The sequence below is a fragment of the Agrobacterium sp. genome, assembly GCF_059499945.1.
The window spans coordinates 623,612-843,895 of record NZ_JCABZP010000014.1 but is presented as its reverse complement, the minus strand read 5'-3'; the positions used below and the strand labels follow the sequence as shown (position 1 = coordinate 843,895).

General features: G+C 60.5%; 235 protein-coding genes, 2 tRNA genes, 1 pseudogene and 1 riboswitch (2 of these 239 only partly in view). Of the genes and pseudogenes, 102 read left to right on the top strand and 136 right to left on the bottom strand.

All coding sequences use genetic code 11. The features are described 5' to 3' along the window. Positions 1–1,296, bottom strand: partial view of an MFS transporter gene (locus tag AC5I5B_RS15895; protein ID WP_495752772.1) — the 5' portion only. Its footprint begins 93 nt before the window's first position; 1,296 of the gene's 1,389 nt are visible here — the first part of the coding sequence; the start codon lies at positions 1,294–1,296; the stop codon falls past the left edge of the window. Positions 1,297–1,472: 176 nt separating this feature from the next. On the opposite strand from AC5I5B_RS15895, the gene AC5I5B_RS15890 reads away from it, so the two are divergent. Beyond that, positions 1,473–1,721 (top strand): hypothetical protein, encoded by a 249-nt coding sequence (locus AC5I5B_RS15890; protein ID WP_003509215.1) that lies wholly within the window; start codon positions 1,473–1,475, stop codon positions 1,719–1,721. Here AC5I5B_RS15890 and AC5I5B_RS15885 read toward each other — a convergent pair. The 5 genes from AC5I5B_RS15885 to AC5I5B_RS15865 all read right to left on the bottom strand — a co-directional run bounded on the left by AC5I5B_RS15885 (position 1,718) and on the right by AC5I5B_RS15865 (position 5,670). Continuing rightward, positions 1,718–2,083 (bottom strand): hypothetical protein, encoded by a 366-nt coding sequence (locus AC5I5B_RS15885; RefSeq protein ID WP_060726102.1) that lies wholly within the window; start codon positions 2,081–2,083, stop codon positions 1,718–1,720. The genes AC5I5B_RS15890 and AC5I5B_RS15885 overlap by 4 nt on opposite strands. Further along, on the bottom strand, positions 2,073–2,342 hold the full coding sequence (locus AC5I5B_RS15880) for a ribbon-helix-helix domain-containing protein (protein ID WP_003509217.1): 270 nt from the start codon (positions 2,340–2,342) through the stop codon (positions 2,073–2,075). The genes AC5I5B_RS15885 and AC5I5B_RS15880 overlap by 11 nt, the downstream gene beginning before the upstream one ends. Positions 2,343–2,418: 76 nt before the next feature. Continuing rightward, positions 2,419–2,619, bottom strand: a complete 201-nt coding sequence (locus tag AC5I5B_RS15875) for a heavy-metal-associated domain-containing protein (RefSeq protein WP_060723954.1) — start codon at positions 2,617–2,619, stop codon at positions 2,419–2,421. A gap of 52 nt (positions 2,620–2,671) precedes the next feature. Then, positions 2,672–3,094, bottom strand: a complete 423-nt coding sequence (cueR, locus tag AC5I5B_RS15870; RefSeq protein WP_060726101.1) for a Cu(I)-responsive transcriptional regulator — start codon at positions 3,092–3,094, stop codon at positions 2,672–2,674. Then, the gene (locus tag AC5I5B_RS15865; protein ID WP_162695606.1) at positions 3,091–5,670 is read right to left on the bottom strand and encodes a heavy metal translocating P-type ATPase; all 2,580 of its coding nucleotides are present in this window, start codon (positions 5,668–5,670) and stop codon (positions 3,091–3,093) included. Before AC5I5B_RS15865 ends, cueR begins: the two co-directional genes overlap by 4 nt. Positions 5,671–5,881: 211 nt before the next feature. Here AC5I5B_RS15865 and AC5I5B_RS15860 point away from each other — a divergent pair, with 211 nt between their 5' ends. Beyond that, on the top strand, positions 5,882–6,157 hold the full coding sequence (locus tag AC5I5B_RS15860) for a type II toxin-antitoxin system RelB/DinJ family antitoxin (RefSeq protein WP_020811442.1): 276 nt from the start codon (positions 5,882–5,884) through the stop codon (positions 6,155–6,157). Next, complete coding sequence (locus AC5I5B_RS15855) at positions 6,154–6,489, top strand: type II toxin-antitoxin system YafQ family toxin (protein WP_111835073.1); 336 nt, start codon at positions 6,154–6,156, stop codon at positions 6,487–6,489. Before AC5I5B_RS15860 ends, AC5I5B_RS15855 begins: the two co-directional genes overlap by 4 nt. Before the next feature lie 27 nt (positions 6,490–6,516). On the opposite strand, the gene blaOXA is transcribed toward AC5I5B_RS15855, so the two are convergent. After that, a complete protein-coding gene (gene blaOXA / locus AC5I5B_RS15850) occupies positions 6,517–7,341 on the bottom strand; it encodes a class D beta-lactamase (RefSeq protein WP_003509224.1) in 825 nt (274 codons plus the stop codon). A gap of 168 nt (positions 7,342–7,509) precedes the next feature. Further along, a complete protein-coding gene (locus AC5I5B_RS15845; protein WP_003509227.1) occupies positions 7,510–7,989 on the bottom strand; it encodes a YcgN family cysteine cluster protein in 480 nt (159 codons plus the stop codon). A 254-nt stretch (positions 7,990–8,243) separates the two neighbouring features. Here AC5I5B_RS15845 and AC5I5B_RS15840 point away from each other — a divergent pair, with 254 nt between their 5' ends. After that, complete coding sequence (locus AC5I5B_RS15840; protein ID WP_111835074.1) at positions 8,244–10,436, top strand: PBP1A family penicillin-binding protein; 2,193 nt, start codon at positions 8,244–8,246, stop codon at positions 10,434–10,436. Between the two features lie 250 nt (positions 10,437–10,686). Here AC5I5B_RS15840 and AC5I5B_RS15835 read toward each other — a convergent pair whose 3' ends face one another. Next, the gene (locus tag AC5I5B_RS15835) at positions 10,687–11,586 is read right to left on the bottom strand and encodes a LysR family transcriptional regulator ArgP (protein WP_111835088.1); all 900 of its coding nucleotides are present in this window, start codon (positions 11,584–11,586) and stop codon (positions 10,687–10,689) included. 373 nt (positions 11,587–11,959) lie between these two features. Here AC5I5B_RS15835 and AC5I5B_RS15830 point away from each other — a divergent pair, with 373 nt between their 5' ends. From AC5I5B_RS15830 to AC5I5B_RS15820, 3 genes are all read left to right on the top strand, one after another. Then, complete coding sequence (locus AC5I5B_RS15830; RefSeq protein ID WP_003509238.1) at positions 11,960–12,568, top strand: LysE/ArgO family amino acid transporter; 609 nt, start codon at positions 11,960–11,962, stop codon at positions 12,566–12,568. Between the two features lie 109 nt (positions 12,569–12,677). Beyond that, positions 12,678–13,265 (top strand): DUF1214 domain-containing protein, encoded by a 588-nt coding sequence (locus AC5I5B_RS15825; RefSeq protein ID WP_003509240.1) that lies wholly within the window; start codon positions 12,678–12,680, stop codon positions 13,263–13,265. Further along, positions 13,258–13,806, top strand: a complete 549-nt coding sequence (locus AC5I5B_RS15820) for a DUF1254 domain-containing protein (protein ID WP_003509243.1) — start codon at positions 13,258–13,260, stop codon at positions 13,804–13,806. Before AC5I5B_RS15825 ends, AC5I5B_RS15820 begins: the two co-directional genes overlap by 8 nt. Positions 13,807–13,825: 19 nt before the next feature. Here AC5I5B_RS15820 and AC5I5B_RS15815 read toward each other — a convergent pair whose 3' ends face one another. Then, complete coding sequence (locus tag AC5I5B_RS15815) at positions 13,826–14,014, bottom strand: hypothetical protein (RefSeq protein ID WP_003509245.1); 189 nt, start codon at positions 14,012–14,014, stop codon at positions 13,826–13,828. Positions 14,015–14,575: 561 nt separating this feature from the next. Here AC5I5B_RS15815 and AC5I5B_RS15810 point away from each other — a divergent pair. Further along, the gene (locus AC5I5B_RS15810; protein ID WP_210303433.1) at positions 14,576–15,511 is read left to right on the top strand and encodes a DUF2336 domain-containing protein; all 936 of its coding nucleotides are present in this window, start codon (positions 14,576–14,578) and stop codon (positions 15,509–15,511) included. Positions 15,512–15,585: 74 nt separating this feature from the next. Here the strand turns inward: AC5I5B_RS15810 and AC5I5B_RS15805 are convergent, their stop codons facing one another. The 3 genes from AC5I5B_RS15805 to AC5I5B_RS15795 form a co-directional block, all read right to left on the bottom strand. Further along, on the bottom strand, positions 15,586–15,939 hold the full coding sequence (locus AC5I5B_RS15805; RefSeq protein ID WP_003509247.1) for a DUF1491 family protein: 354 nt from the start codon (positions 15,937–15,939) through the stop codon (positions 15,586–15,588). A 259-nt stretch (positions 15,940–16,198) separates the two neighbouring features. Then, entirely contained in the window at positions 16,199–17,107 is a 909-nt protein-coding gene (locus AC5I5B_RS15800) for a peptidoglycan-binding domain-containing protein (RefSeq protein WP_031233927.1), read from the bottom strand. Continuing rightward, positions 17,079–18,611, bottom strand: coding sequence for a sensor histidine kinase (locus AC5I5B_RS15795; RefSeq protein ID WP_111835012.1), 1,533 nt, complete (start codon positions 18,609–18,611; stop codon positions 17,079–17,081). Before AC5I5B_RS15795 ends, AC5I5B_RS15800 begins: the two co-directional genes overlap by 29 nt. A gap of 488 nt (positions 18,612–19,099) precedes the next feature. On the opposite strand from AC5I5B_RS15795, the gene AC5I5B_RS15790 reads away from it, so the two are divergent. Next, positions 19,100–19,525: a DUF5330 domain-containing protein gene (locus tag AC5I5B_RS15790; RefSeq protein ID WP_003509252.1), complete on the top strand. Its 426-nt coding sequence runs from the start codon at positions 19,100–19,102 to the stop codon at positions 19,523–19,525. 198 nt (positions 19,526–19,723) lie between these two features. Next, the gene (locus AC5I5B_RS15785; RefSeq protein ID WP_087743595.1) at positions 19,724–20,140 is read left to right on the top strand and encodes a SufE family protein; all 417 of its coding nucleotides are present in this window, start codon (positions 19,724–19,726) and stop codon (positions 20,138–20,140) included. Between the two features lie 3 nt (positions 20,141–20,143). Here AC5I5B_RS15785 and AC5I5B_RS15780 read toward each other — a convergent pair whose 3' ends face one another. The 10 genes from AC5I5B_RS15780 to AC5I5B_RS15735 all read right to left on the bottom strand — a co-directional run bounded on the left by AC5I5B_RS15780 (position 20,144) and on the right by AC5I5B_RS15735 (position 28,546). Continuing rightward, positions 20,144–20,986, bottom strand: a complete 843-nt coding sequence (locus AC5I5B_RS15780; RefSeq protein ID WP_111835013.1) for a DUF6456 domain-containing protein — start codon at positions 20,984–20,986, stop codon at positions 20,144–20,146. Next, positions 20,979–21,401, bottom strand: coding sequence for a helix-turn-helix domain-containing protein (locus AC5I5B_RS15775; protein WP_111835014.1), 423 nt, complete (start codon positions 21,399–21,401; stop codon positions 20,979–20,981). The genes AC5I5B_RS15780 and AC5I5B_RS15775 overlap by 8 nt, the downstream gene beginning before the upstream one ends. 335 nt (positions 21,402–21,736) lie before the next feature. Beyond that, on the bottom strand, positions 21,737–22,165 hold the full coding sequence (gene ros, locus AC5I5B_RS15770; protein WP_003509257.1) for a MucR family transcriptional regulator Ros: 429 nt from the start codon (positions 22,163–22,165) through the stop codon (positions 21,737–21,739). A gap of 433 nt (positions 22,166–22,598) precedes the next feature. Beyond that, positions 22,599–22,931, bottom strand: coding sequence for a monovalent cation/H(+) antiporter subunit G (gene mnhG, locus AC5I5B_RS15765; RefSeq protein ID WP_020812975.1), 333 nt, complete (start codon positions 22,929–22,931; stop codon positions 22,599–22,601). After that, positions 22,928–23,314 (bottom strand): cation:proton antiporter, encoded by a 387-nt coding sequence (locus tag AC5I5B_RS15760; protein WP_111835015.1) that lies wholly within the window; start codon positions 23,312–23,314, stop codon positions 22,928–22,930. Before AC5I5B_RS15760 ends, mnhG begins: the two co-directional genes overlap by 4 nt. Beyond that, a complete protein-coding gene (locus tag AC5I5B_RS15755; protein ID WP_020812977.1) occupies positions 23,311–23,790 on the bottom strand; it encodes a Na+/H+ antiporter subunit E in 480 nt (159 codons plus the stop codon). Before AC5I5B_RS15755 ends, AC5I5B_RS15760 begins: the two co-directional genes overlap by 4 nt. Beyond that, on the bottom strand, positions 23,787–25,364 hold the full coding sequence (locus tag AC5I5B_RS15750; RefSeq protein ID WP_111835016.1) for a Na+/H+ antiporter subunit D: 1,578 nt from the start codon (positions 25,362–25,364) through the stop codon (positions 23,787–23,789). Before AC5I5B_RS15750 ends, AC5I5B_RS15755 begins: the two co-directional genes overlap by 4 nt. A 19-nt stretch (positions 25,365–25,383) precedes the next feature. Next, positions 25,384–25,761 carry a Na+/H+ antiporter subunit C gene (locus AC5I5B_RS15745; RefSeq protein ID WP_003509263.1) on the bottom strand — a complete coding sequence of 126 codons (378 nt, stop codon included), beginning with the start codon at positions 25,759–25,761 and terminating at the stop codon, positions 25,384–25,386. Beyond that, complete coding sequence (locus AC5I5B_RS15740) at positions 25,761–26,180, bottom strand: Na(+)/H(+) antiporter subunit B (protein WP_003509264.1); 420 nt, start codon at positions 26,178–26,180, stop codon at positions 25,761–25,763. Before AC5I5B_RS15740 ends, AC5I5B_RS15745 begins: the two co-directional genes overlap by 1 nt. After that, positions 26,177–28,546 (bottom strand): putative monovalent cation/H+ antiporter subunit A, encoded by a 2,370-nt coding sequence (locus AC5I5B_RS15735; protein ID WP_111835017.1) that lies wholly within the window; start codon positions 28,544–28,546, stop codon positions 26,177–26,179. Before AC5I5B_RS15735 ends, AC5I5B_RS15740 begins: the two co-directional genes overlap by 4 nt. A 203-nt stretch (positions 28,547–28,749) precedes the next feature. Here AC5I5B_RS15735 and msrB point away from each other — a divergent pair, with 203 nt between their 5' ends. Both msrB and AC5I5B_RS15725 read left to right on the top strand, forming a co-directional pair. After that, entirely contained in the window at positions 28,750–29,157 is a 408-nt protein-coding gene (gene msrB, locus AC5I5B_RS15730) for a peptide-methionine (R)-S-oxide reductase MsrB (RefSeq protein ID WP_003509266.1), read from the top strand. Positions 29,158–29,274: 117 nt separating this feature from the next. After that, positions 29,275–29,901, top strand: coding sequence for a LysE family translocator (locus tag AC5I5B_RS15725; RefSeq protein WP_003509272.1), 627 nt, complete (start codon positions 29,275–29,277; stop codon positions 29,899–29,901). Positions 29,902–29,920: 19 nt separating this feature from the next. On the opposite strand, the gene AC5I5B_RS15720 is transcribed toward AC5I5B_RS15725, so the two are convergent. From AC5I5B_RS15720 to AC5I5B_RS15700, 5 genes are all read right to left on the bottom strand, one after another. Next, entirely contained in the window at positions 29,921–30,418 is a 498-nt protein-coding gene (locus AC5I5B_RS15720; RefSeq protein WP_087743582.1) for a GNAT family N-acetyltransferase, read from the bottom strand. Between the two features lie 118 nt (positions 30,419–30,536). Further along, positions 30,537–31,205, bottom strand: coding sequence for a PAQR family membrane homeostasis protein TrhA (trhA, locus tag AC5I5B_RS15715; RefSeq protein ID WP_003509275.1), 669 nt, complete (start codon positions 31,203–31,205; stop codon positions 30,537–30,539). A gap of 283 nt (positions 31,206–31,488) precedes the next feature. After that, positions 31,489–31,809, bottom strand: coding sequence for a TraR/DksA family transcriptional regulator (locus AC5I5B_RS15710; RefSeq protein ID WP_003509276.1), 321 nt, complete (start codon positions 31,807–31,809; stop codon positions 31,489–31,491). A 61-nt stretch (positions 31,810–31,870) separates the two neighbouring features. Next, positions 31,871–32,281, bottom strand: coding sequence for a universal stress protein (locus AC5I5B_RS15705; protein ID WP_003509277.1), 411 nt, complete (start codon positions 32,279–32,281; stop codon positions 31,871–31,873). A gap of 47 nt (positions 32,282–32,328) precedes the next feature. Then, positions 32,329–32,577 carry a hypothetical protein gene (locus AC5I5B_RS15700; RefSeq protein ID WP_099086140.1) on the bottom strand — a complete coding sequence of 83 codons (249 nt, stop codon included), beginning with the start codon at positions 32,575–32,577 and terminating at the stop codon, positions 32,329–32,331. Between AC5I5B_RS15700 and AC5I5B_RS15695 the strand changes: the two genes are divergently transcribed. Both AC5I5B_RS15695 and AC5I5B_RS15690 read left to right on the top strand, forming a co-directional pair. Then, entirely contained in the window at positions 32,560–33,420 is an 861-nt protein-coding gene (locus tag AC5I5B_RS15695) for a VOC family protein (RefSeq protein ID WP_111835021.1), read from the top strand. The genes AC5I5B_RS15700 and AC5I5B_RS15695 overlap by 18 nt on opposite strands. An 84-nt stretch (positions 33,421–33,504) precedes the next feature. After that, positions 33,505–34,701 (top strand): AI-2E family transporter, encoded by a 1,197-nt coding sequence (locus tag AC5I5B_RS15690; RefSeq protein ID WP_080865999.1) that lies wholly within the window; start codon positions 33,505–33,507, stop codon positions 34,699–34,701. 28 nt (positions 34,702–34,729) lie between these two features. On the opposite strand, the gene AC5I5B_RS15685 is transcribed toward AC5I5B_RS15690, so the two are convergent. From AC5I5B_RS15685 to AC5I5B_RS15670, 4 genes are all read right to left on the bottom strand, one after another. Beyond that, positions 34,730–35,809 carry a bifunctional transcriptional activator/DNA repair enzyme AdaA gene (locus AC5I5B_RS15685; RefSeq protein WP_111835018.1) on the bottom strand — a complete coding sequence of 360 codons (1,080 nt, stop codon included), beginning with the start codon at positions 35,807–35,809 and terminating at the stop codon, positions 34,730–34,732. Positions 35,810–35,921: 112 nt separating this feature from the next. Next, positions 35,922–36,647 (bottom strand): polysaccharide deacetylase family protein, encoded by a 726-nt coding sequence (locus AC5I5B_RS15680; protein ID WP_020812985.1) that lies wholly within the window; start codon positions 36,645–36,647, stop codon positions 35,922–35,924. Between the two features lie 51 nt (positions 36,648–36,698). Continuing rightward, positions 36,699–37,607: a dihydrodipicolinate synthase family protein gene (locus AC5I5B_RS15675; RefSeq protein WP_111784555.1), complete on the bottom strand. Its 909-nt coding sequence runs from the start codon at positions 37,605–37,607 to the stop codon at positions 36,699–36,701. Between the two features lie 105 nt (positions 37,608–37,712). Further along, entirely contained in the window at positions 37,713–38,114 is a 402-nt protein-coding gene (locus AC5I5B_RS15670; RefSeq protein WP_003509289.1) for a DUF930 domain-containing protein, read from the bottom strand. Between the two features lie 223 nt (positions 38,115–38,337). Here AC5I5B_RS15670 and AC5I5B_RS15665 point away from each other — a divergent pair, with 223 nt between their 5' ends. Next, positions 38,338–40,437 carry a S9 family peptidase gene (locus AC5I5B_RS15665; RefSeq protein ID WP_111835019.1) on the top strand — a complete coding sequence of 700 codons (2,100 nt, stop codon included), beginning with the start codon at positions 38,338–38,340 and terminating at the stop codon, positions 40,435–40,437. A gap of 278 nt (positions 40,438–40,715) precedes the next feature. Here AC5I5B_RS15665 and AC5I5B_RS15660 read toward each other — a convergent pair whose 3' ends face one another. Further along, complete coding sequence (locus AC5I5B_RS15660) at positions 40,716–40,847, bottom strand: hypothetical protein (RefSeq protein ID WP_003509291.1); 132 nt, start codon at positions 40,845–40,847, stop codon at positions 40,716–40,718. An 83-nt stretch (positions 40,848–40,930) separates the two neighbouring features. Here AC5I5B_RS15660 and AC5I5B_RS15655 point away from each other — a divergent pair, with 83 nt between their 5' ends. The 4 genes from AC5I5B_RS15655 (at position 40,931) to AC5I5B_RS15640 (ending at position 44,800) form a co-directional block, all read left to right on the top strand. Next, positions 40,931–41,941 carry an ABC transporter substrate-binding protein gene (locus tag AC5I5B_RS15655; RefSeq protein ID WP_112958572.1) on the top strand — a complete coding sequence of 337 codons (1,011 nt, stop codon included), beginning with the start codon at positions 40,931–40,933 and terminating at the stop codon, positions 41,939–41,941. A gap of 246 nt (positions 41,942–42,187) precedes the next feature. Next, complete coding sequence (locus AC5I5B_RS15650; protein WP_080865994.1) at positions 42,188–43,096, top strand: ABC transporter permease; 909 nt, start codon at positions 42,188–42,190, stop codon at positions 43,094–43,096. Next, entirely contained in the window at positions 43,089–44,195 is a 1,107-nt protein-coding gene (locus AC5I5B_RS15645; RefSeq protein WP_080864296.1) for a quaternary amine ABC transporter ATP-binding protein, read from the top strand. Before AC5I5B_RS15650 ends, AC5I5B_RS15645 begins: the two co-directional genes overlap by 8 nt. Positions 44,196–44,512: 317 nt before the next feature. After that, on the top strand, positions 44,513–44,800 hold the full coding sequence (locus tag AC5I5B_RS15640; RefSeq protein WP_003509294.1) for a hypothetical protein: 288 nt from the start codon (positions 44,513–44,515) through the stop codon (positions 44,798–44,800). A gap of 10 nt (positions 44,801–44,810) precedes the next feature. Here the strand turns inward: AC5I5B_RS15640 and dmeF are convergent, their stop codons facing one another. Both dmeF and dmeR read right to left on the bottom strand, forming a co-directional pair. Beyond that, positions 44,811–45,824, bottom strand: coding sequence for a CDF family Co(II)/Ni(II) efflux transporter DmeF (gene dmeF / locus AC5I5B_RS15635; RefSeq protein WP_111834900.1), 1,014 nt, complete (start codon positions 45,822–45,824; stop codon positions 44,811–44,813). 53 nt (positions 45,825–45,877) lie between these two features. Beyond that, complete coding sequence (gene dmeR / locus AC5I5B_RS15630; RefSeq protein ID WP_003509296.1) at positions 45,878–46,150, bottom strand: Ni(II)/Co(II)-sensing transcriptional repressor DmeR; 273 nt, start codon at positions 46,148–46,150, stop codon at positions 45,878–45,880. Between the two features lie 129 nt (positions 46,151–46,279). Between dmeR and AC5I5B_RS15625 the strand changes: the two genes are divergently transcribed. The 4 genes from AC5I5B_RS15625 (at position 46,280) to AC5I5B_RS15610 (ending at position 48,435) form a co-directional block, all read left to right on the top strand. Continuing rightward, on the top strand, positions 46,280–46,630 hold the full coding sequence (locus AC5I5B_RS15625) for a hypothetical protein (protein ID WP_111834901.1): 351 nt from the start codon (positions 46,280–46,282) through the stop codon (positions 46,628–46,630). A 110-nt stretch (positions 46,631–46,740) separates the two neighbouring features. Then, complete coding sequence (locus AC5I5B_RS15620; protein ID WP_003509303.1) at positions 46,741–47,154, top strand: MerR family transcriptional regulator; 414 nt, start codon at positions 46,741–46,743, stop codon at positions 47,152–47,154. Positions 47,155–47,358: 204 nt separating this feature from the next. Next, entirely contained in the window at positions 47,359–47,847 is a 489-nt protein-coding gene (locus tag AC5I5B_RS15615; protein WP_003509304.1) for a GNAT family N-acetyltransferase, read from the top strand. Between the two features lie 21 nt (positions 47,848–47,868). Then, positions 47,869–48,435 (top strand): type 1 glutamine amidotransferase family protein, encoded by a 567-nt coding sequence (locus AC5I5B_RS15610; RefSeq protein WP_087743560.1) that lies wholly within the window; start codon positions 47,869–47,871, stop codon positions 48,433–48,435. 171 nt (positions 48,436–48,606) lie between these two features. Here AC5I5B_RS15610 and AC5I5B_RS15605 read toward each other — a convergent pair whose 3' ends face one another. The 6 genes from AC5I5B_RS15605 to AC5I5B_RS15580 form a co-directional block, all read right to left on the bottom strand. Next, positions 48,607–48,921: a hypothetical protein gene (locus AC5I5B_RS15605; RefSeq protein ID WP_111780990.1), complete on the bottom strand. Its 315-nt coding sequence runs from the start codon at positions 48,919–48,921 to the stop codon at positions 48,607–48,609. Between the two features lie 4 nt (positions 48,922–48,925). After that, a complete protein-coding gene (locus AC5I5B_RS15600) occupies positions 48,926–49,639 on the bottom strand; it encodes a CbtA family protein (protein ID WP_111834902.1) in 714 nt (237 codons plus the stop codon). 11 nt (positions 49,640–49,650) lie between these two features. After that, positions 49,651–49,833: a CbtB domain-containing protein gene (locus AC5I5B_RS15595; protein WP_003509308.1), complete on the bottom strand. Its 183-nt coding sequence runs from the start codon at positions 49,831–49,833 to the stop codon at positions 49,651–49,653. A gap of 162 nt (positions 49,834–49,995) precedes the next feature. Continuing rightward, positions 49,996–50,229, bottom strand: a riboswitch (cobalamin riboswitch). A gap of 48 nt (positions 50,230–50,277) precedes the next feature. Continuing rightward, positions 50,278–51,198, bottom strand: a complete 921-nt coding sequence (locus AC5I5B_RS15590; RefSeq protein ID WP_099085563.1) for a c-type cytochrome — start codon at positions 51,196–51,198, stop codon at positions 50,278–50,280. 90 nt (positions 51,199–51,288) lie between these two features. Then, a complete protein-coding gene (locus AC5I5B_RS15585; protein ID WP_162695589.1) occupies positions 51,289–51,723 on the bottom strand; it encodes a c-type cytochrome in 435 nt (144 codons plus the stop codon). 119 nt (positions 51,724–51,842) lie between these two features. Next, entirely contained in the window at positions 51,843–52,472 is a 630-nt protein-coding gene (locus tag AC5I5B_RS15580) for a LysE family translocator (RefSeq protein ID WP_003522261.1), read from the bottom strand. Between the two features lie 132 nt (positions 52,473–52,604). Between AC5I5B_RS15580 and AC5I5B_RS15575 the strand changes: the two genes are divergently transcribed. Further along, positions 52,605–53,324, top strand: coding sequence for a helix-turn-helix transcriptional regulator (locus AC5I5B_RS15575; protein WP_111834903.1), 720 nt, complete (start codon positions 52,605–52,607; stop codon positions 53,322–53,324). A 145-nt stretch (positions 53,325–53,469) separates the two neighbouring features. On the opposite strand, the gene AC5I5B_RS15570 is transcribed toward AC5I5B_RS15575, so the two are convergent. Both AC5I5B_RS15570 and AC5I5B_RS15565 read right to left on the bottom strand, forming a co-directional pair. Beyond that, positions 53,470–54,339, bottom strand: coding sequence for a metallophosphoesterase (locus AC5I5B_RS15570; RefSeq protein ID WP_174054409.1), 870 nt, complete (start codon positions 54,337–54,339; stop codon positions 53,470–53,472). A gap of 111 nt (positions 54,340–54,450) precedes the next feature. Then, the gene (locus AC5I5B_RS15565; protein WP_003509319.1) at positions 54,451–55,053 is read right to left on the bottom strand and encodes a superoxide dismutase; all 603 of its coding nucleotides are present in this window, start codon (positions 55,051–55,053) and stop codon (positions 54,451–54,453) included. Between the two features lie 220 nt (positions 55,054–55,273). On the opposite strand from AC5I5B_RS15565, the gene AC5I5B_RS15560 reads away from it, so the two are divergent. Then, entirely contained in the window at positions 55,274–55,630 is a 357-nt protein-coding gene (locus tag AC5I5B_RS15560) for a hypothetical protein (RefSeq protein ID WP_020813072.1), read from the top strand. 126 nt (positions 55,631–55,756) lie between these two features. On the opposite strand, the gene AC5I5B_RS15555 is transcribed toward AC5I5B_RS15560, so the two are convergent. Further along, entirely contained in the window at positions 55,757–56,299 is a 543-nt protein-coding gene (locus AC5I5B_RS15555; protein ID WP_087743555.1) for a GNAT family N-acetyltransferase, read from the bottom strand. Positions 56,300–56,394: 95 nt separating this feature from the next. Here AC5I5B_RS15555 and AC5I5B_RS15550 point away from each other — a divergent pair, with 95 nt between their 5' ends. After that, positions 56,395–57,282: a LysR family transcriptional regulator gene (locus AC5I5B_RS15550; protein ID WP_080865986.1), complete on the top strand. Its 888-nt coding sequence runs from the start codon at positions 56,395–56,397 to the stop codon at positions 57,280–57,282. A 201-nt stretch (positions 57,283–57,483) separates the two neighbouring features. On the opposite strand, the gene AC5I5B_RS15545 is transcribed toward AC5I5B_RS15550, so the two are convergent. Next, complete coding sequence (locus tag AC5I5B_RS15545) at positions 57,484–59,844, bottom strand: methyl-accepting chemotaxis protein (protein ID WP_111834906.1); 2,361 nt, start codon at positions 59,842–59,844, stop codon at positions 57,484–57,486. A gap of 170 nt (positions 59,845–60,014) precedes the next feature. Further along, the gene (locus AC5I5B_RS15540) at positions 60,015–60,896 is read right to left on the bottom strand and encodes a branched-chain amino acid aminotransferase (protein WP_111834907.1); all 882 of its coding nucleotides are present in this window, start codon (positions 60,894–60,896) and stop codon (positions 60,015–60,017) included. A 337-nt stretch (positions 60,897–61,233) separates the two neighbouring features. Between AC5I5B_RS15540 and tam the strand changes: the two genes are divergently transcribed. Next, entirely contained in the window at positions 61,234–62,004 is a 771-nt protein-coding gene (gene tam / locus AC5I5B_RS15535; protein WP_080865985.1) for a trans-aconitate 2-methyltransferase, read from the top strand. A 138-nt stretch (positions 62,005–62,142) separates the two neighbouring features. On the opposite strand, the gene AC5I5B_RS15530 is transcribed toward tam, so the two are convergent. Both AC5I5B_RS15530 and AC5I5B_RS15525 read right to left on the bottom strand, forming a co-directional pair. After that, positions 62,143–62,511 (bottom strand): VOC family protein, encoded by a 369-nt coding sequence (locus AC5I5B_RS15530; RefSeq protein ID WP_099085567.1) that lies wholly within the window; start codon positions 62,509–62,511, stop codon positions 62,143–62,145. 48 nt (positions 62,512–62,559) lie between these two features. Continuing rightward, on the bottom strand, positions 62,560–63,267 hold the full coding sequence (locus tag AC5I5B_RS15525; protein ID WP_099085568.1) for a helix-turn-helix transcriptional regulator: 708 nt from the start codon (positions 63,265–63,267) through the stop codon (positions 62,560–62,562). A gap of 187 nt (positions 63,268–63,454) precedes the next feature. Here AC5I5B_RS15525 and AC5I5B_RS15520 point away from each other — a divergent pair, with 187 nt between their 5' ends. Continuing rightward, a complete protein-coding gene (locus AC5I5B_RS15520) occupies positions 63,455–64,381 on the top strand; it encodes a bestrophin family protein (RefSeq protein ID WP_020813078.1) in 927 nt (308 codons plus the stop codon). A 111-nt stretch (positions 64,382–64,492) separates the two neighbouring features. Further along, positions 64,493–65,320 (top strand): aldo/keto reductase, encoded by an 828-nt coding sequence (locus AC5I5B_RS15515; RefSeq protein ID WP_003509331.1) that lies wholly within the window; start codon positions 64,493–64,495, stop codon positions 65,318–65,320. Between the two features lie 25 nt (positions 65,321–65,345). On the opposite strand, the gene AC5I5B_RS15510 is transcribed toward AC5I5B_RS15515, so the two are convergent. The 3 genes from AC5I5B_RS15510 to AC5I5B_RS15500 all read right to left on the bottom strand — a co-directional run bounded on the left by AC5I5B_RS15510 (position 65,346) and on the right by AC5I5B_RS15500 (position 67,773). Continuing rightward, positions 65,346–65,957, bottom strand: coding sequence for a LysE family translocator (locus AC5I5B_RS15510; RefSeq protein WP_099085570.1), 612 nt, complete (start codon positions 65,955–65,957; stop codon positions 65,346–65,348). A 180-nt stretch (positions 65,958–66,137) separates the two neighbouring features. Further along, the gene (locus AC5I5B_RS15505; RefSeq protein ID WP_111834908.1) at positions 66,138–66,944 is read right to left on the bottom strand and encodes an AraC family transcriptional regulator; all 807 of its coding nucleotides are present in this window, start codon (positions 66,942–66,944) and stop codon (positions 66,138–66,140) included. Between the two features lie 70 nt (positions 66,945–67,014). Next, complete coding sequence (locus AC5I5B_RS15500; protein ID WP_003509336.1) at positions 67,015–67,773, bottom strand: SDR family oxidoreductase; 759 nt, start codon at positions 67,771–67,773, stop codon at positions 67,015–67,017. 103 nt (positions 67,774–67,876) lie between these two features. On the opposite strand from AC5I5B_RS15500, the gene AC5I5B_RS15495 reads away from it, so the two are divergent. Continuing rightward, positions 67,877–68,308: a winged helix-turn-helix transcriptional regulator gene (locus tag AC5I5B_RS15495; RefSeq protein ID WP_003509337.1), complete on the top strand. Its 432-nt coding sequence runs from the start codon at positions 67,877–67,879 to the stop codon at positions 68,306–68,308. Positions 68,309–68,315: 7 nt separating this feature from the next. On the opposite strand, the gene AC5I5B_RS15490 is transcribed toward AC5I5B_RS15495, so the two are convergent. Further along, positions 68,316–68,711 carry a hypothetical protein gene (locus AC5I5B_RS15490; protein WP_003509338.1) on the bottom strand — a complete coding sequence of 132 codons (396 nt, stop codon included), beginning with the start codon at positions 68,709–68,711 and terminating at the stop codon, positions 68,316–68,318. A 314-nt stretch (positions 68,712–69,025) separates the two neighbouring features. Here AC5I5B_RS15490 and AC5I5B_RS15485 point away from each other — a divergent pair, with 314 nt between their 5' ends. Then, complete coding sequence (locus AC5I5B_RS15485; protein ID WP_003509339.1) at positions 69,026–70,597, top strand: helicase HerA-like C-terminal domain-containing protein; 1,572 nt, start codon at positions 69,026–69,028, stop codon at positions 70,595–70,597. A gap of 56 nt (positions 70,598–70,653) precedes the next feature. Here the strand turns inward: AC5I5B_RS15485 and AC5I5B_RS15480 are convergent, their stop codons facing one another. The 3 genes from AC5I5B_RS15480 to AC5I5B_RS15470 are packed head-to-tail and all read right to left on the bottom strand — an operon-like array spanning position 70,654 to position 72,210. Continuing rightward, positions 70,654–71,004, bottom strand: a complete 351-nt coding sequence (locus tag AC5I5B_RS15480) for an Atu4866 domain-containing protein (protein WP_020813085.1) — start codon at positions 71,002–71,004, stop codon at positions 70,654–70,656. After that, positions 71,001–71,477 (bottom strand): carboxymuconolactone decarboxylase family protein, encoded by a 477-nt coding sequence (locus AC5I5B_RS15475; protein ID WP_003509356.1) that lies wholly within the window; start codon positions 71,475–71,477, stop codon positions 71,001–71,003. The genes AC5I5B_RS15480 and AC5I5B_RS15475 overlap by 4 nt, the downstream gene beginning before the upstream one ends. Positions 71,478–71,487: 10 nt before the next feature. Next, the gene (locus AC5I5B_RS15470) at positions 71,488–72,210 is read right to left on the bottom strand and encodes an SDR family oxidoreductase (RefSeq protein WP_003509357.1); all 723 of its coding nucleotides are present in this window, start codon (positions 72,208–72,210) and stop codon (positions 71,488–71,490) included. A gap of 122 nt (positions 72,211–72,332) precedes the next feature. Here AC5I5B_RS15470 and AC5I5B_RS15465 point away from each other — a divergent pair, with 122 nt between their 5' ends. Then, the gene (locus AC5I5B_RS15465) at positions 72,333–73,229 is read left to right on the top strand and encodes a LysR family transcriptional regulator (protein WP_129564561.1); all 897 of its coding nucleotides are present in this window, start codon (positions 72,333–72,335) and stop codon (positions 73,227–73,229) included. Positions 73,230–73,269: 40 nt separating this feature from the next. Here the strand turns inward: AC5I5B_RS15465 and AC5I5B_RS15460 are convergent, their stop codons facing one another. From AC5I5B_RS15460 to AC5I5B_RS15450, 3 genes are all read right to left on the bottom strand, one after another. Then, a complete protein-coding gene (locus AC5I5B_RS15460; RefSeq protein WP_003509361.1) occupies positions 73,270–74,049 on the bottom strand; it encodes a VOC family protein in 780 nt (259 codons plus the stop codon). A 96-nt stretch (positions 74,050–74,145) separates the two neighbouring features. After that, positions 74,146–74,640, bottom strand: coding sequence for a DUF1579 domain-containing protein (locus AC5I5B_RS15455; RefSeq protein WP_020813088.1), 495 nt, complete (start codon positions 74,638–74,640; stop codon positions 74,146–74,148). 27 nt (positions 74,641–74,667) lie between these two features. After that, positions 74,668–75,396 (bottom strand): DUF899 domain-containing protein, encoded by a 729-nt coding sequence (locus tag AC5I5B_RS15450; protein ID WP_111834912.1) that lies wholly within the window; start codon positions 75,394–75,396, stop codon positions 74,668–74,670. A 149-nt stretch (positions 75,397–75,545) separates the two neighbouring features. Here AC5I5B_RS15450 and AC5I5B_RS15445 point away from each other — a divergent pair, with 149 nt between their 5' ends. The 3 genes from AC5I5B_RS15445 (at position 75,546) to AC5I5B_RS15435 (ending at position 78,416) form a co-directional block, all read left to right on the top strand. Next, positions 75,546–75,992: a MarR family winged helix-turn-helix transcriptional regulator gene (locus AC5I5B_RS15445; protein ID WP_003509368.1), complete on the top strand. Its 447-nt coding sequence runs from the start codon at positions 75,546–75,548 to the stop codon at positions 75,990–75,992. 99 nt (positions 75,993–76,091) lie between these two features. Next, complete coding sequence (locus AC5I5B_RS15440; RefSeq protein ID WP_003509369.1) at positions 76,092–76,514, top strand: YciI family protein; 423 nt, start codon at positions 76,092–76,094, stop codon at positions 76,512–76,514. Between the two features lie 387 nt (positions 76,515–76,901). Then, positions 76,902–78,416, top strand: coding sequence for an ABC-F family ATP-binding cassette domain-containing protein (locus AC5I5B_RS15435; protein ID WP_495752749.1), 1,515 nt, complete (start codon positions 76,902–76,904; stop codon positions 78,414–78,416). A 38-nt stretch (positions 78,417–78,454) separates the two neighbouring features. Here AC5I5B_RS15435 and AC5I5B_RS15430 read toward each other — a convergent pair whose 3' ends face one another. The 3 genes from AC5I5B_RS15430 to AC5I5B_RS15420 all read right to left on the bottom strand — a co-directional run bounded on the left by AC5I5B_RS15430 (position 78,455) and on the right by AC5I5B_RS15420 (position 80,091). Further along, the gene (locus AC5I5B_RS15430; RefSeq protein ID WP_162695591.1) at positions 78,455–79,216 is read right to left on the bottom strand and encodes an RES family NAD+ phosphorylase; all 762 of its coding nucleotides are present in this window, start codon (positions 79,214–79,216) and stop codon (positions 78,455–78,457) included. Beyond that, positions 79,176–79,559, bottom strand: a complete 384-nt coding sequence (locus tag AC5I5B_RS15425; RefSeq protein WP_020813092.1) for an MbcA/ParS/Xre antitoxin family protein — start codon at positions 79,557–79,559, stop codon at positions 79,176–79,178. Before AC5I5B_RS15425 ends, AC5I5B_RS15430 begins: the two co-directional genes overlap by 41 nt. A gap of 109 nt (positions 79,560–79,668) precedes the next feature. Beyond that, complete coding sequence (locus tag AC5I5B_RS15420; RefSeq protein WP_003509379.1) at positions 79,669–80,091, bottom strand: organic hydroperoxide resistance protein; 423 nt, start codon at positions 80,089–80,091, stop codon at positions 79,669–79,671. A 191-nt stretch (positions 80,092–80,282) separates the two neighbouring features. On the opposite strand from AC5I5B_RS15420, the gene AC5I5B_RS15415 reads away from it, so the two are divergent. After that, positions 80,283–80,741 (top strand): MarR family winged helix-turn-helix transcriptional regulator, encoded by a 459-nt coding sequence (locus AC5I5B_RS15415; RefSeq protein ID WP_003509380.1) that lies wholly within the window; start codon positions 80,283–80,285, stop codon positions 80,739–80,741. 55 nt (positions 80,742–80,796) lie between these two features. Here the strand turns inward: AC5I5B_RS15415 and AC5I5B_RS15410 are convergent, their stop codons facing one another. Together AC5I5B_RS15410 and AC5I5B_RS15405 are read right to left on the bottom strand one after the other, a co-directional pair. Beyond that, positions 80,797–81,522 carry a L,D-transpeptidase gene (locus AC5I5B_RS15410; protein ID WP_020009597.1) on the bottom strand — a complete coding sequence of 242 codons (726 nt, stop codon included), beginning with the start codon at positions 81,520–81,522 and terminating at the stop codon, positions 80,797–80,799. 155 nt (positions 81,523–81,677) lie between these two features. Next, positions 81,678–82,586 carry a L,D-transpeptidase gene (locus AC5I5B_RS15405; protein ID WP_060723910.1) on the bottom strand — a complete coding sequence of 303 codons (909 nt, stop codon included), beginning with the start codon at positions 82,584–82,586 and terminating at the stop codon, positions 81,678–81,680. Between the two features lie 166 nt (positions 82,587–82,752). Here AC5I5B_RS15405 and AC5I5B_RS15400 point away from each other — a divergent pair, with 166 nt between their 5' ends. Both AC5I5B_RS15400 and AC5I5B_RS15395 read left to right on the top strand, forming a co-directional pair. Then, positions 82,753–85,452 (top strand): heavy metal translocating P-type ATPase, encoded by a 2,700-nt coding sequence (locus tag AC5I5B_RS15400; protein WP_112958700.1) that lies wholly within the window; start codon positions 82,753–82,755, stop codon positions 85,450–85,452. 154 nt (positions 85,453–85,606) lie between these two features. After that, positions 85,607–86,389 carry a glycosyltransferase family 32 protein gene (locus AC5I5B_RS15395; protein ID WP_162686151.1) on the top strand — a complete coding sequence of 261 codons (783 nt, stop codon included), beginning with the start codon at positions 85,607–85,609 and terminating at the stop codon, positions 86,387–86,389. A 38-nt stretch (positions 86,390–86,427) separates the two neighbouring features. Here the strand turns inward: AC5I5B_RS15395 and AC5I5B_RS15390 are convergent, their stop codons facing one another. The 4 genes from AC5I5B_RS15390 to AC5I5B_RS15375 all read right to left on the bottom strand — a co-directional run bounded on the left by AC5I5B_RS15390 (position 86,428) and on the right by AC5I5B_RS15375 (position 91,998). Then, positions 86,428–87,393: an alpha/beta hydrolase family protein gene (locus AC5I5B_RS15390; protein WP_107675229.1), complete on the bottom strand. Its 966-nt coding sequence runs from the start codon at positions 87,391–87,393 to the stop codon at positions 86,428–86,430. A gap of 174 nt (positions 87,394–87,567) precedes the next feature. Next, positions 87,568–89,193, bottom strand: a complete 1,626-nt coding sequence (locus AC5I5B_RS15385; RefSeq protein ID WP_112958699.1) for a cisplatin damage response ATP-dependent DNA ligase — start codon at positions 89,191–89,193, stop codon at positions 87,568–87,570. 1 nt (position 89,194) lies between these two features. Beyond that, positions 89,195–90,211, bottom strand: a complete 1,017-nt coding sequence (locus tag AC5I5B_RS15380; protein WP_162686152.1) for a ligase-associated DNA damage response exonuclease — start codon at positions 90,209–90,211, stop codon at positions 89,195–89,197. A 257-nt stretch (positions 90,212–90,468) separates the two neighbouring features. Beyond that, positions 90,469–91,998, bottom strand: coding sequence for an MDR family MFS transporter (locus AC5I5B_RS15375; RefSeq protein ID WP_031234516.1), 1,530 nt, complete (start codon positions 91,996–91,998; stop codon positions 90,469–90,471). Between the two features lie 141 nt (positions 91,999–92,139). Here AC5I5B_RS15375 and AC5I5B_RS15370 point away from each other — a divergent pair, with 141 nt between their 5' ends. After that, the gene (locus AC5I5B_RS15370; protein ID WP_111835055.1) at positions 92,140–92,655 is read left to right on the top strand and encodes a MarR family transcriptional regulator; all 516 of its coding nucleotides are present in this window, start codon (positions 92,140–92,142) and stop codon (positions 92,653–92,655) included. Between the two features lie 82 nt (positions 92,656–92,737). Beyond that, positions 92,738–93,397, top strand: a complete 660-nt coding sequence (locus AC5I5B_RS15365) for a glutathione S-transferase family protein (RefSeq protein WP_003508979.1) — start codon at positions 92,738–92,740, stop codon at positions 93,395–93,397. A 93-nt stretch (positions 93,398–93,490) separates the two neighbouring features. Here the strand turns inward: AC5I5B_RS15365 and AC5I5B_RS15360 are convergent, their stop codons facing one another. Together AC5I5B_RS15360 and AC5I5B_RS15355 are read right to left on the bottom strand one after the other, a co-directional pair. Continuing rightward, the gene (locus AC5I5B_RS15360; protein WP_078051121.1) at positions 93,491–94,111 is read right to left on the bottom strand and encodes a glutathione S-transferase family protein; all 621 of its coding nucleotides are present in this window, start codon (positions 94,109–94,111) and stop codon (positions 93,491–93,493) included. Positions 94,112–94,245: 134 nt separating this feature from the next. Beyond that, the gene (locus tag AC5I5B_RS15355; RefSeq protein WP_060723902.1) at positions 94,246–95,244 is read right to left on the bottom strand and encodes an asparaginase; all 999 of its coding nucleotides are present in this window, start codon (positions 95,242–95,244) and stop codon (positions 94,246–94,248) included. A gap of 73 nt (positions 95,245–95,317) precedes the next feature. Between AC5I5B_RS15355 and AC5I5B_RS15350 the strand changes: the two genes are divergently transcribed. Then, on the top strand, positions 95,318–96,070 hold the full coding sequence (locus AC5I5B_RS15350) for a DUF3750 domain-containing protein (RefSeq protein ID WP_495752748.1): 753 nt from the start codon (positions 95,318–95,320) through the stop codon (positions 96,068–96,070). 4 nt (positions 96,071–96,074) lie between these two features. Here the strand turns inward: AC5I5B_RS15350 and AC5I5B_RS15345 are convergent, their stop codons facing one another. Next, positions 96,075–97,418, bottom strand: a complete 1,344-nt coding sequence (locus AC5I5B_RS15345) for a chloride channel protein (RefSeq protein WP_162691570.1) — start codon at positions 97,416–97,418, stop codon at positions 96,075–96,077. Positions 97,419–97,569: 151 nt separating this feature from the next. On the opposite strand from AC5I5B_RS15345, the gene AC5I5B_RS15340 reads away from it, so the two are divergent. Together AC5I5B_RS15340 and AC5I5B_RS15335 are read left to right on the top strand one after the other, a co-directional pair. After that, positions 97,570–97,842: a YlcI/YnfO family protein gene (locus tag AC5I5B_RS15340; protein WP_060723899.1), complete on the top strand. Its 273-nt coding sequence runs from the start codon at positions 97,570–97,572 to the stop codon at positions 97,840–97,842. Continuing rightward, complete coding sequence (locus AC5I5B_RS15335) at positions 97,839–98,138, top strand: type II toxin-antitoxin system RelE/ParE family toxin (protein WP_060723898.1); 300 nt, start codon at positions 97,839–97,841, stop codon at positions 98,136–98,138. The genes AC5I5B_RS15340 and AC5I5B_RS15335 overlap by 4 nt, the downstream gene beginning before the upstream one ends. A gap of 3 nt (positions 98,139–98,141) precedes the next feature. Here AC5I5B_RS15335 and betA read toward each other — a convergent pair whose 3' ends face one another. From betA to betI, 3 genes are all read right to left on the bottom strand, one after another. After that, positions 98,142–99,791 carry a choline dehydrogenase gene (betA, locus tag AC5I5B_RS15330; RefSeq protein WP_111835053.1) on the bottom strand — a complete coding sequence of 550 codons (1,650 nt, stop codon included), beginning with the start codon at positions 99,789–99,791 and terminating at the stop codon, positions 98,142–98,144. A 187-nt stretch (positions 99,792–99,978) separates the two neighbouring features. Continuing rightward, complete coding sequence (betB, locus tag AC5I5B_RS15325; RefSeq protein WP_099085583.1) at positions 99,979–101,460, bottom strand: betaine-aldehyde dehydrogenase; 1,482 nt, start codon at positions 101,458–101,460, stop codon at positions 99,979–99,981. Further along, a complete protein-coding gene (gene betI / locus AC5I5B_RS15320; protein ID WP_003508993.1) occupies positions 101,457–102,092 on the bottom strand; it encodes a transcriptional regulator BetI in 636 nt (211 codons plus the stop codon). The genes betB and betI overlap by 4 nt, the downstream gene beginning before the upstream one ends. Before the next feature lie 369 nt (positions 102,093–102,461). Between betI and AC5I5B_RS15315 the strand changes: the two genes are divergently transcribed. The 3 genes from AC5I5B_RS15315 to AC5I5B_RS15305 all read left to right on the top strand — a co-directional run bounded on the left by AC5I5B_RS15315 (position 102,462) and on the right by AC5I5B_RS15305 (position 105,786). Continuing rightward, the gene (locus AC5I5B_RS15315) at positions 102,462–102,698 is read left to right on the top strand and encodes a ribbon-helix-helix domain-containing protein (RefSeq protein ID WP_003508994.1); all 237 of its coding nucleotides are present in this window, start codon (positions 102,462–102,464) and stop codon (positions 102,696–102,698) included. Positions 102,699–102,881: 183 nt separating this feature from the next. After that, a complete protein-coding gene (locus AC5I5B_RS15310; protein ID WP_003508995.1) occupies positions 102,882–104,684 on the top strand; it encodes a GGDEF domain-containing protein in 1,803 nt (600 codons plus the stop codon). 88 nt (positions 104,685–104,772) lie between these two features. Continuing rightward, the gene (locus tag AC5I5B_RS15305; RefSeq protein ID WP_162695601.1) at positions 104,773–105,786 is read left to right on the top strand and encodes an NAD(P)H-quinone oxidoreductase; all 1,014 of its coding nucleotides are present in this window, start codon (positions 104,773–104,775) and stop codon (positions 105,784–105,786) included. Between the two features lie 423 nt (positions 105,787–106,209). On the opposite strand, the gene AC5I5B_RS15300 is transcribed toward AC5I5B_RS15305, so the two are convergent. After that, positions 106,210–106,788 carry a GIY-YIG nuclease family protein gene (locus AC5I5B_RS15300; RefSeq protein ID WP_111835051.1) on the bottom strand — a complete coding sequence of 193 codons (579 nt, stop codon included), beginning with the start codon at positions 106,786–106,788 and terminating at the stop codon, positions 106,210–106,212. Beyond that, entirely contained in the window at positions 106,778–107,953 is a 1,176-nt protein-coding gene (locus tag AC5I5B_RS15295) for a DNA cytosine methyltransferase (RefSeq protein WP_111835050.1), read from the bottom strand. Before AC5I5B_RS15295 ends, AC5I5B_RS15300 begins: the two co-directional genes overlap by 11 nt. A gap of 84 nt (positions 107,954–108,037) precedes the next feature. Here AC5I5B_RS15295 and AC5I5B_RS15290 point away from each other — a divergent pair, with 84 nt between their 5' ends. Further along, complete coding sequence (locus tag AC5I5B_RS15290) at positions 108,038–108,469, top strand: very short patch repair endonuclease (RefSeq protein ID WP_111835049.1); 432 nt, start codon at positions 108,038–108,040, stop codon at positions 108,467–108,469. A gap of 197 nt (positions 108,470–108,666) precedes the next feature. Here AC5I5B_RS15290 and AC5I5B_RS15285 read toward each other — a convergent pair whose 3' ends face one another. The 5 genes from AC5I5B_RS15285 to AC5I5B_RS15265 all read right to left on the bottom strand — a co-directional run bounded on the left by AC5I5B_RS15285 (position 108,667) and on the right by AC5I5B_RS15265 (position 113,525). Then, positions 108,667–109,707 (bottom strand): sulfate/molybdate ABC transporter ATP-binding protein, encoded by a 1,041-nt coding sequence (locus tag AC5I5B_RS15285; protein WP_003508997.1) that lies wholly within the window; start codon positions 109,705–109,707, stop codon positions 108,667–108,669. An 11-nt stretch (positions 109,708–109,718) separates the two neighbouring features. Continuing rightward, the gene (gene cysW / locus AC5I5B_RS15280; RefSeq protein ID WP_020811680.1) at positions 109,719–110,591 is read right to left on the bottom strand and encodes a sulfate ABC transporter permease subunit CysW; all 873 of its coding nucleotides are present in this window, start codon (positions 110,589–110,591) and stop codon (positions 109,719–109,721) included. Further along, entirely contained in the window at positions 110,584–111,441 is an 858-nt protein-coding gene (gene cysT, locus AC5I5B_RS15275) for a sulfate ABC transporter permease subunit CysT (protein ID WP_495752747.1), read from the bottom strand. The genes cysW and cysT overlap by 8 nt, the downstream gene beginning before the upstream one ends. Before the next feature lie 198 nt (positions 111,442–111,639). Continuing rightward, positions 111,640–112,665, bottom strand: a complete 1,026-nt coding sequence (locus AC5I5B_RS15270; RefSeq protein ID WP_003509002.1) for a sulfate ABC transporter substrate-binding protein — start codon at positions 112,663–112,665, stop codon at positions 111,640–111,642. Between the two features lie 419 nt (positions 112,666–113,084). Then, entirely contained in the window at positions 113,085–113,525 is a 441-nt protein-coding gene (locus tag AC5I5B_RS15265) for an RrF2 family transcriptional regulator (RefSeq protein ID WP_003509013.1), read from the bottom strand. Positions 113,526–113,729: 204 nt separating this feature from the next. Between AC5I5B_RS15265 and AC5I5B_RS15260 the strand changes: the two genes are divergently transcribed. From AC5I5B_RS15260 to cysN, 3 genes are read left to right on the top strand one after another with little or no spacing between them, the layout of a single operon-like run. Continuing rightward, entirely contained in the window at positions 113,730–114,512 is a 783-nt protein-coding gene (locus AC5I5B_RS15260) for a phosphoadenylyl-sulfate reductase (protein ID WP_020812871.1), read from the top strand. A gap of 28 nt (positions 114,513–114,540) precedes the next feature. After that, positions 114,541–115,494, top strand: coding sequence for a sulfate adenylyltransferase subunit CysD (gene cysD, locus AC5I5B_RS15255; protein WP_045018182.1), 954 nt, complete (start codon positions 114,541–114,543; stop codon positions 115,492–115,494). Beyond that, positions 115,494–116,978: a sulfate adenylyltransferase subunit CysN gene (cysN, locus tag AC5I5B_RS15250; RefSeq protein WP_020812869.1), complete on the top strand. Its 1,485-nt coding sequence runs from the start codon at positions 115,494–115,496 to the stop codon at positions 116,976–116,978. The genes cysD and cysN overlap by 1 nt, the downstream gene beginning before the upstream one ends. A gap of 821 nt (positions 116,979–117,799) precedes the next feature. Here cysN and AC5I5B_RS15245 read toward each other — a convergent pair. Further along, positions 117,800–117,876 (bottom strand) — tRNA-Pro (locus AC5I5B_RS15245). A gap of 264 nt (positions 117,877–118,140) precedes the next feature. Between AC5I5B_RS15245 and AC5I5B_RS15240 the strand changes: the two genes are divergently transcribed. The 4 genes from AC5I5B_RS15240 to AC5I5B_RS15225 all read left to right on the top strand — a co-directional run bounded on the left by AC5I5B_RS15240 (position 118,141) and on the right by AC5I5B_RS15225 (position 121,434). Then, entirely contained in the window at positions 118,141–118,563 is a 423-nt protein-coding gene (locus tag AC5I5B_RS15240; RefSeq protein WP_003509022.1) for a hypothetical protein, read from the top strand. Positions 118,564–118,952: 389 nt separating this feature from the next. After that, the gene (mqo, locus tag AC5I5B_RS15235) at positions 118,953–120,668 is read left to right on the top strand and encodes a malate dehydrogenase (quinone) (RefSeq protein WP_162695454.1); all 1,716 of its coding nucleotides are present in this window, start codon (positions 118,953–118,955) and stop codon (positions 120,666–120,668) included. 183 nt (positions 120,669–120,851) lie between these two features. Continuing rightward, on the top strand, positions 120,852–121,133 hold the full coding sequence (locus tag AC5I5B_RS15230; protein ID WP_111792553.1) for a ribbon-helix-helix domain-containing protein: 282 nt from the start codon (positions 120,852–120,854) through the stop codon (positions 121,131–121,133). Beyond that, the gene (locus AC5I5B_RS15225) at positions 121,123–121,434 is read left to right on the top strand and encodes a type II toxin-antitoxin system RelE/ParE family toxin (RefSeq protein ID WP_111833657.1); all 312 of its coding nucleotides are present in this window, start codon (positions 121,123–121,125) and stop codon (positions 121,432–121,434) included. The genes AC5I5B_RS15230 and AC5I5B_RS15225 overlap by 11 nt, the downstream gene beginning before the upstream one ends. 11 nt (positions 121,435–121,445) lie before the next feature. Here the strand turns inward: AC5I5B_RS15225 and AC5I5B_RS15220 are convergent. Beyond that, positions 121,446–121,520 (bottom strand) — tRNA-Gln (locus tag AC5I5B_RS15220). A 202-nt stretch (positions 121,521–121,722) separates the two neighbouring features. Here AC5I5B_RS15220 and AC5I5B_RS15215 point away from each other — a divergent pair. Continuing rightward, positions 121,723–122,631 (top strand): MBL fold metallo-hydrolase, encoded by a 909-nt coding sequence (locus AC5I5B_RS15215; protein ID WP_111833658.1) that lies wholly within the window; start codon positions 121,723–121,725, stop codon positions 122,629–122,631. A gap of 92 nt (positions 122,632–122,723) precedes the next feature. Here AC5I5B_RS15215 and AC5I5B_RS15210 read toward each other — a convergent pair whose 3' ends face one another. Beyond that, positions 122,724–123,644: a DUF1499 domain-containing protein gene (locus AC5I5B_RS15210; protein ID WP_111833659.1), complete on the bottom strand. Its 921-nt coding sequence runs from the start codon at positions 123,642–123,644 to the stop codon at positions 122,724–122,726. A gap of 357 nt (positions 123,645–124,001) precedes the next feature. On the opposite strand from AC5I5B_RS15210, the gene AC5I5B_RS15205 reads away from it, so the two are divergent. The 3 genes from AC5I5B_RS15205 (at position 124,002) to AC5I5B_RS15195 (ending at position 126,593) form a co-directional block, all read left to right on the top strand. Further along, positions 124,002–125,366 (top strand): dicarboxylate/amino acid:cation symporter, encoded by a 1,365-nt coding sequence (locus tag AC5I5B_RS15205; protein WP_003509070.1) that lies wholly within the window; start codon positions 124,002–124,004, stop codon positions 125,364–125,366. A gap of 245 nt (positions 125,367–125,611) precedes the next feature. Next, the gene (locus AC5I5B_RS15200; RefSeq protein ID WP_111833661.1) at positions 125,612–126,205 is read left to right on the top strand and encodes a demethoxyubiquinone hydroxylase family protein; all 594 of its coding nucleotides are present in this window, start codon (positions 125,612–125,614) and stop codon (positions 126,203–126,205) included. A gap of 115 nt (positions 126,206–126,320) precedes the next feature. Beyond that, positions 126,321–126,593: a hypothetical protein gene (locus AC5I5B_RS15195; RefSeq protein ID WP_003509074.1), complete on the top strand. Its 273-nt coding sequence runs from the start codon at positions 126,321–126,323 to the stop codon at positions 126,591–126,593. On the opposite strand, the gene ppdK is transcribed toward AC5I5B_RS15195, so the two are convergent. Then, complete coding sequence (gene ppdK / locus AC5I5B_RS15190; protein ID WP_020812861.1) at positions 126,571–129,297, bottom strand: pyruvate, phosphate dikinase; 2,727 nt, start codon at positions 129,295–129,297, stop codon at positions 126,571–126,573. The genes AC5I5B_RS15195 and ppdK overlap by 23 nt on opposite strands. Before the next feature lie 228 nt (positions 129,298–129,525). Between ppdK and AC5I5B_RS15185 the strand changes: the two genes are divergently transcribed. Beyond that, complete coding sequence (locus AC5I5B_RS15185) at positions 129,526–130,503, top strand: VOC family protein (RefSeq protein ID WP_111833662.1); 978 nt, start codon at positions 129,526–129,528, stop codon at positions 130,501–130,503. Positions 130,504–130,990: 487 nt separating this feature from the next. Here the strand turns inward: AC5I5B_RS15185 and AC5I5B_RS15180 are convergent, their stop codons facing one another. The 4 genes from AC5I5B_RS15180 to AC5I5B_RS15165 all read right to left on the bottom strand — a co-directional run bounded on the left by AC5I5B_RS15180 (position 130,991) and on the right by AC5I5B_RS15165 (position 136,365). Continuing rightward, positions 130,991–134,458, bottom strand: a complete 3,468-nt coding sequence (locus tag AC5I5B_RS15180) for a chromosome segregation SMC family protein (protein ID WP_111833663.1) — start codon at positions 134,456–134,458, stop codon at positions 130,991–130,993. Positions 134,459–134,542: 84 nt separating this feature from the next. Continuing rightward, positions 134,543–135,223 (bottom strand): DsbA family protein, encoded by a 681-nt coding sequence (locus AC5I5B_RS15175; protein WP_003509078.1) that lies wholly within the window; start codon positions 135,221–135,223, stop codon positions 134,543–134,545. A 128-nt stretch (positions 135,224–135,351) separates the two neighbouring features. Continuing rightward, entirely contained in the window at positions 135,352–135,873 is a 522-nt protein-coding gene (locus AC5I5B_RS15170) for a DUF721 domain-containing protein (protein ID WP_003509079.1), read from the bottom strand. 27 nt (positions 135,874–135,900) lie between these two features. Beyond that, the gene (locus AC5I5B_RS15165; RefSeq protein ID WP_003509080.1) at positions 135,901–136,365 is read right to left on the bottom strand and encodes a hypothetical protein; all 465 of its coding nucleotides are present in this window, start codon (positions 136,363–136,365) and stop codon (positions 135,901–135,903) included. A gap of 127 nt (positions 136,366–136,492) precedes the next feature. Between AC5I5B_RS15165 and mutY the strand changes: the two genes are divergently transcribed. Then, a complete protein-coding gene (mutY, locus tag AC5I5B_RS15160; protein ID WP_020812857.1) occupies positions 136,493–137,605 on the top strand; it encodes an A/G-specific adenine glycosylase in 1,113 nt (370 codons plus the stop codon). After that, positions 137,602–138,213, top strand: a complete 612-nt coding sequence (locus AC5I5B_RS15155) for an HAD family hydrolase (protein WP_111781238.1) — start codon at positions 137,602–137,604, stop codon at positions 138,211–138,213. The genes mutY and AC5I5B_RS15155 overlap by 4 nt, the downstream gene beginning before the upstream one ends. 41 nt (positions 138,214–138,254) lie before the next feature. Here the strand turns inward: AC5I5B_RS15155 and AC5I5B_RS15150 are convergent. The 3 genes and pseudogenes from AC5I5B_RS15150 to AC5I5B_RS15140 all read right to left on the bottom strand — a co-directional run bounded on the left by AC5I5B_RS15150 (position 138,255) and on the right by AC5I5B_RS15140 (position 140,322). Next, a pseudogene (locus AC5I5B_RS15150) lies at positions 138,255–138,544 on the bottom strand (type II toxin-antitoxin system RelE/ParE family toxin). 2 nt (positions 138,545–138,546) lie between these two features. Further along, positions 138,547–138,798 carry a type II toxin-antitoxin system ParD family antitoxin gene (locus tag AC5I5B_RS15145; protein WP_003509084.1) on the bottom strand — a complete coding sequence of 84 codons (252 nt, stop codon included), beginning with the start codon at positions 138,796–138,798 and terminating at the stop codon, positions 138,547–138,549. A 378-nt stretch (positions 138,799–139,176) separates the two neighbouring features. Further along, the gene (locus AC5I5B_RS15140; RefSeq protein ID WP_003509086.1) at positions 139,177–140,322 is read right to left on the bottom strand and encodes a site-specific DNA-methyltransferase; all 1,146 of its coding nucleotides are present in this window, start codon (positions 140,320–140,322) and stop codon (positions 139,177–139,179) included. A 236-nt stretch (positions 140,323–140,558) separates the two neighbouring features. Between AC5I5B_RS15140 and AC5I5B_RS15135 the strand changes: the two genes are divergently transcribed. Then, positions 140,559–141,659 carry a hypothetical protein gene (locus tag AC5I5B_RS15135; protein WP_020811573.1) on the top strand — a complete coding sequence of 367 codons (1,101 nt, stop codon included), beginning with the start codon at positions 140,559–140,561 and terminating at the stop codon, positions 141,657–141,659. A gap of 179 nt (positions 141,660–141,838) precedes the next feature. Here the strand turns inward: AC5I5B_RS15135 and AC5I5B_RS15130 are convergent, their stop codons facing one another. Both AC5I5B_RS15130 and AC5I5B_RS15125 read right to left on the bottom strand, forming a co-directional pair. Further along, on the bottom strand, positions 141,839–142,315 hold the full coding sequence (locus AC5I5B_RS15130; RefSeq protein WP_099085593.1) for a DUF1284 domain-containing protein: 477 nt from the start codon (positions 142,313–142,315) through the stop codon (positions 141,839–141,841). A gap of 45 nt (positions 142,316–142,360) precedes the next feature. Next, positions 142,361–143,041 carry a GntR family transcriptional regulator gene (locus tag AC5I5B_RS15125; protein WP_003509096.1) on the bottom strand — a complete coding sequence of 227 codons (681 nt, stop codon included), beginning with the start codon at positions 143,039–143,041 and terminating at the stop codon, positions 142,361–142,363. Positions 143,042–143,258: 217 nt separating this feature from the next. Here AC5I5B_RS15125 and AC5I5B_RS15120 point away from each other — a divergent pair, with 217 nt between their 5' ends. The 3 genes from AC5I5B_RS15120 to AC5I5B_RS15110 all read left to right on the top strand — a co-directional run bounded on the left by AC5I5B_RS15120 (position 143,259) and on the right by AC5I5B_RS15110 (position 144,585). Next, positions 143,259–143,948, top strand: a complete 690-nt coding sequence (locus AC5I5B_RS15120) for an HAD family hydrolase (RefSeq protein WP_003509098.1) — start codon at positions 143,259–143,261, stop codon at positions 143,946–143,948. A gap of 71 nt (positions 143,949–144,019) precedes the next feature. Next, a complete protein-coding gene (locus AC5I5B_RS15115; protein WP_087743495.1) occupies positions 144,020–144,292 on the top strand; it encodes a BrnT family toxin in 273 nt (90 codons plus the stop codon). Continuing rightward, entirely contained in the window at positions 144,271–144,585 is a 315-nt protein-coding gene (locus tag AC5I5B_RS15110; RefSeq protein WP_099085594.1) for a BrnA antitoxin family protein, read from the top strand. The genes AC5I5B_RS15115 and AC5I5B_RS15110 overlap by 22 nt, the downstream gene beginning before the upstream one ends. A 70-nt stretch (positions 144,586–144,655) precedes the next feature. On the opposite strand, the gene AC5I5B_RS15105 is transcribed toward AC5I5B_RS15110, so the two are convergent. Further along, the gene (locus tag AC5I5B_RS15105) at positions 144,656–145,195 is read right to left on the bottom strand and encodes a hypothetical protein (protein ID WP_003509103.1); all 540 of its coding nucleotides are present in this window, start codon (positions 145,193–145,195) and stop codon (positions 144,656–144,658) included. A 263-nt stretch (positions 145,196–145,458) separates the two neighbouring features. Here AC5I5B_RS15105 and thrC point away from each other — a divergent pair, with 263 nt between their 5' ends. The 4 genes from thrC (at position 145,459) to AC5I5B_RS15085 (ending at position 151,781) form a co-directional block, all read left to right on the top strand. Continuing rightward, positions 145,459–146,856, top strand: coding sequence for a threonine synthase (thrC, locus tag AC5I5B_RS15100; protein ID WP_111784582.1), 1,398 nt, complete (start codon positions 145,459–145,461; stop codon positions 146,854–146,856). A gap of 21 nt (positions 146,857–146,877) precedes the next feature. Beyond that, entirely contained in the window at positions 146,878–148,176 is a 1,299-nt protein-coding gene (locus AC5I5B_RS15095) for a M16 family metallopeptidase (RefSeq protein ID WP_003509107.1), read from the top strand. A 93-nt stretch (positions 148,177–148,269) separates the two neighbouring features. Then, on the top strand, positions 148,270–148,869 hold the full coding sequence (locus AC5I5B_RS15090) for a GNAT family N-acetyltransferase (protein ID WP_003509108.1): 600 nt from the start codon (positions 148,270–148,272) through the stop codon (positions 148,867–148,869). After that, positions 148,866–151,781 carry an EAL domain-containing protein gene (locus AC5I5B_RS15085; protein WP_020010620.1) on the top strand — a complete coding sequence of 972 codons (2,916 nt, stop codon included), beginning with the start codon at positions 148,866–148,868 and terminating at the stop codon, positions 151,779–151,781. The genes AC5I5B_RS15090 and AC5I5B_RS15085 overlap by 4 nt, the downstream gene beginning before the upstream one ends. Before the next feature lie 196 nt (positions 151,782–151,977). Here the strand turns inward: AC5I5B_RS15085 and AC5I5B_RS15080 are convergent, their stop codons facing one another. The 3 genes from AC5I5B_RS15080 to AC5I5B_RS15070 form a co-directional block, all read right to left on the bottom strand. Further along, positions 151,978–153,072: a zinc-binding metallopeptidase family protein gene (locus AC5I5B_RS15080; RefSeq protein ID WP_020810744.1), complete on the bottom strand. Its 1,095-nt coding sequence runs from the start codon at positions 153,070–153,072 to the stop codon at positions 151,978–151,980. A gap of 167 nt (positions 153,073–153,239) precedes the next feature. Continuing rightward, positions 153,240–153,431, bottom strand: coding sequence for a CsbD family protein (locus tag AC5I5B_RS15075; RefSeq protein WP_003509115.1), 192 nt, complete (start codon positions 153,429–153,431; stop codon positions 153,240–153,242). A gap of 107 nt (positions 153,432–153,538) precedes the next feature. Beyond that, positions 153,539–154,144 (bottom strand): YqgE/AlgH family protein, encoded by a 606-nt coding sequence (locus tag AC5I5B_RS15070; RefSeq protein ID WP_111833664.1) that lies wholly within the window; start codon positions 154,142–154,144, stop codon positions 153,539–153,541. Positions 154,145–154,305: 161 nt separating this feature from the next. Between AC5I5B_RS15070 and AC5I5B_RS15065 the strand changes: the two genes are divergently transcribed. Next, on the top strand, positions 154,306–155,154 hold the full coding sequence (locus tag AC5I5B_RS15065) for a protein-disulfide reductase DsbD domain-containing protein (RefSeq protein ID WP_003509118.1): 849 nt from the start codon (positions 154,306–154,308) through the stop codon (positions 155,152–155,154). 99 nt (positions 155,155–155,253) lie between these two features. Next, positions 155,254–155,739: a peroxiredoxin gene (locus tag AC5I5B_RS15060; RefSeq protein ID WP_003509120.1), complete on the top strand. Its 486-nt coding sequence runs from the start codon at positions 155,254–155,256 to the stop codon at positions 155,737–155,739. A gap of 227 nt (positions 155,740–155,966) precedes the next feature. Here AC5I5B_RS15060 and AC5I5B_RS15055 read toward each other — a convergent pair whose 3' ends face one another. The 12 genes from AC5I5B_RS15055 to coxB all read right to left on the bottom strand — a co-directional run bounded on the left by AC5I5B_RS15055 (position 155,967) and on the right by coxB (position 166,057). Then, on the bottom strand, positions 155,967–156,275 hold the full coding sequence (locus tag AC5I5B_RS15055; protein WP_003494265.1) for a Dabb family protein: 309 nt from the start codon (positions 156,273–156,275) through the stop codon (positions 155,967–155,969). 145 nt (positions 156,276–156,420) lie between these two features. Then, positions 156,421–156,861 carry a ribonuclease HI gene (gene rnhA / locus AC5I5B_RS15050; protein ID WP_020010617.1) on the bottom strand — a complete coding sequence of 147 codons (441 nt, stop codon included), beginning with the start codon at positions 156,859–156,861 and terminating at the stop codon, positions 156,421–156,423. Next, positions 156,858–157,826 (bottom strand): homoserine kinase, encoded by a 969-nt coding sequence (locus tag AC5I5B_RS15045; RefSeq protein ID WP_060726395.1) that lies wholly within the window; start codon positions 157,824–157,826, stop codon positions 156,858–156,860. The genes rnhA and AC5I5B_RS15045 overlap by 4 nt, the downstream gene beginning before the upstream one ends. A gap of 89 nt (positions 157,827–157,915) precedes the next feature. Continuing rightward, positions 157,916–158,962, bottom strand: a complete 1,047-nt coding sequence (ispH, locus tag AC5I5B_RS15040) for a 4-hydroxy-3-methylbut-2-enyl diphosphate reductase (protein WP_003509126.1) — start codon at positions 158,960–158,962, stop codon at positions 157,916–157,918. 75 nt (positions 158,963–159,037) lie between these two features. Next, positions 159,038–159,772: an SURF1 family protein gene (locus AC5I5B_RS15035; RefSeq protein ID WP_080866537.1), complete on the bottom strand. Its 735-nt coding sequence runs from the start codon at positions 159,770–159,772 to the stop codon at positions 159,038–159,040. A gap of 10 nt (positions 159,773–159,782) precedes the next feature. After that, a complete protein-coding gene (locus AC5I5B_RS15030) occupies positions 159,783–160,169 on the bottom strand; it encodes a DUF983 domain-containing protein (protein WP_060726087.1) in 387 nt (128 codons plus the stop codon). Between the two features lie 241 nt (positions 160,170–160,410). Then, on the bottom strand, positions 160,411–161,286 hold the full coding sequence (locus AC5I5B_RS15025; RefSeq protein WP_003509131.1) for a cytochrome c oxidase subunit 3: 876 nt from the start codon (positions 161,284–161,286) through the stop codon (positions 160,411–160,413). A 61-nt stretch (positions 161,287–161,347) separates the two neighbouring features. Then, positions 161,348–161,965, bottom strand: a complete 618-nt coding sequence (locus AC5I5B_RS15020; RefSeq protein ID WP_060722999.1) for a cytochrome c oxidase assembly protein — start codon at positions 161,963–161,965, stop codon at positions 161,348–161,350. A 32-nt stretch (positions 161,966–161,997) separates the two neighbouring features. Continuing rightward, positions 161,998–162,129 (bottom strand): cytochrome c oxidase system small membrane protein, encoded by a 132-nt coding sequence (locus AC5I5B_RS15015; RefSeq protein WP_003509137.1) that lies wholly within the window; start codon positions 162,127–162,129, stop codon positions 161,998–162,000. Beyond that, a complete protein-coding gene (gene cyoE, locus AC5I5B_RS15010; RefSeq protein ID WP_003509139.1) occupies positions 162,129–163,082 on the bottom strand; it encodes a heme o synthase in 954 nt (317 codons plus the stop codon). The genes AC5I5B_RS15015 and cyoE overlap by 1 nt, the downstream gene beginning before the upstream one ends. Before the next feature lie 393 nt (positions 163,083–163,475). Then, complete coding sequence (ctaD, locus tag AC5I5B_RS15005) at positions 163,476–165,176, bottom strand: cytochrome c oxidase subunit I (protein WP_003509141.1); 1,701 nt, start codon at positions 165,174–165,176, stop codon at positions 163,476–163,478. 17 nt (positions 165,177–165,193) lie between these two features. After that, positions 165,194–166,057 (bottom strand): cytochrome c oxidase subunit II, encoded by an 864-nt coding sequence (gene coxB / locus AC5I5B_RS15000; protein WP_003509143.1) that lies wholly within the window; start codon positions 166,055–166,057, stop codon positions 165,194–165,196. Positions 166,058–166,489: 432 nt separating this feature from the next. On the opposite strand from coxB, the gene AC5I5B_RS14995 reads away from it, so the two are divergent. The 5 genes from AC5I5B_RS14995 (at position 166,490) to AC5I5B_RS14975 (ending at position 170,485) form a co-directional block, all read left to right on the top strand. Continuing rightward, a complete protein-coding gene (locus tag AC5I5B_RS14995; RefSeq protein WP_003521101.1) occupies positions 166,490–167,014 on the top strand; it encodes an invasion associated locus B family protein in 525 nt (174 codons plus the stop codon). An 81-nt stretch (positions 167,015–167,095) separates the two neighbouring features. Next, complete coding sequence (tldD, locus tag AC5I5B_RS14990; RefSeq protein WP_020010608.1) at positions 167,096–168,511, top strand: metalloprotease TldD; 1,416 nt, start codon at positions 167,096–167,098, stop codon at positions 168,509–168,511. A gap of 347 nt (positions 168,512–168,858) precedes the next feature. Further along, positions 168,859–169,296: a bleomycin resistance protein gene (locus AC5I5B_RS14985; protein ID WP_060722997.1), complete on the top strand. Its 438-nt coding sequence runs from the start codon at positions 168,859–168,861 to the stop codon at positions 169,294–169,296. Positions 169,297–169,299: 3 nt separating this feature from the next. Continuing rightward, positions 169,300–169,965: an HAD family hydrolase gene (locus tag AC5I5B_RS14980; protein WP_111833665.1), complete on the top strand. Its 666-nt coding sequence runs from the start codon at positions 169,300–169,302 to the stop codon at positions 169,963–169,965. Positions 169,966–170,107: 142 nt separating this feature from the next. After that, entirely contained in the window at positions 170,108–170,485 is a 378-nt protein-coding gene (locus AC5I5B_RS14975) for a hypothetical protein (protein WP_020010605.1), read from the top strand. Between the two features lie 53 nt (positions 170,486–170,538). Here the strand turns inward: AC5I5B_RS14975 and AC5I5B_RS14970 are convergent, their stop codons facing one another. After that, complete coding sequence (locus AC5I5B_RS14970; protein WP_111784584.1) at positions 170,539–170,844, bottom strand: pyrophosphohydrolase domain-containing protein; 306 nt, start codon at positions 170,842–170,844, stop codon at positions 170,539–170,541. A gap of 154 nt (positions 170,845–170,998) precedes the next feature. Here AC5I5B_RS14970 and AC5I5B_RS14965 point away from each other — a divergent pair, with 154 nt between their 5' ends. Next, positions 170,999–171,778, top strand: a complete 780-nt coding sequence (locus AC5I5B_RS14965) for a sulfite exporter TauE/SafE family protein (protein WP_162686155.1) — start codon at positions 170,999–171,001, stop codon at positions 171,776–171,778. 30 nt (positions 171,779–171,808) lie between these two features. Here AC5I5B_RS14965 and pdxH read toward each other — a convergent pair whose 3' ends face one another. Beyond that, the gene (gene pdxH / locus AC5I5B_RS14960; protein WP_087743481.1) at positions 171,809–172,429 is read right to left on the bottom strand and encodes a pyridoxamine 5'-phosphate oxidase; all 621 of its coding nucleotides are present in this window, start codon (positions 172,427–172,429) and stop codon (positions 171,809–171,811) included. A 56-nt stretch (positions 172,430–172,485) separates the two neighbouring features. Between pdxH and AC5I5B_RS14955 the strand changes: the two genes are divergently transcribed. The 4 genes from AC5I5B_RS14955 to AC5I5B_RS14940 all read left to right on the top strand — a co-directional run bounded on the left by AC5I5B_RS14955 (position 172,486) and on the right by AC5I5B_RS14940 (position 175,834). Continuing rightward, positions 172,486–172,935 carry an RT0821/Lpp0805 family surface protein gene (locus AC5I5B_RS14955; protein WP_026363698.1) on the top strand — a complete coding sequence of 150 codons (450 nt, stop codon included), beginning with the start codon at positions 172,486–172,488 and terminating at the stop codon, positions 172,933–172,935. A 212-nt stretch (positions 172,936–173,147) separates the two neighbouring features. Then, entirely contained in the window at positions 173,148–174,260 is a 1,113-nt protein-coding gene (locus AC5I5B_RS14950) for a DnaJ C-terminal domain-containing protein (protein ID WP_111833666.1), read from the top strand. A gap of 131 nt (positions 174,261–174,391) precedes the next feature. Continuing rightward, positions 174,392–175,210, top strand: a complete 819-nt coding sequence (fabI, locus tag AC5I5B_RS14945) for an enoyl-ACP reductase FabI (RefSeq protein WP_003509163.1) — start codon at positions 174,392–174,394, stop codon at positions 175,208–175,210. Between the two features lie 30 nt (positions 175,211–175,240). Then, the gene (locus AC5I5B_RS14940) at positions 175,241–175,834 is read left to right on the top strand and encodes a histidine phosphatase family protein (RefSeq protein ID WP_060722990.1); all 594 of its coding nucleotides are present in this window, start codon (positions 175,241–175,243) and stop codon (positions 175,832–175,834) included. Positions 175,835–176,040: 206 nt separating this feature from the next. On the opposite strand, the gene AC5I5B_RS14935 is transcribed toward AC5I5B_RS14940, so the two are convergent. After that, complete coding sequence (locus tag AC5I5B_RS14935) at positions 176,041–176,301, bottom strand: DUF1344 domain-containing protein (protein ID WP_003509170.1); 261 nt, start codon at positions 176,299–176,301, stop codon at positions 176,041–176,043. 83 nt (positions 176,302–176,384) lie between these two features. On the opposite strand from AC5I5B_RS14935, the gene AC5I5B_RS14930 reads away from it, so the two are divergent. From AC5I5B_RS14930 to ribB, 3 genes are read left to right on the top strand one after another with little or no spacing between them, the layout of a single operon-like run. Then, positions 176,385–176,744 (top strand): hypothetical protein, encoded by a 360-nt coding sequence (locus AC5I5B_RS14930; protein WP_162266764.1) that lies wholly within the window; start codon positions 176,385–176,387, stop codon positions 176,742–176,744. A 5-nt stretch (positions 176,745–176,749) separates the two neighbouring features. Beyond that, a complete protein-coding gene (aroC, locus tag AC5I5B_RS14925) occupies positions 176,750–177,847 on the top strand; it encodes a chorismate synthase (RefSeq protein WP_003509173.1) in 1,098 nt (365 codons plus the stop codon). Between the two features lie 11 nt (positions 177,848–177,858). Next, positions 177,859–178,959 carry a 3,4-dihydroxy-2-butanone-4-phosphate synthase gene (ribB, locus tag AC5I5B_RS14920; protein WP_065694894.1) on the top strand — a complete coding sequence of 367 codons (1,101 nt, stop codon included), beginning with the start codon at positions 177,859–177,861 and terminating at the stop codon, positions 178,957–178,959. A 234-nt stretch (positions 178,960–179,193) separates the two neighbouring features. On the opposite strand, the gene AC5I5B_RS14915 is transcribed toward ribB, so the two are convergent. Further along, positions 179,194–180,390 carry a winged helix-turn-helix domain-containing protein gene (locus tag AC5I5B_RS14915; RefSeq protein WP_060722987.1) on the bottom strand — a complete coding sequence of 399 codons (1,197 nt, stop codon included), beginning with the start codon at positions 180,388–180,390 and terminating at the stop codon, positions 179,194–179,196. Positions 180,391–180,503: 113 nt separating this feature from the next. On the opposite strand from AC5I5B_RS14915, the gene AC5I5B_RS14910 reads away from it, so the two are divergent. From AC5I5B_RS14910 to dxs, 7 genes are all read left to right on the top strand, one after another. Continuing rightward, entirely contained in the window at positions 180,504–181,184 is a 681-nt protein-coding gene (locus tag AC5I5B_RS14910) for an energy-coupling factor ABC transporter ATP-binding protein (protein WP_080865927.1), read from the top strand. Further along, positions 181,181–181,813: an energy-coupling factor transporter transmembrane component T family protein gene (locus AC5I5B_RS14905; RefSeq protein WP_099085604.1), complete on the top strand. Its 633-nt coding sequence runs from the start codon at positions 181,181–181,183 to the stop codon at positions 181,811–181,813. Before AC5I5B_RS14910 ends, AC5I5B_RS14905 begins: the two co-directional genes overlap by 4 nt. Positions 181,814–181,818: 5 nt before the next feature. Further along, the gene (locus tag AC5I5B_RS14900) at positions 181,819–182,382 is read left to right on the top strand and encodes a biotin transporter BioY (protein WP_003503057.1); all 564 of its coding nucleotides are present in this window, start codon (positions 181,819–181,821) and stop codon (positions 182,380–182,382) included. 25 nt (positions 182,383–182,407) lie between these two features. Beyond that, positions 182,408–183,343 carry a histone deacetylase family protein gene (locus AC5I5B_RS14895; RefSeq protein ID WP_080865922.1) on the top strand — a complete coding sequence of 312 codons (936 nt, stop codon included), beginning with the start codon at positions 182,408–182,410 and terminating at the stop codon, positions 183,341–183,343. A gap of 2 nt (positions 183,344–183,345) precedes the next feature. Continuing rightward, positions 183,346–183,600 carry an exodeoxyribonuclease VII small subunit gene (locus AC5I5B_RS14890; RefSeq protein WP_003503059.1) on the top strand — a complete coding sequence of 85 codons (255 nt, stop codon included), beginning with the start codon at positions 183,346–183,348 and terminating at the stop codon, positions 183,598–183,600. 101 nt (positions 183,601–183,701) lie between these two features. Then, a complete protein-coding gene (locus AC5I5B_RS14885; protein ID WP_111833667.1) occupies positions 183,702–184,625 on the top strand; it encodes a pirin family protein in 924 nt (307 codons plus the stop codon). A gap of 99 nt (positions 184,626–184,724) precedes the next feature. Further along, positions 184,725–186,644, top strand: coding sequence for a 1-deoxy-D-xylulose-5-phosphate synthase (gene dxs, locus AC5I5B_RS14880; protein WP_003503063.1), 1,920 nt, complete (start codon positions 184,725–184,727; stop codon positions 186,642–186,644). A gap of 42 nt (positions 186,645–186,686) precedes the next feature. Here the strand turns inward: dxs and AC5I5B_RS14875 are convergent, their stop codons facing one another. Next, complete coding sequence (locus tag AC5I5B_RS14875) at positions 186,687–187,049, bottom strand: nuclear transport factor 2 family protein (RefSeq protein ID WP_003503064.1); 363 nt, start codon at positions 187,047–187,049, stop codon at positions 186,687–186,689. Positions 187,050–187,156: 107 nt separating this feature from the next. Here AC5I5B_RS14875 and AC5I5B_RS14870 point away from each other — a divergent pair, with 107 nt between their 5' ends. Together AC5I5B_RS14870 and AC5I5B_RS14865 are read left to right on the top strand one after the other, a co-directional pair. Next, positions 187,157–187,948 (top strand): helix-turn-helix domain-containing protein, encoded by a 792-nt coding sequence (locus tag AC5I5B_RS14870; protein WP_060726073.1) that lies wholly within the window; start codon positions 187,157–187,159, stop codon positions 187,946–187,948. A gap of 5 nt (positions 187,949–187,953) precedes the next feature. Next, positions 187,954–188,268, top strand: coding sequence for a putative quinol monooxygenase (locus AC5I5B_RS14865; protein ID WP_003503068.1), 315 nt, complete (start codon positions 187,954–187,956; stop codon positions 188,266–188,268). Here the strand turns inward: AC5I5B_RS14865 and AC5I5B_RS14860 are convergent. Further along, on the bottom strand, positions 188,265–188,648 hold the full coding sequence (locus tag AC5I5B_RS14860) for an ACT domain-containing protein (protein WP_495752746.1): 384 nt from the start codon (positions 188,646–188,648) through the stop codon (positions 188,265–188,267). The genes AC5I5B_RS14865 and AC5I5B_RS14860 overlap by 4 nt on opposite strands. A 90-nt stretch (positions 188,649–188,738) precedes the next feature. Next, on the bottom strand, positions 188,739–189,191 hold the full coding sequence (locus tag AC5I5B_RS14855; RefSeq protein ID WP_060726071.1) for an Lrp/AsnC family transcriptional regulator: 453 nt from the start codon (positions 189,189–189,191) through the stop codon (positions 188,739–188,741). Between the two features lie 120 nt (positions 189,192–189,311). Here AC5I5B_RS14855 and AC5I5B_RS14850 point away from each other — a divergent pair, with 120 nt between their 5' ends. Further along, positions 189,312–190,274, top strand: a complete 963-nt coding sequence (locus tag AC5I5B_RS14850) for a nucleoside recognition domain-containing protein (RefSeq protein ID WP_111833668.1) — start codon at positions 189,312–189,314, stop codon at positions 190,272–190,274. 82 nt (positions 190,275–190,356) lie between these two features. On the opposite strand, the gene AC5I5B_RS14845 is transcribed toward AC5I5B_RS14850, so the two are convergent. Then, positions 190,357–192,378: a methyl-accepting chemotaxis protein gene (locus AC5I5B_RS14845; RefSeq protein WP_111833669.1), complete on the bottom strand. Its 2,022-nt coding sequence runs from the start codon at positions 192,376–192,378 to the stop codon at positions 190,357–190,359. A gap of 273 nt (positions 192,379–192,651) precedes the next feature. On the opposite strand from AC5I5B_RS14845, the gene AC5I5B_RS14840 reads away from it, so the two are divergent. Next, complete coding sequence (locus AC5I5B_RS14840) at positions 192,652–193,404, top strand: TlyA family RNA methyltransferase (RefSeq protein ID WP_003503077.1); 753 nt, start codon at positions 192,652–192,654, stop codon at positions 193,402–193,404. After that, positions 193,401–194,651 carry a class I SAM-dependent RNA methyltransferase gene (locus AC5I5B_RS14835; RefSeq protein ID WP_111833670.1) on the top strand — a complete coding sequence of 417 codons (1,251 nt, stop codon included), beginning with the start codon at positions 193,401–193,403 and terminating at the stop codon, positions 194,649–194,651. Before AC5I5B_RS14840 ends, AC5I5B_RS14835 begins: the two co-directional genes overlap by 4 nt. Positions 194,652–194,764: 113 nt before the next feature. Here the strand turns inward: AC5I5B_RS14835 and AC5I5B_RS14830 are convergent, their stop codons facing one another. From AC5I5B_RS14830 to AC5I5B_RS14820, 3 genes are all read right to left on the bottom strand, one after another. Beyond that, on the bottom strand, positions 194,765–195,082 hold the full coding sequence (locus tag AC5I5B_RS14830; RefSeq protein ID WP_003503086.1) for a hypothetical protein: 318 nt from the start codon (positions 195,080–195,082) through the stop codon (positions 194,765–194,767). Positions 195,083–195,171: 89 nt separating this feature from the next. After that, entirely contained in the window at positions 195,172–195,930 is a 759-nt protein-coding gene (locus AC5I5B_RS14825) for a crotonase/enoyl-CoA hydratase family protein (RefSeq protein ID WP_111833671.1), read from the bottom strand. A 10-nt stretch (positions 195,931–195,940) separates the two neighbouring features. Further along, complete coding sequence (locus AC5I5B_RS14820) at positions 195,941–197,725, bottom strand: acyl-CoA dehydrogenase family protein (protein WP_099085610.1); 1,785 nt, start codon at positions 197,723–197,725, stop codon at positions 195,941–195,943. 222 nt (positions 197,726–197,947) lie between these two features. Between AC5I5B_RS14820 and AC5I5B_RS14815 the strand changes: the two genes are divergently transcribed. Beyond that, entirely contained in the window at positions 197,948–198,943 is a 996-nt protein-coding gene (locus AC5I5B_RS14815) for a transporter (RefSeq protein WP_035212536.1), read from the top strand. A 58-nt stretch (positions 198,944–199,001) separates the two neighbouring features. Here AC5I5B_RS14815 and AC5I5B_RS14810 read toward each other — a convergent pair whose 3' ends face one another. The 4 genes from AC5I5B_RS14810 to AC5I5B_RS14795 all read right to left on the bottom strand — a co-directional run bounded on the left by AC5I5B_RS14810 (position 199,002) and on the right by AC5I5B_RS14795 (position 202,733). Next, positions 199,002–199,520 (bottom strand): BA14K family protein, encoded by a 519-nt coding sequence (locus AC5I5B_RS14810; protein WP_003503093.1) that lies wholly within the window; start codon positions 199,518–199,520, stop codon positions 199,002–199,004. Positions 199,521–199,745: 225 nt separating this feature from the next. Then, positions 199,746–200,213 (bottom strand): BA14K family protein, encoded by a 468-nt coding sequence (locus AC5I5B_RS14805; RefSeq protein WP_003503095.1) that lies wholly within the window; start codon positions 200,211–200,213, stop codon positions 199,746–199,748. A gap of 185 nt (positions 200,214–200,398) precedes the next feature. Then, on the bottom strand, positions 200,399–201,481 hold the full coding sequence (locus AC5I5B_RS14800; protein ID WP_107675177.1) for an FAD-binding oxidoreductase: 1,083 nt from the start codon (positions 201,479–201,481) through the stop codon (positions 200,399–200,401). 7 nt (positions 201,482–201,488) lie between these two features. Then, on the bottom strand, positions 201,489–202,733 hold the full coding sequence (locus AC5I5B_RS14795; RefSeq protein WP_003503099.1) for an aromatic ring-hydroxylating oxygenase subunit alpha: 1,245 nt from the start codon (positions 202,731–202,733) through the stop codon (positions 201,489–201,491). 332 nt (positions 202,734–203,065) lie between these two features. Here AC5I5B_RS14795 and AC5I5B_RS14790 point away from each other — a divergent pair, with 332 nt between their 5' ends. From AC5I5B_RS14790 to AC5I5B_RS14780, 3 genes are all read left to right on the top strand, one after another. Then, on the top strand, positions 203,066–203,674 hold the full coding sequence (locus tag AC5I5B_RS14790; protein ID WP_060722977.1) for a DUF6656 family protein: 609 nt from the start codon (positions 203,066–203,068) through the stop codon (positions 203,672–203,674). A gap of 145 nt (positions 203,675–203,819) precedes the next feature. Beyond that, positions 203,820–204,797 (top strand): L-threonylcarbamoyladenylate synthase, encoded by a 978-nt coding sequence (locus AC5I5B_RS14785; protein WP_111833806.1) that lies wholly within the window; start codon positions 203,820–203,822, stop codon positions 204,795–204,797. Between the two features lie 50 nt (positions 204,798–204,847). Further along, a complete protein-coding gene (locus AC5I5B_RS14780) occupies positions 204,848–206,281 on the top strand; it encodes an FAD-binding oxidoreductase (protein WP_111833672.1) in 1,434 nt (477 codons plus the stop codon). 10 nt (positions 206,282–206,291) lie between these two features. Here AC5I5B_RS14780 and AC5I5B_RS14775 read toward each other — a convergent pair whose 3' ends face one another. Beyond that, positions 206,292–206,810 (bottom strand): glycosyltransferase family protein, encoded by a 519-nt coding sequence (locus tag AC5I5B_RS14775; RefSeq protein WP_060726391.1) that lies wholly within the window; start codon positions 206,808–206,810, stop codon positions 206,292–206,294. A gap of 286 nt (positions 206,811–207,096) precedes the next feature. On the opposite strand from AC5I5B_RS14775, the gene AC5I5B_RS14770 reads away from it, so the two are divergent. Continuing rightward, positions 207,097–208,254, top strand: a complete 1,158-nt coding sequence (locus tag AC5I5B_RS14770; RefSeq protein ID WP_003503108.1) for a PA0069 family radical SAM protein — start codon at positions 207,097–207,099, stop codon at positions 208,252–208,254. Between the two features lie 449 nt (positions 208,255–208,703). Beyond that, positions 208,704–209,357, top strand: a complete 654-nt coding sequence (rnhB, locus tag AC5I5B_RS14765) for a ribonuclease HII (RefSeq protein WP_077998424.1) — start codon at positions 208,704–208,706, stop codon at positions 209,355–209,357. 56 nt (positions 209,358–209,413) lie between these two features. On the opposite strand, the gene chrA is transcribed toward rnhB, so the two are convergent. From chrA to AC5I5B_RS14710, 11 genes are all read right to left on the bottom strand, one after another. After that, positions 209,414–210,811, bottom strand: a complete 1,398-nt coding sequence (gene chrA / locus AC5I5B_RS14760; protein WP_111833673.1) for a chromate efflux transporter — start codon at positions 210,809–210,811, stop codon at positions 209,414–209,416. Positions 210,812–210,815: 4 nt separating this feature from the next. After that, positions 210,816–211,628, bottom strand: coding sequence for a chromate resistance protein ChrB domain-containing protein (locus AC5I5B_RS14755; protein ID WP_020010563.1), 813 nt, complete (start codon positions 211,626–211,628; stop codon positions 210,816–210,818). Between the two features lie 393 nt (positions 211,629–212,021). Beyond that, positions 212,022–212,507: a F0F1 ATP synthase subunit B gene (locus tag AC5I5B_RS14750; protein WP_020010562.1), complete on the bottom strand. Its 486-nt coding sequence runs from the start codon at positions 212,505–212,507 to the stop codon at positions 212,022–212,024. A 1-nt stretch (position 212,508) separates the two neighbouring features. Beyond that, entirely contained in the window at positions 212,509–213,150 is a 642-nt protein-coding gene (locus tag AC5I5B_RS14745) for a F0F1 ATP synthase subunit B (protein ID WP_099085613.1), read from the bottom strand. Between the two features lie 80 nt (positions 213,151–213,230). Continuing rightward, positions 213,231–213,458, bottom strand: a complete 228-nt coding sequence (locus AC5I5B_RS14740) for a F0F1 ATP synthase subunit C (RefSeq protein ID WP_003494147.1) — start codon at positions 213,456–213,458, stop codon at positions 213,231–213,233. Between the two features lie 72 nt (positions 213,459–213,530). Beyond that, entirely contained in the window at positions 213,531–214,280 is a 750-nt protein-coding gene (locus tag AC5I5B_RS14735; RefSeq protein ID WP_003503121.1) for a F0F1 ATP synthase subunit A, read from the bottom strand. Positions 214,281–214,340: 60 nt separating this feature from the next. Beyond that, positions 214,341–214,706 (bottom strand): AtpZ/AtpI family protein, encoded by a 366-nt coding sequence (locus tag AC5I5B_RS14730; RefSeq protein ID WP_020010559.1) that lies wholly within the window; start codon positions 214,704–214,706, stop codon positions 214,341–214,343. A 270-nt stretch (positions 214,707–214,976) separates the two neighbouring features. Beyond that, complete coding sequence (locus AC5I5B_RS14725; protein WP_162695456.1) at positions 214,977–216,140, bottom strand: cell wall hydrolase; 1,164 nt, start codon at positions 216,138–216,140, stop codon at positions 214,977–214,979. A gap of 279 nt (positions 216,141–216,419) precedes the next feature. Then, on the bottom strand, positions 216,420–218,339 hold the full coding sequence (locus AC5I5B_RS14720) for a potassium transporter Kup (protein ID WP_111833674.1): 1,920 nt from the start codon (positions 218,337–218,339) through the stop codon (positions 216,420–216,422). A gap of 15 nt (positions 218,340–218,354) precedes the next feature. Next, positions 218,355–219,332, bottom strand: coding sequence for a magnesium transporter CorA family protein (locus AC5I5B_RS14715; RefSeq protein WP_080865900.1), 978 nt, complete (start codon positions 219,330–219,332; stop codon positions 218,355–218,357). 336 nt (positions 219,333–219,668) lie between these two features. Next, positions 219,669–220,284, bottom strand: the 3' portion of a protein-coding gene (locus tag AC5I5B_RS14710) for an Mrp/NBP35 family ATP-binding protein (protein ID WP_003503126.1). The gene runs 515 nt beyond the window's last position; only the last 616 of its 1,131 coding nucleotides appear in the window; its start codon lies beyond the right edge, outside the window; it ends in the stop codon at positions 219,669–219,671.

Here is a 220,284-nt window from a genome sequence, read left to right as displayed (position 1 = left end):
CACATCCGCACGCTCGATCTGCGCCACGAGATCGCTGGCGGCGGCGACAGTGCCGCTTGCGCCAGCACCGGCCGCAGAGCCGAGCGTCGCGACCGTCGGCAAGAGCGCACCCGTCATCTTGCGTTCCTCTTCCGGCGCTGCTTCCATTGCCGCCTGGCTGATGCCGGCCCAGGACATGCCGAAGGCCGATCCGATCAGGATTTGCCCGAGCAGCATTTCTCCCCAGTTGCCGGTCGCCAGCCCCAGCCCCAGCAGGGCGCAGCCCGGCACCATCTGGTAGGGACCGTAATGCAGGCACAGTTCCCGCAGGCGGCTAGAGCGCAGGCTGCCGATCAGCATTGCCACGAAGCTCCAGGCAAGCGGCATCGTCACCACGATGAAACCGGCAAAGGTGGGCTCATGCTGCCAGAGATTGATAGCGACATAAGCGAGATAGACGCTGCCCAGCGCATGGGCATAGGACATCAGGAACAGCACCCAGAAACCGCTGCCGAGCACCGTCTTCAGCCGGAAGGAATTCTTCGGGAACAATCCGACGGAAGGCCGTGTGCCAGCCCGCAGCGACGCCCACAACAGCGCCGCCCCCGCCAGCAGGGAAATCGCCCGCAGGCTCGCATCCTCGAAGGCGGAAGGAGCGGAAAAGGCCAATGCGCCGACAAGGCAGAAAACCAGCGGCACCAGCGGTTTGCGCGTCGCCGCCACCGGCCGCTCGGCGGAGACGGCAATGGTGGTATAGGCCAGAAGCAGCAGGATCAGCGGCGCCGACAGCAGGAAGGTGGCGCGCCAGGAGATGTGTTCGGTGGCAAAACCGCCGGTCAGCGGGCCGATGAAGGAGGCGACCGCCCAGATCGCCGCCTCGATGGCGAAGACCTTCGGCAACAGGCCGGAGCGGAAACCGGCGGGAATGAGACTGTAGCAAACGGCGACGATCAGCCCGTCCGCCAGTCCCTGCAAGGCCCGGCCGACGACGACCCACAAAAAGTCACCTGCAATTGCCGAGAGAACCGAACCGAAGGAAAAGATCAGGCAGCACAGAAGCAGGACGGCGCGCGCGCCAAAACGTTCGCGAAACAGCACCGCAGTCACGCCGCCCGCCACGGAACCGACGAAATAAAGACTATAGGCCCAGCTGTAAAAACTCGCGCCGCCGATTTCGTTCACGGCCACGGGCAAGGCCGTCACGACAGCGAACTGATTAAAAGCGTGCAGGCCGATACCGGAGGAGATGACGGTCAGAAGCGAGAAATTCGCCCCGCTCAGCAATTCGCTCCAGCCGTTTTTCTCCGCCATTTCGATACTCGACAAAGCCGTATCCTTTCCATTTTTGCGATACGGCGGGCAAACTAGAACCTCAAGCGCCATTGAGGTCAAGACGGCTTTTTCAGGTCATTTGTTCTGAAGGAATTCTCGCGCGGCAGGAACCCTCCGCGCGCCCGGCCGTTTGCCGAAGAACCGACAGAAAGGACACCGTCATGGACCGCAAGAAAATCCTGCCCCTTAACGAAGACGCCATGAACGAGGATCTGCTCGATCTCGACATCGACGCCCTTCCCGCCAAGGGAGAGATTCCGCAATCCATCGAACAGGAAATCGAGGAAGAAGAGGCCGAGAGCGAGGACGATCCCTATCAGGAAAGCGACGAGGCCCTGCCCGACGATGCCGAGGAACGGGTGATCAACCGCAATCCCTCACGGGAAGGCGGGGCTTTCGACGAGGTTTAGGGAAGACTGACGGTGCGACCGGACACGAGGCGCGTGAGCATATAGCGTAGATGATCCTGCCCGCCGAAAAAGACCGCGAGAATACGCACGGTCTTTTCACCCTCATCGATATCGAAATAAAAGACAGCCTGATTTTTCGTTACCCGGCGAAGGCCGGGTAATATTTCGGGCAACAATGTTCCCTGGAAGGGCGCTTTATGAAGCGCTTCCATATCCGCTTCAATCGACCCCACGCGTCGTACAGCGCGCGTGAAAGCTGCTGGCAAGGCGTCGCCGAGGTCGAGATAGGACTGGATGAGATGGTCGAGAATGAGGCCGAGGTCTTGATCTGTCTGTGTTGAACGCAGGACCTTATAGGCCATAGCCGGCCTTTCTGGCCGCTATCATGGCTGCTGTTCTTTGTTTACCTTCCTCAACGGAGACGAAGTCGTCCTGCTTACGATCTGCCAGCAGGTCGCGAAGCGCAGCAAGCTCGGCGTCCCTCAACTCGGTCTCCTGCCGAAGCAGTTCCAGCCCACGCTGGACGACGGCACTGAGGCTGGCGTAACGCCCTTCCTCCACCAGCCTGCGCGCGAAGCTGTCCTGTTGATCGGAGATGGAAACTGACGCCTTGACGGACATTGTGGCACTCCCTCGACAGGACAGATCATGCTACTCAGTAGCACATCTTTCCTGTTCATTCCAGCAACGAGATGCTTCAACCCGCCCTTTCCGGCGAATAACCGGCTTCGCGGATCGCCGCTTCCGCAGTTGCGGCGTCGCCCGTTACCGTGAGCCGGTGGGCGGAAAGATCGATGCTGACGGCGGCATCGGGAAGCACCTCAGTGAGAGCGCCGCGCAGCGTCTTTTCGCAATGGCCGCAGGTCATGTCTGGAATGAGGAAGGTGGTTGCACCCATGGTTTTCTCCTTCTGGCCGGTAGCGATATTTTCGCGCCGGTTGTCATAAAGTTCAGTGGGTTCGCACAGGCCTGGCGTCGCTCTTCTCAGCGCCGGCGAGATCATCGAGGATGGGGCAGTCGGGCCGGTGGTCGCCGCCGCAGCAATGGGCGAGATGGGACAGCGTCTTCACCATGCTCTTCATCTCGGCGATCTTCTGTTCGAGATCAGCGATGTGGACGAGCGCAATTTCCTTCACCGCCGAACTCTCACGGCTTTTGTCCTGCCAGAGTTTCAGCAGCGTCTCGGTCTCCTCCAGCGAGAAACCGAGCGTGCGCGCCCGCTTGATGAAGCGCAGATTGTGCACGTCCTGCTCGCCATAGACCCGGTAATTATTGCCGGTGCGGGCGGCGGGGGTGATGAGGCCAATCTGCTCGTAATAACGGATCATCTTGGCGGAAACGCCCGATGCTTCCGATGCCTGGCCGATATTCACGATGTCACCTCCCGATGGGCCACCTTCGCCCGTTTCAACCTCAGCGCATTGGCGAGAACGAAGACGCTGGACAGCGCCATTGCCCCCGCGCCAATCATCGGCGACAGCGTGATGCCGAAGGCCGGATAAAGCACGCCCGCCGCAACCGGTATCAGCGCCACGTTGTAGCCGAAAGCCCAGAACAGGTTTTCCTTGATGTTGCGGATGGTTGCGCGACTCATCTCGATGGCGTTGACCGCACCCGTGAGATCGCCGCCGACCAGCACCACATCGGCGCTTTCGATGGCGACATCCGTACCGGTGCCGACGGCGATACCGATATCAGCCTCGGCCAGCGCCGGCGCATCGTTGATGCCGTCGCCGACAAAGGCGAGCACCTTGCCGCCTGCGCGCATCTCGTGGATCGCCTTCACCTTGCCCTCGGGCAGCACTTCCGCCACCACGCGGGAAATGCCGACCTGCCGGGCGATTGCATTGGCCGTGCGGGCATTGTCGCCCGTCACCATGGCCACTTCGATGCCCATCGCCTGCAGCGCCCTGATGGCGGCGACACTCGATGGTTTCAGCGGATCGGCGACGGCGATCGCAGCCGCCAGCCTGCCGTCGATGGCGGCATAAAGCGGCGTCTTGCCCTCGTCACCCAGCCTTGCCGCCGCATCCGCGAAGATATCCACGGAATGGCCAAGTTTCGCCATGAAGCGATCCGCGCCGACCTCGACCCTGCGGCCATTGACGGTGGCGGCGATGCCGTAACCCGTGACGCTTTCGAAATTTTCAACGGTCGGGGGTTCAAGTCCCTCTCCCGCTACCACACTCCGGTCTTCCGCAGCCCGGACGATGGCTTCGGCAATCGGATGCTCCGAGCGGTCCTCGACGGCGGCGACGAGCGCCAGAACCTCGTTGTCGGCAAACCCTTCCGCCACCACGAGGTCCGTCAGTTCCGGGCGGCCCTTGGTCACAGTGCCGGTCTTGTCGACCACAACGATTTCAGCCGAACGCAGCTCCTGCAGGGCCTGTCCCTTGCGGAACAGCACGCCCAGCTCCGCCGCCCGGCCGGTGCCGACCATGATAGAGGTGGGCGTGGCGAGACCCATGGCGCAGGGGCAGGCGATGATGAGCACCGCGACCGCATTGACCAGGGCGAATGTATAGGCGGGTTCCGGGCCGAATATCGCCCAGACGATGAAGGTCAGCACCGCAATGGCAATGACAACGGGCACGAAGAGCGCAGTGACGCGGTCCACCAGCAGCTGGATCGGCAGCTTGGACCCTTGAGCCTCCTCCACCATGCGGATGATCTGCGACAGCATGGTATCCGCGCCCACCTTGGTCGCCTTGAACTTGAAGGCGCCAGTCTTGTTGATGGTGCCGCCGACGACCGTTGCGCCGACCGTCTTTTCCACCGGCACCGGCTCGCCTGAAATCATCGATTCATCGACATAGGACGAGCCTTCGACGACTTCGCCATCCACCGCCAGCCTTTCGCCGGGACGGATGACGACGATATCGCCGGCCACCAGATCATCGGGGGAAATATCGATGGTGGCGCCGTCGCGCTCCACACGGGCGGTCTTCGCCTGCAGGCTCATCAGCTTGCGGATGGCGTCTCCGGTGCGGCCGCTGGCGCGGGCTTCGAGAAGCCGCCCGGTCAGGATCAGCGTGACGATGACGGTTGCCGCTTCATAATAGACGAATTGCGCCTCTTCCGGCAGTAGATCGGGCGCGAAGGTCGCCACGACGGAATAGGCGTAGGCCGCCGTCACGCCCAGCGCCACAAGAGAATTCATTTCCGGCGCACCGCGCAGCAAAGCGGGAAAACCGGTCTTGAGAAAGCGCAGGCCCGGTCCGAAAATCACCGCCGTCGCCAGCACGAAATAGATGTAATAGAGGTTCTGCGTCTCGATGATGCCCATCAGCCAGTGATGCATCGGCTCATAGAGATGGCCGCCCATTTCCAGCACGAAAAGCGGCGCGGTCAGGATCGCGGCAATCGTCAGGTCGCGTTTCAGCGCGCCCTCCTCACCCGCATGCTGCATGTGGTCATGGCCGCCGGTTTCGCCCGCCATCTGACCATGGCCCTGATGATGTCCCTGGTGCTGGTTATGATTGTGATGGGCGGAATGATCGTGCGGTTTCGGTGTCTTCAGCGCGAACCCGGCAAGCTTTGCCGTTTCCACCAATGCGTCCCGTTCGCGCCGGCCGCCGATCGTTTCCACCGAGACCTTGCCTGAAGCCGCGTCTACCTTGACGGCGATTGTGGTGGCGACCGCTTCCAGAACGGCCTTCAGCCGCCCGGCCTGCGCCTCGCCCTGCAAGCCTTCCACCGTAAATTCCTGCCGCTCCGGCGCGATATCATAACCGACCTTCTTGATGGCGGCGCCAAGCGTGCGCGCCGAAAAACCCTCGGCGGGCTCGACGGTAAGCTTCTTCGTGGCGAAGTTCACGGAACTCGACATGACACCGGGCACCTTGGCGGCAGCCGTTTCCACCCGCCGCACGCAGGAAGCGCAGGTCATGCCCTCCACGGGAATGGAAACCGGTTCATTTCGATGGGCGTGTTTGACTGTCTCGTTCATGGGAAATCCCCTTTCGAGACCCTATGTAGAGATTCCCATGATGGGAAGGTCAAGGGAAGGGAAAGTTTTTGTTGAACACACAATCGTGAGCGCAGCCACGCTTATCGCCGCCGCCCGCTCGGCAAGAAAGAGTATGGAGGGGGCGGCAATACACGCGTTGAATTTGATGCTCATTTGAGCTACAAACAAATCTCTAAAAAGGAGATTGATCATGACCGCAAATGCTTATGTGAGAGCGCGCATCGATCAGGCACTCAAGGACGACGCGACTGCCGTGCTCGACAGTCTGGGACTGACTGTTTCCGACGTCATGCGAATGATGCTGACGCGCATTGCCCGAGAAAAAGCACTGCCGATAGAACTGACGCAACCGAACGCTGAAACGCTCGCCGCGATTGAAGAAGCGCGCGCCATCGCGGCTGCCAGGCGCAATCGTTTCGGCACGGCGCAAGCCTTGTTTGACGCCCTTGATGGTAACAAGCGGTGACGGATAAGAAAGGTCACGGAAAAGAGGCGGCATCGAAGCGAACGGTGCTGCCGCGCAGTTCGGATTTCACCAGGCAATTTATCAAGGACTGGCAACGGCTGAACAATTCCGGGCGTTATGACATGGTGAAACTGAAGGAGATCATGCTCCTTCTCATTTCCAACGAAGCGCCATTACCGGCGCAGTTTCGTGACCATGAATTGACCGGAGAATGGCACGATCATCGCGAATGCCATGTCAGCGGGGACTTTCTGTTGATCTACAAACTTGATGAGAAGCAGAACCTTCTCATCTTCACCTGCGCAGGAACGCACGCCGAGCTTTTCAGGTAAAGACGCGATCTGAAAGATACGATCTCGCTACCGGTGCACGGCCAGCCGCGGAATATCGCGCAGGAATGCATCGCGCACGGCGGGGCCGAGCGGCTCGTCGGACGGTTTGTCGGAAACGCGCAGCCTTGCGAAGACGATGTGCTGGCCTTCGCGCTCCGCCCAGCCGACAAACCAGCCGAAGGGACGGTTGCGGTCGGGGTTGCCCTTTTCGTCACGCATGTAGCCGGTGCCGGTCTTGCCATGCACGGCCCAGCTTTCCGGCGCATCAAAGACCGGAACGATTGCCCTTGTCTTCGCCTGCGCATCACGCGAGACCGGCAGATTGCCGGCCAGGAGGCGGCGGAGGAAGCCGACCTGCTCCACCGGCGAAACCGTCAGCGACGATCCGAGCCAGGAATGGGTCAGGCCGTTATTCTTGCCCGGCTCACCGGAAACATCGGCATTGCCGTAACCGAGACGCTTCACATAGGCGGCGAATTTATCCGGTCCAAGGCGACGGGTGATTTCACGCGAATACCACAGGACCGAATCCTGTTCCCATATCGAGGGATCGACCGTCTTGCGGTCGGAGGCGCGCGCCTCCGTGCCGGGTTTCCAGTCCCAGGCGGGCGTCTTTTCATCCTGAAGAATGCCGGCATCGTAACCGATCAGCGCCAGCGGCACCTTGAAGGTGGAAGCCGGCGCCACGCGCTGGTCGCAGGCGCCCTGCTGGTTGATGATCGCGCCGGTCTCGATTGAGGTGACGAGCGTGCATTCGAAGGCCTGGGGCTGTTGCTGGGCATCAGCGGAAAACGGCAGGAGCCCCGGAAGGGCAAGGCATGAAAGAACGATGGCGGGCAGCCGGTAGCGCATGCGTTTTGATGTCCCTCGTCCGCTTTGCGGATCATTTGCCGGAATGGCCGGAAGCTGTCTTTGATTTCAGACAAGTCGATCCCGAAACCGTGACACGCTTTCGGACGACATGCCTTTAGGAGACTGATGGGGCAGGAATAGGACCAAAACGAAAATCGACGTTTTCCGTCACATCCGCTCCTTTTCGCCCGCCCTCTCGCCGACCGTCAGCGGCCAGTCGACCACATAATCCTCGAAGTCGTCAACATCCACATCGGCCTCGCTGACCGTGCGGCCGCGTGCGGAAATGCCCGCCTCATGCACCGTTTCCGTATCGCCGGAAACAAGATAGTGCCACCAGTAGAGATCCTTGCCATCACGCACCAGCGCATAGGCGCAGGTGGGCGGCAGCCAGCCGATCTCATGGACCTTCTTGAGGTCCAGCTGGATACAGTCCGGCACGGTGGCGCGGCGGTTTTCGTAGTCGGAGCATCGACAGCTCTCGCCATCGAGCAGCACACAGCGAACCGAGGTGAACGCCACTTCGCCGGTGTCCCAGTCCTCCAGCTTGTTGAGACAGCAGAGGCCACAGCCGTCGCACAGGCTTTCCCATTCCTCACCGGTCATCTCGGTCAGCGATTTGGTTTTCCAGAACGGCGCGTCATTCATCGTTAACATTTCCGTTTCATTTTGATCACTTGGACAGGAGTGTTTAACCGGTCCCTAATCCTTTATATCGTATCGCCAAGGGCTGGTTTGTACGATATTTTAGCATATTGGCAGGCGGCAGAGGGGTCATTGGCCCGCGAACTGCCGCCACGTCAAGCAATTCCGACATAACCATGCCACGGTTTTGCGTCGGGAATGGGTTGAACAGCAGAATATCGACGATCGCGTTGCGTTGAACAGGAACACATCGGCACGTGCAGGAAGAAAAAGACGATAAGAACGGCCGTAAAAAACGGCACATCCTGCTCCGGATCGATAGCTTCATCGACTCCGGCCTGTGGACGGCTGCGGCAAGGCTGGTGGATTTCTGGGAAGACGTCACCATCGCCTCGCGCAAATTGCATGTGCGCGGCTGGAAGAAGCTTCTCGTCAACCTCACCTGCGACGCGCTGACCTTCGGAACGGCGGGTTGCGTCGTGCTTCTGGCGCTCGCGATGCCCGCCTTCGAGGAAACCAAGAAGGACTGGCGTTACCGCGGCGATTTCGCCGTCACTTTCCTTGATCGTTACGGCAACACCATCGGCCATCGCGGTATCATTCATGAAGATTCCGTCCCGATCGACCAGATGCCTGACCATTTCATCAAGGCGGTGCTGGCGACCGAAGACCGGCGTTTCTTCAACCATTTCGGCATCGACTTCATCGGCCTTGCCCGCGCCATGAGCGAAAACGCCCGCGCCGGCGGCGTGGTGCAGGGCGGTTCGACGCTGACGCAGCAGCTCGCCAAGAACCTGTTCCTTACCAATGAGCGCTCGCTGGAGCGCAAGATCAAGGAAGCCTTCCTCGCGCTGTGGCTCGAGACCAACATGTCGAAGAAGGAAATCCTCAGCCTTTATCTCGACCGCGCCTATATGGGCGGCGGCACCTTCGGGGCGGCGGCGGCGGCGCAGTTTTATTTCGGCAAGAACCTGACCGATGTGACACTGGCCGAATCCGCCATTCTGGCCGGCCTGTTCAAGGCGCCGGCCAAATATGCGCCGCACGTCAACCTGCCCGCCGCGCGTGCCCGCGCCAACACCGTGCTTTCCAACCTCGTACAGAGCGGATTGATGACCGAGGGCCAGGTGATCGGCGCGCGGCGCAATCCGGCCACCGTCATCGACCGCGCCGATGTGAAGGCGCCGGATTATTTCCTCGACTGGGCCTTCGACGAAGTGCAGCGGCTGGCCGCCGAAGGTAAATTCAAGGACCATACGGTGGTCGTGCGCACGACCATCGATACCGGCCTGCAGCAGGCGGCCGAACAGGCGATGGAAATGGGCCTGCGCGAATATGGCGAAGGTTACCGCGTCAAGCAGGGCGCGATGGTGATGATCGAAAATGGTGGCGGCGTGCGCGCCATGGTCGGCGGGCGTGATTATGGCGAAAGCCAGTTCAACCGCGCCACGGCGGCGCTGCGCCAGCCCGGCTCCTCCTTCAAGGTCTATACCTACTCGGCCGCCATGGAAAAGGGCATGAAGCCGGAGACGCTGATTTCCGATGCGCCGGTGACCTGGCGCGGCTGGTCGCCGCAGAATTATGGCCGCTCCTATGCCGGCAAGGTGACGCTGCAGATGGCGCTCGCCAAATCCTACAATACCGTGCCGGTCCGGCTCGCCAAGGATGTGCTCGGCACGCAGGTCATCGTCGACACGGCCAAGGCCATGGGTGTCGCAACACCGCTTCGCAGCGACAAAACCATTCCGCTCGGCACTTCGGAAGTGACGGTTCTCGACCAGGCCACCGCCTATGCCGTGTTCCCGGCCGATGGCATGCAGTCACGCCGCCATGGCATCGAGCAGGTGCTGGATTACGAGGGCAATGTTCTCTACGATTTCAGCCACAACGAGCCGCCTGCCAAGCGCGTGCTCTCCGAAGACGCCAATTCCAAAATGAACCAGATGCTGGTGACCATTCCCGTCATGGGCACGGCCCGCCGCGGCGCGCTTGACAATGGCATCGTCTCCGGCGGCAAGACCGGCACCTCGCAGGCTTACCGCGACGCCTGGTATGTGGGTTTCACCGGCAATTATACGACCGCCGTCTGGTTCGGGAATGACGAATTCACACCGATGAACAACATGACCGGCGGCGCGCTGCCCGCCATGGCCTTCAAACGGCTGATGGATTACGCCCATCAGGGCATGGAGCTGCGCCCCATCCCCGGCATCCAGAACCCGTTGCCGACAGGCGCGCGCCCGCAGCCTTCGGCGGAAGTGGCAGCCGCAGCCACCAGCACCCCGGCCCTGCCGGCCCTCACCCGCCCACGCTCGCTCTCTGCCGAGGCCACCCGCGTCATTCGCTCCATCGCCAAGAAGATGAAGGATGCTTCGGCCTTGAGTGTGACGACGCAGAAGGTGGCGGATGCGTCTTTGCGTGACGGCGCGGAGGATGCGGCGCGGCGGTGATGTTGCGGGCAACCGGCCAGGATTTCTGACGGAGAGTGTCGCTCACCCCCCTCTGCCCTGCCGGGCATCTCCCCCTCAAGGGGGGAGATCGATATGCGGCGAGGTCTCGCCCGTCTCAACGTTAGCGAATGAAGTGGTGGTAGCACCGCTCGCCGATCTCCCCCCTTGAGGGGGAGATGCCCGGCAGGGCAGAGGGGGGTAAGCCACTCACTCTACGGCTCCCGTCTCTCCAAATCCGGCGTCAGTCATCTCACCGCAACAACACCGCCCTCGCCGTTTCCACCATATGTGATGTCAGCGCACCGAGACGCTCCGCCGCAAGCCTGTTCACCTGCCAATAAAGCGGAATATCAAGCGGCGTGCCGGGAACGACCTCCACCAGCCTCCCCGCCTCAAGATGCTCCCCCACAAGCTGCACGGGATTGAGCCCCCAGCCCATGCCGGCAAGGCTTGCCTTCACGAAACCGTCCGTCGAAGGCAGCCAGTGGGTGGGATAGGAGACATCCTCGCCCAGCGCCTCCCTGATCCAGCTCGCCTGCAGCCGGTCCTTCTGGTTAAAGGTCAGCCCCGGCGCCCGGCCAAGTGTTACGGGCGTCACGCCATCCGCGAAATGGCGGGCCATGAAATCCGGGCTGGCGGTGGCGTGATAGCGGAGCACGCCGAGCGGCGTTACCCGACAGCCCTGCACCGGCTTGGCGTGGGCGGTCACGGCGGCAAGCACCCTGCCCGCGCGCAGCCATTCCACCGTATGATCCTGATCGTCCACTGCGATGTTGACGAGATAATCGCTGCCGCCGGTGAATCTTGAAACCGCATCCAGAAACCATGTGCCGAGGCTGTCGGCATTGGTGGCGATATTGAGCGTCACGCGTTCCTGTGCCGATCCCGCTTCCGCCAATGCCGGAAGCTGGCGGAACAATTCGCTTTCCAGCATGCCGACATGATCCATGTGCCGGCAAAGCCACTCCCCCTTTTCCGTCGCCACACAGGGGTTACCGCGCACGATCAGCACCACACCCAGCCGCTCCTCCAGCTGCTTGATGCGCTGGGAGACGGCCGAAGGTGTGACACACAGCACCTGCGCCGCCTTTTCGAAACTGCCGGTCTGGGCAACGAGCGCCACGGCGCGCATGGCAGGGTAGTCGAGCATTATGGCACCTGATGTAGGGGGTGGTGGGGGTGGCACGAGGCTCTTCGAGGCGATGGGCGACACCCTCTCCCGCCCTCATTCCTGTGCTTGTCACGGGAATCCAGTCGACGCGCGTCTGCGCGGCGGGAGAGTCTTTTCAACCCAAGGACTTGGGCTGGCTGGATTCCTGTGACAAGCACAGGAATGAGGGTTGAGAGATGGCAACGTCGTGGAAAATCGAAAGGTTGAAGAGAGAAGTGCGCCATTAGCTGAGCTTATCCGAGTTGAGTTTATTTAACTGGATTAAATCATCTGGCGGAAATATCCAAGCACTCGGTCCGGATGCAACGCCTTCGGCCATTCCACATGGACAGAGGCAGGGGCCACGACGCGCATGGACATCCAGATCTTCTTCACCGGCCTGACGATGGGCCTCAGCCTCATCGTCGCCATCGGCGCGCAGAATGCCTTCGTCCTGAAGCAGGGTCTGGCGCGCTCGCATGTGTTTGCCGTCTGCGCCACCTGCGCGATATCAGATGCGCTGCTCATCACCGTCGGCGTGTTTGGCTTCCAGCGGATCAGCGCCATCATGCCGGCGCTCGATCCCATCATGCGTTATGCGGGGGCCGCCTTCCTCATCTGGTATGGCGCAAAAAGCCTGCATTCGGCGCTGCGTTCCTCCGAGACGCTGTCGGTGACCGAGCGGCAGGAGGCGAGCCTGTGGCAGACGCTCGCCATCTGTCTGGCGCTGACCTTCCTCAATCCGCATGTCTATCTCGATACCGTCGTGCTGCTCGGCACCATTTCCACGCAGTTCCCCGGCTTTGAGAAAACCTTTGCGGCGGGCGCGGCCACCGGCTCGCTGGTATTCTTCTTTTCGCTGGGTTATGGCGCGCGCTGGCTGCGGCCGATTTTCGAAAAACCCTCCGCATGGCGTATTCTCGAAGGCATCATCGCCGTTACCATGTGGGCCATCGCCTTCAAGCTCGTCATGGGCGCATAGGCAAGGAATTTCGCGCTCCAGTCACTTTCACGAGGACTAAACAGGCCGCGCCATTTTCCAAACGGGGAATCAGTGATAGTCCTCGACCTGTTCAAAACGGGAAAACAGCGTGTTCCGAGTTCCATTCCTTGTCGGCATCGCCCTTCTGATCGCCTTTGGCGGCGGTATTGCCGCAACACTCGCAGCACTTGAGGCGACATCCGGCTTTGGATCGATCCGCATCGGCTCGTGGGATGCCTTTCCCGAAGCGCAGACGATCGAGGCCGACCCTTACGCCAAATCGCACCGCGCCGATGCCGGCAAGCTGCTTTACGGAACGGCCGAGGGGCTGGCCTTCACCGCCTCCGTCGACAGCGATGGACAACGCCTGAGCGGCGAGTGCCGGTACCGGCTGGCCGGCGCCGTGCCGCCCGCCCGTTTCTGGACGATTTACACCGCCGACCAGCAGGGAAATGTTCTGGCTGAAGATGCCGGGCGGCCCTTCGCGCTGAATTCCCGCACGCTTCTGCGCAGCGCCGATGGCGGCATCGACATCACCATCGCCCCTGACGCCCAGACCTATAACTGGCTGTCGGTACCGCAGGGCCAGACCTTCAAGCTCGTCATGACCCTGCTCGACACACCGGTTGCCGGCAGTTCCGGCCTGATCGACATATCCATGCCGCAAATCCGCAAGCTGGGGTGTGGCAATGCTTAGGGTCCTGCTCGCCATCCTCACCGGTCTCGTCGGCGCAGCCGTGCTGCACGTCATCATCCTTCTCGCGATCCCGCATTTCAGCAATCGCGACGCCAATACGCGCGCGGTTGCGGAAGGAAAACCGCATCTGTTTCATCTTCTCGAGGAGACGACGGAGAAAAAGACGCTTGGTAGCGGCGATCCCTTCATGCGGGTGGCCGTCTGCACCTTTAACATCGAGGAACAGCCGATCCGCTTGACCGCCGTCGGTGCGGTACCCTTCTGGTCGGTCGCGGTTTACGACAAGGCCTCGAATGAGGTGTTCAGCATGAATGACCGCACATCCGCCGCCGGGGTGATGGATATTCTGGTGGCTGATGCGGTGCAGATAGCCGCCATCCGCAAGGCGCAGCCGCCCTCGCTTTCGCAGGCCATTCTGGCGGAATCGGATCAGACGGAAGGATATGTGGTTTTGCGGACCATGGTGCCGCAGCCGAGTTTCGGCGAAGAGGCGGAACGGTTCCTGAACGAGGCGAAATGCCAGCCGACGCCGTGGAAATAGCGTCCGACATCATCGGCAATCAGGATTTGAGGGCGGTTTCCACTGCGGATTTGCCCTTGCGCGCGACTTTGCCGGTCGGCTCGGTATCACGTTTTTCATAACGCACGCCGGTAAACAGCACGACCTTCGCCGGGCCGATCAGCTTTCCGACAACGCCGGCGGGACGCAGGCTTCGTCGGGCGTCGCTGATTGGAATAATCTCTGCCATGCTCATCTCCTCTTCGGGACATGATTGTCAATGTTGCCCATGGGAACCGCGCAAGCCTCATCTTGCGTCGGGAATTTCATCACCATCACATTGCGCATAGGCCAGCCCACAGACTGGTTTTCGCACGATCCAAAAATCCAAAAAGATTCTTATAAGGGGATCGTGCGCAGATTCAGGCTTCGCATGCCATTTTTGCATTTATTCCGTCGATAAGAATAACATGGAATCCTAATACTGCCCATGAAATTACAAACAGACAGAGGTTAATGATCCGTTAACCCTAATTGCCGGGCCGTCACTTATTCCTCCCGGCGCCACACCCCTTGAAAACAAAGGCCATGCGGTAAAGTTCCACGGCATTTCGTCCGTTGTGAAGGTTTTAAAATTTCCTTGTTGATAGAGGCAGATTCCCTCTTGCTACCCCCCATAGTTAACAGGACGTCAACGCATTTGCTCTAATTTGAACCGATATTGTGTTTGCGTTTGTTGGGTAGTGCGTTGACCGACCGGTTTCGAGAACTTGAGAGGCCAAGAGCCGTGAGGAAGAAAGATGTGGTGCTGATGGCCACCGTGACGAATTTCGAGACTGTTTCGCATCCGTCAAAAACGGACCTTCGGCAGTTCGCCGAACTTTTCATGCCGCTTTTCAACGCCTCCACCGACGAAGCCAAACGAGAGGCGATCGCCGCACTCTCGCAGCATCCGAGCGTGCCGTCAGCCGTCGCCTTCTTCATCGCCTGCCAGCCGATTTCGCTTGCAGCGCCCTTTCTCATTTCCTCGAAATGCCTCGATGACGACACGCTGATCACCATTGCCCGCACGCAAGGCGCGGCGCATGCGCGCGCCATCGTTCGGCGCGAGGATCTCTCCCCCACCGTCATCGACGCGCTTGTCGGCCTGCGCCACGCGGAAGATCTGAAACGGCCGGAAGAGGAAAAAGCTCCCGCCGAACCGCAGGTGGCGGCAAGCCCAGAAGAACCGAAAACGGAAGAAAAGACTGACAACATCGCCGCCGCTTCCGCACTCGAAGAAGAAATGCGCCAGCGGATCAAGCAGATGGCGCATCACCTCAACCGCCCGGAAAGCGACGTCCTCGGTCTTCGCCGCCTGAGCGAGGTGCAGGAGGCGCTGCTGGTGCGTTTCGCCCGCGAGCGCAACGCCCGGCAATTCGCGGTGGCGCTGGCGGATTCGCTGTCCTCCAGCTACTGGCTGTCGGAGCGCATCATGCTCGATATATCAGGCGCGCAGCTGGCGACGACGCTCACCGGTCTTGGCATGGAATTTTCCGAGGCGGCCTTCGTGCTGCAATGCTTCTATCCGCATCTCGCCGCCGCCGAAGGCGACATGAGCCGCGCCGAAGCCCTGCTCGATCGCCTCGACATCGTGGAATGCGAAGAGCGGCTGGAAAGCTGGCGGCGTGCCGACAGCTATACGCATGGCCGCGAGCGGCCGAGCCGCAGCGCACCGGCTGTGCAGAGAACTGGCACGCAAGGGTAAGCAAGGCCTGGCCTTGCGTCTTTTGCGACGCGAGGCCCTTCGCGGACCGAAAGCCGGGTCTGCTTTTCCTGCCTCTAGGCCTTGGGCTGGTCCACCAGCGTCAGCAGAGTTCCGATCTCGTCGGTTTCGATCTCCACCACCCAAAGGTCGCTGTCGAAACGCCGTTCCCTTTCCAGAAGAGCGGCACTTTCCTCGCCATCCGCACCCGCAAGACGCGTTTCGAAACGGCGCTCGGCACGGATTTCCTCATCATCGGCGAAACTTTGCGGCGCGGGCCCATAGAGGTTCTCGCGGCCATCGCGCAGACGCTGGCGAACAAAGATCGCCCCCGCCTCCTCCGCCCCCTTCTTTTCGACGGCGGCAAATCCGCCGGCGGCGAAGACGCGGCGGATGAGGGCTGAGACGAACATTTCGGATTTGAGGCGCATGGGGTGCTTTCGATGGAAACGGTGGGGGCTCTCACTGCTGGGTTACGCGGACGAAGGTGCGTGGGGCTTACCCCCCTCTGCCCTGCCGGGCATCTCCCCCTCAAGGGGGGAAGATCGATCCGCGGCAGGCGCTCGCCCACCTCAACGCTTGAGAATGGAGCAGTGAAAGAGCCTCTTGCCGATCTCCCTCCTTGTGGGGGAGATGCCCGGCAGGGCAGAGGGGGTAAAGCCCCACGCACCCTCGGCTGCTGTCAAAACCTCAAAGCGCCCCGATCGACTTCAGCTTCTTCAGCACAACCTCGCTCGGCTCGCCGGTTTCCGGCAGGCGGTAATGTTTCTCAAACGCGCGGATGGCATTGCGGGTCTGCTGGCCGGCAACGCCGTCCACCTTCACATCGGCATAGGCGATATTGATCAGCCCCTGCTGGATCCTGGCGATCAGCTCGCGGTTTGCTGGCTTGGCGGCATTGGCCGAACTGTTGAGGGAGGCCGGTTCGGCCTTCGGGCGCGGCGCTTCCGCCTTGCGGATGGCGGCGGCGACGGGGTCGATCTCGACGCCGCCGGTGCTATCGGCGGGCCGATCCCTGGGGATCGCGGCAACCGTTGCGCCATCGATCCGGAGTGCCGCCAGCACGCGGGTCGTCGGCTCGCCGGTCTGCTCCATGCCGAGCGTTTCTTCGAAGAACATGATGGCGGCGGCGGTGCGTGGACCCATGCGGCCGTCCGCCTCGCCTTCGTAAAGCCCACGTTTCTTCAGTTCGGCCTGAATATCGGCAACGATCTGCTGCGGTTTCTGGCTTTCGGCGGCGGGTTGCGCCGGCGTTTCGGCCGCTGGCTGTTGCGCCGTTTCCGTCTCTGCCGGTCGTTCTATGCGAAAGGTGGTGACGTTGCCGTGCGTGCCGAGCGGCTCGGCCGGGCGATAACCGGCAATGCCGTTCGGGTTTTCCGCATCGCGCGTGCGCAGGAAAGGCGACGGATGCACGCCCGGCTGATACCAGAGCGCATTGGCGGCGACAAAACCGAATACGACCGCGAAGGCGCCGCAGCTGCCGACCATTTTCGGATGGCGCAGGATTTCGCGCCCGATGGCCGAAACCACCAAGGAAACAATCCCGGCGCCAATCTGGGCCGTTGTTTTCTTAGGCGATTTTCGCTTTCGCGGGGCCATCGTCACCATCCTTTTTCATCATTGCGGCCATGTCACCGCGCTGCCGGATGCGCGGCGGAAATTCCACCATGCTTTCGGCTTCGGCACCTTGGCCCTCACCCGCCATGCCGGAACCGTCGGCAGGCAAAGTGATCGTTACGACCGTTCCCTCGCCGGGCTTGCTGGTAATGGCGAAAGTGCCGCCATGCAGTGCCACAAGCCCCTTGACCAGGGACAATCCCAGACCCGTGCCCTCATAGCGACGGGTATATTCATTCTGAACCTGCATGAAGGGCTGGCCCAGGAGTTCAATCTTGTCGGAAGCGATGCCGATGCCGGTATCGCTCACCGTCAGTTTCAGCATCGCGCCCTCACGCGCGGCGTCGATCGACACCACACCACCCGCATCGGTGAATTTTATGGCGTTGCCGGCGAGATTGATGAGAACCTGCCGGATGGCGCGCTGATCGGCCGAGATTTCGCCAATGCCGCGCTGGATGCGGCTGGTTAAAGTCAGGCCTTTTTCCTTCGCCTGCAGGCCGAGCATGGCCTCGCAGGAAGAGATGGTCTCGGCAATCGGGAAGCTTTCCATCATCAGCTCGTAACGGCCGGCTTCCAGCTTGCTCATGTCAAGCATCGTGTTGACGACCGACAGGAGATGGGCGCCGGACTGGCGGATGAGGCCGACATATTCCCGCTGGCGATCGTTCTCCAGCCGGCCGAAATATTCGCCGGCGAGAATATCGGAAAAACCGAGGACGGCATTGAGCGGCGTGCGCAGCTCGTGGCTGACGGCGGCAAGGAAACGCGACTTGGCGTCATTGGCCGATTCCGCCTCCGCCGCCTTGCGGGCGACATCGCGGCGCAGGCGTTCCATCTCGGTAACATCGGAGAGCTGGGCGACGATGCGGCGCAGCCGGCCGCTGGCGCTGCGGATCGCCGTCATCTCTATACGCGCATGCATGAACTGCGCCTGACGCGACTTTGCACCGGTCTCGAAGCGGAGTTCAGCGGTTGCCCTGTCCTCGCCCTGCCGCAGCAGGTCGAAGGCCTGCATCAGCTCGATACGGTCGGAGACATAGACATATTCAACGAGGGCATGGCCCTGGCTGGCCTGTAGATCGGCCGGGAAGGTCGCGAGATCGCGGCCGGAGACGTGTTCGACGAAGCCGGTATCACCGATCATGAGCACGAGGCCCGGCACCTGCGTAGCGGCGATCAGGTCGTTATCGCCAGACGAGGCGGAAAAGGAGGACGCGCCGCGCGCGGGACGGGAAAAGGCGATCAGCAGCGCTGCGGCGGCCAGAAACAGCGCCAGCACCAGAGCGGCGCCGATGGGCAGCGCGATGGCGGGGCTGATGACGAGGCTGAAGAGGGCGGGCACCACGAAAAGACCAACAGTGCTGAAGGCAATCAGCCGGCGCAGGCGCGCAACGGTTCCGGCGCGCCTTTCGGCGTCCTCTTCCATGCGCGCAAGCCATCTGCCTGCGGCATGGTCGACCAATGCGACCGCTTTTTCTCTCATATTACGCAATACCAACACCGAATCCCTGAGGCGGTTCTAACGGCTCCGACAATAGAAGGCGGCGGCTTAAGGAATGGATAAAAAGAATGGCGTCAAAGGCCTGCCAAAGGCGTCGCAGTCCCATTACGGGGCATTTATTCCAAGCTTTGCCAATCATGGTTAATGACGGGTAAGCGACGGATTTCGCTTCATTTTTGCCATCATGTTAACTTTTGTGGCAAGGCGGACCACAGCTTTCGCCCGGAACGCGCGGCCTCTGTCGCAATTATGCTTAACATGGACTGTTAAAATGCGAATGAATTGATGGCGGGCGTCCCGATACGAGGAGAATAGATACAATTTGAATTAAATTGCGTCGCTTTTTGCAATCGGCTGTTCGCCGGTCGCGTGTAGCTTCTTCACAAGCCCGAAAAACGGGACAAAGGCCGATGACCCGGAACCGGGCGGGGCTTTAGAAAACAAAGATCATCTGGCAGGGTAGTCTGACAATGTGGTTTCTGATCAAAGGAACATTCTGGTTTTCACTGGTGCTGGTGGCGCTGTCCTATTTCGGCAGCAGCAACGATCCGACCAAGGAACCTTCGGCATTTGATCTTCCCAGCGCCGTTTCGGCAGCCGGTGAAGCCTATCGTTATGTCAGCGCCATCTGCATCGAAAAGCCCGATGTCTGCGTCAAGGGCGCCGAAACCTTCCATGCGCTCGGTGAACGGGCAAAGGAAGGCGCGAAGGTCGCCTATGAACTGCTGGACAAGCAGCTTGCCTCCGGTGAAAAATCCGCTCCCGCCGCTGAAGTCGCAGCGGAGATCGAAAAGCTGGCTGACGCTCCTGTCGTCAGCGTCGAATTTCCCGGCAATACCGACATGCTGAAGACCGGCACCGTCATTCCCCTGCCGCAGAAGCGCCCTGCTCCCTGATCTTGCCAGCCCCTGATCTTGCAAGCCACCGCGCCGCAACTTTTTTGCGGACGGAGATTTCCGTCCGCCGACTGCCTGCCAAACTTGCCCGCGGAAACCTGTTTTCCGTGGGCTTTTTCGTGGCCCATGGTTCAAAACCGGCCGCACTTCGCCTATATCCTAGCAAAGACCTGCAATAACGGATGATACGGCGCACAAATGGCCTCTCTCGAAACGATCCTTGACGATTTCGCTTTCCTCGACGACTGGGAGGACCGCTATCGTTATGTCATCGAACTCGGCAAGGCGCTGCCCGATCTGCCGGAGGACAAGCGCACGGCCGAAAACAAGGTGCATGGCTGCGCCAGCCAGGTCTGGCTCGTCAGCCATAGCGACGGCGCGGAAGACCCCCTGCTGACCTTCGAGGGCGATTCGGATGCGCATATCGTGCGCGGCCTCGTCGCCATCGTGCTCGCCGTCTATTCCGGCAAAAAAGCCTCCCACATCGCCGATCTCGACGCCATCGAGGTGTTCGACAAGATCGGGCTGGTGGAGCATCTGTCGTCGCAGCGCGCCAACGGCCTGCGCTCGATGATCAAGCGTATCCGCGAGGAAGCCCGGCTGCTGGCCGCCTGAGCGCTATCCCGCCGTCACCGCCGTTGTCATCGAAGGGCGATAATCCGCATCGCCCCAATGGTGATTGTTGCCACGGGCGCAAGCGGCTGGCGGCGCATAATGGCGGGCAAGCGCCAGCAGTGCGGCGCGCAGCAGCAGTTTTGCCGAGCGCGCCGGCCATTGCCTCTCCCGCTCCACCGTCTCCAGACCCTTTTCGAAGCAGCAGACATCGATGGCGACGCCCGACAGTTCGGGTCCCATCGCATCCGCCGCGCGGGAAAACCGCACCCGCGCCGCCATCGCCGCCTCGGTAAGATTGAGCAGGCCCCCCGCCTCCCCCTTGGTGCGGCTGGCTACTTTCGGCTCCCATGTCGCCGTCACCTTCGGATTGAGGTGACCGCGATGAAAATCGGCGGCGAGGCGCTCGCCTGCCGCCAAAGCATCTGCCGGGAAAAACACCGTGCCATCCCGCTCCTTCAGCCTTGAAAGGCTGGTCAGCGGTGAGGTGTTGAGGTTGCGACGGGCCGGTTGCTTCGCGTCATCGACATCCACAACAACAGTCTGCATATCCCGATGCTGTTCCTGAAAAACCTCATCGCGGTCTTTTGCCATTGCGCGTTTCAGATAAGAGGCGAGCGGCGGCGCGGCGAAAAGGGTGTTTTCCCGCTGTTCCGCCAGTCCGGAAGAAACGGCAAGCCGCACCGTCGCCGCCGGAAACCGCAGCGGGGGATGCCCAGCGCGCGCCCGGTGCACGACAATATCGCCGCCCTCCTGCGAAATCTCGGCCGCGCCCGCAGCGATGCAACGCAGCAAGCGCAGGAGGTGAGGATTTGAAGAGGCAGCCGGGACGCGTTTCACCTCATTCATCCCGGCCCCCTTTCATCACGTTGAAAATACTGCCGGTGAGCCGCTCGAGCGCGGCGATGAACTCATCGAATGCCGGTTCGTCACGCCGGTCCTCCACCACCTGGCAGGCATGGCCCACCGTCGTCCTGTCCCGGCCGAAGCAGGGCCCGATATCAGTCATGGGAATACCGAGCTGCACATGGCACACATACATGGCGATCTGGCGGATATGGCACTCCGTGCGCCTGATGTCGCGGCGCACCAGCGCTCGGTCACCCGTCAATTGCACCATCTCACCGGTGAGCTGCCGCACCAGACGGCAAAGACGGGGAATCTCATCCCGCCCGGCCGCAGACGGCCAACGACGAAAAGGACGATCACCGACCCGCACGCAAGGCCGCGCGGCGGCAGACAGAAACACAGTATCCGACGGCATATGCAACTCCTCTACGAATAGGAATTAATTCATACACCTGAGAACAGCTATGGGGAAGCGTAAATTTTGCGGAGAAGAATATGCGTTTGATATGGCTATATATTTGCAGAAATGACGAACACAATAAAGGATTTTTTTCCTCAACTGAAATTGCACGCGACAATAAAAAAGCCGGTCTGCGGACCGGCTGAACATTCATGTGAAGGTAGAAAAAGCTTCAGAGCAGCATAGGGAGCGGGCAAGTTCGCCTTGCCGCCTTCTCCCGGGTGGGGAGAAGGTGCGGCAGCGGGTTGAGTGGCGAGGGAAGAACAAGCCCCGCCGACCCGTCGTTACAATCAGCGGCTGGCCTTGCGGCGCTGGCCGAGACCCATTTCCTTGGCGAGCCGCGAACGGGCTTCGGCATAGGCGGGCGCAACCATCGGATAATCGACCGGCAGGTCCCATTTTTCGCGATATTCTTCCGGCGTCATGCTGTGATGCGTCGTGAGATGCCGCTTCAGCGACTTGAACGAGCCGCCGCATTCCAAACAGACGATATGATCGTCCTGAACCGACTTGCGGACAGAGACGGCAGGCTTCTGCTTTTCAACATTGACCGCCACCGATGCCGGTGCCGATGTTCCGCTAAGTGCCGTGTGAACATCCGAAATAAGGCCGGGAAGCTCAGTTACCGGAACGACGTGGTTGCTAACATAGGCAGCCACAATATCCGCAGTCAGTTCGACCAGCAGATCCTGGGCGTTACCGTATGCAGTTTCCGTCATTTAAGTATCTCCTGTTTATTAATCCCCTGAAGCGGGCGAACGCCGCATCGAGCGATGTGAAGTTACCCGGCGCCCCACCTTCGCCTTGTTGAAACCAACATGAAACCTACCCCTAGATTTCGAGCGAAAACCGGAAACGAATTGGTCCGAGATTCAACTTATGGCCCGCGACATGGGCAGCAATGGTCCGACGGGCCATAGATTAGACATTAATAAAATGCCTATGCCGACTATGAAGAGGCTAGATGCAAATCGCGATTAGCAACTTTACACTTAATTTGGATAACAGCAAAACAGCAAAAGTCAAATTCCTAGTGTCAATTTTTCAGTTCAAAACAGTCTAATTGGAATACAAAAAATTACGGGTAATAAAATACTATGCCTAGTAGTAATTGAAAATGAATACCCCCATTTATTAGGGGGATTTTCAACTTCAAATTTTCTTGATGTCATCAACTACCGATTTAACGGCAAGCGGATAACCTGCCTTGTGAGCGGCCATGGCAAGAAGATGTGCAGAGACCGGCGCGGTGAGGACAAAAAAGAAAAAGCCGGCCAGCGCCCGCGCCAGCGTCGGGATTTCCATGGAATGAATGCCGACCGCGAGAAGCAGCAGGCCGGAGCCCACCGTTCCCGCCTTGGAGGCCGCATGCATGCGTGTATAGACATCTGGCAGTCTATTGAGCCCGATTGCCGCGATCAGCGAGAAGATGGCGCCTGAGATCGTCAGCGCCGCAACGAGAATAGCCACGATCCAAGCCATCATCGCCTGCCCTTTCCTTTTTTGCCGTCGGCACCTGTTTCCATTGTTTTTTCAATGACTTCAGATGCCCTCTCACCATCGAGAACCGCCGTCGGCCTGCGCCGTCCATCCGGGCCGCGCGACAGGACGAAGCGGGCAAAGGCCACCGTTGCCAGAAACCCGACCAGCCCGAGCGCAATGGCGATATCGACGTAAAGATTGAAGCCGGTGCGGATGGCGATAACAGCGATAAAGCCGATGGCGATGCCCACCAGCATGTCGAGCGCGACGATGCGGTCCGGCAAGGTGGGGCCGACGACGACGCGATATACTGTCAGCAAAAAGGCGGCCGACAGAACAACCGATGCAAGTATAGTTGCAAATGAAACTGTCTGTTCTGGCGTCATATCTGAAACGCCTCCATGATCTTTCTTTCGAAGCCATTTCTGATGTCGTTTTTCGTGGCTTCGATATCGCTGCAGTCGATCGCGTGCACGTAAAGCGTTTTCCTGTCCGCGGAAACATCGACGGAGAGCGTGCCGGGGGTGAGCGTGATGAGGTTGGCGAGCAGTGTGATCTCGAAATCCGTCGTCACCGTCAGCGGATAGGCGAAAATGCCGGGCTGCACGTCGAGCTTGGGCCGCGTCACCAGCACGGCGACCTTCCAGGCCGAGAGCGCCAGCTCCTTGAAGAACAGCAGCACCAGCGACAAGACGCGGGTAAGCCGCAGCCAGTGGTTACGCCCGCCCGGAAGCTGGTGGCGGATGAGGCCGAGCGCCAGTGTCGAAACGATCAGGGCGAAGATGATGTTCGCCAGGGTGACGCTGCCCGTCACGGCGAGCCATACGGCAACGAACAGCAGTTGCACGAGATAGAGGCTCATGGTTTGCCTCCTTCGGAAAAGACCGACTGGATATAGGCCTGCGGGTTGCCGAGGCCTGCGGCCGCCTGCTGGCTGAGATTGAGCAGGCTTTCCGGAAACAGGCCGAAGAATACCACGAGCAAGGTCAGCCCCACCAGCGGCGCGAAAGACGGAGCCGCCGACGGCGACGCGTGCGGGAAGGAAGGCTGACCGGGGGATGCCGCAGCGGGACGCCAGAAACACAAAAGGAAGATCCGCCCGAAGGCGATCGTGGCGATGAAGCCGGAGGCGAGGATGGCGCCAGCGAGCCACCATGCGCCGATATCGATCGCCGACTTGACCAGCACCGCCTTCGGCCAGAAGCCGGAAAAGGGCGGCAGGCCGGAGCCGGCGAAAAACAATGCCAGCGCCAGCGCCGAAAACCACGGAGCCTGCTGGTAAAGGCCTCTGAGTGAGGTGAGGCTGAAGCTGCCGCCGAGACGGGCGGCATGGCCGGCGGCGAGATAAAGCGCCGTCATCAGCACCATGGAATGCAGCGCGTAGAAAATGGCGCCTGTGACACCGGATGGCGTGCCGATGGCGATGCCGGCCATCATGTAACCGATGCCTGATATGACGATGTAACCGAGCATGCGGCGGATATCGTTCTGGGCGAGCGCGCCCATGGCCCCAAGCACCATGGTGAGCGCGGCGGAGATGGCGATGACGATGCTGAGTTCTTCCCGCTCGACCGGAAACAGCATGACCATGACCCGCAGCAGCGAATAGATGCCGACCTTGGTGAGCAATCCGCCGAAAAGCGCGGAAACGACGATGCGCGGCGTGTGATAGGAGGCCGGCAGCCAGAAATTCACCGGGAAGGCCGCGGCCTTCATGGCGAAGGCGAGCGTAAAGAGGCTCGCAAGCGTCATCAGCGGCGCGGTCTCCCGCAGAGCTGTCGCCTTCTGCGCGATATCGGCCATGTTGAGCGTGCCGAAGATGGCGTAGAGATACCCGACCGTGATCAAAAACAGCGTCGTGCCGATGAGGTTCAGAATGGCGTATTTCAGCGCGCCGTCGATCTGCTCGCGCGTCGAACCGAGCACGATCAGGCCGAAGGACGAGATCAGCAGCACTTCGAACCAGACATAGAGGTTAAAGATGTCGCCGGTCAGGAACGCGCCGGTGACGCCGGCCATCAGCAGCAGCAGGAAGGGATAAAAACCGTAGCGCCTGCCGCCGGCGTCGATATCCGCGCCGGCATGGATGGCGCCCGCCAATGCGACGATGGCGGCCGCAAGCGACAGCAGCGCCCCCGTCAGGTCGGCGGTAAAGGCGATGCCGAAGGGCGGCAGCCAGCGGCCCATCACCATTGTGAACGGGCCTTCAGTGGCGACCTTCCATAAAAGTGCTGCATCGAGCAGGACCAGCAGGAAAAGCGCCGCGATGGCAACGGTCGCGTGATGGCGGATGGCATGGCGCATCATCATCAGCACCGCGCCTGCGCCGATGCAGAGCGCGATGGGGAGAATGATCAGCCAGTCGGCAAGAGGCACAGGCGTCGTGACGAGCGCTGCCGAGAGATCAGTGACTGCTGTTGTGGTGGTGGATGCCATGTTGTCTCAGCCTCGCCGCTCAATAACCGAGCGGCGGCAAGGGCTCGCCTGCGGGTTCTGCGGTGCGCATCTCGTCCGTGTCGTCGGTCTGCAGTTCCTGAAACGCACGCCAGGTCAGCACCAGAAGGAAACAGAAGAAGGAAAAGGAAATGACGATTGCCGTGAGAATGAGCGCCTGCGGCAAAGGATTGGCCGCCCCTGCGGGCAGCGTGTCCATGCCGGGCGGAATGATCGGTGGCACCTCGCGCGTCAGCCGGCCGGCGGTGAACAGCAGGAGGTTCACCGCATTGCCGAGAATGGCGATGCCGAGCAGCATGCGGATGCTGTGGCGCGACAGCATGAGATAGATCGCCACCGAAAAGAAGATGCCGACGAGAATCGAGAAGACCGCTTCCATCAGTCGCTTTCCCTTTCTTCCAGCGCCAGCGCAATGGAGGTGATGGCGCCGACCACCACGAGATAGACACCGATATCGAAGGACATGACGGTGGAGAGCGGCATTTCGACACCGAACAGGCTCGGATAGACCCAGAGCCCGGTCATGAACGGCACGCCGGCGGCCATCGAGACGAGGCCGGAAAGCATGGATAGCAGCAGCCCCGCCCCGGCAATCGACAGGGGATGAAACATGATGGCGCGCCTGACTGCCGTGACGCCATAAGCGATGCCGTAGATCGCCAGCGCCGAGACCGCGATCAATCCGCCGATGAAACCGCCGCCCGGCTCGTTATGGCCGCGCAGCAGCACGAAGATGGAAAACAGCACCATGAGGCTGGTGACGACAGGAGTGACGGTGCGCAGAATGAGCGTGTTCATGCCCGCGCTCCTTTCTTCTTCGCGGTTTTGGCCGGTCCCTTGACCGCGGCGGCCGGACGGATGCGGATCAGCGCGAGGATGGCAAGACCCGTTATCATCACGACAGCGATTTCGCCGAGCGTATCCGTGCCGCGGAAATCAACGATGATGACGTTAACCACATTGGCGCCGTGGGCGATGACCTTGGAATAGGTGTTGTAGAAGTCCGTCAGGCGGTTGTCGAAGCTCGCCTGCGTCGCGCGCATCAGGAACAGGGCAAAGCCGGTTCCGCAGGCAATGGCGATGGTGCTGTCGAGCAGCTTCTGGCCAAGGCCGCGATGATCTGACGGTGACAGGCGAAGCCTTGTCATCACCAGCGTCAGAATGACCACCGACAGCGTCTCGACCATGAATTGCGTGAACGACAGATCGGGCGCGCCGAACAGCAGGAAGATGACCGCCACCGCAAAGCCCTGAATGCCGAGCGCGATGATCGCAGTCAGCCGGCTCGACGCCGTCAGGACAGCGACAAGGCCCGCCACGGCGATGGCGATGAAGGTCAGCTCATGGACCGGCATGTCACGCGGCCATGACGGCATGGACGGCAATTCGCCATAGAGGAACAGGGGCACCAGCAGCACGGCGGCGATGACGGCGAAGGTGGCGGTGACGTAGAACTCCAGCCGGCCGGGCTGAATGAGCCGGGTAACGTGGAACGAGACTTTCACCAGCATTTCGATGAAGACGTCAAAGCCCCTGTCAGGCCCGGCCCCCAGCGCCGTGAAGGTGCGGGCCATCAGGCTGCGGACAGCGGAAAGCTGCGTATAGAGGACGATACCGAGCGCAATGGTGAGCAGCGACAGGCCGAGCGGCACGCCCATATGGGGAATGAGCGAGATTTCCACCGGGCGCGCCTCGCCGGCGATGGCGCTCGCCATGGGTGTCGAAATGTAGAAATGCGCAATGCCGGAAAAGAGAGCGATCGTCAGCCCCTTCAGAGCCAGCAGCGCCGGACCGAGCCACAGCAGCAGCGGACCTTCATGCGCGTGTTTCGGCGTTTTCACCGGCTTGCCGAGGAAGGGTTTCAGCCCCACGGCAAAGGCGACGGCGAACATCAGCCCGTTGCCGAGGATGGCGATGCCGGTGAACAGCACGGCACGCGGGTTGCCATGCGCCAGCGCATAATAAATCTCCTCCTTGGCGAGAAAACCGAAAAAGGGCGGCAGGCCGGCCATGGAAATCGCAGCCGCCAGCGCTGCCACAAAGGTGATGGGCATGGCTTTTCGCAAGCCGCCGAGCTTCGTTATGTCGCGGGTGCCGGTCTCATGGTCGATGATGCCGGCGACCATGAAGAGCGCGCCCTTAAACAGCGAATGCGCCACCAGATAAAGCGCGGCCGCCTCTATGGCATGGTCAGAGCCAAAACCCGTCAGCATGACCAGCAGGCCGAGCGACGACACCGTCGTATAGGCAAGCATCAGCTTGAGATCGGTCTGGCGCACGGCGAGAAGTGCGCCGGTGAGCATGGTCAGCCCGCCGAAGAAGGGCAGCAGGATCTGCCAGGCGGCGGTATCACCGAGCACCGGATTGAGGCGCATCAGCAGATAGACGCCGGCCTTCACCATGGTTGCCGAATGCAGATAGGCGGAGACTGGAGTTGGCGCTTCCATGGCGTTGGGCAGCCAGAAATGGAAGGGAAACTGCGCCGATTTGGTAAAGGCGCCGCCGAGAACCAGAAGCAGCGCGGCCAGATAAAACGGGCTGTCACGCAATATATCGCCGCCGCGCACCAGCATCGACAATTGCGTGATGCCGCTTATATCCCAGATGAAGATCAGCCCGGCGAGCAACAGAAGGCCGCCACCGCCCGTCACCACCAGCGCCTGCAGCGCGGCACGGCGCGAAGCTGCGCGCTCATGGTCGAAGCCGATCAGCAGGAAGGAGGTGATCGAGGTGAGTTCCCAGAAGACGAACAACATCAGCAGGCTGTCGGAAACGACGACGCCGAGCATCGCTCCCATGAACAGAAGCAGGAAGGACAGGAAACGGCCCTGCTGCGGATGGCCTTTCATATAACCGCCCGCATAAAGCACGATCAGCAGCCCGATGCCGGTGATGAGCAGCGCAAAGGTGAGCGACAGGCCGTCGATGAACCAGGAGAAGCTGAGATTGAAGCTCGGCACCCAGGCATAACCGCCGGTCACCACGCCGCCTGCCGCGATCTCGGGCAGCATCAGCGCAAAATGCACGAAGGCGAGAGCCGGCGCGATCGCCAGAACCCATGCCGCATTGTGACCGAACCTTTTCACCAGGGCCGGCGCGGCAAGCGCTGCCAGAAACGGCAGAAACAGCGACAGGAATGTCAGCGGCGTGACATCTGATGTCATTCACATCTCCCGGGATGTCCCCCATCCCTGCGCGCCACTGAATGGCGTTCTTCTTTCAAATCGGCTTTTCAGTTAAGGCATAGACACGGGCATCTCAACCCAAATCGGTACGCCCGGCCCATAACGAACGCGTTATGACGCCCATCCCCTTTCAATCCGCCTCAGTGATGATTATTTGAGGCGGGAACAGAAAGGATCATTCCATGAGCGATCTGACATCCCCCAAATTGACCAAGACCGATGCCGAGTGGCGTGAGCAGCTGACGCCGGAGCAATATCGCATCCTGCGCGAACACGGCACCGAGCGCGCCTTCACCGGTCCCTATTGGGATACATTCCAGAAAGGCCTCTACCGCTGTGCGGCCTGTGACGAGCCGCTGTTCCTCTCGGATACGAAATTCGATGCCGGCTGCGGCTGGCCGAGCTATTTCGAGCCGGTGAAGCCCGGCGCGGTGACGGAACATCGCGACGCGAGCCACGGCATGGTGCGCACGGAAATCCGCTGCGCCAATTGTGGCGGCCACCTCGGCCACGTCTTCCCGGACGGCCCGCCGCCCACCGGTCTGCGTTATTGCATCAATGGCCATTCGATGGTGTTCGAGCCGGTCTGATAAAGCTCAGGGTGAAAGGCCGGCTGCCCTTGCCGGCCTTTCACCCTGAAAAGGCTGTCTCGACAGCCGGACCGGAGAGTGAGATCATCGCCGTCTCATTCCTTCCGGATCACCGCCATGACACTCGAAACCATCCTCATTTTCATTCCCGCCTGTTTTGCCCTGAACATGGCTTTCGGGCCGAACAATCTGCTGTCAATGACAGTGGGTGCGCGCTACGGCATGGCGACGGCGGTAATGGCGGCAAGCGGCAGGCTGGTCGCTTTCGCGGGCATGATCGCGATTGCAGCACTGGGCCTCGGCGCACTTTTGATGGCCTCCGAGATGATGTTCTCGCTGATCAAATGGATCGGTGTTCTTTATCTGCTGTGGATCGGCTTCAAACTCATCCGCTCAAAGGCTGAGGTTACCGCCCCTGACGTATCCTCGGGCAACGGCAATGTTCTCAAAACCTATCTGCGGCAGGAGTTTTTCGTCGCCTCCGGCAACCCCAAGGCTATTTTGATCTTCACGGCCTTTTTCCCGCAATTCATCCAGCAGGACGCCTATTGGCAGAGTTTCGCCACGCTTGGCGTGATTTTCCTGCTGCTCGAGGTGGTGGCGATTGCCGTTTATGCCTTTGTCGGTTCACGACTGTCCGGTCTCATGCGCAATGCGCGCGCCTTGAAGCGCGTCAACCAGATCAGCGGTTCCATGATGATGGCCTTTGGTGTCATGCTCGCTTTCGCCCGGCGTCCGGCCTGAAGGGAAACCGCCTAGCCTGCTAGCCTAGTTTCAGCTCCATGCAGGTCAGGTCCAGCCAGCGGCCGAACTTGGTGCCGACTTCCGAAAACCGGCCGACGACCCTGAAACCAAGGCTTTCATGCAGGCGGATGGAGGCGATGTTTTCCGCCTCGATGGCGGCGATCAGCACATGCACGTCGTTGCCCGCGGCATGATCGATCAACGCCTGCATCAGCTTTTTGCCGATGCCGTGGCCGCGCGCATCCTTTTGCACATAGACCGAATGTTCGCGGGTATGGCGATATCCGTCGAAAGCGCGCCAGTCGCCATAGGAGGCGTAGCCTGCGACCTTGCCGTCGAGGATTGCGACGATGACGGGAAAGCCGCGCGACTTGCGGGCGGCGAACCATTCCTTGCGGTTCTCCAGATCGACCAGCACGTCATTCCAGATCGCCGTCGTATTCAGCACCGCGTCGTTATAAATCTCCATGATGCCGGAGAGATCGTCCACCGTCGCATCGCGCAGTTCCACCGTCATTTTATCCTTCGCCCTCGTCGTTCCCGAAAGCGTCACTGCCTGACGCGATCCCCACGACCCTTAAGCGATGAGGTGGCGCAATGTCCAGCGCCTCGCTCGCCTGTCGAAAACGTGGGCTTCAGGATGCCAGCGGAACGAGGCTGAACGAGGTGACCACGGCGAAATAGTGAACCGCGGCGGCGGAAACCACGAAACCATGCCAGATGGCATTCTGGAACCGCAACTTTTCCCAGACATGGAAGATGACGCCGAGCGAATAGATGACGCCGCCGGCAACGATGAGCCAGAGCGTGACCGGCGAAAGGTGTGTCGACAGGGGCTCGACCACCATGATGCCGCTCCAGCCCATGGCGAGATAAAGGCCGATGGCGACCCGGTCGTAACGGCCGGGAAACAGGCATTTGAGCAGGATGCCGCAGAGTGCCGCAAGCCAGATCAACCCCAGCATGACGGCAATCAGCGGATCGTCGATACCGCGCATCAGAAAGGGCGTATAGGTGGCGGCGATGAGGATGAAGATCGCCGAATGATCCAGCCGGCGCAGGAACCATTTCACCCTGGAGTGCGGCCAGATATTATAGGTGAAGGAGACGGAAAGACAGGCGACAAGGCCGAGACCGTAAATCCACGCGGCGGCGATCGCGCTGAGGCTGCCCCACGCCATCGCGTAAAAAATCAGCGCCGTCGCGCCGATAAGCGCAAACACGATGCCGACCCCATGGACGATGCCATCGGCGACAATCTCGTGAAAATCATACTGGCGCCCGAACCGCCACATCTCGCTCATGGTCCATTCCCGTCTGCGTGCTTTCATCAAAGCATGGAGCCAATATTAGACAGGAACAAGACAGCGGCCGGTTAACGGCAATCAAATTGCGTTCGAGACTGTTGCGAAAAGAGAGGTCCGCCGTTTCCCTCATTCCTGCGCTTTCACAGGAATCCAGCCGACGCGTGTCTGCGCGGCGAAAGGACTCTTCTCAGCCCAAGGACTTGGTCTGGCTGGATCCCTGTGACAAGCACAGGGATGAGGGTGAGAAAGGGCGGACGCAACATGTCACCACGAAAATATTTCACAAAGCTGCGGCGCATTCCTGGCAAAACGGCGTATAGGGCACCGCCTTCAGCCGATCCTCCGAAATCTTCTTGCCGCATTTGACGCAGGTGCCGAAGGTGCCGCTCGCGATGCGGTCGAGTGCTGCGTCGATGGCGCGCAACTCGTCCTGCCCCACCTGCCCCAGCTCGTCCAGCACCTCGTCATTGCTGCGTTCACTGGCGCGATCCTCGTCATCGGGATTGCGAGGCTCTTCGAAATCGGCCTCAATCTTGTGCAGGCGGCGATAAAGCTCGCGCTGGCGGTCACGCAGGATTTTCTCGTAAGTTTCGACATTCATGGTCTTTTCCTCCAGCCGGCGCGGGCGGAAAACCCGCCCGCAACCCAAAAACGTCAAGCCTTTATCGATCCACCAGCACCGAGCATTTGGCGTGGCGCACGACGCGGTCGGCGGTGGCGCCGATGAAATAATTGCTGAAATCAGGCGTGTGCGACGCGATGATGATGAGGTCAGCCTTGTGTTCCTCGGCGGCGGCGATGATCTCGCGCGCGGGTGCGCCGCTTCTGATTTCCTGGCTGCCCTTGAAACCGGCCCTGGTCTTGAGGTCCGAAAGCTTGGTCTTGGCGTCCTTGATGGCGTTTTCGATCAGGTCGACAGGCAGATCGATCGCCATATAGCCCGGCAGTTCCTCGACAACGTTGATGAGAACGATCTCGCCGTCCGGATCCAGCAGCGCCTTGGCCTTTTCGAGAATCTTTTCCCCCTTGTCGGTGGCGCTGAGGTCTACCGGTACGATGATCTTCTTGTACATGGCTGTCTCCTTTGGCTTGATCCGCCGTTTGGCGTGTCGGGCTAGACTTATATTTCCCCGCCCGCGCAGCCTTCACCTTGATCGAAGTCAAAGCCGGAGCCGGGCCCGAACGGGGCATTGTCAACGAATAGTAGACAGTCAATCGCCAGACGGTGATCTTTGCTGAACGACGAAACCAGCCCATATTCGCCTTCGACAAACGCCGCAAAGCGGCGTCGGCCGATAATTTCGGCGACCGATCCGCCCCGGGGCGCTTCGGATTCAATATGGAGATCATGATGAGTGAAATCAAACAATTCGCCCTGACGCGGCCGGCCTATGTCGGCCAGGCGCATCTCGTCGTTCACGATCTGCCGCGCGTTTCGGATTTCTACCAGAAGATCATCGGCCTTTCCGTTCTTGAAAAGAACCCTAGCGGCGAAGTGCTTGGTGTCGGCGGCCAGCCGCTTCTCACGCTTTCCACCTCCAGCATGGCGGAACGCGCGCCGCGCAATGCCGCAGGCCTGTTCCACACGGCCTTCCTGATGCCGAGCCGGAACGACCTGGCCCATTGGCTGGCGCATGCCGCCCATAACAATATCCAGTTTCAGGGCGCATCCGACCATCTGGTGAGCGAGGCGATCTATCTCGCCGACCCGGAAGGCAACGGCATCGAGGTCTATCGCGACCGTTCGCCGGATGAATGGACCTACCAGCCTGATGGCACCGTTGAGATGGCCACGCTCGGCCTCAACCTGCAGGCGCTTTATGACAGCGCGCCGAAGACCGCATTCACCGGTGCGGCGGAGGGAACCGCCATCGGCCATATCCATCTGCAGGTCGGCAATATTCCGCAGGCGGATGAGTTTTATCAGGATGTGCTGGGGCTGAAGATCATGGCGCGGTATCCGGGTGCGAGTTTCTTCGGCTCCGGGGCCTACCACCACCATGTGGCCGCCAATATCTGGAACAGCCGCGGTGCCGTGGCCCGCAAGGACAACATGACCGGCCTTTCCGGCTATTCGCTGAAATTCAACGAGCAGGCGGCGCTCGACACGGCTGTTGCCGCACTCGACCGGCTGGAAATCGCCACCGAAAGGCAAAGCGACGGTATCGTCCTCAGAGACCCTTGGGGAATTGGGCTAAAGCTTTCCGCATAAAGCAAAAAGGGGCGGCAGAAATTTCTGCCGCCCCGGAACCGCCACATTTTTCGAACGTTTGTCACCTTATTGGGGGACCGTTCGATGAATGAAAATGCCAGGCCGGAGAAGACCGGCAGCTTGGTCAGCACCGGGGCAAACGCCGGCGCCACCGCCGGAAGCATTCCGGCAACTAGAGCGGACCCGCTGGAAGTACCGGCTTCCGCCCCACGCCGTGACGACGCGCGCAGCCAGCAGCCACTCGGCCGCGAAGCGCTGGATGTGGTCGTCGCCTGGTCGGTGATCGGCATCTTCCTCATCATGCTGATGGCGGTCATCCACGAGTTGTCGCTCATCCTCATTCCGGTGGTGATGGCCATCGTGGTCGGCATGATCCTCGGCATCGCCGCTGAAAAACTCGGCTCCTACGGCATTCCCGGTTTCGGCGTTGCGCTTATCCTGTCGAGCCTCGTGGCGGCGGTGATGTTTTTCGTCATCAATTCGCTGACCGAGCCGCTCTCGCTCCTCGCTTCCGAAGGCCCGGCGCTGATTGAACGCAGCATCGATCGTTTCCTGCCCTATCTGCAAAGCCTGCGATGGCTGAATATTTCGGCGGCCAGTTTCAGCATGGGGTCAATGTCGATGGAATCGCTGATTTCGCGCAGCGGCGAGATCATCTCCGTGCTCGGCTCCAACATCACCCCCGCGGTCATTCAGGGCCTGATCTTCCTCGCTGCGCTGCTGATGTTTCTCTATAGCCGGCTGCGGCTGCGCAAGGCGATCATCATGGCCTTTCCGGCCCGCCACCAGCGGCTTCGCACCATCCGCATCATCGGCTCGGTGGAAGAGGTGCTCGGCACCTATTTCGCCACGGCGGCGCTGATCTATGCCGGGCTTGGCGTGACGATGGTGGTCATCGCCTATTTTGGCGGGCTGGCCATGCCGCTGCTCTGGGGGCTGTTTGCCTTCCTCTCCAGCTTCGTGCCGTTTCTCGGCATCACCGCCATGACGATTTCGCTGACGGTGGCAGGCATCATCACCCATGACAACATCGTCCTGGCGCTTCTGCCGGCGGCGATCTTCTTCACCATTCACCTGCTGATGGAAAACCTCGCCTTTCCGGCGGTCGTTGGCCGCAACATGGAGATCAACCCCTTCCTCGTCTTCGTGATGATCATCTTCTGGACGTGGATGTGGGGGGCGGCCGGCGCCATGCTCGCCCTGCCGCTGTCGCTGATCGCGATGACGGTGACGCGGGAGCTATTCCCCTCGCGCCGGGTTGTGCCAAACTTGCCTGCCTAGCCTTTTCCGAAAGGCGCATCAGGGCCGCTCAGGAAGCGAGCGGCATACCTTCGCGGGTTGCCATGCGGCGCTCGTGCTCGATCAGCCATTTCTTGCGCCACAGCCCGCCGCCATAACCGGTCAGGCTGCCATCCGCGCCCAGCACCCGATGGCACGGGACGACGATGGCGATCTGGTTGGCGCCATTGGCGCGGGCCACCGCGCGCACGGCGGACGGCCTTTCCATGGTGGTTGCAAGCGAGGAATAGCTGACGATCTCCCCCGCCGGAATTTCCCGCAGGCTGCGCCAGACATCGCGCTCGAAGGGCGTGCCGTGGCCGGCAAGCCGGGTTTCGAAGGCGGCCGAGCGGCCGGCGAAATAAGCCTTGAGCTCCGCTTCGATCTGGCCGGTCACCGCCGTACGGCCGAGCACCATATCCGCGCCGGTACGCGTCTTCAGCCGCTTCAGCTCGGCGGGAAGCGCCGGCCGGTCGGCGAATTCGAGGAGATGCAGGGCGTGATCGTCGGCGACGACGAGCATCGGGCCGATCGGCGTATCGATCCAGTCGCCCTTCAGGAACCCCTTGCCCTTCATGGCCATGGGTGAAGCGCCGAAGAACTGGTTGATGGCGGCGCGGAAACCGCTGCCGGAATCGTAACCGGCATCGATCTGTGCACCGATCACCGCTTCGCCGGCAGCAATGCTCTCCGCCGCATCGCCCAGCCGGCGCAATCTCGCGATTTCCAGGAAGCTCATGCCGAAACGGCGCTTGAAAGTGCGGCGCACGGTGGAAGGATCATGGCCGAGCGCCACCACATCCTCCTCGCGCCAGCGCCGCGCCGGTTCGTTTTCCAGCGCCGTCAGCAGCGAGGTGACGGTCTCATCGGCGGTGCCGTAGGACAACATCGGCTTGCAGCGTTTGCAGGGGCGGAAACCCGCCTCCAGGCATTCGGCGATGGTCTCGCGGAACCGGCAGTTCTCGATCTTCGGTTTGCGCGCCGTGCAGGTGAAACGACAGAAGATCTTCGTCGAGGTCACGCAGACATAGGCCACGCCCTCATAGGCGGGGTCCTTGTTCACAAGGGCTGAATACAGGGTTTCGGTGTCGGGGCGTTTGAACAGCATCATGGGGAGGATGCTAGCGCAAATTTAAGCGGCATGCCGCCGAAAAACGGGCGTGGATGTGGCTCATCTCCCTCTTTCCTGTGCTCGTCACAGGAATGAGGAAGGAGCTTCCCCTTCAATTCCCCGGCGGCGCAAAGGACGGGTCGTCCAGCCTTGTGAAAATCACGCCCCGCGCCTTCAGCGCCAGCAGGCCTTTCACCACGCCCTCGCCCGCTTCATGGGTGGGCTGGTTGATGTGGGAGATGATGACATCGCCGTCCTTGGCGGAAGCGATGTGTTTCGCCGTCGCCGCCGCACCCAGCAGCGAGCCGCCATCGCCATTGACGGAATAACCCGCGACCCGCATGCCAAGCCGGTTGATGGTGGCCATGGACGAGCCTGTGTATTTGGCCGTCGCCCCCCGGAACCATTGCGGCTGGATGCCGGTAGCGGCGACGATCGCCTGACGGCCACCCTCCACTTCCTGCTCGACCGCGGCTTGCGAACCGGCGGCGGCAATGCCGTAGATGGAAACGGGCTTGTCCACCGCCGGCACATGGTTTTCGCCGTGATTTTCGATCTCGAACAGATCCGGATGCGCCATGAGCGTGGCCAGCGCCTCGCTGTTATGTTTCAGCCAGCGGGCGGTGACGAAGATCGTCGCGGGAATGCGCTCGCGCACCAGCGTATCGAGGATGCGGTGATCGGTCTTGCCCATGCAGGCATCCAGCGTCATCGCCACCCGCACCCTGCCGTCATGCTGCGGCGTCATTTTCAGCGACGGCTCGACAAGGCCGGTTCCCGCAAAAGCGGCTGAAGAGGCGGAGAGAAACAGGGCGGCAATGAAGAGGCGACGCAGCATTTTATATTCCGGAGTGTGAAGAGGTGGCAATCCGCCTGCAAAGCGCCCGAATTATGGCGCGGTTTCCAGCACGGACAGGGCTTCCAGCGCCTCTTCCACTCGCTGGCGTTCCGCACTGGTGAGCGGCAGGATCGGCCGCGGCGGTTCACTCACCGTCAGCGATAGGATATTGGCGGCGGCGTAAACAACGCGGATGCTGCCGAATTCCCTGAACAGCGCCCAGAGCGGCTGGAAGGCCGCATCGATCCGTTTCACCTCTTCCGCATTGCCGGCCTGAGCCGCCCGCATCAGCCGCAGGGCCGGAACCGGCAGCAGGCCGGCAACGACGCTGTACCATGTGTCGCCGCCGGCAAGTGTGGCGTCCGCACAGCCCCAGTCGCCGCTGTAACCGATGGCGAAATCCTCCGACAGCTTGGGGCGCAGCCGCGCAAGTTCGCCGGCATAATCGGAATCCGCCGGCAGCGGCATCTTGATGGCGCGGATATTCGGGATATAGGCGAGCCGCACCAGAAGCTCGTCGCTGAAGGTGAACCGGGTGGTCGTCGGGTTGTTGTAGATCGCGAGCGGCAGGGCCGTCGCGCCAGCCACGGCGGCGAAATGGTGATAGGCCTCTTCCTGCGTCAGCGGCGTGTAGGACACGGGTGCCAGCAGCAGCGCATCGGCGCCGGCGGCTTCCGCATCCGTGGCAAGCGCAACGGCCTCATCGGTGCGCAAAGCGCCGACACCCGCCATCAATATGCGCCTGCCCTTAAGGATGGCGGCGGCGGCCTCGATGGCGCAACGTCTCTGTTCCCGCGTGAGATACATGTAGATGCCGGTGCTGCCGAGAATGCCGATGGAATCGACCGCCGCCGTATCCAGCCGCTCGATCAGGGCCGAGAAGGCTTCAACATCGACCCGCCCCGCCTCGTCGGCCGGCGTAATCGGAAAAGCCGAAAGTCCCTTGAATCGTCTCGTCATGTCTATGCCCCTCACTTCGATCGGAAGTCAGGGTTACAGAGCCGACCGCGCGGCCGCAACAAAAGCGGCGGCTAAACGCTGGCCTGAAATCGAAAAATTCCGTGCTCAGTCATAAAGATACAACTTCTTCCACTGCTCTTCGGGAATCTTGTCCCCCACACGGTAGTCGAAGGACTGGATGCTGAGGCTGTCGCTCTTCAGCTGGCACTTGTATTTGAGCTTGTACCATTCGCCCGCGCTTCTGAAGACCGCACCCGGCGCCTTGATGGAGTTCTTGCCCACTTCCGGGTCGCCGAACGTATAGGCGATGACCTTGTCCGGCCGCATGCCCTTCTGTTCCGTCGCTATCCTTTCCATCGCCTCTATATCGCAGCGCTGCTCCAGGCGTTCTTCGGGGGCCAGCGCATTCAGTTGCCGCATGACGCTGGCATCGATCGCGAAAGCGGGGGTGAAGGCCTGCAGGCTGAGGAAAAAGGCAGAGAGGGCAGCGGGAAGAAGCTTTCGCATGGGGTCCTGTCAGTTTTTTCGTTTGTTCTTGTCGATCGCGGCAGGCCGGACGGCCGACGCACATCATCGCCGATTTGCCGGATATTGCCAAAATGTGATCGAAAGCTGACGAAATTGTGCCCGAGCCGCATTCCGCCTGTGGAGATTTGAAACTTGATCGGCCGCAAGCCGCACTCTACATCTTGGTGCCGCCCAAGAATTTTTACAGGAAAGCGAGTTTCCCTTGCCGATTTTCAAGAACCTGCCCATTGCCCCGACCGCCGAAAAACGGCCCGTCCAGGATACGCATCACGGCATTACCCGCACCGACGATTACGCATGGTTCCGGGCCGATAACTGGCAGGCCATGTTCAAGGACCCCACCCTGCTCGACCCGGCCATCCGCGCCCATCTGGAGGCGGAAAACGCCTATATGGAAGCGGCCATGGGCGACACCAAGGCGCTTCAGGAAAAGCTGTTCGAGGAAATGAAGGGCCGCATCAAGCAGGATGATTCCTCCGTTCCCGTTAATGACGGGCCTTATGCCTATGGCACGCTGTTCGTGACCGGCGGCGAGCAGCCGCATTATTTCCGAACCCCGCGTGATGGCGGCGAAAAACATGTTCTGCTTGATGGTGACAAGGAAGCGGAAGGCAAGGATTATTTCCGTCTCGCCGGTCTCGACCAGTCCTCCGATCACAGTCACGGCATCTGGGGTTATGACGACAAGGGTTCGGAATATTTCACCCTGCGCATCCGCAATCTCGAAAGCGGCGAGGACCTTGCCGACGTCGTGGAGAACACCGGCGGCGGCGGCGCATGGGCGCCCGATGGCAAGAGCTTTTTCTATACGCTGCAGGACGAAAACCATCGCCCCTCGAAAGTTTTCCACCATATCATCGGCGAGCCGCAATCGGCCGACCGGCTGGTTTATGAGGAAAAGGATCCCGGCTTCTTCATGGGCGTCGGCGCGTCGGTGCTCGACGATTTCATCTTCATCGACATTCACGACCACGAGACCAGCGAATACCGCATTCTCTCCACCAAGGACCTGACGGCCGAGCCCGCTATCGTGGCGGAGCGCGAAGAGGGCATCGAATATTCGATGTGCGAAGGCGGCGACGTCTTCTTCATCCTTACCAATGACGGCGACGCCAAGGATTTCCGCATCGTGGAAGCGCCGGTCACCGCGCCCGGCAAGGAAAATTGGAAAGAGGTGGTTCCGCACGAGCCGGGCCGCCTGATCCTCTCCGTCGACGCCTATGCCCGCCACCTGATCTGGCTGGAACGCCGCGACGGCCTGCCGCGCATCGTCATCCGCGACCGCCGCACCGGCGAGGAACATTCCATCGCCTTTGCCGAAGAGGCCTATTCGCTCGGCCTGCATGGCGCGGCAGAATATGACACCGACGTCATCCGTTTCTCCTATTCCTCGATGACGACGCCGAGCCAGCTGTTCGATTACGACATGGTGACGCGTGAGCGCACGCTTCTGAAGACGCAGGAAGTACCATCAGGCCACAATCCGGATGACTACATCACCCGCCGCATCATGGCGCCTGCGCATGATGGCGAGTTGGTGCCGGTCTCCCTGCTCTATCGCAAGGATGTGGCGCTCGACGGTTCCGCCCCCTGCCTGCTTTATGGCTACGGCGCTTACGGCATCACCATCCCCGCCTCCTTCTCCACCACCACGCTGTCCTTGGCCGACCGTGGTTTCATCTATGCCATCGCCCATATTCGCGGCGGCAAGGACAAGGGTTTCGAGTGGTACGAAACCGGCAAGATGGAAGCCAAGCAGAACACCTTCAACGACTTCATCGCAGCGGCTGACCATCTGGTTCAGGAAGGTTTCACCTCCTATGAGGGCATCATCGCCGAAGGCGGCTCGGCCGGCGGCATGCTCATGGGGGCTGTCGCCAATATGGCGCCGGAGAAATTCGCCGGCATCATCGCCGCCGTACCCTTCGTGGACGTGCTGACGACAATGCTCGATGACACGCTGCCCCTGACCCCGCCGGAATGGCCGGAATGGGGCAATCCGCTGGAATCGGAAGAGGAATACGGCTGGATCGCCGCCTACAGCCCCTATGACAATGTCGGCGCCAAGGCCTATCCGCCGATCCTCGCGCTTTCCGGCCTTACCGATCCGCGCGTGACCTATTGGGAGCCGACCAAATGGGTGGCGAAGCTGCGCGAAAGGACAACGGGAGAAGCGCCCATCCTGCTGAAGACCAACATGGCGGCCGGCCATGGCGGCAAATCGGGCCGTTTCCAGCGGCTTGAAGAAATTGCCTTCGAATACGCCTTCGCGCTGAAGGTGGCCGGCAAGGACGCCGTGTGACGGCCTGACATTAAAACGGGCGGCGATTCCGTCGCCGCCCGACCCATGAGAGATAAAAATACCCACAAAAATCATCTTTTCGAACATTTATTCCAGAAAATATCGATTGTATCTTTTCTTTAAATTTCACTTGTCATATCATTGGATTTTTATTTCTAGTTATTGCAACTAATAATATATCCAACTTAAATCATAATAACTCTCATGTATTATTCGAAATAGGGAAATGTTCCAAAAATCGAATGCATGGCTGCGATGCGTCATTTCGCGTTGCAATATCACTTTTTGGCCGTATTATGCCGGTCGTTGACATATTCATGCGCCTTTTCGCCGCTTTTCTTGCGGCAATGCCGCAGCGTGTTCTGCGGATATTCTTCTCGCCGTAATTTTTCGGCTTTTCCACGCGCCATGTCAGTTCGCCCTTGGCAATCCGGGCTTTGCAGTGCTCCCGCTTTGCCAACTGAAAACACTGCATCAGACTTGGAGGTCTCCTATGAAGAAACTCCTGGCCTCGACCATTCTCGTAACGGGCTTTACCATCGCTGCCGGTGCAGCACATTCCGCCAATGCCGCCGATAGCTGCGGCAGCATCACCATCGCCGAAATGAACTGGGCATCCGCGGGTGTCGCGGCTTATGTCGACAAGTTCATTATGGAAAACGGCTATGACTGCACGGTCAATGTCGTCACCGGCGACACCATGCCGACCTTCGCTTCCATGAACGAAAAGGGCCAGCCGGACATGGCCCCCGAATTATGGGTGAACGCCGTGCGCGAACCGCTCAGCGCCGCCGTCAAGGACGGCCGCATGATCGAAGCGTCGAAAATCCTGAGCGAAGGCGGCATCGAAGGCTGGTGGATCCCCAAATTCATCGCCGACGCACACCCCGACATCAAGACCGTCGAAGACGCGCTAAAGCACCCCGAACTCTTCCCCGCCCCGGAAGACGCCAGCAAAGGCGCCGTGCACAATTGCCCATCCGGCTGGAACTGCCAGGTGACGACCGCCAATCTCTACAAGGCGCGCGAAGGCGACAAAAAGGGCTTCACGCTGGTCGACACCGGTTCGGCCGCCGGTCTTGACGGCTCTATCGCCAACGCTTTTGAAAAGAAGCAGGGCTGGCTCGGCTATTACTGGTCGCCCACCGCCATTCTCGGCAAATACGAGATGGTGAAGCTGGACGACGGCGTCGAACTCGACCGCGCCCATTTCGACGAATGCACGGCGAAGGTCGATTGTGCCGATCCCAAAGTCAACGCCTATCCCGTGGCGGATGTCTTTACGGTCATCACCAAGGACTTCGAAGGCAAGGCCGGGGTGACGATGGACTACATCAAGGCCCGCAACTGGGACAACAAAACGGTCGCCGAAATCCTTGCCTGGATGGATGAGAACCAGGGCACCAACGAGGACGGCGCGGAATATTTCCTCGAGAACCATGAGGACATCTGGACGAAGTGGGTTCCGGCCGAGGTGGCGGAGAAGATCAAGGCTTCGATGTGATTGGTTGATGGGGGAAGCTTCGGTTTTTATCCGTGGCTTTACCCCCCTCTGTCCTGCCGGACATCTCCCCCACAAGGAGGGAGATCGGCTGGGCGCACCCTTCTCCCAAATCCGCAACGTGTGTCATGGGCGAGACCTTACCGCAGGTCGATCTCCCCCCTTGTGGGGGAGATGTCCGGCAGGACAGAGGGGGGTGCCCCAGCCGCCGCCCGCCGCCCCCCCCAACCCAAAGGGAAAACAACAATAATGGCCCTCTGCAACTACCTGCCGGACCTGCTCTGCAAGTTCCCGGCTATCGACAACAGTACGATGCGTGTGGCACGCAAGACCATCGATGACGGTTTTCGCGACATCGTGCGCAATTACGGCGATGCGATCGACGTGGTCGTGCATCCGCTGCAGCTGTTCCTCAATGCCTCAGAGCGGCTGTTCATCCAAACGCCGTGGATCATCACGATGCTGGTCATTCTGGCCATCGTGCATCTGGCCGGGCGCAGCCTGAAGATCACCGGCGGCACCGCCATTTCCCTGCTCATGATCGGCGCCGTCGGCCTCTGGCGCGACGCCATGACGACGCTCTCCATCGTCGCCATCGCCACGCTGATCGCCATCGTCATCGGCCTGCCGCTCGGCATCCTGATGGGACGTTCGGAACGCCTGCAACGCCTCATCAATCCCGTGCTCGACGTGATGCAGACCCTGCCGAGCTTCGTATATCTCATCCCCGTGGTGGTGATTTTCGGCATCGGCAAGGTTCCGGGCCTGATCGCAGTGGTGATCTACGCCATTCCGCCCGTCATCCGCCTCACCAGCCTCGGCATTCGCCTCGTGGATCGGGAAGTACTTGAGGCGGCCGACGCCTTCGGCTCCTCCAATGGCCAGAAGCTGTTCAACGTGCAGCTGCCGCTGGCGTTGCCCACCATCATGACCGGCATCAACCAGACCATCATGATGGCGCTCGCCATGGTCGTTGTCGCCTCCATGGTCGGTGTCGGCGGGCTCGGCAAGAATGTGCTTCAGGCCATCAACAACCAGTTCTTCACGGTGGGCTTCCTGAACGGTTTCGCTCTGGTCGCCATCGCCATCATGTTCGACCGGGCGAGCCAGGCCTTCGGCAAGCGCCTGCAGAAATACCGCGAGGTCTCCCATGGCTAAAAGCATCGAAATCAGGAATCTTTACAAGATCTTCGGCAAGCATCCCGAGAAATATCTCGAAGCTGTGCGATCAGGCATGGACAAGGTCGAGCTGAACGACAAACACAACCATGTGCTTGGCCTCAACAACATCAACATCACCATGCCGGGCGGCAAGATCACCGTGGTCATGGGGCTTTCCGGTTCCGGCAAGTCGACGCTGATCCGCCACATCAACCGGCTGATCGACCCGACTGCCGGTGAGGTTCTCTACGACGGCGAGGACATTTGCGGCATGAGCACTTCGGCGCTGCGGAAATTCCGCCGTCACAAAACGGCGATGGTGTTCCAGAAATTCGGCCTCCTGCCGCATCGCACCGTGCTGGAAAACAGCGTCTACGGGCTCGATATTCAGGGCATGCCACGCAGCAAGAGCGAGGAAAAGGGCCGGTATTGGCTGAACCGCGTCGGTCTGGACGGGTATGAGGATTATTACCCGAACCAGCTTTCCGGCGGCATGCAGCAGCGTGTCGGCCTTGCCCGCGCGCTTGCCAATGATGCCGATATTTTGCTGATGGACGAGGCCTATTCGGCGCTCGATCCGCTGATCCGTGTCGATATGCAGACGATGCTGCTCGACCTTCAGCAGGAGCTGAAAAAGACCGTGGTGTTCATTACCCACGATCTGGACGAGGCTTTGCGGCTCGGCGACCATATTGCCATCCTGAAAGACGGCGAAGTGGTGCAGCAGGGCGACGGCCAGAGCATCATCCTCTCGCCTGCGGACGACTACGTCACCGACTTCGTGCGTGACGTCAATCGCAGCCGCGTGCTGCAGGCAACCACTGTCATGGAACCGCTCGAAAGCCGCCCCGAAGGCATGGCCGTGCAGGAGAACGCGACGCTGGAAACAATCGCCCGCGACATGTCGGAAGCCAATGAGACGACCGCCCATGTGGTGGACGAGGACGGCAAACCGGTCGGCAGCATCGGTCTGGACACGCTTGTGGCCGCGATGGTGACGCCTGCGCCGCAGGAGGCGGAGGTTAAGGTGGAAGCGGCGGAAGAGCCGGAGAAGCCTGGGGAAACGGTTGTTCCGGTGGAGAAAGAAACGGCTTGATCCGGCATTCCGGGAGCTGACTGGCCTTGCCCCACACTCCACGTCATCCTCGCCCTTGAGGAGAGGATGACGTGGAGTGGAGGCAAGCCGTATTTCAAGGCCAATCTTGAGCCCAGGCGCCAGCGCCCACATGCTCTCCCTCGCCGCCGTGCGAAATCAGGAGATAACTACCCCAGTACCGCCTTCAGTCATGCAAAAACGAAGCACTACTTCGCCGGCTGTCAACCCTCGGCGATCGCTGCAGCGCAGCAAGCGCAAGTTTCGGACAAGTCCCCGCCGTTAACTATTCGTTAACTTTTGAACGCGGAATCACCGACATGCAGATTGAAAGCAATATCGGCGGATATAATTACCAGGGGCGTGTTCGCGAGCTTGAAAAAGCCGGCGGCGCGCAGAATGCGGCTGAAGAACAGGCCGTCAAACGCAGCCCCGGCAACCCGACCGTTTCCAGCACCATTCTTTCCCAGTCGCTGGCCAATGTGCTGTGGGCTGTCGGCAATGGCAGCGCGCCCGCTTATCAGGATACGGCCGCGGCTTCCGCCGAGGACAAGGCGGAAGCACAGGCGGAATGGGTGCGCAGCGCCTATTCGGAATATACCGAATAAACGATTCCAATCAGGCCCTTGCCGGGCTCACTTCCACCGTCACATGGGACAGTTCATGTATGGCGGCAAGTTTCTGCTTGTAGAAAGCCGGCGCCTTCGGCGCCTGCGAATGGATCGCCACGATGGCGGCGTGATGCCCCGGCCCCACCTGCCAGACATGCAGGTCGGTGATGCGATCCTCTTCCGTCTCCACGCTTTCACGGATTTCCTGCGGTAAATCCTCCGCCGGCGGCAGCGCATCAAGCAGGGTCGTCGCCGTGGAGCGGATCAGCCCCCATGACCAGCGGGCAATGACCAGACCGCCTACGATACCCATGGCCGGATCAAGGAACGACCATCCGTTCCATTTGCCAAGCAGCAGCGCGACGATGGCGAGAACCGAGGTCAGCGCATCCGCCAGCACATGCAGATAGGCCGCGCGCAGATTATTGTCCCTGCCGCCCTTTGCGCCGGGGTCAGCATGGTGACCGGCATGCGAGCCATGATCATGATGGGCGTGGCTGCCATGGCCGTGATGGGCATGCGAGCCGTGGGCGTGGCCATGCCCATGATCGTGGTGATGATCATCCTTCAGCAGAACGGCGCTGAGAAGATTGACGGCAAGGCCGATGACGGCGACGAGGATAGCCTGGTTGAAATCGATTTCGACGGGATTGAATAGGCGCATAGCGCTTTCCACGGCAATCAGCAGCGCCACCACCGCCAGCACGATCGCGCTGGCAAAACCCGCGAGATCGCCGAACTTGCCGGTGCCGAAGGTGAAGCGCGGGTTGCGCGCCTCACGACGGGCATAAAGATAGGCCAAGGCCGAAATCAGCATCGCGCCCGCATGGGTGGACATGTGCCAGCCATCCGCCGTCAGCGCCATGGAGCCGTACCAGTGGCCGGCAACGATTTCCGCCACCATCATGGCCGCAGTCAACGCAATGACCATCCAGACGCGCCTCTCATTGCGCTCATGGTTCTGGCCGAGGAAAACATGGTCATGACCGGCTGCTGCGCGGTGTTCGGATGTCGTCGTCATGTCGCTCAATCCTGTTTGCTACTGGCCTGTCTGATCTGCTGGCCCGTTCGATTTCACCGGATGTAGGTCTTCAGCACCTGGGCCAGCTCTTCCGCCGCCCGGGCCCGTTCGTCTTCGTTTTCGGCATGCACCACATGCTCATGCAGATGCTCCTGCATCACCTCCCCCGTCAGTCCGGAAAGCGCGCCGCGCACGGAAGCGAGCAATTGCAGCACCTCGCCGCAGGGCTTGGCATCATCAAGCGCACGCTCCACCGCTTCCATCTGCCCTTTCAGGCGGCGGATGCGGGCGAGAAGCTTCTCCTTGTTGCGGATCGTATGGGACATGGGGACCTCATATACTATAGGGGGGTATACTATATGAGCGAGATTTTCCGTTCAAGCCCCGCTTGACGCAATCTTCGCGAATGTTTCGATCCTTAAAAAATCTCCCCATGAAACTTAGGGGACTCAGTCATGACGACTATCGCAGCAACCATCAGCAGCTATCATCCCACTCAGCTCCGGAGCCTTGAGCCGGCGAGAGGCAAGGAAACCCATTCCACCACCGAAGCCCTGCTGGAGCTGACCCGCGCCGCGCATCGCACCATTTCGAGCGTCGAAACCGCTGCCACGGCCATCGCGCCGGCCGCCGCCAGTGCTTCCTTCGGCCTCGCCACAGCACTCTGGAATCTCGACAGCGGCACCTCCACGACAACGCCCGCCCTGGACATGGCCGCATCGGCACAGCCAGAAGCCGCATCCGGCATCGAGAATGATGTCCTCAAAGCGCTCGCCCAGGCGCTTGGCGTGGATGACGCCGCCTGAGACCCATTGAATGACGGGCTGAAAAGCAATATCTCTAGAGACTAGAGCATCGACCCTGAACGGCGGAGCCACCCCGTTCTCCCGTCTTTGCCCGAGATATGGAGAAAGTCATGCTGTCCATCGGTGAATTGTCCAAACGTACCGGCGTCAAGGTGCCGACGATCCGCTATTACGAGCAGATGGGCCTCATCCGCGAGGCCGACCGTTCGGAGGGCAACCAGCGCCGTTACGAAAAGGCCGACCTCGACCGGCTGGCCTTCATCCGCCATGCGCGTGATCTCGGGCTGAACATCGACGCCATCCGCGAACTGATCGCACTTAGCCAGCACCGGCAGATGCCATGCGAGGGCGCGGACCGCATCGCTGCCGAACATCTCGCCCATGTGCGAGAAAAGATCGCCAGCCTCAAGAAGCTGGAGCACGAGCTGGAGCGCATCGTCTCCCACTGCCACGGCCATTCGATCGAGGATTGTTACGTCATCCGCGCGCTTTCCAATCATGACATGTGCGAGGGTGAACATTGATCGGAAAACCGGGCTTGACAGATTACGGATTCGGGCGCATTGCATTTCCCATGATCAACGAACGCGCACCCATCTCCTGCTCGTACTTTTGGGCCTACCTCTAAGGGCGGCTCGACAGATCATGTTGTCAACAAGCCGCCGTCAGGCGGCTTTGTTGTTTCTCAAGCGTCCTGACGGCACCGATAAGACCAAAGGACCGAAAAAATGACCGAAGATAGCTCCCTTACACTGGAAAGACCGCCCGTCGTCATCATTCGTGGCGCACGCAAGACGGACTTGCCCGAACTCAACGAGATGATCACGCTGCTTGCCTCCTACCACGGCGATGCGGCGGCGATCACGCCGGCGAAACTGGAACGCGACCTGTTCGGCCCGCTGCCCTGGGTGCATGGCCTCGTGGCCGAAGCCGATGGCGCGCTGATCGGTTACGCCCTGCTTCTGCCGCTCTACAGGGCGCAGGAAGGCCGGCGCGGGCTTGAGCTGCATCATCTCTTCGTGCGTGACGGCCATCGCGGCCATGGCACCGGTCAGCATCTGGTTTCCCGCGCCCGCGATATCGCCAAGCGTCTCGGCTGCGACTATCTTTCCGTCAGCGCCACAACAGGCAATGTCGCGGCGCATCGCTTCTACGAAAACATGGATTTCGCGCCCCGGCCGGTTACCGGCATGCGCTACATGCAGTCAATTGCCTGATTGGCATCAACGGAGACGACCATGACACGGATCGCCATTGCGCTCGCGCAGGATTTTGCTGACTGGGAACCGGCGCTGCTTGCTGCCGCAGCGCGCGGCTATCTCGGCGTCGAAATCATCTATGCCACGCCTGATGGCCGGCCGGTAACGTCCATGGGCGGGCTGAATGTAACGCCTGACACATCCTATGACGCGCTTGATCCTGTTGGCATCGATGCGCTTGTCATTCCCGGCGGTCTCAGCTGGGAAAAGGGAACGGCTGTCGATCTTGGCGGGCTGGTGCACCGGTTTCGCGACAGGGACCGGCTGGTGGCCGGCATCTGTGCGGCGGCGAGCGCGCTCGGCGGCACGGGCGTTCTGAACGATGTCGCCCATACCGGCAATTCGCTGGCATCGCACAGGGCCTATCCCGTCTATAGCGGCGAGGCGCTTTATCGCGACCAGCCGAAAGCAGTCAGCGATCGCGGCATCATCACGGCCGCCGGCAGCGCGCCGGTGAGTTTTGCGGTGGAAATCCTGAAACACCTCGGCCTCTTTGGTCCGGAAGCCGAGGCGGAACTTCAGGTTTTTGCGGCGGAGCATCGCTGAGGCGCAGCCGTCTCGGTTGTTTGCACTCCCTCTACTCCCCGTCATTCCCGCCTTGGGCCGGAATCCAGCCGACGCGCGTCTGCGCGGCGGAAAGACTCCTCTCAGCCCAAGGACTTGGGCTGGCTGGATCCCGGCTCGAGGCCGGGATGACGGAGGTGAGAACAGCGATGATTATCGCTGATCCAGCACCCGGCAAACACGTGCTGCGTGATCGCCGCCCTCCCCGGCAATCGCCCGGCGAATATCGCGGCTGTTCAAATGCAGGCTACGGCCGGCAGGTGAATTTGCACGTTTTATCTTGGCAAGTGCCGCCGCCACAAAGGCGGCTTCATGGTCGTGGAAAAAGGCAAGAGCCGCCTCTTCTGTAGGGCTCGGCCCCAGCACCGCCTTGAAGGCAAGGCGGTGCACGGCGCAGAAAGCGCCGTGACCGGGAACGGCAAAACGCAGCGCATCGAGTTCCTCACTCCATTCCGCTGCGTCCTGCATGGATTTACGCCTGCTGGAAGCGCTTCAGGAAAAACGCGCTCAATGTTCCGAGCAAAGCCCAGAAAACGAAGCTCGTGATGGTGGCGGCGACGATGAACTGACGCTCCAGCGGCAGCGGCGCCAGCGCATGTTCACCTTCCGGCGGCAGGGGTGCGCCCACCACATGCGGTGCGACGATCAACACCAGCGCCAGAACGATGGCCCAGGGTTCGCGGCGGAATGCGATCAGCGCTATGCCGCCCGCGGTTGCGGCAACCGTGGAAAGCCACCAGATCTGCCGCGCCTCAAGTGCGGCGGCCGGGCTGCCCGGCAGTTCCGGCGGCAGGCCGATCATCGGGGCCAGCATGACGGCGGTAAAACCGGCAACGCCCCAGAGAAGGCCTTCGCGCCAGCCGCCATTCGTGCCACGCAGCGAAATAAGGCCGGTCAGAACAAGCGCATAACCGATGGCGGTCAGGACATTGGCGGCAACGGTATAGGCGGTGCGCTCGAAGCCATCGGCCGGAGCCCAGGCCTCGTCATTGTGCTCATGGGCGGGAACCGCAGCACCGGGCGCCGTCGCATCATGGCTGTGAGGCGCCTCGCCACCGGCGCTCTCATAGGTTTCCGCCTGAAGGATGAGCGGCGTGGTGCCGAAAGCCTGCATGGCAGACACGGCGAAACCACCGAGAATGCCGACGAGAACCGCGGTAAAGACGATATTGCGAAAAGATGACATGCCGTTTCCCCTCAATGGCAGGGGAAGGCATTGGCATGACGCGTGTCATGCGCGGCATTGTGAACGGCTTCCACATGGGAAAAGCCGACAAAACCGACAACGAACAGGCCAAGCACGATCGCCGTCAGCGATTGCGCGAAGCTGCCCGTTTTTGCGGAAACGGCTGAATTGGCCGTATTCTGCTGGATGGACATGGTGACCCCTCTCCCGGCGCGACCCCGCGCCTTTAGACACGGCCGAACGGCGGGAGCCGCAAGACCGCATGCGATACACTTCACCACGGGGATACGAGACTGACACAGGGAGGCATTGATCTCGCCACCCTGAAATTCCGCTCTTCCGGACACCCCGCCGGCATGGACATTTCCGTGATGGCAGGTCTCCTGGCTTACGGGTCAAAACCTGAAACACCTTCCCGGCATCGCCCTCCCTGGAAACCTCGGTTCCCGGAAAATGGCTTGCCAGTGGCACTTCGTTTCAGGCTCTCCGCTCACAGTTGCGGGGGCAGCCACGAATGAGGATTTCTCCCTATCGTGTTCCCTTTTCACCTTCCGGAACGCCCGGAAGGAACCATCACAGGATTGTTATCCGATGGGTGGCGGCGGGAGTCAATGGGCGCGCATGCGCCCAGGGGCACCCTACCGCGCCGGAATGGCCTTCAGATAGGCGGCGATCGCATCGCGGTCATCCGCCGTCAGATGCGCCATGTTCTGCTGCACCTTGACCATGGAACCGCCGACGCTGTCGAATTCCGGGGTGAAGCCGGTTTCCAGATAGCTGGCAATATCGGCCTTGGCCCAGCTTCCGATGCTTTGCGAGCCGGGGGTGATGTCAGGAATGCGGCCTTCGCCTTCCGGATTGGGGCCGCCGGCCAGCCACTTATCGGCAAGGAAACCGCCGAGCGCATTGCGCGGCGTATGGCACTCGCCGCAATGGCCCGGCCCTTCCACCAGATATTGACCGCGCAGCAATTCGGCATTGGCATTGGCAAGCTCGACCCGCGGCGGTGCGGAGGGGTCGAAATAAAGGAACTTCCAGCCGCCCAGCGCCATGCGCAGGTTGAACGGGAACGGCAGTTCGTGATCCGGCGCATCGTTCTGGCTGGCCGGCAGGGCTTTCAGATAACCGAAGAGATCGTTGATGTCCTTCTGCGTCATGCGGGCATAGGAGGCGTAGGGAAAGGACGGGTAAAGGTGCTCACCGTTCCTGCCCACACCACGCGTCATCGCATCGCCGAATTCCGCCAGCGTCCAGCCGCCGATACCATGCTGCGGATCGGAAGAAATATTGGGCACATGAAAGGTGCCGAAGGGGCTTTTCAGCGCCTGCCCGCCCGCAAGCGTCAACAGCGCCTCACCCTTCGCATCGGGTGCGGCATGACAGCTTGCACAGCCGCCCGCCCAGAACAGCGTTTCGCCATTGGCCAGATCCGGTTCGCCAAGGCTGACCCAATGGCTTGGCGCCTGACGTTCCGGCGCGGTGACCCAGGCGAATATGCCGTAGCCGGCAATCGCCGCGACCACGGCCCCGCCAGCGAGTTTCGTCCAGATGGAGGACATACCCCTCTCCCCATTCTCACCTGACCCGGTCAGATGCCTTTCGAGCGTGAGAAAACGCCGCCGGGAAGCGGCGTTTCCAGAATCATTCGATTATTTCTTCAGACGGTAGGTCTGGTGGCAGGTGCCGCAATCGGCGCCGAGCGTCTTCATGGCGGTGGCAACGCCCGCCTGATCGCCGGGGAGATTGGCGAGAACGATGTCCGCATCCGTGCCAAGCTTGGCGGCCTTGGCCTTGAAGTCCTCGAAATTTTCCCAGATGGCGGGAGCAGCCGCGCTGCCGGTTTCGGTGCCGGCGGGGAACTGGTCCGGGAAAGCCTTGGCATTGGTGCCGATGGTCGTCACCGCAGCCTTGACCACATCAGCATCAAAGGGCTTCTCGCCCTTGGAGATGGCAGCGAGCGAACCCATGGCGCCGCCGATCTGCTTCATCATGCCTTCACGTTTTTCGACTTCGCCGGCAGCGTAGACCGCTCCGGCGCAAAGACAGCCGAAAAGCATGGCCGCCGTGATGGTTTTCAGTTTCATGCACACTCTCCTTGATTCCGGCTGGGACACCGGGCGCTAGATGGAACGGCGCGAGGATGCCCTTTCCGGATGGCGAAAAGAAGTCACATTGCGGTGAATTCCATCGTGAAAACAGAAGCCTAAGACAAGGCCTCCCAGAGCGTGAGAAGCGCTGCGGCAATCAGCATGAAACCGGCGGCGCGACCGATGAAGATCGTGGCGGCGGGCGAGGAAACAAGCCATGCCCGGCTTTTATCCGCCGTCAGCGCCAGCGCGCCATAGACGGTGAACTGCGTCACCGCCACCATCGCGCCCATCACCAGCCCCTGCATCCAGATCGGGCCATAGGCGGGTTTGAGAAATTGCGGATAGATCGCCATCATGAACAGATAGGCCTTCGGATTGGAAAGGCAGGTCAGCACCGCCCGCCAGAAGGCTTTTCTGACCGAAGCGCTCGCCTGGGCCTCGTCGCCGTTCACGACAATCGCGCTGCGCATCAGGCCGATGCCGATCCAGATCATATAGGCGGCGCCAAAGACCAGAAGCGGCAGGAACAGCGACGGCATCCACGCGGCGAGCATGCCGACGCCCAACGCACCGTAAAGCGAATGCACGATGCCGCCGGCGCTCATGCCGCTTGCGGCGGAAAGGCCGGTTCTCTTGCCACCCGTCAGCGCACTTGCCAGCACAAACAGCATGTCCATGCCCGGCAGAATGATGATGCCGAACAGGACCAGAAAGAAAAGCCAGAGATTTTCGGCGTAACTCATGTCAGTATCTCCCAAAACGGTTCATGGCACATTCGGGAAAGCCGATGTTTCTCAATGTGTTTCTCCGTTTATAGGAAAGGCCAACTGACAGCGTTGTGTCAGTTGCGTCGTAATATCCCCGGGAAAACGGCAATGCGCAAGGCGTCGAGACTGTTCGAAATCATCCAGATCCTGCGGGTGGCGCGCAGGCCCGTCACCGCGCAGACCATTGCCGAGGCGCTGGAGGTGACGGTGCGCTCGGTCTATCGCGACATAGCCGCCCTTCAGACCATGCGCGTGCCGATCGAAGGGGAACGCGGCGTCGGTTATATCCTGCGTCCCGGCTTCAACCTGCCGCCGCTGATGTTTTCCATCGAAGAGACGGAGGCGATCGTGCTGGCGCTCGCCATGGTCGCCCGCACCGGCGATGCCGAATTGCGGCAGGCGGCCAGGCAGGTCAGCGACAAGATCGCCGCCTCCCTGCCCGACCCCCTGTCGAAAACCCTCTCCGCCAATGCCCTGCACGCCTGGGGCAGCATCGCGCCGGTGCCAGCAGGCGTCGATCTTGCCACGGTCAGGCGCGCGGTGCGCGACGAGGAGAAACTGGAAATCACCTATCGCGATGAAGCCGGCGCGGAAACGCAACGACGGATTCGGCCGATTGCGGTGATCTATTATTCCGAAACGGTGAATATCGTCGCCTGGTGCGAACTACGGCAGGCGATCCGCAATTTCCGCTCGGACCGGGTGCTGAGCTGCGACACCACGGGCAGCTTCTTCAAGCTCGAAGGCGAGAAGCTGCGGCAATTGTGGATGAGCGGCTGGCAGAGCAACCAGCCGGGAAACAGAACTCCGGAACGCGCGACAGATTGAGCTGGCGTTGTGCGACGAGCACGAGATAGTGCAGCTCGCAGCCTTTGTTCTCTGTCGGAGCCGGAGCAGCCCTCTCCACCCTCATTCCTGTGCTCGTCACAGGAATCCAGTCGACGCGCGTTTGCGCGGCGGAGGGGAGTCTGGCCTAAACCACGGCAGCGTTTTGCAGCAAATACTCCAGTACCCGATCCTCCTCGCGCCCGAAACCGCGAATGGCGATTCGGTCGGCAAAGACATCGGCGATGGCAAAGGTGTTCTGGTCGGGCGTATCCACCATGCCCTTGAAATTCACGAAGTGGGTATGGCCCAGCGCGCCGTAATTGCCCTCGTGATTATGGCCGTTGAACCACGCGACGACCGAAGGATGCGCGCCGAGAAGCTCGAGGATGCGCGGCGCGTCCCACATGTTGTGGGCGTTTTCCGGATAGACAGGGTAGTGGCAGAGAACGATCACTTTTTCGCCTGCCGCATCCGCCTTTTGCAGAACCGTCTGCAGCCATTCGAACTGTTCATCGCTGAACGAGGCGTTCCAGTCCTGCGCATTGATTGCGCCCGCATCCGCCAGACGCTTCAGCCGCTCTGCAGCAAGCGCGCGACGCGGATCGCCGGGCGGCGGGGCGAAAAGGCTGACCTCGTTGCCGTCAAGCACGACGAAGCGGACGTCGCCGATGGAAAAATCATGCCAGGGGGCGGACATGCCGAGGCGGTTATGGATATCGGGCAAATGCTCAGCGGCGACGGCGAAATCGTGATTGCCCGGCAGCAGGACCGACCGGTGGCGAAGCTTGTCGTAAACGGCAAGGATCGCATCGAAATTTTCAAAGCCGCGGTCGATGATATCGCCCAGCGTCACCACGAAGGCCAGATCTTCGCGGTTGAAGGCGTCGATCGCGTCTGCGAGCTTTTTCGGGCTTTCAGCGTAATATCGGCCCATCTCGGGGCGCGGATCGGCATCGGCATATTGGGGATCGGCGACAATGCCGAAGGAGAAGAGAGGCGTGGTTTTTTCAGTCATGATGCGCCGCGATAAACCCGGCGGATGACAGGCTTGTGACAGAGAACGACATCCCAAAAGCAGAACACCCGGCGCGAGGGCCGGGTGTTCGAAAATTCCGTTCCGCAAGCCTTACTTGGCGGCGGCTTCGTAACGCTCCAGGACGTAGTCCCAGTTGATGAGGTTATCGACGAAGGCTTCGAGGTACTTCGGACGCAGGTTGCGGTAGTCGATGTAGTAGGAGTGTTCCCAGACGTCGACGCCGAGGATCGGCTCTGCACCGTGAACCAGCGGGTTTTCGCCGTTCGGGGTCTTGGAGATTTCGAGCTTGCCGTTCTTGACGGAAACCCACGCCCAGCCGGAGCCGAACTGCGTGGTGCCGGCGGCGATGAAATCAGCCTTGAACTTGTCGTAACCGCCGAGATCGGAGGCGAACGCCTGTTCCAGCTTGCCCGGCAGCTTGTTGCCGCCGCCGTCCTTCTTCAGCCACTTCCAGAAATGGACGTGGTTGTAATGCTGGGCAGCATTGTTGAAGAGACCAGCATTGGTGCCAAAGGACTTCTTCACGACTTCCTCAAGCGAAAGGTCGGAAAGACCGGCTTCCGCCGCCAGCTTGTTGCCGTTGTCGACATATGCCTTGTGGTGCTTGTCGTGATGGAACTCGAGCGTCTCGCGCGACATGTATGGTGCAAGCGCGTCGTAGTCGTAGGGGAGTTCAGGAAGTTCGAAGGCCATGGTTTTTACTCCTTTTTGCAGCGGGTTACCGCTCCTAGAAACCGTGTGAGCGGACCATAGGAGCGAACCTCTGTTTGGGCAACCTGTGAAATATCAAAATGTTCCGACAAAAGAGAAAATTCCTCTCAAGCCAGCCGCCACCACATTTGTTTCACAACCCTGGCGTACTGTTTTCCACCCTATCGGTTCGCTTTTGATGAAATTGCAGGAAGGAAATTCCATGACCCGCCCCAACTCCCGCTCCTTGATCCGCTCCATCCTCCTCTTCACCGCCCTATCATCGCTGGCACTCCCCGCCGCCGCATCCTCGGACGATGCCTGGAAAGAATTCGTGGCGGATGTGCAGACGGCCTGCCTTGCCGGAGCCAAGGACATGATCGAGGACGCCAAGGCGGTGGTCGATCCCGTCGGCAGCGAAAATTACGGCCTCGCCATCCTGACCGGCAAGGCCAAGGGCGCGGATGCGACGGTCAGCCATATCTGCGTCTACGACAAGAAGACCAAGGCGGTGGAACTGGGCAGCGAGCTTGCCGGGGATACGCTGAAGGTGGAAATTCCCGGCTCCACCCAGCCCTAAATCATATAAAAACAGCGGGATGGCGAAAACCGCTCACAGTTTTCGCCATCCCGCTCAAACTTTTTGTTTTGTCGCATTTCCAGACGGAAAACCGGGCTCCAGATTTTCAGGAAATGCTCCAGCTGATCAAAAACGGGGCGTTGTGTCGCCCTCGCCCAGCGCGCGCTGCATCAGGACGGTATCCAGCCACTGGCCGTGTTTCCAGCCAATGGATTTGAACGTGCCGACATGCTCGAAACCGGCCGCACGGTGCAGGCCGATCGAGGCGGCGTTGCCGCTATCGCCGATGACGGCGAGCATCTGCCGGAAGCCGCGCGAGGTCGCATCCTCAATCAGCGCATCGAGTAGTTTGCGGCCAATCCCCATGCCCTTCATGGCCGGATCGACATAAACGGAATTCTCAACCGCCGCGCCATAGGCCGGGCGCGGACGATAGGCCCCGGCATAGGCATATCCGGCTATCTTTCCGTCGATTTCGGCGACGAGATAGGAATAATTGCCCTCCACCAACAGGCGACGGCGCTCAAGCATCATATCCACGCCCGGCGGATCGATCTCGAAGCTGGCGCGGCCGTTCAGCACGGCATCCCGGTAAATTTCGGTAATGGCTGGAATATCCGCTTCCTCGCAAGGGCGGATGGTGCAACTGGATACTGTGAGAAGGGTCATTATCTCGTCCTGTGGTCATTCACGGCCCCATTGTGCATTGCGGCGCAGCCAAAATAAAGATTATCTGTCTTATACAAACGATAAGGTTTTCTTTGATGATGGACCTCGATCTGCGGCAGGTGCGCAGCTTCATGGATGTCGCCGATCTCGGCAGCTTTTCCGCCGCCGCCGACAAGGCGGGGCTGACACAGCCGGCCATCAGCCTGCATATCCGGCTTCTCGAAAAACAACTCGGCGTTAGGTTGATCGAAAGGGTCGGCAGGCGCGCGCAGCCGACGGCGGCGGGCCGGGATTTTCTCATCCATGCAAGGCGGATTGCGGAAGAAGTGGCGCATGCGATCGATACCGTAGCACCTCATCGCAGCGGGGTGACGGGACGCCTGCGCATCGGCACGGGCGCAACTGCCTGCATCTATCTGCTGCCGCCCGTGCTGGCCAAAATCCGTCAGGCCATGCCGGGTATCGAAATCGTCGTGCAGACCGGCAATACGCACGATATTTTGCGGCTTCTGGAGGCCAACACGATCGATGCGGCGGTGGTGGCCCTGCCCGCCAGTGGCCGCAGCCTCGATATCAGCGACATCCATCTCGATGAACTGGTTGCAGTTTTCCCGCATGGCGCCGTCACCGACAGAACGGTACTGAACGCCGAAACGCTTTCGACGCGGCCGCTGCTGCTTTACGAGGGCGGCAATACGCGCAGGCTGGTGGATCAATGGTTTTCGGCGAGCGGCCGCACCGTGCAGCCCGCCATGGAACTGGGCAGCGTCGAGGCCATCAAGAAGCTCGCGGGTGCGGGCCTTGGCCTCGCCATCGTGCCGCGCATGGCGATGGAGCATGAAAGCGCAACGTCGGGGCTTGAATGGCGCTCGCTGGAGCCGCCGCTGGAGCGCCGGATCGCGCTGGCGATGCGGCGAGACAAACATATGACCGCGCCGCTGCGGGCGCTTGCCGCTGCGCTGCCGAGCTTGCAGAAACGATAAAGCCCGCGCCGGTTTCGGGCGCGGGCTTTATGACACTTTTCTTCCGTCATGCCGGACTTGATCCGGCATCCAGCCACGGCGCGTCTGCGCCGTGAGTAGAGTCTCTCGCGATCAAGGACTTGATCGCCCTGGACCCCGGATCTAGTCCGGGGTGACGGAGTGCGGATGCTAGCTCCTCACCATATCCAACCTGGATTGTCTTCAGAACTCCGTCCAGTCGTCGCCCTTCACGGCCAGCGCCGCATTGCCACGCGAGGCGGCAACCGGGCGGGCCCTTGAAGGCGCAGCGACGGGTGCGGCAGGCGCACGGGCGGGGCTTGCGGCCCGCTGCATGTGCCTTGCCGTCTCCCGCAATGCGGAGGTCTGCTGGCCGAGCTGGAATTGCGCAAGCAGGGCGTGGAGGTTGGCACATTCCTGCGCGAGACCCGCACCGGCCGCGTTCATTTCCTCGACCATGGCGGCGTTCTGCTGCGTGGCCTGATCCATGTGGTTGACGGCGGTGTTGACCTCGGAAAGGCCAGCCGACTGTTCCTGCGCCGCCGTTGCGATGGCATCCATATGGGTGTTGACGGAAAGCACCAGCTGCTCGATTTCGGAAAGCCCGACGCCGGTGTCGGCGACCAGCTTCACGCCCTCACCCACCGCAACGGCAGATGTGTTGATGAGCTGCTTGATTTCCTTGGCGGCATTGGCGGAGCGCTGCGCCAGTTCGCGCACTTCCTGTGCGACGACGGCAAAACCCTTGCCCGCATCGCCCGCCCGCGCCGCCTCGACGCCCGCATTCAGCGCCAGAAGGTTGGTCTGGAAGGCGATTTCGTCGACGACGCCGATGATCTGGCCGATCTGGCGCGAGGAATGTTCGATGCGCTCCATGGCGGAAACGGCATCGCGCACCACCTTGCCGGAAAGATCGGCCTTTGACCGTGCTTCACGCACCGTGTCGCGCGCCTCGCCTGCTCGCTTGGAGGTGGCAGAAACATTGGCGGTGATCTCTTCCAGCGCGGCGGCGGTCTCTTCCAGAGAAGCGGCCTGCTGCTCGGTGCGGCGGGAAAGATCGTCGGATGCCGATGACACCTCATGCGCGCCGCCGTTCACTGTCTGTACGGACTGGCCGACGCTTGTGAGCGCTTCGCGCAGCTGATGCACGGAGCTGTTGAAATCGTGGCGCAGCGCCTCGAATTGCGGAGCGAACGGCGTGGCGATCTCGCAGACCATGTCGCCGGAAGCAAGACGGCGAAGGCCGCCCGCTAGCGAACCCGTGGCCTGATTGAGCCGTTCTTCGGCCTCGGCCTCGGCACGCTGCTGCAGCTCGATACGGTCCCGCTCGGCCCGCTCGCGGTTGGCGACGGCTTCCGCCTCCAGCTGCTTGTTGCGGATTGCCGCCTCGCGGAAGATTTCCACGGCGCGGGCCATCTCGCCGATCTCGTCGGAACGCTTTGCACCGGCGACATCGATTGCAAGATTACCGCCCGAAAGCTCCATCATCGCGTTGGTCAGGCGGCTGATCGGCCGGGTGACGCGGCCGACGATGACAGCAAGCGAGAGAATACAGAGCGCCAGCGTGACGACGAAGACGGCGAGATAGATCATCGCATCGATAAAGGCACCCTGTTTTGCCTTTTCGGCATTGGCATCCAGAACATCCATGGCGGCGGACGCGATTTTCGCAATCGTGCCGAGATTTTCGGTGACGGTGGTGCGCCAGCTATCCATGGTGAAGGCAGGCGTGCGGCCGTTGTTCAGGTCGTCGATGAGCTTGGTGCGCTGGGTGCTGAAATCACCCTTGAAATAGGTCTTGTCCGCGGTGGCGTAGATGTCCTTGAGCGACTGCGGCGTCGATTCATGCGCGACCAGATCGCCGGTCGCTTTCCACGCGAAAGCCGCACCGGCATCGGCTGCGCCGAGCTGCTGCATTTCCTGCGCGGTGAGCGGCCGGTTCTGGGCGACGGCGCCGTTGAGAATGACGGTGGCGCTGCCGCCAAGTGCGCGGGCGGACCAGCCATAGGAGCGCAGCTGGATCAAACCGGTCTGACCCTGATCGAGGGAGCGGACAGTGCCTTCAAGTGCCGTCGAACCGGCTTCAAGCGAGGCGAGGAAATCGCCGCCGAGCGTCATGACCGTCTTGTCGAGCCCGCTTTCGCGCCGGTCGAGCGGCTGCGAAACATTGGCGTCAACCTTTTTTCTGAGCTCGACGAACTGCGCGTAAACATCTTTCACACGCTTGAGCGGCGCTTGCAGCTGCGTGTTTTCGAGCGATGAAGACTGTGTGAGGAACGCCGTCATGGCGGCATCCACCTTCTGGCGTGCCGCCTGCACGCTGGCGATGCTGCCGGCCGACTTTGACGGATCGAGCGTCAACGCCGTGGCGCTGTCGCCACGTTCACTGCGGAAATTCAAAAGCGCATTGAAAAGAAGCTTGTCGAGCGAGGCGAGTTGCGCGACCTCGGAAAAGGTGCCGGCGCGATTGACCGAGCGCCACAATTCGTTGCCGACCAAACCGGCCAGCGCAAGGCTGATGGTAAGGAAAAATCCCACAAGTATATTACGAATGCTGAAAGACATCTGGCGGCCCTCGTTAGCCGGAGGTGAAGATGCCGCAAACTACAGTTCGTTTGTCTAAAATTGGATTAAATTCCCCCCGTCTTTTTGGGGAAAATATTGCACCGCAGAAAAGCAATGGCCACGGCAGGCCGAATGCCCGCCGTGGCCTCTTTACGAGATGATTGCCGATCTCAGACGTCTGCGCCGAGACGCGCCCAGTCCATGTAAAGATCGAGCGCCTTGCGGGCGACCGGGCCTGCCTGCAACTCGCGATCATCCAGCTTCACGACAGGCGAAACCTTGGAATAATTGCCCGAGCAGAAGATTTCATCGGCCTCGCGGAAATCTTCGACCGAAAGCGTCGCCTCACGGACATCGAAACCGGCCTGACGCAGAAGGCCGATCACCCGCGAACGGGTGATGCCGGCCAGGAAGGTGCGGTTCGGAACCGGGGTGAAGACGACGCCGTCCTTGACCATGAAGATGTTGGCCGAAGCGGATTCGGCGACATTGCCGTTCATGTCACGCATCAGGGCATTGTCGAAGCCGCGCGAGCGGGCTTCCAGAATGGCGCGGCCGCTATTGGGGTAAAGGCTGCCGGCCTTGGCGTCCGTCATTGCGGTTTCCGGCGAAGGACGGCGCAGCGGCGAGACGGTGAGCGTCAGCGGCTTGCCGGCATCCATCGGCGCTTCGAAAAGGCACAGCGCAAAACGGGTGGAACCGGCATCCGGCGCGACAACGCTGCCGGGCATGCCGTGTTCGGCCCAGTACATCGGTTTGATATAGATCGCCGTCTTGCCGTCGAACCTGTTGACGCCTTCCAGCGCCAGCGCCTCGATCTCTTCCGCCGTCATCGTCGGCTTCATGCCCATATTGGCGGCAGAGCGGTTGACGCGCTGGCAGTGCAGATCGAGATCGGGAGCGACGCCATCAAACCAGCGCGCGCCGTCAAACACCGTCGACGCCAGCCACATGGCGTGCGAGGTCGGGCCGATGAGCGGCGGATTGCCGGGCAGCCATTGACCGTCAACATAAGTCCAGGTGGTTGATCGGGGTGCGGTATCGACGCTCATGATGGTCTCCTGTCTCAAGCGTTTCCGTTAAACGAAAACGCTCCGTCTTTTTGTTCTGATGCATTTCCGGATGAGGAACGCTACGCGCGCTCAACCTGGGATGTGCTGGAAATCGGCCGGAGTGAATGCCTCTCCCCTGACGAGGTCAAGTTTTAATTGCCGCGATTTCTGATTTTGATGGAAAATAACAAAGCGACGGCCCGACAAAGATGTTTTATGAGGTGAAACAAAAGGTTGATGAATAGATTCATCACAATAATTCATCGATCCGATGATGGCGGGGCGATTTCACCCATGCGATGCTGACGATCTGACGGCAGTCCGCAGGAGGAAAACCATGGCATGGTCCGCCCACCAATATCTGAAATTCGAAGACGAACGGACACGCCCCGCCCGGGATCTCCTGGCCCATGTGCCGCTGGAGCGGGTGCTGAATGGCTATGACCTTGGCTGTGGCCCCGGCAATTCCACCGAGCTTCTGACTGACCGTTACGGCGTCAACGTCATTACCGGCATCGACAGTGACGACGACATGCTGGAAAAGGCGGCGGACCGGCTGCCGACCACCCGCTTCGGCAAGGCCGACCTTGCAAAATGGAAGCCGGCGCAGAAGGCAGACCTGCTTTACGCCAATGCCGTTTTTCAGTGGGTGCCGGATCATCTCGTCGTTCTTTCGCAACTGATGGACCAGCTGGAAAGCGGCGGCGTTCTGGCCGTGCAGATGCCTGACAATCTGCAGGAGCCGACGCATCGCGCCATGGAGGAGACCGGCGCGAACGGTGCCTGGAAGGACAGCTTTGCAGATGGCAGGCTGCGCCGCAAACCCCTGCCCGCACCTTCTGACTATTTCGATGCGCTGACGCCGAAATCCGCGCGGGTGGATGTGTGGCACACCGTCTATAATCATCCGATGAAGGATGCGGAAAGCATCGTCGAATGGGTCAAGGGCACGGGCCTGCGCCCCTATCTCGCCGCCGCCGGCGAGGAAAACCGCGAAGCCTTCCTCGCCGACTACACGCGGCGCATCAAGGAGGCCTATCCGCCGATGGCGGACGGCCGGTTGCTGCTGCGTTTTCCCCGGCTTTTTGTGGTGGCGGTGAAGAAGTAAGGACGTGAGATTGTCGCAGGTGGACGCATCCCCCACCGCCCTCATTCCTGTGTTTGTCACAGGGATGAGGAGAGCGCGGAATGCAGAAAGCGTGGACGGCCCCTGGCTTATCTTGCCAACCGGCCTAAACGCCAATGTTTAACCTGCAAAGGCATAGACCCGGAGGCGGTGGTTGTCGGGGTCGGCAGCGGTAAAGGTGTAGCCGAACTCCATTTTGGCGGGCTGCTGCAGCATGGCGACGCCCCTTGCCTTCCAGCTGGCGAAAGTCTCATCCACCTCTGCGTCGTTTTCGACACGGAAAGCGAGCTCTCCGCCGCCGCCCGCGACCGATGCCTTCGGCTCCACGGTATGTTGCGACCACAGGCCGAGCTTCATGCCGTTTTGAAGCACGAACAGCGAAAATGTCGGTGAGGATTCCACCGGCTCCGCACCCAGCAGGGCCTTGTAAAATTCCGTGCTGGCCGGCGGGTTATCGACGTAGAGGATGGTGAAATCGGGGTGGCTCATGGCTGTTCTCCTGTGTTGCGGATGAACGGTTTCTAGACCCCGCTACTGTCAGTTTTTGTCAGCATGATGCCGCCGCCGCTGTTTTTCCCGTTCGCGCCATTCTTTCAACAGGGCCTGGCGGCGGCGCGCATAACGGCTGTCCAGGGGACGGAAATCTTCGATGCGGTCGGCCCGGAAACTGCGGTAGTCCTGCCGCGTCTCGCACCAGCCCAGCACCACCCGCACCAGATCGAAAAAAGCGAGTGCGAAGGGCCAGATCACCCGCTCCGTCACGTCTCCCTTTTCATCGCGATAGGTGATGACGACCTTGCTTTCCTTGCGGATCGTATCGCGAATGGCCGCCAGATCGACATGGATGGCGGCGAGGCCCTGCCCCGGCCCGACAAGCAGGGTGGAATTATCGAGTTCCTCGCGCAGGGCATCGGGAAGCACGGCGCCGATCTTGACGAGTGCGGCGCGGGCGGCCTCGGCCAGCCCGGCATCGGCGCGGCCCGCCACCCAGCGCGAGCCGAGCACCAGCGCCTCGATCTCCTGCTGCGAAAACATCAGCGGCGGCAACAGGAAACCGGGTCGCAGCACATAACCCACCCCCGCTTCGCCCTCGATGTCAGCACCCTGCGCCTGAAGCGTTGCTATATCGCGGTAAAGCGTGCGCAGGCTGACGCCGGTCTGCGCGGCAAGGGCCGTACCGCTGACCGGCATGCGGTGGGAGCGCAGGATCTGCAACAGATCAAGAAGCCGTTGTGAGCGTGACATGCGACATTTCCTTCCACCCGCATAGTCGGATCGTACCGTTGACGATCCCGGCGATAGACGCGTAACGCCGCCAGCCGCCCGGTGCAACCATGCAAAAAAGGGTGGACAAGGCCGCGCCGCCATCATGTAGATATGGCCAGTGATATTCACGCCCCCTCACCCGCCACAGGCATTTCGAGTTTCCGCCATGATCGTTCGTCCAAAACCGAACCTGCTGCAGCTTTTCCTCATCGTGCGCGGTTCCATCATCGTCCGCATCTTTCCGCAGGTGCTTGCGGTGTTCCTGCTGTCGACGCTGGTTGTCTGGGCGCACAAGGACCGGCCGGATCTGGTACAGGCGTTGAACGGCGCGCCCTTTTCGCTGCTCGGCATCGCGCTTTCGGTGTTCCTCGGCTTTCGCGCCAATGCCTGTTACGACCGCTGGTGGGAAGCCCGCAAGCAATGGGGCGCGCTGATCACCGTCGCCCGCACGCTTTCGCGACAGACCGCCATGCTGGAAGGCCGGCAGGATGTAGCCGATCCCGTAACCCGCAGGCGGATCACCGATCTTGTAATCGCCTTCTGCCACGCGCTGGTCTCGCACCTGCGCCCCGGGGATGCGACCGCCACCGCATCCCGCCTCATTCCGGATGACCTTTCGGAGACCTATGCCCGCAGCCGCAACAAACCGGACATGCTGCTGCGCGAAATATCCGCCGCTGTCGTCTCCGCTCATGGCAAGGGGCAGATCAGCGATATCCAGCTGCAGATGCTGGACGCCACCGTGCAGCAGATGGGGGCCTCGCAGGCTTCGTGCGAGCGCATCCGCCAGACGCCGGTTCCCTTCGGTTATTCGCTGCTGCTTCACCGCACCGCGCATCTCTTCTGCCTGTTGCTGCCGTTCGGTTTCACGGATCTGCTCGGCTGGGCCACGCCTTTTACCAGCACGCTGATCGCCTATACGTTTTTCGGTCTCGACGCGTTGTCCGACGAGCTGGAAGACCCATTCGGCACCGGCCTCAATGCCCTGCCGATCAATGCGCTTGCCACCACCATCGAGATCAATCTGCGCGAGGCGATGGGCGAGACCGATCTGCCGGCCGACCCGCGCCCGGTGGATTATGTGCTGATGTGATATCGTCGCCGCCGGGTTGAAACCGATCGCGCGGACACCAGTTAATGAAAGACGGCTTCCCCGCCCGGCATCTGCCGCCGACCATGTTTTCAGCAAACAGGAGAGACATCCATGTATCACGTCAACGCCAATGGCGCGAATATTCCCGCCCTCGGTTTCGGCACCTTCCGCATTCCGGAAGACGATGTCAGGCGCATTCTGCCGGAGGCGCTGAAACTCGGTTTCCGCCATGTCGATACCGCGCAGATCTACAAGAACGAGGGTGCCGTCGGCGAGGTCCTCGCTCAGTCAGGCATTTCCCGCCACGATATATTTCTCACCACCAAGGTCTGGGTGGATCGCTTTCGTCACGACGATTTTCTCGCCTCCGTCGATGAAAGCCTTGCAAAACTGAAGACTGACTATGTTGATCTCCTGCTGCTGCACTGGCCGAAGAGCGATGTGCCGCTTGCCGAGCGCATGGGCGCGCTGAACGCGGTGCGCAAGGCCGGAAAGGTGCGCAATATCGGCATTTCCAACTTCAACGTGGCGCTGACCGAAGAAGCAGTGAAACTTTCCGACACGCCGCTTGCCACCAACCAGATCGAATATCACCCCTATCTCGACCAGACGAAGGTGATTTCGGCCGCGCGCAAACACGGGATGTCGGTGACGGCCTATTATCTGATGGCCGATGGCAGGGTGCCGAACGATCCCGTGCTGCAGGACATCGGCGCAAAGCATGGCAAGACCGCCGCGCAGGTGACCCTGCGCTGGGCCGTGCAGCAGCCGGATATCGTGGCGCTTTCCAAGACGGCGACTGAAAGCCGCCTCAAGGAGAATTTCGACATTTTCGATTTCGCGCTGACGGAAGAGGAAATGCAGGCCATCCACGCGCTGGCCAAACCGAACGGCCGCATCGTCAGCCCCGGCCACCTCGCACCCGATTGGGACGACTAAGCCGGCGGGGCAGTCCGGTTCGGTTTCATCGCTCGGTCAGGGCCAGCTTCGCACCCAGCGCCACAAAGGCGGCGGCGAAGCTGCGCCGCAGCCAGGCGAGAACCGCCGGGCGTGACATCACCTGCCGCCGGACCGAGGCGGCAAAACAGCCGTAAAGCGCAAAGACCAGAAACGTCATGGCCATGAAGATCAGCCCGAGATCGATCATGCGCCATGTCGGCAAAACCTCATCCGGCGCGATGAACTGCGGCAGGAAGGCAAAAAAGAAGATCGACAGTTTCGGGTTCAGGAGATTGATGAGGATCGCCTCGCCGATGACGCGGGCGGCCTTCTGCGGCTCCCCGGCATCATCGATCTTCAGCGCACCGTCTTCCCGCAGCGTATTCCACGCCATGTAGATGAGGTAGGCGACCCCCAGATATTTGACGATGCCGAAGGCCAGCGCGCTGGTGTGCAGAATGGCGGCAAGGCCGGTGATGGCGGCGAGCAGATGCGGCACGATGCCGAGCGTGCAGCCGAAGGCCGCAATCACGCTCGCCCTCGCCCCCTGCGAGAGACCGGCGGCCAGCGTGTAGACCACGCCGGTTCCCGGAGAAGCGGCGACGATGAAGGATGTGATGAGGAATTCGGGTGTCATGGTGCGGGTATGTCCTGTGGGTGGAGGACAGGAGCATGATGGCGCGTGGGGTGGGTGTCTTGGACGAAATTGCAGAGCTGATGCTCGGAGACTCGCGCGGTAATAGCAGGCTGAGGGGCTGGGCCAACCCACTCTCCCTCATTCCTGTGCTTGTCACAGGAATGAGGGTGGAGAAAGCATCTACGAAAACGCCGCCCGATAAACCGCCGGCGTCACGCCGAATTGCCGCACAAAAAACCGGTTCAGATGGCTCTGGTCAGTAAAACCGGCGGCAAAGGCCGCCTCGGCAGGCGGCGTACCGCTGGCCAGCGCATGCCGGGCCAGATGCACGCGCCGCTGGAGAAGATAGCTGTGCGGCGTCAGGCCTGTCGCCTTGGCGAAAGCCCGCAGGAAACGGAACAGGCTCATGCCGGCCTCGCTCGCCAGATCGGCGAGGCGGAACGGCCGGGCGGGATCGTCATCGATGATGCTTTTCGCCCGTTTTATGCTGTCGAGTGCGGTAGTTTCGCGCGGTTTGGCAGCCACCTCCATCGCACCCGCCAGAAGCATCAGCAGGGCCTCGTCGCCATGCAGGGTCTCGCCCGGCCGCTGCCTTGCGGTCATCGCCGAAAAGACAGCGCAGAACCGATCAGCCAAAGGCCTTGCATCAACGGGATAGGCGAATTCGAAAGAACCTCGATCCTTCTCGCAGACATCGGCAATGGCGTCGCGGACGATATCGATGTCGAGATAAAGCATCCGCCAGGCGCGACCGCCCGCCCCGAGCGGAATGCCGTCATGCACCTCGCCCGGATTGACGGTGATGACATGGCCGGCGCCGGCCTCCACCATGCCACGACCGGAGAGCGATTTCTGCGCGCCGCGTTCGATGAGGCCGATGCCAAACTGATCATGCATGTGGCGCGGGAAAGAACGATCGCTGTCCGCCACCACGGCGACGACGCCGGGCATGCTGGTTTTCGGCATCAGGAACTGGCCTTGGCCCATGAAAGCGCGCGCTCCGCAGAAAAGAACGCGACGCTATCACAGGGTGTCCCCATGCGACAGACGCTGCCGCTTACGGATGCATATGGTTGATCATCGCGAAGACCTGATCGAAATTGCCGTTCTGCGCGGCAAAACGCAGCGGCTTGCAGCGTTCCACCACCACTTCATTCTCGTCCGGACGATTTTCAAGAATATCCATCACCTCGGAAATGAAGGCGTCGAGCGGCATCGCCCTTTCGTCGCTCGCCTGCCCCTCGCCCATCAGCGTCGTCTGCACATAGGGCGGTACGATTTCGATGACTTCCACCGGTGTCTCCTTCAGCTGCTCGCGCAGCGCAACCGAATAGGCATGGATGGCGGATTTGGTGGCGCTGTAGGTGGGGGTCAGCACCATGGGCACGAAGGCGAGGCCCGACGAGACAGTCAGCACCGTGGCGGCGGGCTGCTTTAGGAAATGCGGCAAAAGCGCAGCCGTCAGGCGGATGGGCGCGAGGAGATTGGTGGCGATGGTTTCTTCGGCCGTATCAAGATAATCCGGTGCGGCGGCAATGTCTTCCGGCCGCATGATACCGGCATTGTTGATGACGGCGTTGAGGGTGGGATGGGCCTTCACCAGCGCGTCGGCAAATGCGCGAATGCCCGCGGCGTCCGCCGCATCCATCACCATCGAGGCCATGCCCGGGTTGGCGGCCGTGACCTCGTCGAGCACGGCCTGGCGGCGGCCGGAAATGATGACCCTGTTGCCTGCCTGATGAAACGCTTCCGCCAGCGCCCGGCCGATGCCCGAACCACCGCCGGTGATGAGAATGGTATTGCCCGTGATTTTCATTGGAACATCCTTTGCTTGTTGGCTGAAAGGAAGTTAGCTAGGATACTCTCCAATCGAAAGTAGGCACCCAAAAGATTTATACTTACCCGATGGAGAGTGTTAGATGAAACGGCACGCGGCCGACCCGGCCATCGAGAACCGGCGCAAGGTTCCGCCGCCCACGGATACCGATCCGGCGATAGAGGCGCTGGTTCAGGACATCATTGCGAAAGTGGCTGACAAATGGACGATGCTCATTCTGGAAGTGCTGGAAGAGCACGGCACGCTGCGCTTCACGCAAATCGGCAGGCTGGTGGGCAATATCAGCCAGAAGATGTTGACGAAAACACTGCGGCAGATGGAAAGCGACGGGCTGGTGCGCCGCACCGTGCACCCCGTCATTCCGCCGCATGTGGATTACGCTCTGACGAACCTCGGCCGCACGCTGGGCAGCGCCTTTTGCGGCGTTTGGATATGGGCGGAAACGCACCATGCCGAAATAGAAGAGGCGCGCCGCCTGTTCAATGAACAGCCGCCGCGCCCCGCGATGGAGTAGCTTCGCCTCAGGCGAACTGGCTGAGACCCGGAACCGAGGCGATCACCTGATCGACAACCTCATCGCCCGCATGCTGGCGGGCAACGGAGATGGTTTCCTTGGCGAGCGTGGAAATCTCGCTCATGCCGAGGCCCTGGCTCATCAGCTGCTGACCGAGACCCATGATGCCGCCGCCGCCGATGGCGCTCATCAGGCCGCCGAGCAGACCGCCGCCGCCGCCGGCACCCTCGCCATTATACTGCGCCACCAGATCGCTGGCGCCGGGAATGGCTTCGATCATCCGCGCGATCGGGCCGTCTGCGGCCTCGCGCTGGAGAAAACCGAGAATCATGCCAACGGCCTTTTCAGCCAGTTCAGGGTCGATCCCCGCCTTTACGGCGATCTGATCCACGACTTCGTTCATTCTTGCCTCCTGTTGAAAAACGACGCCAACATCGAATAACTGACGTTAACGTCAACGTAAAACAATCTCATGCTGCATTCAAGCGGCCACGAACAGGTGCGGCAACTTTCATCAAGCGGTTTTTCCTCATCGGCATCAAGCAGTTGTTGCGCCTTGAAACTGTCCTTATAAGATCATCACAACCAAACTATGAAAAGGCCGCTTTCGCGAGGAACGGTCACCGCATGCCAGCTACGCTTTTAATTCGGACATGACTTTTACAAAATCCGGCGCGATTTTAAGGGTCATGCATCAGCCGCAGGAGAAAATGGTCGATGTTGCAGGACGGACAGCTCTATATCGGGACCAGCCGCAATCCGGACGACAGCCTGAACAAGGGCGAATATCTGGAACTGAAATTCGGCAACCGCCACGGCCTCATCACCGGCGCGACGGGAACGGGCAAGACCGTGACGTTGCAGGTTCTTGCCGAAGGTTTCTCCAAGGCCGGCGTGCCGGTTTTCTGCGCCGATATCAAGGGCGACCTTTCCGGCATCGCGGCGGAAGGCGAAGCCAAGGACTGGGTGCAGAAACGCGTCGAACAGATCGGCTTCACCGATTTTTCCTACGGTAAATCCTCCGTCATCTTCTGGGATCTCTACGGCGAAAAAGGCCATCGCGTGCGCGCCACCATCGCCGAAATGGGGCCGCTGCTGCTTGCCCGGCTGATGGATGCCTCGGAAGCGCAGGAAGGTGTGCTCAACATCGCCTTCAAGATCGCCGATCAGGGCGGGCTGCCGCTGCTCGATCTCAAAGACCTGCAATCGCTCCTGAACTATATGGGCGAAAACGCATCGGAGCTTTCCAACCAGTTCGGCCTGATTTCCAAATCCTCGGTCGGTTCGCTGCAGCGCGGGCTGCTGGTTCTCGAACAGCAGGGCGCGGCCAATTTCTTTGGCGAACCGGCGCTGAAGATCGCCGACATCATGCGCGTGGGCACGGACGGGCGCGGCACCATTTCGGTTCTCGCCGCCGACCGGCTGATGATGAACCCGCGCCTTTACGCCACCTTCCTGCTCTGGATGCTCTCGGAACTCTTCGAAGAACTGCCTGAGGTGGGCGACCCGGAAAAGCCGCGCCTGGTGTTCTTCTTCGATGAGGCGCATCTGCTCTTCAACGATGCGCCACGGGTGCTGGTGGAACGCGTGGAACAGGTCGTGCGCCTTATCCGCTCCAAGGGCGTCGGCGTCTATTTCGTGACGCAGAACCCGCTCGACGTGCCGGAAACCGTTCTTGCCCAGCTCGGCAACCGCGTGCAGCATGCGCTTCGCGCCTATACGCCGCGCGAGCAGAAAGCGGTGCGCACGGCGGCCGACACCTTCCGCCAGAACCCGGCCTTCAACACCGCCGACACCATCACCACGCTCGGCACCGGTGAGGCGCTGATCTCGACCCTGCATGACAAGGGCGCGCCCTCCATCGTCGAGCGCACCCTCGTGCGCCCGCCTTCCGGCCGTGTCGGACCGCTGACGGATGCGGAGCGCAGGTCGCTGATCGATATCAGCCCCGTCGCCGGCCAATATGACAAGGATATCGACCGGGAATCGGCCTTCGAAATTCTCGCTGCCCGTGCCCAGAAGGCAGCGGACGCGGAAGCCGCCAGGCGCGCGGAGGAGGAAAACGCCTCCAGCCAGTCCGAAAGCGCTTCCGGCCGCTGGCGTCTGCCCGGCTTCGGCGATGAAGAAGCCGCACCGGCATCCACCGGCTCGCGCAATGGTGGCGCCCGCCGCACGGGTTACCAGCGCGAAACGGTAATCGAGGCGGCGATGAAAAGTGCCGCCCGTTCGGTCGCCACATCCGTCGGCCGCGCCATCGTGCGCGGGATTTTGGGTAGTTTGAAGCGATAGAAACAAGCACGCCGCCCGCTCCCGATGGGGCGGGCGGCGCTTGATTGGCACAGCGGTTACTTCTGGCGATAGAAGATCATGCCGCCGTGATAGAGAATGTCGTCGACGAATTCGCCGTCGGCCGTAAAACCGGTATCGTCCCAATAGTCGATATGGTTTCCCTTCACCTCATATCGCCCCTGATAGGCGCTTTTGCGGTTGCCCCGCGCCTCGTCATAACGACCATCAGGCAAAAGCTCCTGACGAACATGGCCATCACCGGTGACCCACATGCCGATATAAGGGTGGTTCTGGATTTGAGCCGTTTCGGTCATGTTCACGTCCATGGCGTTACTCGTTTTGCGGGAACCCGTATCGGCGGACGCCGTTGCGAGCAGAAGCGCGACGGATGTCGAAACAATGTTCATTGCCTTTGCCCTCCCGATGCGGCGTTATCGCGGCGCTCCTCGAACAGCTCAGCCAGCGTCCGGGATGCGGCGATGGCTTTGGGAAAACCTGCGGGAACCGTGATCAGATAGATCATTTCCTTCAGCTCCTCGTCGGTTGCGCCCACATTGAGTGCATAACCGGCGTGGACCTTCATCAGATCCCGCTCGCCAAGGGCCGCCATGACCGCAACGGCGGCCAGCTGGCGGGTCCGGTTATCCAGTCCCGGCCGCGACCACACCTCCCCCAGGGCGTAACCTTCGGTCGCTTCAGCGAGGAAAGGAAACTCCTGCCGCAAACGTTCCAGATTGGCCTGGGGCCGACCATTGTTGAGGCTGCGGATGACGTCGTCACCACGCCGCAGCCTGTCATCCAGACGCTGCGGATTGGCGATGGCGGCGGCACTTCCCGCAAGCATTGTAATCGCAAGCACGGTTGGAAAAATCGCTTTCATGTCGGCCTCCTCAGGCAGCGATGGGTCGGATGACGATTTCATTGACGTCGACATCATCAGGCTGCTCGATGGCGTAGCGCACCGCGCGGCCGATGGCGTCGGGTTTCAAGGCGATGGCCCGATAGGTCTGCATCAGCTCCGCAGCGGCCGGATCGGTGATGGTGTGGGCAAGTTCGCTTTCCACCACGCCGGGGTGAATGCAGGTGACGCGCAGGTCGCGGTTTTCCTGCCGCAGCCCGTCCGAAATCGCCCGCACCGCAAATTTCGTCGCGCAATAAACGGCCGCCGTGGGTGAAACGGCGAGCGCACCGATGGAAGCGATGTTGATGATATGGCCGGATGCGCGGGCGGTCATCTCGGGCAGAACGGCGGCGACGCCATAAAGCACGCCCTTGATGTTGACGTCGATCATCCGGTCCCATTCATCGACCTTGAGCGACGACATCAGCGATAGCGGCATGATACCGGCATTGTTGACGATGACGTCGACCTGCCCGAAAGCCTTGCGTCCGGCCTCCGCAAAAGCCTCGACGCTCTGTCTGTCCGTAACATCAAGCGGATGGGCGACGACCTCGGCACCCTTCCCGCGCAATTCTTCGGCCAGCACCTGCAAGCGGTCCATGCGGCGCGCGCCCAGCACCAGCCTCGCCCCGGCGGCGGCCAGTTCCCTTGCGATACCCTCACCGATCCCGCTCGATGCACCTGTGATGAGAACGACTTTGTTCAATGTCATGGCTTTCTCCTTGGTGTTACGGCCCGCTTTTTCTGAAAGCGACCGTTGCGGACAAGATAAAGCTTGGGCATTGTCGTGATAACCGCCTCAATCATAACCTCAATGGGTAGAATTTCTAACCAATGAACATCGATCTCAACGCGCTTTCGACATTCTGCATGGTTGCCGACGAGCGCAACTTCCGGGCCGTCGCGGACAGGCTCGGCATAACCCGGTCCGCCGTGAGCCAGACCATCCGCAAGCTTGAAGAGACTATGGGAATAGCGCTGGTACAGCGCACGACGCGCAGCGTCAGCCTGACGGAAGCGGGGCAGCAGCTTTATGCGGATGTGTCGCCATCCATCGGCAATCTCGTCCAGGCAGCCAATGCTGCATCTTCCCTGAGCGGCGCCGTGCGCGGGCAGTTGCGCCTTGCCGTTTCCTCGATTGCCGAGCGTTTTTTATCCGGGCCATTGCTTGCGAGCTTTGCGGACATGCACCCCGAGGTGCAGCTTGATATCGTCGTGACGGACGAGGAATTCGATATCGTCGCCGAACATTACGATGCCGGCGTGCGTCTTGGAGAACTGATCGCGCAGGACATGATTGCCGTTCCGGTTTCCGCTCCGCAGCGGCAGCTCGCCGTCTGCTCCCCTGGCTATCGGGACCGCTTCGGTCTGCCAGTGCAGCCCCGCGAATTGATCCATCACAGGTGTATCGGCTGGCGACCCCGTCCGGGTGTGGCGCCATACAGGTGGGAATTTTCCGAAAACGGCCGCGAATTTGCGGTGGCGGTGGAGCCTGATTTCACCACCAACGACATGCAGCTGATGATCAAGCTGGCCTGCGCCGGCGCGGGCATCACCTTCGGCATGGAAGAAACGTTCCGCCCCTATCTGGAGAGCGGGCAACTCGTTTCCATGCTGGAGGACCATTCCCCGACCTTTGCGGGATTTTATCTCTATTACCCCAGCCGTCGTAACCTTGCGCCGAAGCTGCGCGCCTTTATCGATCACGTCCGCCTGTCGAGAGAGCGGTGATCTGCCGGAGAAAGCCCCGGCAGATCATCAGAAAACAGGACTATTTCTTCTGCGAAACCAGCGAGAAATAGGCGCCCTGCGGGTCGACGCAATTGACGATCCAGCTTCCGCCGGGAACCTCCATCGGGCCGTTGACGACCTTGCCGCCGCCGGTGCTGACGCGGGTGATGGCTTCATCGATGCCATCCACATTGAAGTAATAACCCCAATGGCAGACGGGGACCTGCGGCATGCGTTTCATTATGCCGCCGACGGCTTTGCCCTTATAGGCGAAGATGCGGTAAGGGCCCATGTCGCCCATGTCGAAATCATGGTCCTTGGTCCAGCCGAACACGTCGCCGTAAAAGGCCATGGCCTCATCAACATTATCGGTGAAGAGTTCATGCCAGCCGACATGGCCCTGCTTTTCCTGCATATCCTCGGGAAAACCGCCGGTTTCCATCGGCAGCGGCGTCATGATACAGAGCACCGCACCAAAGGGATCGGCGACCACGGCAAAGCGGCCGATTTCGGGAATATCCTGCGGGGGGCGTCTGATCGCACCGCCCTTTTCGGCGAATTGTTTCGCCGTGGCGTCCACATCGTCAACATCGACATAAGCGGTCCAGTTCGGGGGAATGCCCTGGCCCTTGTGCTCGTCGGTCAGCTCCATGACGCCGCCCATGCCTTTGCCATCGGCCTCCAGCACCAGATAGGGCATTTCCGGCGAGCCGAAATCCTTGGTCTGCCAGCCGACGACATGACCATAAAAGCGGGCTGCCGCTTCCATGTCGGGCGTCATCAGCTCGACCCAGATGAATTTTCCATGTGTATCGGACATTGTCGTCTCCTATGGAGGTTTTGGCGGGTGTGTGTCGGCCATTGCCCGCCGCAGGACGCGGCGGCGCTGGTGCTCAGGTGAAATTCCGGCAGGGCTTCAGGCCTTGCGTCGGAATTCCGATGTCATGAAGGTCTTGAATGTGCCGTCCGGCTGCTTGACGCTGCCGGAAAAGCTGCGGTGATTATCATCATGCAGCACCAGCACGTCATGATAGGTAGCGGTGCTGCCGGAACCGTCGAAGGCGGGGCCTTCCGCTTCCAGCGTCAGGGTCTTGCCGTCCTCTTCCAGCCAGCCCTTGTAGACCCAGAGATTGGTCATCATCGACCCCACCCAGGTGCCGACAAAATTGCCCTTGGCCGGATCAAAACCGACCGTGATCACGGCTGTCATATCCGTGCCGTCAGGCATCTTGCCGGTGCCGTTGCCGATGATCCACAAACCGCCGACGGAGCGGACGGTCTCGGTGAATTGCTGCGACGGGTCGTCGGCATTGTAGTCCTCATGACCGGAACTGGAGGTCATGACCCAGTCTCCGACGATCCTCTTCAGGAATTCATGTTCCTTCTGCGGCTTGGCGATTTCCATTTCCATTTTCGTTTCCTCCTCGTCCGTCAGTTTTCAGTGGCAGCAGGAAGCGGCCTTCGGTGCGTCCTCATACTGGTCGTGACGGCGCACCCAATCCATTACCTCCTCTTCATTACGGCCTTTTGGCACCAGATCGAGAAGCATCAGCGTACCGAGCGTCTGCTCCGCGCCGCGGGCGTAAGTGGAGTAGGTGTGGTAGATCTTGCCGTCATCGCCCTTGGCGAAAACGCTGATGCCGTGCAGGTCCTTCAGGTCGCCATAGGGCGCCATGTCACGGTAATTATAGGTGATTTCGCCTTTGGTCATATCCTCGTCGCGGAACGAGGCCTGATAATCATAGTTGAAATCGCTGCCTTCGGCTGAAACCCACGGGAATTTCCAGCCCATGCGGTTTTTGTAGCTTTCGATCTTTTCAAGCGGCGCGCGCGACACCGCGACGAAACCCGCATCGCCATGCTTGAGGTGGATCAGCGCACCATCGACGTGATCGGCAAAGAAAGAGCAGCCGACACAGCCCTCCTCCCAGTCCGGCGCCAGCATGAAGTGGTAGACGATCAGCTGGCTGCAGGTGCCGAACAGTTCCTGTAGCGATTTGGGGCCGGAAGGCGCGTCGAAGATGTAGTCCTTCGTCACCTCTTCCCAGGGCAGCGAGCGGCGGGCTTCGTTCAGCCTGTCACGGGCTCGGGTCAGTTCCTTTTCCTTCACCAGCAGATCGCGGCGGGCCGCAAGCCACTCCTCCTTCGAAACGACGGGATGAGACATGATCTTTCCTCCTTGGATCCGTCTTTCACCACGGCACCGCTCCGCTTTTACGGAGGGCACCGCCTATTTCTGTGCTGAAAGGCAATTAACAGTCTGCGGAGCATCAAGTTCCGCTTGACTAATTAGGTTGATATCAACATATTTATCCCATGTCAAACGCCAGCGTGATTCCTTTTTCGACAACTCTTTTCGTGCGGGACGCCTGTCTCTGCCTCCATGCGCAGCGTGCGGCGCGGGCTTTGGCGCGGCTTTTCGACAATGCGCTGAAGCCGGTCGGCATCACCAATGGGCAGTTCTCGCTGCTGATGTCGCTCAACCGGCCGGAGCCGCCGCCGATGGGGCCGGTCGCCAATCTTCTGGCCATGGACCGCACGACTCTGACGGCGGCGCTGAAGCCTTTGGAACGGCGCGGGCTGGTCAGCATCGAACAGGACCCGAAGGACAAGCGCGGCAAGCGGCTGCGGCTGACGGCCGCAGGCATGGCCGTGCTCACCGCCGCCTTCCCCATCTGGCAACAGACCCATGCCGAAATCGAGGCCCGCATCGGCAGCGGCGACCCCGACCGCCTGCGCCGCGATCTTATCGATCTCGGCTGACGGGAAGCCGGCATAGCGCCACTTTTGTCGACAAGAATGTCATCTGGCCGTCGTGCCGGGGAGCGAAACTACGGAAAACGCGATCAAGGAGGAAAGATCATGCGTGTTATCGTTTTTGTAAAAGCCACCAAGAGCAGCGAAGATGGCGTCATGCCCACGACTGAGCTGATGGAGGCAATGGGGAAATTCAACGAGGAACTGGTCAACGCCGGCATCATGCAATCCGGCGACGGCCTGCACCCGTCGTCCAAGGGCAAGAGGGTCATTTTTGACGGCGACAGCCGCACTGTCGTCAATGGCCCCTTCCCGCATACCAACGAGCTGGTCGCCGGTTTCTGGATCTGGACGGTGAAGGATATGGACGAGGCCGTGGAATGGGTGAAACGCTGCCCGAACCCGATGCTGGAGCGCAGCGAGATCGAAATCCGCCCGATGTTCGAAATGGAGGATTTCGGCGATGTAGTGACGCCTGAAATCGCTGCCCATGTCGAAGAGCTGCGCGCGCGTGTCGCGAAGCAGTAAAAGCCGCTCAAGGTCGAGAGCCGGATTGAAACAGGAGAGTGCGGGCCTGCCGCATTCTCCCGCACGGCGTCCCCCTCGAAAAGCCATTGCCTCGAACAACCACCGCTGTTAATGGTGGAGCGGTTCAACCCGTTTCAAGAAAGGAGGCTTCGCATGGATATTTCCTGCTTCTGGCGCAATCGTCAGCTCTGCCACCTTTTTGCCCTGCAGACGCGTTTGCAGGGCTGACCGGAACACCAAAACTCTGGTTTGCCCAAAAGGCCGCGCAGAATGCAGCTTGTCTGCCGTTGCGCATGTTTTCACGACGGATCATCCCGAACCGAAACCCCGTACTGCATTGTCGCAGACCACGGTTCGTCACGGGTCCGTTTTGCCAGAGACGACTTCATGACCATCATCACGCTTCGAAACCTCGGAATCATTCTGGGAAAGCCGCTTTTTTCCAATCTCAGCCTCACCGTGAATGCGGGAGACCGCATCGGCATCGTCGCCGCCAATGGCCACGGCAAATCCACCCTGCTCAATTGCCTTGCCGGTGAGCTGGACGCGACCAGTGGCGATATCACCCGGCTGCGCGGACTGACGCAGTCCATCGTCCACCAGCACCTGCCCTCCCCGCTGATGGAAAAGACGATGCGGGACGCCGTGCTTTCCGCCCTTCCGGCGGAAACGATCGACAGCGAAAGCTGGCGCGCCGACATTATTTTCGACGCGATGCTGGTGCCGGAGCCGTTCCGTGAGCGCCGCCTGAAAGAATTGAGCGGTGGCTGGCAGAGGCTAGCCATGCTGGCGCGGGCATGGATCACCGAGCCGGATGTCCTGCTGCTCGATGAGCCGACCAACCATCTCGATCTCGAAAAAATCAACGTGCTGGAAAACTGGCTCGCTGAGCTGCCGCGCGATACCGCAGTTATCATCGTCAGCCATGATCGCGCCTTTCTCGACAATGTCACGAGAACCACGCTGTTCCTGCGGCCGGAAAATTCGGCACTGTTCCGCTTGCCCTACGGCCACGCGCGGATGGCACTGGAAGAGGAAGATGCCGCCGATGAGCGGCGTTTCCAGCGCGACATGAAAACCGCGCAGCAATTGCGCCGACAGGCCGCCAAGCTCAACAACATCGGCATCAATTCTGGCAGCGATCTTCTGACCGTCAAGACCAAGCAATTGCGCCAGCGCGCCGAAAAGCTGGAGGAGAAGGCGCGACCCGCCCATGCCGAGCGCTCCGCCGGCAAGATCCAGCTCGCCAATCGCGGTACCCATGCCAAGGTTCTGGTGACGCTGGAAGATGTGCCCGTTTCGACGCCGGACGGAACATTGCTGTTCCGCACCGGCCGGCAATTTGTCCGCCAGGGTGACCGCATCGTCATTCTCGGCCGCAACGGCGTCGGCAAGACGCGGCTGATGTCGCTTCTGCAGGCGGCGGTATCGGACGCGGGCCAGATACTGGAGGGCGTCAAGGCCACGCCCTCGCTGGTGGCCGGATATGTCGATCAGTCGCTTGCCGAAATCGACGACGACAGCACGCCGGCGGCGTTCATGACCCGCCGCTTCGATATTGGCGATCAGCGCATTCATGGCCTGCTTGCCGGCGCCGGCATCGACATGGAAATGCAGAAACGCCGTATCGCAACGCTTTCCGGCGGGCAGAAGGCGCGGCTTGCCATGCTGGCGCTGCGGCTGGCGGAGCCGAATTTCTACCTGCTGGACGAGCCCACCAACCATCTGGATATAGACGGGCAGGAAGCGCTGGAGGCGGAAATCATCAGCCGTGAGGCCAGCTGCGTGTTCGTCTCGCATGACAGGAGTTTCGTGCGGGCGGTCGGAACCCGTTTCTGGCTGATCGACAAGCGCAAACTTGTGGAAGTCGACGATCCCGAAGCGTTTTTCGCTTCGGCCTGATGGTCCTTGAGGGCCGAGGTAAAACAAGCAAACGCCCGTCAGCCCAAAAGGCTGGCGAGGCGTGGATCGCCAGCGAAATCCGCAACAGCAAACCCCGTTCTGCGCATCGGAAATTCGCACAGCGCCTGCACGCCCGTCTTCGACAGGCGGATGCGCCAGCTCATCCGTTCCACCGGCGCTTTTTCGGCAAAGGCTTTGGGTGACAGGACCGCAATATTGAGGCCGCCCTGGGGATCGCGCACCGAGCGGTAAAGGATCGCCTCGATCTTCGCCAGACGCGCCTGCTCGGCCAGCGCCTGGCATGGCTCGTAATTTTGCAGATCGGTCCACAGCGCCTCGTCCCGGCTCAGTTCCGGTTTCGTCAGGTCCAGCGCCGCATCGGTGGCGATACGGGCGGCAAAGGCGGAATAATCGGCGGGATTGGCGGGCAGCGGCGTGCCGGGGGATTCCGCATAAAACAGCAGCCGGTAGAAGGCCATTTCGGCGAGTGCGGTTTCCACCTTCGCGGCGGCGTAATAAACGCCCTCGGTAAAGCCCGCCCGGCGGAACCGCGAGCCGTGCGGATAGGCGGCGCCGTAACGGAAGGGCGTGGCGAGAAGATAATCGAAACCGGCGCATTCCGGCGGAAAGGGCCGTTTGCTCGCCTCCAGAATATCTTCCAGCAGCGATTGCTCCTCCACCGTATCCACCAGTTTCATCGTGGAAACCTGATGCTGCGCTTCCACCAGCCGCCAGTATTTTCCCGACGCGGCACGTTTTTCAGACAGGAGCGCGTCGGGCGTCCAGATAGGAGAGGACATCGATCAATCCGGTAATGGTGGTGAGCCTCTCGGCAGGCACGGCATCAAGCGCCGTATTATGATTGCGCAACCAGTTTTTGGCCACCGCCTCGTCGCCGCCGGTAATCGCGTCCAGCGAGCGAAAGACCCGGATCAGCAACACCGCAAGCTCGAAGGACTTGGCGCCCGGCTCCAGCAGGAAATCGAGCCGCTTCATGCGTGACACCGTCGGCGCGGAAACACCGAGAATATCCGCCGTGCGGGCAGCATTCAGACCCAGCCGCTCGGCAGCGGTCATAACGGCCTTGGTGACGACCCTGCCCTGCGAAGCAGGATCCATGGCGGTCTTGGCGTGAATATTCATGGCGCACATCCTTTCCTTGGAAAGAATATAGCATATTTCTTTCCACAAACAAGAAGGCCGGGATAAACCCGGCCTCATTGCTTACATGGAATTGCTCACGCGGATTGGATCAGGCCACCGAGACCGGCACTTCCGTGGAGGTGCGCATGGCGTGGCTGTAGGGGCAGACGATGTGAGCGGCAGCAACCAGCTTTTCAGCGACTTCGCGCTCGACGCCCGGAATATTTGCCTTCAGCGACACTTCGATGCCGAAACCGCCGCCATCTTCGCGCGGGCCGATACCGACGGTTGCCGTCACAGTCGTGTCTTCAGGAATCTTTACCTTTTCCTTGCCGGCGACAAATTTCAGCGCGCCCAGGAAGCAGGCGGAATAACCGGCTGCGAAAAGCTGTTCCGGATTGGTGCCACGGGCGCCATCGCCGCCCAGTTCCTTCGGAACGGTCAGCGTAACGTCGAGAACGCCGTCTTCCGACTTGGCGTTGCCGGCGCGGCCACCGGTGGCAGATGCTTTGGTCGTGTAGAGAATGGGCATGACATTTACTCCTTCGGGTTGGTGTTGAGTTCTTATAGCGAACAATTGAATTGTGCGCAATATAATTTTGCACATTGAATACGAAATCGTTTTTTGCGATAATTTTCACGAAATTTCGCCGCGCATCCATGCGGCAGGAACCGAAAGCGGGGGCTGATTGTTCCCTCCCCGGTTGATTTTGGAGCACGAAAATGGACGCAGAGGGCGACGAGAAGAAGATGGAAAGCCTGTTGAGGCTGGACCAGCAGATATGTTTTGCCCTTTATGGCGCGGCACACGCCTTCACACGCGCCTATAAGCCGCTGCTCGACCCGATCGGGCTGACCTATCCGCAATATCTGGTCATGATGGCGCTATGGGAAAAGGAGACGTCCACCGTCAAGGCGCTTGGCGAAATGCTGGGTCTTGATTCCGGCACGCTGTCGCCATTGCTGAAAAGGCTGGAACATGCCGGGCTGATCACCCGCAAGCGCGGCACCGTGGATGAGCGGCAGGTGCTGGTGGCCCTGACGCCCAAGGGCGCGAACCTCAAAAAAGAGGGCGTGAAGATCATGGCGGCGATCGGCAGCGCCACCGGCTGCGGGCTGGAGGAACTGGTGCAGATTCGCGACCGGGTGAATGCGCTGAAGGACAGCCTAACCCGGCCCTAACCCAAAAAAGAAAAAGGCGGCACAGGGCCGCCTTTTTATTCGAAGCGTTTTCGGCTTATTGCCAGACCACCACACGGGCCTTCTGCGGCACGCGGTCATAGAGGTCGATGACGTCCTGGTTCATCAGGCGCACGCAACCGGAAGAGACTGCCTTGCCGATGGAATTCCATTCCGGCGAGCCGTGCAGACGGTAAAGCGTGTCCTTGCCGTTCTGGAAGATATAAAGGGCGCGCGCGCCAAGCGGGTTCTTCAGGCCCGGCGGCATGCCGCCATTCTTGGAAGAATATTTGACCAGTTCCGGCTGGCGGGCGACCATCTCATCCGGCGGGGTCCATTTCGGCCATTTCTGACGCCACTGGATGACGCCCTCGCCCGACCAGGCGAAACCATCGCGGCCGATGCCGACGCCGTAACGCATGGCGCTGCCGCCCTGCTCCACGACATAAAGGAAGCGCGAGCGTGTATCGACGACAACGGTGCCCGGGCGCTCGCCGGTCGGATCGACAACCCGCTGGCGGTAATAACGCCGGTCGATTTTCTGATAGGGTACGGCGGGAATGACGTAACCGCCATCCTCAACCGAGCCGTACATGACGGCCAGTTCCGCATCGCTGACGCCCGGCGAAAACATCTGCCGGAAATCGGTGCCGATGGCGCTCGCCTGCTGGCGGATGGCGTCTCCCGTGCCCGATGAGGCGCAGCCTGCGAGAAGCGAAGCGGAGGAGAGGCCAAGAAGGGAAAGGAAGGTGCGTCTGGAAAGATCTGTGTCGGTGCTTGTCATAAGGCCGGTTTGTCCCACATTTCGAACGGCTATATCGCCGTTGTACGTCATTTGTTCCGTGTCATGCGTATTGCGAAAATAGTTAACCGACCGCTAAAAGCCAGTCACAAGGTGCTGGCGGAATGGGTCCCATATCTCTTTCTTTTAGAACGTGTTCAGATAACCACAATCTGCGCCCCTTGGGGCACGCGCTCGTAAAGATCGATCACATCCTGATTGAGCATGCGCACGCAGCCGGAGGACGTTGCCTTGCCGACGGACTGCCAGTCCGGCGTGCCATGCACGCGGTAAAGCGTGTCCTTGCCGTCCTTGAAAATATAAAGCGCGCGCGCACCGAGCGGGTTGTTGAGACCAGGCGTCATGCCGCCATTGGCGGCGGAGATGGAGGCGAGTTCCGGCTGGCGCTTGACCATTTCATCGGGCGGCGTCCAGCGCGGCCATTTCGCCTTCCACTGGATCTTGCCGCGGCCCGACCAGGCATAACCGTCACGCCCGAGGCCAACACCGTAACGGATCGCCTTGCCGCCGGACTGCACGAGGTAAAGGAAATGCTGCCTTGTATCGACAACGATGGTGCCCGGCGCTTCCGCCGTCTGGTAACTGACTTCCTGCCGGAGATAACGCGAATCGATGCGACCATAGGGAATGGCGGGCAGCGAGCGGTCCTCGTCGCGGATAGGGCCATACATGACCCGATGCAGCGGGTTGGAGACGGGCAGGCCATAGGCCATCGTCTGGCCCTGCGGCTGCTGCGCGTTAAAACCCTGCACCTGCGGCGCATTAAGCCCCTGCCCGCGCACCGGCGGGCCGTATTCCTGATGGAAGCGGGTTCTGAACAGATCCGGCGGGCGCGTCGAAAGCTGGCCCGGCTGCGGCGGCAGTTCCGGCTGGCGATTGGAGCTGACAGAATTGAAGTTGAACACCGGCGCTGTTTCCCTGACGAAGACGTCAGGGTCCATCCGGGTCGTATCCGTCACGAAAAGGCAGCCGCTCATTAGAGGCAGCAGCGCAAGCCCGACCAGAGAGGCCGCCCGGCGACCATTTTTCAAAAGGAGTGCTATCATCTGAACCGCTTCATGGAATCCAATCTACCGGCATGATGAACCGTGCGGCTGGCGCGAAGCTGGCGTCGGCTTTTCAAAAAAAATCGAAAAACTGCATTTTTCCTCTTGAAGCTCTAGTTGCTAGAGGTGCCAGATTGACTGTCGACTGGAATTCAGGAGCGAAACCATGAATATTTCGACACGCGGCAGTTTGAACGGGGAATCGGAGGAACTGACCTTCACGGTCGGCGGGATGGATTGCGGCAGCTGCGCGGCGAAGATTGAAACCGCGCTTTCCCGCCTGCCCGGCGTTGCCGACGTCAAGGTGTCGGTTGCCCGCGAAAGGCTGAACCTCTCGGTGGCCGAACAGAAAACCTCGGTCGACAAGATCGAGGATACGCTGCGCAAGCTTGGCTTCAAACCCGCTTTGCTGCCGCGCGAAAAGGCTCCCCAGGCAAAGGTCGAGGCCGATCATCACGACCATTCCTCCTGCGGCGGTCACCACCATGACGAGGCCGAAACGGCCGCTGAAAAGAACAATGCGCTGACTTTTTCGGTCGGCGGCATGGATTGCGGCAGCTGCGCCGCGAAGATCGAAACCGCGCTTTCCCGCCTGCCCGGCGTTGGCGACGTCAAGGTCTCGGTTGCCCGCGAACGGCTGAACCTTTCGCTGGCCGAGGACAAAACCCCGGTCGAAAAAATCGAGGACACGCTGCGCAAGCTCGGATTTAAACCGGCCCTGCTGCCGCAGGAAAAGTCCGCGCGCGAAAAAGTGGCGGATCACGACCATGACCACGGGTCGTGCGGCGGGCATCACCACGACCACGACCATTCAGATCATGACCATTCCGGGCACGATCACGCGTCCTGCAGCGGGCATGATCATGACCACTCCAAGCATGACCATTCTGGCCACGATCATTCCGGCCACGACCATGCGGGCCATTCGCATGGTTCCGCTCCGGCGGCTTCAGCGCAGGGCGCGGAAGTGGGCCATGCCCATGGCGCGGATGAAAAAGGTGTCTGGTGGCGCACAGCAAAGGCGCGCAACACCTTCACCGGCACCATTCTGGTCGCCATTGCCTATGCGGCGGAACTGACCTTCCCCGCATGGGGCGGTTATGCCTTCATCATCGCCACGCTGGTCACGCTTTTCCCGATCGCGAAGAACGCCTTCAATGCCGCCCGTTTCGGCGCGGTCTTCACCATCGAGATGCTGATGACGATTGCCGCCATCGGCGCGATCATCATCGGCGAGGCGGAAGAGGCGGCCATTGTCGTGCTGCTCTTCTCCGTCGGTGAATTGCTGGAAGGCTTCGCCGCCGCCCGCGCACGTTCCGGCATCAAGGCGCTCGGTTCGCTCTTGCCGAAGACGGCGCTGGTGGAAGAAAACGGCGCGCTTCGGCAGGTTGCCGCCGATCAGGTGCGCATCGGCCAGGTGGTCGTGGCGCGTCCTGGCGACCGTATCGCCGCCGATGGCGTTGTCATGGAAGGCCAGTCCAGCGTCGACGAATCGCCGATGACCGGAGAGAGCATTCCCGTCGCCAAGGAAAAGGGCGCACGCGTCTTTGCCGGCTCGATCAACCATGACGGCTCGCTGCGCATCCGCGTCGACCGCGCGCCGGAAGACAACACCATTGCCCGCATCATCACGCTTGTCGAAGAAGCGCAGGATGCGCGTGCCCCGACCGAGCGCTTCATCCAGAGCTTCTCGCGTTATTACATGCCGCTGATCGTGGCGATCTCCGTGCTCACCATCATCGTGCCGCCGCTCGCCGGCCTCGGCGACTGGGATACGTGGATCTATCGCGGTCTCGCTCTGCTGCTGATCGGTTGCCCCTGCGCGCTGGTCATCTCCGTTCCCGCGGCGATAGCCTCCAGCCTTTCGGCTGCGGCACGTCACGGCATGCTGGTGAAGGGCGGCGCGGTCATCGAAATGCTGGCGCGCACCGAAACCGTCGCCTTCGACAAGACCGGCACGCTGACGCTCGGCGAACCCGTCGTGACCGACGTGGTGGCGCTCGACGGCAACGAGGCCAACCTGATTGCGCAAGCCGCAACCATCGAGCATGAATCGAGCCATCCGCTCGCCCGCGCCATCGTCAATCACGCCGAAAAGCTGGGCGTGAAGCCCCTGCCCGGTTCCAACATCAAGGCGATTTCCGGTCGCGGCATGCAGGGCAATGTCGGCGGAAAAGACCTGTTCATCGGGGCACCGCGCTTTGCAACGGAGGTCGGCACCCTTTCGAAGGACCTCGCCGACCGCATTTCCGCACTGGAAAGCGAAGGCAAGACGGTGGCCGTCGTCATGGCCGGCGGGGCGGCAAGCGGCCTCTTCGCCATGCGCGACGAACCGCGCAAGGATGCTGCCGAAGGCGTGAAAGCGCTGAAGGAGATGGGCATTTCTTCGCTGATGCTGTCGGGTGACAATGCCCGCACGGCAAAGGCCATCGGCAACAAGCTGGGCCTTGAGGCGCGCGGCGAACTCCTGCCGCAGAACAAGGTCGAGGAAATCCGCAAGCTTGCCGAAAAGAAGACCGTGGTGATGGTGGGTGACGGCATCAACGATGCGCCTGCCCTTGCGGCGGCCAGCGTCGGTGTCGCCATCGGCTCGGGCACCGATGTGGCGATGGAAGCGGCGGATGCGGCGCTGATGCGCAACAATGTCGGCGATGCCGCCCGCCTCATCGGCCTGTCACGCGCCACCATGAGCAATATCCGTCAGAACGTGACGATCGCGCTCGGCCTGAAGGCGGTATTTCTGGTCACGACCGTCACCGGCCTTTCCGGCCTGTGGCTCGCCGTTTTCGCCGATACAGGTGCTACGGTTCTGGTCACCGCCAACGCCATGCGGCTGCTTGGATATTTCAACCGCAACAAAGCCTGATCGCAGCCCTCTCCCAAACCGGCCGAGCCTCGTTAATCCGGGCTCGGCCGGTCTCATTTTCAGCGTATTGACAAACTAATTGCGTCCAATAAATACCGCGTACCGCCGTTTCCCACGCGCGTGACAAACGATTCCACGCGCAGGAGCGCTGAACTTGGCTAAGACTGGCTATAACCGCATTGCGTACCGCGCGATCAAGATCGGCGGCAACATCGTCAAGGTTATTTTCTCCATCGATCTCTTCATCCGGCCCGGCAGAAGAAAGACGCTTCCGGAGTATCAGCCTGCCAGACGCAGCCCGAAATCGGAAAAAGCCATTCCGCGCATCATCTGGCAGACGAATTACTCCAACCGGGTAACGACGCCGATCTATGCGAATTTCCTGTTCAACCGCTGGCTGACGCCGGAATTCGAATATCGCTACCATGATGACGAGGCGTGCCAGGCCTATATCGACCGGCATTTTCCCGGGCGTTATGCCGATGCCTTCCGGCGATTGCAGGTTGGCGCCGCCAAAGCGGATTTCTGGCGTATTCTGGTTCTTCTGCAGGAAGGCGGCATCTATCTGGATATCGATTCCAATTTTGCGGCGCGCCCGGAAGATGTGATCGGCACGGATGAAGAAGCCGTTTTCATTGCCATGAAAAGCGGCGAAATCACAAATTACTTCATGGCATCAAAACCCGGCCACCCGGCGCTCAGGCTGATAGCCGATCGTATTGCCCAGAATATTGAAGAGGGAACGCTCGTCAGCGTCTATGACATGACCGGCCCGACGGTGGTGCATGCCGTCGTCAAGGAACTCGGGCTGCCGGTTCGCAATTACCGCGAGATGTGCACCCAGGGGCAATTCACCAACAAGCGCGCGCAATATGCCGACAAAAAAGACGGCGCATGGTGGGCCGAGCAGGCCAAGACGTCCATCGTCAAGAACTAGGACGCCATGCGCCCGCGTGCAGCGGCGCAATATCGCGTTTAGACGAAACCGTTGAAAAAGCGGATGCTTTCTTCCACCGCGCCCGGAACCACGCCATTATGGTTGCCGGGCAGCAGTTTTTTGTCGACCTTGAAGCCGGATGTCAGGGCGCGATCCACGAAAAGCTGGTGATCGCCGTCGAAGGGCCGCTCCTCCGTGCCACGCAAAAGCAAGGCCGGGCATTTGAGGCTGGGGCCGAAACAGACGGAAGAACGCATGATGAATTCGCGTTCGTCGGTTTCGTCGAAACAGATCTCGTCGCTATAGCGGTTGAAATAACGCCATGAATTGACACCGGCGGATATGGGCGCGGCGGCGCGGAATTTGCGGCTCATGGCGGCCAGAAGCGTCAGCGTGCCGCCATTGGAATGGCCGGCGATGAAAAACCGCTTTCTGTCGATGCCGGGAAGATTTTCCAGATAGGCCGCCGCCGCCAGCGCATCCGCCGTTTCGTCGTAGAAGCCGGAATAATTGCCATTCTGGCCGTTTTCGCCGCGAAAGGACGGAAGCAGCACAACGAAGCCCGCTTCCCAATAGGGCTTCATCAGCGCCCAGTGGCCGTCACCGGTGGCGTTGCCGCCGTGGAGGAAAAGCACAGCGGGTTTCAGCGTTTTTGACGGCTGATAATGGGAGAGCCAGGCGACCAGTTCGATGGAACCATCCGGCCCGCCGGGATAGGTGACACGCTCCGCCCCGGGCGGCGTGCCAAGCACCGAGGATTTTTCCGGCGCGGCCATCTTGCGCAGCAGATGCGTGTGGAAACGTCGGCGGGCCTCCGCATAATCCTGCCTTTCCAGCGGCAGAACTTCGGGTGTGGGAATGCCCGCTTTCACGGCGGGCGGCAGGATAACCGCCGCTGACAGCCCCATGGCGCCGGCCAGCACTCTGCGCCGCGTCATGCCCGGCGAGATCGGGCCGCTCTCTTCCTGTCCGAAGGGTGAGGAAAGAAAGCGTTTGTCTGCCATATGTTCACCTGACGAGGATGCTTGTAACAGCAGTTCAACACTGCGGCGGGAGGCTGTCCAATCACGGATTCGCGAATGACAACAATGTATTCGCAGCCATCATGGCAATTTCTGGACAAAACACTTTCCTTGCTCCTGCACTAGTCACGGGAATGAGGGAAGCGGCGCAGCCCCCTACCCCTCCGCACCATCGATCATCGCGACCAACGTCGAAAGCCTGTCCGCTTCCGCCGGCAGCTTGTCGGCGCGCAGCCGCGCAATGCGCGGGAAACGCATGGCGACGCCGGATTTGTGGCGGGTGGAGCGGTTGATACCTTCGAAGGCCACTTCAAGCACAAAACCGAAATCCGGCGTGGCGCGCACCGCCCGCACCGGGCCGAAACGCTCGACCGTATTGTCACGCACGAACTTGTCCAGCACCTCCAGCTCCGCATCGGTGAAGCCGAAATAGGCCTTTCCGACGGGCACGAGCTGTTCGCCGTCCTCACCTTCTGCCCAGACACCGAAGGTGAAATCGGAATAATAGCTCGACCTTTTGCCGTGGCCGCGCTGGGCATACATCATGACAGCGTCGATATTATAGGGATCGCGTTTCCACTTGAACCACGGCCCCTTGGCGCGGCCTGCCTGATAGGTGCTGTCGCGGCGCTTGATCATCACACCCTCGATGACAGGATCAGGCGGCGCGGCACGCAGCGTGTCGAGCTCCGTCCAGCTGGAAAAGCCGATCAGCGGCGATAGGTCGAAACGGTCATGCGGCGCATGTTCGATGATGTCAGAAAGCCTGCCGCGGCGCTCCAGATAGGTCTGCGCGCGGATATCGCTCTCGCCATCGAACAGCAGGTCATAGGCGCGGATGAAGGCGGGATAGTCGTCCAGCATCTTTGCCGTCACCGTCTTGCGGTTCAGCCGCTGTTGCAGGTCGGAAAAGGTGCGGGTGAGATTGTTGGACCGCGCCGTGCCGCCGATCAGCAACTCGCCATCCATCACGCCTTCGAAATCGATCGCCTCCAGAACATCGGGAAAGGCCCCGGAAATATCGTCGCCGGAACGGGAATAGAGTTTTCGTGTCCCACCGGCGCGGGACAGCTGCACGCGAATGCCGTCCCATTTCCATTCCGCGGCATAGTCGGCAGGGTCCAGCGCATCGAGGTCGCCATCGGCCACCGGCGTCGCCAGCATCACCGAGTGGAAGATGGCTGGTGTCGCCAGCACCGGCCGGTCCCACTTGCCCTCAAGCCACGCAAAAAGCGACGTATAGGGCGGCGTCAGACCGTGCCAGAGGGTCTCGATCTCGGTGATGTCTTTCCCCGCAAAATCCGCCAGCGCCTGACGCGCCAGCCGCGCCGAAACGCCGATGCGCAGGCTGCCGGTTGCAAGTTTGAGGAAAGCGAAACGCGAGGACGTATCGAGCCGGTCGAGCAGATCGCGCACCGCGCCGCGCACCTCCGTGCGGCCGAGTGAATTCATCAGTGTGACGACTTCGCCGAGACGCGGGTCCTGAGCCTCGGCGTCATCAGCGCCGCCGATATTGCCCCAGACCAGCGATATGGTCTCGGCAAGATCGCCCACATAATCATAGGAATAGCGGAACAGCACTTCATCCATCCGCTCCAGCACCAGCTCACGCAGCAGGGCCGGTTTGACGCTTTTGAGGTCGAGCGTACCGGCAATTGCCGCCAGTCCGTAACCTCGGTCGGGATCGGGCGTATCGCGGAAATAATCGGTCAGCAGCTTCAGCTTGCCGTTGCGCGACGGGGTGAGAACGAGGCGATCGAGAAGCGTGGCGAAGGCTTTCATTTCAATCCCCCTCATCCTCGTAACCGACAAGATGCAGCGGCTTGGCGGCAATGCCCTGCAATTCGCACCAGCGCACCAGCGCCTCCTCACGGCCATGGGTGACCCAGACGGCTTGCGGGGAAATTTCCTTGATCGTCTCTAGAAGTTCCGGCCAGTCGCAATGGTCTGATATGACCAGCGGCAGTTCCACACCGCCCTGCTTTGCCCTCTGCCGCACCATCATCCAGCCGGACGCAAAGGCAATCAGCGGCTCGTTGAAACGGCGCGCCCAGCGTTCCTGAAACGCCGAGGGCGGACCGACGACAATCGCGCCCTTGAAGGCGGAAGGATCGCTTTTTTCGAGCGTCGCGGGGCGCAGATCGCCGAGATCGATACCCTCAGAGACATAATAATCGCAAAGTCTGGCCAGCGCGCCGTGAATATAGATGGGATCGGAATAACCGTTGTCGCGGAGCAGCCGAATGACGCGCTGCGCCTTGCCCAGCGAATAAGCCCCGACCAGATGGGTGCGTTCGGGAAATTGTTTGATGGAGGTGAGCAGCTTGCCGATTTCCACCCGCGGCAGCGGATGATGGAACACCGGCAGGCCGAAGGTGGCCTCTGTGATGAAGACATCGCATGGCACCGTCTCGAAGGGCGCGCAGGTAGGGTCGATGCCGCGCTTGTAATCGCCCGAGGCGACGATGCGCAGGCCGTTCATTTCCACGGAGATCTGTGCGGAGCCGAGAACATGGCCCGCCGGATGGAAACCCACCGTCACGCCATTGACATCCACCGTTTCACCGAAAGCGACCGCCTGCTCGCTGCCGCAGAAATCCTCGCCATAACGGATGCGCATGATATCGAGCGTCTGGCGCGTGGCCAGCACCGCGCCATGGCCGGCGCGGGCGTGATCGGAATGGCCATGGGTGATAAGCGCCCGCGCCACCGGGCGGACGGGATCGATGTAAAAATCGCCCGCCGGGCAATAAAGACCCTTGGGCGTGGAGTTCAACAGCTGTTCCGGCTTCATATTCATTGAGATAGGGCCGCCCGCGCGAATGTAAAGTGCTGCGAGAATAACGCGAAACGGGCGTTAAATTTCCAGTGGCGGTGTTTTTGTTTAGCAAGCATCTCCCGTCATTCCGGCCTTGAGCCGGAATCTAGCAGCCGCGCGTCTGCGCGGCGGGAAGAGCTCTCAGCCCAAGGACTTGGGCTGACTGGATACCGGCACAAGGCCGGTATGACGGAGGAGAGGTTTCAGCACAAAACCAGCGTTCACAACTGCCTACCTGCCTACTCCGCCGCCTCTTCCGCCGGCTTTGCCTGCACCGCTGCTGGCAACCGCACCGGCTTCAACATCAGCGCCGCCGCAAGGCCGATGGCGGCGGTGGCGGCCGCGGCGAAAAAGAGTGGAGTGAAGGCATCCGAATAAAGCGAGGCGACTGCGGCCTGTGAGGCGGCGGGAAGTTCGGAGAGGATTTTCGGCGTCAGCTCCTCGATCTTGCCGACACCGGGAATATCGACGGCCACGCCCCTGAGGCTCGATGATACGATGGCGCCATAGACCGAGATGGCGATGGCCGCGCCGCCCATGCGGGTCAGCGTCACCGCGCCGCTCGCCGCACCTATATCCGCCTTGGGCGCGGAATTCTGCACGCCGATGATCGGCGCCTGCTGGCCGAGGCCAACGGCGAAACCCTGCACCAGCATCAACGCGGCGATCAGGGGAAGCGGCGTTCCTGCATGCATCTGCGTGAAGAGCAGCATGGCGATGAGGTTGATGGTGAGACCCGCCACCGAGAAGGGCTTGTAGACGCCGGTGATCGAAATCAGCCGCCCGGCTGAAAGCGAACCCATGACGATACCGCCGGTGACGGCGATGAAGAACAGGCCGGCATGGGAAGGCGAAAGCCCGGTCGTGGTCTGCAGGAACAGGGCGTAATAATTGACCATGCCGATACCGATGCCGCCGCTGGTCAGCGAAACGATCATCAAGAGCGGAAAGGTGCTGTCCTTGAAGAGCCTGAGCGGCACGACGGGTTCCGGCGCGCGGCGTTCCACCTGCACCCAGAGGAAAGCGGCGATGACGGCGAAAGCGATGATGCCGAGACTGGGGCCTGCGATCAGCGAGCCGAACAATTCGCTGCTGTCTGCCCAGAAGACCACACTGGCAATGGTGGCCGCCAAGAGGACCGCGCCGAGATAATCGATCTTCGGCTGGCGGGCCGGACGGCGATAGGGCAGCATCAGCGCCAGACCTGCAATGACGATAATGCCGAGCGGCAGGTTGATGAGGAAGATCGACCGCCAACCGAACAGGTCGCTCATCGTGCCGCCGAGGATCGGGCCGACACTGCCAGACGCCATGATGGTGAGGCTGGAATAGCTCTGGTAACGGGCGCGCTCGCGCGGTTCGAACAGATCCGCATTGACGGAAAAGATCGATACCATAATGCCGCCGCCGCCAAGCCCCTGCAGCACGCGGGCCGCAATCAGCGAATCCATCGACCAGGCCAGCCCGCAGGCCAGCGAGCCAAGCGTGAAGATGACAACCGCTGCGATCATCACATATTTGCGGCCGAACAGATCACCGAGCTTGCCATAAACCGGCATGACCGCGCTGGTCGCCAGAAGATAGGCCGAGCCGATCCAGCCGAAACGCTCCAGCGCGCCGAATTCACCGACGATGGTGGGCAGTGCTGTCGATACGATCTGGTTGTCGAGGGTCGCCATGAACATGGCCAGCATCAGAAACAGAAAGACGATGAGCCTGCGCCGATGATCCGACACAAGCGGCGCCACGGGGGCGGTGGACATATCCATGAAAAATCTCGTTGGCTTACGGCGGTTTTACTGCGGCAATTTGTGTGCTATCAGCATATATATGTCAATGGCAAGTTTTTGACATCTATGCTAATGCCGCTAAATGTGATCGGGAAATTGCATCGAAAGGGACGATGAAGCGTGACGACTGAAGAAAACTGGAACGAGGATCTGCCCGAGGACATCAAGCGGATCGGCAATACGATGACGCGCATGCGCATCATGATCGGCCGCCGCATCATCGGCCGCATGGCGCTTGCCAAGCTCGCTCCGGGTCTGGAACTTTCCCATATCGACGTGCTCGACATTCTGCGCCGGGCGGAAGGCGACGTTACCGTGGGTGCGATTGCCGAGGGCATGCGCATCGATCCCTCGCGGGGCAGCCGTGTGGTGGCGGATATGGTGGGGCGCGGCCTGCTGAGACGCGGCGTTTCCCAAGAAGACGGCCGCCGCAGCATTGTCGAGATCACGCCGCTCGGCACCAGTCTTTTGCAGGAAATGCGCCGGACCAAGATGAGCGTCATCGAGGATGTAATGGATGGCTGGCCGGCGGAGGATGTGGAGACTTTCGCCCGCCTGTTCGAGCGGTTCATCGACCGTTTCGAATGCCGGCTGTCGCCGGACACGGACCTCCTGACGGATCAGAAAAAATCATAGTTGACCCTGCGATCCGCAGCTTCACTTTAAAAGGGCTAGACCGTAACGTGCCGCCATCTGACAGGTTGAAGGGGTAATTTCGATGTTGACGATTTACGGTGTCTACCGTTCCCGCGCCACGCGCACGTTGTGGCTGGCAGGGGAACTTGGCATAGAATTCAAACATGTGCCGGTCATACAGGCCCGCCGTCTTGCCGATCCGCTGGCTGCGGATGCGCCGCTCAACACGCTGTCCCCGGATTTTCTGGCCGTCAACCCGATGGGCACCATTCCCTGCATCGAGGATGACGGCATGGTGCTTTACGAATCCATGGCCATCAACCTCTATCTCGCCCGCAAATATGGCGGACCGCTTGCGCCGGTCGATTTGAAAGAAGATGCGGCGATGCTGCAATGGTCCTTCTTTGCCGCCACCGAAATCGAAACCAATTCGCTGAAGATTTCCTCCGCGATCGCCGAAGGCCTGTCGGAAAGCGATAGCGGCAAGGCGGTGATCGATGTTGCCGCCCGCCTGCTGAAGCGTCCCTTCCGGGTGCTGGAGCAGCACCTTTCCAGCCACGAATACCTGGTGGGCGACCGTTTCACCGTGGCCGATCTCAACGCCGCGGAAATCGTTCGTTACGCACAGGGCCACAAGCCGCTGTTCGATGCCCATCCGGCGCTGAAAGCCTGGCTGGACCGCTGCCAGACCCGCACGGCGTTCAAGACGATGTGGGATACCCGCGCGGCCGAGGCGGCCTGAGCGGGAGAACACTCCGCCAGCGTGTCTCTCTGCCCTCATTCCTGTGCTTGTCACAGAAATGAGGGAGCAACCACAAGACCGAGCTGGGGCCTCTCAGCCCCTCTCCCCCGCAAGCGCCCGCTGCACCGCCGGGCGGTCGTTCATGCGGCGGAAGTGGTCATGCACCTTCGGGAAACGGGCAATATCCACGCCATCGCTTTCCAGCCAGCCGGACATGACGAAAAGATAGGGATCGGCAACCGAATAGGCCGTACCAAGAACCCATGGGCCGTGCAGCATGCCGTGCTCGATCAGTTCGAAGCACTCGCCCATGGTCTGCGGCACTTTCGCCTTCATATCGGCCAGCGAGCTATCCTCATTCGCCCAGCGGCTGCCGCGCCGGCCATGCGCATGGGCGACATGCACGGTCGAAGAAATGAAGGCGTTGAAGGACTGCATCAACGCGAATTCGAAGGGATCATCGAGCGGCGCGAGCTTCTTTTCAGGCGCCATCTGGGCGATAAAGGCGAGAATGGCGGGCGTCTCCGTCAGCACGCCGCTTGCGGTGGCCAGCGCCGGCACGCGGCCCTTGGGATTGATCTTTAAAAATGCCTCGGAGCGTTGCTCGCCCTCCGCGAAATTGACGCGATGGGCCTTGTAAGGCAGGCCGGATTCCTCAAGCACGATATGGCTGGCGCGGGAGCAGGAACCGGGGGAGAAGAACAGTGTGAACATGGATATGCGACCTCCAAAGCAATGAAGCGCCCGTTTCTTCCTCATGCGGACGCCGGCCCGCGGCGGCCATGGGATGGCCGTCACATACAGGGCACGTCATCATCGTGCCGGCAACCGGCCGCGTCAAAGGTTATTTAGAGCCCGACGACTCTGACATCGCCGACGTGGATGCCGTTCCAGTTGCGCATCTGCCGGTTCGCCATGCTGCTCAGCGCCTGCTGCTCGGCGCTGCCTTCATCGAAATAGCGGGCGAGCAGTGCGGATACCACGGCTTCGGCCGCGCGTGTCGTACCGTCTTCGCATTTCACCGCCATGGCGATACCCTTTTCCGGCAGGGCGGCGACGAAAACGCCCTCCGCGCCGGTCTTTGCGAAGATTTTTCCCGGCGCGATCTGCATCAGCCTCGTGCAGGCGCGGCCGGTGCCCGCCACATAAAAGGGTTCCGCCATGCAGGCCTCAATGAGACGACGCGACGCTGTCGCACGACCCGCTTCCAGCCCCCTGCCCGTCGCCATCTTCGCGAAACCATGCGCCAGCCCTTTGAGCGGTACGGCATAGGTGGGGATGGAGCAGCCATCCACGCCGCAATTGTCCTGGCCGAGAGCAGCACCCGTCAGGCTTTCCATCGTGGCGCGGATTTCCCGCTGCAGCGGGTGATCGTAACCGACATAGCCCCTGGGATCGGTGCCGGTGTGGCAACAGGCGCAGATGAAACCGGAATGTTTGCCGGAGCAATTATTATGCAGCGCTGTCGGCTTTTCCAGTGTGCGAGCCTGGTGGATGATGGTTTTCTGGTCCGAAGACCAGTGTGCGCCACATTCCAGCGTATCCACATCCCTGCCCGCCTTCGCAAGCATCGAAGCGGCGAGTTCCACATGCGCGTCCTCCCCGGAATGGGACGAACAGGCGAATGCGAGTTCGCGGTTACCGAAACCATAGGCATCCGCAGCACCACTTTCCACCAGCGGCAGCGCCTGCATGGCCTTGCAGGCGGAACGCGGGAAGATGCCGCGCTCGATATCACCAGACGAAAACAGCACGCCGCCATCGCCATCCACCACCACGACAAGACCCTGATGGCGGCTTTCGACGAGATTGCCCCTGGTGACTTCGACGGTAACGGAATTGTTCATTCTCTCAGCCTCAAAAAATTCTGATTTTATGTCGTTGATACCGCAATTGATTTTTCGATGCACGGGGCTGTCAGTGAAATTTGCAAAACGTCTGCTGCTGGCGATTGCCATTATCTATCTGCTGCCGGCACTGGCATCGGCGGGGCTATGGGCCATGAAGGACCATCCGCGCGGCTGGAACGCCGCAAGATGGTCGTCCTCCGGCATGCTGCCGGTGGCGTCGAGCGATGGAGAAGCCGCGGTCTACGTCTTTTCCGCCATGACCGGTGGCTTCAAGGGCTCCGTCGCCAGCCACGCCTGGGTCGTGCTGAAAAAGCCGCGTGCTACGAGCTATGACCGTTACGACAAGGTGGGCTGGGGCACGCCGATCCGCCATAATGGTTATGCGGCGAACGCCTACTGGTATTCAAACATGCCGCGTCAGGTGGTGGCCATTCACGGCGCGGAAGCGGAAAAGCTGATCCCGAAAATCGAAAAGGCGATTGCCGATTACCCCTATGGTCGGCCGGGCGGCTATCGCATCTATCCCGGCCCCAACTCCAACACCTTCGTCGCCCATGTGCTGCGCAGCGTGCCGAAACTGGGCGTCGTGCTGCCGCCGGACGCGGTGGGGCGCGACTACCTGCCGGACGGTGCGTTTTACCACATCGCCGACGACTGGAAGGATGCGAGCGTTTCGCTGGGCGGGTTGTTCGGCATTTCGGCAGGCGCCCGCAGCGGTTTTGAGGTCAATTTTCTCGGTCTTGTCGCCGGCATCGATTTTGGCCGCCCCGGCGTGAAGATACCAGGGCTCGGTTATTTCGGCGTGGCGGGCATCCGCGCCTAAGCCGTTACATTTCGCTGGCCTGAGCGGCGCGTCTGGCGCGGATGCTCTGGGCGATGAAGACCCGCGACAGGCCATGATAAAGCGGCTCGCGGGAGAAAAGCCGCGATGTCAGATATCCCAGCATCGATGCAGCCATGATGGGCATGACGCCTTCATGATTACCGGTCATTTCAAGAATGATGACAAAGGCCGTCATCGGCGCCTGCACCACGCCGGCAAAATAACCCGCCATGCCGACGATCGCGCCAAGGCCGATGCTGGTGCCGAGCAAGGTGGCCATGGTGCTGCCGAAACCCGCGCCCACCGACAGCGAGGGCGCAAAGATGCCGCCCGGGATGCCTGACATCATTGCCAGAAAGGTCGCCGCCAGTTTTTCGATGAAGAAGAATGCCGGTGCGGCCTCACCCTCGATTGTGGCGCGTGCCTGTTCATAGCCGGTTCCGAATGTCGCGCCTCCAGACGCTATTCCGATTGCCGCAGAGGCAAGGCCGCAGGCTGCCGCCACGGCCAGCATCCGCTTCAGCGGCATGGTCTGGGCAAAACGCCTGATACGGGCGGACAGTCGCAGGGCCGCGGCGCTGAACAGCGCACCAAATGCGCCGCCGCCGACACCGCAGATCAACACCAGCAGCCAGTCCATCGTCGTTTTCGCCATGACGGAGCTGGTGCCGAAATAGGTATAGCTGCCGACCAGCGCCAGCGAGGCGAGGCCCGACAGGATGACGGCGGTCAGCACAAGGCCGTTGGCGCGGGATTCATAGGTCTTGCTCATCTCCTCGATGGCAAAGACGATGCCGGCCAGCGGCGTGTTGAACGCCGCCGCGATGCCCGCCGCCGATCCCGCGAGGATGAGACCCTTTGCCTGCGCCATGCCGCCCCAGCGCGCCGCCTGTAGCATGATCGAAGCCCCGACCTGCACCGTCGGCCCCTCTCGGCCGATGGAGGCGCCGGAGAGTAGGCCGGCAACCGTCAGTACCACCTTACCGAAAGCGAGTTTCAGCGACAGAAGCCGCGAACGGTCCGCATCATCCCGCAGGTGCCGGGCGGCGATGGCCTGGGGAATGCCGCTACCGCCGGCATTGGGAAAGACCGTGATCGCAAGCCATGCGCACAGGGTGAAGCCGAGCGGCGTGATTATGAGCGGCAGCAGAAACGCCCATTCACCCGATGATGTCGCCGCGAAGAAAAGGTGCTGGGCCCGATCCGCAAGCCATGCAAAGCCGACGCTGATAAGGCCGACAGCGATCGCGCCAATCCAGAAAACCGCCCTCGGCCTCCACACCCGCCATGAACCCCACACGACACGGGAACGGCGGAGCATCTTCAGCTTTTTGTAGTCGACGGGCATGGCGGTCCAGATCTGTGATTTCGGTATTGTTTCTCGGGCGGGATGCCCGTTTATCTGCCTCCCCGGACGTGATTGCAAGGTTTTGCATTTGACAGGTCGCCCCCATCGGCGCATTCTTTGCGTCGCAATTGCAACGCACGGAGACGTAGACATGAAAACGGCAACGATCCCTTCGCTGCGGGTGACGGCGGATTTTCGCGAGGCTGCTGAAAGCGTGCTGAAGGAAGGCGAGACGCTTTCTTCCTTCGTTGAAGAGTCCGTGCGCAGGCAGGTGCAAATCCGTAAATCGCAGGCGGAATTCATTGCGCGCGGGCTGGCGTCACTCGAAGAAGCGGAGCGCACCGGCATTTATTATAGCACCGACGATGTTCTTTCGATGATGCAAAAGAAACTTGATGCTGCGAAAGCCGCGAAGCGGAAATGACGTATGAGCTTCGCTATACCAAAGAAGCCTTGGCCGATTTTGATCGCATCTATGATTTTCTGATCGCCTACGACATCGATGTGGCTGAGAAAGCAATCCGCGCCATAAGAGCAGGACTGGAGATTCTCGGCGATTTTCCTTTCAGTTGCCGCAAGGCATCTGCCGAAAACAGCCTCATACGCGAGCTCCTCCTGCCCTTCGGTTCATCAGGCTATATCGTGCTGTTCCGCATTGATGGCCCGGAAACCGTCACCATTGCCGCCGTCCGCCACCAGCGCGAGGACGACTACCATTGATCCTCACCGGTCGCTGACGGCCGCGCGCGGGTTCACCCATGGTTCCTGATTGGAACGCGGCAGCGGGGTCTTGCCGAGAATGTGGTCCGCCGCCTTTTCGCCGGTCATGATCGACGGGCCGTTCAGGTTACCATAGGTCACATGCGGGAAGATGGAGCTGTCGGCAACCCTCAGGCCCTCCACTCCGATGACCCGGCATTCGGGATCGACGACGGCCATCGGGTCGTCCTTGTCGCCCATCCGGCAGGTGCCGCAGGGGTGATAGGCGCTTTCCAGATGCTCCCGCAAAAAGGCGTCAATTTCCTCATCCGTCCCGACATTTTCGCCCGGCTGGATTTCGGGCCCGCGAAAATCGTCAAAGGCTTTCTGGCTGAAGATTTCGCGCGTCAGGCGCACGCAATGGCGGAATTTTTCCCAGTCTTCCTGATGGCTCATATAGTTGAAGCGGATGACCGGGTCGTCATGCGGATCGGCGGAGCGCAGGGTGACGTCGCCGCGCGATTTCGACAGGTTGTAGCCGACATGCACCTGAAAACCATGGCTTTTTGCGGCCGCCTTGCCGTCATAGGAAATGGCCACGGGCAGGAAATGATACTGGATATCGGGCTGTTTCAGACCGGGCGCGGAGCGCAGGAAGGCGCAGGCCTCGAACTGGTTGGAGGCGCCAAGCCCGCCTTTCGACAGCAGCCATTGCGCGCCCGCCACGCCCTGCCAAAACCATGGAAGCCAGGAGTAAAGCGAGACCGGCTTGGTGGAGACCTGCTGGAAATAAAACTCCATATGGTCCTGAAGATTTGCGCCGACGCCCGGACGATCCGCCTTCACTTCGATGCCCATGTCTTCCAGATGCGCAGCAGGACCGACGCCCGAAAGCATCAGCAGTTTCGGCGAGTTGAACGAGGAGGCCGAAAGGATGACCTCGCGATTGGCCGTGATGGTTTCCACCACGCCCTTGCGTTCGATCTCGACACCCACGGCGCGGCCGTTCTCGATGACGATCTTGCGGGCGAAACCATTGACCAGCGTGACGTTGCCGCGCTTCAGCGCCGGCTTCAGATAGGCATTGGCGGCGGACCAGCGGCGGCCATTGTGGATGGTCTGCTCCATCAGGCCGAAACCCTCCTGCTTGGAGCCGTTATAATCGTCCGTCAGTTCAAAGCCCGCCTGCGCGCCCGCCTGAATGAAGGCGTGGAACAGCGGATTGCTGACGGGGCCACGCTGCACATGCAGCGGCCCATCCGTGCCGCGCCAGCCTTCCTCGCCGCCATGGCTGTGCTCCATGCGCTTGAAGTAAGGCAGCACATCCGCATAGGCCCAGCCATGCGCGCCAAGCTCTTCCCAGCGGTTGAAATCCTCCGCGTGGCCGCGCACGTAAACGAGGCCGTTGATGGAGGACGAGCCGCCGATGACCTTGCCGCGCGGGGCGGTGATGCGGCGGTTGTCGAGATTGGGTTCGGGCTCGGAGAGATAACCCCAATTGTAGCGCTTCATGCTCATCGGCCACGCGAGTGCGGCGGGCATCTGGATAAAGGGGCCGAAATCGGAACCGCCTGCCTCGATGACGATGACAGAATAACGACCGTCTTCCGACAGGCGATAGGCGATGGCGGAGCCTGCGGAGCCCGAACCGACGATGACGTAATCTGCCTGCATGATTTGTGCTCTCTCTCAATGGCTCATGTGCGGGTGGGGTTACCCCCCTCTGTCCTGCCGGACATCTCCCCCTCAAGGGGGGAGATCGATCTGAGGCCAGGTTTCGCCCTTCTCAAATTTCGAGGGTGAAGTGATACGGCTCGTCCTGCCGGACAGAGGGGGGTAAGCCCCAATCCGCAACGCTGCCTTAATAAGGCGCGTCCACCTTCCCCGTGCTCACATAAACCGTCTTCAGCTCGCTATAATGCTCCAGCGCCGCCGCCGAATTCTCCCGCCCGAACCCGGACTGCTTGGAGCCGCCGAAGGGTATTTCCACCGGGCAGAGATTATAGGTATTGATCCACAGCGTGCCCGCCTCCAGCTGATCCACCACACGGTGGGCGCGGGCGAGATCGGCGGTGAAGACGCCGCCGGCCAGCCCGAATTCGGTTGCGTTGGCGCGGGCGATAACCTCGTCCTCATCGTCGAAATCCAGCACGCACATGACCGGCCCGAAGATTTCCTCGCGGGCGATGGTCATATCGTCGGTCACATCGGCGAACACGGTCGGTTGCACATAAGCGCCCTCGCCCGAGACATTGTTGGGAATGCCGCCGCCGGTGATGAGCGTCGCTCCTTCCGCCTTACCCTTTTCGATATAGGAAAGAACCTTCTCCTGCTGGGCCTTGGAGACCAGCGGGCCGAGATGGGTGGCGTAATCGAGGGGATCGCCGAGGATCATCGCCTCGGTGCGGCTTTTCAGGTTGTCGAGGAAACGCTCCTTCGCCTTTTTCTGCACGAAAACGCGCGTGCCGTTCGAGCAGACCTGGCCGGAGGAATAGAAGTTGCCGAGCATCGCGCCGCCGACGGCGCTTTCGATATCGGCATCGTCGAAGACAATCATCGGCGACTTGCCGCCGAGTTCCATGGTCACATGCTTCAGATGCCCGGCGGCGGCGGCGGCCACCTTGCGGCCGGTCGGCACGGAGCCGGTGAGCGAGACCTTGGCCACTTCGGGGTGGTTGACCAGAAGCGGGCCGGTGTCGCGGTCGCCCTGGATGACGTTGAACAGGCCCTTTGGCAAGCCGGCTTCGATGAGGATTTCGGCAATCTTCAACGCGCCGAGCGGCGTGTTTTCCGAGGGCTTGAAGACCATGGCATTGCCGGCGACCAGCGCGGGCGCGGCCTTCCAGCAGGCGATCTGCTGCGGATAGTTCCAGGCGCCGATGCCGACGCAGACGCCGAGCGGCACACGCTTGGTATAGGCAAAATCACCGCCGAGCGGGATATAATCGCCATTCAGGGCGGACGGCGCGATGCCGCCGAAGAATTCGAAAGCATCGGCGCCGGAGGTTGGGTCGGCGACGATGGTTTCCTGAATGGGCTTGCCCGTATCCAGCGTTTCCAGCGTGGAAAGCGCATCGTTGCGTTCGCGCATGATATCGGCGGCGCGTTTGAGGATGCGGCCGCGCGCCATCGGGCTCATCGCCGCCCATTCCTTCTGCGCGCGTTTGGCCGAGGCGATGGCGCGCTCGACGATGGCAGGTGTCGCCGCATGCAGCCTTGCGATCACTTCGCCGGTGGCCGGGAAGATGCTCTCGAACGGTGTGCCGGTATTATCCTCGACATAGTCCCCGTCGATGAAATGCGAGGCTTTCGGCTGCGCCTTGAGCGGCGTGGCGATGGTCATGTCGAAGTCTCCTTGAGAACGCGGATGGACGGCTTCGGGCGCTGTCCATCGGGAAAAGATTTAAGCTGCATGTCGAAATAATCCTCGACCAGCGCCGGCGCGGAGGCGAGGCCAAGCGGGGCGGAACGCAGGCTGTGCCTGATATAAAGCCCGTCGATCAGAGCCGCCGCCCCTTCCGCGATGCGCGCGGCATCGTCCGGCGGGCAAAGCCGGTTGAGGCTCGCCATGAGGTTTGAGCGCAGGCGGCGGGAATAAAGCACCAGCAGGCGGCGGGTTTCTTCCGAACGCTGCGCCTCGACATAAAAGGCGAGCCATGCCGCCACCGTTTCGGGCGTGAACTGGTCGCTCTGGAAGGAGACATGCACGATGGCGCTCAGCCTTTCACGCGGGCCGGAAGCGCGGGTCAGCGCCGCCACGGCATCGCGCCTCAAGTCACGCAGCAGACTGCGGATGGTTTCCAGAAGAAGCTGCTGCTTGCTGCCGAAATAATGATGCGCGAGCGCGGCCGACACGCCCGCTTCCCGGGCGATATCAGACATTGTCACATTCAGCGAACCATGGTGGCCTATGGTGCGAAGCGCCGCATCCACAAGCGCCTTGCGGCGCAAAGGCTCCATTCCGATCTTGGGCATAGGGGTCTCCTTGACGGATGGCAAATTATTCTTGATTGATCAATCAATCAATAAAAAACGCGCCATTTTATGTCGCTGATTTGCGATGGATCATATTTTCCGCCGCCGGACAGTGATAGTTTCGCAGGCATCGGCCAGCGCGGCGAACCCCATGCTGCCGCCCGGTTCACGGGGGAAAAACTAAACCGTGATATACTGCGAATTGGGAATGGAACGCGTTTCGTGCTAATATCGCTGATGATACAAATTTCGCTGGAAGCGGCGCCAGACGAAAGACGATAAAAACGCCCGCCTAGACCACGACGGCGCCCGATCCGCAAACCGGACATCGAAGGACCGCTCGCAGCGTTTAAAGAAGGGAGTGATATCATGCCAATGGTAACAGTATCGATTTCCCCGGAACAGGCAGCAAGAATGCGCGAGGCCGTGAATTGCGGCGCTTACGCATCCGGCAGCGAGGTCGTCAGGGCAGCGCTGAGACTATGGGCGGCCTCCGCTGAACATGGCGTCGGCACCGAGTCCGCAGAGTCTGTCGAGGCAGACCGGGAGCGCATGAACGTCGCGGATCTCTACGCCGCTCACACCGGGCACGTCCGCCGCGCATGAGGCCCGACGCAACAACCCCACATGCTCATGGGCCCACATGCTTATGGGGTTGTAACAAAACGTTCATCAAAGCTTCACAGTCGTGAAAGCTTTTGTTGACCTGTAATCTGCGATTGTTCGCCGCAAAAGAGACAGGCTCCCCTTACGTTAGCCACATGGGGACCGGCAACAGCGGAGAATAAAATGCAGGCCGTCACGCTGGAGAACGATGTCATCAGGCGTTTTGCCTCCGGGCACATGTTTCCCATGGCCAAGCTGGTGCTCGAAACGGCGTTCCAGCCGATTGTCGAGGCGACGACGGGCACGATCTTCGGTTATGAATCGCTGATGCGCGGCCATGATCGGCTCGGTTTTTCCAATCCGCTGGCGCTTCTCGACCAGGCTGCTGCAGATGGCGAGCTGAAGGCCTTCGAGCAGATGCTGGCAAGCCGGGCGCTCGCAAAATTCTCCACCCTGCCCGATTTTTCCTCCGCCACCCTGTTCCTCAATCTCGATGTACGGCTGATCCCGCATGGCGACGCCATTCTGGACAAGCTCGTCGGCCATCTGGCGCGGGCGGGCATTCCGGCCTCCTCCATCTGCTTTGAACTTTCCGAACGCTTCGATAATACCAGCGTGCCGGAGTTCACGGCGCTGATCGCCCGTATGCGCAAGGAAGGCTTCAAGCTGGCAATCGACGATTTCGGCGCCGGTCACGGCGAGATGAAGCTGCTCTGCGACTTCCCGCTGGATTACCTGAAGATCGACCGGCATTTCATCACCGGCGTCGACCAATTGCCGCGCAAGCAGCACCTTGTGCGCAACATCGTCAACATCGCCCATGTTCTCGGCGTCAGGGTCATTGCGGAAGGCATCGAGACCGAAGCGGAATTTCTGACCTGCCGCGAATTCGGCGTCGATCTGGTGCAGGGCTGGCTGATCGCCAGGCCAACTGTCTTCACCAGCGAATTGCCTGAAAGCTTTCCCCACATCAACCGCATCGGCGTGGCGCGACGCAGCAGCCAGACGCTGGATGAAATTCTCATCCGCCGGGAAATAGAGCGCCTTCCCACCGTCTTCGAGCATGACAGCGTCGACAGCGTCTTCGAACTGTTCCGCAGAAATCCGCAGCAGGCCTTCTTCCCGGTTCTCAACGCCAATGGCGAACCGCGCGGCGTCATCAACGAATATCACCTCAAGGAATATATCTACCGACCCTTCGGCCGCGACCTGCTCAAGAACAAGATCTATGAGCGCACCATTTCCCATTTCGTCGATCCCGCGCCGATCGTCGGCCTCGATGCGGATGCCGACCAGCTGATGAACATGTTCGCCAGCATGGGCGGCAGCGCCTGCATCATCCTCACCGAAAACATGCGTTACGCCGGCATTGTTTCCGCGGCCTCGCTCATCAAGGTCATCAACGAAAAACAGCTGAAGATGGCGCAGGACCAGAACCCGCTGACGGCGCTGCCCGGCAACCGCGCGATTGGCGGCTTCATTGCCGACCGCTGCAGCGACGGCGACGAGTCGCGTTTCTTCTGCTATTGCGACTTCGATAATTTCAAACCCTTCAACGACAAATACGGCTTCAACGCCGGTGACCACGCCATCACCCTGTTTTCGGCTCTGATGCGCCGCTACTTTTTTGCCGGTGATTGTTTCCTCGGCCATATCGGCGGCGACGACTTCTTCATCGGCGTGCGTGACTGGTCGGTAGGAGAACTGACGGAAATCCTAGAGCGGCTGCTCAGCGATTTTCACGACGATGTCGCCGAACTCTATTCGGACGAAGACCGCGCCGCCGGCTGCATGAAAGGCCAGGACCGCCACGGCAACGAGCGTGACTTCGCGCTGCTGCGCTGCTCGATCGGTGTCCTCACCCTGCCGAAGGGGCTGATCATCGCCAATCCCGAGCGTATCGGCAGCGAGATCGCAGGTGTGAAGGCCGCTGCGAAGGAAAATGAAAGCGGCTTCGTCGTCCGGGTGTTCGGCGAGACAAATTGACATCAGCGGCAAAGGGCCACCTTCCCTCGACGGCGCATCTGACCTACATCTTCAGGCGACGCCGACAAGTGAGGAGTTGCCCCTGGCCATGCCCAACACTATGACCCTGCCCGAAAAAATGCGCTTCATCGACCTTCCCTCCCACGGCGGCCCGGAGGTGATGCGCCTTTCGCAAGCGCCTTTACCGAAACCCGCAAAAGGCGAAATTCTGGTGAAGGTCGAGGCGGCGGGCGTCAACCGCCCCGATGTCGCGCAGCGGCAGGGCACCTATCCGCCGCCGAAGGATGCAAGCCCGATCCTCGGCCTCGAAATCGCCGGCGAGGTGGTCGCTCTCGGTGAAGGCGTCGATGAATTTGCGCTGGGCGACAAGGTCTGCGCGCTCGCCAATGGCGGCGCTTATGCCGAATATTGCACCGTGCCCGCCGGGCAGGCCCTGCCCTTCCCCAAAGGTTACGACGCCGTCAAAGCGGCCGCATTGCCGGAAACCTTCTTCACTGTCTGGGCCAATCTCTTCCAGATGGCAGGCCTTACCGAAGGGGAAAGCGTGCTCATCCACGGCGGCACCAGCGGTATCGGCACGACTGCCATCCAGCTTGCGAAAGCCTTTGGCGCCGAAGTCTATGCCACGGCGGGCTCGGCGGAAAAATGCGAGGCCTGCGTGAAGCTCGGTGCCAAGCGCGCGATCAATTACCGCGAGGAGGATTTCGCCGAGATCGTTAAATCCGAAACCGGCGGCAAGGGCGTCGATGTCGTTCTCGACATGATCGGCGCAGCCTATTTCGAAAAGAACCTTGCGGCACTCGCCAAGGATGGCTGCCTGTCGATCATCGCCTTTCTGGGTGGTGCCATGGCCGAGAAGGTCAATCTAACCCCGATCATGGTCAAACGCCTCACCGTCACCGGCTCCACCATGCGTCCCCGCACGGCGGACGAAAAACGCGCCATCCGCGACGACCTTATCGCAGAGGTCTGGCCGCTCATCGAGCGCGGTCAGGTCGCGCCTGTTATCAACCGGGTCTTCACGCTGGACGAGGTTGTGGAAGCGCATCGGCTGATGGAAAGCAGCAATCATATCGGCAAGATCGTGATGCGGGTGTCGTAATGCCCGGGCGCCCGTTATAAGTAACCCCTCTTGCATTACTGACGAATCGTACTACCTTCTAGTTATGTTCAACGTATCGGAAGGAGGTGATCCAATGTCTAATGAGATTTCGGTCTCTGGTGCAGGCAATGGAAAGGGTGTGTTTTCGACGGGGCAGCCCTCGGCGTAAAACATCTTGCCTTCGGAACGTTGAGAAACAGTCCCGGGTCTGTAAACAGGACCAAGCTCATGGAAGGGTCGCTTCGGCGGCCCTTTTCCGTTTCTGGCTACCTTTCCTGCTACCGATAGCTGAGTGTGAATAGGTTCAGCCCGGAGGTGGAAGGTGTCGCCTCGAGTTTCTCCTAAGTTATGGGATTTCTAACTGGGAAACTCAGCCTTTTAGCTGGCAATTCAATTTGTACCCAATCAACCCGACCGCAAACGTTACTCGTCCTTATCGTCCGGCATCTCCTCCGCCTTGCCGAGCAGCAGTCGATGATACCGCTTCAAGCGTTCAAAGTGTGCGTTCATCGCGCGAGCGACCTGAGAGGAATTTTTGACGGCGACAAAATGGCCAACGATTTGGGCGTAATGGCTTGCCTGTCTGGGAAGTCGCTGTTCAGGTTGCTTCCGATCCGTGATTTCCTCGTCCGACATCACTTGGACGATCTGGAATGGCTTGGGCATTTCAGGAAGCTCGACAGGCCTCTTGGGCAGAGTACCATTCATCAACTGAGAACACGGATCGAGGTGATGGAACAGCACCGCCTCGAGGCTATTAATTTCCCCCTTGTCCTCAACCGGAAAAGCCCAAACAAACGCTATCTCCCAGACGTCGATCTGACGATTAGCGATGATGTCTGAGCGGGCGGACGTCAAATGACGGGCCACTCGCGAGCGAATGCCGTCTTTTGATTGACCAACATAGATTGGCACGTTGTCTAGGTCAGCAAGGACATAGACGCCGATTCGGTTAGTGAGCGATCGTACTGCACTCTTTCGGAAAGCAAAATTAACGGCCAACGGATGTCACTTTGCCGCTACCTGTCTCTGCCACGCATCTCCCAATAGCCAGAGGCTCGAAGAGATAATGAGAGAGAAACCGAACAACAGGGACCGCCACGCCGTCCCCCGTTAGGTGATAAGCCTCGTTGTATTTTTTTGGTAGACGGTAGCTTTCAGCAAGGCCCATTAATCGAGCAGTCTCACGGGCAGAAATCAATCGCGACCGGACACGTTCACCCTCAACCACCAAAATCGTCTGCCTCGAAGATCCGCCATTCGGCGTACGAAGGCATCCGGCGATATCATCAAAACGGACCTCAGCGCGAACAACACGCCCATTGGCATCAGGTCTCGTACGCTTGTACACACCACCGACAACACGTCGTTCGGCTCGTTTGGCAGCTTCGACTTTTGCAATATTGACGGGCGACATCGAGGCTAGAAGTCTGTTGGTTTCAACAGAAGTATGCCACTTCACGTCAGCGGGGTGATCTTCGACAATGTCCGAAAATGTCGTGGTACGGAGTGGCGGAGAAGGTAGGTTCCACCAAACCCAATCAGCCTTCGCACTCTCACTGATGCGCGCATACGCATTTTGAAGACCGCGAGTGTGGAATGGTATTGTTGCGCCGGGAGACAATAGGCAAGGATCAATCTCAATGTCCTTGCGAACGCCTACCACGAACAAGCGCGGACGAGAGTGTGGCAAAAACAGCTCTGCATCAATAACCAGCGCTCCGTAGCGGTAGCCAGCGTCCGAAAATGTCTGGCAGATCGCCCGGAAGTCGCCCCCACGATGCGAGGTTAGGGTGCCGCAGACGTTCTCAAGCGCGATCACTTTGGGGCCACGTTCGTTACTGATCAGACCGCGCATTACGTCCCAGAACGGATAAAATGTCCCAGACCGTTCACCTTGGAGGCCAGCCCCGCCACCAGCCAGAGATAAATCCTGGCAGGGGAATGAACCCCAAGCAAGATCAGCGGTGTTCGAAAGCATATCGGCGGTCACCTTGCGAACGTCGCCAACAAAAAGCTCGCCGCCGGTTCCCCAATTGTCTTGATATGTCAGCCCCTTTTTGCCGTCAAAATCATTCGCGAAGAGGCACTCCCAATCGGAACCAAGACCGGCTCTCGCCATTCCACCACCGGCAAAAAACTCGTAAAATGAAAAGGTCGTGGACATAAAATCCTCACACCGCGCATTGTGTTCACCGAACGATGAACTAAATTGGTTTCTGATTTGTTCCTACTCTAGCACGGTTCAACGATGACCAGCAACCGCTTGCCCACAGCAAAGAAGAGCGCCGAAATGGCGTTAGTTCGGTCGAAGAATACGACCCCCGAGTTGATGGTTCGCCGAGCGCTTCACGCTCTGGGGATCAGGTTCCGATTGCACCGAAAGGATTTACCAGGGACGCCGGATATCGTGATGCCTGGAACGAAAACGGTGATGCGTGTCCAAGGGTGCTTCTGGCATGGCCATGGCTGTTCTCGAGGGGCGCGTAAGCCGAAGACCAACACCGACTACTGGGTGACAAAGGTAGCACGTAATGTAGCGCGAGATACGAAAACTGAGGCGGAGTTGACGACGCTCGGCTGGATTGTTGCGACCGTATGGGAGTGCGAACTAAAGGATAAGGATGGCATAACTGCCCTATTGCTCGATCGCCTGCCGCCCAAAATTGAAGAAAAAATCTGAGGCGTCAAATCAATCCTCACGCTGCAGAAATTCCCAGTACGCTGTTCAACTCTCTTGATTGGCGAAAGTTTCACGCGAATGGTGGCCCTTTGGCAGGTCAACAACAGGAAAGCGCCCAGAAGAGGACGTGGCTAGCTGTATACCGGATCGAGGCCGGTACACAGCAGAATTAGAAATACCGGGAGCCGCCGCTTTCCTTACTTCTTCCCGAACACCTTCCACCGCGTCGGACGGAAGCGCAGTTCCGCGCCCACGGCCACGGCGGCGTTGAGCGGCACCTCGATTTCGAGGTGATAGGGTTCGTGGCCGTTATTGGCGATGTCGATTTCGGCGATGCGGGTGCCGGCGAGGCGGCGACAGGTGGTGACCTTGCCGTAAAGCGCGTCCTTCTCCTGCGTCAGCACCACATCTTCCGGACGGAAGAAAAGCTCACCCTCGCCCGTGCCGCTCTCATCGATGCCGATGCTCTCTCCCTGAAACAGTACATGGCCGTCGCGGATCGTAATCGGCAGGCTGGAGGATTCGCCGATGAAGGAGAAGACGAAGGGGGAATTGGGCGTGTCATAAACATCGTCCGCCGTGCCGACCTGTTCGATCTTGCCCTGGCTCATGACGACGACGCGGTCGGCCAGTTCCAGCGCCTCTTCCTGATCGTGGGTCACGAAAACGGTGGTGTGGCCGGTGCGGTCGTGGAATTCACGCAGCCAGCGGCGCAGCTCCTTGCGAACCTTGGCGTCGAGCGCGCCGAAAGGTTCATCGAGAAGCAGGACCTTCGGCTCGATGGCGACGGCGCGGGCAAGCGCCACGCGCTGGCGCTGACCGCCGGAAAGCTGGGTGGGGTAACGTTTTTCGAGACCGGAGAGATGCACCATATCGAGAAGCTCGGACACGCGCCTGCGGATTTCCGCTTTCGGCGGGCGCTTGGCGGAAGGACGCACCTTCAGGCCGAAGGCGATGTTCTCCGCCACCGTCATATGGCGGAACAGCGCGTAATGCTGAAAGACGAAACCGACATTACGCTCCTGCACCGTGCGGTGCGAGGCGTCCTCATCCCCGAAGAAGATGTGGCCTTTGGTCGGCTGCTCCAGGCCAGCGATGAGACGCAGCAGCGTCGTCTTGCCGGAACCGGAGGGACCGAGCAGAGCGATCAGCTCGCCGGAACGAATATCGAGCGACACGTCGTTCAGTGCGGGAAAGCGATCGAACTGCTTGGTGATGCCGGAAACTTTCACTTCCATGAATATGCCTTTCAATGCTTGCCGGCTGCGTTGCCCGCGCCAAAGCGTATTTCGAGAATGGTTTTGAGAACGAGCGTCACGAGCGCCAGACCAGCCAGCAGCGTCGCCACCGCAAAGGCCGCACCCATATTGTACTCATTATAGAGTATCTCGACATGCAGCGGCATGGTGTTGGTCTCGCCGCGAATATGGCCCGATACCACCGAGACGGCGCCGAACTCGCCCATGGCGCGGGCGTTGCAGAGCAGCACCCCGTAGAGCAGGCCCCATTTCATGTTCGGCAGCGTGACATACCAGAAGGTCTGCCAGCCGGTTGCGCCGAGCGAAATCGCCGCCTCCTCGTCGCCATTGCCCTGCTCCTGCATCAGCGGGATCAATTCGCGCGCGACGAAAGGAAAGGTGACGAAGATGGTGGCCAGCACGATGCCCGGCACCGCAAAGAGGATTTCGATGCCGTAACTCTTCAGCCATGGCCCCAGCACGCTGTGCGAGGAAAACAGGATGACATAGACAAGGCCCGATATGACCGGCGAGATCGAAAACGGCAGGTCGATGAGCGTGATCAGGAACGCCTTGCCCTTGAATTCGAATTTCGCAATCGCCCAGGCGGCGGCAACCCCGAAGATCAGGTTGAGCGGCACCGAAATGGCGGCGACGAGCAGTGTCAGGCGGATGGCGGAGAGCGCATCCGGTTCGACGATCGCCTCCCAGAAGCTTTCCGCGCCCTTGCGGAAGGCTTCGAAGAATACCGATATCAGCGGCAGGACCAGAAATGCAGCGAGGAACACAAAGGCTATCGCAATCAATGCCAGCCGGGCGGGAAAACTCTCGCTGGCGGGGTCGCGGAACGGCCGGGGGGACGTGCGGGGAGCGGTCTCAGACATAACCGTACCTCTTGCGGCTCCAGGCCTGAATGAGATTGATGAGGAACAGCATGGCAAACGAGATGATCAGCATGATGGTGGCGATGCCGGTCGCGGCCGCATAATTGAACTCCTCCAGCCGGATGACAATGAGGAGCGGCGCGATTTCCGACACGTAAGGAATATTGCCGGCGATGAAGATGACCGAACCATATTCCCCGACACCGCGCGCGAAGGCGAGCGCAAAACCCGTAAGGATCGCGGGCGTGAGGCTCGGCAGCAGAACGCGGGTAATGGTCTGGAAACGGTTGGCGCCAAGCGTGGCCGCCACTTCCTCCACCTGACGGTCGATCTCTTCCATGACCGGCTGCACGGTGCGGACCACGAAAGGCAGGCCGATGAAGATCAGCGCAATGACGATGCCGGTCGGCGTAAAGGCGATCTTGATGCCGAAGGGTTCGAACAGCGAACCGACCCAGCCGCGATTGGCATAAAGCGTGGTGAGCGCGATACCGGCCACTGCCGTCGGCAGGGCAAAGGGCAGATCGACGATGGCATCGACAAATCGGCGGCCGGGAAAACGGTAACGGGTCAGGACCCAGGCGACGATGACGCCGAAAAACGCGTTGACCAGTGCCGCCAGAAACGCCGTACCGAAGCTGACGCGCAGTGCATTCAGCGTGCGGCTATCGGTGGCAATCGCAATGAAATCTGAAAAACCCAGTTTCGCCGTGGACCAGATAAGGCCGCCCAGCGGAATAAGAATGATGAGAAACAGATAGGTCACTGTGTAACCAAGCGTCAGGCCGAAGCCCGGTATGACGCTCGACTGCCGCCATTTCCACCTGTTTCCGGATGTATTATTGCTCATCAAGGCTCCGGATAATCTTTGTTTTGGCGCATTTCCGGAGAGAAAACCGGGGTCCACTTTTCCTGGAAATGCTCTCTGGGAGCCGGTGTTCCCCGGCGTTTATTATAAAGGATCGACCGGCACGGTGTCCGGTCGATCCAGCTGCTGTTTTTCAACGTCCCTTGCGGGCGGGCTGTTTCTCGTCAGCCCATCATCCGCTTACTTTGCGGGCTTGTAAATCTGGTCGAAGATGCCGCCGTCACCGAAATGTTCCGGCTGCGCCTTGGCCCAACCGCCAAACTGCGGGTCGTCAATGGTGACGAGCTTGATGTCGGGCAGCTGCTTCAGCAGATCCTTGGAGACCACGGCGGGGTTGGACGGACGGTAGAAGTGTTTCGCCGCAATATTCTGGCCCTCGTCGGAATAGAGATATTGCAGATAGGCTTCCGCCGCCTTGCGTGTTCCCTTGGCGTCGACATTGGCGTCAACCACGGCGACCGGCGGTTCGGCAAGGATCGAGATCGGCGGCACGACGATATCGAATGCGTCAGCGCCGAATTCCTGGCCGGCAAGATAGGCTTCGTTTTCCCAGGCCAGCAGCACGTCACCGATCTGGCGCTGTGCGAAGGTCACCGTGGAGCCGCGGGCGCCGGTATCGAGAACGGGAGCGCGCTTGTAGAGCTCACCGACATAGGCCTTGATCTTGTCCTTGTCGCCCTTGAATTCCTCATTGGCCCAGGCCCAGGCTGCGAGATAGTTCCAGCGCGCGCCGCCCGAGGTCTTCGGGTTCGGCGTGACGATCTGGATGTCGCCCTTCACCAGATCGCCCCAGTTATGAATGCCTTTGGGGTTTCCCTTGCGCACCAGGAACACGATGGTCGAGGTATAAGGCGAGGAATTATGCGGCAGGCGGGTGCGCCAGTCCTTGTTGATCTTGCCGGAGTTCTGGACGATGGCGTCGATATCGCTCTGCAGCGCCAGCGTCACCACGTCGGCCTCAAGGCCGTCGATAACCGAGCGCGCCTGCTTGCCGGAACCACCATGCGACTGCTGGATGGTGACGTCCTCACCCGTATCCGCTTTCCACTTCTTGGCGAAGGCTTCGTTGAAATCCTTGTAGAGTTCACGGGTCGGGTCGTAGGACACGTTGAGCAGCTTGGTCTGCGCGGCGGCCGAGCCAGCGCCGCCAAGTGCCAGTGAAAGGCTAAGCGCAACAACGCTCAAACCGGACAGAAGCTTGGACATCGGTATTCCCTCCTGATTGCGATGGCTTAACTCTACCGGTTGAGTAGAGTTGGTCAATGAGGCCGAATACGATCGAAAAAGTGTTTCCCGAGAGCGTTTCCCCGGGCAACAAATACAGCGCAGCATAAGCGAAAGGCGCAACAAGCGTCGTGTAAAACTTTTCTGAATGCAAAAGCATTTCACATTTTTGACGATTTTTTGCCGCGATAGCGAAAAATATTATAGGGTTTTAGACGATTTTTTCGTCTGAGCGGTATGAGGGGATGGGGGGGGGGGGGGGGACATGCAGCGTCCACCAGTCCATCGGCATGGCAGGCTCAAGCTCCCGGCGGTCGCGACGCACCCCTCCACCCTCATTCCTGTGCTTGTCACAGGAATGAGGGTGGAGGGACCGTACTGCACACCTATTGCGCCGATGGCTAAGCCGTCAAAAGCTCGGGCACTTCAACACCGGCCACGGCATCGGCGACAGTGGTGTTGAACAGGATGTTGCGGGTGGCATCGGCCACACGGGCGAAGACGTGGCGTATCTCGCACTGCTTCTCGCCATCGCAATCCTCGCAGCGGCGATAGGCGGTCTGCGAGAGGCAGGGCAAGGGGGCAAGCGGCCCGTCGATCAGGCGCAGCACCTCGCCGAAGGTGATATCAGAGGCCGGGCGTGCCAGGAGATAACCGCCCTGCTTGCCACGTCTGCTTTCGACGATGCGTTCCTTCTTCATTTCGAGAAGGATCTGTTCCAGGAATTTTTTCGGAATGGCCTGTTCGCGGGCAATATCGGAAATTTGCACAGGACAGCCGCCGTCGGCCTTTGCCAGCGAGAGAAGCGCCCTCAGCGCATATTTTGCCTTCTGCGAAATCATCGTAAAACCAGTAGACCACAAGCCCGGAAACCCGGCAATTCCGGCTTAGCGCAGAAGTTGTCACAATTCAAATCCAAGCTGCAAAGAAGGTGAACGGGCATCTTTTGCTCATACAAAGCGCGCGTGAGGCATTTTTGCTCTCAAGTGCAGCGCACAAAGACTGTCATTTCTGTTCCGGAGGCCTGATTTCAACAATAATCGGCCATGGAAATCCCGGACGTGACAATGACGATCAATTCAGCAAATGCCTCTGCCGATACCGCATCCCTCGACGCCACGCTTGCCGGGCTCGATCTTGCGGGACGACTTTCCTTCATCGCTGGTCTCGGCGGCCGTGCGGTCTTTACCACCAGCCTCGGCATCGAAGATCAGGTCATCACCGCCGCCATCGGTACACACCGGTTGCCGATCGATGTCGTGACGTTGGAAACCGGCCGTCTGTTCAAGGAAACCGTCGATCTCATCGATGAAACCGAGGAACGTTTCGGCATTGAAATCCGTCGCTTCCGGCCCGAGCAGGACGATATCGACGCCTATGCCGCGAAATACGGTCTCAATGGCTTTTACGAAAGCATCGAGGCGCGTCACGCCTGCTGTCATGTCAGAAAGCTGATCCCGCTTGGCAAGGCGCTTGATGGCGCTGCCTTCTGGATCACCGGTCTCAGGCGCGGCCAGTCGGGCAACCGTGCGACCACGCCTTTCGCCGAGTTCGACGCCGAGCGTAATCTCATCAAGATCAATGCGTTGGCGGACTGGGACATCGACCAGATTAACGCCTATGTCGCGTCCGAAAACATTCCCGTCAATCCGTTGCATGCGCGTGGTTACCCCTCCATCGGCTGCGAGCCGTGTACACGCGCCATCAAGCCCGGTGAGCCTGAGCGCGCCGGTCGATGGTGGTGGGAAAACGACGAGAAGCGCGAATGCGGTCTTCACGTCGCCGGTGCGGAACAGACACCCGCCGTTTCCGCCATCCCGCAACGATAATCATTCAGTACATTTTCCGGAGTTCACAATGTCCAACGCAGTCCACGAGACGGACAGCAAGAATACTGTCGCATCCAAGCCGCCGCTCGATCCCCATCTGAAGGCGCTTGAAAACGAAGCCATTCACATCTTCCGCGAAGTTGCCGCCGAATTCGACAATCCCGTGATGCTGTATTCCATCGGCAAGGATTCATCCGTGCTGCTGCACTTAGCGCGCAAGGCCTTCTTCCCCGGCCGCGTGCCCTTCCCGCTGCTGCACGTCAATACGGGCTGGAAGTTCAAGGAAATGATCGAATTCCGCGACAAGATCGTCAAGGAATATGATCTCGACCTGATCTCCTACACCAATCCGCGCGGCGAGACGGAAAACGTGACGCCCTTCTCCCACGGATCGGCGCTCTACACCGACATCATGAAGACCGAAGCGCTGCGTCAGGCACTCGATGCCGGCCAGTTCGACGCGGCCTTCGGTGGCGCACGCCGCGACGAGGAAGCAAGCCGCGCCAAGGAGCGCATCTATTCCTTCCGCACGCCCGACCACAAATGGGACCCGCGCAACCAGCGCCCGGAACTGTGGAACATCTATAACGGCATGGTCCGCAAGGGCGAGAGCGTTCGCGCCTTCCCGCTCTCCAACTGGACCGAGGTCGATATCTGGCGTTACATCGAAGCGGAAAACATTCCGCTGGTGCCGCTCTATTACGCTGCCGAGCGTCCTTACATCGAGCGCGACGGCATGATGATCCTCGCCGAAGACGAGCGCCTTGAACTGCTGCCCGGCGAAGAGGTTCAGCACGGCTCGATCCGCTTCCGCACGCTCGGCTGCTTCCCGCTGACCGGCGCGATCCGTTCCGAAGCCGCAACGCTTCAGGAGGTTATCGCCGAGCTGGAAATCGCCACGGTTTCCGAACGGCAGGGCCGCGCGATCGACCGCGACCAGTCCGGTTCCATGGAGAAAAAGAAGCGCGAGGGGTATTTCTGATGAGCGCCGCAGCCGCCAACACCCCCTCCTCTTCCGCTACCATCCTGCCCTTTGCAGAACATTCGAAGGCGGCGCGCGATACGCGCCCGCTGCGGCTCATCACCTGCGGCAGCGTGGATGACGGCAAGTCGACCCTGATCGGCCGTCTTCTCTGGGACACCAAGGCCGTCAAGGAAGATCAGGCCGCCACCCTGCACCGCGACAGCGGCAAGCAGAACGATCTCGGCCTGCCCGATTTCGCGCTGCTGCTGGACGGTCTTCAGGCGGAGCGCGAACAGGGCATCACCATCGATGTCGCCTATCGTTATTTCGCCACCGACCGGCGCGCCTTCATCGTGGCCGACACGCCCGGCCACGAGCAATATACCCGCAACATGGCAACCGGCGCTTCCACGGCCGATCTCGCCGTGCTGCTGGTCGATGCGCGCACCGGCATTCTGGAACAGACACGCCGCCACGCCACCATTGCGGCGCTGATGGGCATCCGGCAGTTCGTGCTGGCCGTCAACAAGATCGACCTGACACATTACGACAAGGCCGGTTTCGAGCTGATCGCCCACGAATTCCGCGAGTTCGCCTCCAACCTCGGTATCAAGCAGATCACGGCGATACCGATGTCAGCGCTGAAGGGCGAAAATGTCGTTCTGTCAGGCAAGGCCGCCATGCCCTGGTATGAAGGCCCGACGCTGGTGGAGACGCTGGAACTTGCAACCGTTCGCTCCGCGCAGTCGGGCGGCTTCCGTCTGCCCGTACAGCGCGTGTCGCGCCCCGGCGAGAGCTTCCGCGGTTATCAGGGCACGGTTGCCGGCGGCTCGGTGAAGCCGGGCGACAGCGTCGTCATCCTGCCGTCAGGCATGGTCGCGAACGTCAAGCAGATCGTGACTTTCGATCTGGTGCGCAATGCGGCCGTCGCCGGTGACGCCGTCACGCTGGTTCTCGACCGTCAGGTGGACGTGTCGCGCGGCGACATGATCGTCTCCATCGAGGCGCAGCCGCAGACGGGCCTTGCCTTCGACGCGCAGATCGTGGCGTTGCAGCCGGGCGGCATCGAAGCGGGCAAGCGCTACTGGCTGAAAAGCGGCAGCCGCCGCCAGCGTGTCAGCGTCCAGCCCGTCAGCCAGCTCAACCTCAAGGAAGGCGAATGGCAGGCGCATGAGACCTCGCTGCCGATGAACGCCATCGGCAAGGTGCGGCTTTCCTTCGACGAGACGGCGATCTTCGATGCCTACGAACAGAACCGCTCAACCGGCTCGTTCATCCTGATCGACCCCGACACCAACAACACGGTGGCGGGCGGCATGATTGCCGGCAAGCGGAGCGTCGGCGCGACGGAAGAACAGGGTGACCGCGTGATTCTCTCGCTGCCCGCCGATCTCGCGGAAAAGCTGCTGGCGAGCGAACTCCTGGCAAGACACCGCGACGAAATCGACATCCGCCGCACGGACGCTGCCACAGCCTCGCGGCTGATCGGCGACCTCAGCTGACAGGCACGGGCATGGACAAACAAAAAGGCGACCGTCAGAACGGTCGCCTTTTTAGTTTAAGAGGTTCTTCCGTGTAAAAGACTTGGGATCAGTTTAAAACACGAACATATAAAGCAGAATAATCACCACGACCGGAACGCCCATAGCCCACAGTGCAATACCCTTCAGCATGTTATCCTCCATTGTTGTATGGTTAGATAACGGCTGAGGCGGCTTTCCGATCCATGTTGCTATCCTGATTTTTACGGGTTGTTTCTCGTCCGCACAGAAACCCGTTTGTTCATTCGACGTTCATGCGCAAAAAGCGAATTTGCGTGCGGTCGCTCCGCCAAGCGGCCCAACAGAGGCTCGTTGTTTGAAAAAACAGCGGGCCTCTTTTTTGATCGCGATAAGTTGATCATGTCGATGGCCCCGAAATTCAGGGCTTGTGACTGTCATGGATAACTTCTTGGATTGTGGACGAGAATTGACGCTTCTAAGACGGTCCGTGTCGCGCGTCCCCTGAAACAAGGCCGCGACATTGAGGCCTGGCGCTTGGCGGAGCGACGGGCCTCTTTTGTTCGGGCGCGCGGCTGAGGCGACGGTGCGGTTTCACATCTGCGAGCAGGAAACGCTCTCCGCCCCTAAGCAGACACCAATTGAAGAACGGGAGTTTGAAGGCGCCTATCCGCATCTGTGCCCTGATTTTCAGGCAAGAGCGACGGATGCATTCCAACCGGTTCTGATTTAACAGCGACGGTTTCGGTGCAAGGCTTTGACCTTGAGATTTTCAGGAAGTATCGGGATGAGTTGCAAGCCGCTGTATCTATTGGGCTTCAAGCTGGTCGGAGTGAGAGGATTCGAACCTCCGACCCCGTCGTCCCGAACGACGTGCGCTACCAGACTGCGCTACACTCCGTGACCAGCGGCGCTTCTATAGACCAGCCTCCGGCATTCGACAAGCGGCTTATTGCATTTTTTATGACAAGTTTTTCCCATCCGTTGAAACAGCCCTGCCAAGCGCCTGCGGCACCGGCTGGAAGGCCTCAAAACGTTACAAAAAAGCAATTGTGGCAGGAAATTTTCGTCAAGCCGCCCACCTCCCCTGCCCCCCGTCGCCAAATCTGCTAGGGGAACGGAATGACCGGCGGGAAGCCGGACACGGCACAAAGGACATTTCACCATGCTATCTCGCAGCGTAACGCTCGCAGCGTTTGCCATTGCGCTCTCGGCCTGCACCACCTCCACGGGCGGCTCCACTCCCTCCTTCACCCAGAAGAGCCCCGTTGAGACCCGCTGGGTCGGCCAGTCCGCAGGTATTTTCTTCGCAAAATTCGGCCCACCGCTGAGCGACACGGAAACCGGCAGCTCCACGGTCTATAACTGGCGCGGCGGCTACAAGAAGGCCACCATTCCGGCCAGGTTCGAAGAGGGCAAGGATGGCAAGAAGGGTCGTCAGATCTCGCCGGCCCGCACCGCGTCGCTCTCCTGCACCGTGCAGCTCGTCGTTTCCAGCGACTACAAGATCACCGCCGTGCGCACCGTCTCCGACCGCCCCGGCGTCAACGGCCCAAGCTATTGCGCGGAATTCCTCGCCGCAAACTGATCTTCGGTCATAAACCGAACGCACCAAGGCCCGCCCGAACCGGCGGGCCTTTTCACTTTTTCGGGATTTCTGTCATTTTTCTGAAAAAAAATTCGGCCCGCAGCGGCATTGCGCCAGCCGTGATGGCCGGCAAGGTGCAGCCGGGCGGGCTTTTTGCGATATCGGGCGCAGAGAACCCTTTCAACCGTTTGAAAGCATCGCCTAATCTTCACCGCCCTAAAAATGACGATCCGCAAATGTGCAAAATTCGCCGGCGCGACCATATGTCCCGGCCAGATCCCTGCAAAAACGCTTGAACTGGAGTGAATGAGTCCGGGTTGTGCCGATTTGCGCTTTGCTGTAACGGGGCGATCGGGAGGAATGTTTTTAACACAAAACAAGAATCAGGTATGGCCGTGACTCCCATCGATCAAGACAAATCCCAGCTCACTGATCTCTCCAATGCATTTCCGCTGAACCGCCGACAGGTTCTGGGCGGTGCGCTCGCCGGAATTGCCGCAGCGGCGCTGCCCTCTTCTCCGCTTCTCGCCAATACGGCCGCCAAGAAGGTCGATGTGCTTTTGATCGGCGGCGGCATCATGAGCGCGACGCTCGGTGTTTGGCTGCGCGAACTGGAGCCCACCTGGTCGATGCAGATGCTGGAACGGCTGGACGGCGTGGCGCTTGAAAGCTCGAACGGCTGGAACAATGCCGGCACCGGCCACTCCGCGCTTGCCGAGCTCAACTACACGCCGGAAGACGACAACGGCAACATCAAGATCACCCAGGCCGTCAACATCAACGAATCCTTCCAGATTTCCCGGCAGTTCTGGGCCTGGCAGGTGCGCAACGGCGTCTTGAAGAACCCGCGCTCCTTCATCAACCACACGCCGCATATGAGCTTTGTCTGGGGTGACGAGAACGTCGCCTATCTGGAAAAGCGCTATCAGGCTCTCAAAGCCAGCCCGCTTTTCGCCGGTATGGAATTCTCCACCGATCCCGAGCAGATCAAGAAGTGGGTGCCGCTGATGATGGAAGGCCGCGATCCTTCCCAGAAGATCGGCGCGACCTGGTCGCCGCTCGGCACCGACATGGAATTCGGCGAAATCACCCGCCAGTTCGTATCGCATCTGCAGAGCGACCAGAATTTCGACCTTCAGGTCAATAGCGAGGTTTCCGACATTCAGCGCAATGCCGATGGCAGCTGGCGCGTGACCTATACCAACACCAAGACCGACGCCGAACAGGTGGTGGACGCGAAATTCGTATTCATCGGCGCTGGCGGCGGTGCGCTGCATCTGTTGCAGATGTCCGGCATTCCCGAAGCGGACGATTATGCCGGTTTCCCGGTGGGCGGCTCGTTCCTCATCAACGAAAACCCTGACGTGACGATGCAGCATCTGGCCAAGGCCTATGGCAAGGCTTCGGTCGGCTCGCCGCCCATGTCGGTGCCGCATCTCGATACCCGTGTGCTGGGTGGCAAGCGCGTTATCCTGTTCGGACCTTTCGCCACCTTCTCCACCAAGTTCCTGAAGGAAGGCTCCTATTTCGACCTCGTCTCCTCGGTCACCACAAGCAATGCCTGGCCGATGGTGCGGGTGGGCATCGACGAATATCCGCTGGTGGAGTATCTCGCCGGCCAGCTGATGATGTCGGATGACGACCGTTTTGCCGCGCTGAAGGAATATTTCCCGAATGCCAAGCAGGGCGAATGGCGCCTGTGGCAGGCCGGCCAGCGCGTGCAGATCATCAAACGCGACGAAGAAAAGGGCGGCGTGCTGAGGCTCGGCACCGAAGTCGTCGCCGCAGGGGATGGCAGCATCGCCGGCCTGCTCGGCGCTTCGCCGGGCGCTTCCACCGCAGCACCGATCATGCTCAGCGTTCTCGAAAAGGTCTTCAAGGACAAGGTGGCAACGCCGGAATGGCAGACGAAGCTTCGCCAGATCGTGCCGAGCTACGGCACCAAGCTCAATGACGACCCGGAAAAGGTGCAGCAGGAATGGGCTTACACCGCCGAACACCTGCAGCTGCCGACGCCGCCGCAGATCGACCTTGAGGCGCTGAAGGGCGCCGGTGCGGCGCCTGCGAGTGCGCCGGTGAAGAAGGTGCCGGATATCGCGCTCTAAGGCTTAGGTGCGATTTAGGATTGGACGCCGCGTGTCTCCGGATGCGCGGCGTTTTTGTTGAAGATGGCTTCTCCACCCGCACTAGCATCCTCCGGTGCATTGCCACTAGGGCGTCGAAAAAATATCTCGCGCCAAAAACCGGTTGGTGGTAATAATTCCTACCAACATCCATGGAGAAATGACATGGCCAACGTTGAAAAGATCAGCGTTTCGATGACGCCCCAGCACGCCGAAATCTTGCGTGACGCCGTGGAAAGCGGTGCTTATGCCAGCAGCAGCGAAGTCATCCGTGAAGCGATGCGAGACTGGTCGGCAAAATGGATTCAGCGACGCGACGACATCGCCAAGCTGCGCGCATTGTGGGCTGAGGGCAAAGCCAGTGGCGGTTCAACCGAAGTGGATTTCAACGAGGCGCTCAATGAAGCGCGTGCAGAACTGGCCTCGTTGAAAAATCGTGACCACTAAGCTTGTCTGGACGCCCCGCGCACGTAGCGATGTGAAGAAAATCTATATCGACATCGGCAAATCACAGCCTCTTGCCGCAGAGCGATATTTCGCTCGGTTCCGCGCCAAAGCGGAGCGCTTGGTCGACCATCCTCACCTTGGCGAGCGTCATACGGAAATTTTTCCGCCCGCCCGTATGCTCGTCGAGACACCTTATGTCGTTCTCTACGAAACCGTACCGGATACCGATGGCGGCGAAATATATTCCGTGGAAATCGTTCGCGTGATCGATGGTCGCCGGGACCTGCGAACGTTGTTCTGACTTGGAATAGATGGCTGGGGCGCCAGGATTCGAACCTGGGAATGCCGGTACCAAAAACCGGTGCCTTACCGCTTGGCGACGCCCCAACAGGGCAGTGAAGCGAAACGCCGCTGCCCGAACCGGGCCTGATTATCAAAGCCTGCCCGGCCCGGCAATGACCCGGCGACCAATTTTTTCACAAAACCCAAGCTTTTTGGGTGCCGTGGCGAAGTTCGCATGTTAGGGCTTGGGCAGCGGCGCGGTTGAGGCCGTGGCTCAAGCTGGCATGGCATTTTTCAGGAGGTCTCGATGGCGGACCCGGCATTCGATCTCGATTTCAGGCCGGCCTATGGCGAGGCGGTTCCTGTCGCCCCGCTCATCCAGCGCATCACCGTCAACAATCCTTCCGCCTTCACCTTTCACGGCACCAACAGCTACATCGTCGGCGACCGCTCCGTTGCCGTCATCGATCCCGGCCCGGAGGATGAGGCGCATTTTCAGGCGCTGATGGCGGCGCTTGATGGCCGCGAGGTCACCCATATCTTCGTCAGCCACACCCATCGTGATCACTCGCCGCTCGCCCGGCGACTGAAGGCGGCAACCGGCGCGCTGACGGTGGCGGAAGGTCCGCATCGCGCCGCCCGGCCGCTGCATGTGGGCGAGACCAATCCCTTTGCTGAAAGTTCCGATACGGCTTTTGTGCCCGATATCGCGCTTGGCGATGGGCAGAGCCTTTCCGGCGACGGCTGGACGCTGACCGCGCTGCATACACCGGGGCACACGGCCAACCACACCGCCTTCGCGCTTGAGGGCAGTGGCATCGTCTTTTCCGCCGATCATGTGATGGCCTGGGCTACCACCATCGTCGCACCTCCTGACGGGGCGATGAGCGATTACATGGCCTCGCTGGAGAGGCTGCTCACCCGCGACGACCGGCTGTTCCTGCCCGGCCACGGCGGCCCGGTCACCGATCCCTCGGCCTTCATGCGCGGGCTACGCGCTCATCGACGTATGCGGGAAAAGGCGGTTCTGAAGCGCATCCGCGAAGGCGACCGGCTGATCGCCGATATGGTGAAGGTGATCTATGCCAGCACCGACAAGCGCCTGCACGGCGCGGCCGCCCTTTCCGTGCTGGCGCATATAGAGGACCTGATCGAAAAGGGCGAAGTGCGGACAGATGGTGCGCCTTCGCTGCTGGGCGAATATTTTCCGGCGTGATGAGGTTTTGACGCGCGAATTCTCACGATGCTTTCGTCGCTCGCCGCCCGTTCGACGGGGAACGAGCGGGTGCCACGACAAGACAAATAGCCTCAGTTGTCGTTCAGCCCCTGCATCTCCGCATCCAGCGCATCAAGATAGGCTTCCGCAATCGCCGCCCCCATGCCGAGATCGTGCGGGCCGTAGCGGGAAGCGACGCGGACATCGACGATGGTGGTTTCCGCCTCTTCTTTCAGGCGGATGAGGATATCGAAACGCAGGCCCCAGATGCGGGTGCGGGTTTCACCCTGCATCAGCACAACACCGCTGCCATTAAAGAAGGTGGGCTGCGGCGCGTCAGTCGGGCGGGCCATGGGCACCGGCACGATGGAGGGCAGGTCTTCCACTGGCCCCTCTTCCGCGGGCTGCGTCCTGTCCTGCTCGGGAATGCCGGCAGAGGGCGCATCTTCCGCCCCGATCACCCCCTTCGTGTGGGTGATGCGAATAGTCTGGGCGGCGGCCATTTTTTTGGCGGCGGCATAGATGCGGTCGATCGCGCCTTCATAACGGCGGCCGGCGAGGCTGGCATAGGCCTCCATCTGCGCATCGCGGTCGGCCTTGGTGATGACAGCGGGCCGCACCAGCCATTGCTGATTGGCCGTGGGCGTCACCAGCCATTCCGGCACATCGCTCAGGTCGGTGGAAATGTCGTAAATCTTCGGCTGCTGCCAATAAAGATAGGAGCCATAACCGACCACGCCGAGCGGCAGGGCAGAAAGAAGCAACGCCGCCAGCGCCGAAAGGCCGCCGCGCGCACCCTTGGTCCACAGCCGCTCTAGGCCGATCAGCGCCAGAAGTACGGCCGCAAGAGCGATGCCGGCGGCAATGACGAGCAGACCGGTGAGATCAGGCGTCGTCAGCGGCCCGAAACGATGGATGCCGGCGGCGATGAGAAACAGCACAAGCGCCGCAAGGCCCAGATACCGGGAAAGATAGGCTGCAACCGAAAAAGGCCGGACGAAACGCACAGTCATGAAAGCGGATATCCGTTAGATCGCATTGGCTAAAAAGCGTTGCACCCGAATTCTGGCAGGGAATCACCTGCATATGATGTCATAGACCGGATTTACGGCGAGGAAAACAAAGGACGGGTTTGATCCGCAAGCCAAAATGCGAAAACCTCACGTCAGGGGCCGGGAACGGAAGCGCGATGGGGCGAAACATTTTTCTGAGAATTCGCCATTTGCGAGAATAATTCCCCGACAACGCAACAAATACGCACGTTCATCCCTTAATTGCTGAGGAAATCGGCGTATCCTCGGCGATCTCCCTCGAGAATGCGTGTAAAAAGTGCAACATTCTCGTTTTCTTGCACAATAAAGAGACATGTCATGTCACAGGCAACGACGTCCGCCGGCCCCTCCGGGCCTAAACCCTTTTATCGCAATTTCGGCTTTCAGGTTCTGATCGCCATGGTCATCGGCCTGCTGCTCGGGCTCGTCGCGCGCAACATCGGTCCCGATGCCGCCGGCAGTCCGAACTGGCTTTCGGTGACGCTGCAGACCATCGGCAGCATTTTCGTACAGCTTTTGCGCGCTCTCGTTCCGCCGCTGATCTTCACGGCCATCGTCGCCTCCATCGCCAATCTCAAGAACCTCTCCAATGCGGCAAAGCTCGTCTGGCAGACGCTTTTGTGGTTTGCCATCACCGCGCTGATTGCCGTGGTCATCGGCATCGTGCTCGGCCTCGTCATCCAGCCGGGCGTCAATACGGCGATTGCCAATACGGCAGCGGCGGCACCCTCCTCCACCGGCTCCTGGCTCGACTTCCTGAAGGGCCTCGTCCCGGCCAACGTCTTCGGCCTCGAAGCCTCGACCAAAATCAACAACGGCGCCGGCAGCACCTCGCTGAACTTCAACGTGCTGCAGCTTCTCGTGGTGTCGATCGCCTTCGGCGTTGCCGCGCTGAAAGCGGGCAAGGCGGCGGAGCCGTTCCTCGCCTTCAACCAGTCGCTGCTTGCCATCGTGCGCAAAATCCTGTGGTGGGTCATCCGCCTCACCCCCATCGGAACCATCGGCCTGCTTGGCCGTGCGGTTGACCAATATGGCTGGACGACGCTTTCGCAGCTCGGCTGGTATGCGGCCGCCGTCTATATCGGTCTGGCGCTGGTGCTGTTCGTGGTCTATCCGGCCCTGCTGATCGCCCATGGCCTGAAGCCGTCTCGCTTCTTTGCTGGCGCATGGCCGGCCATCCAGCTCGCCTTCGTTTCGCGCTCCTCCATCGGCACGCTTCCCGTCACCGAAACCGTGACGGAAAAGAGCCTCGGCGTGCCGCGCGAATATGCCGCCTTCTCCGTGCCGCTCGGCGCCACCACCAAGATGGACGGCTGCGCTGCGATCTATCCGGCGATTTCGGCGATCTTCATTGCGCAGTTCTTCCAGGTGCCGCTCGGCATTCAGGAATATGTGCTGATCGTCTTCGTCTCGGTGCTCGGCTCTGCCGCAACGGCGGGTCTGACAGGTGCTGTGGTGATGCTGACGCTGACACTCTCCACCCTCGGCCTGCCGCTGGAAGGTGTGGGGCTGCTGCTCGCCATCGACCCTATCCTCGACATGGGCCGCACGGCGGTCAACGTCGCCGGTCAGGCGCTGGTGCCCACCATCGTCGCCAAGCGCGAGGGCATCCTCAACGAGGCCGTCTATAACAACGCCAAGGACATCGATGCACTCGATGACCGGGAAGTCGTGGCGGCCTGAGTGAAGCAATTGGTGGCTGCTTACCTGTACGCCACTTTCCTGCTGCCACGATCAACGCCAGCGATGATTTCATTCATCGTAGCGATGTCACGATGAGAGCAGCCGCCAGCAATAAAAAGCTGAGCGGCTGCAATCGTGTCTGGCGTTATTGTTGGAAGACGGTTGTGCAATTCATTTAGTTTTGTCGGAGACACTGGAAGCCAATCCAAACGGCAGGCACAACCGAACGGGAAAACACTCCGATAATGTTTCATATGTCCGATAGTGGCAAACACGATCCGGCTCTTACCGTTCGCCGCATTCTCAAAGTCAATCATGCCGGCGAGTTTGGCGCCATCCGCATCTATGGAGCACAGATATGGATGGCTCGTCGGCTGTTTCCGGACATCGTGTCCGCTCTTCATGAAATGCGGGAAGACGAAATCGATCATTGCCGCCTGTTCCGGGAAGCCATGCCTTCAAGACATGCCAAGCCCTGTCGCGTGATGGCGTTTTGGAGCCTCGGAGGTTATCTGCTCGGCTTTTTGACCGCGCTTGGCGGACGCAACATGGTCTGGATTTGCACTGAGGCCGTGGAAGGCACTGTTCACCGCCATCTAGAAGAGCAATTGGCCTTTTTGCAGACGAGAGACCCTGAGCTTCATCAGCTGATTGCTTCTATTCAAGAACAGGAATTGGCTCATCTGCGGGAGGCCGAGAAAAACCAGATGACGCGCGGCATGGGCCACAGGCTGCTTCTACCGATTATCGGCTTTCTCACCGACTTGATGATCTGGCTATCGACCTGGGGAGACTCAAGCTGGATGCGCGCCGAAATGGAGCGCTCCAAGCGAGCCTGATGGCTCGCCCCGATGCAACTTTCCACCCCAACGCGGCTTTTCCCCATATCAAAACAGGCGTATCAATCGCGGCAATAAAAGTGCCGTACGGCTGTCATGTTAAGGGAGAAACAAAATGCGCGTTTCCATCGTCTTCGGTGCGCTTGCCACTATGCTGGTGCTCACCGCTTGCCAGACGCTGACGCCGGAAGAGCGTCGGGCGCGGGATGAGGCGACATGCCGGGGGTATGGGTTCCGCCCCGGCACGGACCCGATGGCAGGCTGCCTTCTCGATCTGGAAATGGACCGCCGCGCCGACAACCGCGCCTGGCAGGCGCAAATGAACCGCGACATGTTCTACCGGCCGGTGGTGGTGGAGCGGCGCATCATCGTCCAACAGAACCCCTGACGGGAATGAAGGCGACATTGCTTGGGGTTTCCCCCTGCTTCGACCTTGCGGCCAGCGTCGCCTGCGCCGCCGCAAGGCGCGCGATGGGCACGCGGAAAGGCGAGCAGGAGACGTAGTCAAGATCCGCATCCTCGCAGAAATGGATCGAGGCCGGGTCGCCGCCATGTTCACCGCAAATGCCTAGCTTCAGCTCCGGCCGCGTCTGGCGGCCGCGTTCGGCGGCAATGCGGATCAGTTCGCCCACACCGTCGAAATCGAGCGAGATGAACGGGTCTCGTTCGATGATGCCTTTGCGCTGATAGGTATTGATGAAGCGCGCCGCGTCATCGCGGGAAATGCCGAAGGTCGTCTGCGTCAGGTCGTTGGTGCCGAAGGAGAAGAACTCCGCGGCTTCCGCAATGACATGGGCGCGCAGGGCCGCACGCGGCAGCTCGATCATCGTGCCGGTCAGATATTCCAGCGTCATGCCGGTCTCTTCCGCCACCTCGGCCGCCACCGTGTCGATGACGGCCTTGACGTAATCAAGCTCTGACCGGAGGCCGACCAGCGGCACCATGATCTCTGGCACAACAGGAGCCCCGGTGATGCGCGCCGCCGCAACGGCGGCCTCGAAAATGGCGCGCGCCTGCATTTCAGCGATTTCGGGATAGGAAATCGCCAACCGGCAGCCGCGATGGCCGAGCATGGGGTTGAATTCGTGCAGCGCATCCAGCCGCTGGCGGAACACCGTCTGCGGCATGCCCATGGCGGCGGCCACCTCGACGATCTCGCCATCGGTCTTCGGCAGGAATTCGTGCAGCGGCGGATCGAGCAGGCGGATCGTCACCGGCAAGCCGTGCATGATCTGGAACAGTTCGGTGAAATCCGAACGCTGCATCGGCAAAAGCTGGTCGAGCGCTGCCCGTCTGCCCTTTTCACTTTCCGCAAGGATCATCTCACGCATCACATGGATGCGGTCGCCCTCGAAGAACATATGTTCGGTGCGGCACAGCCCAATACCCTCAGCGCCAAAGGCGCGGGCGGCGCGGGCGTCAGCCGGCGTATCGGCATTGGTGCGCACCGTCATGCGGCGCAGGCCATCGGCCCATTGCATCAGCTTGCCGAAATCACCTGAGAGTTCCGGCTGCGTCATCGGCACCTCGCCCTTCAGCACCCGGCCTGACGAACCGTCGATGGTGATGACATCGCCGCGTTTCAGCATGCAGCCGACGCCGATCAGCACCTTGTTGCGCATGTCGACGCGCATGGAGCCGGCGCCGGTGACGCAGGGAATGCCCATGCCGCGCGCCACCACGGCGGCGTGGCTGGTCATGCCGCCGCGCGTCGTCAGAATGCCTTCGGCGGCGTGCATGCCGTGAATATCTTCCGGGCTGGTTTCGATGCGCACCAGAATGACGCGGCGACCTTCCGCCTCCGCTGCAACCGCCTCTTCCGCGGTGAAGACGATCTCACCCGTCGCCGCCCCCGGCGAGGCCGGCAGGCCGGAGCCAATGATGGGGCGGGACGTGCCGGGATCGATGGTGGGGTGAAGCAGCTGGTCGAGCGATGAGGGCTCGATGCGGCAGACGGCTTCCTCCTGCGAGATCGACCCTTCTTCGACCATATCGACGGCGATCTTCATGGCGGCACGGGTGGTACGCTTGCCGGAACGGGTCTGCAGCATCCAGAGCTTGCCGCGCTCGATGGTGAATTCCAGATCCTGCATGTCGCGATAGTGGTTTTCCAGCCGCTTGCAGATCGCCAGGAATTCGCCGAAAGCCTCCGGCATCAGCTTTTCCATCGAAGGCTTGTCGGAGCCGGAGGCAAGACGTGCGGCTTCGGTGATGGATTGCGGCGTGCGGATGCCCGCCACCACGTCCTCCCCTTGAGCATTGACGAGGAATTCGCCGTAAAGCTCCGCCTCGCCCGTCGAAGGGTTGCGGGTGAAGGCGACGCCCGTTGCCGAGGACGAGCCGAGATTGCCGAAGACCATGGCCTGAACGTTGACGGCCGTGCCCCAGTCGCCCGGAATATTGTGCAGGTGCCGGTAGGTCACGGCGCGGTGGTTGGTCCAGCTGGCGAAAACCGCGCCGATCGCGCCCCATAGCTGGACGTGACAGTCCTGCGGGAAGGCTTCGCCCAGCTCATCCTCGATCAGCTTTTTGTAGAGCGAAACGACGTGCTGCCATTCGACCGCCGACATGTCGGTATCATATTCATGGCCGAGGCGGCCTTTTTCGTCTTCGAGAATTTCCTCGAACATTTCATGGTCGAGGCCCATGACGACATCGCCATACATCTGGATGAAGCGGCGGTAGCTATCCCAGGCAAAACGGGCGTCGCCCGCATCATGGCCCAGCGCCTCGACGGTGCGGTCGTTGAGACCGAGATTGAGAACCGTATCCATCATGCCGGGCATTGAAGCGCGCGCGCCGGAACGGACGGAGATGAGCAGCGGCGACTGGCTGCCGCCGAAGGTCTTGCCGGTCACGGTTTCCATGCCGTGCAGGCCGGCCATGACCTGCAGCTTCAGGTCCTCGGGAAGATCGTGGCCATTCTTGTGATAAAGGGCGCAGGCATCGGTTATGATGGTGAGGCCGGGGGGGACGGGAAGGCCGAGACTTGCCATTTCGGCAAGGTTCGCGCCCTTGCCGCCCAATATCGCAACGTCACCTGCCCTGCCTTCGGCAGCACCGTTGCCGAAGGTATAAACCCATTTTTTCATTCCACGCTCTCCACCCAGAAGCGTTGTCATTTTTCTATCATCTACAGCATTGCCGGCATGTTGGGAACGCCGCAACGTGCAGTTTACATCGCAGTGCAGCATAATTGCGGCAAATTGCGCGCCAGAATTGCCGCAAAGGCCGAATAACGCCATGATTGACGCATTCGTGTAGTGCGCTGAAACGGAGTGTTGCCTAAGCCATTCAAATCGCCGACAAAGAGATTATTCATGCAATTTACCCGCCGCCATACGCTTAAATTTGCCGGAATTTCCTGCGCCGCCAGCGCGCTTGCCGGGGCGCTCAGAGCCGAAGGCGCAGTACCCGTCACAGGGGCCGCCTCTGCCCTTCCCTTTGCGCTGACGACGCCGATGCATATCGGCCAGGCCGCAATTCGGGTGCGCGAACTCGATCCAATGATCGATTATTACCGTTCGGTTCTCGGCATGAACGAGGTGGAACGCACGGCCAGAGGCGTGACGCTCGGCGTTGGCACTGTTCCGCTGCTCGATCTCGTCCACAAGCCGGCCGCGGATTTCGAAAGCCCCACCTCCGCCGGCCTGTTCCACATCGCCTATCTGATGCCCTCCCGCAAGGATCTGGCGCGCTGGCTGGTGCATGCGGCGCTGAAGCAGGTGCCGCTGTCAGGTTTTGCCGATCACAATGTCAGTGAGGCGATCTATCTCAACGATCCCGAAGGCAACGGCATCGAGGTTTACAGCGACCGGCCGAAGGACACCTGGGTCTGGAGCGGCAGCGTGGTGAAAATGGGCACCGAACAACTCGATATTGATGATCTCGTGAAGCTGACCGACACCAAAAGAAGCGATTATGAGACAGCCCCAGCGGGGATGCGCATCGGACACGTTCACCTGCGGGTCGGCGAAATCGCCACCGCCCGCGCCTTCTACGAAGAGGCCATCGGCCTGCGACCGACGCAGGATGCGCGCTCGGACGCGTCTTTCCTCTCTTCCGGCGGCTATCACCATCATCTGGCGGTGAATACATGGAACAGCCGCGGCGCGAAGGAACGCAACGCCATGGAAACCGGCCTCGACTGGTTTTCTCTCACCATTCGCAATCCCGCCGATCTCGAGGCGCAGAAAACGCGGCTGCGGGCCGCCGGTTACGTGCTGGTGGAGATGGAGAACAATGTCGTGGAAGCGATCGACCCCTGGGGCACGCGGCTGCGGCTGGTGCCGGGGTGAGTGATGGTAGGCCTCCGTGCATCATGCGTGGAGAAATTCGCAAACTGCGCCATTGGCGGTTGCAGCAGGCCAAGTGTTTACAGGGATTCGCTGCGTCTCCTCCTTCCGTTATTCCGGCCCTGAGCCGGAATCCAGCCGACATGCGTCTGCGCAACGGGAAGAGTCTTTTCAGCCCAAGGACTTGGGCTGGCTAGATACCGGCTCAAGGCCGGTATGACGGAGGAGGTTTGTTCCCCGGAAACGATTACCGCCATACAGCCATCTCACTCTGTGAACCCGGAAAAGAAAGCCTTGCGAGGCCACGGCAGCGGCCTCGCAAGGCATTCCATCCGGTACAGGAAACCGGATGGTGGGGTCTGGAGAGAACCCTTTGGCTCTTGGGGAAAACATATCAAAATGCTGCGTGATGTCGCTCACCCGAATGGGTGATACGGCAAGATAAATTCACATTGAGCAAAAGTCGGGGCTGGCTCCCGGAAAAGCCGCCTCAGACGGCTTCGCGCAGCTGTTCGGCAGTCTGCAAATCAACAGACACCAGTTGGGACACGCCCTGTTCGGCCATGGTGACGCCGAACAGGCGGTTCATGCGCGCCATGGTGATGGGATTGTGGGTGATGATGACGAAGCGGGTTTCCGTGGAAGCCACCATCTCGTCCATCAGGTTGCAGTAACGCTCGACATTGTGGTCGTCGAGCGGCGCATCCACTTCGTCCAGCACGCAGATGGGCGCGGGATTGGTGAGGAAGACCGCGAAGATCAGCGCCATCGCCGTCAGCGCCTGTTCGCCGCCTGACAGTAGCGTCATGGTCTGCGGTTTCTTGCCGGGCGGACGGGCGAGGATTTCCAGCCCCGCTTCCAGCGGATCATCGGATTCGATCAGCTGCAATTCCGCCGTGCCGCCGCCGAAAAGATGGGTGAACAGCCGCTGGAACTGCGAATTGACCACATCGAAGGCGGCGATCAGCCGTTCGCGGCCTTCTCGGTTGAGGTTCTGGATGCCGGCGCGCAGCTTGCGAACGGCATCGATGATGTCGTCCCGTTCCTTGATCAGCGCCGCAAGCTTGGCCGAGAGCTCGGCCTGCTCTTCCTCGGCGCGCAGGTTGACGGCGCCCAGCCGCTCGCGTTCGATCTTCAGCCGGTCGAGATCGCGTTCGACATCACGAATGTCAGGCTTCGGCTGGTCAGGACCAAGGCCCGTCAGGCGAAACGCCATATGCGGCTCGGTATTCAGCGTTTCACGGATGCGGTGTTCGGTTTCCTGCCGCTTCTCGCGGGCGGAGACCAGCCGCTCCTCGGCACGGCCACGCTTTTCGCGGGCTTCGGCCAGTTCCGAAAGCGCCGTTGCAGCCACCCGGTCGGCGGCGCGCTGCAGGTTTTCCGCCTCGGCGAGCCGATCGGCAGCCTCGCGGCGGGCGTCTTCCGTCTTCTGCAATTCGTTGAGGAGGTTGCGGCGTTTCTCGTCGAATTCCTCGGGCGCTATGTCCAGCTCGGCGATTTCCTCGCGCGCCTCTTCCTCGCGCTCGCGCAGCGTGGCGATATGGTCGGCGGCGCTTGCCGCACGCGACTGCCAGGTGGAACGCTCCTGCCCTATCGCCTGAATTCTGCGCTGACGGCTTTCCGCCTCGCGGCTCACGCCTTCGTGGCGGGCACGGGCTTCCGCCAGAAGGCCGCGGTCGGTCGCGACTTCCAGCTGGCTTTCGCGCAGACGGAGATCGAGCACGGAAAGATCAGGCGCGTTCTCCATTTCGATGCGGGCGTTTTCTTCCTGAACGGCGATCTCGTCGATCTGCGCGCCGATCTGGTTCAGCGCTTCCGAGACGATATCCCGGCGGCGCAGAAGATCGCCGGAAGCCCTTTCGGCTGATGTCAGCGCCTCGCGCGCCTCGGCAAGCTGGCGGGTCGCAAGCCGGCTTCCGTCACGCACTTCCGAAAGCCGCAACTCGCTGCTTCTTATGTCCTCGGTTCTGGCGGCAAGCTGGTCTTCGGCCTCTTCCAGAATGGAGCGGGCCTCATCCAGTTCAGCTTCGATTTCCGCGAGACGGTTCTTCTGCGACAGGCGAAGTGCTGCAGCACCCGGCGCATCGGCGCTGGCGATATGGCCGTCCCAGCGGAACAGCGCGCCTTCGCGCGTCACCAGCCGCTGGCCGACCTTGAGTGATGGCAGTAGTCTCTGGGCTTCCGCCGTGCCGGAGACGACGCCGATCTGTGCAAGCGCGCGCCGGAGAGCCGCTGGCGCCTGAGCGTAATCGAGCAGCGGCGTCACGCCCTGCGGCAAGGCGGGATCACCTGCCCCGTCGCCATTGCCGGCCCAATAGGCGGGGGCGGCGGCATCAAGCGGGCTTTCGAGATCGTCGCCGAGGGCGGCACCCAACGCCGCTTCAAAGCCACGCTCCACCGTCATTTCTTCCGCCACCGGCGTGAAGCTGCCATTGGCGGCGGCGCTGGAGGCAAGGATTTTGGTGATGGTGCGTGCTTCCGTATCGAGCGCGTTCAGCCGGTTTTTCGCCGTTTCCAGAGGCCCGCGCGCCAGCGCTTCGGCGGAACGCGCCTCGGCGACAGCGGCCTCGGCTTCGTCAGCGACGATCAGGGCATCCTCGACCGCAATCTCTGCCGCCTCGACAGCTTCCCGCCGTTCCGAAGGATCGGGAAGGCCGGAGAGTTTTTCATCGATGGCCTCGATCTCGGCGGAGGCCTCCTGCGACTGCCGTTCCAGCCTCAGCTTACGATCGGAAAGATCGCGGATCGTCCGCTCCAATTGCTGACGCGCGGCGAACGCTTCGGCTCGCTCGGCGGTGATTGCAGTAAAGACGGCTTCGCTTTCCGCCAGTTTGATAGCGGCGGTTTCGAAAGCTTCGCGCATCTCCTCGGCATGGCGGCCGGAATCGGAGAGGATTTCGAGGAGTTCGGCCTCTTCCTCATCGAGCCGTGCAAGGATTTGCGCATTGTCCGAAACAAGACGTTCCTCGCGGACGATATCCTCGCCAAGCTGCGAGAGACGGCGCGCCAGCTCGTCGCGGCGGCGCAGCAGGCGGTTCGCCTCGTCATCCAGCTGGGTGCGGGCAATCTGCAGGCGTTGCAGGGCGGCGGCCACCCGCGCTTCATCTTCGCGCAGTTCCGGCAGCTTCAGGCTGGCGATGCCTTGCTGCTTGGCCGCTTCCATCTGGCCTTGAGCCTTTTCGGCGACGATGTTGGTCGCCTGATTAAGCGCGCTTTCCGCCTCGCCCTCGGCTTCCTTCGCCTCTACCCAGCGAATATGCAACAGGGTCGCTTCGCGGGCGCGGATATCCGCTGACAGCATCTTGAAGCGGTTGGCCTGCCGCGCCTGCCGTTTCAGGCTTTCGATCTGGCTTTCCAGCTGGGCGGTCACATCCTCCAGCCGCTCCAGATTGGTCTCGGCGGCGCGCAGGCGGAGCTCGGCCTCGTGGCGGCGCGAATGCAGGCCGGAGATGCCGGCCGCCTCTTCCAGAAGCTGGCGGCGGGCCTGCGGTTTGGCGTTGATGAGCTCGCCGATACGCCCCTGCCCCACCATGGAGGGCGAGCGCGCGCCGGTGGAGGCATCAGCAAACAAAAGCTGCACGTCCTTAGCACGGGCCTCCTTGCCATTGATGCGGTAGACCGAGCCGTTTTCGCGCTCGATGCGGCGCGTCACCTGAATTTCATCGGCATCGTTGAAGGCGGCAGGCGCGGTACGGTCGGAATTGTCGAGATAGAGGCCGACTTCGGCGGTGTTGCGGGCCGGGCGGTTGCCGGAACCGGAGAAAATGACATCATCCATGCCGGATGCGCGCATGTTTTTGTAGGAGTTTTCGCCCATCACCCAGCGCAGCGCTTCGACCAGATTGGACTTGCCGCAGCCGTTGGGACCGACAACGCCGGTCAGGCCCGGCTCGATGATGAATTCGGAGGGTTCGACGAAGGACTTGAAACCGACGACGCGGAGCTTGTTAAACTTCATGCCGCCATGCTCCAGACAGAAAAACGGCAATAAAAAACGGGCGAACGGAAATATCCGCCGCCCGTTCCTTTAAGGCTTCGGCGATCAGAGCAGCTTGTCGATGACAGCCGACATGGATTCAACCGACATGTCTCCTGCGTATTTCTTGCCGTTGATGATGAAAGTCGGCGTGGAGTTGACGCCGAATTCCGTCGCACCGCGTTGCATCGTTGCGTTCACATCATCCAGAAGTTTCTGGTTCGTCAAGCAGGCCTCGAAAGACTCCTGTGAGAAACCGGCCATTTTCGACATTTGCAGCAGGGCGGCGCGTGCATCCTGCGCGACAGCCCAGCTCTGCTGCTGCTTGAACAGCATGGAAACGAAGGGGAAATACTGTCCTTCCGGTGCGCAGCGCGCCAGCATGAAGGCGGCAGCGGCGCGCGGATCGAACGGGAATTCGCGCAGCACGAAATAAACCTTGCCGGTATCGATGTACTTCTTCTTGATCTCTTCGAAGGTCTTGTTGTGGAAGTTGGCGCAGTGCGGGCAGGTCATCGACATATATTCGACGATCTTGACGGGTGCGTTGGCATCGCCGAGTGCGGCTTCCGGCAGCGGGCCGGGCTTCATCACCGCAGCCATATCCACGTCACCGGTGGATTCAGGCAATTCCTGCGCCTCGGCGATACCGGGCATGAAGGCAAACGGCAGGGCCGTGGCAACGGCAGCAAGGGCAACGCCGCCGAGAAGGCTGCGACGGGAAATGGTCAGTTCGGGAAAATGCATGAAAGCACCTGTTGGTAATAGACTCTATTGTCCGTTGATTCCGATATAGCGACGGCCTGTTCATCACAAGCGGGGTTTTGGACTCTTCTTGTCAAAGAATTGTGACCAGTCAAGGACAACCGGACCGATCAAATCGCCCGGCCCCTCGGCTTCTTCTGCAAGACCGCCGTGCCGAGCCTCTCCACCGCCTTGCGAAGCGCCTCACTCTCGATACCCTCCATCATGTCGTCGAGACGTTTTGCCGCATCGCCGCGCAGGGGCTGCGGTTTGCCCCGACGGTGAATGGTTTGGGAGACCGGTTTCTGTACGATCCTGATCTGGCGCACCGCCGGAAAGCCGAAAAAGCCGTTGATGCGGGCAATAAGTTCGCCCTGCGCATGGGTGAGGAACAAAGCGCGCGCGCCTTCGCAGGCGATGGTCAGCACGCCCGGCTGATAACCGCCGCGATCCGGGCCCTCGTCGCGGCGCGGCCAGGTGATCTTTTCCGGCCGCGTGCAATCGGCAAAATCCTCACCGGCGATCTCGTCCCAGGAACCGAGCAGCGCGGTGTTGATACCCGCCCGTTTCGATAACACGGGGTCCATGATGCCATTGGCGACTTCGGCGATCTGCACGACGCCTTTGCGGAATGAATCTGCGGGTTTCTTCATACTCTCCTCGACAGAGGCCAAGCGACCTCAAGCGGTCGCGCCATCGTCATCTTCTTCTCCGCGCAACAATGCGCGGAATCGTCGCCAGTCCCGGCAGGCGCCCAAGCGTATCACTCCCGCCACCAAACATCCAAAGAGGAAATAAGCCCCAGCCAAAAACTTCAGATGTGGTACTCCCGGCTTATCCGAGATAACGGCAATCACCAACATGCAGGTCAGGATGACGGAGAGGTATATCCACAGGCCATGGCAGAAAATTGCCCAGAAACCGGATTCGATAATTCGAAAGCGGCGCGAGGGCTTGCCTCTCATCTTCTCCAGTTCACGGACTTCGCCGATGAGGCGGGAAACCACAAAGGCCACGCTGTTTTGCCGCCCGAAACACAGCCGGCCAATATGATTCAGCAGGCTTCCAATCAGGCACAGGGCCAACAGAACGCCGATAACGTACAGGAGCGGTTGGGGTATATTATCCAGCAGCGCATTCGGCATGGGGCTCTTCCTCCAAAATCGGATCATGGGTTTCGATGTCGGGCGTTCGTCACCAGACACGGTTTTCCACGTCACAGCAACGGGTCTCCTGTTGCAGATTGCCGTACCGTGTCTATGTTCAGCGGCGATGAACACACATACGCGGCAACAAATATCACGTCCGACAGCGGAACAACTTCTCGCATGGTATGACCGGCACCATCGCGAGCTCCCCTGGCGCACGTCTCCCGCCAAGGCGAGACAGGGAAACCGCGCCGATCCCTATCATGTCTGGCTGTCCGAGGTCATGCTGCAGCAGACGACGGTGCAGGCGGTAAAACCCTATTTCCTGAAATTCCTCTCCGCCTGGCCAAGCGTCAGCGATCTGGCGGCAGCGCCGGTCGAGGATGTCATGGCGGCATGGGCCGGGCTCGGTTATTATGCCCGCGCCCGCAACCTTAAAAAATGCGCGGAAGCCGTGGCGAATGAACATGGCGGCGTCTTTCCGGATACGGAAGAAGGCCTGAAGAAGCTTCCCGGCATCGGCGATTATACCTCCGCGGCTGTCGCTGCCATCGCGTTTAACCGGCAGGCGGCTGTCATGGACGGCAATGTCGAGCGCGTCATCTCCCGCCTTTTCGCCATCGATGCTCCCCTGCCCGGCTCCAAACCGGCGATGAAAGCGAAGGTGGCCGAGCTTACGCCCCCTGATCGGCCCGGCGATTTTGCCCAGGCGATGATGGACCTTGGCGCGACGATCTGCACGCCGAAACGGCCGGCCTGCGCGCTCTGTCCGTTCAACGGCCACTGTCTTGCGCTTGCCCATGACGAGCCGGAGCGGTTTCCGGTCAAGGCCGCAAAGAAGGCAAAGCCGGTGCGGCTCGGGGCCGCCTTCGTCGCGGTGAATGCGAGCGGCGAAATCCTGCTCCGGCGGCGCATCGAAAGCGGGCTTCTCGGCGGCATGACCGAGGTGCCGACAACGGCGTGGACCGCGCGCATGGATGGCGGCACGGAGGCGAGCCATGCGCCCTTTGCCGCCGGCTGGCAGGCGGCGGGCGTCATCGTGCATGTCTTCACCCATTTCGAACTGCGGCTCACCGTCTATCGCGCGCAGGCGCCGGACGGCCTTCAAACCCGCCCGGATGACGGATGGTGGGAGCCGGTTACAAATCTTGACGCGCAGGCGCTGCCAACGGTGATGAAAAAAGTCATCGCCCAAGCTATTCCATCCGCATTCGATGAACGCAGGAAATTTCGATGACCAAGATTGAGCATATCGTATTCGACATCGGCAAGGTGCTGATCCATTACGATCCGCATATTCCCTATAGCCGTCTCATTCCTGATGCCGACGAGCGCCAATGGTTCTTCGAGAATGTCTGCACCCATGACTGGAACCTCGAACAGGATCGCGGCCGCCGCTGGGAGGATGCCGAGGCGCTGCTGGTGGAACGCTTCCCCGAGCGGGAAGAACACATTCGCGCCTTCCGTAAGTTCTGGCACGAAATGGTCTCGCATTCCTACGATGACAGCGTCGCGATCATGGTTGCCCTGATCGACGGCGGCCACGACGTGACGATGCTGACCAACTTCGCCTCCGACACCTTCCGCGAGGCGCAGAAAATGTTCCCCTTCCTCACCCTGCCGCGCGGCGTCACCGTTTCCGGTGATGTGAAGCTGTTGAAGCCTGATGTGGCAATCTACGATCTGCACGCCAAAGAATTCGGCCTCAACCCCGCCGCAAGCATCTTCATCGACGATACACTCGCCAATGTCGAAGGCGCGAAAGCAGCCGGCTGGCAGGCCGTGCACTTCACCGGTGCGGAAAAGCTGAGGCAGGATTTGCGGGCTTATGGGGTGGAAGCGTAAGGGAGCTGCCGTGCAAAATGGTGACGTGCGTGCCCCGCCTGCTACGACTCGTTGACCCAGTCCTCATGTGCGTGACGGACGCGGACGATCAAGACACATCGTCCGCTCCCACGCCATAAACAACCAGGTGTGCCCTGAACCGATGGATACGCAGCGGCGGTAACAACTCGTGCCGCTCGCGTGCCATGCGTGGGTTGAGAGATATCAGCTCAAATATCTCATAGAGTTCCCGGTGATATTTTTGCGCCTGCGCCAGCCCGAATATCGCGATGCCTTCTTCGGCTATGCGAATGACGTCTTCTTCCGCGAGCAGAGACAGGCGAAAGCCCACGATCAACCGATCTTGCGTTTCATGGAACGGGCTTCAGCCTCGGCGAACAAGGCCTGTTGCGAGCGATGCCCGGCACCGCTCTGCAATCCCTCATCCACAAAATGCTGCATCGCCGCGATTTTTTCGCCTCGCTCCTGATCCTTGCGGATCAGGTCTCGCACGTAGTCGCTCGCATTGGAATAACGGCCTGTCCTGGATTGGGCCTCGACCCATTCTTTCATGGGTGCAGGCAGCGATATGTTCATGGTCGCCATATTCATCTCCCTTTGATGGGAGAGTGAAGAATTTGGCAAAGTTTGTCAAAACATATCGGGAAAAGAAATTGGCGCAGGCGGAAATGGCGGTCTCCGGCCTGCGCCAGTCCTGCCGCAAGCGGCATCGGACGCAATGTTTTTTGTGATTTGTCCTGACTGGATTTTCACAACCACTGCTCTGATTTGAGACAGTATTGCTCGTCTCTTGCGCGAAACTTGTCTGGCTAAAATAAGATACTCGAAAATACCAACGCCCGACACCGAAGTGCCGGGCGTTGGTCGTTCTCCATCCGGGACTGAAGGTACTAAACCGGACAGAGACGTATTCTGACAAGGGCGGGCGGTGGATCGTCCGTCTTCGGCTTTTTGGGCTTTCGACTATTCGGCCTTTGCCATTTCACTGCGGATGATCGTCCGGAGATCGTCGATCGGCTTCAGCGCGTCGCCGTCCTCGAAATGCCAGAACGTCCATCCGTTGCATGCGTCGAGACCCTGCACCTTCGCGCCGAGGCGGTGAATGGAGCCGGCCGTCCCGCCGGATGCAATCGTACCATCGGCACGAATAATGGCGCTATAACGGCGCTTTGCATCGGTCAGCACCTGGCCGGGACGGACGAGACCGCTTTCCACCAGCGTGTTGAAGGCAACGCGCGGCTCGGCCTTCTTGCCGGTCATGACAGTCAGTTCCGCCTTGCCGAGCGGCTCGACGGCGGCGATGCGGGCCGATGCCGCGTCGATGTAATCCTGTTCGCGCTCAATGCCGACGAAGTGACGGCCGAGGCGTTTTGCAACGGCACCCGTGGTGCCGGAACCGAAGAACGGGTCGAGCACGATATCACCCGGCTTGGTGGAGGCCATGATGATGCGCGCCAGCAGGGCTTCCGGCTTCTGGGTCGGATGCACCTTCTTGCCGTCGTCACCCTTCAGGCGCTCATGGCCGCTGCAGATCGGGAACAGCCAGTCGGAGCGCATCTGCACGTCGTCATTGGAGGCCTTCAGCGCATCGTAGTTGAAGGTGTAGTTCTTGGCTTTCGGATCGCGGCTGGCCCAGATCATGGTCTCATGGGCGTTCTGGAACCGGCGGCCCTTGAAATTGGGCATGGGGTTGGTCTTGCGCCAGACGATATCGTTGAGGATCCAGAAATCGAGGTTCTGGAGCATCGAGCCGACGCGGAAGATGTTGTGGTAGGAGCCGATGACCCAGATGGTGCCGTTCGGTTTCAGCACGCGACGGCAGGCGAGCAGCCAGGCGCGGGTGAAGGCGTCATAGGCCTCGAAGGAGGCGAACTGATCCCACTCGTCATCGACGGCATCGACCAGCGACTGATCGGGACGATGCAGCGTGCCGCCAAGCTGGAGATTATAGGGCGGGTCGGCGAAAATCGCATCCACCGACTGGCTCGGGAGGGCATCCAAGGCAGCGACACAATCACCTTTGATGATGCTGTCTTTCCAGGCGTCACTCTCGCCCGCACGATCAAAACCGGCACGCCGAAAATCGGCCAGCGGAAAAACTGCTGCCATTGGTACTCGCTCCATACGCTTACTCTCTACTGACGCTTATGGTTACCGAAGATGGTTATCAAAGCCTGAACAAGTCACGGAAAATGCGAAATAAATGGCTGTTGCGGCGCGCAGGCGCGATTTGCGGCGGACGGCGGGGAACCCGAAGTCCGGCAAAAACGTTGTGCACAACGGGTTCTCCTGTCGCGGCATATGGGCGCGGCAGGAAGAGCCATTCTGGCAGGGGGTAATCCGCAATGGGGTCCGTGATGAAAATGGCTTCTTTTTCCATGAATGTCGTTTGCGCCGCGCTTTTCGCAACGGCGCTGCCGGCGCCGTCGCAGGCGCAGCAACCGGCCCCGCAATATAACGTCATCACCGACGCGGTTTTGTTCGATGGCGGCCCCTCGCTCGGCAACAGCGACCGGGTGCGGTGGGATTTCTACAAGGCCGACCGCGCCGGCGGGCGCACCGACGACAATGCCGGCGGCTCCTATGACGCCACCTTCGAGGCGAAGCTGCCGGCGGGCAAATATGTCGGCGTGGCGGCGCTGGGCAATGTGACCCGCGAAGTGCCCTTCGAGGTAAAGGATGGAAACGTTGCGAGGCCGAAGGTGAATTTCGATGCGGCGGAATTGACGGTCGTGCCGAAACGCAGCCCCGGCGGCGATGTGGAAACACAGGCGAAAACCGAAATCACCAGGGATGATTTCAAGGATAGCGTCTACGGCCAGAACACTGTCTTCGTGCCCGCGGGCGAAGTCCTCCTCACCGGCCGCATCGGCCCGGCGCGGGCTGAGGAGAAACTGGCCATCAAGGCAGGCGAGAAGATCAGCCACGAGCTGGTCATTCCGAGCGGCGTGGTGATCGCCAAGGCCGTTTATGCGGAAGGCGGCAGGGCGGTGGAAACGGATGATATCCGTTTCGAAGCCATGTCAGCCAAGGAAACGCTGGATGGCACGCGTGAGACGATCAACGGCATTTACGGCACCGGCAAGATGATGGAAATGCCGGCTGGTGATTTCGTCATGCGTGCCCGTCTCGGCAAGGTGACGGTGGAACAGCCATTCACCGTGACGGCCGGAAAACGAACCGAAATTACAATCGATCTCGATGCGGGTGTTCTCGCAATCAAGGCCCCCGGTGCCGAACGGATCGATATCGTCGAAACGACCAGGGATCTTCAGGGCACGCAGAAGGAAATTTCCGGCCGTTACGGCACGCAGCATCAGGAAACCCTGCATCCCGGCGAATATTCGGTGAAGGTGAGCTACGACAAGAAATCCGGCCGCGAGCCAAAGGAGATCAAGGCGACGGTCAAGGCCGCCGAGAGAACCGAGACGAGTGTGCCAGAGTAATCGGCACGGCGCGGCCCCTCTCCTCATTCCGCTTGCCTCCCTCCCTCCCTCATCCCTGTGCTTGTCACAGGGATCCAGCCGACGCGCGTCTGCGCGACGGGAAGAGTTCTTTCAGTCCAAAGACTTGGGCTGGCTGGATTCCTGTGACAAGCACAGGAATGAGGATGGAGAAAACGTCATCAGTGTTTCCGGCCAGACGACCCATATTTGGGCCTGAGCATCGGATGCTTCGAAAAACGCGCCGCATCCTTCGCCACGGTTGGTAACGGCTCGCCGATTTTCACACCCGCAAAGCCTGACGCCGCGATGCGGTCGCACAGCCTTATCCACTGGCAGCCGCGACAGGCCTGCCTGATCTCGCCGGCAGCGAAAGCCACACGCATCTTTACAAGAAAGTCCGGTGTCGCCTGCAGCCGCTTGCCGGCGGTCAGCGTCTCGCCCAAAAGTGCTGAAACCGAAAGGCGGGCCATCTCATCCCGCTGCACCACGCCTTCGTTGAAACAGTGGGCATGGCTTTCACAGAGCAGGCCCTCACAGATATCGTCCGGGCCATCCACCAGCTCGATATCTTCCTCGCCGGCATTCAGGCGGACGGCGACGCGGTCGTAATTCTCGACGAAGCCTGACGTATAGCCCTTGCCCACATAAGTGAGCATGCAGAGAAGGTGGTGGGGCCGGAGACGGACGGTCAAGGGGCCACCCTATCCGACGATGGCGAAGGCGTCGCGCACCGAGCCGGACGAGGTGCGGATCGCCTTGCGGCCGATCCATTGCACATGTCCGTCCAGAATACGCACCGCCTCCTCGGCGCGGCCGCCGCGCAGCGCATCGATGATCGCCCGGTGATCGGTATCGGTGCGGCGCTCCCAGCCGGCGCGCCAGGCGGAAAACAGGAAGCGGGCGCTTGCCGCATGCAGGCCGTCGATCGCCTCCATCAGGCGCGGCATGTTGCAGGGCGCGGTGATGAGGCGATGGAAGCGGCGATTGGCCTCCTCCCAATGCTGCACATCGACGGCGCTATCGCCTTCGAGCGTTGCGGCCTCCGCCTGATCGAGAATGGCAGGCGTCATGTTTGGAATGGCGTGGCGTAGCGCCAGAACTTCAAGGGCGGCGCGCATTTCCGCCACTTCTCGCACATCGTCAAGGCCGAAATCCGCTACCCGGACACCCCGGCGCGGGATGCTGGCCGCCAGCCCCTGCGCCTCCAGCCGGCGGAACGCCTCGCGCACCGGCACATGCGATGCACCGAATTCGGCTGCGATGTGATCCTGCCTCAGGCGTTCGCCCGGCGACAGCTCCCCGCGAACGATACGGTCGGCAAGCGTGCGGCTGATGCGTGCTGCAATGGTGTCTTCGGGCGCGTTTTTCACTGTCTTGGGCATAACATCCCATAACGCATATGGCGCGGCCGTGTGTAGCGGTTTTTGCGCCATCACATGGCGCAACGCCGAATATTCGAAGCCGCTCACTTGCCGCATCCCTGCCAGCCATGAGCCTGATGGGACCGACCCTTGCGGGTGAACCGGTTGAGCTTGGCGCAGACATGGTCTAAAAGCCCGGCATCATTTTCTTCCAGCAAATCCGATACAGGGAGCGCCCATGAGCGGCTTCGACCTCATTATTTTCGACTGCGACGGCGTTCTGGTCGATTCCGAAATCATCGCGGCGCAGGTGGAATCCCGCCTTTTGACCGAGGCCGGTTATCCGATCTCCGTCGAGGAAATGGGCGAGCGTTTCGCCGGCATGACCTGGAAGAACATTCTTCTGCAGGTGGAAAGCGAAGCCAGCATTCCGCTCTCCGCCTCGCTGCTCGACAAGTCCGAAAAGCTGCTCGACATGCGTCTGGAACGCGACGTGAAGATCATCGAGGGCGTGAAATTCGCGCTGTCCCGCCTGACCACGCCGCGCTGCATCTGCTCGAACTCCTCCAGCCACCGCCTCGACATGATGCTGACGAAGGTGGGCCTCAAGCCCTATTTCGCGCCGCATATCTATTCCGCCAAGGACCTCGGGGCCGACCGCGTGAAGCCGAAACCGGATATCTTCCTGCATGGCGCGGCCCAGTTCGGCGTTTCCCCTGACCGCGTGGTCGTGGTCGAGGATTCCGTGCACGGCATCCATGGCGCAAGAGCGGCCGGCATGCGGGTCGTGGGCTTTACCGGCGCATCCCACACCTATCCGAGCCACGCCGACCGGCTGACGGATGCGGGTGCCGAAACGGTGATTTCGCGCATGCAGGACCTGCCGGCCGTGATTGCGGCAATGGCGGAGTGGGAAGGCGCTTTTTAAGTTGTGATGGGACTTCTTTCGTGATCTGAGTGGCAGCATTGATATTTTAATAAATGTAGCTACATTAATTCATGAAAATCATATGGGACGAGCCCAAGCGGCTCGCCAATATCGAGAAGCACGGCTTCGACTTCGCGGATATTGATGGCTCCGACTGGGAGAACGCCATCATCGAGAAAAGCCTGACCGGACCGGGAAATTCGCGCTTCAAAGCGATCGGATATTTTCGGGACGAAACGATGGCTATCGTTTTTGCGACTGTCGGAACAGAAGCGATATCCATTTTCCGAAGGGCGAGTTCCAAGGAAAGAAGGAGGTTGCCATGGCCAAAGCTGCAAAACTAAAAAAATTCAAACCCGGACGCGGCTACACCGAAGCGGACTGGAACGCCGTTGATTTCCCGGAAATGACGGATCAAGAACTCGAAAATGCGCGCCCCGTCCGAGACGTTTTGCCACCTGCTTTTTTCGAAGCAATTAATGAATACAGAAAGACGCGTGGCCGCCCACCGGTAGATAAGCCTAAGAAACAGGTAACGTTGCGCCTTGATGAGGATGTCGTGGAACGTTTCCGCGAGGGTGGCAAAGGGTGGCAGAGCCGCATCAATGATGCTTTGCGGAAGGCCGCAGGCATTTGAACTCGTTGCCATGCAACAAGAAACCGGAGACGGCAGAGCAGCCTCCGGTTTTTACATTTCGCCCGTCAGATCACCGGCGCTTGGTCTTGGCCTTCGCGCCCTGCTCGGCAAAGCCGATATAAACACTGACAGACCGCGGCGCGCCGCCCGGTCCGTTGGGGATGGCGACATGGTCGTTGTTGAAGATGAACTGGGTGCCGGCCCCGCCTGCGGGCAGATCGATGGCGAAGTTGGTCGTTTCGCCGAAAATCTCGCCGTCGCCGTCCTTCACCGTCACGCGGATCGGCACGGTGACACGACCGGGCTTGGCCATCGGGCCGGGAACCAGGCGGCCCTGGGCCAGCACGTTCACCGTCAGCGTCGACTCATTGGCGGTGCAGGAGCGCGTCGTGTCTGACAGCGAGACCTGATAGGCGAGTTTCTGCGGGTCATCCTTGGCGCCGCCGGCATAGACGCGGTGCACGGCGTTGGCGTCTAGAACCGTGACCGTCGGGCAGTTGGCCTGCACCACCGGGGTGACCGCATTGGCCTGCGCGGCCGGCGGGTTGACGGCAAGCGAGTCCGACGGGTTGGAGGAATTGCATCCTGCAACGACGGCCAGAAGCGACATCGCGGCGGACAAACGCAAGAAATTCCCTGACACTCTTCTAATTCCCTCTCCATTGTCCCGGAACAGAACCGGAGACGCTGTTTATTGACCTTTCACGCAGGTTGGCGATGGTCTATAGCAGCGACGCCGGAAAAAATCGATTGGCATGTTCGGTTTTGCTTGAATTTTCAAAAAAGCCCTTCATTAGCTGCCCAACCGCCTCATTCCGGTAAGACGCTGCGGAAAAGATGCCGATCAATCGGTAACGGATAAGGGACTATCTCGTGGAATATGTATCGACCAGGGGTGCGGCCCCTTCGCTTGGTTTTTGCGACGCGCTTCTGGCGGGCCTTGGCCGTGACGGCGGGCTTTATGTTCCGCGCAAATGGCCTTCCATGTCGAAGAAGGAAATCCGCAACCTGCGCGGCAAGTCCTATCAGGATGTCGCCTTCGAGGTTCTCTACCGTTTCACCGGCGGTGAAATTCCGGCCGACAAGTTCAGGGCGATGATCGACGACGCCTATGCGACCTTCCGCCATCCGGCCGTCGTGCCGCTGACGCAGACCGGCCCGAACACCTTCGTGCTGGAGCTTTTCCACGGCACCACGCTCGCCTTCAAGGATGTGGCGATGCAGCTTCTCGCCCGCCTGATGGATTATACGCTTTCCGAACGCGGCGAGCGCGCCACCATTGTCGGCGCCACATCAGGCGACACGGGCGGTGCGGCAATCGACGCCTTTGCCGGGCGTGAGCGCACCGACATCTTCATTCTTTTCCCGAACGGCAAGGTCTCTCCGGTGCAGCAGCGCCAGATGACGACCTCCACCGCCTCCAACGTGCATGCGCTGGCGATCAATGGCAATTTCGACGATTGCCAGACGCTGGTCAAAGAAATGTTCAACGACGTGAAGTTCCGTGACGGCGTGAAGCTTTCCGGCGTCAATTCCATCAACTGGGCGCGCATCATGGCGCAGGTGGTTTATTACTTCACCGCATCGCTTTCGCTCGGCGGTCCCGACAGGAAGGTTTCCTTCACCGTCCCAACAGGCAATTTCGGTGATATTTTCGCGGGTTACGTCGCCAAGAAGATGGGCCTGCCGATCGACAAGCTCGTCATCGCCACCAATGACAACGACATTCTGGCGCGCACGCTGAAGACCGGCCGTTACGAGATGCGCGGCGTCAAGCCCACCACCTCGCCTTCGATGGACATCCAGATTTCCTCGAATTTCGAGCGGCTGCTGTTTGAAGCCTATGGCCGTGATTCCGCCGCAGTGAAGGCATCGATGGACGGGCTGAAGCAGTCCGGCGCATTTGAAATTCCGCCCCATGCCCTGAAATTCATCAAGAAGGATTTCCGCGCCGGCCGCGCCACCGAAAAGCAGGTGGCGGCGACGATCCGCGACACGCTTGAGAAAACCGGCTACCTCATCGATCCGCATACGGCGACCGGTGTTTTCGTGGCGGAAAAGCACGAAAAAGCGGGAAGCCCGATGGTTGTCCTGTCGACCGCTCACCCGGCTAAATTCCCGGCCGCTGTAAAATCCGCTTGCGCAATCGAGCCTGCGCTTCCAGTATGGTTAGCTGACATTATGAACCGGGAGGAGCGTTTCGACATTCTGGATGCAGAGCTGAAAGCCGTGGAAACCTTCATCGGCAGCCATGCACGCGCCGGCAAATAGAGACGCGGAAAGACGTTGAGTATGAGAGTTAATGTGACCCGGCTTTCGTCCGGGTTGACCGTTGTCACGGAAAAAATGCCGCATCTCGAAAGCGTTGCTCTTGGGGTGTGGATCAAATCCGGATCCCGCAACGAGACGACTGCCGAACACGGCATCGCCCATCTTCTCGAACATATGGCTTTCAAGGGTACGGCGCGCCGCACCGCCCGCCAGATCGCCGAAGAGATCGAAAATGTCGGCGGTGAAGTCAACGCCGCGACATCGACGGAAACAACCTCCTACTACGCCCGCGTCCTGAAAGACCACGTCCCCCTCGCCGTCGATATCCTTGCCGACATCCTGACGGAATCGCTGTTCGACGAAGAAGAGCTGGAGCGGGAGAAAAACGTCATCCTGCAGGAGATCGGTGCAGCCACAGATACGCCCGACGACGTGATCTTCGACAATTTCTCCGGTGTCGCCTATCGCGACCAGACCATCGGCCGCCCGATCCTCGGCACGCCGGAAACCGTTCAATCCTTCACGACAGGCCAGATCAGGCATTATCTCGCCCGCAACTACACGACGGACCGCATTTTCGTCGTGGCGGCCGGTGCTGTCGACCACGAAAGCTTCGTGAAGCAGGTGGAAGAACGTTTCGCCTCACTGCCGCAGCTGCCGGTGGCAACACCGGTTATGGAAAAGGCAATCTATACCGGCGGCGAAATCCGCGAGACCCGCGACCTCATGGACGCGCAGGTGCTTCTCGGCTTCGAGGGCAAGGCCTATCACGCCCGCGACTTCTATTGCTCGCAGATCCTCGCCAATATCCTGGGCGGCGGCATGTCTTCCCGCCTGTTCCAGGAAGTGCGCGAATATCGCGGCCTGTGCTATTCGGTCTACGCCTTTCACTGGGGTTTTTCCGATACCGGCATCTTCGGCGTGCATGCGGCCACTGGCGGCAACGACCTGCCGGAACTGGTGCCCGTCATTGTCGAGGAGCTGCGCAAGTCCTCGCAGGTCATCCATCAGGAGGAAATCGACCGTGCTCGCGCGCAGATCCGCGCCCAATTGCTGATGGGCCAGGAAAGCCCGGCCGCCCGCGCCGGACAGATCGCCCGGCAGATGATGCTTTACGGCCGGCCCATCCCAAATGAGGAGATGATGGAACGGCTAGGCGACATCACCCGCGCGCGCCTGACCGATCTTGCAGGACGGCTGTTTTTCGATACAGTTCCGACATTGTCTGCGATTGGCCCGCTCGAACATCTGCCGCCTCTTTCCGACATCACTGCCGCGCTTTCCGCGCAGCAGCCCGCAAGGATAAAGGCGAACGGATAAACCGATATGAGGGCGGGATTTAAAGGCGAAGTCCGCTCACCTTTTTCGCCATCCCGCTTGCGGATGGCGATGTCTGCCGCACAGGGATCGTGAATGCTGCGTTTTCTTTCCCGACATAGCGACACGCCCGAACTGCGCAGCGCCAATCACCTTCTCAGACTGCCGCGCTACGGCGATTTCAAGCAATGGCATGTGCTGCGTTCGGAAAGCCGACAGTTTCTTCAGCCCTGGGAGCCGACCTGGCGCCCGGACGAACTGACGGAGGGCGCCTTCCGCATGCGCGTGGTGCGCAATGGCCAGGAGTTTTCCTCCGGCACCGCCGTCTCCTTCCTGCTGTTTGAAAAAGAGACGCTCCTGGTGGGCGGTATCACCATCGGATACATCCGCCGGGGTGCGGCGCAAAGCTGCATGATCGGATACTGGATCGGCGAGCGCCACGCCGCGCAAGGCCATATGTCTGCCGCATTAAAATTGGTAATACCATACATCTTTAACGGACTTCAGTTGCACCGTATCGAGGCAGCCTGTATTCCGGAAAACTTCAAAAGCATCCGGCTTCTCGAAAACGCCGGGTTCCAGCGGGAAGGTCTCTTGCGGGAATATCTGAAAATCAATGGCCAATGGCGGGATCATATGATGTTTTCCCTTCTTGCCGACAAGCAAAGCTCCGGCGGAACGAAGTACGATACATGACCTACAATCACTCTGCGCCGTGCCTTGCGAAACGTCTGGCGGCAATCGCGCTGGCTGCGCCGTTTTTCCTGCTGTTCCTGCTTTTTGCTTCCCATTCCTTTGCTTTTGAGCCGGTAAAGATTTCCCGTGACGACACGGCGCTCGACCTGACGGCCACCACCGATATCTACGCCAATCAGGGCGAAGCCTTTCAGGTCTCGACCGCGCCCGGTCCTGACGGTATCCGCCGCCGTATCGAGGTGCGCGCCAGTTCCACCGATCATCAGGGCGACTGGGCGGTCTTTGCGCTCGCCAATGTCTCCGAAGAGCAGCTGGAGCGCGTGATCGTCGCGCCGCATTTCCGCCTCGTCAATTCCAAGCTGTTCTGGCCCGATCTCGGCTCGCAGCGCATCATGGCGATTACGCCGAGTGAAGGCTTCGCGCTTGACCGGCAGCCGAGCCCGGATGCCGACGTCTTCCGCATCACGCTCAACCCCGGCTCCGTCATCACCTTCGTCGCCGAGCTTTCCACGCCGCAGCTGCCGCAACTTTATCTGTGGGAGCCGGAGGCCTACAAGGACACGATCAACGCGTTTACGCTCTATCGCGGCATCGTGCTCGGCATTGCCGGCCTGCTCGCCGTGCTTCTGACCATTCTCTTCGTGGTCAAGGGAACCTCCGTCCTGCCGGCCTCGGCCGCACTCGCCTGGGCGGTGCTTGCCTATATCTGCGTCGATTTCGGCTTCCTTGAAAAGCTCATAACCGTCACCTCAAGCGATCAGCGAATATGGAGGGCGGGCGCGGAAGTGGCGCTCGCCTCCAGCTTCGTGGTCTTCCTCTTCACCTATCTCAATCTCAATCGCTGGCATGCGCATCTGGGTTATGCGACCTTTGCCTGGGTGGTGGGTCTGGCGCTGCTGTTCGGCGTGGCGATCTATGATCCGTCGGTCGCATCAGGCATTGCGCGCGTGTCCTTCGCGCTCACCGCAACGGCCGGCATCGCGCTCATCATCTATCTCGGTTTCAACCGTTACGACCGGGCGATCCTGCTCGTTCCCTCCTGGGCGCTCATCCTCGTCTGGCTGTTCGGCAGCTGGCTGACGGTGACGGGGCAGCTGGACAACGACATCGTGCAGCCCGCACTCGGCGGCGGACTGGTGCTGATCGTGCTTCTGATCGGCTTTACCGTCATCCAGCACGCCTTTGCCGGCAGCGCCTATCAGCAGGGCCTGTTCTCCGACCTCGAGCGTCAATCGCTGGCGCTGACGGGCAGCGGTGATACGGTCTGGGACTGGGACGTAACGCGCGACCGCATCGTCACCACGCCCGATATTTCCAACCGGCTGGGGCTGGAACCCGGCGCCATGCACGGCGCTGCGCGCAACTGGCTGCCGCGCCTGCATCCTGACGATCGCGACCGGTTCAAGGCGACGCTCGACGTGCTGCTCGACCATCGCAAGGGCCGCCTCAACCACGAATTCCGCATTCGCGCCGAAGACGGGCATTTCCACTGGCTACAAATCCGCGCCCGTCCGGTTCTCGGCTCCAACGGCGAAATCATCCGCTGCGTCGGCACCATCACCGATATTACCGAGCAGAAGAACTCGGTGGAACGGTTGCTGCAGGATGCGATGAACGACAATCTGACCGGGCTTCCGAACCGGCAGGTGTTCCTCGACCGCCTGCAATCGATCCTCAACCTGTCGCCCGACAGCGAAGGCGTGCGCCCGACCGTGATGGCGATCGATATCGACCGTTACAAGCTGGTCAACGATACGCTCGGCATTGCCGCGGGTGATAATATCCTTATCGCGCTGACACGGCGTCTGCGCCGCCTGCTGAAACCGCAGGATACCCTGGCGCGTCTCGGTGGTGATGAGTTCGGCCTTATCCTCACCTCCGAGCGCGATCCGCAGCGTGTGGCCGATTTCGCCGATGCGGTGAACAAGGCGATCATGGTGCCGATCAATTTCGCCAATCGCGAAATCATCCTCACCGCCTCAATCGGCCTCGTCTCATGGATCGACCAGCAGGAAAGTGCGGCCGGACTCTTGAGCGATGCGGAACTCGCCATGTATCGCGCCAAGCGCGCCGGCGGCAACCGCGTCGAGCCGTTCCGCCCCGCCTTCCGCACCTCAGGCACCGACCGTCTGCAGATGGAAAGCGATCTTCGCCGCGCCATCGAGCGCAAGGAGCTGTCGCTGGCCTACCAGCCGATCGTCAAGCTTGACGATGGCGAACTGGCCGGTTTTGAGGCGCTGATGCGCTGGGAACACCCCAAGCGCGGCAATATCCCTCCGAGCGAATTCATTCCGATTGCGGAGGCCTCCGGCCTGATCGAGCCTCTCGGCATGTTCGCCCTGGAACGGGCTGCGACCGATCTGATGGACTGGCAGCACGCCATCGAAAAGATGCCGATCTTCATCTCCGTCAATATTTCCAGCGCGCAATTGCTGAACAACGAATTGTACAACGATGTGCGCGGCATGCTGACCCGCACGCGCTGCAATCCGCAGCAGCTGAAGCTGGAGCTGACGGAATCGGTTGTCATGGAAAACCCGGAACAGGCGCGGCTGGTGCTTTCCAAGCTCAAGGAAACCGGCCTCAGCCTCGCCATGGATGATTTCGGCACCGGCTATTCGTCACTCGCCTACCTCACCCGCTTCCCCTTCGACACGATCAAGCTCGACAAGGCGCTGGTGGCCAATACCAGCGACAAGCGCAACGTTCTGCTGCGCTCCGTCATCGCCATGGCGCGCGCACTCGACATGCAGGTGGTGGCGGAAGGCATCGAAACGCCTGAAGATGCGGCCGAACTGGCCCGCATGAACTGCCATTTCGGCCAGAGCTTCCTGTTCGGCACGCCGGTCTCCGGCGATGCGGCGCTGAAGCTTCTACGGGAGCGGTTCCAGCCGACGAAGCGGGCTTCGTAAGGGATATTGCGTACATGGAAGCGAGGGGGCGCAGTCTCCTCCTCAAATTCCACGTCATCCTCGGGCTTGTCCCGAGGATCTAATCACGCATGCTAAAACTACCGACGGCAGATCCTCGGGACAAGCCCGAGGATGACGACGGAGAGGGCTAATGCTCCCCGGAACGTCTCGGATTTTCAACCTGCACACCGAATATTTACTGAACCATCATCACCGGCTGCGCATCCGCCGCCACGCTCCCATGTAACAGGTCGTGGATGAACTCCATCTTCGCCACCACCGGCGGCGTCAGCACGAAGGGATAAAGGTCCGCCTCCCCCATGCTACGCTGGATGGAATTGATGGCGACGCTGAGCGGGATCCAGGCTTTCACCAGCTGCGCGGCGCTGCGGGCCTTATAGGGATCGAACGTCACTTCCGCCGCCATTTCCTCGTGCCCATCAGGATCGATCGCCACACCGAAGGCGCGCGCGGTTTCGAGCGTATCGACGATATGCAGATAATGGGCGAAACATTCGGCGAAATCCTCCCAGGGGTGGACCGAGGCATAGGAACTGATGAAATTCTCCTGCCAGTCGCGGCGCGGCCCGCCATCATAATTGCGTTGCAGGGCGGCGCCATAATCCTCGCGCTCGTCACCAAAGACGGCGCGGCAGGCCTCCAGCCGGTTTTCGTCCCGCACCAGCTTGTTCCAGATGAAGTGCCCGACCTCGTGGCGGAAGTGGCCAAGCATGGTGCGGTATGGCTCGTTCATGTTGGCGCGCACCTGTTCGCGCGTCGCGTCATCGGCCTCGGCCGCGCGGATGGCGATCAGGCCTTCGTCGTGGCCGGTCATGGCGGGAATGACGGAACCATCGAGCGCCACCTCATCCACCAGAAAGTCGAAGACGAGGCCGCCTGCGGGGTCAGCATCACGATTGGGATGCGGCAGGCCAAGCCGCAGGATCGAATAAAACAGGTGCCGCTGCGCCTGACTGATGCGGTGCCATTGTTCAATCCCCTGCTCTGTGGCCATATCAGGCACCAGGCGATTGTGGCTGCAGGCCGGGCAAAAGGCATTGGCGCTTTCCGCCGGCACAGACCAGTTGCAGATATCATTCACCTCATTGGCGCAAAACCGCACCTGCTTTTCCGGCTGGGCGACGATCTGCCAGTTCGGTTCACCCGCAGGCGCCAGCGCTTCCATGGAAAGCCGTTCCGGCACGAAAGCCAGACGATGGCCGCAGGAGACACAGAAGCGATTGTCGAAATGGACAGGCTGGCCGCAGGATGCGCAGGAGAAAAGCTTCATGTATGAAACCCTTGGATGGGACGGGTGAAAGAAAAGCAGAGATAAGATGTGAAGGCGCAGGCGTAGCGGCCCGGTCGTCATGGCCCTCACATGACAAGAGCGCATGTGCGATAACACATGCGCTGCATGCGCCGCATCGTGGGAGAGGCGCAATGTTTCATGCAGAATTACATGCGGTCGACGGCGCCCTTGACGGCGTCCTTCGCCTTGCCGACGGAGCTCTGAACCTTGCCCTTGGTTTCCTGGGCGGCACCCTTGGCGCGCAATTCATTATTGCCCGTCGCTTCGCCGACGCTCTTCTTCACCTTGCCAGCAACTTCATTGGCTTTACCGGCGATCTTGTCAGATGTGCTACCCATATTACTGCTCCCTAGTTTAGCCGTACTGTCTGTCCGGCTTTCCGGGTGGGTAACGTCAGGGGTCAGGATTTGGTTCCAGCCGAAAGGGGCAGGAATTCTGCTGGGGCTCAGGCGTGCCCGGCATCCGTGGAGAGCATGCGCGCATCGACGCCCATCAGGGCCAGCGCCCGCTCGTATTTATTGTCCAGTCCACGGTCGAAGATCAGCTCTTCCGCAGCGGGGCAATTCAGCCAGCCATTATTGGCGATCTCGTTTTCCAGCTGGCCCGGACCCCAGCCGGCATAACCGAGCATCATGGTCGCCCTTTGCGGGCCGCGGCCGTTGGAAATGGCGCGGACGATATCAAGCGTTGCGGTGAGCGAAATGTCATCGCTGACCGGAATGCTTGATTCGCTGAGGTAATCATCCGAATGCAGCACGAACCCCCGGCCGGATTCAACCGGGCCGCCGCACTGGATCGGAAATTCGCGGGTGCGGTTGGGCAGCATGATGGCGTCGTTGCTATCCACCAGCTTCAGATGCAGCAGAATATCCGTAAACGTGATCTGCTGCGGCCGGTTGATGATGAAGCCCATGGCCCCGACATCCGAGTGGGCGCAGATATAGATCACCGCACGGGCAAAATTGCCGTCGTCCAGCCCCGGCATCGCGATGAGGAACTGGCCATCGAGAAAGCCACGTTCGCGTTTGTCCATCAGGGTTGAAAAGCTCACCGGCGCCTCCAGCAGACCGAATTCCGTCGCTCAACGGAAAACGGCGTTCGCACTTCGACAGAGGACAGGATGCGGCATCGCGCCCGATCAATCAACCGAAAATGATGAACCGCACGAATTCGTAACTGGTCCGTCGGGCGATGTTGGGTTAGACGGGAAGCATGAGCGTCAGGATATTCTTTCGATTTTCACATCTTCGTCTCGCGGCCGCATTTGCCGCCCTCCTCGGCGGCATGCAAGCCGCCCAGGCCGAAATTACCGACTGGGCCAGAAGCGAGGGCGGCCTGATGCGCGTGGCAAGCCTTGCCATGGATGCGGACGGCGTGGTGCGCGGCGTGCTGCAGATCGAGCCGAAGGACGGCTGGATCACCTATTGGCGCGAACCGGGCGAAGCAGGCATACCGCCGCAGATAACGCCCGATCCGGCAAGCGGCGTGGCGCTTACCACCATGGCCTATCCGGTTCCGAAGCTGATCGAAAACGGCGACATCACCGATATCGGCTATGACCACGCCGTCAGCCTTCCGTTTCAGCTGAAAGCCGCCGACCCGGCAGCAAGCGGGAAGATAGACCTCACCGCCTTTATCGGCGTGTGCCAGAATATCTGCATTCCCTTCGAAGCGAAGTTTTCCATCGACCGCGGCAATGCGGGTGATGATGACAGCGAGGAACGCCGTCTTCTCGAAGAGGCGCGCGAAACGCTGCCCGAGGCGGCCTCCGACGATTTCAAGGTGATCGATTTCCACATCACGCCCGACAAGACCATGCTCGGCGTGCAGCTGCAGCTTCCGGAAAACGCACCCAAGGAGACCGAAATATTCATCGCGGGTCCCTCCGGTTTTGCCTATTACGAGCCGCAGAACCTGGTGCGCGACAAGCGCAAGCTCTCCTTTTACATGAACATCAAGGGCCTGCCGAAAACCTATCAGGTGCAGGGCAACAGCTGGCCCATTCTGGTCAAGTCAGGCGACCGGGCCATGGAGACCATGCTGAATTTCCCGAAGCCGTAAGCGGTGTTTCTGCGGGGGAAATTATCTCGAAAACCGCATGACAGCTTTCATTTTCGTGCTCTATAGTCGCGCGAACCGAACGGCTACAGGAGCACGGACATGACCATAAAGATCGGCGAAAAACTGCCTTCCGCAACCTTCAAGGAAAAGACGGCCGACGGCCCGGTGGAAACCACCACGGACGCACTTTTCGGCGGCAAGAAGGTGGTTCTCTTTGCCGTTCCCGGCGCTTTCACCCCCACCTGCTCGCTGAACCACCTGCCGGGTTATCTCGAAAACCGTGACGCCATTCTTTCCAAGGGCGTGGACGATATCGCCGTCGTCGCCGTCAATGACTGGCACGTCATGGGCGCATGGGCGCAATCGTCTGGTGGTCAGGGCAAGATTCATTTCCTCGCCGACTGGGATGCGTCCTTCACCAAGGCGCTCGGCCTCGATGCCGATCTGTCCGGCGGCGGCCTTGGCGTGCGCTCCAAGCGTTATTCGATGCTGGTGGAAGACGGCGTGGTGAAGTCGCTCAACGTTGAAGAGAACCCCGGCCAGGCAACGGTCTCTGCCGCTGCGGCGATGATCGAGCAGCTTTGAGGGCGAGCTTGGTCTCTCCTTGTAAATGTAAAGGCTCCAACTTTCCGTCATGCCGGACTTGATCCGGCATCCAGCCACGGCGCGTCTGCGCCGTGAGAAAAGTCTTTCGCGATCAAGGACTTGACCGCACTGGACCCCGGATCAAGTCCGGGGTGACGGCACACTTAGTGATACGATCTCACTACAGGCATTCGCATTGAAGAATAAAGGGCGGCTCGGCCGCCCTCTCAAACATTCATATCGAACACCAGAAGCCCGGCGAGACCGCCGTCGGTGAGCGACACGAGACGCTCCCCCACTTCCATGTGCTGCGGATGGGCGAGATAGTCGTCGCGGGCCTCGGGGCTTTCCAGCGTCACGATGAAACCATCAACAAAACCGCCATTCAGCCCTTCGGGCGAGACATTCTGGCCGTATTTCACATCAATGATGCCGGGGATGACATCTTTCAGGGCAGCGATCGCCTCGAATATTGCCTGTTTTTCAGAAGACGCCGTTGCGGCCTTGAAGCGTAAAAATACACAATGCAGGATCATCCGGATTTCTCTCCTCCGTTGGGCGCCACTGGAGCACCCCCTTGACGACAAGATAGGTCGGGTTTCGGTTTTCACAACCCCGGATAATGGGGCCCGAGATCAAGTCGGCTCTATTTTCGCCGACCCAAGATAGAGCAGGCTTCCATTACCGCCGTTTGAAGGGCTCCATGCCCTTTCGCGCCAGTTCATCGGCGCGCTCGTTTTCAGGATGGCCGGCATGGCCCTTGACCCAGTGCAGGGTGACCTTGTGACGTTGCTGTGCCGCCTCCAGCGCCTGCCATAGCTCGACATTCTTGACCGGCTTGTTATCAGCCGTCTTCCAGCCTTTCTTTTTCCAGCCGAAAATCCACTTGGTGATGCCGTCCTTGACATAGGCGCTGTCGGTATAAAGATCGACCTCGCAGGGGCTCTTCAGCGCATTGAGCGCCGAAATCGCCGCCATCAATTCCATGCGGTTATTGGTGGTCTCGGCCTCGCCGCCGCAGAGTTCCTTCTCCACCTCGCCGTAACGCAGCACGGCGCCCCATCCGCCCGGACCGGGATTGCCGGAGCAGGCGCCATCGGTGAAAATATCGACATGTTTCATTCGCCCGCCAGCCCGTATTCGGCGACATTGGCGATGGAACGGTGGAACCGCAGTTTGCGCAGATATTCCAGCGGGTCCTTCTTCACCACCAGCGCGCCCTCGGGCGTCGTCAGCCAGTCGTAAAGCCGCGTCAGGAAGAAGCGCAGCGCCGAACCGCGCGCCAGAAGCGGCAGCGCTTCCAGCTCCGCTTCGCTCAGCGGACGCACCGACTGGTAGCCTTCCAGCAGCGCCTTGCCCTTGGTGACGTTGTAAGCGCCGTCCTTTTCGAAGCACCAGGCATTGAGGCAGATCGAGACGTCATAAGCGAGCAGGTCGTTGCAGGCGAAATAAAAGTCGATCAGGCCGGAAAGTTCGTCGCCGAGGAAAAACACATTGTCCTGAAACAGATCGGCATGGATGACGCCGGCCGGCAAATCTTTCGGCCAATGGGCGGCGAGATAATCGATCTCAGGGCGAATCTCGTCTTTCAGGCCCTTCTCCACCTCATCAGCGCGCGCTTCGGACTTGTCCCAAAGCACCTTCCAGCCTTCGACGGAGAGCGCATTCGGCCGCTTGATCTCGAAGCCTTCACCGGCCAGATGCATGGCAGCGAGTGCCTTGCCGACTTCCCGGCAATGTTTCGCCTCCGGCTTTCTCAGCCACATGCCTTCAAGAAAGGAAATCAGCGCCGCCGGCCGGCCCGACAATTCTCCCAGCAATTCGCCATCCTTGCGCGGCAGCGGCAAGGGGCAGGACAGGCCCTTGGCTGCCAGATGCTGCATGAGGCCGAGGAAGAAGGGCAGATCGTTTTTCTCCACGCGCTTTTCATAAAGCGTCAGGATCAGCGGGTCCTTGGTGGTATGCAGCAGGAAATTGGAGTTTTCGACGCCCTCGGCAATGCCCTTGTAAGAGGTGAGGCTGCCGACGTCGTACTGCGTGAGGAAATTCCTCAGATCATCTTCGGTGATATCAGTATAAACTGCCAATTTCAAATCTCTTGATGAAGGACGGAGTGGAAATCTCGATGGATGACGCCTGTGAGACGGAAACCGCTCACAGGCAGCATCATCCAGCTTTAAATGCCGGCGGCGGTTTTCGGCGGCAGCGCATTGCTGGCATTGCCGTTGACGAAGGCCATATCATCCGTCGTCAGCTCGATGCTGCGCAGCTCGCGATTGACGAGGAAATGTTCCGTTTCCTCAACCGTTACGGCAAGATCGAGCGTGGTGTCGAAACGCGCCTTGAAGGCCTCGATGATCTCGTCAACGATAACCTCAGGTGCGGAAGCACCGGCCGAGAGGCCGACGGTGCTGATATCGCCGATTTCATCCCAGTCGATTTCCGAGGCCCGCTGCACCAGCACGGAGCGCTTGGCCCCGGCGCGCAGCGCCACTTCCACCAGCCGCTTGGAATTGGAGGAATTGGGCGCACCGACAACGATGAACAGGTCACAGCCGGGGGCTGCCTGCTTCACCGCATCCTGACGATTGGTGGTTGCGTAACAGATGCTGTCGGCGGCGGGCGCCTGAATGGCCGGGAAACGTTCCTGCAGCCTGGCGATAACGCCGGCGGTGTCATCAACCGACAATGTCGTCTGGGTAACGAAGCCGAGATTTTCACGGTCCAGCGGTTCATAACGGCCGGCATCCTCCACCGTCTCGATCAGCGAGACGGTACCTTCGGGAAGCTGGCCCATGGTGCCGATGACCTCGGGGTGGCCGGCATGGCCGATCAGCACCACATGGCGGCCAAGCCGCTGGTGGCGCATGGCCTGCTTGTGGACCTTGGAGACCAGCGGGCAAGTGGCATCGAGATAAAACAGGTTACGCGCCTGTGCGTCCTCAGGCACTGATTTCGGCACGCCATGGGCGGAGAAAACCACCGGCTGCTCGCGATGCTCGGTGGGGATTTCGTGCAGCTCCTCGACGAAGACCGCACCCTTGGCTTCCAGCCCCTCCACCACATAGCGGTTATGCACGATTTCGTGACGGACATAGACCGGCGCGCCATAGGCTTTCAGCGCCAGCACGACGATCTGGATCGCCCGGTCCACGCCCGCGCAAAAGCCGCGCGGTCCGCACAGCCTTATCGTCAAAGGGGGTTTGGAAACGGCGATGTTCATTCCAGCTCCTTGGCCAGCTCCTTGGCCGGCACCGTGGTCTTGCCCGATCAACTGCCCTACCGGACGCGGCGCGCTTTATTCACCCTGCGCCTTGCCGTTCCGGAAATAGGCAAAACCGGCGACGATGACAAGGGCAGCCGCCAAGCCATACCACGTTATCGCATATTGCAGGTGATTGTTGGGCAAATCTATCAGCGTCACGCCGCCTTCAGGCCAGCCACCCGGATTGGGCGTGGCATCGGCATCCACGAAGAGATTGACCAACCGCTCGGACGGAATTTCGGCGCTGGAAGCCATGGCCGCCAGATCTTTCCAGTAGAAGATATTCTTGGCGATATCATTGTCAGGCAGCAGCGATGATGGCTTTGCCACGAGCGGCGCGCGCGCCAACCCCGTTATTGTCACTTCGCCGGTTACCTGCCCGTCGGGCCGTTTGGCGGGCTCTTTCATCTCGAAAGGCACGAAGCCGCGATTGACGAAGAGAATGCGGCCGTCCGCAAGCGTCAGCGGCGTATAGATGTAATAACCGGTCCGGCCCTGATGGGTGGCGAAGAAATGCCGCTCATGGGCATGATCGAAGGTGCCGGAAAGGCTGACCCTGCGATATTCGATATCGCCGCCGCTTTTTGCGATCGCCTCGATATCGGCAAGCGTCACCGGATTTGCACTCCGCCGCTCCTCGATATCGGCCATCAACGCCTCTTTCCAGTAGAGCCGCTTCACCTGCCAGGTGCCAAGCCCGAGAAGGATGGCAAGCGCCAGCAGCACCAGCGGCGCGGCGAACCAGACGCGCCTTTCCGCGGCCTTCATGTGGGAAACGTCATTCACGATCAAGCCTGCCTTCGCTTGCATTGTTCTTGTATTGCAGCGCAATCATGATCCCCTTCAGTTTGCGCAGCAGCACCAGGGAGACAATTACCGTAAACGGCAACCACAGCATGACATGCACCCAGACGGGCGGCGCAAAACGCTGATCGACCCAGAGCGCCAGCCCGACGACCAGAAAACCGACGATCAGCATGACAAAGACGGCCGGGCCATCGCCCGCATCGGCAAAACCGTAATCCAGCCCGCAGGCGCTGCAGGTGGGCTTTATGGTCAGAAAACCATCGAACAGCCTGCCGTTGCCGCAACGCGGGCAGCAGCCTTTGAGCCCGACCTTGATGGGATCTACCGGCGCGAAATTGCCGTTTCCGGGTTCTGACATATGACCTCCCGCTTCCGCCTGCAAACCACCCCTCTGGAGAGGGGCTCAGGCACGAGGGCAGCAACCGCTGCCCGTGAAGTGTCGACGGAGGCTCCCTCCTCCGTCATCCCCGGGCGTGACCCGAGGATTTGCACACCACCGATCTGAATTCTCGGGTCGAACCCGAGAATGGCGCCGGGCGTGCGGGAAACTCGCCCCGGACATCAGGGCGGCGATTGCCGCCCCTCCATTATCGGTGCGATCAGCCGTGCACCGGCGCGCCCCAGCCACCCCAGATATAGATGGCGAAGAACAGGAACAGCCAGACGACGTCAACGAAATGCCAGTACCAGGCGGCCGCTTCGAAACCGAAATGCTGCTTGGGCGTGAAACCGCCGGCAATGGCGCGGAACAGGCAGACAAGCAGGAAGACCGTGCCGACGAAGACGTGGAAACCGTGGAAACCGGTGGCCATGAAGAAGGTCGCGCCATAGATCGAATTCTTGAAGTCGAACGGCGCATGCATGTATTCGTAAACCTGCACGGTGGAGAACAGGATGCCGAGCGCAACGGTGAGCACCAGACCGGTGATCAGGCCCTTGCGGTCATTGTGCAGCAGGGAATGGTGGGCCCAGGTGACGCAGGTGCCCGACAGAAGCAGGATGACGGTGTTGTAGAGCGGCAGATGCCAGGGATCGATGACCTCGATGCCCTTTGGCGGCCATTGCCCGCCGGTATATTCGAGGCGGGACGCCTGAATGGCCTCGTGCGGGAAGAGGCTGGCATCGAAATAGGCCCAGAACCACGCGACGAAGAACATCACTTCTGAGGCGATGAACATGATCATGCCGTAGCGCAGGTGAAGCGAAACGACGCGGGTGTGGCTGCCCTCATTGGCTTCCTTGATCGTATCCGCCCACCACGCATACATGGTGTAGAGCACGATAACGAGACCGATATAGAAAAGCCAGGGATTGGCGAGTTCCGCACCGAACAGCTTGAAGGAGCCGCCCGACAGGTAACGCATGTAGCAGACGCCGCCAAATGTCAGGATGAAGGCGCCGATCGAGGCCAGAAGCGGCCAGGGGCTTGGATCGATGATGTGGTAATCGTGGTTCTTCTGATGCGTATCTGCCATTGCGACAATCCCCTGGTATCTCTTCCCTGATCCGGCCTTAAACAAAAGGCCGGATCTCCTCTCACAATTTGCTTTCGCCAGATTCAGTTTTTACCGGCAAGGACGCAACCGGTTTTTCGGTTTTGGCCGGATAAAACGTATAGGACAGCGTTAAAGTATGAATGCTCTTGGTCTCGCGCGCCGTGGCGATGTCAGGATCGACAAAAAATACCACCGGCATTTCCAGCGTTTCACCCGGCTGCAGCGTCGTTTCGGTGAAGCAGAAACATTCCACCTTGTTGAAATAGGCCCCTGCTTCCATCGGCGTGACGTTGAAGACCGCCGTGCCCGTGGTCGCCACGGGTGAACGGTTCGTCGCCTTGAAAGTCACCTGCACCGTTTCGCCGATCTTCGGCGTGACCTTCCTGTCGACCGGCTGGAAATCCCAGTTGAGGCCGTTCGACGTATTCGCGTCGAAGGTGACGTTGATGGTCTTGTCGAGAATGACGTCGGAATATTGCTCGACGCGCTGGGTCGTGCCGTTATAGCCGGTGACGCGGCAGAACAGGGTGTAGAGCGGTACGGCGGCATAGGCCATGCCGATCATGGCGCAGAAAAACACCAGACAGAGCACGAGAATGGAGCGATTGCTCACCTTCTGCCTGCCGGTCGCTGCCGTCTGCGTTTCCATATTTGCCATCTCCTCCTCCTCCTCTCCCCTCAATCAGCCCGTCAGTGCGAGCCGATCTTGATGATGGTGATGACGTAGAACAGCACCACCAGGCCGGCGAGCAAAACGCCGAGCGCAATGTTGCGCCCGCGTCTCGATTTTTTCTGAGCCGCGCTCAGTTCCACCGTTTCCATCACAGGACTCCCGACATGACGGCCTTGAGGGCCGGCGCGAAATGATCGGCCAGAAGGCCGGAGAAGATGGCGAAGAGATAAAGCACCGAATAGGCGAACATCTTCTTGGCCGGCAGCATTTTCTCGTCGCCCTCAGGCATGCGCCGGACATCGAACGAACAGTAGACGAAGATTGCGCTCAGCACGGCTGCGAAAATGCCGTAACCGGCGCTCGCCAGACCCGTGAAATAAGGCGCAACAGCCGCAGCCGCGGTCAGCACCGCATAAACGATCATCTGGTTCTTGGTAGAGCGTTCGCCCGCCACATTCGGCATCATCGGAATGCCGACGGCGCCGTAATCACGCATCTTGAAGAGCGCCAGCGCCCAGAAATGCGCCGGTGTCCACAGGAAGATGATGAGGAACAGGATGATGCTATCAAGCGAAACGCCGCCGGTGACGCAGGCCCAGCCGAGCATGGGCGGGAAAGCGCCGGCGGCACCGCCGATGACGATGTTCTGCGGCGTCGAGCGCTTCAGCCACATCGTATAGACGACGGCGTAAAAGAAGATGGTGAAGGCAAGCAGGCCGGCCGAGAACCAGTTGACCGCAAGACCGAGAATGACCACCGAAAAGGCCGACAGCGTCAAACCGAAGGCCAAGGCCTCGCGCGGCGCGATACGACCCGACGGGATCGGCCGCTTTGCGGTGCGGCTCATCACGGCGTCGATATCGGCATCATACCACATGTTGAGTGCGCCGGACGCGCCGGCGCCGACAGCGATGCAGAGAATGGCGATGATGCCGAGCACCGGGTTGATTTCGCCCGGCGCCAGCACGAGGCCCGCAAAGGCCGTGAAGACGACGAGCGACATGACGCGCGGCTTCAGCAACTCGAAATAATCGCGCGCGCCGGCTTCCGAAAGTTCGGAGCCCTTCACGCCCAGCATGTCGCGATTGTCGATAATGCTCATTTCCTGTCCTGTTTTCCTTCAGGCGCCGCCTGTCGCGACATCCCCTGCACCGGCCCGAAAACGAATGTGATTTCCGGCATGCGCGATGCGTCAATTCATTGGTCCGAACGTTCCGGCATGGGCGGCATCCGGAAGAACCGATACCATTTGCCCGGCCCTGTGACCGCGCCCATCCCGCCATTCGTCTGCGCTGCTCATTCATAAAGGCCAGACTTGGCATTTATCACGTCCGGGGCATGTATCATGTCGGACGATATGCTTCGCTTGGACAAAATGTCACGCGGCAACGGGCATTCCCGCCTCAAGGAAACGGCGCTGACCAAGGCCGTACCGTCCCTTGTTTTTGAGCGTCCGGAATTTGCGAGTCCTGCCCGCGCCTTCCGGGGCCGCGCATCAGCGAATGCGCGGCAGCTGTTCCCACTGGTGGTAAGGCGGCGGCGAAGACAGCTGCCATTCGAGCGTGGTCGCACCCTCACCCCAGGGATTGTTGCCGGCGATCCGCTTCTTGGCGAAGGCTTCCCAGACGCCGAAGAGGAAGATACCCACGGCAACGGCCGAGATATACGAACCGTAAGAAGACACCAGGTTCCAGCCGGCATAGGCATCGGGATAATCGATATAGCGGCGCGGCATGCCGGCGAGACCAAGGAAGTGCTGCGGGAAGAAGATCAGGTTCACGCCGACGAACATGACCCAGAAATGCAGCTTGCCGATGAACTCGCTGTACATGTAGCCGGTGATCTTCGGGAACCAGTAATACCAGCCGGCGAAGATCGCGAAGACCGCACCGAGCGACAGCACGTAGTGGAAGTGGGCGACGACGTAATAGGTGTCGTGCAGCGAACGGTCGAGACCGGCATTGGCGAGCTGCACGCCGGTGACGCCACCGACGGTGAACAGGAAGATGAAGCCGATCGCCCAGACCATCGGGGTCGAGAAGGTCAGCGAACCGCCCCACATGGTCGCGATCCACGAGAAGATCTTGATACCCGTCGGCACCGCGATGACCATGGTGGCGAAGACGAAATAACGTTGCGCTTCGAGCGACAGGCCGACCGTATACATGTGGTGGGCCCAGACGATGAAGCCGACTGCGCCGATGGCCACCATGGCATAGGCCATGCCGAGATAACCGAAGACCGGCTTCTTGGAGAAGGTGGACACGATGTGGCTGATGATGCCGAAGCCGGGCAGGATCAGGATATACACTTCCGGATGGCCGAAGAACCAGAACAGGTGCTGGTAGAGGATCGGATCACCGCCGCCTTCCGGCGAGAAGAATGCCGTGCCGAAGTTGCGATCGGTCAGAAGCATGGTGATGCCACCCGCCAGAACCGGCAGGGAAAGCAGCAGCAGGAATGCGGTGACCAGAACCGACCAGGCAAACAGCGGCATCTTGTGCAGCGTCATGCCCGGAGCGCGCATGTTCAGGATGGTGGTGATGAAGTTGATCGCGCCGAGGATCGAGGATGCGCCGGCAACGTGCAGCGAGAAGATCGCAAGATCCACCGCCGGTCCGGGCATGCCGCTGGTCGATAGCGGCGGATACATGGTCCAGCCGCCGCCGACGCCGTAAGCACCCGCCGGACCTTCGACGAAGAGCGACAGGAGCAGCAGGATGAAGGCCGGGACGATCAGCCAGAAGGAAATATTGTTGAGGCGCGGGAAAGCCATGTCAGGAGCGCCGATCATGATCGGGATCATCCAGTTGGCGAAACCGCCGATCATCGCCGGCATGACCATGAAGAAGATCATGATGAGCGCGTGCGCTGTCGTGAACACGTTGAACATGTGCTTGCCGCCGTCGATGGCAGCGTCGCCCTCGAAGCCGTAAACCATGGAGGCCAGACCGTGGAAGATCTGGATGCCCGGCTCCTGCAGTTCCATGCGCATGACGACCGACAGACCGCCGCCGATGATACCCGCCATGATGGCGAAGATCAGGTAGAGCGTGCCGATGTCCTTATGGTTGGTGGACAGGAACCAGCGGGCGAAAAAGCCCGGCGTATGGGAATGATGCGCATCATGCGAATGATCGTCATGTGCGGATTGACCATGCGAGTGATGATCGTCGTGTGCGGAAGGTCCAGCCATTGTCGTCACTCCAGGTCTCAGTTGGCTTCGTTGGCGGCAACGTCAACGGTGCGCGGAGCGCCGTCGACGGAGGCCATCAGCGCCCGGTTCGCGCCGTTCAGGTCTGAAGCGGCGGCGGCGTGCCAGGCGTTGTACTGCTGTTCGGAAACCACCCGAATGGCGATCGGCATGAAGGCGTGGTCCTTGCCGCAAAGCTCGGAACATTGGCCATAATAGAGGCCTTCCTTCTCCGGCTTGAACCATGTTTCGTTGAGGCGGCCCGGAACGGCGTCGATCTTGACGCCGAAAGCGGGCATGGCGAAGGCGTGGATGACATCCGTCGGAGCCGCCGTCACCAGAAGGCGAACGGTCTTGCCGACAGGAACGACCATTTCATTGTCTACCGCAAGAAGACGCGGATAGCGGGCCTTGTCCTCCTTGCCCGCAGCAGCGCGATCCTGCTCTTTCAGCAGATAGCTGTCGAAGGAGAGCGGCTCGGCGCCCTCGGCGGCGGCATATTCATAGCTCCACAGCCATTGCGTGGCGGTCGCCTTCAGCGTCAGGTCCGGGTTTTCCGGCTGCGTCAGCTGCGCGTTCAGAAGATTGAACGAGGGGAAAGCGAGGAACAGGAGAATGAGAACCGGCGCCAGCGTCCAGACAACCTCGATCGCCGTGTTATGGCTGGTCTTGGAAGCCACCGGATTTTTCGCGGCGCGGAATTTCAAGGCAACGATGATGAGCAGCGCAAGAACGAAAAGCGTAACCGGAACAATGAACCACAGTGTATATTGTTCAAACCAGCGTATTTCGTGCATGATCGGCGTGGCGGCCTCCTGCATGCCCATTTGCCAATGCACCGGCTGATCGGCGTGGGCGCCGACAGCCGTGAGCAGACAGGTCATCCCCGCCAGTGCTGCGTAAATCCTATTCCTCACGGTACCCTCTCCCTCACGCGTCTGATCTAGATCAATCACAGACGCAGAATCCATGCTAATGGTACTAACTTCAAACCACAGTTTGTCCTCTGCCGCAATATGCGTCGGGACACGGATATGCCCCAATTTTGCCATTGGTCAATCCACGGGCGACTTTCCCGCACCCTGTGTCTGAGCTGCCCCGCCGAACGCGATTTCGAACAGCCCAAATGCGACAAAGCCCCGACTTCCAGTCGGTTCCACCGCCGGATAACGAATGACGTGCCGGGCAAATCAGACGCCCATACAGGCGGTCAGGTCCTATTTCCGCCCAACTCCGCTGGAATTGAAGCCCTGAGGCTTTTTTTTCCGGATTATGGCGTCAAAATAGCCGCACTGATTCGAATCCCAGAGGTATCCATGCGTCTTTCCCCGCTCGCGCGCACTTTTCTTGCCGCCGCCGGTCTTGCCATCATCGCCCCCGCTGCCGCAGCGCTGGCGCAACAGCAGCCGCCCGGCACGCCGAAGTCGACGCATGGCGCATGGTCTGTCATCTGCGACAAGCCGGCGGGTGCATCCGAAGAACAATGCGCCCTCATGCAGAACGTGATTGCCGATGACCGCCCGGAAGTTGGCCTTTCGGTGGTGGTGCTGAAAACCGCCGACCGCAAGTCGCGAATCCTGCGCATCCTCGCGCCGCTCGGCGTGCTTTTGAAGGATGGCATGGAGCTCTATATCGACAATAATAATATCGGCCGCGCCTATTTCACCCGCTGCTTCTCCGAAGGCTGCTACGTGGAAGTGGATATTGACGACGAGCTCTTGAAGGTTCTGCGCGCCGGCAAGAATGCGGTTTTTGCGCTGCGCGAAGCCGTTGATCAGGATCGCGTGGGTATTCCGATCGAGCTTTCGGGCTTTGCCGAGGGCTACGACGCGCTTCCCTGACGCCTGCCATTACGGGACAGCCTTGCGTCCGTCGGCTCCAGTGCCTAAATCGGTCATGAACGATAATGACTGGAGCCTCCCATGACCGACGATCTTGTAAAACTCTTCGATTGCGACGAAACGCAATTGCGCAAGCTCGTCGGCGAGGCGCTCGCCGGCGCTGACGATGGCGAACTCTTCATCGAACATGCCCAAGCCGAATCGCTGACCTTCGACAATGGCCGGCTGAAGGGCGGCTCCTTCAACACCGATCAGGGTTTTGGCCTGCGCGCCGTTGCCGGTGAAACGGTGGGCTATGCCCATGCGGGCGAGCTTTCGCAAAGCGCACTGAAACGCGCTTCGGATGCGGTGGGTGCGGTTACCAGAGGTTATTCCGGTTCTTATGCCGCAGCACCGCAGCGCACCAACAAGAAGCTCTATGGCGACGAGAACCCGATCGGCAGCCCGAGCTTCGAGGAGAAGGTGAAGCTTCTCACCGATATCGACGCCTATCTGCGCGACAAGGACCCGAATGTCCGGCAGGTGACGGCAACCATTTCCGCGAGCTGGCAGGTGGTGGACATCCTGCGCGCCGACGGACATCGCGTCAGCGATATCAGGCCGATGACCCGCATCAACATCTCCGTTGTGGCGGGCGAAGGCGACCGGCAGGAAAGCGGCTCCTACGGCATTGGCGGCCGTGTCGGCTTCGGCGATTTCATCACCACGGAAAACTGGCAGCGCGGTGCGGATGAGGCGCTGCGTCAGGCGCTCGTCAATCTCACCGCCATCGATGCGCCGGCGGGCACCATGGATGTGGTGCTGGGTTCCGGCTGGCCGGGCGTGATGCTGCATGAAGCGGTGGGCCATGGCCTCGAGGGCGACTTCAACCGCAAGAAGACCTCCGCCTTTGCCGGCCTGATGGGCGAAATGGTGGCCGCCCCCGGTGTGACCGTGGTGGATGACGGCACCATCGACAGCCGCCGCGGCTCGTTGACGATCGATGACGAAGGCACGCCATCGGGATATAATGTGTTGATCGAGAACGGCAGGCTGGTCGGCTACATGCAGGACCGGCAGAACGCCCGGCTCATGGGTGCGACGCCCACCGGCAACGGCCGCCGGCAGGGTTATGCCTATGTGCCGATGCCGCGCATGACCAATACCTACATGCTGTCAGGCGACAAAACGCCGGAAGAAATCATCGCCTCCGTCAAGAAGGGCATCTATGCTGTCTCCTTCGGCGGCGGCCAGGTGGATATTACCTCAGGCAAATTCGTGTTCGGCTGCACCGAGGCCTATCTCATCGAGAACGGCAGGATCGGCGCGCCGGTGAAGGGCGCGATGCTGATCGGCAATGGGCCGGACGCCATGAAGCGCGTCTCGATGATCGGCAATGATTCCAAACTCGATACCGGCATCGGCAATTGCGGCAAGGCCGGTCAATGGGTGCCTGTTGGCGTCGGTCAACCGCATCTGCGCATGGATCAGATCACCGTCGGCGGTACGAAGGCGTAAATCTCACGACCTGCCTGTAACGACGCTCAATGCGTATCTGTAGCGCGGGAAAAGTGATGTAGCGGTGCCATCCCCACATCCGTCACTCCGGTCGACGCGCATCCGCGCGGCAAGAGGGTCTTTTCAGCCCAAGGACTTGGGCTGACTGGATTCCTGTGACAGGCACAGGAATGACGGGAGGAAAATTGCGGGACACCAGAGGCTGAACCTGCCGCGACAATCTCAGCCCGCAGCCTCACACATGGCTGCCATGATGAGGTTTCCTCTGGCGTGCAGCCGGGAAGACGGTAAGATCAGCCCGTGCCGCAGGCCATCTCCCATCCCGGGCCTGCGCGGCAAAGGAGACCATGACCATCATACGAAATGCCCTCGTTCCTGAAATCGCCGTCAGCGACTGGCAGAAAAGCCGCGCCTTTTATTGCGACCTGATCGGTTTTCATGTGGTCTATGAGCGCCCCGAAGAGGGCTTTACCTATCTGGCGCTGGGGGATGCCCAGCTGATGATCGACCAGATCGGCGCAACCCGGACATTCGTGACTGAAAATGCCGCGCTTGAATTTCCGCTCGGCCGCGGCATGAACCTGCAGCTCGCCGTTCCCTCCCTGCAACCCATTCTTTTCCGGCTGGAGCGATCCTCGATCGACCTCGTGATGCCGCTGGAGGAAAAATGGTACAGGCGCGGCACGGTCGAAGTGGGCAACCGGCAATTCATCGTCGCCGATCCCGATGGTTACCTGATCCGCCCTTTCGAGAGCCTCGGCGAACGCCCTTTCCGGTTCGGTTAAGCCATGTTGCCCTTTCTTCCGCAGGCCGTGGTGTTCGACATGGACGGATTGCTGATCGAGAGCGAGAGGCTTTATCGCGATTCATTTCTGGCGGCCTCGGATGAAGGCGGCCATGGCATGAAGGTCGAAACCTACCAGAAGGTGTGCGGCAGCCCGTGGGATGTCATTACCGGCACCATCTTTGCCGATTATGGCGCGGATTTTCCGATCGACAGCTTCCGCGACGCCTGGCTCCGGCACCTTGGTGTGATGATGGCTGATGGCGTGGCGCTGAAACCGGGCGTCATCGACATTCTCGATCTTCTCGACCGGCTCGATATCCGCCGCGCCATCGCCACCTCGTCGCAGCACGATTCGGTGACGCGCCATCTCGGCCCCCACGATCTTCTCAGACGTTTCGATACCATCGTCGCACGCGGCGACTATACCGAACCCAAACCCGCGCCCATGCCCTATCTGACCGCAGCCCGACGGCTTTCCCTTGATCCGGGCCGTTGCCTTGCGCTGGAGGATTCCTATTCAGGCGTACGCTCGGCCACATCCGCGGGCATGTTGACGATCATGGTGCCCGATGTCGCGCCGCCGACCGAGGAAATGCGGGAAAAGTGCGTTGCCGTTGCAAGCGACCTTCACGCCGTGGCAAGCCTTCTGCAAAAGGCAAAGGCCTGATTGAGATGAGAATCGGGTGGGCCGAAAGCGCGGGCGGCCGTCACATGTCCTTAGCCGTTTGGCGTCATGATGAAGCATGTGTCGGCTTGAACGCCGCTATAGGTCGAGCGCCTTCGTCGGCGTATTCATAACCGGGGTGATCATGCCGCCTGTTGCCGTGTCGCTCGCGACGCTGATACTGCTGGTTCTGTGCGTATTCCAGATCGCGCTTGCAGCCGGCGCGCCCTTCGGTCGCCTTGCCTGGGGCGGCGCGCACCGGCTATTGCCGGTCCGGCAAAGAATTGCCAGCGCGGCGGCTCCACTCATTTATGCCTTTTTCGCGTCCTTTCCGCTGCAAAAGACGGGCTATGTGGACGTCTGGCCATCCGGCTGGATCGAACCCGGCATCTGGATCATCGCCTGTTATCTGGCAGTGAGCGTTGGATTAAACGCCATGTCGAAAAGCCGCCCGGAGCGGCTGGTGATGACGCCTGTGGCTGCGGCTCTTGCGATCCTGTTCTTTATCGTCGCTTTCTCCTAGCTGTATCAAAGCGGTGAGATACCCGAAGGATCAAGCCGCCGTTCGGCCGGTCGTCAGGCTCCCGGCTTGAAACGCCACTTACGCTCGATCGATCCCTCGATATCGAGACCGTTATAATAGGCCAGCAACAGCACATGGCCGAGGAGATCGGCGGTTTCGTCGGCCAGATCCCGCTTCATCTCCTCTTTGCTCCTGCCCTTGATGCGCGCCCGTCCTGTCAGCCGATTCCAGGCCTGTGTCATCTCGCCAACCTCTTCCTGAAGCTTCAGCATGTACCAGTCCGGATCGCGGAATATTCCGTTTTCAGCGGCATATTTTTGCGAAGCCTCGTCAAACCGACGCATCATGTCAGTAAACATTTGTTCATCCTTTGTTCACGCACTACAACTCTAACCATGATTCTCTGACCGCGTCGACCCGTCAGTGCGTCATGCAGCCATGAACGGAAATTTCCGGGACATGCGCATGCAAGCGAGATAGAGAAAAGATATTCGAACAAACGTGCCATCACCCATGTCCCATCTCGACTTCCTGTCGTCACTCGTCACCGCGCATAGTCCGACGCTGCTCGCCATGTTTGCGGGCGCCGCGTTTCTTGCCGGCCTCGCCCGCGGCTTTTCCGGCTTCGGCGCAGCGCTGATTTTCATCCCGCTTGCCAGCGCCATCGTCGGGCCGCGCGTCGCCTCGGCGGTACTGCTGGTGGTGGACGGCGTCCTGACGCTCGGCATGATACCGCCCGCCTTTCGCATGGCGGACCGGCGCGAGGTTTTCATCATGGCGGCCGGCGCCTTTGTCGGCGTACCGGTTGGAACCCTGCTGCTTTCCAAGGGTGATCCATTGACCCTGCGCTGGCTCATCTCCGGCGTGGTCGTGGTGCTGCTCTTATTTCTGGTGTCCGGCTGGCGTTACAGCGGCCGGCCGAAAACGCCGCTCACCCTCTTCACCGGGCTTCTGGCCGGGCTGTTTTCGGGCGCTGCGCAACTGGGCGGTCCGCCCGTCGTCGCCTATTGGCTGGGCGGAGCGCTGAAAGGCGCTTTCGTGCGCGCCAATGTCATTCTTTATTTCGCGGTTTCCACGGTGTTTTCCATCGCCAGCTATTTTGTCGGCGGCCTGTTCACCGTTGATGTCTTCGTGTTTTTCCTGCTGGCATTGCCTTTTTACGGCGCGGGTCTTTATGCCGGGGCGCGGCTGCACGGGCTTGCCGACGAAGCGTCGTTCCGGCGCATCTGCTATGGGCTGATCGCCATTTCCGCGATCATCGGCCTGCCGCTGTTTGATTCGCTGCTGAAATAGGCAGGCCGCGATGGCCTGCCCCGAGGGCGATTACGGATACATGCGGACCTTGGACCATGCACCATCAGGCGTCTCGCGACGGAATTCGATGCGGTCGTGCAGGCGGAACTTGCGGTCGTGCCAGAATTCGATGCTGAGCGGGCGAATGCGGAAACCGGACCAATGGGACGGGCGCGGAATCTCGCCGATGGCATATCTGGCGGTATATTCGGCGACCGCCTTCTCCAGCGCGAAACGGCCCTCCAGCGGCCGAGACTGTTTGGAAGCCCAGGCGCCGATGCGGCTGCCGCGCGGGCGCGAGGCGTAGTAGACATCCGCCTCCTCATCACTCACGATCTCCACCTCGCCGCGCAGGCGCACCTGCCGGCGGAGACTTTTCCAGTGGAAACACATGGCCGCTTTTTTCTGACCAAGGATCTCACGGCCCTTCTGGCTTTCGAAATTCGTGTAGAAAACAAAGCCGCGATCATCGACGCCTTTCAGCAGCACCATGCGCACATTCGGCAGGCCATTTTCGTCCACGGTGGCAAGCGCCACCGCGTTCGGATCGTTGATTTCGGAAGCCGTTGCGTCCTTCAGCCATTCGGCAAAAAGCGTGAACGGTTCATTTTCTTCCGTGAAGTCACTGGATGTTAACCCCGTTTCCGACATATTGACTAAAATGCTCCCGAGCTGATTTGGACCCCAGAGATGATCTCTGGTGAAAGATGGTGACCGTCATAGCAAAGTCGAACAGTCGAACAAAGGGCCTCCTTTCGTCGGTAGCGGAAGTTTCCGCCGTCGTGTCAATGCTCGTGGTGCTGAGCGGCTGCGTCAGCCTCGATCTGTTCGGCGGCGACAAGGTCGACCGCTCGCTTTCCACGGCCTCCGTTCCCAACCAGCCGAACAATGCGCCGCAGACGGACGATGCGACGATCCGCAATGCGGTAACCTCGGCCGATCTCGCCAAGCTCGCCGACCAGCCGCTGCCCTGGGCCAATGCGGCCACCGGCAGCGCCGGCGTCGTCACCGCCATTCACGAAGACAAATCGAGCGGTTTCGTCTGCCGCGATTTCAAAACGACGCGTCACTCCTTCGAGGGTGTTGCGAGCTATGCCGGACAGGCCTGCCTGTCGGAAACCGGCGAATGGCTGCTGACCCGCTTCGAGCAGAAATAATCTGTTTACCCTTCCACAGGGAATAGAGCCGGCCTCGGTGCAGCGCGCTTCCTCCGTAAAGGAGTGATTAGCAACTTATTGCAACAGTCGACGTTGATTAGACAGAGGGCGTGCAGGCGAATGATCGCGGGCAGCCCTTTTCGGAGGGGTTAGTTTCAGGATTGCGCCATGAAGGGCGGCAGCGCCTGAGCCAACGTAAACTGGTGTTTCGCATGCGCGATCCGTATTCGATCCTCGGCGTAAAACGTGACGCCCGCCACGAGGAAATCAAGGCCGCCTGGCGCACGAAGGCGAAAACCGTCCATCCGGACGCCAATCGCGACGATCCCGATGCCTCGGCGCGATTCGCCGAGATCGGCCAGGCCTATGATCTTCTCAAAGACCCCAAAAAGCGCGATCTCTACGATCAGGCCCGCAGGGCGGCCGAGAAGAAGCAGCGCGGCGAAACCATCATGCAGCAGCGGGAAGCCGCGCGCGAGGCCGCCGAGCGCGCCAAGGCGGCTGAAAAGCTGATGGAGGAACTGGCCCGCGCCGACGCCCGCAACCGGGCGCAGACCGGCCAGAAAACCGACGCCAAGGCGGAAACCGCCGAAGACATCGTCGAGCGGATTTTTGGCGCCGAGGCGCAGAACGATCCCAAGGTGCAGCAGGCTGCGGAAGCGGCAAAGGCTGCCGCGAGCGCCGCAAAAGGCGATATGCCTGCGGCCGGCGAGACCACGCCCGGCGCTGGCGATGACCGGACCGCGCCCGCCTCACTTGCCGTCAATCTCTTCAATGCTCTCGTGCGCCGGTTCCGCACCCCGCAGCCGGCCCCCGAAAAGGCGCCTGATATTACCGCGGAAGCCACCGTCACGGTCGCCGATCTGCTGGAGCACAAGTGGATTACCGTGCCGCTTGCCGACGAACGCGACGTTCGCTTCCAGCTCGAAGCCGGCATGACGGACGGGCATGTGGTGCGGCTGAAGGGACAGGGGCTGAAGCTTCCCAACATGGCCCGCGGCGATCTTGCCGTGACATTGCTGACCGCACGCGAGGACGCGTTTTCCCTTCGTGGTTTCGATATTCACACAACGCTGCCGATATCGCTCAGCGACGCGGTTCTGGGTTGTGAAACGAACGTCGCGACACCGCTCGGCGAGGAAAACATCACCATTCCTGCCTGGTCCGGTTCGGACCGCGTGCTGCGCCTCGCCGGCAAGGGCCTTGCCGACGGCAAGGGTGGACAGGGCGATCTCGTCATCGAATTGCGCATCGTCCTGCTCGAAAAGCCGGATGAGAAAGTGACCGACCTGATGCGGCACATGCGCGAAGGCCTTTATTTGTGAAAGTTTTGCGAATAGCCGGGACAACGCACCCTTTGTTACGCTCCCTAACAGTTGATGATCTTTGGCAATCTTGAACAGGATTGCAGCCTATGCCATAGGCAGGACCGATCAAAAGTATTAGGGAGCACAAAATGGCTCAGGCATCCGGTCTTATGGCTGGCAAACGCGGCCTCATCATGGGTGTCGCCAATAATCGTTCCATCGCTTGGGGCATTGCCAAGGCTTGCGCAGACGCAGGCGCGGAAATCGCACTCACCTGGCAGGGCGACGCATTGAAGAAGCGCGTCGAGCCGCTGGCGCAGGAACTTGGCGCCTTCATGGCCGGGCACTGTGACGTGACCGATCTCGAGACGATCGATGCGGTTTTTGCCGGGCTGGAAAAGCACTGGGGCAAGATCGACTTCGTCGTGCACGCCATCGCCTTTTCCGACAAGGACGAGCTGACCGGCCGTTACCTCGATACCAGCCGCGACAACTTCAACCGCACCATGGACATTTCCGTCTTCTCGCTGGCGGCTGTGGCCAAGCGCGCGGAACCGATCATGAATGATGGCGGCTCGATCATCACGCTGACCTATTACGGCGCCGAGAAGGTCATGCCGAATTACAACGTGATGGGCGTGGCCAAGGCTGCCCTTGAGGCCAGCGTGCGTTATCTCGCTGTCGACCTCGGCAACCGCGGCATCCGCGTCAACGCCGTTTCCGCCGGCCCGATCAAGACGCTTGCGGCTTCCGGCATCGGCGATTTCCGCTATATTCTGAAGTGGAACGAATATAATGCGCCGCTGAAGCGCACCGTTTCCATCGAGGAAGTCGGCAAGTCGGCGCTTTACCTGCTGTCCGACCTTTCCACCGGCGTGACCGGCGAAATCCACCATGTCGATTCCGGTTACCACACCATCGGCATGAAGGCCGTGGATGCGCCTGACATCTCGGTGGTGAAGGACTAAGCCTGCGAAGTTTGAAAACGGGGTATCGCCTTGCTCGTCTATGTGATCCGGCACGGACAAACGGACTGGAATGCGATACGCCGGCTTCAGGGCCAGAAAGACATTCCGCTCAACGATTTCGGCCGCCAGCAGGCGGTCGGTAACGGCAAACTCCTTGCGCATCTGCTGGGAGAACAGGCCACGGACTTCGATTATGTGGCAAGCCCGCTCGGGCGCACACGCGAAACCATGGAACTGATGCGCGCCGCGATGGGCCTCGATCCGCTCGCCTATCGCACCGACGATCGCCTGATCGAAGTTTCCTTCGGCGACTGGGAGGGCCAGACCCTGCCGGAGCTGAAAAAAGAATTCCCGGACCGGGTGAAGGCGCGCAAGGCCAACAAGTGGGATTTCATTCCCCCCGGCCAGGATGCCGAAAGTTATGAAATCCTCTCCTGGCGCATCGGCGCATGGCTTTCCTCCGTTGAGGTTCCAACGATCTGCGTCTGCCATGGCGGCGTGATCCGCTCGATCTTCCGGCTGGTATCAGGCATGGACAAGGATGAGGCGTCGCGAACGCAGATTCCGCAGGACCGGATTTTGAAGGTCGAGATCAACAGGAACAGCGCGGAGTGGATTTCGTGAGGGGCATGGGTCAACCCCTCTCCCGTCATTCCGGCCTTAAGCCGAAATCCAGCCAGCCCAAGTCCTTGGGCTGAAAAGATTCATCCCGCCGCGCAGATACGCGTCGGCTGGATGCCGGATCAAGTCCGGCATGACGGAAATGTTGGTGCTTCCCGAACAAGTTTACAGAGGTTCGCCCCGTCACAGGCAAAGCCGCAACCGCAGCCTTACTCAACGACCTGAAGATCGTCGACCACGCGTTTGCCATCCACTTCCGTGTAGAAAACCACGACCTTCACGCCCGCTTTCAGACCTTCGAAATTGAACTCTTCCGGTACGCGATAGGTCTTGCCGTCGTTGAGCGTAATGCTCAGCCCATTCGCATCGATCTTGCTGATCGTGCCTTCCACATCGACGCTCTGCGCGAAGCTGTTGATGGGCATCAAAAGGTTGGTGGCGGCCAGAAGGGCGGCAATCATCATACGCATCGATCTAGCTTTCGTGGATTTGCGTGAAAACCTTACATGCATGAAGAATTGCCTTTCGAATGTGGCGGAAATTGCCCGCAACCATGACATTTTCGGCCCAATTGATGAACGGATTTGGGATCGCGTTCAAGCCGTTAGTGATTTTTACACCGCATTTCCCGGCAATATTGGAAAACTCGGGATTAGCGTGGAAAACGACGGCGCTTTTACATTTTCGTCATCCCGGAAAAACCTCGTCTTCCCGCGAATCAATCAGGCGATACGATCCATTTATTGATGAAACACGCCGTTCCGGCCCCGGCCGCGCCGCTGTGGACGGTGCGTCACCTCCTTATCGGGCTTGCCGTGAAAGAAAGGCTTTTGCCTTGCCCGGATTTTCCACTAAGACAAATCCGCTTGTTTCAAACGGCGCTGTCCACAGGCGCCCTGTTTTCCGGTTTTGAGAACTATGTCGCATAACAGTTTCGGTCATCTTTTCCGTGTTACCACCTGGGGAGAAAGCCATGGGCCGGCACTTGGCTGCGTGGTGGATGGCTGCCCGCCCGGCATCCGCTTCACCCTTGCCGAGGTGCAGCACTGGATGGACAAGCGCAAACCCGGCCAGAGCCGCTTCGTGACCCAGCGGCGCGAAGATGACATCGTCAAGGTTCTCTCCGGCGTGATGCTGGATGAGGACGGCGAGACGATGATAACAACAGGCACGCCGATTTCGATGCTGATCGAGAATACCGACCAGCGTTCCAAGGATTACGGCGAGATCGCCAAGCGTTTCCGTCCCGGCCATGCCGACTTCACCTATGACCTGAAATACGGCATTCGCGATTATCGCGGCGGTGGACGCTCCTCCGCCCGCGAAACGGCGGCGCGTGTCGCCGCCGGCGCAATCGCCCGCAAGGTGGTGCCGAGCCTCAATGTGCGCGGCGCGCTGGTGCAGATCGGCAAGCACAGGATCAACCGCGACAACTGGGATTGGGATCAGGTCGATCAGAACCCGTTCTTCTGCCCGGATGCAGCCATGGTGCCGGTGTGGGAAGACTATCTCGACGGCATCCGCAAGGCCGGCTCCTCCATCGGGGCCGTTGTCGAAGTGGTGGCGGAGGGCGTTCCGGCCGGTATTGGCGCCCCCATTTATGCCAAGCTCGACCAGGATATCGCCTCAAACCTGATGTCGATCAACGCCGTCAAGGGTGTAGAGATCGGCGAAGGTTTCGCCTCCGCCGAGCTTTCCGGCGAGGAAAATGCCGATGAGATGCGCATGGGCAATGACGGCAAGCCGATCTTCCTCTCCAACCACGCCGGCGGCATTCTGGGCGGCATCGCGACCGGTGAACCTGTCATCGCGCGCTTTGCCATCAAGCCCACCTCCTCCATTCTGACGGAGCGCCTGTCCATCGATACCGACGGCAATAATGTCGATGTGCGCACCAAGGGGCGCCATGACCCCTGCGTCGGCATCCGCGCCGTGCCGATCGGCGAAGCGATGATCGCCTGCACCGTTGCCGACCATTATCTGCGAGACCGCGGCCAGACCGGCCGGCTGAAATAAGGGGGACCGCCATGGCCTATGACCAGAAACGCGTTGTCGACGCCATTCGCGCTTTCGAAGCAGGCGAAATCGTCGTCGTGACCGATGATGACGACCGAGAGAATGAAGGCGATCTGATCATTTCGGCGGTGCATTGCACGGCGGAAAAGATGGCTTTCATCGTGCGCCACACCTCCGGCATCGTCTGCGCGCCCATGCCGCGCGAAGAAGCCAAGCGGCTGAACCTCAACGCCATGGTGGCGGAAAATGATAGCGCGCACACGACGGCCTTCACCGTCAGCGTCGATTTCAAGCACGGCACCACGACGGGCATTTCCGCCGATGACCGGACGCTAACCGTGCGCAATCTCGCCAATCCCAATGTCGGGGCTGCCGATTTTACCCGGCCGGGCCACATCTTCCCGCTGATTGCCCGTGAAGGTGGCGTCCTGATGCGCTCCGGCCATACCGAAGCGGCGGTCGATCTCTGCAAGCTTGCGGGCCTGCCGCCCATCGGTGTCATCTGCGAACTCGTCAATGATGACGGCACCGTGACGCGCGGACCGCAGGTCACCGCCTTTGCGGAAAAACACAAGCTGAAGCAGGTTTCCGTCGCCGACCTCATCGCCTATCGCCAGCGCAAGGAAACGCTGGTGGAGATGGAATCCTCCTTCACCATCGAAACGCCGTTCGGACCGGCCAAGGCGCAAACCTATTCCCTGCCCTGGGACCGGATGCAGCATATGGCGGTGATTTTCGGCGATATCAGAGACGGTGTCGACATTCCCGTTCGCCTGCACCCGGAAAATGTCGCCGACGACGTGTTCGGCGACCGCCAGCCGGTGCAGCACTATATGCAGAAGATTGCCGAGGAAGGCCGCGGCGTCATCGTCTATCTGCGTGAGGGCTCCGTCGGCGTCGGCCAGGTGGCCGGCCGTCGCAAGGCGCGTGATCCCGACGAGGCGCATGCGCAGGCCCGCTCACGTGAAAACGAATGGCTGGAAATCGGTCTCGGTGCGCAGATCCTCAAAGACCTCGGCATCAGCTCGATCAAGCTGATGACGACACGCGAGCGTCATTATGTCGGCCTGGAAGGCTTTGGCATCAAAATTTCGGCGACGGATATCGGGTGATTTAGGGGCTTCGCGAGAGCGCTTCGGCTTGGCGCGCTCTTCGCCCGTTCGGCGTCATCCTCGGCCTTGTGCCGAGGATCCATCCCGCAGTTCCCGACGTGACATGCTTGAGATGTTCCGGACACGTGAAGTCATGATCCCGGAAGCCATTGTCTCCGCGGCTTGTGGATCCTCGCCTCAAGGGCGAGTGTGGCGGCGCTCGCCACTACATTCAGGCACCGCGAAAAGACACCTTCATTTGTCCTCCCGCCAGCCCTCCAGATAATTCACGCTCTCAACCCCGGTAAACTTCGCAAGCCGCGATAGTTCCGCGTCGAGCTTTTCAAGCCGTCCTGCTGAGGCGCGCACGCCAGGCTCCAGCCACAGGCGGCGCACATCCAGCGTGCCGCGCTTGCGATCCGCCTTCATGTCGATGCGGCCAATCATCCGGTCGCCCTCCAGAAGCGGGAAGACATAATAGCCATATTGCCGTTTCGGCTCGGGCACGAAGACCTCGATGCGGTAATAAAAGCCGAACAGCCGTTCCGTGCGGTTTCGGTCGCGCAACAGCGGGTCGAAGGGGCTGAGGACACGGACGCGGGCGGAGGGTTCCGGTACATCCGTCAGGTCGGCGGTGAAATCGGCAAAGGCAAAAGACGGGCGGGCGGTGTCTCCGTCGCTGGAGAGAAGCGAGACCTCGCAGAGTTCATCGCGATGGCTCTTGACCCAGTCCCTCGCCTCCTGCGGGGTGACGAGATCGAAAAAGGCGGCGATTTCGCCATGGGTGGCGAAACCCAGCCGCTTCAGCGCTTCGCGGCAGGCCCAGTCGACAAATTCGGCGTGCTCCACCTCGGTTTCGTGGTGCTCGCCGGGAATGACACGCTCGGCGAGATCATAGACCTTCTGGAAATTCACGCGGCCGGATATGGCGAGCTTGCCGGTGTGCCATAAATATTCGAGCGCCGTCTTGGAGGGATGCCAGTTCCACCAGCCGCCGGACTGATGCCCCTCCTCCTTCAGCTCCCGCGCCAGAACCGGGCCGGTGGCGGCGATGCGCTCCAGCGTTTCGCCGAAAGCGGCATCGAAGCCCTCTCCATGCCATTTGCGCCAGCGCTCCTGAATGATCGGCTCGCGGCGGCGGAAGCGGTGTTTCCAATAGGGGTAAAACTCCGTCGGTACGATGGAAGCGTCATGCGTCCAGTGCTCGAAAAGCGCGCGGTCCTTTTCCAGCAGCGTGGTCAGATGGTCACGCCTGTAGGTCTGGTTGCGTGAGAAGATAATCTGGTGGTGGGCGCGCTCCACGGTGCCGATGCTGTCCACCTGCACAAAACCGATATCGGTGATGAGCTGCAGCAGGCCATCCTTGGAAAGCGCCTTGCCGGGCGGGGAGCAAAGCCCCTGCCGCGCCAGAAAAATCCGCCTTGCCGCTTCGTTCGAAACCTTGATCGTCATGGCGCAAAAGGTATGACGGCTTTTTCAGGATTGCAATGTTCTTTTTTTGTTCCTTGTTTCACTTCTGTTGATGACGGGGTATAGAACCGGAAAACGAGCGCGAGGATGTAAGCTTGGAAATCCGTTTCGATGCCGCCGGTGTCGCTTTCGAGGGCCGGCAGGCCCTGCAGCCGCTGTCTGTGACATTGACGGAACGGCGCATCGGCGTGATCGGCCTCAATGGTTCCGGCAAGACCACCTTTGCCCGGCTGATCAACGGGCTGAACAAGCCGAGTGCGGGCAAGGTTTCGGTAAACGGTCTCGACACCGTGAGCGACGCCAAAGCGGTATTGCAGACGGTCGGCTTCATCTTCCAGAATCCGCAGAACCAGATCATCCTGCCGATCGTGCGCGACGATGTCGCCTTCGGCCTCAAGCGGCTCGGCATCGGCAGGGCGGAAACCGAAAACCGGGTGAAGGCCGTTCTTGCGCGGCTCGGCATTCCCCATCTGGAAGAGCGGCGCGCGCATGAGCTTTCCGGCGGAGAACTGCAGCTTGCAGCGCTTGCCGCCCTTCTGGTCACCGATCCGCAAATCCTAATTCTCGATGAACCGACCAACCAGCTTGATCTGAAAAACCGTACTATCGTTGAAAAAACCATGGCGGCGCTGTCGCAGGCGCTTGTTGTCATCACCCATGACCTGTCGCTGGTTGCAGGCTTCGACCGCGTGCTGGTTTTCCATGAAGGCGCGCTGGTTGCCGATGCCGGCCCCGAAGAGGCGGTTGCGCATTATCTGGAGGTGGCATCGCGATGAAATCGCTGCATGTCGAAGGCACCGGCTGGCTCTACCGCGTCTCGCCGCCCGTCAAGCTCCTGACGCTTATGGGCTTCAGCATCGCGCTGTTCCTCACCCGCGATCTGCCGCTTCTGGGATGCGCCGTGGTTCTCGCCGCCGCCATCCTGCGCGAGACACGCCTGCCCTTCCACGAGATCGGCCTGCGGCTGCGGCCGGTGATGCTGACCATCTTCCTCGTCGCCGGTTTCAGCTATCTCCTGCTTCCAGCCCATGATGCGAGTGTCAATCTTCTGCGGCTGACGGCGCTCGCGCTGCTTGCCACCGCCGTCACCATCACCGTCAGCATTTCGCAATTCATGGACGAGATTACGCGTGCCGCGGCCCCCCTGGAACGGCTGGGGCTGGTCAAGGCCGCCGATATCGGACTTGCCGTCGGTCTGGTGGTGCGGTTCGTGCCTGAGATCGTCAACCGCTACCATGCGGTGCGCGATGCGCACCGGGCGCGCGGCCTGCCGGTGCGCATGGCCACCACCATCGTGCCGCTCGTCATTATGACGTTGAAGGATGCCGATGCCATCGCCGACGCCATTGACGCGCGCGGTTTCAGAGGCCAAAGCTTGCGGCCAGATAACCATCCGGAGTTTTGAGCGTCATGACGACCCGCGACCTTGTGCTGATTTCGCTGTTTTCCGCCATCATCATCGCACTCGGGCTTCTGCCGCCGATCACGCTCGGTTTCATTCCGGTGCCGATCACCGCGCAGTCGCTCGGCGTCATGCTGGCAGGCGTCGTCCTCGGCGCAAAGCGCGGTACGCTCGCGGTTCTCCTGACAATCCTGATTGCCGCCATCGGCCTGCCGGTGCTTTCGGGCGGACGCGGCGGCCTTTCCATCTTCACCACGCCGACGACGGGCTTCCTGATCGGCTGGATCGCGGCGGTTTTCGTCACCGGCACGCTCTCGGAAAAACTCGTCAATCGCAGCCAGTCTGCCCTGACACAGGGCATCGGCTTTTTCATCGCCAGCCTGATCGGCGGCGTGATCGTGCTTTATGCTTTCGGCATCACCTATCTGGCGCTGGTCGTCGGTCTTGGTTTCGAAAAGGCCTTCATGGGTTCGCTCGCCTTCATTCCGGGCGATGCGCTGAAGGCTGTGCTTGCAGCGCTGGCCGGCCGCGCCGTGATGGCGGGTTATCCGCTTCTGCCGCAGCGCGCCTGAACACACTTTCTTCGGGAGGAAAAGAATGGCGACGCGTTTATACGAACATCCGATCTTCCTGGAGCATATCACGCCCGAAGGCCACCCCGAGCGGCCGGATCGCCTGCGATCTCTGAACATCGCGCTCGAACATCCGAATTTCGAGCGCCTGATCCGCAGAGAAGCGCCTCAGGCCAATGAAGACGCGGTGTTGCTGGCGCATCCGGAGGAGCACCTGCTTGCCGTCATGCGGCAGATCCCTGAAGAGGATGGCGAGATCAACCGCGTCGAGGCCGACACTTATGTATCACGCAAAAGCCTGCAGGCGGCGCTGACCGGCATCGGTGCGGCGATGGCGGCGGTGGACGACGTGTTTACCGGCGCTGCCGACAATGTCTTCGTCGCGGCCCGCCCGCCCGGCCACCACGCCGAAACAGCCAAGGCCATGGGTTTCTGTCTTTTCAACAATGTGGCAATTGCCGCCCGCCATGCGCAGAAGGCGCACGGGGCAGAGCGCGTCGCCATCATCGACTGGGACGTGCATCACGGCAACGGTACGCAGGATATTTTCTGGAACGACACATCAGTGCTGTTCTGTTCCACCCACCAGATGCCGCTTTATCCGTGGAGCGGCGACAAAAACGAAACCGGCGTGAAGAACAACGTCGTCAACGCCCCGCTTTCGCCCAATACCGGCAGCGAATATTTTCGCGAGGCGTTCAAATCCCGCGTCCTGCCGGCCATTGCCGATTTTTCGCCTGACCTCATCCTCATCTCCGCTGGTTTCGACGCGCATCACCGCGATCCTCTGGCGCAGATCAATCTGGTGGGTGAGGATTTCGACTGGGCGACGGGCCGGCTTCTGGAAATGGCCGATAAATACGCATCGAACCGGGTCGTCAGCCTGCTTGAAGGCGGTTATGATCTGGAAGGGCTGGCGGAATCGGCAGCCATGCACATATTGAGAATGATGAAGGGTTGAACATGACGGAAAATGCCAACACAGCCGATGTCAGCGGTTATTCCTTCGAAAAAGCCGTCGCCGAGCTGGAAAGCATTGTCGCACGCCTGGAGCGCGGAGACGTGGCGCTGGACGAATCCATCGCCATCTACGAGCGTGGCGAAGCCCTGAAGAAGCACTGCGAAACGCTGTTGAACGCTGCGGAAAAGCGAATCGAGAAAATCCGTCTCGATCGCGCCGGAAAACCGCAGGGCGTCGAGCCTCTCGACGGCGAGTAAACACGTCCTGTTGAACGGTGTGACGCTGCGTTCACCATTACGGCGCTCCCACCCCGTTCCGTTCGTGCTAAGCTTTCGTGTAACGATACGAGGAGCTTGCGATGTCCTTTTTTCCCGGTAACGATCCCGACGCGGGTGATGCCTTTGCCTGCGACGCCATCGAAAACCTCATCATTCCGCGCACCAGCGATATTGGCGGCTTTGCGGTGCGCCGCGCCTTGCCGACCCGGCAGCGTCGTCTCGTCGGCCCCTTCATCTTTTTTGACCGCATGGGACCGGCGATCCTGAAGGCTGGTGATGCGCTGGACGTCAAGCCGCATCCGCATATCGGGCTTTCCACCGTCACCTATCTGTTCGACGGCGAAATCAAGCATCGCGACAGTCTCGGCACCGAACTCGTCATTCGCCCCGGAGACATTAACCTGATGACCGCCGGGCGCGGCATCGTGCATTCGGAACGCACGCCGGAAAACCTGCGCGGCCATCCGCTTTCCATGTCCGGCCTGCAGACCTGGCTTGCCCTGCCCGACCATATGGAAGAAATCGCCCCGGCCTTTGCCCATACCGCCAAGGAAGACATGCCGCTGATCGATATCAAAGGCGCTTCCGGTAGGGTGGTGATCGGCGAATTCGAGGGCCTTACCTCCCCCGTTTCGGCCTTTACCGATACGCTTTATGTCGATCTGACGCTGGAGCCGGGAGTGAAGTTTCCCTTTTCCGCCGATCATGAGGAGCGGGCGATCTATATTCTCTCCGGTTCGCTCGATGTGGCAGGCGATATCTTCGCCGCCAACCAGTTGCTCGTCTTCAGGCCGGGTGACGACATCACGCTTCAGGCCGGCAGCAATGGCTGTCACATCATGATCTTTGGTGGGGCCGCGCTCAATCAGCGCCGCTACATCTGGTGGAACTTCGTTTCGTCATCAAAAGAACGCATAGAACAGGCCAAACAGGAGTGGAGAACCGGACGCTTCGATATCGTTCCCGGCGACGAAGAAGAGTTTGTCCCTTTGCCGGAAGGTTGAAATTCTATAGAAGTGTACGACATGCAGGAATGGACCGTCGGCTTTCCCTATGAAAGACGCTCTGGCGCCCCCCGCTGACCACGAGAAAAGGCCGAACGATTGACCGGAATGCCCCAGACCCCATTGCTCGACCGGGTGAATTTTCCCTCCGATCTCAAGGAGATCGACGATCGCGACCTGCCGGAACTGGCACGGGAACTGCGCGACGAGATGATTGACGCCGTGTCGAAGACCGGTGGCCATCTGGGTGCCGGCCTTGGCGTGGTGGAATTGACGATTGCCATCCACAAGGTCTTCAACACGCCCGAGGACCGGCTGATCTTCGATGTCGGCCACCAATGTTACCCGCACAAAATCCTGACCGGCCGTCGCGAGCGCATCCGCACGCTGCGCCAGGAAGGCGGCCTTTCCGGTTTCACCCGGCGGGCCGAAAGCGAATATGACGATTTCGGCGCCGGCCATTCCTCCACCTCCATTTCCGCCGGTCTCGGCATGGCGGTGGCGGCGGGTCTCGACGAAAGCGACCGCAAGGTGATCGCCGTCATCGGCGACGGTTCCATGTCTGCCGGCATGGCGTTCGAGGCGCTCAACAATGCAGGCGCGCTCGACGCGCGGCTGATCGTCATCCTCAACGACAACGACATGTCGATTGCACCGCCGACGGGCGCGATGAGCGCTTATCTCGCCCGCCTTGCCTCCGGCCGCACCTATATGGGCTTCCGTGATTTCGGCAAGAAGCTCACAGCCTATCTCGGCAAGACCATCGACCGCGCCATTACCCGCGCCGTGACCCATGCGCGTGGTTATGTGACCGGCGGTACGCTGTTCGAGGAGCTCGGTTTCTATCACATCGGCCCGATCGACGGCCATTCCTTCGACCACCTGCTACCGGTGCTGCGCAATGTGCGCGACAACCAGAAAGGCCCTGTCCTCATCCATGTGGTGACGCAGAAAGGCAAGGGTTATGCGCCGGCGGAAGCGGCTGCGGACAAATATCACGGCGTCAACAAGTTCGACGTCATCACCGGCGCACAGGCGAAAGCCAAACCGAATGCGCCGAGCTATACCAGCGTCTTTGCCGAAGCGCTGATCCAGGAAGCGACCCTCGACGACAAGATCATCGGCGTCACCGCCGCCATGCCGAATGGTACCGGCCTCGACAAGATGGCCGAGCTTTTCCCGTCCCGCACCTTCGATGTCGGAATTGCCGAACAGCACGCTGTCACCTTCGCGGCGGGGCTTGCGGCTGACGGCTACAAGCCGTTCTGCGCGCTTTATTCCACCTTCCTGCAGCGTGGTTACGACCAGCTGGTGCATGACGTGGCGATCCAGAGCCTGCCCGTACGTTTCCCGATCGACCGCGCCGGGTTCGTCGGCGCTGACGGACCGACCCATGCCGGCTCCTTCGACACCACTTTCCTCGCCACCCTGCCCGGTATGGTGGTGATGGCGGCGGCCGACGAGGCCGAACTGAAACATATGGTACGCACGGCGGCAGCCTATGACGAAGGCCCGATTTCCTTCCGTTACCCGCGCGGCGAAGGTGTGGGCGTCGAGATGCCCGCACGCGGTGAAATCCTTGAGATCGGCAAGGGCCGCATCATCAAGGAAGGCACCAAGGTTGCGCTGCTCTCCTTCGGTACCCGGCTTGCGGAATGCCTTGCAGCCGCCGAAGATCTTGATGCCGCCGGACTTTCGACGACCGTTGCCGATGCGCGCTTTGCCAAGCCGCTCGATCTCGATCTCATCCGCCAGCTTGCGGCCCATCACGAAGTGCTGGTGACGATCGAGGAAGGCTCAGTCGGCGGTTTTGGCGCGCATGTGCTGCATTTCATGGCAAGCGCCGGATTGCTCGACCACGGCCCCAAGGTCCGGACGCTGACCCTGCCCGACCAGTGGGTGGAGCAGGCCAAGCCCGAGACCATGTATGCCAATGCCGGCCTCGACCGGGCCGGCATCGTGTCCACCGTGTTCAATGCGCTCGGCCAGCGTCAGGCCGGCGTCGGTTTCGCCGGCTGACAAGATTGCCGGGACGGGAGGCGGGACTATCCCGCCTCTGCCTCAGGATGCCGCGCCATCGAGAAAACCGACGACGTTTTCGATCCTCCCCTCGGCATCACGGCTGACGACATCGGTACCGCCGGCCACATCGTCCCCGTCAGGCGAAATGAGACGCCATGAGAAACGGGTGAAGTCGCCGTGGCCATCCGGAGTGCCGGCAAGAACGAAACGATATCCCGGAAATTTCTGCCGCGCCGCCTCGATCATCGCGGCAATTCCCTGCTGCCCCTCGCCCTGCATCAGCGGATCGACGTAACGCGTATTTTCCGACCACGCCTGACCGACGAGATGCCTGCGGCGTTCATTGTCCTCCTCGTTCCAGACCGCGAGATAGGTTTCGGCGATTGCGAGATGCTGCGTCATGATTGCGCTCCTTGTGGTTGACGGCCCAAACATGACGGGTGTCGGGAAGCGGAACAATTACCTCGGAGGTAATCGCATTGCCGATATCTTCTGCTAGGCTGCGGGGCATGACGCATCATCGAGAACATGTCGGCCAAGTGCTGAAGGAATGGCGTGCCCGCCGCAGGTTGAGCCAGCTCGATCTGGCGATTGAGGCGGAAATATCGGCGCGCCATCTGAGCTTTGTGGAAAGTGGGCGATCATCCCCCAGCCGCGACATGCTCGCGAAACTGGCGGAGCAGCTTTCGATGCCCGCCCGCGCCGCCAACCGGCTGATGCTGGCAGCGGGTTATGCGCCTATCCATTCCGAACGGCCGATGGATGCGCCTGATATGACGGCGGCCCGGCAGGCCGTCGAAACCGTGGTGCATGGGCATATGCCCTTCCCCGCCCTTGCCGTCGACCGGCACTGGAACGTCGTTCTCGCCAATGGGGCGATCACATCGCTTCTGGCCGGTGTTTCCGAGGAACTGCTTCGCCCGCCGCTTAACGCCTTGAGGCTGAGCCTGCATCCGCAGGGTTTGAGTTCGCGCATCGTCAATCTCGCCGAGTGGCGTCATCACCTGCTGGAACGCCTGCGCCGTCAGGTCGAGGAAACGGGAGACGAGGTGCTTTCTCGGCTGCATGCGGAGCTCGCGGCCTATCCCGCGCCAAAGGCCTCGTCCCATGCCGGAGCCGATCCTCTGGCCATACCGCTCCAGCTCCGTGATCCCTCTTCGGGCAGCATATTGAGCTTCATTTCAACCACCACGGTTTTCGGAACGGCGACAGACGTCACACTGGCCGAACTCGTGCTGGAGTGTTTTTACCCCGCCGACGCGGCAACCCGCGAAGCACTGATGCAAGGCGCCAAGGAGTAACACCCGTGCACACCACCTATCTCATCGGATTTCAGGTCCGTCCCGGCCAGCGCGACCGCTTTCTCGAATTACTGAATGCGCTGCTTGATGCCATGCGGCACGAAAAGACCTTCGTGAACGCAACCCTGCACCGGGATGGTGAAAACGAGAACCGCTTCCTGCTGCATGAGACCTGGAGCGACCATCAGGATGTCATCGACGTTCAGATTCACCGGCCCTATCGGCAGGCATGGCACGACGCCCTGCCCGATCTTCTGGATGCCCCGCGCGATATTTCCGTCTGGCACCCCATGCGCGCGGATCATGCTCACAAATCCTAGACGAGTGAATGTCCTGCATTTGCCAGCAGCTCGCGCGCTTTCTCCAGATCCTTCGATTTCACCAGCAGGTGATCGCCATCGAAAGTCGAAACCACGAATATCCCTATGTCGTTGGTCGATAGCGGTTCGATCACCGAGAGAACGATGCCCGTCTCATCAAAGGCGAACGGACCCTGAAGTTTGAGACAGTTCCAGCCGGTATCGGCCTGAACATCATCAGGGATTCGCTCCTGGCGGCAGACGACGGAAAGCTCGTCATCGGTCCGGCTGATGCTGAGAAAACCTGCGCCATCGACCCAGGCTGGAATGGATGCATCGGCATGGAGCCAGGCCACGCCATAGGCGCCATCCAGAAGTCTTAACTTAACGCGAGGCGTCATCTGAAAACTGCCTTCCCGAAAGCCAGACACGGCTTTCTTTGGGTTAAAGGGAATGATTAAACGCTTCCCCCTGATGCAATGCCATCAGTTTCAAAGCCTGATGGCCGTTTCTTCTTTCGCCGTCTTGATAACGACCATGGTAAAAAAGCGCGCCACATTGTGCTGGTCGCGGAACAACCGGTCGCACAGGGCATCGAACTCTTCCATATCCCGCAGGCGCAGCATCAGCACGACATCGGATGCGCCGGTGACGGCATAGGCCTGCGACACGGCCTCTTCGGCGCTCGCAATATCCAGAAAGCGCCGCATATGCTGCTCGCCGTGCAATTTCAGCTCCACCGTCACCAGAGCCTTGATCACCCGCCCCGCCTTTGCGGGATTAAGGATCGCCACAATGCGATCGATCACGCCCGACTTGCGCAGCCGCTGCAGGCGGCGCAGGCAACTGGACGGGGACAGCCCGACCTCATCGGCCATATCCACATTGGTGCGCGAGGCGTCGCCCTGCAAGAGATTCAGAAGTTTCCTGTCAATCCTGTCCATGCCGGCAGCATATCGCCGGCTGACACATTTGCAATAAAATTGCATGAAACTGCAATCTTTGACCACAAATGCGAACGGGCCGGGATTAGTGAATGGGAACAATCTTCAGGGAGCCTTCACATGTCACTTTTCCTGCCCGTCTGGCAAAAAACGCGGGAAACGCTAGCAATCTACTGGGTGCTTGTGCGGATCACGGTTCCAATCGCCATTCTGACCGAGCTATTGTCGAGGATGGGCGCGATCGAGGCGGTGGCGCCTGCCTTTGCGCCGGTCATGAACCTCATCGGCCTGCCGCCGGAACTCGGTCTTGCCTGGCTGACCGCAATGCTGGTCGGCATATGGGGTGCGGTGCCGCTCATCTTCACACTTGTACCCGCGTCGTCGCTCACCGTTGCTGATATCACCGTTTTTTCGGCGCTCATCCTGTTCGCCCATGGCCTGCCCATCGAACAGAAGATCATTGAAAAGGCGGGACCGGGCATGATTGTCACCACGGCGCTGCGCGTCGGCGGCGGATTGCTCTATGCCTTTCTCCTGCACCAGCTTCTGGAAGCGACGGGATGGTTGTCAGGCCCGGCAAACCCTGCCTGGATTGCGATGGGCGCCACGCCTGAATGGACCGCCTATTTCCTCGGTCTCGGTGAAACCATGGTCTGGATGCTCGTCATCCTGCTTGCCCTTTCCTTTTGCCTTGAAATCCTCAGGCTCACCGGCCTCCTGGCGCTGATGATGAAAGCGCTTTCGCCCCTGCTGCGTCTTGCGGGCATTCGCGGCGAGGCCGAACATCTCACCGCCATCGGATTGTTCCTGGGAATTTCCTACGGCGCCGGCTTCCTGATCCGCGAGGCGCAATCGGGGACGATATCACCGCGTCAGGTGTTTCTGTCCTGTGTGTTCATGGGTTTTGCCCATAGCGTGATTGAAGACACGCTCGTGGTGATGTCGCTGGGCGCCGATGTCTATGGCGTTCTGGCCGGACGCCTCGTTTTCGCTGTTGCCGCAACCGCCGTCATTGCCGCCCTGCTTCACCGCCTGTCGGATGAGCTGTTCTTTACGCGGATGTTCCGGCTACAGGGCACATAAGCGGCGTTACCCGCCTGAAAACGCCGATGCAAAAAGGGGGCCTTTCGGCCCCCAATTCATAGGTTCACTCTGAAAGCCAGGCTCAGAACTCCGTCCAGTCCTGATCCTTCGCGGCCGGTGCTTCGGCAGCGCCACCGAAGGCGCGGGCGAGGCTCTGGCCGAGCGCACGGGCCGGCGAAGCGACGGGCCTTGCGGTTGTGGAGGCCGATTTTACCGGAGCCTTGCGAACCGGCGCGGCCGGTGCTGACTGGAAGGCAGGCTTTGCCGAAGACTGGCGCGGCGCGGAATAGCCGCCGGCGCTCGCAACGGCAGCGCGCGCGCCACCCATCCTGAACTGGCCGAGCAGGCTGTTCAGCGCTTCCGCTTCGCGGGCCAGCGAATGGCTGGCGGCGGTCTGCTGTTCCACCATGGCGGCATTCTGCTGCGTGCCCTGATCCATGGTGTTCACGGCCGTGTTGATTTCCTGCAGGCCGGTTGCCTGTTCGCGGGAAGCAACGACGATGGCGCTGACATGAGCATTGATCTCTTCGACTTCCGCCACGATGAGTTCCAGCGCCTTGCCGGTTTCATCGACAAGATTGACGCCGTTTTCCACCTGCTGGCTGGAAGCGCCGATAAGCGTCTTGATTTCCTTGGCGGCATTGGCGGAACGCTGGGCGAGTTCGCGGACTTCCTGCGCAACCACCGCAAAACCCTTGCCGGCATCACCGGCGCGGGCGGCTTCCACGCCGGCGTTCAACGCCAGCAGGTTGGTCTGGAAGGCGATATCGTCGATGACACCGATGATGTTGCCGATTTCGCCTGAGGACTTCTCGATTTCGCGCATGGCGGCAACCGCCCTGCGGACCACGACGCCGGACTTTTCCGCACCGGCGCGGGCGCGCTGGACCAGATTACCGGCATCTTCCGCACCGCGGGCGCTATCGCGCACGGTGGTGGTGACTTCTTCCAGGGCTGCAGCGGTTTCCTCGATGGAGGCAGCCTGCTGCTCGGTGCGGCGCGACAGATCGTCGGCAGCGGAGAGCATTTCCGAAGCGCCGGAATTGATGGCGGCAGCGTTCTCGCCAACGGTTTTGAGCGCCTGCTGCAGCTTGTCGACAGCGCTGTTGAAATTGAGGCGCACCGGATCGATGGCAGGCACAAAAGGCGTTTCAATGCGATAGGAAAGATCGCCATCCGCAAGAGCGGCAAGGCCCTTGCCAAGCTCGGCGCTGGCGAAGGCGCTGGCGGCTTCGTCCCGCGCCTTTTCCTCCTCGTTGCGGCGACGTTCGGTCTCGGTGGCGGAGCGCATGCGCTCGGTCTCGCCGGCAAGGCGGGATTTTTCCAGCCCGGCTTCCTTGAAGACGAGAACGGCCTTCGCCATCTTGCCGACTTCGTCGCCACGATCCGTGGCAGGCACTTCCGTCGCCAGATCGCCATCGGCGAGACGGCTCATGGCCGCTGTCATGCCAACGATCGGCGTGACAATGGAGTGCGACAGAGCCCAGATGAGGGCAACGGCCAGAAGACCGGCAACCGCGCCGCCACCCAGAAGCGCATATTTAAGGTTCAATGCCGCTGCCTGCTGTTCCGCCGCGTAAGCGGTGGACAGGCCGTTCAGCTGTTCCTTGATCTTGGCGGCGGAGGTGCGGAAGCCATCGAGCTGGCCCTTCGCCTGATTGCGGCCGATCTCGATGATTTCGGAAATCGGCGCTTCCGTCGTCTTTCGCGCAGCGATCTGCGGTTCCGCCAGTTCCTTGAAGAACACGGTGGCGGATTTCTGCATGTCGTCGATGGATTTCAGGATGTCCGGGCGGCCGACGGCCAGCGTGCGGGCTTCATCGAGCTTCTTCAGCATCAGGTCGCGCTGGGCGAACACATCATTATAGGTGCTGTCGCTGCGGAACAGCAGGAAGCCGCGCTGGTTGACGGCCTGTTCCAGCATGGCGGCCGTCGCGCCATCCACTGCCTGGATGATATCCTTGGTGCGGTTGTTTTCGATCGTGACACGCTCGCTCCCCAGCGTCTGCCAGAATACGACCGCAGACGCGAGCAGACACACACTCATCAGGGCGCAGAAGGTGGCTATGAGCTTCAGGTTAATGGGGAGATTTTTCAGCGACATCGCAAACTCTCTCGGCGACCTGATGCCTCGAAGCAAGCGTCTGCGCTGCAACGGTCGCAATTTTGTGGATGGGAGGAGACGCCGTCATGGCAGGTTCCGGTGGCCGCACGGGCCTTGCGCACAAAGTGCTATACAAGCCTTTATATTGGATTAATCGAACATTCTGACTTTGCGGTGCAACATCGCCATTATGGCCGGCAGCGGGCATTGCCGGCCCGTCCCGGCGATAAATCGCTTGCATCGGCGGAGTTTGGCGGTCATTGACACGGAACCATGTCCAAAACATCTGAAAATGAACGGCTTGACCAGCTTCTTGTGTCGCTCGGCCACTTTGCCAGCCGCTCGCGTGCACGCGACGCGATTGCGCGCGGCACCGTGAGCGTCAACGGCAAGACCGTCACCAAACCGAGCCAGACCGTCGCCGGCAATGCCGAGATCGCCATCAGCGATCCCGCGCAGGCTTACGTCTCCCGCGCCGCCCTCAAGCTGACAGCCGCGCTCGATCATTTCCGGCTCGACCCGAAGGGCCATGACTGTCTTGATGTCGGCGCTTCGACTGGTGGTTTTACCGAGGTGCTGCTTCATCGTGGTGCTAAACACGTCACCGCCATCGATGTCGGGCACGGGCAGATGCATCCAAGGATCGAGAACGATCCGCGTGTGACCAATCTGGAAGGGCTGAATGCGCGCTACCTGACGGCAGAGGATATCGATGACCGGGCCATCGGTTTCATCGTCTCCGACGTGTCCTTCATTTCGCTGAAGCTCGCACTTGCCCCGGCACTTGAGCTTGCTGGATCGGGCGCTCTGGCTGTCCTGCTGGTGAAGCCGCAATTCGAGGCGGGCCGCGACGCCATCAGCAAGGCCGGGCTTTTGAAGGAGCCGGAAACCGCGCCTGCCGTGGCCGCCGAACTGGAACGCTGGCTGACGGAGGACATGGGCTGGAAAAGCCTTGGCCTCATTCCCTCGCCGATTTCCGGCGGTGACGGCAATATCGAATTTCTTCTCGGAGGCGAAAAGCCATGAGTACACAGACCGTCACCATCAAGAGCCTCGGCGCGCAGGGCGACGGCATCGCGCACTGTCCCGACGGCCCGGTCTATGTGCCCTTCGCGCTGCCCGGTGAAACGGTCGCCATCGCCAAGGTCAAGGATCACGGCACCGTCATGTCGATAACGGAAGCCTCGGCGCAGCGCCGTGAACCTGCCTGCCGCCACTTCGGTCCCGATGGCAAGAACGGCACCTGCGGCGGCTGTTCGCTGCAGCATCTTTCCGATCAGCCTTACCATGCCTACAAGCGGGAGCTGGTGGTTTCGGCGCTGAAATCGAAGGGCCTGACGCCTGATGTGGACGATCTTGTCATCTGTCGCCCCGGCGAACGCCGCCGCGCGGTGTTCGCCGCCCGCAAGACGGAAAAGGGCCTGCTGCTCGGCTTCAGCCAGGCAAACAGCCATCACATCGTCGCCATCGAGGAATGTCCCGTCACCTCGCCGGGCATCGTCTCGCGGCTGGACGCCATCCGCGCCATCGGCCTTTCCATGGTGGCGAACGCCGAGCCGTTCCGCATCACCGTTCTCGAAACGCTCTCCGGTCTCGATATTTCCGTCGAGGGCATCAAGTCGGTCAATGACAAGCAGCGGCGCACGCTCACGGAAACAGTGCTGGCCATGCGCGGCATTGCCCGCGTCTCGCTTGCCGGCGAAATCCTGATCGAACCGCAGAAGCCGATCATCGAATTCGGCGGTGTTCCCGTTTCGCCGCCGGCCGGCGGTTTCACGCAGGCGACGAAGCAGGCGGAAGACGCCATGGCCGAGCTGGTGCTTGCCCATATCGGCAAATCCAAACGCATTGCCGATCTGTTCTGCGGTTCCGGCACCTTTGCGCTGCGGCTTGCGCGCGTCGGCAGAGTTCATGCGGTGGAAGCGGAAGACAAGCCGTTGAAGGCACTGGATTTCGCCGCCCGCAACACGCAGGGCCTGAAGCCGGTCAGCGTCGAGAAACGCGATCTCTTCCGCCGGCCGCTGATGACAAGCGAATTGAAGAATTACGATGCTGTCGTATTCGATCCACCGCGCGCCGGTGCGGAATTCCAGTGCAAGGAACTGGCCCGCAGCACGGTGAAGAAGATCGTTGCCGTGAGCTGCAACCCGCTGACGCTTGCGCGCGATCTCGACATCCTGACCGAGGGCGGCTATCGCATCACCCGCGTCACGCCGGTTGACCAGTTCCTGTGGTCGCCGCATGTGGAAGCGGTGGCGACGCTGGAGAAATAAGCAATCCGGGCGCAGAGCCGCTTAGCGAAGCTGACGCAACGCTTCATATGCCTGCAATTCCAACGGCCCTCATTCCTTTGCTTGTCACAGGAATGAGGGCGGAGGGGTCACTCTTACCAGGCCGTATCGACCGTGCCGTTGCCGACCACGCCCGAGCAGCGGCAGGCACCGCCCACACGGCCGCGCTCCAGCGGGCAGATATAGGGCCGGCGGCGGTTGGCGCTGTCCGGCGGGGTGATGACGCAGACGAAACGCGCGCGGCGCTGGCGGTCGCGGTTATTGCCGGAATAGAAGTTCGGGCTATCGTCGTCCGTGGACTGCGCCAGAATGACGTCGTTGGTGGAAGCCGCTGGAGCGCGTGTTATCGCCGCCGCTTCGGCAATCGTCGCGGCGGATAGGAAGACAGTCAGGGCGAAAACGAAGTGACGCATGTGGGTGGCCTTCGGACAATGACGTTGCGTTATCTAACCCAAGCCATATTGCCCGGTTGCTTAACCGCAAGGAATTCCTGCCCGCACACTTAACGACGCATGAATGCCTCGAAGGCGGCTCGCGCTTCCGAACTTTGCAGCTGCGCGATGAAATGGCGGCCTTCCTCTTCGATGCGGGCGAGAATATCGGCCGGGTTGCCGCGAACCAGATCGCGGGCGATCTTCAGCGCCTGCTGTGGTTTGGCGGCAAGGCGGGTGGCAAGCGCCAGCGTTTCGGTTTCGACATGTTCGGGGGCGACGACTTTCCAGATCATCCCGGCCTGCAATGCCTGCTCGGCGGAAAAACCCTCGCCCATGGCAAGCAGCGCAAAGGCGCGCTGGTGGCCCATAAGCTTCGGCACAAGCAGGCTGGAGGCCGCTTCCGGCACCAGCGCCAGATCCACGAAGGGCGTCTTGAACAGGCTACGGCTGGAAGCGACCGTCAGGTCGCAATGCAGGTTCAGCGTCGTGCCGATGCCGATGGCGAGCCCGTCCACGCCTGATACCATTGGCTTGTCGAAGGCGACGAGCGCTTTCAAAAGTTCCAATGCGGCGAGTTTGCCCTTACCGCCCGACATGGCGAAGGCGAGAAAATCGGCCATGTCGTTACCGGCGGAAAAGCAGCCTTCCGTACCGAGAAACGCAACGACGCGGATGTCCGGATCCGCATTGGCGGCATGCAGGGCCTCGGCCATGCGCAGATACATGGCATCGGTGATGGCGTTTTTCTTGTCTGGCCGGTTGAAGCGGATGGTCAGAACCTCCGGCGCATGACCCACCCGCTCGACGAGAATATGATCGTTCGACATCTGAGCCTCCTCAAGCCAGTACGGTGCGGGCGGCAGCAAGGCTTGCCGCGCCTGATATAACGCGATCCTTCAGCGCCGCCGTTTCCGCCAGCAGGTTTTCCGCTGCGAAGCGGCAAAGTGCGGCGCGATGCCCACCCCTGCCATCATCGACAGAGACCAATGCGCCCTTGGCGAGATAGGCGCCTGTCAGCGCCAGACCGAAGAGGCGCTGATAGGGTGTCGCGCCGGCGAGTGCCGTTTCGGTTTCGCCCGCCTTGATGCGGTCCAGCAGCCAGTCGGTCGCCGTTTCCAGATCGTTGAGGCTGGCTTCAAGATAAGGGGCCGTCTCACCGAGATCATCGCGGTTCGATGCGGCTGTCCGGGCGGCGATCTCGCGCAGTTCTGCGATGAAACCGCGCACCTGCGCGCCCTCGGAGAGCGGCAGTTTGCGCAGCACCAGATCGATGGCCTGAATGCCGTTTGTGCCTTCGTAGATCGGCGCGATGCGGGCATCACGCAGATAACGCGCCGCGCCGGTTTCCTCGATGAAGCCCATGCCGCCATGCACCTGAATGCCCATGGAGGCGACATCCACACCGGCATCGGTGGAGAAGGATTTTGCGATCGGGGTCAGAAGGGCAGCGCGCTCCTGCCAGTGAGCGCGCTGCCGGGCGTCTTCGCTCGCATGCGCCATATCGATGGCATGCGCGCAGCTGAAGGAAATCGCCCGCGACCCTTGAGTCAGCGCCTTCATCGTCAGAAGCGTTCTGGCGACATCAGGGTGTTCGATAATCGGGCTCATGCCGGAGCCCTGCCAGCCGGGCGCCTTGCCCTGCGTGCGCTCCCTGGCGTATTCGATCGCCTTCTGGGTCGCCGCTTCGCAGATCGCCACGCCCTGCATGCCGACGGCAAGGCGGGCGTTGTTCATCATGGTGAACATGCAGGCGAGGCCCTTGTTCTCTTCGCCGACCAGCCAGCCGAGAGCGCCCTTTTCATCTCCGAATTTCCCGTCGCCGAAGATCATCGTGCAGGTGGGCGAACCATGAATGCCGAGCTTGTGCTCCAGCGAATGGCAGAAAAGGTCGTTGCGGCCACCCGGCGCACCGTTTTCATCAGGCAGGAATTTCGGAACGAGGAACAGCGAGATGCCGCGCGTGCCGGCCGGCGCATCCGGAAGGCGGGCGAGAACGAGGTGGATGATGTTGTCAGCCGCGTCGTGTTCGCCCCAGGTGATGAAAATCTTCTGGCCGAAGATGCGGTAGGTGCCGTCGCCATTGCGCTCCGCACGGGTCTTCAACACGCCAAGGTCCGAACCCGCATGCGGCTCGGTCAGGTTCATGGTGCCGGTCCATTCGCCGGAAACGAGTTTCGGAAGATAGATGCGCTTGAGATCATTGCTGCCGTGGGCGACGATGGCTTCCACCGCGCCCATGGTCAGCGTCGGCGCCAGCGCGAAGGCCATGGAGCCGGAATTCCACATTTCGAGTGCAGCGACATTCAGCATATGCGGCAGGTTCTGGCCGCCGAACTCTTCCGGCGCGGTCAGGCTGTTCCAGCCCGCTTCCGCCCAGCGGCGGTAAAGATCGGCCCAACCGTCAGGCGTCGTCACCTTGCCGTCGGCGAGCTTCGCGCCCTGACGGTCGCCAATATCGGCGAGCGGTGCGACCTGTTCCGTGGCGAAACGGCCAGCTTCCTGCAGGATGGCATCCACGAGGTCTTCACCGAGATCGCCAAGCACACCCTTTGAAAGCGCGTCTCCAAGACCCGCTACATGTTTGAGTGTAAAGGCGATATCATCCACCGGCGCGCTATACATGCTGCCTCCTCCCGAAGCTCTGGCATCTTGCTACTGGCTTCGGGCTAAATGATTTTTACGTAAACGTCAATTTGAAAATTCCCGTCATTTCGACGGGATTGTTATAAAACTGTCATATGAATTTGCTCAGCATGCGCTGAAAGTCGCCCGACGACGCCGCTGCTCCCACACCGGAACGACGGGCGCCTCCCTCCTCCCATCCAGCCGGTCAGGACTGCCACGATGGATCTCATAACGCCAGTTATTCCAGGCCTTGTCTGGGCCTATCAATTCCACCCCGGCACAGCCCCGTGCCGCCGGCTTGCACCCGATGCGGGCTTTCACGAAATGGCCGAGTGCGAAGGCTTCTTCTGGCTGCATCTCAATCTCGCCGATCAGCGCGTAGCGGGTTTTCTCGAGACCATCGACGGTCTCGATCCGGCAGCGCGCGCAAGCCTCACCACCCATGAGACACATCCGTCCATCGTGGTCGATGAAAAATCGCTCTATGGCACGCTGGTCGATTTCCAGCGGGAATTCGACAAGGAAACGCGCGATTTCGGCTGGTTGCATTTTGCGGTAAGCGACCGCTTCATCATCACCACCCGCCTGCAGCCGCTGCATTCGGTGGACCGGCTGAAGGCGGCGGTCGACAAGAATTCCAACCGCTATCTCACACCGTCACATGTGTTCGAAGGCCTCGTCGCCGAATTCCAGCGCTCGCTCATCAATCTGGTGATGGAGACGACGGAGGAACTGAACGCCATCGAGGATCTGGTCTATGACAGCGAGACACGCGACGAACGGCGGCGGCTCGCCCCGCTGCGCCGCACGGTGGTTCGCCTGCACCGGCATCTGCGCACCGTGCTGACGCTGATGCGGCGGGCTTCGGCCGCCGATGATGACGAAATGCCTGACGGTTTCGAGGATGTCGCCTCACGCCTGATGGGCCGCCTTGAGGCTGTCGATCATGACGTCTATGCCCTGCAGGAGCGTGCAAGGCTGCTGCACGAAGAAATCGATTCCAAACTCTCGTCCGAAACCAACCGGCACCTTTATATCCTGTCGCTGATGACGGCATTCCTGCTGCCGCCATCGCTGGTGACCGGTTTCTTCGGCATGAATACGGATGAACTGCCGTTTACCGTCGGCACCGGCGGCACGCTGTCGGCCAGCATCTTCATCGTGATTTCGGTTGCACTCGCCTGGTTCGTGCTGAAGCGCGCACGAATCCTGTAACGTAAAAAGCCGCCCGGTCGTAACCGGACGGCTCTGTCAATTTCAGCCTGACATTCTATCAGCTGTAAGGCGAATAGCAGGGCTGACGCGGGCCATGGTAAGGCTGGAACGTGTTGCTATAGGCATCGTAGGAACGATAGCGGCCATAGCACCAGTTCACATGCGCCTGGCTCATACCGCCACGGCGGACCGGACGATATTCGCGATAGACCGGACGCGGACGATATTCGGGAACCGGACGGTAGACTTCACGCGGCTGCGACAGCGCGCCGCCGATGATCGCACCCGTCGCAAAGGCTGCGAGCGGGAACCAGTAACCGTCATGATGACGATAACCCGGGCGGTAATCACGATAGCCGCGATGGCCGCCATACCAGCCTCGACGTCCGCCATCCCAGTCGCGACGGTCGCGCCAGTACTGCACATTCACGATATTCTTGCTGGCGTCGTTGCCCACCGTCTCGACACTCTTCGGCGCCATTGGTAGTGGCATCGCTGCTTCTGCCGGAACAATCGCTCCTGCTACCACGATCGCAGAAAGACCGACAGCCAAGATATTCTTCATATAGTCTCTCATCTGACTTCCTCCATTCACGACGGTCGACAGGCCGTTGGACGTGAATAATAACACCTTTTTCTTCTTACTCAGCCAGTTTGTCGGTTCTGGCCGGAACATTACCGGTTGCAGGCTAGGCGTTTTCGTCTGAACCCAGCATTAACGATCCATTCACGCTTCGGTTACCCGGCCCGGCCGCCTGAAAGCAAAAGCCCGGATCAAAATCCGGGCTTTCGAAAACCACTATCAGCGGCTGTAAGGCGATACGCATATGCGGCGCGGACCGCTATTTGGCTGGTAGCTGTTGTCGTAAGCGCGATACGAGCGCCAGCGGTTCTGGCACCATTCGACATGGCTGCCGCCATAGGCCGGGCGCGGCTGCGACATGGCGCCGCCGATGATCGCGCCTGCGGCAAAGGCTGCAAGCGGGAACCAGTAACCGTTGTGATAACGGTAGCCCGGACGGCGATCGCGATAACCGCGGTGACCATTGTAATATCCATCACGCGGCGGGCGCGGGCGATACATGCGGTCGCCGTACCTGCGGTCGCCTCTGCGGTCCCATTCGCGGTACTGCACCGGCACAACATTATTGTCGGCCGTGATCGCCGGCTTCGGCATCGGCACGGGCGCCTGGAACGCCTGCGATGGCGTAAAGCTGGTGAGGAACACGACTATCGCCGTGGCGACACTCGTTGTCCGGAAATTCATCATGATCTTCCTCCGTTTGCTTCAGCGCGTTGGACCACGCCTTTTCACCCACTCGCTCTTGTCGGAGATATGGGACAGCCCCGTTCTACGCCCGAAAAGAATTCGATGACGTGCAAACGAGTTTAGAGAAATTTAGTTCCAAGACAACTATCCGGTGAAAGACGAATGAGATGAAACGCCTGCTCGTGTCAGGCTTCCACCTTCACGTCAGTCAGAGGCCGCGAGCAGCAGGCAAGAATATAGCCTTCCTCGATTTCCTCATCGAGAATGCCGCCATTGTGGTTCATCTCCACCTCACCCGAAAGCTTCAGCACCCGGCAGGTGCCGCAGATGCCGGATTCGCAGGCAGCGCCGATACGGACGCCGGCGGCACGCGCCGTCATCAGAACCGTCTGGCCGGGCTGGCAGGGCATTTCCTTGCCGGAAAGGGTGAAACCCACCATCGACAGTGCCTCGCCATCCGCACCGGTGAGGACGTTTTCACCAACGGTGACCGGGGCAGCCGGCGCGAAGCTTTCCTGATGGTAGCGACTCATATCGAAGCCGGATGCGTCGAGCATCGAGCGGACGGCGGCCATGAACGGCTCCGGCCCGCAACAGAAGACGGTGCGCTCCATGAAATCTGGCGCCAGAAGCGCGATCTTGGCCTTGTCGACCATGCCTTTCAGGCCAGACCACAGGTCGGTGCGACCGCATTTCTCGACAATGAAGCCGAGCGAGAGGTTCGGCATGAAACGGGCGAGATATTCCAGTTCGTGACGGAAGACGATATCGCCGGGTGTGCGCGAACAATTGACGAAGGCAATGTCGCTCTGCGGCGCGCGGTCACTCATGTCGCGCACCATTGACATCATCGGCGTGACGCCGGAGCCTGCCGAAATGAAGAGATATTTGTCGCCGGGATGCTTGACGTAGGAAAAGTCGCCGAGCGGCCCCAGCGCCCGGATTTTCATGCCGGGCTTCAGATTGTCGAACATCCAGCGCGTGCCGATGCTGTTGGCCTGCGCTTTGACCGTGACCGACAGCGCGTAGGGTCGCGACGGGCTGGAGGACAAGGTGTAGGTGCGGTAGAGCGGCTCCGCACCCACGGGCAATTCCAGCGTGACGAACTGGCCCGGCAGATAACGGAACCAGTTCTGGTCCTCGGAGCGGAACAGAAACGTCATGACGTCCGGGGTCTCGGGCGTCACTGAAATGCATTCCAGCAGCTGGAGCTTGTCGCTCCACGGCTTCATCTCGTCTATGTGCTTGTAGGTCACAACCATATTCATCTTCGCATCACGCTACAGCAGAGAGCCGGGCCTTATCGCCGGAGAGCCGGTCGACCATGAAATCGGAATACCAGTTGACGAACTGCATCACGCCGCCCTCATCCTCCATGGAATAGGGGCCGGGCTCATAGGCGGGCGAGCGAATGCCGAAGGCATTTTCCTCGACGATGCGGCGGTCCTGGTCATTGGTCTCGTTCCAGACGTGGGTGAGATCTTCAAGATCGTAGTCCACGCCTTCAACCGCATCCTTGTGCACCAGCCATTTGGTGGTGACCATGGTTTCCGTGGCGCTGAGCGGCAGCACGCGGAAGGAAATGGTGTGGTCGCCGAGGAAATGATTCCAGGTCGTCGGGTAATGGAACAGGAGCAGCGCGCCGATATGGCTGATGCTGACATCCTCCGAAAGCGGTCGGCGCACGGCGCGCTTGCCAGACATGGTGTAGCTTTCCGCTTCACCAATCAGCGGCATGCGGGCGACGCGGAACTGGCCCTTCGGGTCGATCTTGAAGCGGCTCGGCAGGCCGGCGGCCTCGCAGCGCGCCCAGTGGCCGCCGATTTCGGGGTCGCTGGCACCGCCATCCGTTCCCGTCACGCTCGGGTTTTCGGGATAGGTGCGGCAGAGTTCCGGGTGGTTGGCGGCGCAATGGTAGCACTCGCGGTTGTTTTCCCAGACGAGCTTCCAGTTGCCCTTTTCGATGATCGTGCTTTCATGCGCGACCTTCGCTTCCCAGATGCGGTGCGGAGCCATGTAGCTCTCGACTTCCTTGCGCATGGGCTCGAAATCCGCCGGCTGATCGGCAAGGCAGATGAAGACGTAACCGGCGACGGTTTCGCAGGCAACAGGCTTCAGGCCGAAATCGCCCTTGTCGAACTCTTCACCCATGTGACGTGCGAAGAGCAGCTTGCCGTCGAGATCGTAGGTCCACTGGTGGTAAGGACAGACAAGGCGCGCCGACTGGCCCTTCTGCGTGGTGCAGACGCGGGAGCCGCGGTGGCGACAGGAATTGTGGAAGGCGCGGATCTGCCCATCGCGACCGCGAACGATGACGACGGAATAGGCGCCGACCTGAACGGTGAAATAGCTGCCGGACTTCTGCACTTCGCAATCATGGCCGACAAACAGCCAGTCGCGATACCAGATCGTTTCCATATCCAGCTTGAAATAATCCGGGTCCGTGTAGAAGGGCTGTTCCAGGCTGAAGCCTTCGCGGCGGTTTTTCAGCTGGCGCAATACGGTATCACGCAATTCCATGGCCAAATCCTCGATCAAACCGCCCTGCCCGACACCATTTGCGGGGTTGCGGAAGCATGTACTCATCTAAACACCGGCGGTCATTTGCGGCAGCACAAACAGCGACATCGGCTTCCGCATTGGCGACAAATTGCGACATGCGCAATTCGCCGTCGCAGCCCATTCCGCTGGGAAATCCGACAGCTATTCAATGTCGGAAATCACGTCGCAATATGACGCATGATGTCGCGCGCTTTACTCCCCACCCGTTAAAAAACGGGAGGCGCGACGCAACGGAGTATTAACGCGCCCTAAACTATCTTGCCGGATCGACAGCAACGAGGGCGCTTCCGGTGGAGAAGGCGACACGCATACGCTATTTCGATGCGAGCAGGCATTCGGTCACACCGATAAGATCGAAGACCGCGCATTCGGATTTCCTGCGGACAGGGCGCATCAGCCGTTATGAAGAGCGCTGGTTGCCGAGGGAACGCGTCTATTACAGTCATGATGAAGTGGCTGCGCTGACCGGGCGAAAGCTGGAAGCCGCCGCCGATGCCACCCACAACCGTCTCAACGCCTTTCACCAGTCCATCCGTTTCCCGAAGATGGTTTTTCACCATCTGCTCAATGACCGGCCGCATCTCGGCTATTGTCACGTCACGGCGGCGAAAACGAGCTTCGATGCCGAGCGCCATGTGCTCTGGTCGTTCTATTTCGCGAATTTCTTCGCCGAGCTGAGCGGGGCCGGGAACTTCTTCGAAAATATCGATGCGCGCTATTCACGGATGTATTTCGCCGTCGCCATCAACGCGCTTCCGGATCAGGAAATCGCCGTCGACACCTCCATCCATCGCGGCGGCTTGCTGTTCCAGACCCATGATCCGCGCGTGGCGCTGAAAAATGTGCTCATGCTCGGCGCGCGGTCCGAGGAGATGCGCAAGGTCATCAAGGCGATATAGAAGCGATAGAGCGCCCCGGCGCTTTATCTTTATTTGTTTTATGCAAGTCGTTATCCCGAAACCGCGGACCACTTTCGGGCGACATGCATTAGCGCTTCCCACTCCGCCCTGAAATACGCTATTGACCGCCCTGAAAGGCAGCATCATGGCGCGTCATATCAATATAGACAACGAGCGGGAAACAGCCCTGCAGGCAGCAGCAACCGAGCTTGCCGCCGGCCAACCCATCGCCCTGCCGACGGAAACGGTCTACGGCCTTGCCGCCGACGCCACCAACCCGGCGGCGATTACCCGCATTTACGAGACGAAGGGCCGGCCGCAGTTCAACCCCTTGATCTGCCACATGGCCGATATCGCCATGGCCGAACGTTACGCCGTCTTCGATCCCATATCGCGGAAACTCGCGGAGGCCTTCTGGCCCGGCCCGCTGACACTGGTGCTACCGCTGAACCCGGCAAGCGATATTCATTCGCTGGCGACGGCCGGGCTCGATACGGTCGGCATTCGTGTGCCCCAGGGTTTTGCCGGCGATCTCATCCGCCGCTTCGGCAGGCCGCTCGCCGCCCCCAGCGCCAATAGTTCCGGCAAGATCAGCCCGACAAGTGCCGCCCATGTGGAAGCGGATCTCGGCCAGAAGATCAATCTCATTCTCGACGGCGGCGCAGCCTCCGTCGGCGTCGAATCCACCATCGTCAAGGTGGAAGAGGATGGCCGGGTGCGGCTGCTTCGTCCCGGCGGCATCGTCACCGAGGACATAGAACGTGTTGCGGGCAAAAGCCTCGAACGGCCCAAAAAAGCCGCCGCCGCCATTGAGGCGCCGGGAATGCTGGCCTCGCATTATGCGCCGGGCGCCGCCGTGCGCCTTCACGCCACCTCGGTTCTGCCGGGCGAAGCGCTAATCCGCTTCGGCGGCATCGCCATATCAGGCGAAGAGGCCGCGCGCACCGTTCTCGACCTTAGCCCCACCGGCGATCTTGCCGAGGCCGCCGCCAATCTGTTCGATTATCTGAAAGCCGCCGATGCGAGCGGTGCGGACACCATCGCCATCACCGCCATTCCCACCCATGGTCTCGGAGAGGCGATCAACGACCGCCTTTCCCGCGCCGCCGCGCCGCGAGGCTGACGGCACCCAATCCTTTCGCCCATGTTTCAAAAGACAGCGAGACGCCGCCCATGACGACCACCGCCATCCCCTCCTCCGACATCCTTGACCGCTTTGCCGCCATTGTCGGCGAAAAGAACGCGGTGCGTGACCCGGCGGAAATGGCGCCGCGGCTGGTGGAAAATCGCGGCCTTTATCGCGGCGCCTCGCCGTTGCTGCTCAAGCCGGGGTCGGTCGAAGAGGTCTCGGCCATTCTGCAGCTCGCCAGCGAGACCGGCACTGCCATCGTGCCGCAGACCGGCAATACCGGCCTTGTGGGCGGCCAGACGCCGCGTGCCGATGGCACCGACATCATCCTGTCGCTGGAACGCATGAACCGCATCCGCGATATCGATCCGGTCGCCAATATCATCGTCGCCGATGCCGGCTGCATTCTCGACGACATCCACAAGGCCGCCGACACGGTGGAGCGCATGTTCCCGCTGTCGCTCGGCTCTCAAGGGTCCTGCCGCATCGGCGGCAATCTCGCCACCAATGCCGGCGGCACGGCGGTTCTGGCCTATGGCAATATGCGCCAGCTGTGCCTCGGGCTCGAAGTGGTGCTGCCGACAGGCGAAATCTGGAACGGGCTGCGCCGGCTGAAGAAGGACAACACCGGTTACGATCTGCGTGATCTCTTCATCGGCTCGGAAGGCACGCTTGGCGTCATCACCGGCGCGGTGTTGAAGCTCTTCCCGAAGCCGCTCGGCCATCAGGTGGCCTTTGCGGGGCTGACCTCCACCGAAGATGCGCTGAAGCTGTTTGAAATGGCCTCCAACCTCTGCGGCACGGCGCTGACCGGCTTCGAACTCATGCCGCGAATCGGCGTCGAATTCACCGCCAGACATATTCCCGGCGTGCGCGATCCCCTGGAGCAACCGCACGACTGGTACGCGCTCATCGATATCTCCACCTCCGATTCGGCGGAGACGGCGGATAGCATGATGCAATCGCTGCTGGAGCGCGGTTTTGAGGCCGGGCTGGTTCAGGACGCCGTGCTCGCCGCATCGGAGGCGCAGCGACAGGCGCTCTGGCACATGCGCGAGAGCATGTCGGATGCGCAGAAGCCCGAAGGCGGGTCGATCAAGCACGATGTTTCCGTTCCGGTTTCAAAAATACCGGAATTCATGGCGACGGCGGAAAAGGCGGTTCTCGCTGCCATCCCGGGCGCGCGTGTCTGCGCCTTCGGCCATCTGGGTGACGGCAATATCCATTACAATATTTCCCAGCCTGTCGGTGCCGACAAGGCCGAATTCCTCGGCCGCTGGCGGGATATGAACGAGGTCGTGCATGGCATCGTGCTGTCGCTCGGCGGCTCCATTTCGGCCGAACACGGCATAGGGCAATTGAAGCGCGATGAACTGGCCGCCATTCGCCCCGGCATCGAAATGGAGCTGATGCGACGCATCAAACATGCTTTCGACCCCGCCGGCATCATGAATCCCGGCAAGGTTCTGGCCGGGTAAGACGCGCCCGTTAAGCCGAAGCCCGCAGCGCCCAGGCGGGTACTATTTCCGCATTCAGCCGGCGCGGTTTCTGCGCGCCGACAAATTGCGTCAGGCTCATGCCCGATCTGGCGATCGACAGGGCATGCTTCTTTGGCAGAAGATATCCGTGTTCCAATGGCGGAATACGGCGCAGCACGCGGCTGAAGACATTGCGCCGGTGATAGCGCGAGGGCGAGAAGCGGGCCGGCTGCGCGCAGATCGCCACATATTCGAGAATCTCGTCGATCCAGCCCGCCTGCGGGCGCGCGCCGGGCTCGATCAGAAGCAGCCAGCCGCCGCGCGCGGACTTCACGACATCCTCGATGTCCCATTGCCCATAAAAACGGCAACCGGCGGCATCGGCGACGCGCGACGACCCATCGCGCGAACCGTGATCAAGAATCACAACATCACTTACAAGCCCTTCCACGGCCCCGGTGACAAGCGCAGACAGCGTATGCGCCAGTTCCGGTTCGTGATCCCGGCATTCCATTATGACTGTCAACATCTGCATAGCTCTAACGCATCGCACAATAAATTGCCACTGTGCTGATCGCGGTAAAATCCGTGGCTGCTTATGCCGACCATCACGCGGCCTCCGCACGCGGTCAGGCATATCGCGGTCACGCCCCTGTCTGATGCGCGAGCTGAATCTGCAATTTTGTTCTTGTAATGTTCTCATTCCTGATGTAGGAATTTAATCATTCGGAAGGCGATAAAAGCCCGTCCGGACGGAAACGGTTTAGGGCGTTGAGCGTGCCTCGAAAGGCGTGCGGCGTCCTGGGAGCATCCAGATGAGAAACCATACGCTTTCGGGGCAGGCTGCCTTCCAGCCGAGCCATATGCCTGACATTGCCAATGCGCTGGCCGATGCATCTGGCCTGCGCATCGAGATCGACCGCCGTCGCGGCCGTGGCGCCGGGCTCAATCCGGATGGACGTTTCGAGACCTTGCAGCACGAGGTTTTCGACGATGGCTGGCAGACGCTCGAGGACATGCCGGAGTTCCGCACCGAGGTGCAGGTGGAGAAGCCACGCAGCATCATCACCCGCAATGAATCGCCCGACATCCCGTTCGACCGCTCCATCAATCCCTATCGCGGCTGCGAACATGGCTGTATCTATTGTTTCGCAAGGCCGACACACAGCTATATGGGACTTTCGGCCGGTCTGGATTTCGAATCGAAGCTCTTCGCCAAGCCGGATGCGGCAAAGCTGCTGGAAAGGGAACTGGCGAAACCGGGCTACAAGCCAAGGGTGATCGCCATTGGCACCAATACCGACCCTTATCAGCCGATTGAGCGCGAATGGCGCATCATGCGGCAGATACTGGAAGTGCTGGCCAAGGCCGATCATCCCGTCGCCATCGTCACCAAATCGGCGCTGATCAAGCGGGATATCGACATTCTGGCGCCCATGGCCAAAAAGGGGCTCGCCAAGGTCGGCATTTCCGTGACGACGCTGGACCGCAAGCTCGCGCGCAACATGGAGCCGCGCGCCGCCACGCCGGAGAAGCGGCTGGACGCGGTGAAGGCGCTGACCGAGGCGGGCATTCCCGTGGCCGTGATGATGGCGCCTGTCATTCCGGCACTCAACGATCATGAAATCGAGCGCATTCTCGAGGCCGGCAAGGCCGCCGGCGCCACCGAAGCATCTTATGTGCTTTTGCGCCTGCCGCTGGAGGTGAGCCCGCTGTTCCGCGACTGGCTGCTGCGCAACTATCCGGACCGTTACCGCCATGTCATGTCGCTGGTGCGCTCCATGCGTGACGGCAAGGATTATGACGCGGAATTCGGAAAACGCATGAAGGGCGCCGGCCCCTATGCCTGGCAGATCGGCAGGCGTTTCGAGATGGCCACGAAGCGGCTTGGCCTCATCCGCCGCGGCATCCACCTGCGTGACGATCTCTTCGTGCCGCCGGGCGGTGCAGGCGTGCAATTGTCGCTGCTTTGAGAAGTAAACGCTGAAAGTGACTGAGGTGATGGATGCCCGAACTGAACTCGACGTCATCCTCGGGCTTGACCCGAGGATATAAACCGAGCGCGATAGTGGATCCTCGGGTCAAGCCCGAGGATGACGTCGAGCATGAAGGATAACTCGCCAACAATCGGAGGCTCTGTGAGCCTATATTAAACGGAATTCAAAACGATAGGGAGCAACCTTCTCATCTTGTTGCTCCCCACGAAATGCCCGACGGGTTTTCCCTGGCCCGCCGGACATCGCCCCCGGAGCCGCCGCCTCGCGTGCGATCGTTTTTCCTCCGCCGCCCCGTTGGAGGATCAAAGGTCATGATGACCTTCGGGGCACGGTGAGCCACGCCCCTTGACCCCGGCTCACCATGCCTGTCATCGCCCGCTTCCGGGGGCTTGCAGGAGATCGGGTGTGTGTGCCAGTTTCGCCGCATGAAACGCACGGCCACACCCGATTCTCCTGCCCTTTTTGATCTTGCCGAAACCGGCCCTGACTTCTCCTTCGAGCTGGAGGCGAAAAAGAAGGGCCTCTGGCCCGTCGCCGGCACGGATGAGGCAGGCCGGGGGCCTTTGGCCGGACCCGTGGTTGCGGCAGCCGTCATTCTTGATCCGGACAATATTCCCAAGGGGATGGACGATTCCAAGAAGCTAACCAAGCAGAAGCGGGAAAGCCTGTTCGTACAGATCATGGAAACCTCGATCGTATCCGTCGCCTCCTCCGGCCCCGGCCTGATCGACAGCATGAATATCCTGCGCGCCAGCCTGGACGCCATGCGCCGCGCCGTGCTCGGTCTCGAAATCTCCCCTGCCCTCGTTCTCGCCGACGGCCGCGACCGGCCGCCGGGTATCACCTGCGAAGCCAAGGCCGTCATCAAGGGCGATTCCCGCTCCCTCTCCATCGCCGCAGCCTCGATCATCGCCAAGGTGACGCGCGACCGGATGATGGAACGCGCCGGTGTGGTGCACACATCCTACGGCTTCGAAGGCCATGCCGGCTACGGTACGCCCGCCCACCTGCGCGCCATCGAAAGCCACGGCCCCTGCCCGTTGCACAGGATGAGCTTTCGGCCGCTGAAGCGGGACTGATCGTGAATGAAGGTCCGGCAATCACTTCCGCGATAGGCCAAAGCGGACTCCGGGTTTCAAAATATCGACCGCCAGGCAATCCCAAGCGCTGCAGACAGGGCCAGCGTGACTATCACAGACAGCTTGAGCCGGAAAATGGCGAATGCCGCGAGCAATGTCAGGGCGAGCGACGGCAGCAGGAGTGATGAGAAGACTGGGACATCCAATGCCAGCGGGCCGAGGGCCACGGGTCGGACTTCCTCGAACAGCACGTGAAGTCCAAACCAGACCGCCAGGTTGAGGATCACCCCGACGACGGCCGCAGTGATGGCCGACATCGCCCCGCCAAGCGCCGCGTTACCGCGCATCTTCTCGATGAAGGGCGCACCAGCGAATATCCAAAGGAAACTCGGCAGGAAAGTTACCCAGGTCGTCAGGATCGCTCCGAGAGTTGCCGCCGCCAGCGGCGACAACGCCCCCGGATCGCGATAGCCCGCGAGAAAGCCGACGAACTGCGTTACCATAATGAGAGGACCGGGCGTCGTCTCGGCCATACCGAGACCATCAAGCATTTCTCCCGGACGAAGCCATCCATAGTTTTCCACCGCAGCCTGAGCGACGTAGGCGAGCACGGCATAGGCGCCGCCGAAGGTGACGACGGCCATCTGGCTAAAGAACAGACCCATCTTCGAGAACACATTGTCCCAACCGAGCACCAGGATCAGCGTCGCGACGGGAATGAGCCAGAGCGCTGCAAGAGTGCCAGAGGTTTTGAGCGACCAGGCAAGGTTGGGCCTGGCGTGAAGGGGAATGTCCTCGCCGAGGATGGAATCCCTGTCTTCGAGTATCTTGCCCGATCCCGACTTGTGTCCGCCGTTTGCCTTGAAAGCGTGAAGCCCTGTCCGCCCCCCGAAGCAGCCGATGATTGCGGCCGCGAGGATGATCAGTGGAAAGGGCACGTGAAGGAAGAAGATCGCGACGAAGGCGGCGGCCGCCATGGCGACCATCACATTGTTTTTCAGCGCCCTGCTGCCGATCCGAAAGACCGCCTGAACGACAACGGCGAGGACCGCGCATTTCAGCCCGAAGAACATGCCCTCGATCGCGGTGACGTCGCCGAAGATAACGTAGATGTAACTGAGCGCCAGGATGGATAGAAACCCCGGCAGGACGAACAGCAGGCCGGCGATCATGCCGCCCCTGGTCTTGTTCAGCAGCCAGCCGATATAGATGGCAAGCTGGTGAGCCTCCGGCCCCGGCAGCAGCATGCAGTAGTTGAGGGCATGCAGGAAACGGTGCTCACCCACCCAGCGCTTCTCGTCAACGACGATGCGGTGCATCACTGCTATCTGGCCTGCTGGGCCGCCGAAGCTGAGCGCTGCCACGCGCGCCCATACCTTCACGGCTTCGGAAAGCGGAACGATGTCGTCTTCGCCCGCATCCAGGCGGACACTGGTCTTTGCAAGGTCGGTCATGGTCTCATACCTTCCTCGGGTTGGGCCAGTTGTGGGTCTCCTCGGTTGCATCACGGCACCATCTGTAAAACGCATCGTAGAGCGTCATGCCGGCCGCGAGTTGTTCGAGGTCGTCGTTGAACATCCGGGATAAGCCGAGTGAGGCGGCAAGCAGTCCCGGCACTTCGGGGGCGAGGTCGGGTCTGGACGTATCTGCTCCCCGGACGATTGTCGCGAGGCGGAGCATGGGTTCCGTCGCAAGGCCGAATTCCTCGACCATGACGTCGAAGGTGCAAAGCTCGCCACGGTGGCTCCAGTAAACCTCTTCAATGTCGAAGGGCGTGGCGTTGAAGCGATCGGCGACCGCTGATACTTCCGCCGCCGCTACAAACAGGAAGACCGCCGAAGGATCGACGAAGCGCCGGATCAGCCACGGGCAGGCGATGCGGTCGATTTTCGGACGCGAGCGGGTTACCCAGACCGTCCGGCCACGGCTGTCGCGGGGCGGCAGCCTATCGTCGGGGACTAGGGCCGCTTTCGACGCACGCCAGGCTTCGAAGCCGCCTTCGAGAACCTCGGCGGCACTGCCAACCGCACGAAGGTGAGCGGCAACACCGTGACCGAGCTTCTGGCCTTTCTGACAGAGGACGACCAATGGCCCGGTAAGCCCTTCGGCCCAGTCCATCACTTGGCGGTAATCGCGCCGAATCGCTCCCGGTATGAGGCGGGGATCAGCAGCAAAGTCCTCGTCAGTGCGGACGTCGATAATCGTCGGCGCGTTGGGCGTGCCGATAATGCGATTGAGCTTTTCGGGTGTGATTTCAAGAAATGACGGCATCGCGCGTCCCTCCGTTTTTTCGGGTTCAAAGGACGCGATTCTTCGGCCGTGGCCTCATGGGGCGATCGCTACCCCATAGGTAAAAATTCGCACCGGAATTGGAATATGTCAAGCAGGTGACCGGGCGTCCTATCGGACCACACCAGCAAATGGCGCTTCTGTGCCTCGCTATCGAATAAGCCTTCCCGACGATAAGTTGGTTGCGTCAGAAAATGCACAGCATGTCCGCTGTTGGTGCAAAGCGGAAGAGCAATCCGATATCCGCCATTAAGAAGACTTTGGCCAAAGCGGGTCGATCACCCACCTTTGGCGCTATAACTCCAACCAGACTTGACAACAAAAAAACCCCTCGCAGCTCTCGCCGGAGGGGTTCTTATCAGTCCGAGATAAATCTCAGTTCAGCTTAGACTTCACTTCGCCAATCGTGGCGGTGAAAAGCTTGGCCTTAGTGGCAGCCGTGGTCTTTTCGGCCAGCAACTTCTCGGAAGCGGCAATGGCGATATCGACTGCGGCGGCGCGGACGGCGCCGATGGCGTCTTCTTCGGCCTGCTTGATCTTCTGTTCCGAAAGAGCCGTACGGCGGGCGACGAATTCTTCCGTCTTCTGCTTGGCTTCTTCGGTGAGCGCTGCGGCTTCACGCTCGGCGGCAGCAACGATGCCGGCGGCTTCAGCTTCGGCTTCCTTGCGCTTGCGCTGATATTCGGCCAGCAGGTGCTGGGCCTCTTCACGCAGGCGCTTGGCTTCGGCCAGCTCGTCCTGAATGTTCTGCGCGCGCTCGTCCAGAGACTTGGAGAGCATGCCCGGAACCTTGAGATAGGCGATCAGGACGAAAAAGAGAACAAGACCGACGAGAGCGAAAAATGATGCATCAAACGCCATATCAGGCTCCCTTCACAGTCGAAGCGGCTGCAATGGCGGCCTTGACGTCGGTATCCTTGACCTTAGTGCCGACCAGCTGGTCAACGATCGCGGTCGCGGTTTCCTCAGCAATGGCGCCGACATCGGCGAAAGCCTGTTCCTTGATACCAGCGATGCGCTTTTCGGCGGCGGCAAGCTTTTCAGCAAGTCCGGCCTCGATGGCGGCGCGATCGGCATCGGCCTTCGTTTTAGCGGCGTCACGTGCCGCGGCGCCGATAGAGCTTGCCTTGGCGCGGGCTGCCGCGAGTTCTTTTTCATAGGTTTCGACGGCAGCGTCGGCTTCGCTTTTCAGGCGTGCCGCTTCATCGAGATCCTGTGCGATGCGTCCATGACGGTTTTCGAGAATGCCGCCGACGCGCGGAACGATGACCTTCTGCATGAGCAGGTAGAAAAGGCCGAACGTAATCGCCAGCCAGAGAACCTGCGATGCATAAGTAGACTGGTCGAACGGCGGGAATACGCCGGAAGCACCGTGTTCAGCGCCGTGCGCCACACCGGTTTCCGTGTGCGTGGCTTCCGGTTGCGGCTGGCCGACAGCCGGAGTTTCCGTATGCGTTTCACCTACGGTCGGTGCTGACTGGGCATAAGCCTCGGTCACGAACATGCTCACCTCCAGGGGGACTGCAAATGCGAAGGATCACGGCACGCTATGTTGCGGGCCGTGATCCAGACCTGATGCTGATATTAAACAGCGAACAGGAGAAGGAGAGCAACGAGCAGCGAGAAGATGCCCAGAGCTTCCGTAACGGCAAAGCCGAATACCAGACGGCCGAACTGGCTGTCGGCAGCAGAGGGGTTGCGCAGTGCGCCGGACAGGTAATCACCGAAGATACGGCCGAGTGCGAGGGACGTACCAGCCATGCCGAGGCATGCGAGACCTGCGCCGATGTACTTTGCTGCTTCCGCTTCCATGTGAGACTCCTTGAGATATTGGTTGTTGCGGCTGTTTTTGACGCCCGTTGCCGGGGCCAGCGACTTTACTTCTCAGTGACCACCATGCACGGCGTCGTTCAGGTACATGCAAGTCAGTACCGCGAAGACGTAAGCCTGCAGGAAGGCAACGAGAAATTCGAGAGCGGTCATGGCGACCGTCATGATGAGCGGCAGAACTGCGCCACCGATGCCGAGCGCGCCAAGCGCACCCATGGAGGCAACGAAGCCTGCGAAAACCTTGAGCGTGATGTGGCCAGCCAGCATGTTCGCGAAAAGACGAACGGAAAGGCTGATCGGACGCGACAGGAACGAAATCATTTCAATTGACGCAACAAGCGGCAAAAGCGCCTTCGGCACGCCCGAGGGGGCGAAAATGCCGAAGAAGTGCAGGCCGTGCTTGTAAAAACCGTAAACGATGACCGTGCCGATAACGAGGCAGGCGAGCGCGAAGGTAACGATGATCTGGCTGGTGACCGTGAAGAAATACGGGAACATGCCAAGAAGGTTCGCCGTCAGCACGAACATGAACAGCGAGAACACGAATGGGAAGAACACCATGCCCTTCTTGCCGGCGCCTTCGCGCAGCATGGAGGCGATGAACTCGTAGGACATTTCAGCAACGGACTGCATGCGGGTCGGAATCAGACCGCGGTTCGACGTTGCGAAATAAAGGAAACCGGAAGCGGCAGCCACGGTCGCGACCATGAAGAGCGACGCATTGGTGAAGGAAAAATCGACGCCGCCAATTTCGATCGGAATGATCGGCTGCACCAAGAACTGATGGGTCGGATCGTTTGCCACCGGCTGCCCTCTTTACCTGTCGCCGCCTGTCGCGGCATCTCAACTGCAAGAAAAAACAGCTTAAACGCCGTCTTTTCCACCCTCGTCCTGTCTGTCCGCCTTTTCCAGCAGCGGCGGCTTGGCCACCGCGCCGGTCGAGCGCAACACATTCAATACGCCTGCGCAGAAACCGAGAAGAAGAAGAACGATCATCCCCCACGGCGTCGTGCCGGCAAAATAGTCCAGAAGATAACCCAGCATAGCGCCGACCACGATGGCCGAAATGAACTCCGATGAGAGCTTCACCGCCATCGCAAAACCTTTCCGGTTTTCCGCAGCGTTGGTCTCCGCCCTCACTTCCGCCTCATCCTCCGCCTTCACCTTTGCCAGTTCTTCGGCAAGGCGCTTGCGGCGCTCGTCCAGACTATCGTCACGGTTGCCAGTCATCTTAAAATCCCACCCATTTTCTCCGTTCCAGCCATGCCAGAACCCTTTGGAGTTGTAAACGGTGACGGATTAAGCCTGTTCCAGCCCGCTCTGAAGTCGCGCGCAACATAGTTTTAGGGGCTTCTCTAGTCAAGGCACTGCGAGCGGTTGTTTTGGCACAAATTAATCATGCAAAAACAATAGCTTGACATCAAATCGCGGTTTAGCGGCGATGTTTCCCCAGGGAATCGGCATTTTTGACACGCAAAATGCGACAAATTGGCGGTGTGATCAGCTCCAGCCGCCACCATAGGTACGGTAAAAGACGTGCAGGCCGATCCTGCCGACCTTCTTCATGGACTTGCCCCAGGCGGGACGCACATAAACGGCGTGATAATGGGTGGCGGAGCCCACTTCGTTCAACCAGATTTTGCCGGCGGTGGTGGCCATGGCCACTTCACGCGCCATCTTCCAGTGGCGTTCGGAGTTCACCCGGTCCTTGATATTGTCGCAGGCGAAAGAAAACTGGCAGCGGTTGCGCCAGTCCTTGTTCTGATAAACGACGCCGCAGATGGTTTTCGGATAAGCGGGGTTGCGCACGCGGTTGAGGATGACCTGCGCCACCGCCGCCTGTCCCTTCACCGATTCTCCGCGCGCCTCGAAATAGATGCCGGATGCCAGGCACTGCTGTTCGGCTGCGGAAAACACGGCGGCCGGCAGCGGGGTGGCTGCCCAGGCGTGATCGTCCTGGCTGATCTGCGGCACGAAACGACCGGCCTCGGGCTTTTTGAGGATGGCGTCGAAGGGCGACTCGCGAGCAAAATCCGGTTCGGCCGGCGCATAAGCCGTGGCAAGAATATCCGGCGTCCTGTTGGTGATGAGTTCGGCCAGCATCGGCGAGACGCTTTTGTCCGCCTTCTTTTCCTCACGACGGAAATAGAAGGAGGCGAGTTCCACGTCCTTGCCGCGCTTCGGCTTGACGAAAGCCGTGCGGTCCTTGCGCTTCAGCGGCTCGATATCCAGCATGCTGGTGCGCTGCAGGACGGAACCGGCGGTGAAGGCCTTGGGCGGCTGCATGATTTCGGTTGCGACGATGCGGCCCTTCTTGGCGGCGCGGTTGACGCGCTCGCTGTCCGGCGTCGTTGCCTCACCCTTCTTGTTGGTGACAAAGGCGACCTTGCTGCCATTGGGCAGGGTCATGCCGCCGCCATGCAATGCGGCCTCCCCTGCGGCATCATTGAAAGTCAGCGAGGCATTATGAACGGAGCCTGCCGGAGATGCCGTCAGCACCATGCGCCATTGCTCCCCGCCCTTGTCCAGCCCGGCCAGAAGCGAGGCCAGATCGGCACGGGCGGCGAGGGATGGAAAAACGAGCCAGGCGGCAAGGCCGAAGACGACGGGCGATGTCCATTTTGACGCCCACCCCTGAAGGGACACGGGGGACCGACGACGCATTACTCTTTTCGAACGCAAAACCAGCACTCCGAACACCGACAACCAAATTTGCTACAGGTGTTCGAGAATCTCTTATTAACCTTGATGCTTGGTTAACGCCGCGCCCGGACGCGCTTTCACGTTAATGTGTGAACATATTCTAATGCGCGTCGTGTTGCTTCAGATTCCATAATACCGCGCACAGCTTCATGCACAGCATCCCCACCGCGTCATTCCGGCCTTGAGCCGGAATGACGAAGGAAGGAGCGTCTCAGATTGCCGAGAGGCGTGCTCCCGTCATCAGACGACGACGTGGGAGCCGAGTTCCACCACACGGTTGGCCGGAAGGCGGAAATAATCGGACGGATCGGCGGCGGTTTCGGCAAGCGCTATGAACAGGCGGTTCTGCCAGCCCGGCATGCCCGATTTCGGATCCGGCACCAGCTTGCGGCGGCCGAGATAAAACGAGGTGGACATGATATCGAACTTGTAACCCGTACGGCGCAGATAGCCGAGCGCCTGGGTGACGTTCTGGGTTTCCATGAAGCCGAAATGCAGTTCGACCACGGCGAAACGATCACTCAGTTTCGTCAGCGTGTAACGATCCTCGGGGTGAACGCGCGGCTGGTCCTCAGTGCGGATCGTCAGGATGACATTCTTGTCGTGCAGGACGTGGTTATGCTTGAGATTGTGCAGCAATGCCGCCGGCGCTGCTTCCGGATCGCCGGTCAGGAAAATCGCGGTGCCGGGCACGCGCACCGGCGCATGGGCGCTTTCCTTTTCCACCGAAGCAACGAAAGCTTTCAGCGGCACATCGCCGCGGCGGGTCTTGGCGAAGAGGATTTTCGAGCCGCGCTGCCAGGTGGTCATGATGATGGTGAAGGCGATGGCCAGCAGCACCGGCACATAACCGCCATCGTGAATCTTCAGCAGGTTCGCGCCGAGGAAAATCAGTTCCAGCGTCAAGAGCGGGGCCAGCACCGCAACCGCGAGCCAGACCGACCATTGCCAGCGCTTGCGCACGAATTCGAAGAACATCAGGCTGGTGACGACCATCGCGCCGGTGACGGAAATACCGTAGGCGGTGGCCAGCGCATCCGAACTCTTGAAGGTGAGCACCAGCGCGACGACGCCGAACAGCAGGATGGTGTTGACGGCGGGCAGGTAGATCTGCCCCGTATTGGTTTCCGAGGTGAAGAGGATTTCCATGCGCGGCAGGTAGCCGAGATGGATCGCCTGACGCACGAGCGAAAACGCACCTGTTATGACCGCCTGGCTGGCGATGATGGTGGCGGCAGTCGCCAGAATGACGGCCGGCAGGATCGCCCATTGCGGGAACATCAGATAGAACGGATTGGACATCGCCGCCGGGTCTTTCAGCACCAGCGCGCCCTGACCGAGATAGTTCAGCGTCAATGCCGGGAAAACCAGACAGAACCACGCCCACTGGATGGGACGGCGACCGAAATGGCCGAGATCGGCGTAAAGCGCTTCCGCCCCTGTTATCGTCAGGAAGACCGCGCCCAGCACGACGATGCCGTAAAAACCTTCATTCGCCAGAAACTCGACCGCATGCCACGGGTTGAAGGCAAAGAGAATGCTGAAATCGTCGGCAATATGGATGAGGCCCGCAAGCCCCATGACGATGAACCAGACCGCGGTGATCGGCCCGAAGAACTTCGCCACCGTGCCCGTGCCGTGAGACTGAATGGCGAAGAGGCCAATGAGGATGCCGACGGAAATCGGAATGATGAATTCGTCCATCTCCGGCGTGACGAGTTTCAGGCCTTCCACCGCCGAAAGCACCGATAGTGCCGGGGTGATCATCGCATCGCCGAGAAACAGGGCAGCACCGATGAGGCCGAGCACGATGAGCACGCCGCGATGGGTGCCCGCCGTCTTCATCAGCAGCGCCAGCAGCGAAAGCGTGCCGCCTTCGCCGTCATTGTCGGCGCGCAGCAGCAGCGTGATATATTTGAAGGTGACGATGATCGTCAAAGACCAGATCATCAGTGATGTCAGGCCGATGACTTCTTCCTGAGTCACCCCGTCATAGGCGATGGGCCGCAGGGCTTCGCGAAAGGCATAGAGCGGGCTGGTGCCGATATCGCCATAGACGACGCCGATCGAACCAAGGATCGCGGCGTAAAGCCCCTTGTTCTTGTGCTCGTCATCGGCATCCGGTTTCTCGGCAACGTCCTTGTCAACGATCTGGGACATGATGATCCTGGCTCCTCAGAGCCAGCCCTTCCAACGAAAAAAGAGAAACGGGATGATTGCGGACATCAGCATGATAACAAGCGCCAGGGGATAACCGAACGTCCAGTTCAACTCCGGCATGAGTTGAAAGTTCATTCCGTAAACCGAGGCCACCAGCGTGGGCGGCAAAAACACCACCGAGGCAATCGAGAATATCTTGATGATGCCGTTCTGCTCGATGTTGATGATGCCGAGCGAGGCGTCAAGCAGGAAGGTCAGATTGCCGGAAACGAAGGAGGCATGTTCGTTCAGCGACTGAATATCGCGCCCGATCGACTTGCCCTGTTCCCTCGCTCCCTTGTCCTCGCGAGCCTGATCGCTGGTGGAGAGGAAGGTCTGCAGCCGCGCTAGCGATGCGAGGCTGACGCGGACCTTCGAGATCAGCCGGTGATAGGCGGCGATATTGGTCAGGCGGTCTTCGAGATAGCGCGGCGCCTTGCGTTTGGAACGGGCCTGGCTGCCGAGAATGTCGGCGGCGAGATTATCGATGCCAGTGACCGAGTTTTCGAGAATTTCCGCCGTGCGGTCGACGATTGTTTCGAGCAGTTTCAAAAGCAGCGCCGTGCCGCTGCGCATTTCGTGCGGCGCGCGGGTAATGGCGGCAATGAAAAGGTGGAATGATTTCGGCTCGGCATAACGGATTGTCACCAGACGCTTGCCAACCAGAACGAAGGCGACATCGGTGAGGCGCGGATCATCCGAATCCGCCTTCCACACCAGAGACGCGGTCATGAAGACATTGGCGTCTTCCATATAGAGACGACTGGAAGGCTCGATATCCTTCAGGTCTTCGCGCGTCGGCAGTTCCACGCCCAGCAGCTTTTCCACATGCTGCTCTTCCGCCCTGTCTGGATTGACGAGATCGATCCAGACGATGTCGTCGGGAATCGGTCCGGAGCCGTCGACTGCCGACAGGCTGATCGCCTCGCAATTGGCGCGATAGGCTTTTATCAATCCGCTTCTCCGCTCCACATCGCGGGCTTGCCGCAATGCTGCTTAACATATCCTGTTTGCCGTCGGCAAACCTTTGGACGACACTTCAGGGAGCGCCGGACCAGGCGGGATTTCACAATCTCGCCAGCCCGATGGACCAAGAGCCAAACGGCGCAGGCGTATGCGCCCAAAGCGAGATGCAATCAAGCAATATTTTTTCGCGACAGCATTGCAGGCGAAGCATCTCTGGAGTTCAAATCCGGAAATGCTACCAGATACTTTCGGTTAATCTTCTGTTTTCAAAGGATTATTCAAAGCGGGCAGATGCCTGCCCGCTTTGCGTCCGCGACTGGCGCATTATTCGAAAACGATCCTCGGCGCGGCTTTTTGCTCGCTCGCACCAATGCGCGCCCAGACTTTTTGCGCGATATCGCGGTAGATCGCGGCCTGCGGGCCATCGGGCTCGGCGGCGACAACAGGCGTTCCGGCATCCGACATTTCGCGGATGGAGATGGTGAGCGGCACTTCGCCGAGGAAAGGCACGCCGATCCGTTCCGCTTCCGCCTTCGCGCCGCCATGGCCGAAAATATCGTAACGCGCACCGGTATCGGGCGCGATGAAATAGCTCATATTCTCGATGACGCCGAGCAGCGGCACCTCCACCTTGCGGAACATGGTGATGCCCTTGCGCGCATCGATCAGCGCCAGATCCTGCGGTGTGGAGACGATGACGGCGCCGGCGAGCGGCACCTGCTGGGCGATGGTAAGCTGCGCATCGCCGGTGCCGGGCGGCATGTCCAGCACCAGCACATCCAACTCGCCCCAGGCCACTTCGCGCAGCATCTGCATCAGGGCGGACTGCACCATCGGCCCGCGCCAGATCATCGCCGCTTCCTCATCCACCAGAAAGCCCATGGACATGACCTTCAGTCCATAATTTTCCATCGGGAGGATGATGCGGTCTTCCTGCTGC

Bases quoted from the DNA above. Each gene is read 5' to 3' on its own strand.
- AC5I5B_RS15360 (WP_078051121.1), bottom strand. From the start codon at position 94,111: ATGTTCACACTGTTCTTCTCCCCCGGTTCCTGCTCCCGCGCCAGCCAT.
- AC5I5B_RS14885 (WP_111833667.1), top strand. From the start codon at position 183,702: ATGTCCTTTTTTCCCGGTAACGATCCCGACGCGGGTGATGCCTTTGCC.
- chrA (WP_111833673.1), bottom strand. From the start codon at position 210,811: ATGACCGACCTTGCAAAGACCAGTGTCCGCCTGGATGCGGGCGAAGAC.
- cysD (WP_045018182.1), top strand. From the start codon at position 114,541: ATGTCCAACGCAGTCCACGAGACGGACAGCAAGAATACTGTCGCATCC.
- AC5I5B_RS14780 (WP_111833672.1), top strand. From the start codon at position 204,848: ATGACGACCACCGCCATCCCCTCCTCCGACATCCTTGACCGCTTTGCC.
- AC5I5B_RS15205 (WP_003509070.1), top strand. From the start codon at position 124,002: ATGTCACAGGCAACGACGTCCGCCGGCCCCTCCGGGCCTAAACCCTTT.
- betA (WP_111835053.1), bottom strand. From the start codon at position 99,791: ATGCAGGCAGATTACGTCATCGTCGGTTCGGGCTCCGCAGGCTCCGCC.
- AC5I5B_RS15355 (WP_060723902.1), bottom strand. From the start codon at position 95,244: ATGAACAATTCCGTTACCGTCGAAGTCACCAGGGGCAATCTCGTCGAA.
- AC5I5B_RS15295 (WP_111835050.1), bottom strand. From the start codon at position 107,953: ATGTCCACGACCTTTTCATTTTACGAGTTTTTTGCCGGTGGTGGAATG.
- AC5I5B_RS15605 (WP_111780990.1), bottom strand. From the start codon at position 48,921: ATGCAGGACGCAGCGGAATGGAGTGAGGAACTCGATGCGCTGCGTTTT.
- AC5I5B_RS14875 (WP_003503064.1), bottom strand. From the start codon at position 187,049: ATGACGCAGCATCTCGCAATCGCCGAAACCTATCTCGCGGTCTGGAAC.
- AC5I5B_RS14965 (WP_162686155.1), top strand. From the start codon at position 170,999: ATGTCCCATCTCGACTTCCTGTCGTCACTCGTCACCGCGCATAGTCCG.
- AC5I5B_RS15195 (WP_003509074.1), top strand. From the start codon at position 126,321: ATGCGCGTTTCCATCGTCTTCGGTGCGCTTGCCACTATGCTGGTGCTC.
- AC5I5B_RS15875 (WP_060723954.1), bottom strand. From the start codon at position 2,619: ATGGGTGCAACCACCTTCCTCATTCCAGACATGACCTGCGGCCATTGC.
- AC5I5B_RS14985 (WP_060722997.1), top strand. From the start codon at position 168,859: ATGACCATCATACGAAATGCCCTCGTTCCTGAAATCGCCGTCAGCGAC.
- AC5I5B_RS15565 (WP_003509319.1), bottom strand. From the start codon at position 55,053: ATGGCCTTCGAACTTCCTGAACTCCCCTACGACTACGACGCGCTTGCA.
- AC5I5B_RS15415 (WP_003509380.1), top strand. From the start codon at position 80,283: ATGGACGCAGAGGGCGACGAGAAGAAGATGGAAAGCCTGTTGAGGCTG.
- AC5I5B_RS15830 (WP_003509238.1), top strand. From the start codon at position 11,960: ATGGACATCCAGATCTTCTTCACCGGCCTGACGATGGGCCTCAGCCTC.
- AC5I5B_RS15140 (WP_003509086.1), bottom strand. From the start codon at position 140,322: ATGGCAGCAGTTTTTCCGCTGGCCGATTTTCGGCGTGCCGGTTTTGAT.
- AC5I5B_RS15755 (WP_020812977.1), bottom strand. From the start codon at position 23,790: ATGAGCCTCTATCTCGTGCAACTGCTGTTCGTTGCCGTATGGCTCGCC.
- AC5I5B_RS15670 (WP_003509289.1), bottom strand. From the start codon at position 38,114: ATGCGAAAGCTTCTTCCCGCTGCCCTCTCTGCCTTTTTCCTCAGCCTG.
- AC5I5B_RS14950 (WP_111833666.1), top strand. From the start codon at position 173,148: ATGCGCGATCCGTATTCGATCCTCGGCGTAAAACGTGACGCCCGCCAC.
- AC5I5B_RS14835 (WP_111833670.1), top strand. From the start codon at position 193,401: ATGAGTACACAGACCGTCACCATCAAGAGCCTCGGCGCGCAGGGCGAC.
- AC5I5B_RS15025 (WP_003509131.1), bottom strand. From the start codon at position 161,286: ATGGCAGATACGCATCAGAAGAACCACGATTACCACATCATCGATCCA.
- AC5I5B_RS15310 (WP_003508995.1), top strand. From the start codon at position 102,882: ATGCAGGCCGTCACGCTGGAGAACGATGTCATCAGGCGTTTTGCCTCC.
- AC5I5B_RS15135 (WP_020811573.1), top strand. From the start codon at position 140,559: ATGGGGTCCGTGATGAAAATGGCTTCTTTTTCCATGAATGTCGTTTGC.
- AC5I5B_RS15340 (WP_060723899.1), top strand. From the start codon at position 97,570: ATGAAAACGGCAACGATCCCTTCGCTGCGGGTGACGGCGGATTTTCGC.
- ros (WP_003509257.1), bottom strand. From the start codon at position 22,165: ATGACGGAAACTGCATACGGTAACGCCCAGGATCTGCTGGTCGAACTG.
- cysN (WP_020812869.1), top strand. From the start codon at position 115,494: ATGAGCGCCGCAGCCGCCAACACCCCCTCCTCTTCCGCTACCATCCTG.
- AC5I5B_RS15530 (WP_099085567.1), bottom strand. From the start codon at position 62,511: ATGAGCCACCCCGATTTCACCATCCTCTACGTCGATAACCCGCCGGCC.
- ppdK (WP_020812861.1), bottom strand. From the start codon at position 129,297: ATGAAAAAATGGGTTTATACCTTCGGCAACGGTGCTGCCGAAGGCAGG.
- AC5I5B_RS14860 (WP_495752746.1), bottom strand. From the start codon at position 188,648: ATGACGCCTCGCGTTAAGTTAAGACTTCTGGATGGCGCCTATGGCGTG.
- AC5I5B_RS15410 (WP_020009597.1), bottom strand. From the start codon at position 81,522: ATGACAAGCACCGACACAGATCTTTCCAGACGCACCTTCCTTTCCCTT.
- AC5I5B_RS15265 (WP_003509013.1), bottom strand. From the start codon at position 113,525: ATGATTTCGCAGAAGGCAAAATATGCGCTGAGGGCGCTTCTCTCGCTG.
- AC5I5B_RS15385 (WP_112958699.1), bottom strand. From the start codon at position 89,193: ATGAAAGCCTTCGCCACGCTTCTCGATCGCCTCGTTCTCACCCCGTCG.
- AC5I5B_RS15515 (WP_003509331.1), top strand. From the start codon at position 64,493: ATGTATCACGTCAACGCCAATGGCGCGAATATTCCCGCCCTCGGTTTC.
- rnhA (WP_020010617.1), bottom strand. From the start codon at position 156,861: ATGAAACATGTCGATATTTTCACCGATGGCGCCTGCTCCGGCAATCCC.
- AC5I5B_RS15375 (WP_031234516.1), bottom strand. From the start codon at position 91,998: ATGGATATGTCCACCGCCCCCGTGGCGCCGCTTGTGTCGGATCATCGG.
- AC5I5B_RS15145 (WP_003509084.1), bottom strand. From the start codon at position 138,798: ATGGCGACCATGAACATATCGCTGCCTGCACCCATGAAAGAATGGGTC.
- AC5I5B_RS14815 (WP_035212536.1), top strand. From the start codon at position 197,948: ATGGATCTCATAACGCCAGTTATTCCAGGCCTTGTCTGGGCCTATCAA.
- AC5I5B_RS15435 (WP_495752749.1), top strand. From the start codon at position 76,902: ATGACCATCATCACGCTTCGAAACCTCGGAATCATTCTGGGAAAGCCG.
- AC5I5B_RS15595 (WP_003509308.1), bottom strand. From the start codon at position 49,833: ATGTCCATCCAGCAGAATACGGCCAATTCAGCCGTTTCCGCAAAAACG.
- AC5I5B_RS15640 (WP_003509294.1), top strand. From the start codon at position 44,513: ATGCAGATTGAAAGCAATATCGGCGGATATAATTACCAGGGGCGTGTT.
- AC5I5B_RS15380 (WP_162686152.1), bottom strand. From the start codon at position 90,211: ATGAATATGAAGCCGGAACAGCTGTTGAACTCCACGCCCAAGGGTCTT.
- AC5I5B_RS15695 (WP_111835021.1), top strand. From the start codon at position 32,560: ATGAGTGAAATCAAACAATTCGCCCTGACGCGGCCGGCCTATGTCGGC.
- AC5I5B_RS15845 (WP_003509227.1), bottom strand. From the start codon at position 7,989: ATGAATGACGCGCCGTTCTGGAAAACCAAATCGCTGACCGAGATGACC.
- AC5I5B_RS15215 (WP_111833658.1), top strand. From the start codon at position 121,723: ATGGCGGACCCGGCATTCGATCTCGATTTCAGGCCGGCCTATGGCGAG.
- AC5I5B_RS15365 (WP_003508979.1), top strand. From the start codon at position 92,738: ATGTTGACGATTTACGGTGTCTACCGTTCCCGCGCCACGCGCACGTTG.
- AC5I5B_RS15650 (WP_080865994.1), top strand. From the start codon at position 42,188: ATGGCCCTCTGCAACTACCTGCCGGACCTGCTCTGCAAGTTCCCGGCT.
- AC5I5B_RS15460 (WP_003509361.1), bottom strand. From the start codon at position 74,049: ATGTCCGATACACATGGAAAATTCATCTGGGTCGAGCTGATGACGCCC.
- AC5I5B_RS15095 (WP_003509107.1), top strand. From the start codon at position 146,878: ATGAGAGTTAATGTGACCCGGCTTTCGTCCGGGTTGACCGTTGTCACG.
- AC5I5B_RS15270 (WP_003509002.1), bottom strand. From the start codon at position 112,665: ATGTCCAAGCTTCTGTCCGGTTTGAGCGTTGTTGCGCTTAGCCTTTCA.
- AC5I5B_RS15585 (WP_162695589.1), bottom strand. From the start codon at position 51,723: ATGAAACTGAAAACCATCACGGCGGCCATGCTTTTCGGCTGTCTTTGC.
- mnhG (WP_020812975.1), bottom strand. From the start codon at position 22,931: ATGATGGCTTGGATCGTGGCTATTCTCGTTGCGGCGCTGACGATCTCA.
- AC5I5B_RS15725 (WP_003509272.1), top strand. From the start codon at position 29,275: ATGACACTCGAAACCATCCTCATTTTCATTCCCGCCTGTTTTGCCCTG.
- AC5I5B_RS15810 (WP_210303433.1), top strand. From the start codon at position 14,576: ATGGCCACCGTGACGAATTTCGAGACTGTTTCGCATCCGTCAAAAACG.
- AC5I5B_RS15740 (WP_003509264.1), bottom strand. From the start codon at position 26,180: ATGAACACGCTCATTCTGCGCACCGTCACTCCTGTCGTCACCAGCCTC.
- rnhB (WP_077998424.1), top strand. From the start codon at position 208,704: ATGAAACGCACGGCCACACCCGATTCTCCTGCCCTTTTTGATCTTGCC.
- AC5I5B_RS15120 (WP_003509098.1), top strand. From the start codon at position 143,259: ATGAGCGGCTTCGACCTCATTATTTTCGACTGCGACGGCGTTCTGGTC.
- pdxH (WP_087743481.1), bottom strand. From the start codon at position 172,429: ATGTCGGAAACGGGGTTAACATCCAGTGACTTCACGGAAGAAAATGAA.
- AC5I5B_RS14840 (WP_003503077.1), top strand. From the start codon at position 192,652: ATGTCCAAAACATCTGAAAATGAACGGCTTGACCAGCTTCTTGTGTCG.
- AC5I5B_RS14870 (WP_060726073.1), top strand. From the start codon at position 187,157: ATGACGCATCATCGAGAACATGTCGGCCAAGTGCTGAAGGAATGGCGT.
- AC5I5B_RS15750 (WP_111835016.1), bottom strand. From the start codon at position 25,364: ATGGCATCCACCACCACAACAGCAGTCACTGATCTCTCGGCAGCGCTC.
- AC5I5B_RS15200 (WP_111833661.1), top strand. From the start codon at position 125,612: ATGTTTCATATGTCCGATAGTGGCAAACACGATCCGGCTCTTACCGTT.
- AC5I5B_RS15745 (WP_003509263.1), bottom strand. From the start codon at position 25,761: ATGGAAGCGGTCTTCTCGATTCTCGTCGGCATCTTCTTTTCGGTGGCG.
- AC5I5B_RS14830 (WP_003503086.1), bottom strand. From the start codon at position 195,082: ATGCGTCACTTCGTTTTCGCCCTGACTGTCTTCCTATCCGCCGCGACG.
- blaOXA (WP_003509224.1), bottom strand. From the start codon at position 7,341: ATGCGCTACCGGCTGCCCGCCATCGTTCTTTCATGCCTTGCCCTTCCG.
- AC5I5B_RS14795 (WP_003503099.1), bottom strand. From the start codon at position 202,733: ATGGAATTGCGTGATACCGTATTGCGCCAGCTGAAAAACCGCCGCGAA.
- AC5I5B_RS15240 (WP_003509022.1), top strand. From the start codon at position 118,141: ATGCTATCTCGCAGCGTAACGCTCGCAGCGTTTGCCATTGCGCTCTCG.
- AC5I5B_RS15210 (WP_111833659.1), bottom strand. From the start codon at position 123,644: ATGACTGTGCGTTTCGTCCGGCCTTTTTCGGTTGCAGCCTATCTTTCC.
- tldD (WP_020010608.1), top strand. From the start codon at position 167,096: ATGACCGACGATCTTGTAAAACTCTTCGATTGCGACGAAACGCAATTG.
- AC5I5B_RS14825 (WP_111833671.1), bottom strand. From the start codon at position 195,930: ATGTCGAACGATCATATTCTCGTCGAGCGGGTGGGTCATGCGCCGGAG.
- AC5I5B_RS15720 (WP_087743582.1), bottom strand. From the start codon at position 30,418: ATGACGGTGGAACTGCGCGATGCGACGGTGGACGATCTCTCCGGCATC.
- AC5I5B_RS15560 (WP_020813072.1), top strand. From the start codon at position 55,274: ATGACCCGCCCCAACTCCCGCTCCTTGATCCGCTCCATCCTCCTCTTC.
- AC5I5B_RS15425 (WP_020813092.1), bottom strand. From the start codon at position 79,559: ATGAATATTCACGCCAAGACCGCCATGGATCCTGCTTCGCAGGGCAGG.
- aroC (WP_003509173.1), top strand. From the start codon at position 176,750: ATGTCGCATAACAGTTTCGGTCATCTTTTCCGTGTTACCACCTGGGGA.
- AC5I5B_RS15405 (WP_060723910.1), bottom strand. From the start codon at position 82,586: ATGATAGCACTCCTTTTGAAAAATGGTCGCCGGGCGGCCTCTCTGGTC.
- AC5I5B_RS15475 (WP_003509356.1), bottom strand. From the start codon at position 71,477: ATGAAAGCGATTTTTCCAACCGTGCTTGCGATTACAATGCTTGCGGGA.
- AC5I5B_RS14770 (WP_003503108.1), top strand. From the start codon at position 207,097: ATGAGAAACCATACGCTTTCGGGGCAGGCTGCCTTCCAGCCGAGCCAT.
- AC5I5B_RS14890 (WP_003503059.1), top strand. From the start codon at position 183,346: ATGACGGAAAATGCCAACACAGCCGATGTCAGCGGTTATTCCTTCGAA.
- AC5I5B_RS15065 (WP_003509118.1), top strand. From the start codon at position 154,306: ATGAGCGTCAGGATATTCTTTCGATTTTCACATCTTCGTCTCGCGGCC.
- AC5I5B_RS14855 (WP_060726071.1), bottom strand. From the start codon at position 189,191: ATGGACAGGATTGACAGGAAACTTCTGAATCTCTTGCAGGGCGACGCC.
- AC5I5B_RS15480 (WP_020813085.1), bottom strand. From the start codon at position 71,004: ATGAACATTGTTTCGACATCCGTCGCGCTTCTGCTCGCAACGGCGTCC.
- AC5I5B_RS15155 (WP_111781238.1), top strand. From the start codon at position 137,602: ATGACCAAGATTGAGCATATCGTATTCGACATCGGCAAGGTGCTGATC.
- AC5I5B_RS14895 (WP_080865922.1), top strand. From the start codon at position 182,408: ATGGCGACGCGTTTATACGAACATCCGATCTTCCTGGAGCATATCACG.
- AC5I5B_RS14955 (WP_026363698.1), top strand. From the start codon at position 172,486: ATGGTGACCGTCATAGCAAAGTCGAACAGTCGAACAAAGGGCCTCCTT.
- AC5I5B_RS15645 (WP_080864296.1), top strand. From the start codon at position 43,089: ATGGCTAAAAGCATCGAAATCAGGAATCTTTACAAGATCTTCGGCAAG.
- AC5I5B_RS14845 (WP_111833669.1), bottom strand. From the start codon at position 192,378: ATGTCGCTGAAAAATCTCCCCATTAACCTGAAGCTCATAGCCACCTTC.
- AC5I5B_RS15760 (WP_111835015.1), bottom strand. From the start codon at position 23,314: ATGACGCCAGAACAGACAGTTTCATTTGCAACTATACTTGCATCGGTT.
- AC5I5B_RS15110 (WP_099085594.1), top strand. From the start codon at position 144,271: ATGGCCAAAGCTGCAAAACTAAAAAAATTCAAACCCGGACGCGGCTAC.
- AC5I5B_RS14810 (WP_003503093.1), bottom strand. From the start codon at position 199,520: ATGAGAGACTATATGAAGAATATCTTGGCTGTCGGTCTTTCTGCGATC.
- msrB (WP_003509266.1), top strand. From the start codon at position 28,750: ATGAGCGATCTGACATCCCCCAAATTGACCAAGACCGATGCCGAGTGG.
- AC5I5B_RS14755 (WP_020010563.1), bottom strand. From the start codon at position 211,628: ATGCCGTCATTTCTTGAAATCACACCCGAAAAGCTCAATCGCATTATC.
- dmeF (WP_111834900.1), bottom strand. From the start codon at position 45,824: ATGACGACGACATCCGAACACCGCGCAGCAGCCGGTCATGACCATGTT.
- AC5I5B_RS15525 (WP_099085568.1), bottom strand. From the start codon at position 63,267: ATGTCACGCTCACAACGGCTTCTTGATCTGTTGCAGATCCTGCGCTCC.
- AC5I5B_RS14900 (WP_003503057.1), top strand. From the start codon at position 181,819: ATGACGACCCGCGACCTTGTGCTGATTTCGCTGTTTTCCGCCATCATC.
- AC5I5B_RS14720 (WP_111833674.1), bottom strand. From the start codon at position 218,339: ATGTCCCAGATCGTTGACAAGGACGTTGCCGAGAAACCGGATGCCGAT.
- AC5I5B_RS15890 (WP_003509215.1), top strand. From the start codon at position 1,473: ATGGACCGCAAGAAAATCCTGCCCCTTAACGAAGACGCCATGAACGAG.
- AC5I5B_RS14915 (WP_060722987.1), bottom strand. From the start codon at position 180,390: ATGACGATCAAGGTTTCGAACGAAGCGGCAAGGCGGATTTTTCTGGCG.
- AC5I5B_RS14930 (WP_162266764.1), top strand. From the start codon at position 176,385: ATGACATTTTCGGCCCAATTGATGAACGGATTTGGGATCGCGTTCAAG.
- AC5I5B_RS14905 (WP_099085604.1), top strand. From the start codon at position 181,181: ATGAAATCGCTGCATGTCGAAGGCACCGGCTGGCTCTACCGCGTCTCG.
- AC5I5B_RS15105 (WP_003509103.1), bottom strand. From the start codon at position 145,195: ATGTCGCTTCTGGCCGTCGTTGCAGGATGCAATTCCTCCAACCCGTCG.
- AC5I5B_RS15440 (WP_003509369.1), top strand. From the start codon at position 76,092: ATGCGTGTTATCGTTTTTGTAAAAGCCACCAAGAGCAGCGAAGATGGC.
- AC5I5B_RS15675 (WP_111784555.1), bottom strand. From the start codon at position 37,607: ATGACGAGACGATTCAAGGGACTTTCGGCTTTTCCGATTACGCCGGCC.
- tam (WP_080865985.1), top strand. From the start codon at position 61,234: ATGGCATGGTCCGCCCACCAATATCTGAAATTCGAAGACGAACGGACA.
- AC5I5B_RS15580 (WP_003522261.1), bottom strand. From the start codon at position 52,472: ATGAGTTACGCCGAAAATCTCTGGCTTTTCTTTCTGGTCCTGTTCGGC.
- AC5I5B_RS15500 (WP_003509336.1), bottom strand. From the start codon at position 67,773: ATGAAAATCACGGGCAATACCATTCTCATCACCGGCGGTGGTTCGGGC.
- AC5I5B_RS15115 (WP_087743495.1), top strand. From the start codon at position 144,020: ATGAAAATCATATGGGACGAGCCCAAGCGGCTCGCCAATATCGAGAAG.
- ctaD (WP_003509141.1), bottom strand. From the start codon at position 165,176: ATGGCTGGACCTTCCGCACACGACGATCATCACTCGCATGGTCAATCC.
- AC5I5B_RS15075 (WP_003509115.1), bottom strand. From the start codon at position 153,431: ATGGGTAGCACATCTGACAAGATCGCCGGTAAAGCCAATGAAGTTGCT.
- cyoE (WP_003509139.1), bottom strand. From the start codon at position 163,082: ATGAGCATTATCGACAATCGCGACATGCTGGGCGTGAAGGGCTCCGAA.
- AC5I5B_RS15885 (WP_060726102.1), bottom strand. From the start codon at position 2,083: ATGGCCTATAAGGTCCTGCGTTCAACACAGACAGATCAAGACCTCGGC.
- AC5I5B_RS15685 (WP_111835018.1), bottom strand. From the start codon at position 35,809: ATGATGCTGTTCAAACGCCCCGACACCGAAACCCTGTATTCAGCCCTT.
- AC5I5B_RS15820 (WP_003509243.1), top strand. From the start codon at position 13,258: ATGCTTAGGGTCCTGCTCGCCATCCTCACCGGTCTCGTCGGCGCAGCC.
- AC5I5B_RS15445 (WP_003509368.1), top strand. From the start codon at position 75,546: ATGTCAAACGCCAGCGTGATTCCTTTTTCGACAACTCTTTTCGTGCGG.
- AC5I5B_RS14740 (WP_003494147.1), bottom strand. From the start codon at position 213,458: ATGGAAGCGGAAGCAGCAAAGTACATCGGCGCAGGTCTCGCATGCCTC.
- AC5I5B_RS14850 (WP_111833668.1), top strand. From the start codon at position 189,312: ATGTCACTTTTCCTGCCCGTCTGGCAAAAAACGCGGGAAACGCTAGCA.
- AC5I5B_RS15590 (WP_099085563.1), bottom strand. From the start codon at position 51,198: ATGTCCTCCATCTGGACGAAACTCGCTGGCGGGGCCGTGGTCGCGGCG.
- AC5I5B_RS15170 (WP_003509079.1), bottom strand. From the start codon at position 135,873: ATGAAGAAACCCGCAGATTCATTCCGCAAAGGCGTCGTGCAGATCGCC.
- AC5I5B_RS15790 (WP_003509252.1), top strand. From the start codon at position 19,100: ATGTGGTTTCTGATCAAAGGAACATTCTGGTTTTCACTGGTGCTGGTG.
- AC5I5B_RS15805 (WP_003509247.1), bottom strand. From the start codon at position 15,939: ATGCGCCTCAAATCCGAAATGTTCGTCTCAGCCCTCATCCGCCGCGTC.
- AC5I5B_RS15035 (WP_080866537.1), bottom strand. From the start codon at position 159,772: ATGAAGGCCGCGGAAAGGCGCGTCTGGTTCGCCGCGCCGCTGGTGCTG.
- AC5I5B_RS15015 (WP_003509137.1), bottom strand. From the start codon at position 162,129: ATGGAAACGGTGGAACTGAGCGCGGCTCAGAAAAAATCGAGACGCGGG.
- AC5I5B_RS15785 (WP_087743595.1), top strand. From the start codon at position 19,724: ATGGCCTCTCTCGAAACGATCCTTGACGATTTCGCTTTCCTCGACGAC.
- AC5I5B_RS15625 (WP_111834901.1), top strand. From the start codon at position 46,280: ATGACGACTATCGCAGCAACCATCAGCAGCTATCATCCCACTCAGCTC.
- AC5I5B_RS15735 (WP_111835017.1), bottom strand. From the start codon at position 28,546: ATGACATCAGATGTCACGCCGCTGACATTCCTGTCGCTGTTTCTGCCG.
- AC5I5B_RS15710 (WP_003509276.1), bottom strand. From the start codon at position 31,809: ATGAATGTCGAAACTTACGAGAAAATCCTGCGTGACCGCCAGCGCGAG.
- AC5I5B_RS15345 (WP_162691570.1), bottom strand. From the start codon at position 97,418: ATGCCCGTCGACTACAAAAAGCTGAAGATGCTCCGCCGTTCCCGTGTC.
- AC5I5B_RS15540 (WP_111834907.1), bottom strand. From the start codon at position 60,896: ATGAGCGTCGATACCGCACCCCGATCAACCACCTGGACTTATGTTGAC.
- AC5I5B_RS15030 (WP_060726087.1), bottom strand. From the start codon at position 160,169: ATGTCAGAACCCGGAAACGGCAATTTCGCGCCGGTAGATCCCATCAAG.
- AC5I5B_RS15400 (WP_112958700.1), top strand. From the start codon at position 82,753: ATGAATATTTCGACACGCGGCAGTTTGAACGGGGAATCGGAGGAACTG.
- AC5I5B_RS15315 (WP_003508994.1), top strand. From the start codon at position 102,462: ATGCCAATGGTAACAGTATCGATTTCCCCGGAACAGGCAGCAAGAATG.
- AC5I5B_RS15575 (WP_111834903.1), top strand. From the start codon at position 52,605: ATGCGCAAGGCGTCGAGACTGTTCGAAATCATCCAGATCCTGCGGGTG.
- coxB (WP_003509143.1), bottom strand. From the start codon at position 166,057: ATGACCTGTCTGCTCACGGCTGTCGGCGCCCACGCCGATCAGCCGGTG.
- AC5I5B_RS15780 (WP_111835013.1), bottom strand. From the start codon at position 20,986: ATGAATGAGGTGAAACGCGTCCCGGCTGCCTCTTCAAATCCTCACCTC.
- AC5I5B_RS15505 (WP_111834908.1), bottom strand. From the start codon at position 66,944: ATGGGCCAAGGCCAGTTCCTGATGCCGAAAACCAGCATGCCCGGCGTC.
- AC5I5B_RS15285 (WP_003508997.1), bottom strand. From the start codon at position 109,707: ATGGAAGTGAAAGTTTCCGGCATCACCAAGCAGTTCGATCGCTTTCCC.
- AC5I5B_RS15775 (WP_111835014.1), bottom strand. From the start codon at position 21,401: ATGCCGTCGGATACTGTGTTTCTGTCTGCCGCCGCGCGGCCTTGCGTG.
- AC5I5B_RS14995 (WP_003521101.1), top strand. From the start codon at position 166,490: ATGCGTCTTTCCCCGCTCGCGCGCACTTTTCTTGCCGCCGCCGGTCTT.
- AC5I5B_RS15485 (WP_003509339.1), top strand. From the start codon at position 69,026: ATGTTGCAGGACGGACAGCTCTATATCGGGACCAGCCGCAATCCGGAC.
- AC5I5B_RS15660 (WP_003509291.1), bottom strand. From the start codon at position 40,847: ATGGCGCGTGGAAAAGCCGAAAAATTACGGCGAGAAGAATATCCGCAG.
- AC5I5B_RS15450 (WP_111834912.1), bottom strand. From the start codon at position 75,396: ATGTCTCATCCCGTCGTTTCGAAGGAGGAGTGGCTTGCGGCCCGCCGC.
- AC5I5B_RS15510 (WP_099085570.1), bottom strand. From the start codon at position 65,957: ATGACACCCGAATTCCTCATCACATCCTTCATCGTCGCCGCTTCTCCG.
- AC5I5B_RS15555 (WP_087743555.1), bottom strand. From the start codon at position 56,299: ATGACCCTTCTCACAGTATCCAGTTGCACCATCCGCCCTTGCGAGGAA.
- AC5I5B_RS15570 (WP_174054409.1), bottom strand. From the start codon at position 54,339: ATGACTGAAAAAACCACGCCTCTCTTCTCCTTCGGCATTGTCGCCGAT.
- ispH (WP_003509126.1), bottom strand. From the start codon at position 158,962: ATGAACATCGCCGTTTCCAAACCCCCTTTGACGATAAGGCTGTGCGGA.
- AC5I5B_RS15705 (WP_003509277.1), bottom strand. From the start codon at position 32,281: ATGTACAAGAAGATCATCGTACCGGTAGACCTCAGCGCCACCGACAAG.
- AC5I5B_RS15060 (WP_003509120.1), top strand. From the start codon at position 155,254: ATGACCATAAAGATCGGCGAAAAACTGCCTTCCGCAACCTTCAAGGAA.
- AC5I5B_RS15865 (WP_162695606.1), bottom strand. From the start codon at position 5,670: ATGAACGAGACAGTCAAACACGCCCATCGAAATGAACCGGTTTCCATT.
- AC5I5B_RS14805 (WP_003503095.1), bottom strand. From the start codon at position 200,213: ATGATGAATTTCCGGACAACGAGTGTCGCCACGGCGATAGTCGTGTTC.
- AC5I5B_RS15125 (WP_003509096.1), bottom strand. From the start codon at position 143,041: ATGCCCAAGACAGTGAAAAACGCGCCCGAAGACACCATTGCAGCACGC.
- AC5I5B_RS15430 (WP_162695591.1), bottom strand. From the start codon at position 79,216: ATGTCCTCTCCTATCTGGACGCCCGACGCGCTCCTGTCTGAAAAACGT.
- AC5I5B_RS14970 (WP_111784584.1), bottom strand. From the start codon at position 170,844: ATGTTTACTGACATGATGCGTCGGTTTGACGAGGCTTCGCAAAAATAT.
- AC5I5B_RS15185 (WP_111833662.1), top strand. From the start codon at position 129,526: ATGCAATTTACCCGCCGCCATACGCTTAAATTTGCCGGAATTTCCTGC.
- AC5I5B_RS14935 (WP_003509170.1), bottom strand. From the start codon at position 176,301: ATGCGTATGATGATTGCCGCCCTTCTGGCCGCCACCAACCTTTTGATG.
- AC5I5B_RS15655 (WP_112958572.1), top strand. From the start codon at position 40,931: ATGAAGAAACTCCTGGCCTCGACCATTCTCGTAACGGGCTTTACCATC.
- AC5I5B_RS14800 (WP_107675177.1), bottom strand. From the start codon at position 201,481: ATGAATATGGTTGTGACCTACAAGCACATAGACGAGATGAAGCCGTGG.
- AC5I5B_RS15080 (WP_020810744.1), bottom strand. From the start codon at position 153,072: ATGAAGCTTTTCTCCTGCGCATCCTGCGGCCAGCCTGTCCATTTCGAC.
- AC5I5B_RS15055 (WP_003494265.1), bottom strand. From the start codon at position 156,275: ATGATCCTGCATTGTGTATTTTTACGCTTCAAGGCCGCAACGGCGTCT.
- AC5I5B_RS15860 (WP_020811442.1), top strand. From the start codon at position 5,882: ATGACCGCAAATGCTTATGTGAGAGCGCGCATCGATCAGGCACTCAAG.
- AC5I5B_RS15550 (WP_080865986.1), top strand. From the start codon at position 56,395: ATGATGGACCTCGATCTGCGGCAGGTGCGCAGCTTCATGGATGTCGCC.
- AC5I5B_RS14975 (WP_020010605.1), top strand. From the start codon at position 170,108: ATGCCGCCTGTTGCCGTGTCGCTCGCGACGCTGATACTGCTGGTTCTG.
- mutY (WP_020812857.1), top strand. From the start codon at position 136,493: ATGAACACACATACGCGGCAACAAATATCACGTCCGACAGCGGAACAA.
- AC5I5B_RS15470 (WP_003509357.1), bottom strand. From the start codon at position 72,210: ATGACATTGAACAAAGTCGTTCTCATCACAGGTGCATCGAGCGGGATC.
- AC5I5B_RS15260 (WP_020812871.1), top strand. From the start codon at position 113,730: ATGGAAATCCCGGACGTGACAATGACGATCAATTCAGCAAATGCCTCT.
- AC5I5B_RS15180 (WP_111833663.1), bottom strand. From the start codon at position 134,458: ATGAAGTTTAACAAGCTCCGCGTCGTCGGTTTCAAGTCCTTCGTCGAA.
- AC5I5B_RS15545 (WP_111834906.1), bottom strand. From the start codon at position 59,844: ATGTCTTTCAGCATTCGTAATATACTTGTGGGATTTTTCCTTACCATC.
- AC5I5B_RS15610 (WP_087743560.1), top strand. From the start codon at position 47,869: ATGACACGGATCGCCATTGCGCTCGCGCAGGATTTTGCTGACTGGGAA.
- betI (WP_003508993.1), bottom strand. From the start codon at position 102,092: ATGCCCAAGATCGGAATGGAGCCTTTGCGCCGCAAGGCGCTTGTGGAT.
- AC5I5B_RS14775 (WP_060726391.1), bottom strand. From the start codon at position 206,810: ATGTTGACAGTCATAATGGAATGCCGGGATCACGAACCGGAACTGGCG.
- AC5I5B_RS15020 (WP_060722999.1), bottom strand. From the start codon at position 161,965: ATGGCAAATATGGAAACGCAGACGGCAGCGACCGGCAGGCAGAAGGTG.
- AC5I5B_RS15800 (WP_031233927.1), bottom strand. From the start codon at position 17,107: ATGGCCCCGCGAAAGCGAAAATCGCCTAAGAAAACAACGGCCCAGATT.
- AC5I5B_RS15455 (WP_020813088.1), bottom strand. From the start codon at position 74,640: ATGGAAATGGAAATCGCCAAGCCGCAGAAGGAACATGAATTCCTGAAG.
- AC5I5B_RS15520 (WP_020813078.1), top strand. From the start codon at position 63,455: ATGATCGTTCGTCCAAAACCGAACCTGCTGCAGCTTTTCCTCATCGTG.
- AC5I5B_RS14820 (WP_099085610.1), bottom strand. From the start codon at position 197,725: ATGTATAGCGCGCCGGTGGATGATATCGCCTTTACACTCAAACATGTA.
- dmeR (WP_003509296.1), bottom strand. From the start codon at position 46,150: ATGTCCCATACGATCCGCAACAAGGAGAAGCTTCTCGCCCGCATCCGC.
- ribB (WP_065694894.1), top strand. From the start codon at position 177,859: ATGGCCTATGACCAGAAACGCGTTGTCGACGCCATTCGCGCTTTCGAA.
- AC5I5B_RS15620 (WP_003509303.1), top strand. From the start codon at position 46,741: ATGCTGTCCATCGGTGAATTGTCCAAACGTACCGGCGTCAAGGTGCCG.
- AC5I5B_RS15230 (WP_111792553.1), top strand. From the start codon at position 120,852: ATGGCCAACGTTGAAAAGATCAGCGTTTCGATGACGCCCCAGCACGCC.
- AC5I5B_RS15835 (WP_111835088.1), bottom strand. From the start codon at position 11,586: ATGCTCGACTACCCTGCCATGCGCGCCGTGGCGCTCGTTGCCCAGACC.
- mqo (WP_162695454.1), top strand. From the start codon at position 118,953: ATGGCCGTGACTCCCATCGATCAAGACAAATCCCAGCTCACTGATCTC.
- AC5I5B_RS15490 (WP_003509338.1), bottom strand. From the start codon at position 68,711: ATGAACGAAGTCGTGGATCAGATCGCCGTAAAGGCGGGGATCGACCCT.
- AC5I5B_RS15335 (WP_060723898.1), top strand. From the start codon at position 97,839: ATGACGTATGAGCTTCGCTATACCAAAGAAGCCTTGGCCGATTTTGAT.
- AC5I5B_RS15165 (WP_003509080.1), bottom strand. From the start codon at position 136,365: ATGCCGAATGCGCTGCTGGATAATATACCCCAACCGCTCCTGTACGTT.
- AC5I5B_RS14745 (WP_099085613.1), bottom strand. From the start codon at position 213,150: ATGTTCGTGACCGAGGCTTATGCCCAGTCAGCACCGACCGTAGGTGAA.
- AC5I5B_RS15290 (WP_111835049.1), top strand. From the start codon at position 108,038: ATGACCAGCAACCGCTTGCCCACAGCAAAGAAGAGCGCCGAAATGGCG.
- cysT (WP_495752747.1), bottom strand. From the start codon at position 111,441: ATGAGCAATAATACATCCGGAAACAGGTGGAAATGGCGGCAGTCGAGC.
- AC5I5B_RS15090 (WP_003509108.1), top strand. From the start codon at position 148,270: ATGCTGCGTTTTCTTTCCCGACATAGCGACACGCCCGAACTGCGCAGC.
- AC5I5B_RS15465 (WP_129564561.1), top strand. From the start codon at position 72,333: ATGAACATCGATCTCAACGCGCTTTCGACATTCTGCATGGTTGCCGAC.
- AC5I5B_RS14725 (WP_162695456.1), bottom strand. From the start codon at position 216,140: ATGCGTCGTCGGTCCCCCGTGTCCCTTCAGGGGTGGGCGTCAAAATGG.
- AC5I5B_RS15175 (WP_003509078.1), bottom strand. From the start codon at position 135,223: ATGCATTTTCCCGAACTGACCATTTCCCGTCGCAGCCTTCTCGGCGGC.
- fabI (WP_003509163.1), top strand. From the start codon at position 174,392: ATGGCTCAGGCATCCGGTCTTATGGCTGGCAAACGCGGCCTCATCATG.
- AC5I5B_RS15495 (WP_003509337.1), top strand. From the start codon at position 67,877: ATGAAACGGCACGCGGCCGACCCGGCCATCGAGAACCGGCGCAAGGTT.
- AC5I5B_RS15615 (WP_003509304.1), top strand. From the start codon at position 47,359: ATGACCGAAGATAGCTCCCTTACACTGGAAAGACCGCCCGTCGTCATC.
- AC5I5B_RS15085 (WP_020010620.1), top strand. From the start codon at position 148,866: ATGACCTACAATCACTCTGCGCCGTGCCTTGCGAAACGTCTGGCGGCA.
- AC5I5B_RS15880 (WP_003509217.1), bottom strand. From the start codon at position 2,342: ATGTCCGTCAAGGCGTCAGTTTCCATCTCCGATCAACAGGACAGCTTC.
- AC5I5B_RS15795 (WP_111835012.1), bottom strand. From the start codon at position 18,611: ATGAGAGAAAAAGCGGTCGCATTGGTCGACCATGCCGCAGGCAGATGG.
- AC5I5B_RS15600 (WP_111834902.1), bottom strand. From the start codon at position 49,639: ATGTCATCTTTTCGCAATATCGTCTTTACCGCGGTTCTCGTCGGCATT.
- AC5I5B_RS15130 (WP_099085593.1), bottom strand. From the start codon at position 142,315: ATGCTCACTTATGTGGGCAAGGGCTATACGTCAGGCTTCGTCGAGAAT.
- AC5I5B_RS14750 (WP_020010562.1), bottom strand. From the start codon at position 212,507: ATGGCGTTTGATGCATCATTTTTCGCTCTCGTCGGTCTTGTTCTCTTT.
- AC5I5B_RS15420 (WP_003509379.1), bottom strand. From the start codon at position 80,091: ATGCCCATTCTCTACACGACCAAAGCATCTGCCACCGGTGGCCGCGCC.
- AC5I5B_RS14785 (WP_111833806.1), top strand. From the start codon at position 203,820: ATGGCGCGTCATATCAATATAGACAACGAGCGGGAAACAGCCCTGCAG.
- cysW (WP_020811680.1), bottom strand. From the start codon at position 110,591: ATGTCTGAGACCGCTCCCCGCACGTCCCCCCGGCCGTTCCGCGACCCC.
- AC5I5B_RS15815 (WP_003509245.1), bottom strand. From the start codon at position 14,014: ATGGCAGAGATTATTCCAATCAGCGACGCCCGACGAAGCCTGCGTCCC.
- AC5I5B_RS14980 (WP_111833665.1), top strand. From the start codon at position 169,300: ATGTTGCCCTTTCTTCCGCAGGCCGTGGTGTTCGACATGGACGGATTG.
- AC5I5B_RS14730 (WP_020010559.1), bottom strand. From the start codon at position 214,706: ATGACTGGCAACCGTGACGATAGTCTGGACGAGCGCCGCAAGCGCCTT.
- trhA (WP_003509275.1), bottom strand. From the start codon at position 31,205: ATGAGCGAGATGTGGCGGTTCGGGCGCCAGTATGATTTTCACGAGATT.
- AC5I5B_RS15390 (WP_107675229.1), bottom strand. From the start codon at position 87,393: ATGGCAGACAAACGCTTTCTTTCCTCACCCTTCGGACAGGAAGAGAGC.
- AC5I5B_RS15680 (WP_020812985.1), bottom strand. From the start codon at position 36,647: ATGCTGCGTCGCCTCTTCATTGCCGCCCTGTTTCTCTCCGCCTCTTCA.
- AC5I5B_RS15690 (WP_080865999.1), top strand. From the start codon at position 33,505: ATGAATGAAAATGCCAGGCCGGAGAAGACCGGCAGCTTGGTCAGCACC.
- AC5I5B_RS15305 (WP_162695601.1), top strand. From the start codon at position 104,773: ATGCCCAACACTATGACCCTGCCCGAAAAAATGCGCTTCATCGACCTT.
- betB (WP_099085583.1), bottom strand. From the start codon at position 101,460: ATGACCATCGCCACGCCGCTCAAGGCGCAGCCGAAAGCCTCGCATTTC.